This is a genomic window from Angustibacter sp. Root456 (assembly GCF_001426435.1).
In the GTDB taxonomy this organism is placed as follows: domain Bacteria; phylum Actinomycetota; class Actinomycetes; order Actinomycetales; family Angustibacteraceae; genus Angustibacter.
The window spans coordinates 184,575-415,260 of record NZ_LMER01000014.1; the positions used below are offsets into that span (position 1 = coordinate 184,575).

Below are 230,686 nucleotides of genomic sequence, written 5' to 3' on the forward strand. Positions count from 1 at the left end.
GCGGCCACCAGGTCGGCGACCGCACCATCGAGTGCATCACGTGGCACCGACAACGACGCCAGGCCGGAGCTCACCGCCTCGGCCGCGCCCAGCCAGCGGCCCGTGACGCAGATCTCCAGCGCACGGGACTCCCCCACCGCCCGCACCAGCGGTGCGGTGCCGGTGAGGTCGGGCACGAGTCCGAGGCTGGTCTCGCGCATCGCCAGCTGGACGTCGTCCGCCACCACACGCAGGTCGCATGCCAGGGCGAGCTGGAAGCCCGCACCGACGGCGTGCCCCTGCACCGCGGCGATGCTGATGATGCGGGGGTCGCGCAGCCAGCTGAAGCCGCGCTGGAACTGAGCGATGACACCGTCCAGCTCGTCGGTCGACAGGTGAGCCAGCTCAGCGAACGACGCCTCACCGACGATGCCCTCGCCGGTGAACATCGCGCGGTCCAGGCCGGCGCTGAACGACGCGCCGGAGCCCCTGACCACCACGACGCGCACGGCGTCGGGGAGCGCCTTCCCGATCGCCGCCAGCGCCCGCCACGTCGCCGGCGTCTGCGCGTTGCGCGCTTCAGGACGGTCGAGAGTGACCGTCACGACGGGCCCCTCGACGTCCAGCCGAAGGTGCCCTGCCGAGAGGACGGCGGGGTCGACGTCCACCACAGCATCGGTCGCTGCGTCTCGCGGCAGGTCATCAGACATGCCGCGAGCCTAGGCCCCGGTGCGACCCCGCTCGCTCATCCCCTCAGCTCGAGCGACGTCGCGTGGCGCCCCCGCGCCCGCGCAATGCCGTGTCGCTCTCGGTCAGCACCCGGTGCACGAACCCGTACGACCGCCCTGTCTCGGCGGAGATGTCACGGATGCTCTTGCCCTGCCCGTACAAGGACGTGACCGTCTTGGCCATCTCCTCCCGGTCACCACCGGTCAGTCGGGCGCCCTTCTTCACGGCTGTCACGAGACCTCCTCTGGTCGCCAGGCAACCCATCGTGGGAGACGCAGCGAGGGTCCGCCACCCGAGAGATCAGGCGAGGGCGACCAGGTCGGCGTACTCGGGGCTCCACAGGTCCTCGTCGCCGTCGGGTAGCAGCAGCACCCGCTCGGGCTCCAGCGCGTGCACCGCGCCCTCGTCGTGGGTGACCAGGACGACGGCGCCCTTGTAGGTGCGCAGGGCACCCAGCACCTCGTCGCGGCTGGCGGGGTCGAGGTTGTTGGTGGGCTCGTCGAGCAGCAGCACGTTCGCGCTGGAGACCACGAGCGTGGCCAGGGCCAGGCGGGTCTTCTCGCCGCCCGAGAGCACGCGCACGGGCTTGTCGGCGTCGTCACCGGTGAACAGGAACGAGCCGAGCACCTTGCGCACCTCGGTGTCGCCGAGGTCGGGCGCCGCCGTCCGCATGTTCTCGAGCACCGTCCGCTCGGTGTCGAGCGTCTCGTGCTCCTGCGCGTAGTAGCCGAGCCGCAGGCCGTGGCCGGGCGCCACCTCACCGGTGTCGGGCGGGTCGATGCCGGCGAGCATGCGCAGCAGCGTCGTCTTGCCCGCGCCGTTGAGGCCGAGGACGACGACCTTGCTGCCGCGGTCGATCGCCAGGTCGACGTCGGTGAAGACCTCCAACGAGCCGTAGGAGCGCGACAGGCCCTGCGCCGTCAACGGCGTGCGGCCGCACGGCGCGGGGTCGGGGAAGCGCAGCTTGGCGACCTTGTCCTGCACCCGCTCACCTTCGAGCCCGGCCAGCAGGCGCTCGGCGCGGCGCGCCATGTTCTGGGCGGCGACCGCCTTGGTGGCCTTGGCCCGCATCTTGTCGGCCTGCGACAGCAGGGTCGCGGCCTTCTTCTCCGCGTTCGCGCGTTCACGCTTGCGGCGGCGCTCGTCGGTCTCGCGCTGGGTGAGGTAGGACTTCCAGCCCACGTTGTAGATGTCCAGCTCGGCCCGGTTGGCGTCGAGGTGGAACACCCGGTTGACCACGACGTCGAGCAGCCCGACGTCGTGGCTGATGATGATGAGCCCGCCACGGAACGACTTCAGGTAGTCGCGCAGCCACAGGATCGAGTCGGCGTCGAGGTGGTTCGTGGGCTCGTCGAGCAGCAGGGTGCTCGCGCCGCTGAAGAGGATGCGCGCGAGCTCCACGCGCCGTCGCTGACCGCCAGAGAGCGTGCGCAGCGGCTGCACGAGGACGCGCTCCGGCAGGGCCAGGCTGCTCGCGATGCTCGCCGCCTCGCTCTCGGCCGCGTACCCGCCGCGCGAGGCGAACTCGGCGTCCAGGCGGCTGTAGCGCGCCATCGCCTTCTCGCGCGTCTCGTCGTCGGCGCTGGCCATGGCACCCTCGGTCTCGCGCAGCTGGCGCAGCACGACGTCGAGCCCCCGGGCCGACAGGATGCGGTCGCGCGCCAGCACCTCGAGGTCCCCGGTGCGCGGGTCCTGCGGCAGGTATCCCACCTCGCCGGAGCTCGTGACCGTGCCCGCTGCCGGCAAGCCGTCGCCCGCGAGGATCTTCGTGAGGGTCGTCTTGCCCGCACCGTTGCGTCCGACCAGGCCGACGCGGTCGCCGTCCGCCACGCGGAACGTCGCGCCGTCGACCAGCACGCGCGCGCCGACACGCACCTCGAGGTCGGTGACGGTGATCACGGTGGGGCCTCTCACGCTCTCGACGACGGCTGCGGTGCTCAAGCCGACGTGCTCTTCTCACAAGGCGTGCGGCCGATCTCGTAGCTAGTCTACGCGGCGTGAGCTTCAACAACGACGCGCAGCTCGACACCAGCCAGATCGAGTCGGGCGGTGGCGGCGGTCGCGGGGGCATCGCCATCGGGGGCGGCGCGGGACTCATCATCCTCATCCTCGGCCTGGTCTTCGGCGTCGACACCAGCTCGATCACCGGATCGCCCGGTGCCCCGGTGGAGCCCGGCCAGAGCCAGGTCACCAACTGCCGCACCGGCGCCGACGCGAACAGCAGCGACAAGTGCCGGGTGGTCGGGGCGGTCAACAGCGTCCAGGCGTTCTGGGCGGCCAAGCTGCCCGAGTACAACCGGCAGTACACACGGGCCAAGACGGTCGAGTACGAAGGCATGACGCAGTCGGCCTGCGGCACGGCGTCCAACCAGGTGGGGCCGTTCTACTGCCCGCTCGACAAGAAGGTCTACATCGACCCCACCTTCTTCAAGGAGCTGACGTCGCGGTTCGGGGCGGACGACGGCGCACTGGCCCAGGAGTACGTCGTCGCGCACGAGTACGGGCACCACGTGCAGGACATCCTCGGCGTCCTCGACGCCGCGCAGCAGGACCCCCAGGGCGCCGAGTCCGGCTCGGTGCGCATCGAGCTCATGGCCGACTGCCTCGCCGGCATGTGGGCCCAGGGCGCCTCGACGACGAAGGACGCGCAGGGCAACACCCTGCTCAAGCCGCTGACGCAGCAGGACATCGCGTCCGCGCTGTCCGCCGCTGCCGCCGTCGGCGACGACCGGATCCAGAAGCAGGCGCAAGGGCGCGTCAACCCCGAGACGTGGACCCACGGGTCGTCCGAGGAGCGCCAGCGGTGGTTCACCCGCGGCTACCAGAGCGGCGACCTCAACCAGTGCAACACCCTGGACGCCGCCTCCCTCTGACAGGACAGCCCCTCCCCCTGCGTGCACTCCGGATCCGAAGTGCACGAAACGTTGGGGACTGGGGTGTATCAGGGACGCCGGACGCCGCTCTGGTAGGTCGTGACGGGCGACAGCCCGGCACCGGCCGACGAACGGAGCGGGTGATGGTTGCGAGCGAACGCGAGCGGAGGGCTCGGCGAGCCCAGGAGATCCGCCGGCGCGCGCAGGTCGTCGCCGCCCGGCGACGTGCACGCGCAGGGGGCGTGAACGTCCGGCTGATGATCACACCGCCACCGTGGGGGTGGGACCCGCAGGACCCCGTGGGGGACGGACCTGCGCGAAACGGTGGCTGACCCGTGGGGGTCGGGAGCAGACTGCCCCCGACCCCCACGAAGATCATCGACGAATCGCCCCACCCACACCGACGTGAAGGACGCACCGTGACCCGATCAGTGCGCTGGCAGGAACTCAGGCAGCTCGCGTTTCACCGCGCCGCGGCGAAGCCTGCGCTGCACGGCGCCGTCGCGCAGGACGACGTCGACGAGGGCTACCTCTACCGTCCGGGCGAGCTGCTGCTCGGTCGGGGCGCGGTCGACGAGCTGCGCGCCGAGACGCAGTCCTCGCGCGTGCGGCCGGACGAGCAGGTCAACGAGCGCTTCGCCCGGCACGGCGTCGACGTCCAGCGCTGGGTCGTGCCGCCCGACATCAAGGTCGGTCCCCTGCAGCACGCGTTGGAGGGTCGAGCGCGGGCCCGCCGCTCGCACGTCGAGCTCAACCACGTCTTCACCGGCGAATGGGTCTACCTCGGGGGCCCGGCCACCGAGCCGGTGCAGGCCACGGCCCTGCCGGTGCCGCAGAACGTCGCGCTGCTGTCGCCGACACCCGACCTGGCGGTGCTCGACACCGGGGTCGCCGACCCCGCGCACCAGCTGTTCGCTCCCACGCTGCTCGACCAGCAGCCGGACGACGTCGACGTCCTCGACGAGGACGGCAACCACGTGCTCGACACCGAGGCCGGCCACGGCACCTTCATCTGCGGCCTCGTGCAACGCGTCGCCCCCGGGCTCGCGCTCGAGCAGCGAAAGGTGCTCTCCCCCAGCGGGTTCGGCGACGACCTCAGCGTCGCACTCGGGGTGGCGGAGACCACGGCGCCGGTGATCAACCTGTCACTCGGTGGCTACACCCGGCACAACCGACCCCCGCAGGCGCTGAAGGAGGCGCTCGGCGCACTCGACCCCAGCCGGGTCGTGGTGGCCGCCGCGGGCAACAACGGCCACGACCGGCCGTTCTGGCCGGCGGCGTTCGAACGCGTCATCGCCGTCGCGGCCTACGACAGCGCCGACGACAGCGCCGCCGACTTCAGCAACTACGGCTCGTGGGTGAACGTCTGCGCACCCGGCGTCGATCTCCACAGCTGCTACGTCGACGGCCGGCGCAGCAGCGACCCGGACGACGCGGCGTTCGCCGGGTGGGCGGCGTGGAGCGGCACGTCGTTCGCGGCACCGCTCGTGGCCGCCGAGATCGCGCGCCGCGCGGCGGCCAGCCCCGGCCGCACCGCACGCGAGGTCGCCGACGAGCTGCTCGCCGAGCTCGACGCCGCACCGGGCGACGGCTACGGCCGGCGCTACCGACCCGGCACCGACGTGCGGTTGCGCGCTCAGCAGCCGTAGACGTCGAAGCCCGCGCTCGTGGCGAACCCCGCGGGCGTGTCGAGGTCGAGCGCGTCGCGCGCCCGCAGCAGCGCCGTGCCCGCGTCGAGGCCGTCGGCCAGGTGGGCGTGCAGGGACTCCATGAGCACCGCCGTCTCGGCGTCCGGCGTGGGCAACGTCGTGGCCACCACGCCGGCGGTGCCGGCACCCAGCAGCGCGTGAGCCACGCCGAGCAGCTGGTTGCCGGGAAGCACCTGGGCGGCGGCGGAGTGACACGCCGCCAGCACGACCAGCTCGGGCGGCTCGTCGAGAGCCTCCAGGTCGTACACCGTGAGGTCGCCGTCGTGCAGGCGCAACGACGACAGCAAGGGGTTGTCGCTGCGGAACGTGCCGTGCGCCGCGACGTGCGCCACCGCTGCGCCGTCGAGCAGCTGCAGGGTGCGCGCGACGGTCGCGTCGGCACCGAACGCCACCTGCGGGCTGCGGTCACGGTGCTCCAGCGCCTGCTTGACCGCGCGGACGCCAGGCCCGGTCACGAACACCTCGCGCTGGTCGACGCTCTTGGGTGGCCGGTGCGAGCGGTGAGCGCGGGCTGCCAGCCAGCTCGTTCCCGAGCGCACGAGGTGCACGGGGGTGTGGGCCAGGCCCGGCAGCACGCTCCACGGCACCGCGTGCAGGCTCTCGGTCGGTGCGACGACCACCGGTGAGCCCGGCGCGATGCGATCGACCAGCGGCTCCACGAGCAGCGCGGCGAGCTCGGCGCCGCCCGCTCGAGCGCCGTCGAGCGCCGTCTGCAGCGACCGCTCGCTGCCGCGGCCGGTCGCCAGGCGGGCGAGGGCGAACTGCAGGTGCTCCAGCGCCGCCTCGGTGTCGGCCACCCGGCCCAGCTCGTGCAGCCGTGGGGCGGGGTCGAGCGACGACTCCTCACCCCCCAGGGTCACCGCGTGGAGCCGCCCGTCGAGCGCGAGGTACTCCACCAGCACGTGGCGTCCGAGCCCTCGCCGCAGTTCGGCGGCGGACGCCGGCCCGGTCGACGGACGCCAGGCGCCGCCCGCCGTGCGCCGGCTGAGGCGCACGACGTCGCGCTCGAGCGCCGCCAACCGACCCCGCGGGGCCGCCGCGCCGTCCGCCACCGCAGCCTGCTGCACCTCGTTGCTGGCCCGACGCAGCGCCGCGATGGCCGCCGACAGCTCGGGGTCGCGAGGCGGACGCACCGGCCGGGCCCGCACGTCCTGACCGCGCCAGCGCTCGATCTCGCGCAGCACCCGCAGTGCGGAGCGGGCCTCGAGCGCGACCCGCAAGCCGACGCCGGCCAATCCCTCGGCCAGAGCCGGCACGTGCGCCTGCAGGTCACTCGCCCCGAGACCGGCCCGGTGCTGCGCCAGCACCGTCATGCCCGTGCGCACAGCGCGTACGGCGCCCGCAGCGTCTGCGCCCCGGTAGGCCACGATCGCCTCGCTGTGCGCCTGACGCAGCCGCGCCACCGCCGACGGGGCAGCCGCCACCGACCGGCTGGCCGCCAGCAGCTCGGCGGCCCTCTCGTGCCTCCCGCACGAGGCCGCAGCTCGAGCGGCCAGCAGCCTCGCCTCGGCACCAGCGTCCGGCCACGACGCGTCGTCCAGCGCCCGAGCGAGCTCGGTCGCACGCCGCACCAGGCCCGGGTCGCCGGCGCCTTCCTGCGCCAGCAGCTCGAGCAGCCGCGCCTGCAGGGCCCAGCCGGGGCGGCCCTGCTCGGTCGCGGCCCGATGGGCGGCCCGCGCGTGCTCGAGCGCGGCCGGCTCGTCACCGTCGAGCAGGGCGATGCGCGCGAGCAGCGCCTCGCACTCCAGCAGGTCGGCGGCCTGCTCGGCCGCGGCCAGGGCGGCCCGGGCGCGCTCGGCGACCTCGCGCGACTCCCCGACGGCACCGACGGCGAGCAGCAACGACGCGCGGTCGACCAGCCGCAGCCCCTCGATGAAGCCGTGACGGTCGCAGACCGGGTCCGCGGCGTCGAAGCGACGCAGCGCCAGGACGACGTCACCGCGCTCGCGGGCCAGGCACCCGAGGTTCCAGAGCACCGCCGCCGCGTCGAGCTCGCGGCCGTCGGCCTCGAGGAGCTCGCGGGCCCGGCTGAGGTCGTCGTCGGCACGCAGGAGGTCACCGCGGTTGGCGTGCAGGATCCCGCGGTTGCTGCGGGCCCGCGACTCCCACACCGTGTCGCCGGCCTCGACCAGGTGCGGGATGACGGCGTCGTACACGTCGAGAGCGTCGGTGAGCCGGCCGCAGCGCTGCAGGATCAACGCGCGCTGCGCCTGCAGCCGCGCCGCGGCCAGCCCCTCCAGGTCACTCGCGGCGCGCGCCGAGAGGCGCAGCGCCAGGGCCGCGCGGCCCTGGTCGAGCAGCACGAACGAGCGCGTCATCTGGGCTTCGGCGGCCGCCGCCCGGTCACCGGCCAGCGTCGCCGCCCGCACGGCACGCCGTAAGGCGTCATCAGCGTGCGCGAGGTCACCGCGGGCCCGCGCCGCCAGGCCGACCGCCCGCCACGCGAGGGTGCGCGTCGGCGCCTGCTGCGGACCGCGCGCGGCGGCCAACGCCCGTTGAGCGTGCTCGATCGCCGCCAGAGGGTCCGATCCCACCAGCTCCATGGCCTGCTCGGCGAGCTCCGCCGCGGTGGCCCCGACTGCGTCCGGGGCCAGCGTCACAGGCTGACCCACTGGGTGCGCAGCCGACGGCCGTCGGGGGTCGTGAGGCGCAGGCTGAGGGTCCGAGCGCTCACCGCCGCGCGGAAGCGCCCGTGGGCGTCGAGAGCGACGGGCTCGGTGCCCGCGAGCGTGTGCACGGCCAGCTCGCGCACCGGGCCGGTGACCTGACCGACGAGCTGCCAGCCGTGGCGCTCGCGCCGGGAGCCGAGGTCGATCTCGAGCCCGTCGAGGGCGAACGACAGCCAGGAGTCCTCGCCACCGCGCACCGGCGTGGTCGCCATGCTCTCGACCAGCGGTACGAGCTCGGCGTCCAGGTCACGCAGCTCGAACACCGCTCGCGCCGACTGGGAGACGACCTCCGGCACGGGGTCGAGCTGATCGTGTAGTGCCGCGAGGGCGTCGAGCACCGGGTCGCGGGCGTCCTGCGTCTCCTGCGCGTCGTGCGCCGTCATGACGACCACCCCAGCTCGGTCAAGGCGCCCCGCAGCCGCTGCAGGCAGCGCCCGCGCGTGGGTCCGATGCTGCCGATCGGCATGCCGAAGGCCTCCGCCACCGCGTCGTAACGCGGCGGAGGTGAGGCTGACAGCACCCGCAGCAGGCGCTGGCAGCGGTCGTCGAGGCGGCGCAGGGCCCGCAGCAGCGTGGCGTCGCGCTCGGTCGCGAGCAGCGACGCCTCGACGTCGACGGCGTCGTCCGCGATGGTCGCCAGCTCGTCGTCGTCGCCCTGGCCCTGCTCGCGTCGACGCCGGCCCGCCAGGCGCAGCGACTCGCGCCGCGCCGTGGTGGCGAGCCACGCCCCGAGACGATCGGGCTCGTGGATGGCTCCGAGGTGCTCCACCAGCCGCAGCCACGTCGTCTGCACGGCGTCGGCGGCGTCGGCGGCGTCGAGCCGGTGCGCGCGCGCCACCGACCACACCAGGCGCTCGTAGCGGCGCACGATCTCGTTCCACGCGTCCTGTGAGCCGGCCGCGGCGCGCTCCAGCAGCTCGGCGACGGCGACGTCGCCGGACACGCGGCCCTCGGGCGTGACACCCGTGCTCATCGAAGACCCCCTGGTACGCGACCAGTGCCATTGTGGTTGCCACGGCACCCGGCCGACAAGGGCCACGTCCGCGGCGCGCAAGGTCTCCATGTCCAGACAGAGGACGCGATTCGGTCTCCTGATACGTCCGCGCTAGCCTTCGCGCCATGTCGACGCGGCCGTCAGCAACTCGAGACCTCGCCCTCATCGCCTCGTTCGCGGCTCTCGTGGCCGTACTGGGCCTGCCCGGCTCGGTGAGCCTGTTCGGCAACGCGGTGCCGATCACGCTGCAGACGCTCGGCGTCATGGTCGCCGGCTCCGTGCTCGGCTGGCGACGCGCCCTGCTCGCGCTGCTGACGTTCCTGGCGCTCGTGGCCGCCGGGCTGCCCCTGCTCGCCGGCGGACGCGGGGGACTCGGTGTGTTCGCGGGCCCGAGCGTCGGCTACCTCATCGGCTGGCCGCTCGGTGCGGCTGTCGTCGGATGGCTCGTCGAGCGACGACTCCCCGCCTACCCGGTGTGGTGGGGCCTGCTCGCCAACGTGGTCGGTGGCATCGGCGTCGTCTACCTCGTGGGCGTGCCGGTGCAGGCCGCCATCACGGGAACCTCGTCTGTCGTGGCCACCGCGGTCGCCGCCACGGTGTTCCTGCCCGGCGACATCGCGAAGGCCATCGTGGCGACGCTCGTGGCGGCCGGCGTCCACCGCGGTCACCCGGTGCCGCCCCCCGCGCGGCGCGAGCGGCCGCTGGCTGGCACCACGACCTCGTCGGCCGACCGTGGTCGAGACACCGGAGCCTGATCGGCTGCTCGAGCGGCTCGAGATCCGGCTCGAGGGCCGGCTGCACGCCCCGCTCGCGGTGCTCGACCCCACGTGGCCGCCGCCCCTGCGCGAGCGCGCCCTGACCGACCTGAGCACCGCCCTGCGCGATGGACGGGTCGGCGACGACCACCTGGTGCTCTTCACCTCGGGCTCGTCCGGGCGGCCGAAAGGCGTCGTGCGCACCGTCGAGTCGTGGCGGGCCAGCCTGGAGCCCCTGACCCGGCTCACCGGCGCCACCGACCGGGACGTCGTCTGGCTGCCCCTGCCGCTGACGTCCGGGCTGTCGCTGTACGGCGGGGTGCACGCGCGCGCCGTGGGCGCAGGTGTGGTGACCAGCCCCGTCCACCGGGGGGTACCCCCTGAGGCGACCCTGACGCACGTCGTCCCCGCGATGCTGTCGGACGTCTGCGACGCGGTGGAGCGTGGCACCAGCCGGCTGCGCACTGCGATCGTGGCAGGCGCTGCGCTCGCGCCCGCCCTGCGCCGGCGGGCCGAACGCGCGGGACTCGACGTCCTGGAGTACTACGGGGCCGCCGAGCTGTCGTTCGTCGGCTGGCGCCGCGACGACGGGCCCATGCACGACTTCCCCGGCGCGCAGGTGCGGGTCGCCGACGACGAGCTGTGGGTCCGCTCGCCCTACGCGTGCCTCGGATACCTCGACCCCGCCCACACCGGGCCGTTGCGGGCGGACGGCGAGTGGCGCACTGTCGGCGACCGCGCACACCGCGACGGCCAGGGCTGGCGAGTCCTGGGCCGCGGCGACGCCGCCGTCGCGACCGGCGGCCACACCGTGGTGGCCGAGGAGCTCGAAGCCGCCATCCACGAGCTTCCGGGAGTCCGCGACGTCGCGGTCGTCGGCCTCCCGCACGGCCGGCTGGGCCAGGTCGTGGCGGCCGTGGTCGTCGTCGCCGCGGGCGTACGGCGAGCCGACCTGGTGTCCGGGCTGCGGCCCCTGCCCTCGTGGAGTCGTCCGGTGCACTGGCTGCGCGCCGAGCACCTGCCTCGCACATCGACCGGCAAGCTGGCGCGGACGGACGTCGCCTCCGCCGCCCGCACACTGCCACCGCTTGCCTGACGGGACACTCGAACCATGGCCGATCACGACCCGTCGCACTGGAACCGCTACAACGCGAAGCAGGCCCGAAGGGCCGTGCGGCCGCTGCTGGTCGACGCACTCACTCATGCGGGAGGCGGCCCGGGCCGGGTGGCGCTCGACATCGGCTGCGGTGCCGGGATCGAGACGCGATGGCTGCTCGAGAACGGCTGGACGGTGCACGCCCTCGACGCCGACCAGCAGTCCTTGGACGCGTTGAACCGCACCGTCGCCCCGGCTGGGACGCGTGAGCGCCTGCGCACGTCGGTCGTGGATCTCAATGACCTCCCCTGTCTGCCCACCGCCGACCTCGTCTACTCCGGGTACGCGCTGCCGTTCACCGATCCCGCGCACTTCGGCGCGATGTGGCGCAGGGTCAGGGAGGCGCTCGCACCGGGAGGGGTCCTTGCGGTCAACGTCTTCGGAGACCATGACTCGTGGGCGAACTCAGGCACCGGGACGTTCCTGGCCGAGGCGCAGTGCCTCTCGCTGCTCGACGGCCTGCAGATTCTCCGCTTCGACGTCGAGGACGAGGACGGCATGGCATTCAGCGGACCCAAGCACTGGCACGTCTTCGACATCATCGCCCGGCGTCCAGGCCCGTCGTCCTGAGACGGAGCACCCCCTCTCGTCCGTCTACGCTGGCAGCCGATGCCCCCCGCCTCCTTCACCCTGTGCGACGACGTCCGCGACGCCCGCTCCCCCGTCGTCGTTGCGGCGCGTCGCACCCCGGTCGGCACGGCCGGTCGCTCGCTCGCGGCGTACGACGTCACCGCCCTCAGCGTGCCGGTGCTGCGAGCCCTGGTGAGTGACCTGGCGAGTGACCCGGCCGATGCGGCAGGCCACGTGCCTGTCGACGAGGTGGTGCTCGGCAACTGCATGGGCCCCGGCGGTGACCCGGCCCGCGTGGCTGCGCTGGCTGCCGGTCTCGGCCTGAACGTGCCCGGCGTGACCCTCGACCGGCAGTGCGGCAGCGGGCTCGAGGCGATCGCCCAGGCCGCCACCCACGTCGCCGTCGCCGGTGGCGTCGTGCTCGCCGGTGGCGTCGAGAGCGCCAGCACGGCGCCCACCCGACTGGCGCTGCTGCCGGACGGCAGGCGAGAGCCGTACGACCGCGCCCGCTTCGCCCCGGACGAGTACGGCGACCCCGGCATGGGCGAGGCCGCTGACGCGCTCGCGACCGCCCGCGGGATCACGCGGGAGCGACAGGACGCCTACGCCGCCCGCTCGCACGCGCTCGCGGTGGCCGCGCAGGCGACAGGCGTCTTCGAGCCGGAGCTGGTCGCGGTCGGCGCCGTCAAGGCCGATGAGCGCCCGCGACCGGGGCTGGACGGCGCGCGGCTGGCCCGCTTCCGGCCGGCGTTCACCCCGGACGGCACCGCCACCGCCGGCAACTCCTGCGGCATCAGCGACGGTGCGGCAGCGGTCGCCGTGGTCGACGAGGCGACGCGCGCGCACCTCGGTCTGCCGGGGCTCGCCGTCCGGGCCGTCGCAGCCATCGGCGTCGACCCGCGCCTGCCCGGACTCGGGCCGGTGCCAGCCGTGCAGGCGGTGCTCGACGTCTGCGGGCTGTCGATCGCCGACGTCGGCGCCCTGGAGATCACGGAGGCCTTCGCCGCGCAGGTGCTCGCCAGCACCGACGCCTGGGGTCTTGACCCTCTCGGCGGCCCGGGTGAGCAGGTCGTGTGCACCCAGGGCGGTGCCATCGCCCTCGGGCACCCTTGGGGTGCCAGCGGCGCCCTGCTCGTCGTGCGGCTGTTCAGCCGCATGGTGCGCCAGGACGGCCCGCGGTACGGGGTGGCGACGTGTGCAGTCGGCGGCGGCCAGGGTGTGGCCCTGCTGGTGGAGCGGGTCGGATGATCCGGCTGTCCGGCGTCCAGCACGCGTACGGCGACACGGTGGTGCTCGACGGCATCGACCTCGCGCTCACCGAGCAGCGCATCGGCGTCGTCGGTGCCAACGGCTCGGGCAAGTCGACGCTGGCGCGCCTGCTCAACGGTCTCGTCCTGCCCTCGAGTGGCTCGGTGACGGTCGACGGTCTCGACACCCGGCGCGACGGCGCCGCCGTCCGCCGGCAGGTCGGCTTCGTCTTCACCGACCCCGACGCGCAGATCGTCATGCCCACGGTGGCCGAGGACATCCAGTTCTCGTTGCGCCGCAAGCAGCTCAGCCGAGGTGAACGGCAGGCGCTCGTCGCCGACGCTCTCGAGCGCTACGGCCTCTCCGGCCTCGGCGACCGCCCGGCGCACCTGCTCTCGGGCGGCCAGAAGCAGCTGCTCGCCCTCGCCGCCGTACTCGTCACCGAGCCCTCGGTGCTCGTCTGCGACGAGCCGACGACGCTGCTCGACCTACGCAACAGCCTGCGCGTCGCGGAGCTCATCGCCGCGCTGCCGCAGCAGGTGGTGATGGTGACGCACCAGCTCGAGCTGCTGGCCGACTACGACCGCGTGATCGTCGTCGACCAGGCACGCGTGGCGTTCGACGGCGCGCCGGCTGAGGCGATCAGCTGCTATCGCGGCCTCATGCAGGCGGCCGGGCGATGATCGGCCTGTACCGACCCGGTTCGTCGCTCCTGCACCGCGCTCCGGCCGGCCTGCTGCTCGGGCTGCTCCTGGCGGGGACGACCACCTTGGTCGTGGCCCGGCGCCCGCTCGCCGTCGCGGTGGCAGCCGGCGTGGTCGTGGTCGGCTACGCGCTCGCAGCGGTCCCGCCGTCCGTGGCGCTCGCTCAGCTGTGGCCGATGCGCTGGTTCGTGGTGCTGCTGGTCCCGCTGCAGTGGTGGTCGGGCGGGTGGCGCCAGGTGGTGGTCGTGGTCGGCACCATGCTCGTCACGGTCGCGGCCGCCGCGCTGGTCACGCTCACCACGAGGGTGTCGGACATGCTCGACGTCTGCGTGCGCGTGCTGGGCCCGACACGGCGGCTCGGCGTCGACCCCGAGCGGGTCGGGCTCACCCTCGCGCTCACCGTGCGCGCCGTGCCCGTGCTGGCCGACACCTTCGCCCAGGCGCGCGACGCCCGCCGTGCGCGCGGTCTCGAGCGCAGCCCGCGCGCCCTGCTCGTGCCCCTCGTGCTGCGTACGCTGCGGCACGCCGACCGGCTGGGTGAGGCACTCGCCGCCCGCGGCGTCGACGACTGATCGCTCAGGCGAGCACGTCGCGCGTGGTCATGCGCGCCCAGGCGGCCGCGCCGAACACGGCGACGTAGACGGCCTGCAGACCGAGGCCCTGCAGCATCACCGACGTCTCCACCGGCTGGCGCAGCAGGTCACCGAACGCCAGCCAGTAGTGCGTCGGCAGCCACGGGTGGATCGCCGACACCTGCGGGATGGCGTCGAGGATCTGGCTCGTGATCGCCAGGCCGACGGTCGTGGCCATGGCGGCGATCGGCACGTCGGTGAGCGTCGACACGAACAGGCCGATCGCACTCAGCCCGGCCAGCGACAGCCCCACGTACGCGGCCACACCGAGGCCACGGACGAGCGCGTCGGCGGCCGTGATGGTGCCGCCCGACAGCAGCGCCACGTCGCGCAGCGGGAACAGCAGCGCGCCGACGACACCACCGACGACGGCCACCGTGAACGCGGCGAGCACCCCGAACACCAGCGCGGTCACGAGCTTCACCAGCACCAGCCGGGCGCGGCCGGCGGGCGCCACGAGCAGGTACCGCAACGTGCCCATCTGGGCCTCGCCCGCGATGCTGTCGCCCGCCACGACCCCGATGGCCAAAGGCAGGAACAGCGGCAGCTCGACCGTCAGCGCCGTGAAGGCGATGAACAGGCCGTTCTGCGTCACGTCCGACAGGAACGGCGGCCCCTCGGAGGGGCTCGACGGGCCGCCGAACGAGCGCACGACCACGCCGATGAGCACCGGCACCGCCGCCAGCACGACGAGTCCGGCTCGGATGCGCAGACGGCCGAGCAGCAGGCGCAGCTCGCTGCGCAGCAACCGCCACGTGGCGCCGACGGGTGATCCGGAGCCGACCGCCGAAGTCGCCTCAGCCCGCGACATCGAAGCCCTCCCCCGTCAGCGCCACGAAGGCGTCCTCCAGCGACGGACGCTCGACCACGAGCCCCTGCACCCGGACGCCGGCGGCCACGAGCGCGGCGCACGCCTGGTCGACCTCCACCGCCCCGACCGGTGCGCTCACCGTGTGGTCGAGCCGGACGACGTCCGCGAACCCCAGGCGCTCAAGGGTCTGCCCGGCCACGCTGGCGTCAGGCGTGGTCACCACGAGCCGGCTGCTGACGGCTGCCCGCAGCCGCTCGACCTCGCCGTCCGCGACGAGCCGGCCGCGTGACAGGACGGCGGCGTGCGTGCAGATCTGCTCGACCTCGGCCAGCAGGTGGCTCGACACGAACACCGTGGTGCCCTCGTGCGCGAGCTCGCGCACCAGCGCTCGCACCTCGCGGGTGCCCTGGGGGTCCAGGCCGTTGGTCGGCTCGTCGAGCACCAGCAGGTCGCGCGGGCGCAACAACGCCGCTGCGATACCGAGCCGCTGGCGCATGCCCAGGGAGTACGCGCGGTAGCGCTTGTCGCGCGCGGCGGTCAGCCCCACGCGCTCGAGCGCGGTGTCGATGCGGGCGCCCCGCGTGCGAGGCGCCGCGGTGGCGTCGGCCGCGTCGAGCCGCTCGAGGTTCTCGGCTCCGGTGAGGAAGGGGTAGCAGGCCGGCCCCTCGATGAGCGCCCCCACCCGCGGCAGCGTCGACTGCCACCCTGCAGGCATGGGCGCCCCGAGCAGCGACACTTCACCGGACGTCGGCGCGATCAGCCCCAGCACCATGCGGATCGTCGTGGTCTTGCCGGAGCCGTTCGGCCCCAGGAACCCGTACACCGTGCCCTCGGGCACGTCCAGGTCGAGCTGGTCGACCGCGATCTGCCCCCCGCGGAACCGCTTGGTGAGAGCGGTCGTCGAGATCGCGCTCATCCGCTGGCGCGCGCCGTGCGGATGAGCTCGTCCGGGGTGACGGCACCCACGTACAGGTGCCCGTCGGCAGTCAGCAGCACGCTCACCAGCCGGGTGGTCAGCAGCCGGCCCCCACCGGGCAGCCGGTCGCCCGGCACCGGCCGCGAGGCCCGCAGCAGCGTCGCGAGCAGGGGACTCGCGGGCTGCTCGGATCCGCCCGACGCCGAGGGCTGCGGCGCCGTCGACCGTACGACGGTGGTCCAGCCGTTGCCGAACGTCCGCACCGGCGCGGCGCCGGACGGCGCCGACCTCTGGGCATCGTGCGTGGGCATCGTGACGTCCCGCACCGATGAGCCCGGAGGGGGGCTGAACCGGAACGTCGACGCCGCCGGGCTGCGCAGACTCAGGCGAGTGAAGCCGATGTCGACCGCCGCGGCCCCGCCGCTGCGCGGCGTCACGACGGTACGCAGCACCAGCCCGGTGCGGGCGTCGACGTAGACGTCGACCGACCCGACCAGGCTGACCGCGTCCCGCGGCTGCAGGCGCAGGTCGTAGGCGTCGCGCCCCGCCACGGTGGCCGGACGACCCACCGAGACCTTCGTGGTCGGCGACACCGCGGCCAGTGCCCGCTCGGCCGCCTGCTGCGGCGTCAAGGGCAGGTGCATCGCCAGGTCGCCAGGAGCGCCCGGCACATCCGGCAGGGCCGTGGCCTGCGACGACGACGGCAGCACCGTGCGCGTCACCGTGCGCGTCGTGCTGTTCCAGGTCCAGAGGGTCGACCGGTCGTGCACGAGGCTGGCCTGGGTGAGCGGGCCCACCAGGTCGACGCGCTGGCGCTGCGGCCCGTCGAGGTAGACGCGCAGCGTCTGGGTTCCCGTGAGCAGCGACGACCAGTCGAGGCCGCCCCGCTGCGGCAGCGCGGGCACGCCGAGGTCGGTCGTCGAGCGCACCGTGCCGCTGAGCGTCGAGACCCTCGCCGTCTGCACCTTCACCAGCAGGTCGCGCGCCGTGAGCGACGGCAGGTGCGGGCGGTCGTTCGCCGCCTGGGCGCTCACCTGAGCGCCGCCCGCGACCGCTGCCGCGATCACGACAGGGGCGGCCCACCGGGCGTGGCGCGCTGAGAGACCGAGCATGGTTCCACTGTCCGTCACCGCCGCGGGCACGGCAACCACCAGCGGTGGAGATGCTGTGTGGAGGCGATACCGGATCGTTGCGACCTCGGCGGCCGCTGCACCACGCAGCGACCATGGACGCGTGGCAGACGACCTGGACCGCCGGACGGAGTCCGTGTGGGACTACCCCCGCCCGCCCGTCGTCGTGCCCTCGCACGAGCGCGTGGTCGTCGAGGTGGAGTCCCACGTCGTGGCCGAAACCAGCCGGTCGCTGCGGGTGCTGGAGACCAGCCACCCACCGGTCTACTACCTGCCCACCGACGCCGTCGCCCCCGGCGTCCTGCGGCCGGTGACCGGCACCACGTGGTGCGAGTTCAAGGGTTCGGCGTCCTACTTCGACGTGGTGTGCGCGAGCGGTCGGGTGATCCCCCGCGCGGCCTGGCACTACCCCCGACCCCCCGCGGGCTACGAGACCCTGATCGGCCACGTCGCTTTCTACCCCGGCCTGATGGACCGCTGCACCGTCGACGACGAGCTGGTCGTCGCCCAACCTGGCGACTTCTACGGCGGCTGGATCACCAGCAGGGTCACGGGACCCTTCAAGGGCGGCCCGGGCACGCGCGGCTGGTAGCGAGGGCGCTCAGCCCTGCCAGGACTCCAGATCGGCCCGCTGTCGCACGAGCTCGGGCGGTGAGTCGTAGTAACCGATCAGGGCGTCGAGGGCCTCGAGCGTCAGCCGCTTCCCGGCGTCGTCGATGTGACCCGACAGCCGAAGCAGGGTGAAGGCCGCCGCGACGATCGTCACTGCGGCGTCGACCGGCCCGCCCGCCCGCGGGACCGGGCTCTCCTCCGGAGTGCCCAGCCCGGCGGCGACCTCCGACATCCCGGCGCCCTCGATGAGGTCCGCCACCGTCGTGTCGGGGCCGAGCTCACCGCGACGCTCGTCCCACTCGTAGAGCATGTCGGAGCCTTCGTCCGTGCCGAACGGCGCGAACTCCCCGGCCGGGTCCTCGTAGACGGGATCGGAGAAGTGGGCCGTGAAGGCCGGCACCGCCTCCGGCAGCTGCTCATCATCGGACATCGACGCCCCCTGCGTTGCTGACGTCCGCCGGTCGGCGGAGACCACGGGACCGGAGTCTACGCATCCGGTGATGAGGGCGACGGCCATGACGGCGGCGACCCAGCCGACGACCTGAGGCACGGTTCGTTGCGGCGGTGGCACGCTGGCGACATCGACAGAGCGGCACGCAGGCTTGAGGCGGCGCCGGGCCGCTCGACCGTCCGGCTCAGGCGTTGGTGACGAGCACCTCGACGGCGAGGGCGCGGTCGACGGCCGCGCGCAGCACGTCGGCCCGCGGATCAGGCACGTCGAGGTGGCGCGGCGCGCGAACGGCCGCCAGGTCACTCAGGCGCGACTGCGCGAGCAGTTGATCGACCAGCGTGCGGTCGCCGCCAGTGACCAGGCAGGTGCCGGTCTCGACGCTGCGGCCGTCGTCGCCCAGCGCGAGCCGGACCACGACGTCGGCCACGGAATCCAGCAAGGCGGCCGCCTGGTTGTCGCGCCGCCGGGCGAAGCGCTGCTGTGACCACCCGCCTGCGGCGGTGCGCGACTGCACGTAGCGGCTTCCCACCTTCGACGCCGTGAGCCGGCCCTCTCGCACGACGCCGACCGCGTAACCGCCCCGGCGCACGAGCACGACGACCAGTGGCGACGGCGCCTTCTGCACGTGCTGCACCAGGACGGCGACGGCGTCCGGCTCGAGCGCGCCAGGGACGAGCGGGAGCAGCGGCGACAGCACGGCGGTCGACCCGTCGGCGGCGAGCAGGTGCACCGCCCCGCCGGTGACCCGGCTCTGCGCGGGCCCGTGCCGCTCGACGAAGCCGTCGACCCAGCGCCGCACCCTCTGGGGAGCGACCTCGACGCGTCGGGGCGCCGGTTGCGGTGCGCTCAGAGGTTGAAGCCCAGCGCGCGCAGCTGCTCGCGGCCGTCGTCGGTGATCTTGTCGGGACCCCACGGAGGCATCCACACCCAGTTGATGCGGTACCCGGTGGTGAGCCCCTCGAGCGCCTGCGCGGTCTGGTCCTCGATGACGTCGGTCAGCGGGCAGGCAGCGCTGGTGAGCGTCATGTCGATGACGGCGTGGGCGTTGTGGTCGACGGTGACTCCGTAGACGAGTCCGAGGTCGACGACGTTGATGCCGAGCTCGGGGTCGACGACGTCGTGCAGCGCCTCCTCGACGTCGGCCACGGTCGGCGGGGTGCCGCCGGTCGTGCTGGTGGCGGTGTCGGTCATCGGACGATCTCCTCTGCTGGCTGCGGCTGTCGGTCAGCTGCTCGGTGCAACGCGTCCTGCAACGCCATCCATCCGAGCAGGGCGCACTTGACGCGAGCGGGGTACTGCGCCACGCCGGCGAGCGCGACGCCGTCGCCCAGCACGTCCTCGTCGCCGGGGTCGGCGCCGCGGCTGGTGAGCATGGCGCGCATGGCCTCGTGCACGTGCTCGACCTCGGCCACGGGCTGTCCCGCCACGAGGTCGTGCAGCACCGAGGCCGAGGCGGTGCTGATGGCACAGCCCATGGCGTCGTACGACACGTCCTGGACGACGGGCACGCCGTCGACGTCAGCCACGTGCACGCGCAGGGTCACCTCGTCGCCGCACGTCGGGTTCACGTGGTGCACCTCGGCGTCGAACGGCTCGCGCAGCCCGGCCCCGTGGGGGCGCTTGGAGTGCTCGAGGATGAGCTCCTGGTACAGGTCCATCAGGCCGCTCCGAAGACGGTGCGGACGTGGTCGAGGCCGCGCACGAGCGCACCGACCTCGTCGAGGGTCGAGTACGGCCCGAACGACGCCCGCGTCGTGGCGGCGACGCTGTAGCGCCGGTGCAGCGGCCAGGCGCAGTGGTGGCCCACGCGGACGGCGATTCCGAGGTCGTCGAGCACCTGACCCACGTCGTGGGCGTGCACGTCGTCGACGACGAACGACACCGCTCCCCCGCGCTCGTGCGTCGACGTCGGCCCGATGACGCGCACCCAGGGCCGCTGCGCGAGCTCGGCGAGCAGCGTCTCGGTGAGCAGGTGCTCGTGCGCGGCGACGCGCGCCATCCCGGTGCCGTCCGGCCCCAGACCGCGCAGGTAGTCGACGGCGGCGTGCAAGCCGACCGCCTGGGCCGCCATGGGCACGCCGGCCTCGAAGCGCTGCGGCGGCGGGGCGTAGGTGGAGCCCTCCATGCGCACGATCTCGATCATCGACCCGCCGGTGAGGAACGGCGGCATGGCGCTCAGCAGCTCGCTGCGGCCCCACAGCACCCCGACCCCGGACGGGCCGAGCATCTTGTGGCCCGAGAACGCCGCGAAGTCGACGTCGAGGCCGGCGAGGTCGACCGGCAGGTGCGGCACCGACTGGCAGGCGTCGAGCAGCACGAGGGCGCCCACCTGCCGGGCTCGGGCCACGATCGGTGCGACTGGGTTGATCGTGCCGAGGACGTTCGAGGCGTGCACGAAGGCCACGAGCTTCGTGCGCTCGGTGACCACCTCGTCGAGGTCGTCGAGCGCGAGCCGGCCCTCGTCGTCCAGGCCGAGCCAGCGCAGCGTCGCCCCGGTGCGCCGGCACAGCTCCTGCCAGGGCACGAGGTTCGCGTGGTGCTCCATCTCGGTGACCACGATCTCGTCGCCCGGGCCGACGACGAAGCGCGCAGCGTCGGGGCCGGCTGTCGCCGCGTTGCTCATGGCGTACGCGACGAGGTTGATCGCCTCCGTGGCGTTCTTGGTGAACACCACCTCGTCAGCGGGCACCCCGACGAACCCGGCCACCGCGGCCCGCGCCGCCTCGAAGGCGTCCGTGGCCTCCTCGGCGAGCTGGTGCGCGCCGCGGTGCACAGCGGCGTTGTGCTGCTCGTAGAACGACCGCTCGGCGTCGAGCACCTGGCGCGGCTTCTGCGACGTCGCGCCGGAGTCGAGGTAGACCAGCGGGTGGCCACCGCGCACCGTGCGCGACAGGATCGCGAAGTCCGCGCGCAGGCGCGCGACCTCGTCGGCCATGAACGCCGAGGCCGGCACGACGGCAGGGGCAGCCGTGACGGCGCTCATCGTCAGGCCTTCGCCGGCAGGAACCGGTCGTAGCCCTCGTTCTCGAGCCGGTTGGCCAGCTCGGGGCCGCCCTCCTCGGCGATGCGGCCGTCGACGAAGACGTGCACGTGGTCGGGCGTGATGTAGCGCAGGATGCGCGTGTAGTGCGTGATCAGCAGGACGCCGACCTCGCCGCCCTCGCGCACGCGGTTGACGCCCTCGCTCACGATCTTCAGCGCGTCGACGTCCAAGCCCGAGTCGGTCTCGTCGAGGACGGCGAACTTCGGCTTGAGCAGCTCCATCTGCAGGATCTCGTGCCGCTTCTTCTCACCACCGGAGAAGCCCTCGTTGACGTTGCGCTCGGCGAACGCCGGGTCCATGCGCAGCTCGGCCATCGCGGCCTTGACGTCCTTGGTCCAGGTGCGCAGCTTCGGCGCCTCGCCGTCGATGGCCGTCTTGGCGGTGCGCAGGAAGTTCGACACCGTGACCCCCGGCACCTCCACGGGGTACTGCATCGCGAGGAACAGCCCGGCCCGAGCCCGCTCGTCGACGGACATGGCCAGCACGTCCTCGCCGTCGAGGGTGACCGAGCCGGAGGTGACGGTGTACTTCGGGTGGCCGGCGATCGAGTAGGCGAGGGTCGACTTGCCCGAACCGTTGGGGCCCATGATCGCGTGGGTCTCACCCGACCGGACGGTCAGGTCGACGCCGCGCAGGATCTCCTTGGTGCCCTGCTCGGTGTCGACGCTGACGTGCAGGTCGCGGATCTCGAGAGTGGCCATGCGTCAGTGCTCCTTGCTCGTGGTGGCGGCAGCGTCGCTGCCGGCGGTGGGGGCGTTCAGGGGGGCCGTGACGTCGACGTGCACGACGTCGCCCTCGATCCGCACGGGGTAGACGTCGACCGGCTGGGTCGCGGGCAGCGCGGTCGGCTGGCCGGTGCGCAGGTCGAAGCGCGACCCGTGCAGCCAGCACTCGATCGTGCAGTCCTCGACCTCGCCCTCCGACAGCGAGACCTCCGCGTGCGAGCACACGTCGTCGATGGCGTGGATCGAGCCGTCCTCGGCGCGCACGACGCTGACCGGCTGGTCGTTGATCACCACCTGCACCGCGCCGACGTCGGGCAGGTCGTCGAGGTGGACGGCGGGCTCGAAGCTCATGCGAGCACCTCCGCCGGCCCCATCGCGCTCTCGAGCTCGGCCTCGATGGCCGCCATGAGCTGGTCCTGCACGTCCGGCACACCGATCTGGTGGATCAGGTCGGCGAAGAAACCGCGCACGACCAGTCGTCGGGCCTCGGACTCGCTGATCCCCCGGGCCTGCAGGTAGAAGAGCTGCTCGTCGTCGAAGCGACCCGTGGCGCTGGCATGGCCCGCGCCCTCGATCTGGCCCGTCTCGATCTCGAGGTTCGGCACCGAGTCGGCGCGTGCACCGTCGGTGAGCACGAGGTTGCGGTTGAGCTCGTAGGTGTCGGTCCCCTCGGCCGCCGCGCGGATCAGCACGTCGCCCACCCACACCGTGCGCGCGGTCTCGCCCTGCAGCGCACCCTTGTAGGTGACGCGGCTGCGGCAGTGGGGGGCCGTGTGGTCGACGAACGAGCGGTGCTCGAGGTGCTGGCCGGCGTCGGCGAAGTACACACCGAGCAGGGTGGCGTCGCCGCCCGGGCCGGCGTACCGCACCGTGGCGTTGAGGCGAACGACCTTGCCACCGAGCGTGACGGCCACGTGCTTGACGCGGGCGTCGCGGCCGACGAGGACGTCCTGCTGACCGAGGTGGATCGCGTCGTCGTCCCAGCGCTGCAGGCTCACCACGGTGAGGTCCGCACCGTCGCCGACGACGATCTCGAGGTTGCCGACGTGCTCGCCGGTGCCCACGTGGTCGACGACGACGATGGCCCGCGAGTGGCGGCCGGCCTCGATCACCAGGTGGCTGTTGGCGCGACCGTGGGCGCCCCTCAGCGTCACGCGCACCGGCTCGGTGAGGTCGGCGTCGGCGGGGATCAGCAGGTGCCGGGCGTCCGGCGTGCCGGCGGAGGCCAGCGCCGCCGCGCGGTCACCGGGAACCAGCGCCGTGCCGCGAGCGCCTTCGCCCGGTGCCAGCGTGCCCACCTGGACGCCGTCGGCTCCCGCGACCTCGACCTGCAGGGCGCCGTCGGTGGACGGTCGCTCCTCCAGGGCCCCGCGCAGCAGGTCCATCGGCGTGAAGCGCCACTCCTCCTCGCGCCCCACGGGCATCGGGAAGTCGGCGACGTCGAACGACGTGCGTCGCTCAGCGCGCGAGGTCTCGGGAACGACGTCGCTGCGGTAGGTGCCCGCGCCGTGCGAGTGGGCCTTGAGGCCGTGCTGCGCCGGCGCGTCGGCCTGGCTGGTGATCGTCTCGGTCATGCCGGTGCTCGTGCTCCGCTTCTGGTCGTGGTGAAGGGCAGGTGGGGGTGCGCGGCGTCAGCCGACCGCGCCCTCCATCTGCAGCTCGATGAGCCGGTTGAGCTCCAGGGCGTACTCCATGGGCAGCTCGCGCGCGATGGGCTCGACGAACCCGCGCACGATCATCGCCATCGCCTCGTCCTCGGCCATGCCGCGCGACATGAGGTAGAAGAGCTGGTCCTCGCTGACCTTCGACACCGTGGCCTCGTGGCCCATCGACACGTCGTCCTCGCGGACGTCGACGTACGGGTAGGTGTCGGAGCGGCTGATCGTGTCGACGAGCAGCGCGTCGCAGCGCACGGTGGACGCCGAGTGGTGAGCGCCCTCGAGCACCTGCACCAGCCCGCGGTAGGAGGTGCGGCCACCGCCGCGGGCGACCGACTTGCTGATGATCGAGGACGACGTGTGCGGCGCGGCGTGCACCATCTTGGCGCCGGCGTCCTGGTGCTGGCCCTCGCCGGAGAAGGCGATCGACAGGGTCTCGCCCTTGGCGTGCTCGCCGAGCAGGTAGACGGCCGGGTACTTCATCGTCACCTTGGAGCCGATGTTGCCGTCGACCCACTCCATGGTGGCGCCCTCGGCGGCGGTGGCCCGCTTGGTGACCAGGTTGTAGACGTTGTTCGACCAGTTCTGGATGGTCGTGTACCGCACGCGGGCGTTCTTCTTGACGATGATCTCGACGACCGCGCTGTGCAGCGAGTCCGAGGAGTAGATCGGCGCCGTGCAGCCCTCGACGTAGTGGATGTAGGAGCCCTCGTCGGCGATGATCAGCGTGCGCTCGAACTGGCCCATGTTCTCGGTGTTGATCCGGAAGTAGGCCTGCAGCGGGATGTCGACGTGCACGCCCGGCGGGACGTAGATGAACGAGCCCCCCGACCACACCGCGGTGTTGAGCGAGGCGAACTTGTTGTCGCCCACCGGGATCACGGAGCCGAAGTACTCGCGGAAGATGTCCTCGTGCTCGCGCAGGCCGGTGTCGGTGTCGACGAAGATGACGCCCTTCTCCTCCAGGTCCTCACGGATCTGGTGGTAGACGACCTCCGACTCGTACTGCGCGGCGACGCCGGCGACGAGGCGCTGCTTCTCGGCCTCGGGGATGCCGAGCTTGTCGTAGGTGCGCTTGATGTCCTCGGGCAGGTCCTCCCAGCTCTGGGCCTGCTTCTCGGTGGAGCGCACGAAGTACTTGATGTTGTCGAAGTCGATGCCGGTGAGGTCGCTGCCCCACGCCGGCATGGGCTTCTTGCCGAACAGCCGCAGGCCCTTGAGCCGCATCTTCAGCATCCACTCGGGCTCGTTCTTGAGCGCCGAGATGTTGCGGACGACGTCCTCGGACAGACCGCGCTGCGCGGTGGCGCCGGCGGTGTCGGAGTCCGCCCAGCCGAAGGCGTACCGGCCCAGGCCCTCGATCTCGCGCTGGGTGGCCTCGGGCACGTGCGAGGTCTGCGCGCCGCTCGTGGGGGTGGTGGTCATGGGGTGGTCCTTCCCTCGGGTGAGTCGGGCAGGGTGCTGCGGGTGGGGACGTGGGTGGTGCAGACGTGAGCGCCGCCGGCCAGCGTGGCCAGACGCTGGACGTGCACGCCCAGCAGGCGGGAGAACACCTCGGTCTCGGCGTCGCACAGCTGCGGGAACCGCTCGGCGACGTGCTGCACCGGGCAGTGACCCTGGCACAGCTGCGCACCGACGTCCCCTGCGGGGGTGGTCACGGGGCGGGTGGACGCCGCATAACCATCGGCCGCGAGAGCCTCGGCCAGCGCCTCGGCGCGGTCGGCGACGGCGCTACCGGCCGCCTCCACCACGGGGGCGTACCGGTGCTCCAGGTCGGCGACGCGCCGGGCGGCGAACCCCTCGACCGCGCTGGGGCCGAGCTGCTCGGCGAGGTAGGCCAGAGCCGAGGCGGCCAGGTCGTCGTACGCGGTGGTCATGGACGCGTGCCCGGCGTCGGTGAGGACGTAGGCCCGGGCCGGACGCCCCCGGCCTCGCACGGCCGACGGCCGAGGTTCGCGAGCGAGCACCAGCCCGGCCTCCTCGAGCGCGTCGAGGTGGCGGCGGACGGCGGCCGGCGTGAGGCCGAGCGTGCAGGCGACCTCCGCGGCCGTCACCGGACCGTGCTCGAGCACGGCCCGCGCGACGCGGTCGCGGGTCTGGGTCGTCGCGTCCTGCAATTGCACAACGCCATTGTGACCTAATTCGGCGCGCGCCTCAAACGCGGGGTGCCCGACGGCGCGTTCTGCGCCCCGACCTACACTCCGGGGCATGCCCGCCCGACCCGACGACGCCGTCGTCGTCCGTGGTCTGGAGCGCTCCTACGGACGCGTGCGCGCCGTCGACGGAATCGACCTCACCGCCCGCCGGGGTGCGGTCACCGCGGTGCTCGGGCCCAACGGCGCCGGCAAGACCACGACGGTCGAGTGCTGCGAGGGTCTGCGGCGCCCGGACGCCGGCACCGTGCGGGTGCTCGGCGCCGATCCCCTCACCGCCGACGCGCACCACCGGGCCCACGTGGGGGTCATGCTGCAGGACGGCGGCCTGCCGATGGGCGCCCGCGCGCTGCAGCTGCTCGAGCACGTCGCCCGGCTGCACGCGCACCCGCTGCCCGTCGGCGAGCTGGCCGAGCGACTCGGCGTCGACGGCTTCGCGGGGACGGCGGTGCGCCGGCTCTCGGGTGGCCAGCGCCAGCGCGTCGCCCTGGCCTGCGCCGTCGTCGGCCGCCCCGAGGTCGTGTTCCTCGACGAGCCGAGCGCCGGCCTCGACCCGCACGCCCGGCTCGCCGTCTGGGACCTCATCGCCGAGGTGCGCGACGGCGGCGCGTGCGTGGTGCTCACCACGCACCTGATGGACGAGGCCGAGCGCCTGGCCGACGACGTCGTCGTGGTCGACGGCGGCCGCGTGGTCGCAGCCGGCACGCCCACCGAGCTCACCGGCGGCACCGAGCACGGGGAGTCCGTGCGCTTCACCTCGGTGCCGCGCCTGGACCTGTCGAGCCTGCGCGCGGCCCTGCCCGCCGACGTGGAGGTCGGCGAGCCACGGCCCGGCGAGTACGTCGTGCGCGGGCACGTCGACCCGCGCGTGCTGTCGACCGTGACCTCGTGGTGCGCCGCCCACGGCCTCATGGCCCAAGGGCTCACCGTGGGTCGCCGCTCGCTCGAGGACGTGTTCCTCGACCTCACCGGACGAACCCTTCGATGAGCGCGCCGTCAGCCACCGGCCCGGCTCCGGCGCCCGCGCCGCAGCGCGTGCTCGCCCAGGCGCGGTTCGAGACCAGCGTCCTGCTGCGCAACGGCGAACAGCTCCTCGTGGCCATCGTCCTACCCGCGCTCGCGCTGGTGGGGCTCACCCTCGCCCACGTCCCCGACCTCGGCGGGGGGCGGCGGATCGACGTCGTGTCCCCCGGCGTCCTGGCCCTGGCGGTGATGTCGACGGCGTTCACCGGCCAGGCCATCCAGACCGGCTTCGACCGCCGGTACGGCGTCCTGCGGCTGCTCGGCACCACCCCGCTCGGCCGCGGCGGCCTGCTGGTGGGCAAGGCGCTGGCCGTCCTCGTCGTCGAGGCGATCCAGGTGGTGGTGCTGGGAGGCCTCGGGCTGGCGCTCGGCTGGCACCCGCACTGGGCAGGCGTGCCGGTGGCGCTGCTCATCGGCGTGCTCGGCACCTGGGCGTTCGTGGCGCTGGCTCTGCTGCTGGCCGGCACGGTGCGCGCCGAGGCCGTGCTCGCCGTGGCCAACCTCGTGTGGGTGCTGCTGCTCGCGGCGGGGGCCGTGGTGGTGCCCGCGCGCACGCTCCCGGCCGGCCTGGAGGCGGTGGCCTCGTGGCTGCCGTCCGGGGCGCTGGGCGAGGGTCTGCGGGCGGCCCTGACCCACGGCGGGGTCGACCTGCGCGCGCTGCTGGCGCTCACGCTGTGGGGCGCGGTCGGCACCGTCGCCGCCCGCCGCCTCTTCCGCTGGTCCTGACCCGAACCAGCTGCCCCACCCGCCCCTGCCCCCTCGTGCACTTCGGATCCACTGTGCCCGGGTGGGGCCGTCGCGGCGGCGGGGGCGTCGCGGGGGCGGGCGGTCGGGGCGCCGTACGCTGGACGGCGTGACCGCCGTGTCCTCGCGCCCCACCACCCCACCGGCCCCCGACGCCGACCCGCGCTGGGTGGCCCTCGAACGGCTCGTGCGTCCGGTGCTCATCGCCAACCTCGTGGTCGAGGTCGGCATCGTCGTCACGGGCGGCCTCGTCCGGCTCACCGGCTCGGGTCTCGGCTGCCCCACGTGGCCGCAGTGCGTGCCCGGCTCGTACACGCCCGTCGTGCACCAGCCGCAGGGCATCCACAAGTACATCGAGTTCGGCAACCGCACGTTGACCGGCGTCGTCGGGATCGCCGCGCTCGTCGCCCTGGCACTCGTCGCGGCGGTCGTGTGGCGCAGACGCCGGCCCCGCCGACTCCTGGCGGTCGCCGCCCTACCCCTGGTCGGCGTCGTCGTCCAGGCGGTGCTCGGCGGGATCACCGTGCTGACCCACCTGCACCCCGCCACGGTGGCGGCGCACTTCCTGGTGTCGATGGGGCTCATCGCGGCGTCCAGCTACCTGCTGTGGCGGTTCACCGAGCCGGACGGCGCCCCGCACCCGGTCGTGCGGCGCGAGATCACCCTGCTGGCCTGGACCCTCACGGCCCTGACGTTCGTGGTGCTGCTGCTCGGCACGGTGGTCACCGGCTCGGGCCCGCACTCCGGTGACGCGGTCGCACCGGCCCGCTTCGGCCTCGACCCCCGGGCGATGAGCTGGCTGCACTCGGACTCGGTGCTGCTCTGGTTCGGCGTCCTGCTCGCGATCCTCGTGGCGCTGCGCCTGACCGCCGCGCCGCAGCCGGCGCAGCGGGCCGCCCTCTGGGTGCTCGCCGTCGGCGTCCTCCAGGGCGTCATCGGGTACGTGCAGTACCTCACCGGCCTGCCGGTCGTGGCGGTGATGCTGCACATGCTGGGCGCCAGCCTGCTCGTCGTCGTGGTCACGCGCCTGCTGATGACGCTCCGCGAGCGCGCTCCGCTGGCCTGACCTCGCCGTCGCGTGGTGGCGGCGCATCACCGGCGATGCCCACGCACCACGCAGGGCGGTCCGAGCGCCGGACGCGTCCCGCTCACTGAGCGGCACAGCCGGAGCGTACGCCGGCCGCCGAGACTCAGAAGCGGATGAAGGGGTCGACCGCGACGGCCACGAAGAGCAGGCTGACGTACGTGATCGAGTAGTGGAACAGCCGCATCGGCTTGAGCTTCGCCCCGACGACGCCGGCCTTGGCGCGGCTCAGCAGCCGGTGCGCCTCGAGCAGGAACACCCCGCCGAGCACCACGGCACTGACCGCGTACACCGGGCCCGTCGGTGCCACCGGCACCAGGACCAGTGACGCCAGCACCATGCCCCAGGAGTAGAGCACCACCTGACGCGCCACCGACACGTCCGACGCGACGACCGGCAGCATGGGGACGCCCGCCGTGGCGTAGTCGTCCTCGAAGCGCATCGACAGCGGCCAGTAGTGCGGGGGCGTCCACAGGAAGATCACCATGAACAGCACGAACGGCGCCCAGGCCAGCGACCCGGTGACGGCGGCCCAGCCGATGAGCACCTGCATGCACCCCGCGGCGCCGCCCCACACGATGTTCTGCGGAGTGCGCCGCTTGAGCAGCAGCGTGTAGACGAAGACGTAGAACAGGTGCGCCGCGAGCGCCAGCCCCGCGGCCAGCCAGTTGACGAGCAGCCCCAGCCACAGCACCGACAGCACACCCAGCACGACGCCGAACACGACCGCCTCGCGCGGCGTGACCTCGCCCGTCGCGAGGGGACGGCGGCGGGTGCGGTGCATGACCTGGTCGATGTCGCGGTCGATGTAGCAGTTCAGCGTGTTGGCGCTGCCGGCCGCCATGGTGCCGCCGACGAGGGTCGCGACGACGAGCCAGGCGGGTGGCAGACCGCCAGCCGCGAGGAACATGGTGGGCACCGTCGTGACGAGCAGCGTCTCGATGATGCGCGGCTTGGTCAACGCGACGTACGCCCGGACGGTCCGTCCCACCGAGCGACGCGAGGTCGCCACCAGGGTGGGGTGGGAGTCGGTCGCGGTCACGAGGTCCTCAGATGCGCTGGACGGCAAGGCGTCGGACGTCATCTGCGCGACGTACTCGACCCGACCATGCTAGCGGCGGCCGTCCGCTGACCGGGCACCGGATGCGCTCGGCACGCACCGGACTAGGCTCGACCTGGTGCGCAATGAGGCGCTCCCGCCCGCTCCTGATCTTGTCCGGAGCCCCCGCACCCCTCATCCCACCGACGAGAGGACCCCTCGTGAGCGACCCCACGACCCAGCCCGGCGCCGACCACACCCCCGGGCGCCGTTCCGCCGAGCTCTCGGCGCCGGTCGTGGCCCGCACGGGGTGGACCGACACCGACGTTCGCGCGGTCGACACGGTCCGCGTCCTGGCCGCCGACGCCGTCCAGAAGGTCGGGAACGGCCACCCCGGCACGGCCATGAGCCTGGCCCCCGTGGCCTACCTGCTGTTCCAGAACGTCATGCGCCACGACCCGGCCGACGACCAGTGGCTCGGCCGCGACCGGTTCGTGCTCTCGTGCGGCCACTCGAGCCTCACCCTCTACATCCAGCTCTTCCTGTCGGGCTACGGCCTGGAGCTCAGTGACCTGGAAGCCTTGCGCACGTGGGGTTCCAAGACGCCGGGCCACCCCGAGTACCGCCACACCCGCGGCGTCGAGATCACCACCGGCCCGCTCGGGCAGGGCCTGGCCAGCGCGGTCGGCATGGCGATGGCCGCCCGCCGTGAGCGCGGTCTGCTCGACCCGGACGCCGCCCCCGGCCAGAGCCCGTTCGACCACCACGTCTACGTGCTGTGCTCGGACGGCGACATCATGGAGGGCGTCACCTCGGAGGCCAGCTCGCTGGCTGGGCACCAGCAGCTCGGCAACCTCGTCGTCATCTACGACCAGAACCACATCTCGATCGAGGACGACACCGACGTGTCGTTCAGCGAGGACGTCGCCAAGCGCTACGAGGCCTACGGCTGGCACGCGCAGACCGTCGACTGGACCACGACCGGCGAGTACGTCGAGGACGTCGACGCGCTGCTCGCCGCCGTCGAGGCGGCCAAGGCCGAGACCCACCGCCCGTCGTTCATCGCGCTGCGCACGATCATCGGCTGGCCGGCGCCGAACAAGCAGAACACCGGCAAGGCCCACGGCTCGGCGCTCGGCGATGACGAGGTGGCGGCCACCAAGCGCGCGCTGGGCTTCGACCCCGACCGCACGTTCCAGGTGGACGACGACGTGCTGGCTCGCGCTCGCGAGGTGAAGGACCGCGGCCGGGCGGCGCACGAGCAGTGGCAGGGCGCCTACGACCAGTGGCGCGCTGACAACCCCGACCGGGCCAAGCTGCTCGACCGGCTGAGCGCCGTCGAGCTGCCCGAGGGCTGGGCCGAGGCGCTGCCGACGTTCGAGCCCGACCCCAAGGGCATGGCGACGCGCAAGGCCTCCGGCGAGGTGCTGTCCGCCCTCGCGCCCGTGCTGCCCGAGCTGTGGGGCGGCTCGGCCGACCTCGCCGAGAGCAACAACACGACGATGGCGGGCGAGCCGTCCTTCATCCCGGCCGACCGCCAGACCAAGGACTGGCAGGGCGGGCCGTACGGCCGCACCCTGCACTTCGGCATCCGCGAGCACGCCATGGGCTCGATCCTCAACGGCATCGCGCTGCAGAGCCTGACGCGGCCGTACGGCGGCACGTTCCTGGTGTTCAGCGACTACATGCGCCCCGCGGTCCGCCTGGCGGCGCTGATGAAGCTGCCCGTCACCTACGTCTGGACGCACGACTCGATCGGCCTGGGTGAGGACGGCCCGACGCACCAGCCGGTCGAGCACCTGGCGGCGCTGCGGGCCATTCCCGGCCTGGACGTCGTCCGGCCGGCCGACGCCAACGAGACCTCGTGGGCGTGGCGCACGATCCTCGAGCACCACGACCGGCCGGCAGGGCTGGTGCTGAGCCGGCAGAACCTGCCCGTCTTCGACCGTGGCGAGGGCGGGATGTCTCCCGCAGACGGGGTCGCCCGCGGCGGCTACGTGCTGGCCGAGGCCGACGGCGGGACGCCCCAGGCGATCCTGGTCGCCACCGGCTCCGAGGTACAGCTCGCCGTCGCCGCGCGCGAGCAGCTGCAGGCCGAGGGCACGCCGACGCGCGTCGTCTCGATGCCCTGCCGCGAGTGGTTCGAGGCGCAGTCGCAGGACTACCGCGACGAGGTGCTGCCCCCGTCCGTGCGCGCTCGGGTGAGCGTCGAGGCCGGTGTGGCGCAAGGGTGGCGCGACGTCGTCGGCGACGCCGGTCGCACCATCTCGCTGGAGCACTTCGGCGCCTCGGCGGACTACCAGACCATCTTCCGCGAGTTCGGCATCACCGCCGAGGCCGTCGCCCAGGCCGCCCGCGAGAGCCTGGCCGCCGCCCGCGGCGACCTCGCCGACGTGCGCCCCGGCGGTGAGCACGACACCTCCGCCCCCACCCAGGGCGGCACCGGCGACCGCCCCTGAGCGACGCCGTCCCCCGACCCCACACCCTGACCCCAGCCTCTTTGGAGGACTCATGACCGACCGTCTCGCCCAGCTGTCCGATGCTGGCGTGTCCATCTGGCTCGACGACCTCTCGCGCGAGCTGCTCAACGACGGCAGCCTCGGCAAGCTCGTCTCCGACCAGCACGTCGTGGGGGTGACCACCAACCCCACGATCTTCGCCAGTGCGCTGTCGAAGGGTGACGCCTACGACGAGCAGCTGCGCGAGATCGCCGCCCAGGGCAAGGACGTCGACACCGCGATCTTCGACATCACCACCGCTGACGTGCGCGACGCCTGCGACGTCCTGCGGCCCGTCTACGACCGCACCGACGGCCAGGACGGCCGGGTGTCCATCGAGGTCGACCCGCGCCTCGCCCACGACACCACGCAGACGATCGAGGCGGCCCGCAAGCTCTGGGCGACGGTCGACCGGCCCAACGTCATGATCAAGATCCCGGCGACGGTCGAGGGTCTGCCGGCCATCACCCAGGCCATCAGCGAGGGCATCAGCGTCAACGTCACCCTGATCTTCGCCCTCGACCGCTACCGCGGCGTGATGCAGGCGTTCCTCACCGGCCTGGAGCAGGCGCGCGAGAAGGGCCTGGACCTGTCGACGATCCGCTCGGTCGCGTCGTTCTTCGTCTCGCGCGTCGACACCGAGGTCGACAAGCGACTCGACGCGCTCGGCACCGACGAGGCGAAGGCGCTGCGCGGTCAGGCTGGCATCGCCAACGCGCGGCTGGCCTTCCACGCCTTCGAAGAGGTCTTCGGCACCCCGCGGTGGGAGGTGCTCGCCGGTGAGGGGGCGCACCCTCAGCGCCCGCTGTGGGCCTCGACCGGCGTCAAGGACCCGGCCTACCCCGACACCATGTACGTCACCGAGCTGGTCACGGACGGGGTCGTCAACACGATGCCCAGCAAGACCATGGACGCCGTCGCCGATCACGGCGAGCTGCACGGCGACACCGTGCGCTCGCAGTACGACGAGGCGCGCCAGGTGCTCGACGCCCTCGAGCGTCTCGGCATCTCATACACCGACGTCACCTCGGTGCTCGAGCGCGAGGGCGTCGAGAAGTTCGAGAAGAGCTGGGACGAGCTGATGGCCACCGTGAACGAGGAGCTCGCCCACCAGGCGTCGTCGGACTCCCCCGAGGAGGCCCGCCAGTGACCGACGAGGTGAGCGACCACACGCCGGACGACGGTCCCGCGGGCGCGGTGATGGCGTGGGCGGGCGGCGGTGAGGGCACGCCGTCCGGCGTCATCGAGGTCGCCGCGACGGGTGAGGCGGCCGAGGCGGTCCGCCGGCACGTGCCGGTGCTCGTCGAGGAGTCGTTCGCCTCGCGGCTCTTCGCGCAGGACGCCACCCTCTGGGGTCCGGACGCCGAGGCCGAGGCCACCAAGCGGCTGGCCTGGGTGGGCCTGGGCCGCTCCTCGCGCCCGCTCGTGGGCGAGATCGCGGCGCTGCGCGAGGAGCTGACCGCCGCGGGCGTCGACCACGTCGTGCTGGCCGGCATGGGCGGCTCGTCCCTGGCCCCCGAGGTCATCTGCGCCACGGCCGGGCGACCGCTCACGGTGCTCGACTCCAGCGACCCCGACTACGTGCGCGCCGCGCTCGCCGACCGCCTCGACCGCACGGTCGTCGTCGTGTCGAGCAAGTCCGGCAGCACGGTCGAGACCGACAGCCAGCGCCGCGCCTACACCCAGGCCTTCACGGACGCCGGCATCGACCCGGCCGGACGCGTCGTGGTCGTCACCGACCCCGGCTCTCCTCTGGAGGCGAGCGCGCGCGAGGCCGGCCAGCGCGTCGTCCTGGCCGACCCGGACGTCGGCGGGCGGTACTCCGCGCTCACGGCGTTCGGGCTCGTGCCGAGCGGCCTGGCCGGCGTCGACGTCGGAGCCCTCCTCGACGACGCCGAGGCCGTCACCGACCTGCTCGCTGACGACGGCGAGGGCAATCCTGCTCTCGTCCTCGGTGCGGCGATCGCCGGTGCCGAACCGACGGCAGGTTCCGGCCGCCGCGACAAGATCGTGCTCGTTCCCGACGGCACCCCGATCGACGGGTTCTCGGACTGGGCCGAGCAGCTCATCGCCGAGAGCACCGGCAAGCAGGGCACCGGGCTGCTGCCGGTGGCCGTCGAGGGGCCGGACGCGCCAGAGCTGCGCGACCCAGCGCCAGACGTCCTGCCCGTGCACCTCGTGGCGGTGGCCGACGACGCCGCCGGCGGCGCGGACGCGACACACGGTGCCGCAGGCGAGGCGACCACCGGTGACGCTGGAGGCGACGTCGCCGCGAGCGTCACCGTCGGCGGTTCCCTGGGCGCCATGATGCTGCTCTGGGAGGCCGCCACAGCCGTCGCCGGCCGCCTGCTGGGCATCAACCCCTTCGACCAGCCCGACGTCGAGAGCGCCAAGAAGGCCGCCCGCGGCCTGCTCGAGGGCTCCCCCGACACGACGGCACCGGTCTTCGTCGACGGCGGCATCGAGGTGCGCGCCACCGAGGGTCTGCTCGACGGCGTGAGCGACCTCCCCGGGGCCGTCGCGGCCCTGCTCGGCCGGCTCGACCCCCAGCAGGGCTACCTGGCGGTCATGGCCTACCTCGACCGTGCCGACCAGGCCGACCTGGCCGACGTACGGCCCGCACTGGCGCGGCGCACGCACCGGCCGACGACCTTCGGTTGGGGTCCGCGCTTCCTGCACTCCACCGGCCAGTACCACAAGGGCGGGCCGGCCACCGGCGTCTACCTGCAGGTCACCGGCTCCCCGGCGGGCGACCTCGCCGTTCCGGGGCAGCAGTTCACCTTCGGCGACCTCATCGCCGCCCAGGCGGCGGGCGACGCCCAGGTGCTCGCCGACCACGGGCGCCCGGTGCTCCGGCTGCACCTCACCGACCGCACCGAGGGCGTGCGCCGACTCCTGGAGGTCCTGCAGTGAGCCCAGCCCGGGTCACCGCCGACCGCAACCCCCTGCGCGACCCGCGTGACAAGCGGCTGCAGAAGATCGCCGGGCCTTGCAGCCTGGTGATCTTCGGCGTCACGGGCGACCTCGCGCGCAAGAAGCTCATGCCGGCGGTCTACGACCTGGCCAACCGCGGGTTGCTGCCGCCGGGGTTCTCCCTCGTGGGCTTCGCGCGCCGCGACTGGGCCGACCAGGACTTCGGCCAGATCGTGTACGACGCGGTGAAGCAGCACGCTCGCACGCCCTTTCGCGAGAGCGTCTGGAAGCACCTCGCAGAGGGCTTCCGGTTCGTGCCCGGCGACTTCGACGACGACGACGCGTTCGACCGGCTGGCTGAGACGGTCAAGAGCCTCGACGCCGAGCGCGGCACCGGCGGCAACCACGCGTTCTACCTGTCGATCCCGCCGCGCTTCTTCTCCCTCGTCTGCGAGCAGCTCGACCGCTCGGGCCTGTCGAGCCCGGCGCCCGACACCTGGCGGCGCGTGGTCATCGAGAAGCCGTTCGGTCACGACCTGGCCAGCGCTCGCGAGTTGAACGACATCGTCTCCAAGGTCTTCCCGCCCGACGCGGTGTTCCGCATCGACCACTACCTCGGCAAGGAGACGGTGCAGAACATCCTGGCGCTGCGCTTCGCCAACCAGATGTTCGAGCCGATCTGGAACGCCCACTACGTCGACCACGTGCAGATCACCATGGCCGAGGACATCGGCATCGGTGGCCGCGCCGGCTACTACGACGGCATCGGCGCTGCCCGCGACGTCATCCAGAACCACCTGCTGCAGCTGCTGGCGCTCACGGCCATGGAGGAGCCGGTCTCGTTCGACGCTCAGGACCTGCGAGCGGAGAAGGAGAAGGTGCTGTCAGCCGTCCGGCTCCCGCACGACCTGTCGGCCGCCACGGCGCGCGGGCAGTACGGCCCCGGCTGGCAAGGGGGCCAGAAGGTCGTCGGCTACCTGCAGGAGGACGGCATCGACCGCAGCTCCACCACGGAGACCTACGCCGCGGTGAAGCTCGAGATCGACACCCGCCGCTGGGCCGGCGTGCCGTTCTACTTGCGCACCGGCAAGCGGCTCGGGCGGCGGGTGAGCGAGATCGCGGTGATGTTCAAGCAGGCGCCGCACCTGCCGTTCGAGAAGACGGCGACCGAGGAGCTCGGGCGCAACGCCCTGGTGATCCGGGTGCAGCCGGACGAGGGCGTCACCATGCGCTTCGGGTCCAAGGTGCCGGGCACCGCGATGGAGGTGCGCGACGTCACGATGGACTTCGGCTACGGCCATGCCTTCACCGAGTCCTCGCCGGAGGCCTACGAGCGGCTGATCCTCGACGTCCTGCTCGGCGACCCGCCGCTGTTCCCCCGGCACGAGGAGGTCGAGCTGTCGTGGAAGATCCTCGACCCCATCGAGAAGCACTGGGCCCGTGACGGGCGGCCGGAGCAGTACGCGGCCGGCACGTGGGGGCCGGCGTCCGCCGACGAGATGATGGCCCGCGACGGCCGCCAGTGGAGGCTCCCGTGATCATCGACCTGCCGAGCACCACGACGGCGGCGGTCAACCGCAAGCTCGTCGACCTGCGCGACACCGGGGGCGCCGTCGCCCTGGGCCGGGTGCTGACGTTGGTGATCGTCACCGACGAGCAGGGCGCGGAGGTGGCCATCGAGGCGGCCAACGACGCCAGCCGCGAGCACCCGTGTCGCGTGATCGTCATCGTGCAGGGCAACCGCCGCGGCGCCGACCGGATCGACGCCCAGGTGCGCGTCGGCGGCGACGCCGGGGCGAGCGAGGTGATCGTGCTGCGCCTGTACGGCCAGCTCACCGCGCACGCCGACAGCGTCGTCACTCCGCTGCTGCTGCCCGACTCCCCTCTGGTCGTCTGGTGGCCCGACCAGGCCCCGCCGAACGCGGCCCAGGACCCGATCGGCTCGATGGCCCAGCGGCGCATCACCGACGCCGCGGCCGCACCCAACCCGCGCAAGGCGCTCGAGCGCCGCCGCGACACCTACGCGGCGGGCGACACCGACCTGGCCTGGACGCGTGTCACCAAGTGGCGGGGGCTGCTGGCGGCGGCGCTCGACCAGCCGCCGTACGAACCGGTCGAGCGGGTGACGGTGACCGGCGCGAGCGACAGCCCCAGCACCGACCTGCTCGCGGCCTGGCTCGCGCAGACCCTGCGCTGCCCGGTGGTGCGCAGCCGAACCCGCGCCGGCACCGGCATGCAGGCCGTCCGGCTGCAGCGCCGCAGCGGCCCGATCGACCTCGTCCGCGCTGACGGCGCGATCGCCACGCTGACCCAGTCGGGGCAGCCCGATCGCCGCATCTCGCTGCCGCGCCGTGACCTCGCCGAGTGCCTGGCCGAGGAGCTGCGCCGGCTCGACCCCGACGAGGTCTACCAGGCCGCGCTCACCCAGGGCATGGACCGGCTCAAGGCCGGTCGCTCGCTGACCGCCGGCGAGGCGGCTGCCCAGGGCGAGAGCATGTCGCTGCCCGAGGCGCGCAAGCAGGCGCAGGTGGCGTCCCGCCGGGAGGCGACGCACGCCCGGAAGATTCGCGAGGCACAGCCGGCGGAGAACGCGGCGCCCAAGTCAGCCACCGCCAAGAAGACCGCCAAGAAGACCACGAAGAAGACAGCCAAGAAGACAGCGAAGAAAACAGCCGCCAAGACCGCGAGCCAGGCGGCTCGCAAGAAGGCCGCTGCGAAGCCGGCCGCCGGGGCCGGGGCATGAGCAGCGCGCCCCTGGTCGTCGTCCACGCGGACGCCGACCTGCTGGCCCGCTCGGTCGCGGACCGCCTGGTGACCCGGCTGGTCGAGGCGCTGTCCGACCGCGGCCGGGCGCACGTCGTGCTCACCGGCGGTGGCATGGGCAGCGCCGTGCTGAGCGCCCTCGGGGAGGGCCCCGGACGCGACGCCGTCGACTGGGCCCGGGTGCACGTCTGGTGGGGTGACGAGCGCTTCTTGCCCAGTGGCCACCCGGATCGCAACGAGACGCAGGCACGCGAGGCGCTGCTCGACCGCCTGCCACTCGACCCCCGCCACGTGCACGCCGTACCCGCGAGCGACACCCCCGGCGTCGGCGGCGTCGATGACGCCGCCGCCCGGTACGCCGACGAGCTGGCGCGAGTGGCCGACCACGAGGGCGCGGGGCGTGAGGGTACCCCGGCCTTCGACGTCCTCATGCTCGGCGTCGGTCCAGACGCCCACGTCGCCTCGATCTTTCCCGAGCAGGCGGCGGTGCACGAGCAGGAGCGGCTGGTGGTCGGCGTTCACGGCTCGCCCAAGCCGCCACCGCTGCGCGTGACGCTCACCCTGCCCGCGATCGCCCGGGCACAAGAGGTCTGGCTGGTGGCCGCAGGTGCTGAGAAGGCGCAGGCCGTGGGACTCAGCCTCAGCGGTGCCGGGCCGGTGCAGGCGCCCGCAGCCGCGGTGCGCGGCCGTCGCGTCACGGCCTGGCTGCTTGACCGGGCCGCGGCGACCACGGTGCCACCCGCGCTCGTGCGCATCGCGAGCCCGTGACGGCTGTCGGCGGCCGCGAGTACGGTCGCCGACATGACGACCTCGGACGCCGCCGCCGACCCTGACCGCCGTTTCACCGACCGCGACCTGTCCGGGGTCCGGTTCGTACGGTGCGACCTGTCGGGTGCGGTGGTGCGCGGCGGAGACGTCGCCGGCGTCGAGATCGACTCCCCCTGGCTCCTCGAGGGCGGCACCGCGCTGCTGGTCAACGGGGTCGACGTCACGCCCTACGTCGACGCCGAGCTCAACCGGCGCTTTCCCGGACGCGAGCAACGGCGGGCCACCGACCCCGACGGGCTGCGCCGAGCCTGGGCCGCCGTCGAGCGCAGCTGGGCCACGACGCTCGCGCGCGTCGCGGCGATGCCACCGGGCACCACCGACCTCTCGGTCGACGGCGAGTGGAGCTTCGCGCAGACTCTGCGGCACCTGGTGATGGCCACCGACACCTGGTTGGGGCGCGCGATCCTCGAGCAGCCGCAGCCGTACCACCCGCTGGGCCAGCCGAACGCGGAGTACGCCACCGACGGCTACGACACATCAGTGTTCACGACCGAGCTACCGCCCTTCGCTGCGGTGCTCGCCGCCCGCGAGAGCCGGGTGACGATGGTGCGCGAGCTGTTCGCCCACATCACCGACGCCGACCTGCGCGTGCCGCGCCGCAACCCGTGGTCACCGCAGCACGAGGAGACGACGTTGTCGTGCCTGCACACCATCCTCGAGGAGGAGTGGGAGCATCACCGCTACGCCGTGCGCGACCTCGACGTGATCGATGGCCGCCCTACGACGTGAGGGCTGCGGCGCCCGACTCCCCCAGCCGGGTCAGCGGATGAGGCCACGCTGACGCAGCTGCTGCAGCGCCTCGTCGAGGATCGCCTGACCGTCGGAGTCGCTGCGGCGCTCCTTCACGTACGCCAGGTGCGTCTTGTACGGCTCGACCTTCGGCGGCGCCGGCGGGTTCGCCTGGTCCTGACCGGCCGGGAAGCCGCAGCGCGGGCAGTCCCAGGTCTCGGGCGGTGCGACCCCAGCCTCGTCGGCGAAGCTGGGTCGCGTCTCGTGCCCGTTGGCGCACCAGTACGACTGGACGATGCGCGGTGCCGCGTCGCCGCGCTCGGCCTCGCCCATCGGGCCAGCGCCTACCCGGCTGCCCCGGATCGCGTTACCGCCTGCCATGAGGACTCTCCTGTGTCGTGTACGTCGTGGTTGCGCTGAACCGGCTCGGCCGCAGTCAGCTGGTGGAGAACCGCTCGATCAGCCCGATGCCGATGATGGCGGCGGTCCACACCAGGGCCAACGCGATGGTGAAGCGGTCGAGGTTCTTCTCCGCGACCGACGACCCACCCAGGCTCGAGCTCACACCGCCGCCGAACATGTCCGACATGCCGCCGCCCTTGCCCTTGTGCAGCAGGATGAGCAGGGTCAGGAACAGGCTGGTGATGACCAGCAGCACCTGCAGGCTGATTCGTACAGCGCTCACGAAGAGGTTCCGTCCGTCGGATGGGTCGGGTGTGACTCGAACAGGGTACGCGGTCGCCTGGGCTGCGGTCAGCCGACCTGGTGGTCGCGGTAGCGGCAGATGCTCGCGAACTCGTCGGCCTTGAGGCTGGCGCCGCCGACGAGAGCGCCGTCCACGTCCGGCTGAGCCATGATCGAGGCGATGTTCGCCGCCTTGACCGAGCCGCCGTAGAGCACCCGCACGGCGTCCGCGACGTCCCCCGACCAGCGCTCGGCGAGGCGGGTGCGCAGCGCACCGCAGACCTCCTGGGCGTCCTCGGGGGTGGCGACCTCACCGGTGCCGATGGCCCACACCGGCTCGTAGGCCACGACCAGGGTGCGACCCTGCGCCGCGCTCACGCCCTCCAGCGCGGCGTCGAGCTGGGCGAGAGTGTGCTCGACGTGTCGGCCCTCCTGGCGCACGTCGAGCCCCTCACCGACGCACAGGATCGGCACGAGCGAGTGCTGGTAGGCCGCCTTCACCTTGGCGGCCACGAGCGCGTCGTCCTCGTGGTGGTACTCGCGACGCTCACTGTGCCCCACGACGACGTACGTGCAGCCGAGCTTGGCGAGCATCGCGCCCGACACCTCACCGGTGTAGGCGCCCTCGCTGTGCTGCGACAGGTCCTGGGCGCCGTACCGGATGTCGAGCCGGTCGCCTTCGACGAGCGTCTGCACGGTGCGCAGGTCGGTGAACGGCGGCAGCACCGCCACCTCGACCGCCGCGAAGTCGTGCCTGGCGTCCTTGAGCGTCCAGTCAAGCTTCTGCACCAGGTGCGCCCCGGCCAGGTGGTCGAGGTTCATCTTCCAGTTGCCCGCCATCAGCGGCGTGCGGCCGGTCGCGGTGGCGCGTGCCATCGTCGGGGTACCTCTCAGTTCTCGAGCACGGTCAGGCCGGGCAGGGTCTTGCCCTCGAGGTACTCCAGGCTGGCGCCGCCACCGGTCGAGATGTGACCGAAGGCGTCGTCGGCGAACCCGAGGGTGCGCACGGCGGCGGCCGAGTCGCCGCCGCCCACCACCGTGAACGCGTCGCTGTCGACGAGCGCCTGGGCCACGGCTCGGGTGCCGTGGCTGTACGGCTCCATCTCGAACACGCCCATCGGGCCGTTCCAGAACACCGTGCGCGCGTCGGCGAGGCGCTCGGCGAAGAGGGCAGCCGATCGGGGTCCGATGTCGAGGCCGAGCCGGTCGGACGGGATCGCCTCGACCCCCACCACGTCGTGCTCGGCGTCTGCGGCGAACGCGGTGGCCGCGACCACGTCGACCGGCAGCACGATCTCCACGCCGCGCTGCTCGGCCTGCTCGAGGTACCCGCGCACGATGTCGAGCTGGTCGTCCTCGAGCAGGCTCTGGCCGACCTCGTGCCCCTGGGCCTTGAGGAAGGTGAACACCATGCCGCCACCCACGAGGATCCGGTCGGCGGTGCCGAGCAGGTTCTCGATCACGCCCAGCTTGTCGGAGACCTTGGAACCGCCGAGCACGACGGCGTACGGGCGCTCTGGGTCACGGGTCAGCCGGCGCAGGACGTCGACCTCGGCCAGGACCAGCCCGCCGGCCGCGTGCGGAAGGCGCTCCGCGACGTCGACCACCGACGCCTGGCGGCGATGCACCACGCCGAACCCGTCGCTGACGTAGGCGTCGGCCAGCGACGCCAGCTCGTCGGCGAAGGCACCGCGCTCCGCGTCGTCCTTGCTGGTCTCGCCCGCGTTGAAACGCAGGTTCTCGAGCAGGGCGACCTCGCCGTCGGCCAGGCCGTCGACGGTCGAGCGCGCCGACTCACCCACGGTGTCGGTGGCGAAGGCGACCGGCGCGCCCAGCAGCTCGCCGAGCCGCTGGGCGACGGGAGCCAGCGAGTACTTGGCATCCGGCGTGCCCTTGGGGCGGCCGAGGTGCGCGCACACGACGACGCGCGCGCCGGCCTCCTGCAGCTGCCGGATCGTCGGCACCGAGGCGCGGATGCGCCCGTCGTCGGTGATCGTCGTGCCGTCGAGCGGGACGTTGAGGTCGCTGCGGACCAGAACCCGCCGGCCCTTCAGCTCACCGAGGTCGTCGATGGTCAGCACGGGCGCCTCAGAGCGAGGCGCCGACGAGCTTGACCAGGTCGACGAGCCGGTTGGAGTAGCCCCACTCGTTGTCGTACCAGCCGACGACCTTGACCTGGTTGCCGATGACCTTCGTCAGCTTGGCGTCGAAGATGCAGGACGCCGGGTCGGTGACGATGTCGGACGACACGATCTCGTCCTCGGTGTAGCGCAAGTAGCCCTTCAGCGCGCCCTCGGCGGCGGCCTTCACCGCGGCGTTGACCTCCTCGACGGTCGTCTCGCGCGAGACGTTCACGGTGAGGTCGGTCGCCGAGCCCGTGGGGATCGGCACTCGCAGGGCGTAGCCGTCGAGCTTGCCCTTGAGCTCGGGCATCACGAGGCCGATCGCCTTCGCGGCGCCGGTCGAGGTCGGCACGACGTTGATCGCGGCGGCTCGGGCGCGGCGCAGGTCGCGGTGCGGGCCGTCCTGCAGGTTCTGGTCGCCCGTGTAGGCGTGGACCGTGGTCATCAGACCGCGCTCGATGGTGAAGGCGTCGTGGATCGCCTTCGCCATGGGCGCCAGGCAGTTCGTCGTGCAGGAGGCGTTGGAGATCACGGTGTGCGCAGCGGGGTCGTAGTCGCCGTCGTTGACGCCCATCACGACCGTGACGTCCTCGTTCTTGGCCGGCGCCGAGATGATGACCTTCTTCGCACCTCCGTCGAGGTGCGCCTTGGCCTTGGTGGCGTCAGTGAAGAAGCCGGTGGACTCGATGACGACGTCGGCGCCGACCTCGCTCCACTTCAGGGCGGCCGGGTCGCGCTCCTCGAAGACGCGCATCAGCTTGCCGTCGACGGTGATGCCGTCGTCGGTGGCGACGACCTCAGCGGGGTTGCGGCCGAGGATCGAGTCGTACTTCAGCAGGTGCGCCAGCGTCGCGTTGTCCGTGAGGTCGTTGGCCGCCACGATCTCGATGTCGGCGCCCGACGCCTGCACGGCGCGGAAGAAGTTGCGGCCGATGCGGCCGAAGCCGTTGATGCCTACACGAACGGTCACTGCGCTGCCTCCTGGAACGGTCGCGTCCCCCTGGGACGCGTTCGGTTGGGCCGGACGTCGAGACGTCCCTTGCGTCGATCCCGACCCTATCGCCCCCGGTGCAGACGCAGGCAGCGGTCTCAGGCGTCGAGCATGTCCGGCGTGAGGTTGGCCTCGGTGCCGGGAACCCCCTCGGACTCGGCCCGCTTGTCGGCCATCGCCAGCAAGCGCCGGATCCGCCCGGCGACGGCGTCCTTGGTCATGGGCGGGTCGGCCAGGTGGCCCAGTTCCTCGAGGCTGGCCTGCTTGTGCGCCAACCTCAGCTCGCCGGCCTCGCGCAGGTGGTCGGGCACGTCGTCGCCGAGGATCTCCAGCGCTCGCGCGACCCGCGAGCCGGCCGCCACGGCGGCCCGCGCCGAGCGACGCAGGTTGGCGTCGTCGAAGTTCGCGAGCCGGTTGGCCGTGGCCCGGACCTCGCGGCGCATCCGCCGTTCCTCCCACGCCATCACCGCGTCGTGAGCCCCCAGCCGGGTGAGCATCGCGCCGATGGCGTCGCCGTCGCGGATGACGACGCGGTCGACGCCGCGCACCTCCCGCGCCTTGGCCGCGATCCCCAGCCGGCGGGCAGCGCCGACCAGCGCCAGCGCCGCTTCCGGCCCCGGGCACGTCACCTCCAGCGCCGACGAGCGCCCGGGCTCGGTCAGCGAGCCGTGCGCGAGGAACGCTCCGCGCCACGCGGCCTCCGCGTCGCAGACGGCCCCTGACACGACCTGCGGCGGCAGGCCGCGCACCGGGCGTCCCCGACCGTCGATCAGCCCGGTCTGGCGGGCCAGGGCCTCGCCGTCCTTCACCACGCGCACGACGTAGCGCGTGCCGCGGCGCAAGCCACCCGGCGCCAGGACGACGATGTCGCTGGCGTGCCCGTAGACGTCGGAGATGTCTCGACGAAGTCGACGTGCCGCCTGCCCGGTGTCGAGCTCGGCTTCCACGACGATGCGTCCGGCGACGATGTGCAGCCCGCCCGCAAACCGCAGCGTCGAGGACACCTCGGCCTTGCGGCAGCACGTCTTCGTCACCTGCAGGCGGCTCAGCTCGTCCTTCACCATCGCCGTCATCGCCATTACGCCATCCTGCCATTCCTCGTCGGTGCGCTGCCCGCCCGGGCGACGGCAGTCAGCGCAGCACGTCACGGTACGCCGCCGCGAGCCGCAGCGGGTCGTGAACGCCCGGACGACCTGGGTGGGCGACGGACGAGACCACCAAGGTGGCGCCGAGGCGGGCCGCCGCCTCCTCGAGCTCGTGGCGGACGAACGCCACGGCCGGGTCGGCCAGGACGACGTCGGCGCGGAACTGCGGTGCGTGCTGGCTGAGGCTGTCGAGCAGGTCCGCCGCGCTCAGGGCGCCGGTCTCGTCGTCCGCCGTGAGGTTGAGGGTCACCAGGCGCTTCGCGGGGGTGTCGCACACGGCGTCCCGCAGCTCCGGCACCAACAGGTGCGGCATGACCGAGGTGAACCACGATCCCGGGCCGAGCACGACCCAGTCGGCGGCGCGCACCGCCTCGAGCGCCTCGGCGCAGGCCGGCGCATCCTGCGGCACCAGCCGCACCGCGGTCACGTCGCCGCGGGCTCGGGCCACCTGCGACTGACCACGCACGACCTGCTCGTCGGTGGGGCACGTCGGATCGAGCCCCACCACGGTCGCCTCGATGTCGAGGGGCACCGAGCTCATCGGCAGCACGCGTCCCTGGACGCCGAGCAGGCGCCCCACCCAGTCCAGGCCCTGCACCGAGTCCCCGAGCAGCTCCCACAGCGCGACGATCAGCAGGTTGCCCACCGAGTGGTTGTGCAGCTCGCCCTGGCTGGCGAACCGGTGCTGCAGCACGTCACGCCAGGTCGTGCCCCAGTCGCCGTCGGCGCACAGCGCAGCCAGTGCCATGCGCAGGTCGCCCGGCGGGAGCACACCGAGCTCGCGGCGCAACCGCCCACTCGAGCCGCCGTCGTCGGCGACGGTGACCACCGCGGTGAGCCGGTCGGTGAGGTGGCGCAGCGCCCCCAGCGAGGCCGCCAACCCGTGCCCTCCACCCAGCGCGACGACGGCGGGCGCGCTCACTCCCGACCCAGGTCTCGGTGCAGCGTGCCCACCTGGACGCCCAGCGCCGCCAGGCGGGTGGCCAGGGCGGTGGTCATCGCGACCGAACGGTGCTTGCCGCCGGTGCAGCCGACGGCGATGGTCATGTACCGCTTGCTCTCGGCCTCGTAGCCCACGAGCACCGGCTCGAGGCTCGACACGAAGCGGTCGAGGAACACGTCCGCCCCGCTCTGGGCGAGCACGTACTCGCTGACGGGCGCGTCGAGCCCGGTCTGCGGTCGCAGCTCCTCGACCCAGTGCGGGTTGGGCAGGAACCGCATGTCCAGGACGAAGTCGGCGTCGAGCGGCACGCCGTACTTGAAGCCGAACGACATGACCGTGGCACGCAGGGCCGGCAGTGCCCCGGTGTCGAAGACCTGGGACACCTTGGACCGCAGCTGGGTGACGTTGAGCCCGCTGGTGTCGATCACCACGTCAGCGTTCTCTCGCACGAACTCGAGCATCAGACGCTCCTGGTGCACAGCGTCCAGGATGCGCCCGTCACCCTGCAGGGGGTGGGGCCGGCGCACGGACTCCTGACGGCGCACGAGCACGTCGTCGGCGGCGTCCAGGAAGACCACGCGCGGGTTCGCGCCGCGCGTGCGCAGCTCGAACAGCGCGTCCTGAAGGGCCTGGAAGAACGACCGGCTGCGGACGTCGACCACCGCGGCGATCCCGGCCGTCGGCCGGCTGCCGCTGCCGGTCCCACCGCCTCGCGCGGCGAGGTCGAGCAGCTCGTTGAGCATCTGGGGCGGCAGGTTGTCGACGACGTACCAGCCGAGGTCCTCGAGCACGTTCGCGGCGGTCGACCGCCCCGCGCTCGACATCCCCGTCACGATGACCAGCTCGGGCCACGAGGGCTTCGACGTGGGCGTATCGGACGTCATCTGCTCGCTGCTCGCGCTCACCATGCTCCTCGTCGGCTGTGGAGCCAGCCTAACCGTCGCGGGCCTGCTCCACCGCTCGCGACGCGCTCGGCCCGGTACCTGAGCGGCCCGCTCGGGAGCTCAGTCGTCGAGCAGCTCACCGGTCGTGAGGTTGACCGACGGCGCGCTCTCGCTCGGCGCAGCCAGCGCCGCCACGACGGCTTCGGCGGTCGCCGGGCCGATCCCCGGCACGGAGGCGACTGCCGCGGCGTCGGCTTGGCGCAGCTTCTTCAAGGACCCGAAGTGCTTGAGCAGCGCGGTGCGTCGACCAGGGCCGAGTCCGGGAATGCCGTCGAGCGCGCTGGCCGTCATCGACCTCGACCGGCGCTGACGGTGGTAGGTGATGGCGAACCGGTGCGCCTCGTCGCGCACGCGCTGTAGGAGGTACAGGCCCTCACTCGAGCGAGGGAGGACGACGGGGTGGTCGTCTCCCGGCAACCACACCTCCTCCAGCCGCTTGGCCAGGCCCACGAGCGCGACGTCGTCGATGCCCAGGTCGGCGAGCGCCCGCGCCGCTGCAGCCACCTGCGGGGGGCCGCCGTCGACGACGACGAGCTGTGGCGGGTACGCGAACTTCTGCGGACGCCCCGTCTCGGGGTCGATGCCTTGGCCCAGCTCGACGTCGCTGGCCTCCGACCGCTCGTCGAGGTACCGCCGGAACCGCCGGGTGATCACCTCGTACATCCACGCGGTGTCGTCCTGGCCCTCGCTGCCGCGGATGGCGAAGCGGCGGTACTCGGACTTGCGCGGCAGGCCGTCCTCGAACACGACCATGGAGGCGACCACCTCGGTGCCCTGGAGGTTCGAGACGTCGTAGCACTCGATGCGCAGCGGCGCGTCGGCGAGGTCGAGGGCGGTCTGCAGCTCCTTGAGGGCGAGCGAGCGCGTCGTGAGATCGCCGGCACGTCGCGTCTTGTGCAGGTTGAGCGCCTGGCCGGCGTTGCGTTCCACCGTCTCGAGCAGCGCGCGCTTGTCACCGCGGCGCGGCACGCGCAGGTCGACCCGGGCGCCGCGCAAGCTGCTCAGCCACTCGGCGACCTCGTCGGCGTCCGAGGGAAGCTCGGGCACGAGCACCTCGCGGGGGACGGCGTCCGGCGACTCGCCGTAGACCTGCTGCAGGAGGTGCTCCACGAGGTCGGCGGCGCTGACGTCCTCGACCTTCTCGACGACCCAGCCGCGCTGGCCACGAATGCGCCCACCGCGGACGTGGAAGACCTGCACGGCGGCCTCCAGCTCGTCGTCGGCGAGGCCGAAGACGTCGGCGTCCGTGGCGTCGGCCAGGACGACGGCGCTCTTCTCGAGGGCGCGGTTCAGGGCACCGAGGTCGTCGCGCAGCCGGGCGGCGCGTTCGAACTCCAGCTCGGACGACGCCTGGCGCATCTCGGCCTCGATCCGGCGGACGAAGCGGCCGGTGTTGCCGGCCATGAAGTCGCAGAAGTCCTCGGCCAGGTCGCGGTGCTCCTGCGGTGACACGCGTCCGACGCACGGCGCCGAGCACTTGCCGATGTACCCGAGCAGGCACGGGCGGCCCACCTGGGCGGCGCGCTTGAACACGCCGCTACTGCACGTGCGGACGGGGAAGACGCGCAGCAGGAGGTCGACCGTCTCGCGGATCGCCCAGGCGTGCGCGTAGGGGCCGAAGTACCGCGTGCCCTTGCGCTTGGCGCCGCGCATCACCTGGACCCGCGGGAACTCCTCACCCATGGTGACGGCCAGGTAGGGGTAGGACTTGTCGTCGCGGTACTTGACGTTAAACCGCGGGTCGTACTCCTTGATCCAGGAGTACTCCAGCTGCAGGGCCTCCACCTCGGTGGCCACCACGGTCCACTCGACGCTGGCCGCGGTCGTGACCATGGTCTGGGTGCGCGGATGCAGGGCCGACAGGTCCTGGAAGTACGACGACAGCCGAGCCCGCAGGCTCTTGGCCTTGCCCACGTAGATCACGCGACCGTGGCTGTCGCGGAACCGGTAGACCCCGGGCTCGACGGGAATCTCCCCCGGCGCCGGCCGGTAGGTGGACGGATCGGCCACCGATCAGCCCTCGATGACCAACGAGCCACCCTCGACGGCGACCTGGCGTGGGGCCAGCGGCTGCTGCGCCGGGCTGTCGGGGGTGGGCGCGCCGGTCGCGACGGCGAACCGGCTGTTGTGGCACGGGCAGACGATGTAGCCGTCGCTCACGGAGGCGACCGCACACCCCTGGTGGGGACACCGCGTGGAGAACGCGCGGAACTGTCCCTGCACCGGCTGAGTCACCACGACCGCCGCCTTCGGGAAGATCGCCCCACCCCCTACGGGGACCTGGTCGGGTGTGCCGACCGGACCGGTCACGACCGTGTTCGGCGCAGCCTGCGGCGTCGACGCCGCGCCGCACGCCGCCACGGTCAGCCCGCCGGCGACCGCTACTCCCCCGGCCTGCAGGACCGTGCGGCGACTCGGCGTCGAGGCCGTCACCGCGAACCTCGCGCGCCGGCAGCCTTCGTCGCCGTCTTCTTCGCGGCTGGCTTCATCGCCGTCTGCTTGGAGGTCGCCTTCTTGGCGGTCGCCTTCTTCGCGGTCGCCTTCTTCGCGGTCGCCTTCTTCGCGGTCGCCTTCTTCGCGGTCGCGCGCTTCGTCGAGGCGGTCGCCCGGGCACCGGCCGCGCTCGTCAGTGCCGCCGCCACCGGACGTGCACCGCCGACGGGTACCGCACGCGACTGGGCCAGCACCGGCTGCAGGAACTGTCCCGTGTAGCTGTCGGGCATCGCCGCGACGACCTCCGGGGTGCCCTCGGCCACCACGATGCCGCCGCCGGAGCCGCCCTCTGGACCCATGTCGACGAGCCAGTCGGCGCTCTTGATCACGTCGAGGTTGTGCTCGATGACGATGACCGTGTTGCCCTTGTCGACCAGTCCCTGCAGCACCAGAAGCAGCTTGCGGATGTCCTCGAAGTGCAGGCCCGTGGTCGGCTCGTCCAGCACGTAGACGGTGCGACCCGTCGAGCGCTTCTGCAACTCGCTGGCCAGCTTCACCCGCTGCGCCTCACCGCCGGACAGCGTGGTCGCCGGCTGACCCAGACGCACATAACCCAGACCCACGTCGACCAAGGTCGTGAGGTGGCGGCTGATGGCGGGGACCGCTGCGAAGAACTCGGCGGCCTCCTCGATCGGCATGTTGAGGACGTCGGAGATGGTCTTGCCCTTGAAGTGCACCTCGAGCGTCTCACGGTTGTACCGCGCGCCGTGGCAGACCTCGCACGGCACGTAGACGTCGGGCAGGAAGTTCATCTCGATCTTGATCGTGCCGTCGCCCGAGCAGTTCTCGCAGCGGCCGCCCTTGACGTTGAACGAGAACCGGCCCGGCAGGTAGCCGCGCACCTTGGCCTCGGTGGTCTCGGCGAACAGCCGCCGGATGTGATCGAAGACGCCGGTGTACGTCGCGGGGTTCGAGCGCGGGGTGCGCCCGATCGGGCTCTGGTCGACGTGCACGACCTTGTCGAGGTGCTCGAGCCCGCGCACCGTGCGGTGGCGGCCGGGAACGTGCCGGGCGCCGTTCAGCTTGTTGGCCAGCACGTTGTAGAGGATGTCGTTGACCAGCGTCGACTTGCCGGACCCGGACACCCCTGTGACCGCGACGAAGCACCCCAGCGGGAACGAGACGTCGATGCCCCGCAGGTTGTGCTCGCGCGCTGCGACGACCGTCACCTGACGGTCGCGGTCAATCGGACGACGTTCGGCCGGCAGGGCGATCTGCCGGCGACCGGACAGGTACTGACCGGTGAGCGAGTCCGGGTGCTTCAGCAGTCCCTGGACCGGGCCGGAGTGCACCACGTGGCCGCCGTGCTCGCCGGCGCCAGGGCCGATGTCGACGATCCAGTCGGCCTCGCGGATGGTGTCCTCGTCGTGCTCGACGACGATGAGCGTGTTGCCGAGGTCGCGCAGCCGCGTCAACGTCGCGATCAGCCGGTGGTTGTCGCGCTGGTGCAGACCGATGCTCGGCTCGTCCAGGACGTACAGCACGCCGACCAGCCCGGACCCGATCTGCGTCGCCAGCCGGATCCGCTGCGCCTCGCCACCGGACAGCGTGCCCGACGCGCGGTCGAGCGAGAGGTAGTCGAGCCCGACGTCGAGCAGGAACCCCAACCGGGCCTGGATCTCCTTCAGGACGCGCTCGGCGATCTGCTTCTCCCGCGCGGTGAGCTCGAGCGCACCGAGAAACGCCGCGCACTCGCCGATCGGCTTGGCGCAGACCTGAGCGATCGACGCGCCGCCCAGCAGCACGGCGAGCGACTCCGGCTTGAGCCGGGCGCCACCGCAGACGGGGCAGGGGACCTCGCGCATGTAGCCCTCGTAGCGCTCGCGACTCCACTCCGACTCGGTCTCGGAGTGTCGCCGCTGCACGAACGGGATGGCGCCCTCGAACCCGGTGGAGTACGAGCGCTCGCGACCGAAGCGGTTCCGGTAGCGCACGTGAACCTGGTAGTCCTCACCGTGCAGCAGCGCCTCGCGCGCCCGCGCAGGCAGGGCGCGCCACGGCACGTCCATCGAGAAGCCGAGCTGGTCGGCGAGCGCCGTCATCAGGCGCTGGAAGTACTCCGCGGAACCCTGCGTCCAGGGCGCGATGGCACCCTCGGCGAGGGTCAGCTCGTCGTCGGGCACCAGGAGCTCCGGGTCGACCTCCAGCCGCGTGCCCAGACCGGTGCACTCGGGGCAGGCGCCGAAGGGGCTGTTGAAGGAGAAGGAGCGCGGCTCGATCTCGTCCATCGCCAGCGGGTGGTCGTTGGGGCAGGCCATCTTCTCGGAGAACCGCCGCTCACGGGCGGGGTCCTTCGGGTCGGCGTCGACGAGCTCGACGACCAGGATGCCGCCGGCCAGACCGAGCGCCGTCTCGACCGAGTCGGTCAGCCGGCGCTTCGCGGACGCCTTCGCCACGAGCCGGTCGACCACGACGTCGATCGAGTGCTTGAGCTTCTTCTCCAGCGTCGGCGGCTCGGCCAGCCCGACCACCTCGCCGTCGACGCGTGCCCGAGAGAAGCCCTTGGCCTGCAGCTCGCGGAACAGGTCGGCGTACTCGCCCTTGCGCGCGCGCACCACGGGCGCGAGCACCTGGAACCGGGTGCCCTCGGGGAGCTCGAGCAAGCGGTCGACGATCTGCTGCGGGGTCTGCCGCGTCACGGCCTCACCGCAGACCGGGCAGTGCGGGCGACCGGCGCGCGCGAAGAGCAGGCGCAGGTAGTCGTACACCTCGGTGATCGTGCCGACCGTCGAGCGGGGGTTGCGCGAGGTCGACTTCTGGTCGATCGAGACGGCCGGAGACAGGCCCTCGATGAAGTCGACGTCGGGCTTGTCCATCTGCCCCAGGAACTGCCGGGCGTACGCCGACAGCGACTCGACGTAGCGCCGCTGCCCCTCAGCGAAGATCGTGTCGAAGGCGAGGGACGACTTGCCGGAACCGGACAGGCCGGTGAAGACGATCATCGCGTCACGCGGCAGGTCGAGCGAGACGTCCTTGAGGTTGTGCTCGCGCGCGCCGCGCACGATCAGGCTGTCAGCCACGATGGGCTCGCTCCCGCAGGGTCGAAGGCAGTCCGGGCGCTCCCGGAGGGTCCAGACCATGCTAGGTGGCACCACCGACAACGCCCGCGCAGAGTAGTTTCACCGCATGACGGCCTTCGCTGACGACCCGATGCTCACGCACCTGTGTACCCAGACCGACCTGCTGCTGAGCACGATCCGGACGCTGGACGACCACGCCGTCCGCGGCCCCTCGCGCCTGCCGGGCTGGACCCGCGGCCACGTGCTCAGCCACCTCGCCCGCAACGCCGACGGCTTCGCCAACGTGGCCGGCTCGGCCGTCACGGGCCGGATCACCCCCATGTACCTGTCCGTCGAGGCGCGGGACGCCGACATCGAGGCCGGCGCCGACCGGCCGGCGGCCGACCTCGAGGCGGACGTCGAGAGCAGCGCCGAGCGACTGCTGGTGCAGCTGGCCGCCGTCCCCGCCGAGCACCTCGACCTGCAGGTGCCGTCGGGTCGCGGGCCGGACGTGTCGGTCGCCACGGTGCCGTGGACCCGCACGCGCGAGGTCGTCTACCACCACGTCGACCTCGACGCTGGCTTCACCTTCGCCGACGTCCCCGACGTGCTGCTGCGCGCCGGCCTGCTCGAGTGCCCGCCGCGCCTCGCGGACGCGGCACCCGGAGCCCGGATCACCTGCACCCTCGCGGACGGCGAGCTGCTCGACCTCACCGTCGGCGACGGCGCCGTACCCGTGCGCGGGCAGGCCGCCGACGTCCTGGCCTGGCTCACCGGGCGCGGGGACGGGTCGTCACTCGACACCGACGGCCAGCCGCTGCCGACCCTGCCCAGCTGGGGCTGACGTGCCCTCTCCCATCGAGGACTACGCGATCATCGGCGACACCCACACCGCCGCGCTCGTGGGCCGTGACGGCTCCATCGACTGGACCTGCCTGCCCCGCTTCGACTCCCCCGCCTGCTTCGCCGCGCTGCTGGGCGACCCGCGCAACGGCCGCTGGCTGCTCGCACCGGACGTACCGTTCACGGTGACCCGGCGGTACGTCGACCACTCGTTCGTGCTGGAGTCCACCTACACCACCGACGACGGCGTCGTCCGGGTGCTCGACGCCATGCCCGTCGGCGACGGCCGAGCCGACATCGTGCGGCGGGTCGAGGGCGTCACCGGCAGCGTGCGCATGCGTCACGAGTGGGTGGTGCGGTTCGGCTACGGCAAGGTGCGCCCGTGGATCCACCGCATGGTCGACCCGCACGGTCACGCGGCCCTGCACGCGACAGCAGGTCCGGACATGCTCGTGCTGCGCGGCTCGCGCCTGCCCACCGCGGCTGACGGCCGGCACGTCGACACGTTCGACGTCGGCGGCGGCGAGACCATGGACTGGTCGACGACCTGGTTCCACGGCTGGCAGGCCGTCCCCGAGCCCCTCGACGTCGTGGAGCGGCTCGAGGCGACGCGGCAGCGGTGGAGCGAGTGGGCCGCCCGCTGCGACGTCACGGGAGCGTTCCAGGAGCCGTTCCTGCGCTCGCTGCTCGTCCTGCGGCTGCTCACCGACAGCACGACGGGCGGGATCGTCGCCGCTCCCACCACGTCGCTTCCCGAGCAGCTCGGCGGTGAGCGCAACTGGGACTACCGGTTCTGCTGGTTGCGTGACGCGGCGCTGACCCTCGAGGCCCTCGTGGACGCTGACTACACCGCCGAGGCGCAGGAGTGGCGGCTGTGGCTGCTGCGCGCCGTAGCCGGCGACCCCGAGGACCTGCAGATCATGTACGGCGTGGACGGCGGCCGCGACCTGCTCGAACGCGAGCTCGACCACCTGCCCGGCTACGAGGGCTCCCGGCCCGTACGCATCGGCAACGCGGCGTCGGAGCAGCAGCAGACCGACGTCCTCGGCGAGGTGATGGTCGCCCTCCACGCGGCACGGGTCTGCGGCCTCGAGGAGTCCGAGGACGCGTGGGCACTGCAGCGGACCCTCGTCGACGCCCTCGGTGAGCGCTGGCAGCAGCCCGACAACGGCATCTGGGAGATCCGCGGGCAGCGTCAGCACTTCACCCACTCGCGGATCATGGCGTGGGCGGCGTTCGACCGAGCGGTGCTCGCCGTCGAGCGGTTCGGCCTCCCCGGGCCGCTCGAGCGATGGCGGGCGCTGCGCGCCGCCGTGAAGGCGGAGGTGCTCGAGCAGGGGTGGGACGACGAGCTCGGCACGTTCGTGCAGTACTACGGCGCCAAGCACACCGACGCCTCGCTGCTGCAGATGGTGCAGGTCGGGTTCCTGCCCCACGACGACCCGCGCGTCGTCGGCACCATCAGGGCCATCGAGGACGAGCTGCTGGTCGACGGCCTGCTGCTGCGCTATCGCACCGAGCGCGACGTCGACGGCCTGCCGCCGGGTGAGGGCGCGTTCCTCGCCTGCTCGTTCTGGCTCGCCGAGGCCTACGCGCGCACTGGCCGCACCGACGACGCGCACGCGCTGCTCACCCGGCTGTGCGCCCTGGTGAACGACGTCGGGCTGCTCAGCGAGGAGTACGAACCGGCGCAGCGGCGGATGCTCGGCAACATGCCTCAGGCGCTGAGCCACCTCGCGCTGGTGAGCGCCGTCGACGCCTACCGCGCTAGCGTCGGAGCATGAGCGAGTACACCGGTGAGGTGGTGCACGGCGGCCCGAGCGACGTGCGCGAGCTGGCGCACCTGACGATCCGCAAGGCGAGCGTGAGCGAGCAGGACAACAACGCCTACCTGCTCACCTGCCGCGCGACGGGTGAGCAGCTGCTCATCGACGCCGCCGACGACCCCCACCGCCTGCGGGCGCTGGTCGACGAGGGCACGGGCTGGCTCGACGCGGTCGTCACGACGCACCGGCACTGGGACCACCACCGCGCGCTGGCCGACGTCGTCGAGCACACCGGCGCGCGCGTCCTGGCCGGTGCGCAGGACGCCGACGAGCTGCCCGTGCCGGTCGGTGAACGGCTGACTCACGGCGACCGCGTCACCTTCGGCGAGGTCGAGCTCGAGGTGATCCAGCTACGAGGGCACACTCCCGGCTCGGTGGCGCTGCTCTACCGCGACCCCGAAGGCCCCGCGCACCTGTTCACCGGTGACTCGCTCTTCCCCGGCGGCGTCGGCAACACGTTCGGTGACGCCGTCGCGTTCGCCTCGCTCGTCGACGACGTCGAACAGCGAGTGTTCGCGACCCTGGACGACGACACGTGGTTCTACCCCGGGCACGGCAAGGACTCCACGCTCGGTGCGGAGCGTCCGCACCTGGCCGAGTGGCGCGCCCGCGGGTGGTGATCAGCCGCGGGTGATCTCGCGAGGTGACCTCATCGGGTGACCTCAGCCGTTGACGGCGGCCTGCCGCCCGTCACGCCGGGTCTTGGCGAGGCTGGCGGCCGCCGTGACGGCCAGCGTGCCGACGATCACGACCAGCGAGAGCCAGATCGGGATGTCGGGCGCCCAGCCCACTGGCTCCCCGCCGTTGATGAACGGCAGCTCGTTCTCGTGCAACGCGTGCAGGATCAGCTTCACGCCGATGAAGAACAGCAGGACGGCCAGCCCCAGGCTGAGGTACACCAGGCGCTGCAGCAGGCCGCCGATGAGGAAGTAGAGCTGCCGCAGTCCCATCAGCGCGAACACGTTGGCCATGAGCACCAGGTAGGGCTCCTTGGTGAGCCCGTAGATCGCCGGGATGGAATCCAGCGCGAACAGCAGGTCGGTGGTACCCAGCGCGATGAGCACGATGAGCATCGGGGTCACGACCCGCTTGCCCTCCTGCATGACGGTGAGGCGCACGCCGTGGTAGTCGTTCGTCGCCCTCAGGTGCTTGCGCGTCCAGCGGATCAGGGCGTTCTCGTCGTAGTCGTCCTCGTCCGACTGGCCTTCGCGCGCCAGGTGGATCGCGGTGTACACGAGGAACGCGCCGAACAGGTAGAAGATCCAGCTGAAGTTGTTGATCGCCGCTGCGCCGACTCCGATGAAGACGCCCCGGAACACCAGCGCCAGGATGATCCCCACGAGCAGCGCCGTCTGCTGCAGCTGCCGCGGCACGGCGAACTTGGCCATGATGATCAGGAAGATGAACAGGTTGTCGACCGAGAGGCTGTACTCGGTGAGCCAGCCCGCGAAGAACTCGGCCGAGTAGCGGGGGCCGGCGAAGGCCCACACCCCGAGGCCGAACGCCACCGCGGCGACCACGAAGAAGGCCAGGTGGCGCGCCGACTCGCCCATCGAGGGCTCGTGCGGGCGACGGCCGATGACGAAGACGTCGACGAGCAGGAAGAGCAGGGCCACGCCGACGGTCGACAGCCACACCCACGTAGGGACGTTCACGAGCGAGTCCTCCGGTCAGTCGAGGCGCACGGCTACCCGTTGGTGGCGTGCGCTGCTGCCGGAGGTCTCTCCCACCCGCGAGCGGGCCGGCTCCCCGGGACCAGCGAGCTGGTCCGTGGTGACGAGGACGCCGTGCGGGGATACTCCCCTCCGTCGAACCGGACCAGTCTAGCGGGCCCGTGGCCTCACGCGTGCCCCGCGCCCTGCATGGCGCGCAGCTCCTTCTTCAGGTCACCGATCTCGTCACGCAGCCGAGCGGCCAGCTCGAACTGCAGCTCGGCGGCGGCCGAGTGCATCTGGTCGGACAGCTGCTGGATCAGATCGGCCAGGTCGGCCGCCGGCATGCTCGCCAGGCGCCGACGGTCGTCGCCCTGACGCGAACCGAGGCCGGGCACGGGGGCCTTGCCCCGCGACTGGTTGCGGCCCGAGCCGCCCAGGAGCTCGGCGGTGTCGGCGTCTTCGCGGGTGATGAGGTCGGTGATGTCGGCGATCTTCTTGCGCAGCGGCATGGGATCGACACCGCGCTCGCGGTTGTAGGCGACCTGCTTCTCGCGACGGCGGTTGGTCTCGTCGATCGCGTGCTGCATCGACGGGGTGATCGTGTCGGCGTACATGTGCACCTGACCCGACACGTTGCGGGCCGCGCGTCCGATGGTCTGGATCAAGGAGGTGCCCGAGCGCAGGAAGCCCTCCTTGTCGGCGTCCAGGATGCTCACCAGCGAGACCTCGGGCAGGTCCAGACCCTCGCGCAGGAGGTTGATACCGACGAGGACGTCGTACTCCCCCATGCGCAGCTCGCGCAGCAGCTCGACCCGGCGCAGGGTGTCGACCTCGGAGTGCAGGTAGCGCACCCGCACGCCCTGCTCGAGCAAGTAGTCGGTGAGGTCCTCGGACATCTTCTTGGTGAGCGTCGTGACCAGGACGCGCTCGTTGCGCTCGGCCCGCTCGCGGATCTCGTGCAGCAGGTCGTCGATCTGGCCCTTCGTCGGCTTGAGCACCACCTCGGGGTCGACGAGCCCGGTCGGACGGATGATCTGCTCGACGACGCCCTTGCCCTTGGCGAGCTCGTAGGGCCCGGGCGTGGCTGAGAGGTAGACCGTCTGGCCGATCCGCTCGAGGAACTCCTCCCACCTCAGCGGGCGGTTGTCCATGGCGCTCGGCAGGCGGAACCCGTGGTCGACGAGCGCGCGCTTGCGCGACATGTCTCCCTCGTACATCGCGCCGATCTGCGGCACCGTCACGTGCGACTCGTCGATGACGAGCAGGAAGTCCTCGGGGAAGTAGTCGAGCAGGGTGTTCGGCGCTGTGCCGGGGCCGCGGCCGTCGATGTGGCGGCTGTAGTTCTCGATGCCGGAGCAGGAGCCGACCTGGCGCATCATCTCGATGTCGTAGGTCGTGCGCATGCGCAGCCGCTGGGCCTCGAGCAGCTTGTTCTGCCGCTCGAGCTCGGCGAGCCGGTCGGCCAGCTCGTTCTCGATGCCGGCGATGGCCCGTTCCATGCGCTGCGGCCCCGCGACGTAGTGCGTCGCCGGGAAGACGTACATCTCCTGCTCCTCGTGCATCACCTCGCCGGTGAGCGGGTGCAGCGTGTACATGCGCTCGATCTCGTCACCGAAGAACTCGATGCGGATCGCGAGCTCCTCGTAGACCGGGATGATCTCGACCGTGTCGCCCCGCACTCGGAAGGTGCCGCGGGTGAAGGCCAGGTCGTTGCGCGTGTACTGCATCTGCACGAACCGGCGCAGCAGCTCGTCGCGCTCGATCTCGTCGCCGACCTTGAGCCGGGCCATGCGGTCGACGTACTCCTGCGGCGTTCCCAGGCCGTAGATGCACGACACCGAGGCGACCACGACGACGTCACGGCGAGTCAGCAGCGAGTTGGTGGCCGAGTGCCGCAGCCGCTCGACCTCGTCGTTGATCGACGAGTCCTTCTCGATGTAGGTGTCGGTCTGGGCGATGTACGCCTCGGGCTGGTAGTAGTCGTAGTACGACACGAAGTACTCGACCGCGTTGTGCGGCAGCAGCTCGCGGAACTCGTTCGCCAGCTGCGCGGCCAGCGTCTTGTTCGGTGCGAGCACCAGCGTCGGTCGCTGCAGCTTCTCGATCAGCCAGGCCGTGGTGGCGGACTTTCCGGTGCCCGTGGCGCCCAGCAGGACGACGTCCTTCTCGCCGGACTGCACGCGCTGCGTGAGCTCGGCGATCGCCTGCGGCTGGTCGCCGGACGGCTGGAAGTCCGACTCGACGCGGAAGGGCGCGACGCGACGCTGCAGATCGGTGACCGGTCTCATGGCACCACCGTAAGCGTCCCCACCGACAGCGCCACTCCCCCGGCTGCGGCACCGACGTCCGTCAGCCGGCGGACCACCCGCTCGCCGCCGCCCAGGCGAGGGCACGCTGGTGCGCCGGTGCCCACCAGCTCTCCTTCGCCTCCGCGTAGTCCCCGGCACCCAGACCCGAGGCGGCGAGGGCCTGCTTGCGCGCCGCGTAGGCGTCACGCTCGCCCGGCTCGGCGCGCAGCCAGTCGCGCAGCAGCAAGGCCATGCGCCACCCCGGCCCACCGACCTCACGCACGTGCAGGTGGACGACGACGGCCGGGTCGGCGCCGCCGTGCATCCGCTTCACCCAGTGGCCGGGGTCGGCGTCGACGTCCGGCACGACCGTGTCACGCTTCGCACCGATCAGGGGGAAGCCCGCCTCCGCCAGCGCGTCGGCCAGGGTGTCGGCCGCGTGCAGGTCGGCGACCGCCAGCTGGAGGTCGATCACCGGCTTGGCCGGCAGGCCGGGTACGGCCGTCGAGCCGATGTGCTCGACGCCGCGGCCCAGGTCGCCGGCCGCCCGCGCCACGCGCTCGGCGAGCCGGGCCGCGGTGGCGGCCCACGCCTCGTGGTCGCGGGCCAGCACCACGCGCTCGGGACGTCGCACGACGGTGCGCGTGCGGACGTTGCGCTCGAACGGCACCAGGCGCTCGTCCCAGAGCCGACGCACCTCCTCGGCGACCACCTCGCGGCTTCGGTGGGTATCGACCCAGACGTCGGCCGCAGCCCGTCGCTGCTCGGTCGTGGCCTGGGCGGCGATCCGGGCCCGGGCTTCGTCGTCCGTCATGGGCCGAGAGGCGACCAGCCGGCGGACCCGCACGTCCTGCGGCGCGTCGACGACGACGACCAGGTGGTACAGCGCGCCCATGTGCTTCTCGACGATGAGCGGCACGTCGTGGACGACGATCGCGTCCGACGGCGCGGCGGCCACCAGGTCCGCGGTGCGCTGCGCGACCAGCGGGTGGGTGATCTGCTCGAGGGCGCGCCGACGGGCGACGTCCCCGAAGACCAGCCGGGCCAGAGCGGGGCGGTCCAGGGCGCCGTCGCCATCGAGCACCTGGGTGCCGAACTCGTGCACCACCATGGCCAGCCCGGGGCTACCGGGCGCCACCACCTCGCGGGCCAGGACGTCGGCGTCCACGACGAGGGCGCCGAGGTCGCGCAGCAGCGCCGCCACCGTCGACTTGCCCGCTCCGATCCCGCCGGTGAGCCCGATCCTCAGCACGCCGCGACTCTAGCGGCGCCGACAGTTCCCGAGGCTTCTGGCCGCTTCTCGAGGGGTGCAACCCTCGGCAAGCGGCATGTCCCCCACTGAACGTGATCAACGTCGGGAACGTGCGACGGCCCCCGCACCGAGAAGGTGCGAGGGCCGTCGAGCCGGCGTGGGTCAGTTGCCGGTGAGCTTCTCCCGCAGAGCAGCGAGCGCCTCGTCGGAGGCCAGCGTGCCCTCGCCGCCCGACGCCTGCACGGCGTCGGCCGGGGTGGCGCTGGCCGACTCCGCCGAGCCCGACTCCGAGGAGTAGGACGTCGGGGTGTCGCCGGACGCCCGAGCCTCCGAGTCGGCCTTGGCGGCGTCCTCGATCTGCTTCTTGTGGGCCTCCCAGCGAGCGTGCGCCTCGGCGTACTGCTTCTCCCAGACCTCGCGCTGTGCCTCGTAGCCCTCGAGCCACTCGTTGGTCTCGGGGTCGAAGCCCTCGGGGTACTTGTAGTTCCCCTGCTCGTCGTACTCGGCAGCCATGCCGTAGAGCGTCGGGTCGAACTCCGCGACCTGCCCCGAAGCGGCGTCGTTGGCCTGCTTCAGCGACAGCGAGATCCGGCGACGCTCGAGGTCGATGTCGATCACGCGGACGAAGATCTCGTCGCCGACCTGCACGACCTGCTCGGGGATCTCGACGTGGCGCTCGGCGAGCTCGGAGATGTGCACCAGACCCTCGATGCCCTCGTCGACGCGCACGAACGCACCGAACGGGACGAGCTTGGTGACCTTGCCGGGCACGACCTGCCCGATGCCGTGAGTGCGCGCGAACTGCTGCCAGGGGTCCTCCTGCGTCGCCTTGAGCGACAGCGAGACCCGCTCGCGGTCCATGTCGACGTCGAGGACCTCGACGGTGACCTCCTGGCCCACCTCGACGACCTCGCTCGGGTGGTCGATGTGCTTCCAGGACAGCTCGGAGACGTGCACGAGACCGTCGACGCCGCCGAGGTCGACGAACGCACCGAAGTTGACGATCGAGGACACGACGCCGGAGCGGACCTGACCCTTCTGCAGGGTCTGCAGGAAGGTCTGGCGCACCTCGGACTGCGTCTGCTCGAGCCACGCCCGACGCGACAGCACGACGTTGTTGCGGTTCTTGTCGAGCTCGATGATCTTGGCCTCGAGCTCCTTGCCGACGTACGGCTGGAGGTCACGGACGCGACGCATCTCGACCAGCGACGCCGGCAGGAAGCCGCGCAGCCCGATGTCGATGATCAGACCACCCTTGACGACCTCGATCACCGTGCCGGTGACGATGCCGTCCTCCTCCTTGACCTTCTCGATCGTGCCCCAGGCGCGCTCGTACTGCGCACGCTTCTTGGACAGGATGAGCCGGCCCTCCTTGTCCTCCTTCTGGAGAACCAGGGCCTCGACCTCGTCACCGACCGACACGACCTCGTTCGGGTCGACGTCGTGCTTGATGGAGAGCTCGCGGGAGGGGATGACCCCCTCGGTCTTGTAGCCGATGTCGAGCAGGACCTCGTCCCGGTCGACCTTGACGATGACTCCCTCGACGATGTCGCCGTCGTTGAAGTACTTGATCGTCTCGTCGATGGCGGCGAGGAAGTCCTCAGCCGAACCGATGTCGTTGACAGCGACCTGAGGTGCGCTGGCGCGTTCGGTGGTGCTGGCAGTCATGTAGTGGGGGCTCCGATGCGGACAATGAGTTGAGAGGTGGACAGGATGTGACGTCGCCGTGGCCGGTCACCCCCTGAAGGCAGGCGAGACCGCACACGTGTGCGACGTTCTACCCTAACGATGCGGTCCACCGCTGGTCAACGCGGGTCGGTGATCCGTCCCGCTCGTCGCGGCCGGATGGCCGTCAGCGGGGCGAACGCGACTGCGCTCGCGCCCGCAGCAGCTGCCGGGCGAGGGCGACCGGAGCCGGCGCCGAGGCGCCACGCTCAGGCCGTGCGGCCAGCTCGAGCACCGCGAACAGGTCGAGGTCGACGGCGCGGTGCAGCCAGTCGTCGTCGAAGCCGGCCGTCGACGTGGTGCCGCGCTCGTGCAGGCCGGCGTGCAGCGCGTCGACCAGCCCGCGGCGAAAGGCCGTCCACGATGCCGCGCCGGCCCCGCCGGCCGCCGCCCCCTGGTCGGCGCCGCGCAGGAGGTTGCCGACGTCCTCGGCCCAGTCGCCAGCGTGGGAGTACTCCCAGTCGAGCACGGCGCGCAGCCGGCCGGTGTTGGGGTCGGCGACGAGGTTCTTGCCGTTGAGATCGCCGTGCACCAGCGACACCGGCCGCTCCCCCGCCGAGGCGAGCCGGTGGGACGCCGCGCGCACGAGCGGGCGCAGTCCCGGGGTCGACCGCCGGCCGAGACCCGCCGCGGCGAGGCCGGGCTCGAGGTGCTCGAACCAGGCTTGCAGGGTGCGCAGGTGATCCGGCCACTCACCGACCCGCAGGTCGGCGTCCAGCCAGGGGCCCGGCCGGTCGGACCGGACCCCGCGCAGCACCGAGACCAGCCGCGCGCACTGACGACCCAGCGCGTTGGCCGCGGGCACGGGCAGGCCGCGGTCGAGCAGCACGTCCGCCCGCTGGCCCTCGACGCCGGCGGTGACGATGTACGGCGGCAGGCCCGACACGCCACGCGGCTCCGCGGCCAGCACCTGAGGCTGCGGCACCAGGCCGTGCAGGCGTCGCATCACGGCGAGGTCGATGACCGCCCGACGCGGCTCGCGCAGGTAGAGCCGCAAGTAGGCCTGCTCCCGGAAGTAGGTGCCGACGAACGTCTCGCTGCTGTACCCCCCGTCGGCCGCGCGGGCGTCATGAAGGACCTTCGCGGCAAGACGGAGCGGATCGGACGCGGGCACGGAGGGAATCTCAGCACACCGGCAGAGGCGTGTCGCGCTGGCCCTCGGCGTGTCCGCGGGCTCGTTCGGCCGTCAGTCCGTCAGTCCGTGAGCGAAGCCAGCAGCACCTGCTCGATGTCCGCGGGGCTGCGCGCCGTGAAGGTGGCCCCACCCGTGGCGGCGGCGATCGCCTTCAGCGCCGCGGCGTCCGCCTGCTCGCCGTACGCGATCGTGAACACTCGCACCGGCCGGCTCGTGCTGCGCTCCGCCGTCAGGGTCTTCACCAGCTGCTGCAGGGACTGGCTGCCGGCGTCGTCGTTCTTGCCGTCACTGAGCAGCACGACGACGTCGGTGTCGGGCTGCCACTTCGACCGCATCTCGCGCACGGCGGCCAAGGTCGTGTCGTACAGGCCGGTGTCGCCGCCGGCCCGCAGGGCGGTGATGCCGCTCAGCACGGCCTCGCGGCGGGTGGTCCCGCTGACGGCTTCGCCCGTGCCACCGAGGGGCACGACCACCCGGTAGTCCTTGGCACCGTCGAGCCGACGGGAGAACTGCCACAGGCCGAGCGACGACCGGTCGGAGAAGGAGGTCACCGCTGAGCGCAGGGCCTGCTGAGCCAGCTGCAGTCGGGACAGGCCGAGCTTGGGGACCTGCTGCTTCATGGAGCCCGAGACGTCCACGACGAGCAGCACCGACCCCCGCCGTTCCAGGGCCGACCACGACTGCAGCGCACGGGTGATGGACTGCAGGCTGGGCTGCGAGAGCTCCAGTGTCGGCACCGGCACCTGGCGAGCGCTGGCGCCGACGCCGACGGTGGCCGGCCCGGTCGGCGTGCCGGCGGGTGCGCCCGGCACGCGCCACCCGTCGGCGGCGAACGCGTGGTTGCCGGCTGCGGTCAGCAGGAAGTTCTGGAACATGTCGGCGGCGGTCATGGCGCGCACCCGGTCGAGCGAGGTCCCGTAGAGCGGCAGGTAGCCCACCTTGGACGCCGAGCCGCTCACGCCCACGGGGACGGCGGCGAGCGGGACGGTCGGGCGAGTGGTGTTGAACGCGCGGACCTCGCGCTCGGTCGACGGTGTGATCATCGAGTCGCGCAGCGCCTCCGCGCTCGACCGTGCGGGGTCGGTGAGGCTCGCGACCGCCAGCTTGTCGGTGACGTCGAGCGTGCTGAGCGCGTTCTGCACGCGCAGCATGCCGCCACGCAGCTGCGCCGGCGTGGCCGAGTCGCTGTCGAGACGCGCGAAGAGCGTCATCAGCCCATCGAGGCCGGCCGAGGATTCCTGCGGCGACTGCCACCCCACCCGGACGCGGCCCCACTCGGGGTGTCCGAACCTCGCCCAGCCAGCGGGGTCCTTCGCCAGCGTGACCAGGTCGTCGAGCTCGACGGCGCGGTCGGGCCAGCCGACTGCCTCGGCCATCGGCTCGGGCATGGCGGCGACGACGGGTGAGTAGGCGATGATCGGGAAGACGTCGGGCAGCAGCCGGTCGACCTCAGGCCGACGCGACAGCACCTTCGCCCAGGTCGAGGACTCGGGGATCCAGACGTCCATGCCGGGGTCGCGCCCGCTCTGGGCGGCCCGCAGGAGGTCGGCGCCGACCTGGTCGACCGACCGGGCCGTGACGTCGACGCTGACGCAGCCGGTGTCGACCTGGGGGTGCGTCCGCTCGAAGGCGGCCGCCTCCGTCGTCACGGCGGCCGCGACCGACGACAAGGCGACCACGCGCAACCGCACCGGGCTGCCGCTGCAGGACGCCGCGCCTCGCGCCTGGTAGCCCCACCAGGCCAGGCCGGTGGTCCCCAGCACGACCACGAGCAGTGTCACCAGCCCCGCGACGGTACGCGCGCGGTGCCGGGAGCGCTTGGCGCGATGACGGGCCCGCAACTGGGCGCGGGTCAGCTCGTGGGTCGACATGCGCGGCTAGCCCCCTGTGACGGTCAGTGCACGACAGCGGCGCGCACCCGGTACGAGCCCACAAAATGGTGACACAGGATCACCACTCGAGTCAGCCCCTCGCGTCTGCGCGTGCTGCGGATGATCAGCGCCTTGCGCGGATCCTCACTCTCAGTAGTGATGTGATCTAGCCCATATCGGACGTTCCCAGCGCTTCCTCCCCGCCATGCACCGTGCCGCGGCGCCCCACCATTCCGGGTGATCGTCGTCCTGCGAGACGCTGTCGGGATGTCCCACGAACCCGTCCACGACGTCCGGCGACGCGATGCCGACACGGCGGAGACCGCTCGCGCCAACCGCCACTGGTGGGACGCCGAGGCCCCCGACTACTACACCGAGCACGGCCGCTTCCTCGGAGACGAGCGGTTCGTGTGGGGTCCTGAGGGTGTGGACGAGGCGGACGTCGGACTGCTGGGCGACGTGAGCCGACGGCAGGTGCTCGAGGTGGGCGCCGGCGCGGCGCAGTGCTCGCGGTGGCTCGCGAAGCACGGTGCGCGCGTCACGGCCACCGACTTGTCGATCGGCATGCTGCGGCAAGGTCAGCAGATCGAACGGCGGTTCGGTGCCGCCGCGGTGCCCCTGGTGCAGGCCGATGCGAGCCGGCTGCCGTTCACCGACGCGTCGTTCGATGTCGCGTGCTCGGCCTACGGCGCAGTGCCGTTCGTGGCCGACAGCGCGGCGTTGATGCGCGAGGTCGCTCGGGTGGTGCGGCCGGGGGGCCGGTGGGTGTTCTCGGTGTCGCACCCGATGCGGTGGGCTCTGCCCGACGACCCGGGCGAGGCGGGGTTGGTCGTGCGCTCGTCGTACTTCGACCGGACGCCGTACGTCGAGGAGGGTGAGGACGGCGCGGCCATCTACGTCGAGCACCACCGCACCCTGGGCGACCGGGTGCGCGAGCTCGTGGCCGCCGGCTTCGTCCTCGAGGACCTGGTGGAGCCGGAGTGGCCGGACACCAACGATCAGGTGTGGGGCGGGTGGAGCCCGTTGCGCGGGCGGCTCATCCCGGGGACGGCGATCTTCGTGTGCCGGCGAGCCTGATTCCTGCTGCGCTCGTTCGGCCGGACGCCGAAGGGGCACCGAGCATGCGCTCGGTGCCCCTTCGTGACCGTCAGGTCAGGCGTTCTCAGACCAGCCGCTGGCGGACGGCTGCGGCCGCGCCGCCGCCGATCGCGAAGACCGCGAGCGCGCCGAGGCCGCGGGCCCAGTTGCGGCCGCCTTCGCCGTCCTCGCCTGCGATCTCGAGGGTGTAGGCGGTCTGACCCGTCGCACCCTCGGGAGCGCCGTAGGCCATGGCCTCGGTCTGTGCGCGGTCGGCACCGGCCTTGATCAGCGCGTACTTCTCGCCGAACTGCTGGGCGGTGTCCTTGCCCTTGCCGATGAGCACCTTGGTGCCCTGATCGGAGAGCTGCTGCGCGCCGTCCTTGATCTTCGGCGCACCCGCGGCGGCCTGGTCGAGGCCGTCCGCGAGCTGACCGGAGCCGGTGGCGGCGTCCTGCAGGCCGCTCTGGAGCTGGTTGGCTCCGCTGGCGAGCTGACCGGCGCCGTCGTCCAGCTGCTTGGCCCCAGCGGCCGCGTCACCCGCACCCTTGGCCAGGTCGGAGCCACCGGCGACCAGTCGCTTGAAGTCGGCGTCGCCCGTGATCCCCGCGGCGATGCCGTCGACCAGCGAGAACATGCCGCCCTGCACCAGCTGCAGCACCTGCGAGAACCCGCAGTTGTCCGGGAAGTTCTTGTCCTTCGGCGAGCACTCGGAGTACAGCGAGGCACGCAGTGCCGCCACGCCGTACTGCAGCGTCGGTGCCTGCACCGTGGGGCTACCCAGGCCCTTGTCGATCTGGTCGAGGCCGTAGAGCAGGGTGTCAGCCGTCGCGGCACTGCCGATGCCGTTGTTGATGCCGATCAGCGCCCGCATCGCCGTTCCCGGCGCGGGTGCATCGCGGTCGCCGATCTTCTGCAACAGGCCGCCCAACACGGCGTCCACCAGCTCCGGCTCGACCGTGGTCGCGAACGTGGACGGGGCCGGGAAGTCGGCGATGGTGTTGGTAGTGCGCCCAACCTTGGCGCAGTAAGTGATCGACGCCAGCGCGGGGTTGACAGGGGCCAGTGCCCGCAGCGGCGATGCCTTGCCGCAGTCGAGGACCGCTGGGCCACGCAGGTACTGCACGGCCTCCTTCGCGCCGACCGAGCCGAGCTGTGTCTGAATCGTCGACAGGCTCAGCAGCGCCGGAGCGGTCGACGGGGCCGACCCGGTGCTGAGCTGCCCCTTGAGAAGCGCAGCGACCTGCTGGATGCCACAAGGGTTGGTGGCATTCTCCGGGTCAGCGGTGTTGCACGCCGGGTTGGACAGGCCACCCTGCAGTAGCGGCAGGTTGTCGTCGATCTGCTTCAGACCGGCGGCGATCTGCTTCAGGCCGCCCATGACCGTGTCGCTGTCATTGGACGTCGTGTTGCCGATGCCCTGGATCAGCAGGTCCATGGTGCCGATCAGCGTCTGGAAGTCGGGGTCCTGACCGATCGTCGTCGGCAGGTCCTTGAGAGAGGCGCGCAGGGTCTTCAGACCGTCGGCGAGCTGCTTCGCACCCGGTGCGAGCTTGCCGTTCAGACCCGACGAGAGCTGACCGGTGCCGGCCTTGAGCTGGCCGGCGCCGTCCGCGAGCTTGGCGGCACCCGGGGCCGCCTGACCGGCGAGACCGGCATTGAGCTGGTTGGCGCCGTCCTTGAGCTTGAGCAGACCAGCGAGCAGGGTGCTGGCGCCGTCGCGCAGCTTCAGCAGGTTCTCGTCGATCTGGATCGCACCGTCGGTGAGCTGGGCGCCGGTGTCGGCGCCGCCCTTGTAGCTGTCGGCTCCGCCCTTGAACGACGGGCTCTGCAGCGGGTTCACGGGCAGCGCCGAGATGGAGGCCGCCGGCACGACGCCGTCGCTGATCTTGGCCTTGTAGCCGAACTCCGCCGTGTCCGACCCGATCGGCGGGAACAGCGTCATCGTGAACGACAGCTTGGTGCCGCCGCGGCCGTCACCGGCCATGTTGGCCTGGTCGGACTGCACGTCGGTGAAGGTGGACGGCAGCGTGGTCGAGAGCGAACCGACCATCGGGATGACGACCTGCTCGTCCTTGGTCATCTGCGTGCCGGTGCCGTCGTCGAAGCTCACCGAGCCGCTCTTGCCGGTGACGTTCGTGACCTTGTAGTGCACCTCGAGGATGCCGCTCTTGCCGACGACGTCGCCGGGCTTCACCTGCTTGCCATCGAGGGTGTAGGTGATCTCGACCTTCAGCGGGAGGTCCTTGGTGAAGTTGCTGACGGTGCGCAGCCGCTTCTCGCCGCTGACGTCGACCTTGGTGACGAGCTTGCCGTCCTTGACGTCGAAGCCCCCGAAGCCGTCCAGGTTGCGCAGGCCGTCGGTGGAGACGGGGTTGGCGACGTCGACCTGGCCCTGGCCGGTGAAGGCCAGCTGCTCGTAGACGCGCTTGTCCTTGACCTTGCCCGAGGCGTCGAGATGGGCCTGGATCGTCTCGGTGTTCGACACCGTGACGTCGGTCGCCGCCAGTGCCGGGCCGGCACCGAGCAGCAGGGCGGCGGGAGCCGCGGCACCGGCCAGCGCGAGGCGGAAGGCGGTGGAGTGGCGAAGGGTCACGGCGCGGTCTCCGAAACGGTCTCGTCGTGGCGGGTCTGGGCGGCTTCGGCCCTGCGGTTGACCGCGATCTGGGGGCCGAGGAAGGCGGTGGCGAGGTAGCCGAGCGCAGCGGCCAGCAGCACGGTGGTCGCCGCGGTGGGCGACTCGTGCACGAACTGCGAGGGGGCGTTGGTGTAGGTCTCCTCGTAGGCGCCGACGATGGCGGCGGCCCCCACGAGCATGCTCCACAGGGGCAGGCGGGTCAGTGTCGCGGCGGACACCACCAAGCAGGCGGCGAGCACCAGGAACGCGGCGACCGCACGGCCACCGGAGGAGTCCGGCAGCACCGCGGCGCGGACGGCGAAGCCGATCCACGCGAACACGAAGCCGACCCCGAAACCGACCAGACGCTCCCAGGGGGCGCGATCAGGCACGAGGCCGATGACTCCCCCGAGCGCCGCGCCGAGCAGCGCGACGTGCTGGAGGTCGAGGCCGAGGAACTCCCCCAAGCCCACCACCAGCGCCGCCATGACAGCGAGCACGAGCCCGCCGACGACATTCTTCGTCATGTCCACCTCTGAGCAGGGCGAAGCCGTCATGACGGTCACGTCCGGTGAGTGACCACGGCCGTGAATATCTACCACACGGTAACTTGCGAGAACAGGACTTACGGCGTATCAGGACGTCACGAATCCGCTACGACGGGCCACGGCGGCGGGACGAAGTCCTTCGTGACCCCTCTGGCGTCGTACAGAGCGACGGCCAGACGCGCGGCGTCAGGCCGGGCGCGCGTGCGCACCCAGGAGTCGAGCAGGTCGACGACGGCAAGCCGCTGGGCCACCGTGAAGTTGCAGTGACCGGCGCCGTACGGAGCCGGCGCCGCGTAGGTCTTCGGCGGTTCCACGTAGAGCTGGAGGAGCTGCGCCGTGCGGCCGCGCGAGCCCACGCGGTCGCGGAAGAGCCGCTCGTTCTGCACGAGCACGAGGGGGTCGTCCGTGGTGTGCATGGTGATCGTCGGCACGCGCAGGTCGCCGCTGGGCTCCCCGAGCGCGGCCGCCTTCTCGCGCGCCGCGGGAGACGCCGAGACGCGCCGCCCGGCGTCGAGCAGGCGCAGCAGCCGATCGGTCGCGCCCGCGCCGCCCAGCGCGTCGATGGCCGCCCGCTCGGAGTCCGAGACGCGTGGGCGGTAGTCGGTCCCGACGTTGGACGACGGGTTGCCGCCCGCCCGTTGCTCGATCTCGTAGCGCCCGTAGGTGCCGTAGCCGAGGCCCGTGATCACGGCCTCCGCAGCCGCACCGATGCGAGAGTCGGGGGTCGAGCCGTCGAAGCGGGACGTCTGGTCGGGCGCGTCGACCAGCGCCGCCACCAGGGCCAGGCGCGCCGCGGACGCACCGCCCCGCGCAGCGGCCGACACGACCGCCCGCTGGCCGACCTGCCACTGGGCGACCGCCGCCTGGTGACTGGCGTAGCCGGTGAGCTGCAGGGTGGGCGCGAGCAGGACCTTGACGGCGTAGGCGACGTCGACTGCGACGTCGAGGTTCTCGTTCGTGCCCCCGAGAACGCCGCACAGCGCAGCCGCGCCCCTGACCCAGGGCAGCTGCTTCTCAGCCAGCGTCTGCGTGACCAAGCCACCCAGCGAGTCACCCCAGAGATACACCCGGCGCGGCCGCCCGATCGTGGCAGCGAAGTAGTCGTAGAGCTTCTCGTCGGCAGCGACGCCCTCGCGGACGGCCCAACCATTGCGCGAGTAGGAGGAGCCGGCGAGGGCGTACCCGTCGTCGAGCAAGGCCTTCGCGACGTCCTCGCCCGGCGCCGGCACGGCGTCAGTCGATGGCTTGGCGAAGTCGGGTGGCACCGGCTGAGCGAAGCGGTAGCCGTGTGAGTACAGCAGCAAGGTGCCGTTCCACCGTGCCGGCATCACGATGCGGTAGCGGGCCCCCTGGAGCGTTCCCTCGCACGCGACCTGGCTGCAGCTCTTGGCGGCGACCGGCTGCTCGCTCGGAGCGTCCGCGGCCTTCGAGGATCCGGTGCACGCCGCCAGCAGACCAGCGACGACGGCGACGACGAGCCCAGCGACGGGCCGACCGCGCATCAGTGACCAGCGGCTTCCCATGAGGGGCCGACGCCCACGGAGACCTCCAGCGGCACCGCGAGGTCGGCCGCCTCGCCCATGGCCCGGCGTACGAGCGCCTCCAGCGCGTCGTGCTCACCAGGCGCGACGTCGAACACCAGCTCGTCGTGCACCTGCAGCAGCATGCGCGAGCGCAGGCCCTCGTCGTCGAGGTCAGCAGCCAAGCGCAGCATGGCGACCTTGATGATGTCGGCGGCGGACCCCTGGATCGGCGCGTTCAACGCCATCCGCTCGGCGGCCTCCCGCCGCTGACGGTTGTCGCTCGTGAGGTCGGGCAGGTATCGGCGACGCCCCAGCATCGTCTCGGTGTAGCCGGTGCGGCGGGCCTCGTCGACCACCGAGGTGAGGTAGTCCCGGACGCCGCCGAAACGCTCGAAGTACTCCTGCATCAGCCCCCGCGCCTCGTCGACGTCGATGCGCAGCTGGCGCGAGAGACCGAAAGCGGACAGGCCGTACGCCAGGCCGTAGCTCATGGCCTTCACCTTGCTGCGCATGGCCGGCGTGACGTCCTCGGGCTCGACGCCGAAGACGCGGGCCCCGACGAACCGGTGAAGGTCCTCCCCCGTGTTGAACGCCTCGATGAGCCCGGCGTCACCCGACAGGTGCGCCATGATGCGCATCTCGATCTGGCTGTAGTCGGCCGTCATGAGGTCCTCGAACCCCGGCCCGACCACGAAGGCCTCACGAATGCGCCGCCCCTCCTCGGTACGGATCGGGATGTTCTGCAGGTTGGGGTCGGTGCTGCTCAGCCGACCCGTGGCCGCGATGGTCTGGTGGTACGTCGTGTGGATGCGGCCGTCGTCCGCCACGGTCTTGCGCAGGCCCTCGACGGTCTGGCGCAGCCGCGAGACGTCGCGGTGGCGCAGCAGGGCCTCGAGGAACGGGTGCGGGCTCTTGGCGAACAGATCGGTGAGCGCGTCCGCGTCCGTCGTGTAGCCGGTCTTGGTGCGCTTGGTCTTGGGCATCGCCAGCTCGTCGAACAGCACGGCCTGCAGCTGCTTCGGCGAGCCGAGGTTCAGCACGCGGGGGGTGCCGTCAGCGTTCGGCGGCAACGCGGCCATGGCCTCGTCGGCGGCGCGCTTGACCTCACCGGCGAAGTTGGCCTCCAGATCGGCCAGTCGCTCGTCGTCGACCGCGATGCCGACCCGCTCCATCTCCGACAGCACCCGCACGAGAGGCAGCTCGACGTCGCGCAGCAGCTCGCCCCCACCGCGCTGGGCCAGCTCGGCGTCGAGCTTGTCGGCGAGGTCGAGCACGGCTCGGGCCCGCACCATCGCGCTGTCGTGCTCCGCTCCCCCGTCGCCGGTGTCGAGCGTCAGCTGGCCGGACTCCTCCTCGGTCTCCAGCCGCAGCTCGCGTCCGAGGTGCCGCAGGACGAGGTCGGCGAGATCGTAGGAGCGCTGATCGGGCCGCACGAGGTACGCGGCCAGCGCCGTGTCGCTCACCACGCCGCGCAAGGGCATCCCACGCGCCCACAGGGCGTGCCCAGGGCCCTTGCTGTCGTGCAGCGCCTTCGGGCGGTCGACGTCACCGAGCCACTCGGCCACCGCGCGCTCGGCGTCGGCGTCGAGCTCGGCCAGCTCCAGGTAGGCGGCGGAGCCGTCAGCAGCTGCCACCGCGATGCCGTGGGCGTCTCCGGTGCCCCGACCCCAAGAACCGACGACGTGCACGCCCGTGCGGACCCCTACACCGGCGTGCTGCCCCAGCCAGTCGGCGACCTCGTCGGACACCAGCCGCGACGTCGCAAGGTCGAAGCCGCCCTCGGCCTCGGGCTCGGGTGCGTCGACGGTGGAGAAGAGCCGCTCGCGCAGTACGCGGAACTCCAGGCCGTCGAAGACCTGGTGCACCTGGTCGCGGTCCCACTGCTGGCGGGCGAGGTCCGCCGGCCCGAGGGGGAGGTCGAGGTCGCACACGAGCGCGTTGAGCCGGCGGTTGCGCAGCACGCCCTCGAGGTGCTCGCGCAGGCTCTCGCCCGCCTTGCCCTTGATGAGGTCGACGTTGGCTACCAGGCCGTGCAGGTCGCCGTACGCGGTGATCCACTTCGCGGCGGTCTTGGGGCCGACGCCGGGCACGCCCGGCAGGTTGTCGCTGGACTCGCCGACCAGCGCGGCGAGGTCGCTGTAGCGCTCGGGCGGGACGCCGTACCGCTCGACCACCGCGTCTGGCGTCATGCGCCACAGGTCGGAGACACCGCGCACCGGGTAGAGCACCGTGGTCGACGGGGAGATCAGCTGGAAGGTGTCGCGGTCGCCCGAGCAGATGAGCACCTCCATGCCCTGCTCTCGGGCCTGCGTGGCCAAAGTGGCGATGACGTCGTCAGCCTCGTAGCCCTCCTTCTCGATCACCGGGATGCGCAGCGCGGCGAGCACCTCGTGCAGCAGCGACACCTGCCCGCGGAACTCGTCGGGCGTCGACGACCGGCCGGCCTTGTACTCGGCGTACTGCTCGGTGCGGAACGTCTGCCGCGAGACGTCGAACGACACCGCCAGGTGCGTTGGCTGCTCGTCACGCAGGAGGTTGATCAGCATCGAGGTGAAGCCGTAGACCGCGTTGGTGGTCTGCCCCGTGGAGGTCGAGAAGTTCTCGACCGGCAGCGCGAAGAACGCCCGGTAGGCCAGCGAGTGGCCGTCGAGCAGCAGCAGGCGAGGCGTGGCGCCGTCGGACGCGGTGTCAGCGGGGGCAGCGGGAGTCACGCGCCAACCCTAGAGCCGCCCGCCGACAACCGGGCGTCGCCCTCGGGCGGCCGAGTACGGCTAGACGCCGCTGGAGGCGCGCAGCGAGATGGCCCGGCTGCGTGCGCGCAGCGAGCGGCGGCGTAGCACGGTGGCGTCACGGGCCAGGCACGGCTCGGGCACCAGCCGCCGGCGCAGCGCCGCGACCGAGGCGACGCGGCGGACGACGAAGGGGCTGAAGCCGAGCCGGGCGAAGAAGCGCTGACCGTCACGTCCGGTCGCCGGCACGCTGGTCGAAATCTGCCCAGCGCCCCCCTGCTCGGCGAACGTCGTCGCGCGGGCGATGAGGGCGCGTCCGACGCCCTGTCGGCGGCACTCCTCGCGCACGAACAGGTGCTCGATCGCCACAGTGGGCTCGTCGAGCAGCGGCAGGAGCGGGCCTCGCGAGAGCACGACGAAGCCGACGTCCAGACCGTCGACCGCCGCAAGGAAGGCGTCGACCCGATCTCGCCGCAGTGCCTGGGACAGCGCGTCCACCACGTCGACGACGTCGCGGTTGTGGCCGCGAGGGGCCGGACGGGACTGCGCCCAGAGCTCGGCGAGGGCGGCCACGTCGGCCAGCGACTCGGCGTCCACCACTCGAACGCTGACCTGCGATGGGGCCACGTATCCTCCTGACGGCGTCCGCGGGGCCCCCACCCGAGGTTTGCGATGGTGGTCGCGAGTTCGTCGCGATCCGGAGCAGACCTTACGACTTCTTTACCCTCTGACGGTAGCCTCCTGGCAATTCGACATCGAGGCGGGGGTTCGAGCGCGTGATCCGTGGTGCGGGGACGGCGCTCAACGTGGCGTCCGTCGTGGTCGGTTCGGGGCTGGGGATGCTCCTCGGCCACCGGTTCCCGCAGCGCACCCGTGACGTGGTCACCGACGGCCTGGGGCTGCTCACGCTGATGGCCGCAGCACTGTCGGCCGCGGCGGTGCTCGACCGGCCCTTCGGTGCCGCGGTCGGACGCGGCGGGCCGGTTCTCGTCGTGCTGGGTGCGCTGCTCGTCGGCGGCATCATCGGGTCGCTGCTGCGCCTGGAGGAGCGCCTGGCGGCGCTCGGGCCGCGGCTGCACCGCCGGTTCGCCAGGGAGGACGTCGGCGATGCCCACCCGAGCCGCCAGCGGTTCGCCGACGGGTTCATGACGGCCTCGCTGGTCTTCTGCGTGGGGCCGCTGACCGTGCTCGGCAGCATCGAGGACGGCCTCGGGCACGGCATCCAGCAGCTCGCGCTGAAGTCGACGCTGGACGGCTTCGCCGCCGTCGCCTTCGCGGCGAGCTTCGGCGTCGGCGTGATGGCCGCTGCGGTCACCGTGGCGGTGGTGCAGGGTGGGCTGACGGCGGTCGGTCTCCTGCTCGGTGACGTCCTGCCGGACCCGGCGGTGAGCGCGCTGACGGCGACGGGCGGCCTTCTCCTCGTCGGGGTGGCCCTGCGGCTGCTGCGGGTGCGCGACGTCCCGGTGGCGGACCTGCTGCCGGCGCTCGTGGTCGCGCCGCTGCTCACCCAGCTCGTCGTCGTCCTGCGTTAGGGGCGAGCCCGCCTCCGCCGCCCAGGCCGCGGCGAGCCTGCGGAAAGCGGCCTGGGTGGCGGAAAGGGGGGTTAGAGGTCGCCGCCGAGGTAGGCGGCCCTGATGCTGTCGTCCTGCGCCAGCACGCTGCCCTCACCCTCGCGGACGATCTCGCCGGTCTCGAGGATGTAGGCGTGGTCGGCCGCCTTGAGCGCCTGGGCGGCGTTCTGCTCGACCAGCAGGATCGTCGTGCCCTGCTCGTGGATCTCCTTGATGATCGAGAAGATCTGCGCGATGAGCATCGGAGCCAGACCCATCGACGGCTCGTCGAGCAGGAGCAGCTTGGGGTGGCCCATGAGGGCGCGCCCGATCGCCAGCATCTGCTGCTCGCCCCCGGACATCGTGCCGGCCACCTGGCTCGCCCGCTCCTCCAGCCGCGGGAAGAGGCCGAAGACGCGCTCGAAGTCCTTGGCCGCTGTCTCCTTGCGGTCCTTGCGTGCGTAGGCCCCCATGTCGAGGTTCTCGCGCACCGTCATGCCGGGGAAGACGCCGCGGCCCTCGGGCGACTGGGTGATGCCGAGCTCCACCCGCTGGTGGGCGGGCATGTGGGTGATGTCCTTGCCCTCGAAGACGACGCGTCCGTCACGCACCGGACGCAGGCCGGACACCGTCTTCATCGTGGTCGTCTTGCCTGCGCCGTTGGCGCCGATCAACGTGACGACCGCGCCCTCGGGTACGCCGAACGAGATGTCGCGGATGGCCTCGATGCGCCCGTAGTTGACGCACAGGCCCTCGACCTCAAGAAGCATCCTCGTCCACTCCCAGGTAGGCGGCGATGACCGCGGGGTTGTCACGGATGTCGGCCGGCAGGCCCTCGGCGATCTTGCGGCCGAACTCGAGCACCACGAGGCGGTCGGTGACTCCCATGACGAGGCGCATGTCGTGCTCGATGAGCAGGACGGTGTACCCCTGGTCCCGGATCCGCCGGATGAGGTCCATCAGCTCGCGCTTCTCAGCCGGGTTGAAGCCGGCGGCCGGCTCGTCGAGGCAGAGCAGCTGCGGGTCGGTGGCCAGCGCCCGGGCGATCTCGAGCCGGCGCTGGTCGCCGTACGGCAGGTTGCGGGCCAGCTCGTCTGCCCGCCGGCGCAGCCCCATGAAGTCGAGCAGCTCGAGCGCTCGGTCGTGCCCGTGCTCCTCCTCGCGCCGGTGCTTGGGCAGCCGGAACAGCGCGTTGGCGACGCCCGTCGAGTGGTGGGTGTCGGCGCCGACGAGGATGTTCTCGAGCGCCGTCATGTTGCCGAAGAGGCGGATGTTCTGGAACGTCCGCGCGATGCCCAGCTTGGTGATGGCGTGCCGCTTGCGCTGGCCGAGCGGCTCGCCGTCGAAGAGCACCTGCCCGGACGTCGGTTGGTAGACGCCGGTCATCGCGTTGAAGCAGGTGGTCTTGCCGGCGCCGTTCGGGCCGATCAGGCCCAGGATCTCGCCGCGACGGATCTCGAACGACACGCCGTCGAGGGCGACGACGCCCCCGAAGCGCAGGGTGACGTCGCGCATCTCGAGCAGCGGCGTGCCGGAGCCCGGCGCCTGCTCGGTCGTGGTGTCAGGCATGGGCGGTGCCCTCCTCGAGCTCTTCGAACTTCTCGTCCAGCTTCTTGGCGCGCACCGTCCGCTTGGGCGGTAGCAGACCCTGCGGGCGGAAGTTCGCGAGCAGTACCAGCAGGCCACCGAAGATCAGCACGCGGAAGTCGGCGAACGGCCGGAACAGCTCGGGCAGGTAGCTGACGACGATGGCGCCGATGATCACGCCGAGTCGGTTACCGGCCCCGCCGACGACGACCGCGGCGATGAACAGGATCGACAGCAGCAGCGGGAACGACTCGGGGTTGATGAACGCCTGGCGCGTCGCGAACAGCGCACCGGACAGGCCGCCGATGAACGCGCCGATCGCGAAGGCGAGCAGCTTGAACTTGAACGTCGGCACGCCCATCAGCTCGGCGGCGTCCTCATCCTCCCGGGTGGCCTCCCACGCTCGACCGACGCGGCTGTGCACCAGCATTCGTTCAGCGAACAGGACGATGAAGATGACCGTGAGGGCGAGCCAGTAGTACGGGGTCTGGTCGAGGATCCCGAACTTCAGGAAGGTCGTGGTGTTGCTGAGGTCGATCGACGCGATGCCGCCGTTCCAGCTCAGGTGCGGCAGGTCGAACAACGACAGGCTCGGCGGCCGCGGCACGTCGCTGATGCCCGCGGCCTGTCCCACCCACCCCCAGTTGATGAGGGTCAGTCGGACGATCTCACCGAAGCCGAGCGTGACGATGGCCAGGTAGTCGCCGCGCACCCGCAGCGTCGGGGCGCCCAGGATGATGCCTGACACCAAGGTGACGACGGCGGCGAGTGGGAGGAGGAGCAGCAGCGGCAGGTGCCCGTGCAGCGACCCCAGGACACCGACGGTGTAGGCGCCGATCGCGTAGAAGCCGACGTACCCCAGGTCGAGCAGGCCGGCGTAGCCGACGACGACGTTGAGGCCCAGGGCGACGAGCACGTAGGCCGCGACGTTGAACAGGACCGCGCCGAAGTCGCTGCCGCTCGGTGACAGGTACGGCGGGTCGATCAGGGGCAGCAGGTACAGCAGCAGGGCGCCAAGGAGCAGCAGCACGATGCGGGCCCACTTGGGGAGCCGCTCCCACCGCTCGCTCACTCCAGACAGGAAGGCGAAGCGCCCCGTGCGCTGAGGCTGGGTGCGGCCGCCGTCGTTCGCGGGCGACGAGGTGCTCTCTGCAGTGCTCATGCGCGGGACCTCCCCAGGGACTCACCGAGCAGACCGGTGGGTCGGAACAGCAGGATCGCCACCAGCAGGACGAACGCGACGACGTCCTTCCACTGGGTGCCGATGAGGGCCGAGCCGTAGTTCTCGGCCAGGCCGAGCACGAAGCCGCCGACCAGGGCGCCGCGCACGTTCCCGATGCCGCCGAGCACCGCCGCCGTGAAGGCCTTGAGACCGATGATGAAGCCCGCGTTCCAGCGCGTGACACCGATCTTCATGAGGTACATCAGTGCGGCCCCACCGGCCATGATGCCGCCGAGCAGGAACGTCACCTGGATGACGCGGTCCTTGTTGACGCCCATCAGCGCTGCGGCCTCGGAGTCCTGGGCGACAGCGCGGATGCCCCGACCGAGGCGGGAGCGGCGGATGAACTGGTCCAGCACGACCATCATGACGAGGGCGGAGATGACGATGATCACGTCGATGTTCGTGACCCCGTAGGTGCCGATGTGGAACAGCGGCGAGCTCTGCAGCGGGTTCGGGAACCGGGTGTTGTCGCGGGCACCGCGCACGTACGCGTCGAGCGTGTCACGCAGGCCGACCCACCCGACGATCTTGTCGCGCAGACCCATGATCTCACCGAGGCAGAACGACGCTCCGATCGCGCTGATCAGCGCGATCAGCGGCGGGGCGTTGACGCGCCGCAGCCGCCGGTAGGCGACCCGCTCCACGAGCAGCGCCACTGCGGCGCTGGTGAGCATCGCCGCGACGAGCGCCAGCAGGAGCAGGCCGATGATCGCGACCGGGCCCTGGCCGCGCGAGGCGCCGACTGCGGTGAGGACCCAGACGGCCGCGAAGCTGCCCCACATCCAGATCTCGGAGTGGGCGAAGTTGATGAGGCGCAGGACGCCGTACACCAGGGTGTAGCCGAGCGCGACCAGGGCGTAGATCGCGCCCAGCACGATCGCCTGTCCGGTCAGCGCGATGAAGGTATTCATCCGGTCTCCCAGTGGCTGGACGCAGGGGCGCGGTCGGGAGCGTACTGCTCCCGACCGCGCCNCGGTTACTTGATCTCCTGGTCGGGGACGATCTTGCCGCCCTCGACCTTGTACGCCCAGACCGACACGTTGGCCGGCTCGCCCTTGGCGTCGAACTTCAGCTGCTTGGTGACGCCCGGCTTGTCGTACGACTTGACGAACTCGATCATCTTGTCGCGCGACGTGATACCGCTCTTGATGCCGTCGAGCAGGATCGTCGCGGCGTCGAACGCCTCAGCGCCGTAGGTGGCGGGGTCGGCGTTGAACGCCTTCTTGTAGTCGGTGAAGAACGTGCCACCAGCCTTGTCCGGCGGCAGGCACGGGCAGGTGATGATCGTGCCCTCGGCCGCCTGCGCGCCCGCAGCGGTGATGTACCCGTCGTCCTTGACGCCGTCAGCGGCGACGAAGGTGGCCTTCACGCCCGCGTCGGCCATCTGCTTCTTGATCAGGCCGGCCTCGGCGTAGTAGCCGCCAAAGAAGACGGCGTCGGCGCCGTTGCTGCGGATCTTGGTGACCGTGGGACCGAAGTCGGTCTGCTTCTGCTGGATGGTGTCGGTGTCGACGACCGCCGACCCGAGGGTCTGCTTGACGATGTCGGCCAGTCCCTTGCCGTACTCCGACGCGTCGTCGACGACGACGACCTTCTTGGCCTTCAGGACGTCGGAGATGTACTTGGCGGCCGCGGGGCCCTGCGAGGCGTCGTTGCCGAGCACCCGGAAGAAGGTCTTCCAGCCGTTATCGGCCAGCGCCGGGTTGGTGGCAGAGGCGCTGATCGTGACCAGGCCGGCCTCGTTGAACAGCGGGTCGGCGGCCTTGGACTCACCGGAGAACGCCGGGCCGACGATGCCGATGACGTTCTTGTCGTCGATGGCCTTCTTGGCCAGGCCGGGGGCCTGCGCGGGGTCGCCCTGGGAGTCGAACGACGCCAGCGTGACCTTGCAGTCGGCGTTCTTCTCGTTGTACTGGTCGATCGCCAGCTTGGCGCCGTTCTGGATGTTCTGGCCGAGGTTGGCAGCGTCACCCGTCAGCGCACCGAAGAAGCCGATCTTGAGGTTGCAGTTCTTGCCGCCGCCGTCGCCGGAAGCGGAGTTGTTGCCGGTCGTGCCACCGCACGCGGCGAGAGCGAGGGCCGCGGCGACCACCGGGACGCCGAGCTTGAGGATGGAGCGCACGTGGTCCTCCCGTGCCAGGGGTGAGCGCTGGGCTCGCGCTCACCGTTGAATGATGCCCCGTTGGGGTGAACCGAACCCTAGTAGCGCAGGACCGAGAAACCCACCATCCGCGCCACGGCGTGACCTTCTCGTGATCTACCTTGAGCGGTCTTGACGACCGTCAGGAAGACGAGTCAGACATCCCGGTCAGGACGGCGTCCGCGACCTCTCGCATGCTGAGACGCCGGTCCATGGACGTCTTCTGGATCCAGCGGAAGGCCTCCGGCTCGGAGAGGCCGAGCCGCTTCATCAGCACGCCCTTGGCGCGCTCGGTGCGCTTGCGCGTCTCGAACCGCTCGCCCAGGTCGGCGACCTCGCGCTCGAGAGCCCGCAGCTCGGCGTACCGCGACAGCGCGATCTCGATGGCCGGCAGCAGGTCGGCCTTGGTGAACGGCTTGACGACGTACGCCATGGCCCCGGCGTCTCGGGCTCGCTCGACCAGCTCGGCCTGCGAGAACGCGGTGAGCATGACGACGGCGCCGAGCTGTTCCTTGCCGATCTGCTCCGCGGCCGAGAGCCCGTCGAGCACCGGCATCTTGACGTCGAGCACGACGACGTCGGGCGCCAGCTCGCGAGCCAGCTCGACCGCGCGCTCGCCGTCGCCTGCCTCTCCGACGACGTCGAAGCCTTCCTCCCGCAGCATCTCGACGAGGTCGAGGCGGATGAGGGCTTCGTCCTCGGCGACCACCACACGACGACCGGTGGGCGCGGCAGGGTGCGGGGTGTCGGCCATGCTCGACAGTCTACGGAGGCACGTTACGCTGGCGTTTCGCAGCCGGATCCCGTTCGGTTCGCATACCCGCCCCGGTATTCCAACGGCAGAGAAACGGTGCTCAAACCACCGACAGTGTGGGTTCGAATCCCACCCGGGGCACCAGAACGACGCTGTCGGTGGTCTCCGTCACCCTCAGTGCATGTACCCGCCAGCGACGCGTGCCGCCGCCCTCGCCCTGCTGCGCCGCGGAAGCTCGCTCAACGCAACGAGCGTGGCGCTGGGGGTCTCGCGAGCGACCCTGCGCGGTTGGGTGCGCAACGCTGGCGCGTACTCGCCACGGGTAGCGGCGCGAGCGACCTGCCCGCGTGACCGCGAGCTCGACGCCGGGGCGTACGCGCATCTGTTGGGCCTCTACCTCGGCGACGGCTGCCTCAGCGAGCATCGCAAGTCCGTCTTCGCGCTGCGCATCGCCTGCGACGAAACGTACGCCACTCTGCTTGACGAATGCGTGGAATCCATGCGCGCGGTGATGCCGAACTCCGTGTCGCGTAACCCGGCACCGGGGTGCGTGCACGTGACGTCCTACTCCAAGCACTGGCCGTGCTTGTTCCCGCAGCACGGGCCGGGGCGAAAGCACGAGCGGCCGATCGTCCTCGAGCCGTGGCAGCGGGAGTCGTCGAGCGCCATCCCGAGCGCTTCGTCCGCGGCCTGTTCCACTCCGACGGCTGCCGGGTGACGAACCGCGTCACGCGCGAGGTCGCCGGGGAGCGCAGGCACTACGCGTATCCGCGCTACTTCTTCTCGAACCGTTCGCAGGACATCCTCCCCCTGTGCGAGTGGGGGCTCGACCTGCTCGGCGTACCGCACCGGCGGTCGAGCCGCTGGAACGTCTCCGTCGCCAGACGCGCGACGGTGGCGCGGCTCGACGAGGTCGTCGGCCCCAAGTCCTGATCCCGCTGCGCACCCGGCGCGGCCCTGGCGTCAGTCGTCGAGCGGTCCGGCGTCCCGCTCGCCGATCCGGTGCACGCGCAGGGCGTTCGTCGATCCGGGGATGCCGGGGGGTGAGCCGGCCACCATGACGACGAGGTCGCCCTGGTGGGCGCGACCGTGCTCGAGCAGCAGCTGGTCGACCTGCACCACCATGTCGTCGGTGTGCTTGACCGTCGGCGTCAGGAACGTCTCGATGCCCCAGGTCAGCGACAGCTGCGAGCGCACCACGGGCTCGGGGGTGAACACCAGGTGCTTGATGGGCGAACGCAGGCGTGCCATGCGCCGCGCCGAGTCGCCTCCCTGGGTGAACGTCACGAGGTACCTCACGCCGAGCTGCTCCCCCACCATGGCGGCGGCCGCCGTGATCGCACCGCCCTTGGTGCGCGGCTTGGTGCCGAGCGGTGCGATGCGCTCGAGCCCGTGCTCTTCGGTGTTCTCGATGATCCGGGCCATGGTGCGGACCGCCTCGACGGGGTACTTCCCGACGCTGGTCTCCCCCGACAGCATGAGGGCGTCGGCGCCGTCCAGCACGGCGTTAGCGGCGTCCGAGGCCTCGGCGCGCGTCGGCCGCGAGTTGTCGATCATGGACTCGAGCACCTGCGTCGCCACGATCACGGGCTTGGCGTTGCGGCGGGCCAGCTCGACGGCGACCTTCTGCACCAGCGGCACCTCCTCGAGCGGCAGCTCGACCCCGAGGTCGCCGCGCGCGACCATGATCCCGTCGAAGACGTTCACGATCTCGTGCAGGTTCTCGACCGCCTGCGGCTTCTCGATCTTGGCGAGCACCGGCAGCTGGACGCCCTCCTCGGCCATCACCCGGCGCACCTGGTCGGCGTCGGCGGCGCTGCGCACGAACGACAGCGCGATGAAGTCTGCGCGTAGGTGCAGCCCCCACCGCAGGTCCTGCTCGTCCTTGTCCGACATCGCCGGCACGCTCACGGCGACGCCGGGCAGGTTGAGCCCCTTGTGGTTGGAGACCGTGCCACCCTCGATGACGCGCGTCGTGACGGTCGTCGCGTCGACGTCGGTGACTTCCACGGCGACCTTGCCGTCGTCGATGAGGATGCGGTCACCGGGGCGCACGTCACCGGGAAGGCCTGGGTACGTCGTCGAGACGATGTCGCGGTCGCCAGGCACGTCGTCGGTGGTGATCCGGAAGACGTCGCCGGCCGCCAGCTGCACCGGGCCGGACGCGAAGTTGCCGACGCGGATCTTCGGCCCTTGCAGATCGACCAGCACCGCGACGCTGCGCCCCACGGTGTCGCTGGCCTCGCGGACCATGCGGTAGACCTTCTCGTGGTCGGCGTAGCTGCCGTGGCTGAGGTTAAGCCGGGCGACGTCCATGCCCGCCTCGACCAGCTCGCGAATGCGCTCTGGGGTGGAGGTGGCCGGGCCGAGGGTACAGACGATCTTCGCACGACGCATGGATCAGACCCTATCCCTCGCCCGGCCCCGGCTGTAACCGCTTGCCCACTGGATGGACGTGGCAGTCGCCCCGCTTACAGGTACTCCCCCAACGCCTTGGTGAACGCCGGCAGGTCGTCGGGCTTGCGGCTGGTCACCAGCGGGCCCGGACCCTGCTCGCACACGACGAGCTCCTCGTCGACCCAGGTGGCGCCGGCGTTGCGCAGGTCGGTCTGCAGGCTCGGCCACGAGGTCAAGGTCCGGCCGCGGACGGCGTCCGCCTCGACGAGCGTCCACGGAGCGTGGCAGATCGCCGCCACCGGCTTGCCCGACTCCACGAACGCCCTGACGAACGAGACGGCGGAGTCGTTCGTGCGCAGGGCGTCCGGGTTGGCTACACCGCCGGGCAACACGAGCACGTCGAAGTCGTCGACCCGGGCCTTCGCGACGGTGAGGTCGACCTCGAAGGTGTCGGCCTTGTCGAGGTGGTTGAACGCCTGCACGCGCCCTTCCTCGGGCGACACGAGCACCGGCCGGGCACCGGCCTCCTCGACGGCCTTCCAGGGCTCGGTGAGCTCGACCTGCTCGATGCCCTCGCCAGCGACCAGGAACGCGACCTTCTTCGCCATGCCGTCCTCCTCGAGTGAGCGTGGTTGTCGGTTCAACCCTCACCCGGGCGACGCCGGGACGCATCTCGAGTGACGCGTCCCGGCCTCGGCTCAGACGGCGAGCGGCCGGTCCGTCGGGCGGATGGGACTCGGCAGGTTCGTCCCACCCGTGAGATACCGGTCGACCGCCGCGGCGCACGCGCGCCCCTCGGCGATGGCCCAGACGATGAGCGACTGGCCGCGACCGGCGTCGCCCGCCACGAACACGCCGCGCTCGGTCGTCGCGAAGTGGTCATCGCGTCGCACGTTGCCGCGCTCGTCGAGCCCGACGCCGAGCTGGGCCACGACGCCGTCGGGCTCCGGACCCGTGAAGCCCATGGCCAGCAGCACCAGCTGAGCGGGGATCTCCCGCTCGGAACCCTCGACCGGCGTGATGCGGCCGCCGGCGAGCTCGACCTCCTGCAGCCGAAGCGCGCGCACCCGGCCCTCGTCGTCGCCGAGGAACTCACTGGTGCTCACGGCGTAGACGCGCTCGCCACCCTCTTCGTGGGCGCTCGCCACGCGGAAGATCATCGGGTACGTCGGCCACGGCATCGACCCGCTGCGTTCGTCCGGGGGGCGCGGCATGATCTCGAGCTGGGTGACGCTGCGCGCCTTCTGCCGCAACGCCGTCCCGAGACAGTCGGCGCCGGTGTCTCCGCCGCCGATGATGACGACATCGCGTCCCTCGGCGCTCACGAGATCGGGGCTTGGCTCACCGAGGGCGGCGCGGTTGGCCGGCGGCAGGTACTCCATCGCCTGCATGATCCCGGCGAGCTCGCGGCCGGGCGCCGGGAGGTCGCGGGGCACGGTCGACCCCGTAGCCAGCACCACGGCGTCGTAGCGGTCGCGCAGCTGGCGGCCGGTGATGTCGTCGCCGACCGCGACGCCAGGGCGAAAGCGCGTGCCTTCGGCCTCCATCTGAGCCAGGCGGCGGTCGAGCACGGCCTTCTCCATCTTGAACTCGGGGATGCCGTAGCGCAGCAGGCCCCCGATGCGGTCAGCCCGCTCGTAGACCGCAACGGTGTGGCCCGCGCGGGTGAGCTGCTGGGCGACGGCGAGGCCGGCCGGGCCGCTGCCGACGACGGCCACCGTCTTGCCCGTCAACCGCTCCGGCGGCTGCGGCTGCACGCCACCCGCCTCGAACGCGCGCTCGACGATCGACACCTCCACCTGCTTGATGGTCACCGGCGGCTGGTTGATGCCCAGGACGCACGCGCTCTCGCACGGCGCCGGGCAGAGCCGACCGGTGAACTCGGGGAAGTTGTTCGTCGCGTGCAGGCGCTCGATGGCCTCGCGCCAGTCGTCGCGCCAGGTCAGGTCGTTCCACTCGGGGATGAGGTTGCCGAGCGGGCAGCCCTGGTGGCAGAACGGGATGCCGCAGTCCATGCAGCGCCCAGCCTGCCGCTGCAGCTCCCCCGACTGCTGCGCCTCGTAGACCTCACGCCAGTCCATGAGCCGCACCGGCACCGGTCGGCGCGCAGGCAGCTCCCGCTCGCGGGTCTTCAGGAAGCCTCGAGGATCAGCCATGGGACGCCTCCGTGATGCGAGTCCAGACCTCGCTGCTGTCGGGGTCGAGGCCCTCTGCGACAGCGCCGTCGCGAACCTCGACGACGATGCGGTAGTCGCGCGGCACGAGCTTGGTGAAGCGCGCGCGGGCGCCGTCCCAGTCGTCGAGCAGCGCCTTGGCGACCGCGGACCCTGTCTCGTCGCGGTGCCGCGAGACCAGCTGCCGCAGCGTCTCGGCGTCGCTGTCGTCGAGCTGACCGAGCTCCAGCTCGCCGGTCGAGAGCGCGCCGGGGTTGACTCGAGCCGTCGCGAGGTCGAGCACGTACGCCGTACCGCCGGACATCCCGGCGGCGACGTTGCGGCCCGTGGGGCCGAGGATGACGACCGTGCCGCCCGTCATGTACTCGAGCGCGTGGTCACCGACGCCCTCGACGACGGCCGTCGCGCCGGAGTTGCGGACGCAGAAGCGTTCTCCGGCTTGGCCCCGCACGTAGATCTCGCCGGAGGTTGCGCCGTAGCCCACGACGTTGCCGGCCACGACGTTCTGCTCGGCCACCAGCGACGACGACCGGTCGGGCCGGACGACGAGCCGGCCACCTGACAGCCCCTTGCCGAGGTAGTCGTTGGTGTCACCGAACAGCCGCAGCGTGATCCCCCGGGGCACGAACGCTCCGAGCGACTGGCCAGCCGAACCCGTGAGGGTGACGTCGATCGTGTCGTCGGCGAGCCCCTGTGGGTACCGCCGGGTCACCTCGTGGCCGAGCATCGTGCCGACGGTGCGGTTGACGTTGCGCACGGGCAGCGAGATCCGCACCGGCTCGGCCCGTTCGAGCGCGTCACTGCTCATCGAGATGAGGGTGTGGTCGAGCGCCTTCTCCAGGGCGTGGTCCTGGGCCGTCCGCTGTCGCAGGGACGCCCCGGCGGGCAGCTCGGGCGCCGACAGCACCGGGCTGAGGTCGAGGCCCGAGGCCTTCCAGTACGCCACGGCGTCGCGCGTGTCGAGCAGGTCGACGCGACCGACCGCCTCGTCGAGGCTGCGCAGGCCCAGCGAAGCGAGGTACTCGCGCACCTCCTCGGCGATGTACTCGAAGAACGTCTCGACGAACTCCGGCTTGCCACTGAAGCGCGCGCGCAGCTCGGGGTTCTGGGTCGCGATGCCCACCGGGCACGTGTCGAGGTGGCAGACGCGCATCATGACGCAGCCGCTGACGACCAGGGGCGCGGTCGCGAAACCGAACTCCTCGCCGCCGAGCAGGGCCGCGATGACGACGTCGCGGCCGGTCTTGAGCTGGCCATCGACCTGCACCACGATCCGGTCGCGCAAACCGTTCAGCAGCAACGTCTGCTGCGCTTCGGCGAGCCCCAGCTCCCAGGGCGCCCCGGCGTGCTTGAGGCTCGTCAGCGGTGAGGCACCCGTGCCGCCGTCGTGCCCCGAGATGAGGACGACGTCGGCGTGCGCCTTGCTCACACCGGCGGCCACCGTGCCGACGCCCACCTCGGAGACGAGCTTGACGTGCACTCGCGCTGCTGGGTTGGCGTTCTTGAGGTCGTGGATCAGCTGGGCGAGGTCCTCGATCGAGTAGATGTCGTGGTGCGGCGGCGGTGAGATGAGGCCGACGCCCGGCGTCGAGTGCCGCGTGCGCGCGACCCAGGGGTAGACCTTGTGCGCCGGGAGCTGGCCGCCCTCGCCCGGCTTGGCCCCCTGGGCCATCTTGATCTGGATGTCGTCGGCGTTCGTGAGGTACAGGCTCGTGACGCCGAACCGACCGGACGCCACCTGCTTGATCGCGCTGCGGCGCACCGGATCCAGCAGCCGATCGGGGTCCTCGCCGCCCTCACCGGTGTTCGACCGCGCACCGAGACGGTTCATCGCGACGGCGAGCGTCTCGTGGGCCTCCTGGCTGATCGAGCCGTAGCTCATGGCGCCGGTGGAGAACCGCTTGACGATCGAGCTGACGGGCTCGACCTCCTCGATCGGGATGGCCCGCGACGAGCCGTCGGAGCGTTCGGCGCCGTCAGCGCGCAGGCGCAGCAGGCCGCGCAGCGTCATCAGGCGCTCGGACTGGTCATCGACCCGCTGGGTGTACTGCCGGAAGACGTCGTAGCGCCGGGCCCGCGTGGCGTGCTGCAGGCGGAACACCGTCTCGGGGTCGAACAGGTGCGGCTCGCCCTCGCGCCGCCACTGGTACTCGCCGCCGACGTCGAGGCGGCGGTGAGCCGGCCGGACGCCGTCCCGCGGGTAGGCGTTGGCGTGCCGCCGAGCGACCTCCTCCGCCAGGACCTCGAGGCCGACGCCACCCAGCTGGCTGGTCGTGCCGGTGAAGTGCTGGTCGACGAGGTCCTGAGACAGGCCGATCGCCTCGAACACCTGCGCGCCGCGGTACGACGCGACCGTGGAGATGCCCATCTTCGACATGACCTTCAGCACGCCCTTGCCGAGCGCCTTGATGAGGTGCTTCACCGCGACGTCGGCCGAGACGTCACCGAGCACGCCACGGCGAGCGAGGTCCTCAGCGGACTCCATGGCCAGATAGGGGTTGACCGCCGCGGCGCCGTACCCGATGAGCAGCGCGACGTGGTGCACCTCGCGAACGTCACCGGCCTCGACCAGCAGGCCCACCTGGGTGCGCGTCTTGGACCGGATGAGGTGGTGGTGCACCGCCGACGTCAGCAGCAACGACGGGATCGGCGCGAGGTCGCGCCCGGAATCGCGGTCGGACAGCACCACGAAGCGCGCGCCACGGTCGATGGCGTCCGAGACCTCCTCGAAGATCTCATCCAGCCTGCGCCGCAACGCCTTCGCGCCGCCGCTCACGTCGTACAGACCGCGCACGACGGTGGTGGCGTAGCCGGGCAGGTCGCCGTCGGCGTTGATGTGGACGATCTTGGCCAGCTCGTCGTTGTCGATGACCGGGAAGGGGAGCACCACCTGCCGGCAGTGTGCCGGGGTCGCTGTCAGGGCGTTGCCCTCCGGGCCGATGACGGTGCCGAGCGAGGTGACGAGCTCCTCGCGGATGGCGTCGAGCGGTGGGTTCGTCACCTGCGCGAACAGCTGGGTGAAGTAGTCGAAGAGCAGCCGCGGCCGCTGCGACAGCACCGCGATGGGCGAGTCGGTGCCCATGGAGCCGATGGGCTCGGCGCCGGTGCGCGCCATCGGCGACACCAGCACCCGCAGCTCCTCCTCGGTGTAGCCGAAGGTCCGCTGGCGGCGCTCGACGGACGCCGGGGTGTGCACGATGTGCTCACGCTCGGGCAGGTCGGCGAGGTGGATCAGCCCGGCGTGCAGCCACTCCTCGTAGGGGTTCTCGGCCGCGAGCTCGGACTTGATCTCGTCGTCCCCGACCAGCCGGCCGGCCTCGGTGTCGACGAGGAACATCCGCCCGGGCTGCAGCCGCCCCTTGCGCACGACGTCGGCTGGCTCGATGTCCAGGACGCCCACCTCGGACGCCAGCACGACCAGCCCCTCGGCGGTGACCCAGTACCGCGCAGGACGCAGGCCGTTGCGGTCGAGCACCGCCCCGATGAGCTTGCCGTCGGTGAACGTGACGCAGGCCGGGCCGTCCCACGGCTCCATGAACGTCGAGTGGAACTCGTAGAACGCCCGCCGCGCAGGGTCCATCTCGGCGTGGTTCTCCCACGCCTCGGGAATCATCATCAGCACGGCGTGCGGCAGCGAGCGTCCCGACAGGTGCAGCAGCTCGAGCACCTCGTCGAAGGACGCCGAGTCGCTCGCTCCCGGCGAGCAGATGGGGAACAGCCGCGAGATGTCGCCCGGGATGACGTCGCTGTGCACCTGGCTCTCGCGCGCGGCCATCCAGTTCCGGTTGCCCTGCACCGTGTTGATCTCGCCGTTGTGCGCGATCAGCCTGAACGGGTGGGCGAGCGGCCACGAGGGGAAGGTGTTGGTGGAGAAGCGCGAGTGAACCAGCGCCAGCTCGGTGGCGAACCGGCGGTCGGACAGGTCAGGGAAGAACGGCTCGAGCTGGCCGGTGGTGAGCATGCCCTTGTAGACCAGCGTGCGCGACGACAGCGAAGGGAAGTAGACGTCCAGCTCGTGCTCGGCGCGCTTGCGCAGGACGTAGGCCAGTCGCTCGAGCCCCAAGCCGACCACCCGGCTGCCCGCAGCCGCGACGAAGAGCTGACGGAACGCCGGCATGCACGCCCGCGCGACGTCGCCGACCAGCTCGGTCGAGACCGGCACGTCCCGCCAGCCCAGCACCGCGAGTCCCTCCTCGGCCGCGAGCTGCTCCAGGCGGCGCACCGCGTCGGTCTGAGCGGCCTCCTCCACTGGCAGGAACGCGGTGCCCACCGCGTAGGCGCCGGCCGCGGGTAGGTCGAAGTCGACGACCTCCCGCAGGAACGCGTCGGGCACCTGGGTGAGGATGCCCGCGCCGTCCCCGACGGACGGGTCGGCCCCAGTGGCTCCACGGTGGTCGAGGTTGCGCAGGGCCGTCAGCGCCTGCTCGACGACGTCGTGCCCGGCACGCCCGCGCATCGTGGCCACGAACGCCACACCGCACGCGTCGTGCTCGTGTCGACCGTCGTACAGCCCCGTCGCCGCGGGGCGAGCGGAGAAGCTGCTGATGCCCATGGGCTCACCGTCCTCATCGTGGGGTCGCCCGGGGGCGAGAGAGACGCACGATGCCGCCGACCGTCACCCAGCCTGCGGCTGCCCGCGTGGACGGCGTTGGCCCGCGGACGAGCCCACTGTAACCGACGTTTCGGCCCCGTTACACGTCTTGAGTCGCGGAATCTGTGTCCACATGATGAGACTTGCGGCGGGCAGCGCGGCTCGCGACCAGAAAACCGGCGAGCGCCCCCAAGAAGACGAGGATGCTCACCCACTCGTTGACCCGGTGCCCGAGGATGAGGTTCGCCGCGTCGGTGCGTAGCGTCTCGATGCCGAACCGGCCGATCGTGTAGAGCATCACGTAGAGCGCGAAGGTGCGGCCCCGGTCGAGGCCGTACCGCCGGTCGAGCAGCACCACGACGGCCGCCACGAGCAAGCACCACAACGACTCGTAGAGGAACGTCGGGTGGTAAGCCCCCGGCAGGTGGATCGGCTGACCGGCTGCGTCGGTGACAGCGCGCCCGTGCACGGTGTCCCACTGGTAGACGCGCAGTCCCCAGGGCAGGTCGGTCGGCCCGCCGTAGATCTCGTTGTTGAAGTAGTTGCCGACGCGGCCGGCCGCCTGCGCGACCGCCACTCCAGGCGCCGCGGAGTCGGCGAACATGAGGAACGACACGTCGAGGCGGCGGCACGCGATGTAGGCGCCGAGCGCCCCGCCTGCCACGGCGCCCCAGATGCCGAGGCCGCCGTTCCAGATCTTCAACGCGTCGAGCGGGTGGCCGCCCTCACCGAAGTACGGCTGCCACGACGTCACCAGGTGGTAGATCCGCGCCCCGATGATGCCGAAGGGCACCGCCCACGCCGAGATGTCGAGCACCGCGCCCTCGGGGCCGCCCCGGGCCCGCCAGCGACGAGCCGCGATCGTCACCGCCAGCACGATCCCGAGCAGGATGCACAGCGCGTAGGCGCGGATGGGCAGCGGCCCGACATGCCAGACGCCTTGCGACGGGCTCGGGATGGTCGCCGGCAGGGCTGCCGCGAGAGTGGCCACCCCGGTAGTCACGCGCGGACCCCGGCGGCCAGCTCGCGGGTCAGCCGCTCGAGCGCAGCGAGGCCGGACTCGCGGTCGGGGGCATCAGCGAGGCAACGCACGAGGGCCGAGCCGACGATGACGCCGTCGGCGAAGCCGGCCACCTCGGCGGCCTGCTCTGCGTTCGACACCCCGAGGCCCACGCACACCGGGACGTCGGACACCGCGCGGATGCGTTCGACCAGGCCACGCGCTCCCCCGCCCACCGCGGCCCGCGCACCGGTCACCCCCATGGTGCTGGCGGCGTACACGAAGCCGCGGCAAGCGGCCGTCGTCGAGCGCAGCCGCTCGTCGGTGGAGCTGGGAGCCACGAGGAACACCCGGTCGAGATCGTGCTCGTCGGCGGCGGCCAGCCAGTCGGCCGCCTCGTCGGGGATGAGGTCAGGGGTGATCAGCCCGGACCCACCGGCGGCCGCGAGGTCGGCGGCAAACCGGTCGACGCCGTAGTGGTCGACGAGGTTCCAGTACGTCATCACCAGAGCCGCGGCACCTTCGTCGGCCACGGCACTGACGGCTGCGAACACGTCGCGCGTGCGGGCACCGCCGCGCAGGGCGGCATCGACGGCGCGCTGGATGACCGGGCCGTCCATGAGCGGGTCGCTGTACGGCACGCCCACCTCGACGACGTCAGCACCGGCCCGCACCATGACCCGCACGGCCTCGACGGACGTCTCGACGTCTGGGTAGCCCACCGGCAGGTACGCCACCAGCGCGGCGCGACCCTCGGCCCGCGCCTTCTCCAGGGCCGCGCTCACCGCGCTCACCGCGCTCACCAGCCGCTCCCCTCGGCGTCCTGCACCGGCTCGCGGGCCTTGAGCTGCTCGGCCTCCACGAGGTCGTCGCCGTCGACCAGGCCGAACCAGCGGGCCGCGGTGTCGACGTCCTTGTCTCCGCGTCCGGAGAGGTTGACGAGGAGCACGGCCTCAGGGCCGAGCTCGCGGCCGAGGCGCAGAGCGCCGGCCAGGGCGTGCGAGCTCTCGATGGCCGGGATGATGCCCTCGGTGCGGCACAGCAGCCGGAAGGCGTCCATCGCCTCGGCGTCGGTGACCGGCTCGTAGGTCGCGCGGCCGGTGTCGTGCAGCCAGGCGTGCTCCGGCCCGACGCCCGGGTAGTCCAGACCCGCCGAGATCGAGTGGCTCTCGACGGTCTGGCCGTCGTCGTCCTGCAGGATGTACGACCGCGCACCGTGCAGCACGCCCGACGAGCCGCCGGTGATGCTCGCGGCATGACGCCCGCTGCTCAGGCCCTCGCCGCCGGCCTCGAGGCCCACGAGCCGCACGCCGACGTCGTCGATGAAGGCCGAGAAGATGCCGATGGCGTTCGACCCGCCCCCGACGCAGGCGAGCACGGCGTCGGGCAGGCGGCCGACCAGCTCGAGCACCTGGGCCCGCGCCTCGTCACCGATGACCCGGTGGAACTCGCGCACCATGGTCGGGAACGGGTGCGGCCCGGCGACCGTCCCGATCAGGTAGTGGGTGTCGTCGACGTTGGTGACCCAGTCGCGCATCGCCTCGTTCATGGCGTCCTTGAGCGTGCGCGAGCCGGTGGTCACCGGAACCACGGTGGCGCCCAGCAGCCGCATGCGCGCGACGTTCAGGGCCTGGCGGCGGGTGTCTTCCTCGCCCATGTAGACCGTGCACTCCAGGCCCATGAGGGCTGCGGCCGTGGCGGAGGCGACGCCGTGCTGGCCGGCGCCGGTCTCGGCGATGATGCGTGACTTGCCCATCCGCTTGGTGAGCAGCGCCTGACCGAGCACGTTGTTGATCTTGTGCGAGCCGGTGTGGTTGAGGTCCTCGCGCTTCAGCAGCACCCGGGCGCCACCGGCGTGAGCGGCGAACCGCTCGGCCTCGGTGAGCAGGCTCGGCCGGCCGGAGTACGTGCGGTGCAGGAAGTCGAGCTCGCGCTGGAACTCCGGATCGGTGGACGCCGTGCGGAACGCCGCGTCCAGCTCATCGAGCGCCGCCACGAGCGCCTCAGGTACGTACCGGCCGCCGTAGGGGCCGAAGCGCCCCGGCCCGGGCGCGGTTGCGGGGTCCGTCGACGTCATGGCGAAAGTGTCTCAGCCCACCATCACCGGACGGTCACCGGCTGGGACGCGACGAGGGGNNCGCCCACGAGCACCGCGTCGGCTCCGTGCCGCGCGTACTCCAGGACGTCGTGCGGCCCGCGGACGCCGGACTCGGCCACCTTCACCACGCCGTCGGGGATGCGCGGCGCCAGGCGCGCGAAGGTGGTGCGGTCGACCTCCAGCGTGCGCAGGTCGCGCGTGTTGACACCGATCACCCTCGCCCCTACCGCTACCGCACGGTCGACCTCGTCCTCGTCGTGCACCTCCACCAGCGGCGTGAGCCCCAACGACAGGGCACGCTCGTGCAGGGACTCCAGGACGTGCTGCTCCAGGGCGGCGACGATGAGCAGGACGACGTCGGCCCCGTGCGCGCGCGTCTCCCACAGCTGGTAGCTCGACACGATGAAGTCCTTGCGCAGCAAGGGTGTGCTGACGGCGCGGCGCACCGCGTCGAGGTCGTCTAGGGTGCCACCGAAGCGACGCTGCTCGGTCAGGACGCTGATGACGCTCGCTCCCCCGGCGGCGTAGTCGGTGGCCAGACCGGCCGGGTCACCGATCGCCGCGAGGGCGCCCTTGCTGGGGCTCGACCGCTTGACCTCGGCGATGACCTTCACGCCGCCGTCGGCGCTCAGCGCGGCGTACGCGTCGCGCGCGGAATCGAGTCGCTCGACGCGGCGCTGCAACTCGGCCAGCGGCGTCCGCACCTCGCGCACGGCGAGGTCCTCGCGTACGCCGGCGATGATGTCGTCGAGGACGCTCAGGCCCCTCACCCCACCTCTTGGTCGGCCGTCGGCTGTCTGCCTGACCTCACGATCGTAGACGCGAGCAGGCCCCCGCCTGGGCGGGGGCCTGCTGCGTCGGTCGGCAGGGTCTGCGGCTCAGCGCAGAACGACCTGCGTCTTGGCCACCTTGTCGTGCCAGCCCTGCTGGCGACCGGAGTTGTCGAAGAACGGCGAGACGTAGACCAACAGCTCACCGATCCCGCAGAAGAACGAGCCGATGAAGGGGATCAGCCAGCGCAGCGCGGCGGACCCGAAGCCGGGCACCGCACCGGTCTCGATGTTGATCACCTTCAGGCCCATGACCTGCTTGCCGATCGTGGCGCCCCGAGCGCCGATCATGCCGATCTCGTAGCCAGCGCCGATGAGCAGCACGAGCGCCTGGAACCCCAGGTTGGCGCCGAAGTTGAAGGTGCCGGCCGTCGCCGAGTCACTGGCGCTCGACATCGCCGAGAACACCCCCAGCGGCACGGCCAGGATGATGAAGACCACCAGGAGCAGGACGCCGTCGATGATGCGGGCCACCAGGCGCTTGCCCATACCACCGGGCGTACCCCCGACCGGGCCGGGCGCGTAGCCGTACCCGGCGGCTGGCGCGTTGCCGTAGGCGGGCGGGGGCGGTCCGTAACCCGGCGCGGGCGGCGGTGTGCTGGGCCCGGGTGCCGGCGGCGGTGCGCCGTACGGGTTCTGCTGCTCGGGCTGCTGGCCCTCGTGGCCAGGGAACTGCGTCATGTGGTCTTCCCCTAGGTGTCGCGGCCATCAGTGGGTCGGCCGGGCGACGACGACCCTAGCGGCTGAGCAGGTCGCTGGGCGTGAGCCACGCGATGCCAGGCAGCAGCCGCACCAGCCAGAACGCCGCCACCAGCGCCACGCCGCCCAGCGCCGTCGCGCGGGTGGCCCAGGGCACCAGCTCGTCGCCGCGCCCGCGCCAGCGACGCACCAGCCAGACGACCAGAGACGCCACCGCGAACGGCACCGCGACGAGCACGAGCGCGTTCGAGTGCGCCGCCGCCACGACGTCACCGTGCAGGACGTCGCTCACGGCACGCAACCCGCCGCAGAAGGGGCACGGCCGGCCGGTAGCCAGCAGGAACGGACAGAACCCCCACGCGCCGGGCGTGTGCGGATCGCGGACGGCGACCGCCGCGAGTCCCGAGGCCGCGACGAGCAGCAGGGACGCCGGTGCGGCGACCCGGTGGAGCAGCGCCGGGCGCAGCGCGCCGTCGACGAGCACCGGCCTCAGCGGGCCTCGTGGGCCTGCCGCTGCGCGGGCTGAGCGGCGCCGTACCCCGCCAGGGCGAGCACCTTGCCGGCCACGAGGCCGAGCACCGCGATGACGGCACCGATGACGAACACGACGACGGACGCCAGGATCACCCCGAACGCCATCACCAGCGCCGCGACGAGCAGGATCCCGACCGCGGTCCACGCCGCGACGGTGTTGCCGTGGGACGGGTGTCCGTGCTCGGCCATGACGGGTGACCTCCAGGTCGATCGGTGTGCCGGTGGGCTCAGGCCATTGTGGCAGGTCGCCGCGCTGTCAGCGGGTGGGGTCCTCACCTCGGCTGAGCGCGTCCCAGGCGGTGCCCGGATCCGCCGCCTCGTCGGCCAGCGGCGCGCCGTCCGGAGCGCCCCCGGCCTCGCTCGGCTCGGCTGGCGCCTCGTACCGCGAGCGCGGGCCCGACCACCGGCCGGCCCGAAGCACCGCCACGGCCCCGGCCACCGCCACGAGGGCGCACCCTGCCACGGCCAGCCACGGCCAGGCGGACACCTGCAGGGACGCCGGTGTCGTGCCCGTGACGCCCACCGCCTTCGCCACCAGTGCGGCCACACCGTTCTCGGGGGCCCGCAACACGCTCACCGACGCGGCGGCGCCGGCCGCACCGGCCAGTACCAGCAGCACGCCCGCGACCCGGCGTCCGAGCGCGCGTGCCAGCAGCAACGCGGCGGCACCGGCCAGGGCGACGAGCGCCACGGCCGGCACGACAGGCGCGCCCTGCCGCCCCGACGCCGTCACCGTCACCTGCCCCACCACCGGGTCGTCGATCGACGCCTGCACCCACGTGCGGGACGTCGCCAGCAGCGTCAGCGCCGCGCCGACCACGGCGGGGACCACCGCCGCCGCCGGTCCGCTCAGCCGGGCCCGCATCAGCGCCGCTCCCCCAGGGCCGTGGCCGCGGCGACCGCGCGCAGCACCGCCATCGACTTGTTGACCGACTCCTGGTGCTCGGCTGCCGGATCGGAGTCGGCGACGACCCCGCCGCCGGCCTGGACGTAGGCCACGCCGTCGCGGATGACGGCGGTGCGGATCGCGATGGCCATGTCGAGGTCGCCCGCGAAGTCCAGGTAGCCGACGGTGCCGCCGTACAGGCCACGCCGCGTGGTCTCCATCTCGTCGATGAGCTCCATCGCGCGCACCTTGGGAGCGCCCGAGAGCGTGCCGGCCGGGAACGTGGCGACGAGCGCGTCGTAGGCCGAGCGGTCGTCGCGCAGGCGGCCGACGACCGTCGAGACGATGTGCATGACGTGGCTGTAGCGCTCGACCTGCATGAACTCCAGCACCTCGACGCTGCCGGCGTCGCACACGCGCGCGAGGTCGTTGCGGGCGAGGTCGACGAGCATGAGGTGCTCGGCGCGCTCCTTGTCGTCGGCGAGCAGGGAGCGAGCGTTGTCGGCGTCCTGCTCGGGGGTGACCCCGCGGGGGCGGGTGCCGGCGATCGGATGGGTCATGACCCGACGGCCGTCGACCTTCACCAGCGCCTCGGGGCTCGACCCCACGACGTCGTAGCCGGCGCCGTCGGTGGTGGGCAGCCGCAGCAGGTACATGTAAGGACTGGGGTTGGACGCGCGCAGTACGCGGTAGACGTCCAGAGCGTCTGCGGGGCAGTCGATCTCGTACCGCTGCGACGGCACGACCTGGAACACATCACCTGCGCGCACGGCCTCCTTGGCGCGCTCGACCATGGCGGCGTACTCGGTGTCGAACAGCTGCGGGCGCACCTTCGGCTGCTCGTCGGCAGGAGCTGCCACGGTGCTCGCCGCCGGGCGCGCGAGCCGCTCGGCCATGCGGTCGAGGCGGGCGNCGTCGGTGGCGTCCATGTTGACCGCGTTGGCCACGAGCAGCAGCGAGCCGTCGGCGTGGTCGAGCACCGCCAGGTCGGTGGCGAGCATCATCGTGAGCTCGGGCAGGTGCAGGTCGTCGACGCAGCTGTCGGGAAGCCGCTCCCACCGACGGACCGCGTCGTAGGTGACCGCCCCGACGAGGCCGCCGGTGAGTGGTGGCAGGCCCTCGAGGGCCGGCGTGCGCAGGGCTGCGACGGTGTCGCGCAAGGCGGCCGTGGGGTCGCCCGACGTCGGGACGCCCACCGGTGGCGTGCCGATCCACTCGGCCTCGCCGTCGACCTCCGTGAGCGTCGCTGCGCAGCGGGCACCGACGATGGAGTACCGCGACCACACGCCGCCGTGCTCGGCCGACTCGAGCAGGAACGTGCCCACCTCGTCACCGGCGAGCTTGCGGTAGACCCCCAGCGGCGTCTCGGCGTCGGCGAGCAGGCGCCGCACCACCGGGATGACGCGGCGGTCGCGCGCGAGCAACCGGAACGTGTCGCGGTCGGGCCAGGTGCGTCCGAAGGCGAGGTCGGGCACCGGGTCGGTGTTCTCCCCCATCAGGCGGCACCCGTCACCGGCAGGTCGCGGCCCTCGAAGCACGTGCGCGAGCCGGTGTGGCAGGCCGCACCCACCTGGGCGACCCGGACGAGCACCGCGTCGCCGTCGCAGTCGAGCGCGACGCCGTGCACGTGCTGGGTGTGCCCACTCGTGTCGCCCTTGCGCCAGTACTCCTGGCGGCTGCGGCTCCAGAAGGTGACCCGACCGGTGGTGAGCGTGCGGTGCAGGGCCTCGTCGTCCATCCAACCCACCATGAGCACCTCACCGGTGTCGTGCTGCTGCACCACGGCGCACACGAGGCCGTCGGCGTCGCGCTTCAGGCGCGCGGCGATCTCGGGGGCGAGGGGCGAGGACGTCGAGGGACCGGGCACGGCACCATTGTGCCCATGACGATTCCGCCCGATACCAAGGACTGGACGTGGGTGCTCGAGCGCCGCTGCCCGCAGTGCGGGCTGGAGTCGGCGTCCGTGGCCCTGGCCGACGTGCCCGACCTGTTGCGAGACAACGCGAAGGCCTGGGCCGACGTCCTGAGTCGCGCCGACGCGCAGGCGCGCCCGGAGGCCACGGTGTGGTCGCCGCTGGAGTACGCGTGCCACGTCCGCGACGTGCACCGGGTGTTCGGCCCGCGCTACCGGCAGATGCTCGACGCCGACGACCCGCAGTTCGCGAACTGGGACCAGGACGTCGCCGCCCTCGACGGCGACTACGAGCACCAGCAGCCGTCGTCCGTCGCCGGCGAGCTGTCGGCTGCGGCGCAGGAGGCGGCCGAGCTGCTCGCCGGCGTCACCCCCGAGCAGGCCGACCGAGCCGGACGGCGGTCGAACGGCTCGCGCTTCACGGTGACGTCGCTCGCGCGCTACCACCTGCACGACGTCGTCCACCACCTCCGGGACGTCCGCCCCTGACCCCTCCCGCCGACTGGTGACGACGTTCCGACGCTTCTGCACGCCGGAAGGGTCGCCAACGCATCACCAGTCGGCGGGTGAGGTCAGTGGAGGCGCTGCTGGGCGATCCAGCTGGCATGCAGTCGCGAGTAGACGCCACCGGCGTCGACCAGGTCGCGCGCTCGGCCCCGCTCGACGACGACACCGGCGTCCACCACGAGCACCTCGTCGGCCGCCTCGGCGGTCGACAGCCGGTGCGCGATCGCGATCGAGGTGCGTCCGCGCGTGAGCCCGTCGAGGGCGCGCTGGATGCGCACCTCCGTGGCGGGGTCGACCGCCGACGTGGCCTCGTCGAGCACGAGCAGGTCGGGGTCGGCGATGTAGGCGCGCGCCAACGCCACGAGCTGCCGCTCCCCGGCCGACAGCGACTCACCCCGCTGGCCGACGCGCGTGGCCAGACCGTGCGGCAGCCCGTCGAGCCAGTCGGCCAGGCCGAGCTCGGTGAACGCGAGCACCACGTCGTCCGGCGTGGCGCCTGGCCGCGCGAACCGAGCGTTGGCCAGCAGCGTGTCGTCGAACAGGAAGCCGTCCTGCGGCACCATGACGACGCGCTCGCGCAGGCTGGAGAACCGCACCTCGCGCAGGTCGACGCCGTCCAGCAGCACGCGACCCGTGGCGGGGTCCATGAGCCGCGTCAGCAGCTTGGCGAAGGTCGTCTTGCCTGAGCCGGTCTCGCCGACGATCGCCACCCGGCTGCGCGGCGCGATCTCGAGGTCGACGTCGTGCAGCACCGTCGGGCCCTCGGGGTAGGCGTACGACACGTGGTCGAAGCGCACCGTGATCGGCCCGCGCGGAAGCACAACGCCGGAGTCCCCGGGGTCGGCCACGTCAGCGGGCGTGTCGACGACGGCCAGCACCCGGCGCCAGCCCGCGATCGCGTTCTGCATCTCGTTGAGCACCTCGGTGCCGATCTGCACCGGGCCGGTGAACAGCTGCACGAGGAACAAGAACGCGAGCAGCTCGCCGAGCGTGAGGTGCCCGTGCACGCCGCGCCAGGTGCCGACCACGACGACCATGACGCTCACCAGGCCGCTCACCAGCACGCCGGTCGAGAAGGCGCCGGCCACCCGGATCTGGGCCGTGACGGCGGCGTCGCGGTGCGCCTTCACCGCCCGGTCGACGCGCTCCGCGGTGCGGCGCTCGACGCCGTACGCGCGGATCGTCGCCGCGCCGACGACGGACTCCGACACCGCGGACAGCACCTCACCGACCCGCACACGCACCAAGGCGTACGCGGCCGAGACCGCCCGCTGCATCGGGCGGGCCAGGAAGAACACCGGCAGGAAGCACAGCCACACCACGCCGGTGAGCAGCGGCGAGTACGCCAGCATGAGCGCGGTCGCCACGGTGAGCTGCAGGGTCGACAGGATCAGCATCAACCCGCCGAACTGCACGAAGTTCGAGATCGTGTCGACGTCGCTGGTGACCCGCGACACCATCGACCCTCGCCGCTCCGAGCTCTGCGTGAGGACCGACAGGTCGTGCACGTGCCGGAAGGCGCCGATGCGCAGCGTCGCCAGGCCGCTCTCGGCCGACCGGAAGAGCCGCAGGTTCACGTGGTACGCCGACACCGCCGTCACCAGCACCAGCACCGCGGCCAGCGCGAGCAGGCGAGCGACGTTGCCGACGTCCGGGCCGCCCTCTGCGAGCAGGCCGCGGTCGATGGTCTGCTGCACCGAGAACGGCACAATGACCCGGCCGAGGGTCGCGACGCCAGCGAGCAGCAGCGTCAGCCAGCTGCCCTGCCGCAGCTCGGGCGAGAGCTCGACGCCTCGGCGCAGCGTGTGGAGGGCCGACGGCTGCTCGGTGGAGCCGACCGTGCTCGAGACGCTCATGCCGAGGCCTCCTCGTCGGCGTCGACCAGCTCTCGCTCGGCCGCCTCGCGCTCGTAGGCCTCGACCAGGTTGCGGTAGGCCGCGTTGCGCCGCGTCAGCTCTGCGTGCGGTCCGCGGTCGACCACACGGCCTTGCGACACGAACAGCACGGAGTCGGCCAAGGCGATGGTGCCCTTGCGGTAGGCCACCACGACCACCGTGGTGCCGTCGGAGGCCTCGCGCAGCCCGGCGAGGATCGCCGCCTCGACGCGCGGGTCGACCGCGCTGGTGGCGTCGTCGAGAACGAGCAGTCGCGGACGACGCACCAGGGCTCGGGCGAGCGCGATCCGCTGGCGCTGGCCACCCGACAGCGTCGCGCCCCGCTCACCGACGTGGGTGTCGAGACCGTGCGGCAGCGCGGCGACGAAGCCGTCCGCCTGGGCCAGCCGCAGTGCGGCCCAGACCCGACGGTCGTCGGCGTCCTCGAGCGCTGGGTCGCCGAGCGTGATGTTGCCGCGCACGGAGTCGTCGAAGAGGAAGGTCTGCTGGGGCACCAGCGCCACACTCGAGGCGACCGCCCCCTCGGCGAGCTCGCGCACGTCGGTGCCGTCGAGGCTGACCACGCCGCGGTCGGGGTCGGCGAGCCGCACCAGGAGCGAGGCGAGGGTCGACTTTCCGGCCCCCGTGGCACCGACGACGGCCACGGTGCTGCCCGGCTCGACGTCGAGGCTGACGTCGTGCAGCACCGGCACCGGCTGGCCGTCGAGGTCGATGTGGGCGTAGTCGACCTGGCGCAGCGACAGGCCGGCGGGGCCTGGTACCTCGGGGTAGGCGTCGCCGTACGCGAGGCCGCCCTCGGCGTCGAGCACCGACTGGACGCGATCCCAGCCCACCACGCTGCGCGGCAGCTCGCCGAGCACCCACCCGAGCGCTCGCACCGGGAACCCCAGCAGCGAGAACAGGTACGCCACCTGCACGACGGTGGCGGCACTGGCGGATCCGGACGACGCGCGCATCGTGCCGACGGCCAGCACCGCGAGCGTCCCGAGGTTCGGGATCGCCTCGATCACGGGGTCGAAGACGCCGCGCGTGCGGCCCACCGCGATGTTGGCGTCGCGCAGGCGCCGGGTGACCACGGTGAAGCGCTCGGTCTCGGCCGCCTCGCGACCCATCGCCTTGACGACGAGCGCGCCGTCGAAGCTCTCGTGGGCGACGTCCGACACCTCGGCCCGCAGCTGCTGGGCACGCGTGACGCGCGGCGACATGAAGCGCTGGAAGACGACGTTGACGACGAACACCAGCGGGAAGACGCAGAAGCCGATGAGGGCCAGCACGGGGTCGGCCAGCACCATCGACACCGCCGCGACGACGAGCATCACCACGACGCCGATCGCCATGGGCAGCGGCGCGAACACCTGCCAGGTGGCCTCGACGTCGGCGTTGGCGTTCGACAGCAGCTGGCCCGTCGGGTGCCGGCCGTGCCACGACAGCGGCAGTCGCAGGTACTGCGCCGTCACCCGCCGGCGGTAGAGCGCGCCGAGGTCGTAGACCGTGACACCCGCCGCCACCCGTCGCAGGATGACGCCCACCGTGAGCAGCAGCGCGACGGCGGCCATCAGGCCCGCGCCCCCGGCCAGCCGGCCGCCGTCCAGCGTGCCCGACCGCAGCGAGGGCGAGATCACGTCGCGGGTCACCTTGCCCAGCGCCCAGGCGGTACCTGCCGTCATGACGCCGTACAGAGCGCTGCCGACGACGGCGAGCGTGAAGATGCCGGGAGCCTGCCGAATGCCCTGTCCGAGAACGAACAGGCCCCGTCGCAAGGTGTAGGGGCGGGTGGTCAGCGAGGTCTGCACGGTCCTTCTCTCTGGGGGGCTGGCGCGGCCTGCACAGCCTCTCACGCGAGGGTCCCGGACACGGGTGCGAGGATGCTGGACATGACCAACTACGCCCGCGCCGAGCGGCTCGCCCTGAGCGACACGCTGCTCGCCACCGGCCCCGACGTGCCCACGCTCTGCGCGGGCTGGTCGGCGCGCGACCTCGCGGCGCACCTCGTGGTGCGTGAGAGGCGTCCGGATGCCGCCGCTGGCCTGGTGCTGCCGCCGTTGGCGCAGTACAGCGAGTCGGTGCAGGCCGGTGTGGCCTCGCGGGAGTGGTCTGGGCTGGTCGACCAGGTGCGACAGGGGCCACCGAGGTGGCACCCCGCTCGGGTGCCGACCGTCGACGAGGCGATGAACACCGCGGAGTTCTTCGTGCACCACGAGGACGTGCTGCGCGCGCAGCCCGGGTGGACGGCACGTGAGCTGCCGGACGCCGAACAGCGGGCGCTGTGGCGCGCCCTGTCGATGGCGGGCCGGCTGGCACTTCGCCAGGCGCCCTGTGGCGTCGAGCTCGTCGCGCCCGGCCACGGCCGGACGCTGGTGCACCGCGGTCACCCGCTGGTGCGCGTGGAGGGTGCGCCGGCCGAGCTGCTGCTCTGGGCGTTCGGACGCCGATCGGTGGCCCAGGTGCACCTCGACGGCCCGAACGACGCCGTCGAGCGCTTGCAGGGGTCAGCCGCAGGGCTGTGACACGCGGCGGACCGGGTGGCCGCCTGCCTCCAGGGCCTGCTTGACCGCGGCGATGCTGACCTCGCCGAAGTGGAAGACGCTCGCCGCGAGGACGGCGTCGGCCCCGGCGTCGACGGCGGCCACGAAGTGCTCGGGTCGGCCCGCTCCCCCGCTGGCGATCACCGGGACGTCGACCGCCTCGCGGACACGGCGGACGAGGTCGAGGTCGAAGCCCTGCTTGGTGCCGTCGGCGTCCATGGCGTTGAGCAGGATCTCACCGGCACCGAGCGCGGCAGCGCGCGCGGCCCACTCGACCGCGTCGACGCCGGTGCCCCGGCGCCCGCCGTGGGTGGTGACCTCGAAGCCGGAGTCGGTGACCGTGCCCGGTGCGCAGCGGCGCGCGTCGACGCTCAGCACGAGCACCTGCGCGCCGAAGCGGTCGGCCACCTCGGCCACCAGCTGCGGGCGCTCGATGGCCGCGGTGTTGACGCCCACCTTGTCGGCGCCCGCGCGCAGCAGGCGATCGACGTCCTGCACGGAGCGCACGCCGCCCCCCACCGTGAGCGGGATGAAGACCTGCTCCGCGGTACGTGACACGACGTCGTAGGTCGTGGCGCGGCTGTCGCTCGAGGCGGTGACGTCGAGGAAGGTCAGCTCGTCGGCCCCCTCAGCGTCGTAACGGCGAGCCAGCTCGACCGGGTCGCCCGCGTCGCGCAGCTCGCGGAAGTTGACGCCCTTGACGACGCGCCCGGCGTCGACGTCGAGGCAGGGGATCACGCGGACGGCCAGGCTCACGCCCCCAGCCTAAGGGCACCCGAATGCGCTGGCGTGCATGATCACCGCCGACCTCCGGGCGTGATCATGCACNGCGAGGGAGGGGTCAGGGGGTGGGCGGGCGGTAGCCGGTGGGCTCGGCGCCGAGGTCGACGATCGCCGCCACGGGCCCCCCGCCGTCCGGGCCCTGGTGAGCCGCCGACACCGACACGAACACCGCCGGGTCGCCGGTGACCGCCGCCGTCACGCCGCCCACCGCCGACTTGATCTGCCGGTGCCAGTGCACGTCGGAGTCGTCGAGCATGGCGTTGCGACGACCCCGCACGACGCCGTCCTGCGACGCCTCGCACTTGAGGAACACGTTGACGAGCCGGCCGTCGAGGTCGGACGGGTGCGGCCGCTCGGGCAGGTCGAGGCCGGCGTCCTTGATGGCCGCCCAGATGCCGTCGGCGTCCAGGGCGTCGCGCATCACCGAGTGGCCGATCCGGTACCGGCCACCGACGCCGCGGGCGTTGCCGACCACCACGACCTGCGCCTGGTCGAGCTCGACGCCGGACGAGCACGACGCCACGGACGAGTAGAGCGAGCGGTCGTGCATGACGTCCTCGTCGCGCGGCATCTCGATCTCGCCGAGCGCCACGGCGATGCCCAGGGCGGTGCAGCCGTTCGACAGGTCCATGGACTCGTGGGTGTGTTCCGTCCACACCGTCTTGCCGCGGCTCTTGGCGTCCCGGATCGTGTGGATCGTCAGCAGCGGCGTCTTGGTCTGCACGTAGTGCACGTCGGCGGGGTCGGTGATGCCGGCTCGCTCCATCGCGACCGTCACGGCATCGGCGACCTTGGTGATCATGGCGGTGCGGCCGATGTCCTCGGGCGCCAGCACCTCGCTCATGGCGAAACCCACCGTGAGCCGAGGCTCGTCGGTGCCCTCGACCTGGTCGTCGGGCACGGTCGCGAAGACCGTGGCGTGCGGGCTGATGATCCCGTCGGTGCCGCCCGACCACACGATCGGCACCTGCTTGACCTCCTCGGCCGACCGTGAGCCCTTGGCCACCAGCACCTCGCGGAACGCGCGGTCGGCGATGATGCGGGTGTAGTCGTTCACTCCGCCGTTGCCCTCGGTCTTGCCGATCACGGCGATGACGCGGTCGGCCTCGAGCACGCCGTCGTCGATGAGCTGGGCGAGGCCGCTGGCGTCGCTGACGTTGAGGATGGGCACCTTGCGGACCTCGATGGCCTGCGGCATGGGAGCTCCTTCGCGATGGGTCGGATGGATCGAGCGGTTCAGCGGCCGACGACGGTGCCGGCGTCCCCGGCCACCGCGGCGGCGATGTCGTCGAGCGAGCAGATGGCGGCCCGACGTCCCCCGGCCTCGACGAACCGGCAGACGGCCTCGACCTTGGGGCCCATCGAGCCGCTCGCGAACTCGCCGGCGGCGGCCAGCCCGCGCAGCTCGCCCACGCACACGGCGCCCAGCTCGCGCTGGTCGTCGGTGCCCCACGCCGTGGCGACGTGGGCGACGTCGGTGGCGATGACGAGCACGTCGGCGTCGAGCGAGCGGGCGAACAGCGCGGCCGTGAGGTCCTTGTCGATGACCGCCTCGACACCGCGCACGGAGCCGTCGTCGTCGCGCACGCACGGGATGCCACCACCTCCGGCCGCCACGACGACGTAGCCGGCGTCGACCAGCGCACGGGCGGCTGCGGCGTCCAGCACCTCGAGCGGCTCGGGTGACGCGACGACGCGGCGCCAGCCGCGCTCACCGCGGTCCTGCCACACCTCACCGTGGTCGACGAGCACCTGGGCCTCCTCGCGCGACAGGTACCGGCCCACCGGCTTGGTGGGTGAGGTGAAGCCGGGATCGTCGCCGTCGACGAGCGTGCGGGTGACAATCGCGGCAGCCGGACGGCGAACGCCGCGCTGGGTGAGCGCGCGCTCGAGCGCGTTCACCACGATGAACCCGATGGTCGCCTGCGTCTGCGCGCCGCACCAGTCGAGCGGAACGGGCGGCACGACGGCGGCCGCGAGCTCGTTCTTCACCAGCAGGTTGCCGACCTGGGGTCCGTTGCCGTGCGTCAGCACGACCTCGTGGCCCGCGGCGATGAGGTCGGCGACCTTCTGCATCGCCACCGTGACCGCCGCGATCTGGTCACCCGGCCGGGCAGCGCCGTCCGGTGACGTCATGGCGTTGCCGCCGAGGGCTACGAGGACTCGCACGAGGTGAAACCTAGGCGAGGCGGGTGCGGCCGCGTCATGGAGACCTGTACCCACACCCGGCGTCACGATTGGTCAGGATTCGCCGCACGTCGCGACCCGGCACCGGCTCACAGACCGAGCCGGCGGTAGCGGGCCAGCCGGTCGGCCAGCCGCTGCTCGGGCGCTGCCCGCAACAGACCCACGAGCTCCTGCTGCAGCACCTCACCGAGCCGGACGCAGAAGGCCTCCGGCTCGTCGGCGGCGTCGGGAAGCTCGAGCACGACGCGGTCGACGATGCCGTGCGCCAGCAGGTCGGACGACCTGACGCCCTGCTCGTCGGCCATCTGCGGCGCGTGCTCGACGTCGCGGTGGACGATCGCCGACGCCCCCTCCGGCGGCAGCGGCGACAGCCAGGCGTGCTGCGCGGCGACCACGCGGTCGGCCGGCAACAGCGCCAGCGCGCCGCCGCCGGAGCCCTGGCCCAGCAGCACCGACACCGTCGGGGCGTCGAGCACCACGAGCTCGGCCAGACAGCGCGCGATCTCGCCGGCCAGGCCACCCTCCTCCGCCGCCTTGGACAGCGCCGCTCCGGGGGTGTCGATCACCGTCACCAGCGGCAGGCGCAGCTCGCTCGCCAGCCGCATGCCCCGGCGGGCCTCGCGCAGGGCGCCTGGCCCCATCGGGGCGAGCTCGGTCTGGCCGCGGCGGTCCTGCCCGAGGAACACGCAGGGCGCGCCGCCGAAGCGTGCGATGGCGAGCAGCAGGCCGGGGTCGGCCTCACCCTCACCGGTGCCGTTGAGCGGCAGGACGTCGGACGCGGCGTACCGCAGCAAGCGCCGCACGCCGGGGCGGTCGGGACGCCGTGACCGCTCGATCGACTGCCACGCAGGCACATCGGGGACAGCGGGGTCGTCGCCGGGCTCGGTGTCCGGCAGTCCCTCGCGCGGCGCCAGCAGCACGTTGAGCGCGCGGTCGAGCACCGCGCTGACCTCCTCGGGTGGGAGCACGGCGTCGACCAGGCCCTTGTCGTAGAGGTTCTCGCTGCGCTGCACGCCCTCGGGGAACGACTGGCCGTGCAACGCCTCGTACACGCGCGGCCCGAGGAAGCCCACCAGGGCGCCGGGCTCGGCCACGGTGACGTGCCCCAGGGAACCCCAGGACGCGAGGACCCCGCCGGTGGTGGGATGGCGCAGGTACACCAGGTACGGCAGGCCGGCGGCCTTGTGCGCGGCGATCGCTGCGGAGATCTTCACCATCTGCAAGAAGGCGACGGTGCCCTCCTGCATCCGCGTGCCGCCCGACACCGGAGCCGCCAGCAGCGGAAGGCCCTCTCTCGTCGCGCGCTCGATGGCGAGCACCAGCCGCTCGGCCGCCGCGACGCCGATGCTGCCGGCGAGGAAGGCGAACTCGCACGCGACGAAGGCGACGCGTCGGCCGCGCAGCCGCGCCTCACCCGTGACGACGGCCTCGTCGAGCCCGCTGCGCTCGCGCGCCCCGGCGAGCTCACGTGCGTAGTCCTCGGAGGTCTCGACCGGCACGGGTGGCGCGTCCCACGAGGCGAGCGAGCCGTCGTCCATCACGAGCTGCAACAGCTCGAGCGCGCTGGGCCGCCTGGCGCTCATGGCTTCTCGGCCTGCAGCGGCTGCTCGCCGTCGTCGTCCAGCCAGGCCAGCACTCGCGCGTGGTCGGCGTCCAGCAGCGGCGGCGCGGCGTGGTCGCGCTTGGTGGTCTCGTCGCCGTCGGCGGCGAAGAACCGCAACGGCGGCCCCGGCAGTGTGATCGGGCCGAGCGTGGGGTGCTCGACGTCGACCAGCAGTCCCTGGCTGCGGGTCTGCTCCCACTCGTAGACCTCGTCCAGGGTGCGCACTCGACCGGCCGGGATCCCCGCTGTCGCAAGGCGTTCGAGCAGCGTGGCGCTGTCGTGGTCGGCGAAGGCGCGTTCGATGACGGCGATGACGTCGTCTCGGTGCGCGACGCGCTCGGCGTTGGTGCGCATCCCGTCGGTGTCAGGGTCGATGTCGAACTCCGCGCACAACCGGCGCCACAGGCCCTCGCTGCCCACCGACAGCTGCACGGCACCGTCGCGGCAGTGGAACAGACCGTACGGCGCGATGGACGGGTGGTGGTTGCCCGCCGCGCGCCCCACCTCCCCGGCGACGGTGTAGCGCGTTCCCTGGAAGGCGTGGACGCCCACGATGCCCGCGAGCAGCGACGTGCGCACCACCTGGCCGCGCCCGGTGCGCTCGCGCTCGAGCAGGGCGGCCAGCACGCCGTACGCACCCCACATGCCGCCCAGCAGGTCGCCGATGGGCACACCGACCCGCTGCGGGTCGTCCGGGCCCGAGCCCGTGAGCGACATCAGCCCGGCCTCGCCCTGGGCGATCTGGTCGTAGCCGGCGCGTCCGCCCTCCGGCCCATCGTGGCCGAAGCCGCTGATTGACAGCACGACCAGACGCGGGTTGAGTGCGAGGAGCCGCTCGGCCGAGAAGCCCAGCCGGTCGAGGACGCCGGTGCGGAAGTTCTCGAGCAGCACGTCCGCGCGGCGCACCAGCGACTCGAGGGTGCGGCGTCCGTCGTCGGACTTCAGGTCGAGCGCCACCGACTCCTTGTTCCGGTTGCACGACAGGAAGTACGTCGACACGGGGTGGTCGGGGTCGGTGTCGGGTGTGATGAACGGCGGCCCCCATCCACGCGTGTCGTCCCCGGCCGTCGGGCTCTCGATCTTGATGACGCGGGCCCCGAGGTCGCCGAGCATCATGGCGGCGTGGGGCCCGGCGAGCGCGCGGGTGAGGTCGACGACGACGAGGCCGGCGAGCGGGCCGGCGTGAGGTGCCATGCCGCTGAGCCTAGGCAACGCCCGCCGCTGCCGGACCGGCGAATGTCGCCAGCGCCCGGGCTGGAGCCTGTCCACTGGTGCGTGCACCTCGGATCCGACGTGCACCGCAGTAGGAGTCGGGAGGTCGGTCGGGTGGTCGGTCGGTGGTCGATCGGGGGTGGCCGGCGTGGGAGGCTGGTGGCGTGCCCGAGCTCGACCCTGTGCAGCAGGTCGTCGTCCTGTTGCGGGAGCGGGAGCCGGTCGCCGGCAGCACGCACCTGATCGCCGTCGACGGGCCGAGCGGCGCCGGCAAGACGACGTTCGCCGCCCGCCTCAGCGACGCCCTCGACGGCGCGCCTGTGGTGCACATGGACGACCTCTACCCCGGATGGGACGGCCTCGCCGACGCCGTCCCCCGCGCCGTCGAGTGGATCGTCGAACCGCTGCTGCGCGGCGCCACCGCCCGCTATCGCAGGTTCGACTGGGACCACCACGAGTACGCCGAGTGGCACGAGGTGCCGGCCGCGCGCGTCGTCGTGATCGAAGGGGTCGGCAGCGCGGCCCGCGCGATGGCTCCTGCCCTCACGGCCTCGGTGTGGGTCGACGCACCGGAGCCGGTGCGCATGGCCCGCGGCATCGCCCGGGACGGCGAGGCCTACCGGCCGCACTGGGAGCGGTGGGCCCGGCAGGAACGCGTGCACTTCGCCGTCGACGCGACGCGAGAGCGCGCCGACGTCGTGGTGCGCACGGGCTAGCCCGGCACCTGCTCGGACGTCGGCTCACGGCGCTCCACCTCGTCGTCCGACGGGGCTTCGACGAGCCAGCGCCGCACCCAGAAGGCGGTGGTCAGCACCGCGACGGCGAGCAGGGCCCCGGCCAACGTGCCGAAGACGACCTCGCCCACTGTCAGGCTGCCACTCGCAGGGCCGGACGTCTGCGACGCCGCATGCTGCCAGCGCCAGATGCCTCCCCCGACCACGCCGAGAAGCACGACCGCCGCCGCCAGCCGGCGCGGTAGCCACGGTCGGCGCTCAGCCACCGCCGCTGTGACCGGAGTGCGCAGCCACCACTGCCGCACCCAGGCGAGCACGACGAGCAGACCGACGGCACTCGACGCCAGCTGCAGGACGAAGAAGACGCGCTCTTGCCCGGCGAAAGCCTCGAACCACGTCGTGCCCTCACCGCTGTGCGTGCACGCGTCCCACAGCAGGTGGCTCGCGGCGCCGACCACGGCGGCGGCGACCCACCACACCACTGCCGGGCGTCGCCGCGGCACCGGGTGCCAGCGCGCCGCCAAGCCCGGCAGGGTGGCGACGACGGCCGGACGGACGGCGGCGACCCACGCGCACCACACCACGGCGGTGAGAACGAGGTCGAGCACGAGCGCGAACGGGCCGGTGTGCGTCGCCGGGCGCAGGTCAGCAGCTCCGAGAACAGCCGGGAGGTCGGGCACCATCGCCCCGATGACCAGCGGTGCGGTAGGCAGTGCCTCGACGCGCGTGCGCCCAGAACGCAGTGGCACCACGGCGGCCAGGTGGCTGATGGTGAACGGCACGTCCTCCAGCATGCCCGCTCCGGCAGCGCGCGGCAGGCAGACTGGCGCGCACTACACGGCTCCTGCACGATCCCTCCACGCGGGCGTGCCGGGCCCATGCGCGGGCGCGGTGGTCGGCCGCGTCAGAGACGGTCGACCTCGGCCGACACCGCACCGCCGGACAGGCGGGCGTAGCCCGGCCCGCGGTCGAAGAAGGCCGGCTCCGGCTCGCAGTCCGCCCGACGCCGGGCCCGCAGCTCGTCCGACGCGGCCACGTCCACCGCGGCCCGCTCGGCCGGGCCGGTGACGACGACGCCGTAGTCCCGGGCAGCCCCCTCCACCGACACCTTGCCCCAGCGGACGTCGCGGACCACCGCGTCGTACGGGCGCAGCAGCGGATCGCCCCACCCGCCCCCGCCGGTGGTGCGGATCCGGATCAGCTCACCGGCACGCACCGGCTCTGAATCGGCCAGCGCGTCCACCTCGCGCTCGGTCGGCCCGCCCGGGTCGATGGTGACCGAGAACGGCTGACCGGCCTTGCCCCCCTTGACGCCCCAGCAGGCCAGGATCGAGCGGTCGGCGATCGACATGAAGTGCCCGTCGCGCAGCATGCGGATCTGCTTGTCGTAGCCCAGGCCACCGCGGTGCAGGCCTGGGCCACCGGAGTCGACGGCGAGCCCGAGCGACTCGACGCGGAACGGGAACCGGCTCTCGGTGAACTCCGTCGGCAGGTTCCGGCTGTCAGGCACCACGTGGATGGTGTCCTCACCGTCGCCGTGCGGCCGGCCGCCCGATCCGCCGCCGAGCACCTCCCGCATGAGGTACGCGTTGCCCTCGAGGTCCTGGCCGTACACGCCGGTGTAGCGGATGGTCTCCTGGTCGGCCGGCATGGCCCCGTCCACGGCCTTGGCGACCACACCGGCGAGCACGCCCAGCAGTCGCAAGATGACGAACGTGCGGGCATTGGTCGGGGCCGGGAACACCGGTGTCAGAAGGGTTCCGGGCTCTGGGAAGTGCATCTCGATTAGCGGCACCACGCCCTCGTTGACATCGAGCTCGGCCATCCGCTCGGGGGTCTCGGCGAGGTTGCGCAGGATCGGCGCCAGCCACTTCTTGAGGAACGTTCCCTCAGCGTAGTCGCCGCAGTGGTTGATCGGGCCGCGCGCTTGCGGGCCCGTCCCGGTGAAGTCGATGATTAGCCGCTCGCCGCCGAGGTCGTCGGCGGGAGTGCGCGTCAGCGTGATGCGCTGGGTGTGCAGCCGGGGCTCGTCGACGCCGTCGTGCTCGGCGTAGTCCTCCCAGACGTACGAGCCGACTGGGATCTTCGACAGGATCTCCCGGCGGTACGTGGCGGTCGTGTGGTCGAGGATGGCGTCGAAGGCCGCCTCGACCGTCGGCACGCCGTACCGGTCGAACAGCTCCCCGAGGCGGCGCGCGCCCATGAGGCAGGCGCTGCACTCGGCGTCCAGGTCGGCCGCCAGCGACTCGGGCATGCGCGAGTTGCGCGTCATGATGCGCAGCGCCGCCTCGTTGGGGGCGCCGGCGTCCCACAACCGGATCGGCGGCACCATCAAGCCCTCTTCGAACACGCTCGTGGCGTGCGAGGGCATCGACCCCGGCACCGCTCCCCCGATGTCGTCGTGGTGGCCGAAGGCCTGCACGAACGCCACGACGTACGGCTCGTCGTCGTCGCTGGTGGCGAAGACGGGCACGGTGACGCACAGGTCGGGCAGGTGACCGATCCCGCCCTCGGACTCGTAGACGTCGTTGTGGAAGAACACGTCGCCGGGCCGCATCGTCTCGGGCGGGAAGTCGCGCGCCACCGGGTGCACGAGCGCGGAGTACGAGCGGCCGGTGAGCTTGCGCAGGTGCCGGTCGTGGATGCCGGCGCGGAAGTCGTGGGCATCGCGGATCATCGGCGATCGTGACGTCCGCGCGATGGCTGTCTCGACCTCCATCTCGACGCTCGCGAGGTAACCCTCGACGATCTCGACGAGCACCGGGTCCACGTCGGACGCCGGCACGTCGGTGAGCCGGTAGCCGTAGGGGTGCTGGGGCATGCCTCTCACGCCGTCACCTCCCGGGTGATCCGCAGGTTGGCGTGGCGGTCGACCTCGGCGCGAAAGCCAGGATGCACCGGCACGGTGGAGCCGAACTCCTCGATGACCGCCGGCCCTTCGACGACGTCACCGCTGCCGAGCCGCGACCGGTCGTACACCGTGGCCTCGCACCACCCGTCGCCGAAGTGGGCTCGCCGGGTGCCGGTGCGGGCCGCGCCGGACCCGCGGCCGCCCACCGCCATGGGCAGCTCCGGCGTGCGGATGGGGCCGACGCCGGTGACGCGCAGGTTGACCCACTCCACCTCCTGCCGAGGGTCGTCGCGGAGGTCGTAGCCGTACAGCGCGCGGTGCTCGGCGTGGAACGCGTCGGCGACGGTGGTGGCGAGCTCGGCGTCGACAGCGCCGTCCGGCACGGGGACGCGCACCTCGAACGCCTGGCCGAAGTACCGCAGGTCGGCGGTGCGCTCGAACCGGCGCGCCGACGGGTCGAAGCCCTCGCGGGCCAGGGCGGCGTCAGCCTCGTCCTGCAGCTCGCCGAGCACGGCGTCGAGGCGCGCGTGGTCGAGCTGGCTCTGGCGCGCCACAGTCGTGCGGACGTAGTCGTTCCTGACGTCCACCGTCAGCAGCCCGTACGCCGAGAGGTTGCCCGGGTCGGGTGGCACGAGCACGCCATGCAGGCCGAGGACGTCGATGAGCCGGCACGCCAGCAGCGAACCCGAGCCGCCGAAGGTCACGAGCGTGAAGTCGCGGACGTCGAGACCGCGCTTGATCGAGATCTGCCGCAGGGCGTTGGCCTGGTTCCAGGCCGAGATCTCGAGGATGCCGGTGGCGCAGTCCTCCGGCGCCAGCCCCAGCCGCTCGGACAGCCGGTCGATCACACCGCGGGCGGCCTCGGCGTCGAGCGGCACCTCACCGCCGAGCAGGTGCGGCGGGATCCGGCCCAGCACCAGGTGGGCGTCGGTGATCGTCGGCTCCGTGCCGCCGCGCGCGTAGCAGACCGGGCCGGGGTCGGCCCCGGCCGACTGGGGCCCGACCTTGAGCGTGCCCTCGGGTGTCACCCAGGCGATGGACCCCCCGCCCGCACCGACGGTGACGACGTCGATCATCGGGATCTTGCTCGGGTAGGCCCCGACGCTGCCCTCGGTGGTGAGCGCCGGCCGGCCGTCGACGACCACCGTCACGTCGGTGGAGGTGCCACCGCCGTCGCAGGTGAGCACGCGGTCGACGCCGGCAGCGCGGGCCACGACGGCGGCGCCGAGGGCTCCGGCTGCGGGACCGGACAGCACCGTGGTGATGGGCTGGTGCACGACCTCAGCGGCCGACAGCACACCGCCGTTGGACTTCATGACGTAGAAGGGCACGTCGCGCGGACCTTCGGCGGCCGTGGCGTAGTCGGCCAGCCGGCGACCGATGTTCTCGACGTACCGGCGGATGTTCGGCTTCACCGCGGCGTCGACGAGCGTGGTGATGCTGCGCTCGTACTCGCGGTACTCGCGCAGCACCTCGCTCGAGATGCTCACCACGGCGTCCGGGTGCTCGCGGCGCAGCACCTCGCGCATGGCCACCTCGTGCACGGGGTTGGCGTAGGAGTGCAGGAAGCACACGCCGATCGTGGTGATGCCCGCGTCCTTGAAGAAGCGCGCCGCGGCCACGGCTTCTGCCTCGTCGAACGGGCGCACCTCGCTGCCGTCGACCGCGAGCCGGCCCCGCACGGTGCGCACGCGGTCAGCCGGAACGATCCGCGGCGGCTTGACCCAGAAGTAGGAGTTGCCGTAACCGTCGGGCACCGACTGGCGCGCGATCTCGAGCAGGTGCCGGTACCCCTCGGTGGTGATGAACCCGAGGTTCTCGACCTTGCCCTCGAGCAGCTTGTTCGTCGCCACCGTGGTGCCGTGGCTGACGGCGCTCACCGCCGACCCGTCCAGGCCCATCAGTCCCAGCACCTTGTCGATGCCGGTGAGGAAGCCCTCGGCGGGGTCGGCCGGCGTCGACGGCGTCTTGGTGGTCACGATCTCGCCCGACACCTCGTCGACCGCCACGACGTCGGTGAAGGTGCCCCCTGTGTCGATGCCGATGCGGACGCGGCGCTCGCTCACGGGCGGTCGCTCGGCTCGTCGCGCAGCGAGTGGGGCGCACCGTGCGGGAACGACGTCCGCCCCGGTGACTGCAGCAGGTCGGCGTACCGCCGGATGACGTCGAGGTTCCGCTCGGCGAGGTGGTCGAACGACTGCGGCACAGAGCTTCCCGGCGTCAGGGAGGCCATCGCCTGCTGGGGGTCGAGCCGCGCCGAGATCCAGCACTCGTGGCTCGCGGCGCGGGCGATCGTGTGCGACGTCGGGTCGACCACGTGGCTGTTGCCGAAGTAGTGCACGCCCGCCGGGTCGCTGCCCGTGGCGTTGGCGGCCACGACGTAGACGTGGTTGTCGTACGCGCGCGCACGGCTCGTCAGCTCAGCGATGTCGGCCGACCGCAGCAGGGCCGAGGGCCGCACGATCACCTCGGCTCCCTGCAGCGCCTGGATGCGCCACAGCTCGGGGAAGTCGCCGTCGAAGCAGATCGCCATGCCGATCCGGCCGAGATCGGTGTCGACCACGGTCACGTCGTCACCCGGGGTCACCCAGCCACCGCGGCGGACGTCCTCGCTGCAGAACGGCTGGGTCTTTCGGTACGTGCCGAGCACCGCGCCGTCCGGGCCGATGAGCACCGCGGAGTTGTAGACGACGCCGCGGTCGGCGCCGCGCTCGTACGTGCCCCACACGACGTGGGCGCCCGCGGCCCGCGCGGCGTCCTGCAGCGGCTCGGTGACCGCGCCGGGCACCTCGGACACGAGGTCCCAGAGCTCCTCGGGGGACGTCCCCGGCGTGAAGCCGGTCGACGCGGTCTCGGGCAGCACGACGAGCTCGGCGCCGGTCGCGTCGGCGCAGCGGGCAACCCACTGCGCCGCGCGCCGGCAGTTCTCGGCGATGGTCTCGGCGGTCAGCGGGGCGGCTGATGGCGCCAGCTGGACGGCGGCGGCGGTGAAGGCGCGCATCATCGACCTCGCGCGATCGCCCAGCCGACGACGACGCCGGCCAGGGCGATGAGCGCCCCGACCACGGCGGCGGGCAGCTGGCTGCGCAGACCGGCCACCGGCGCTGCCGGCGCCGCAGGCACGATCGGTGGAGGTCCGACGGGCACGGCAGGCGCACCCGCCACCTCCGGTGCCACGCCCGCGGGCGGGGCGGCCGAGATACCGGCGGGTCGGCGTCCGGCGAGGACGTCGTCGACGTTGCCGAAGAACTGGCCGGCCATCTTCTTGGCCACGCCCGTGAGCATGCGCTGCCCGACTCCGCCGACCACTCCGCCGACGACCGCGTCCGCGTCGTAGTCCAGCCGCGTGCAGGTGCCGTCGACGTCGACGAGCACCACGCGGCAGGTCGCGTCCACGGTGCCCGGTGCGCCGGATCCCTTGGCCCGCAACGTGAACGACTCCGGCGCGACCTGGTCGCAGAGCGCGACCTCACCGTCGTAGGTGCCCTTGATGGACGCCACGCCCGCAGTGACGCTCATGCGATAGCGGTCGTCCCCCACCGGCTGCAGCGACTCGCAGCCGGGAATGGCGCCGACGAGCACGGTTGGATCCAGCAGCGCCTCGTACACGCGCTGCCGTTCCGCCTGCAGCACAGCGGATCCGGTGACCTTCATCGGCGAACCTCTCCTCGCTGACGCGCACGCAGAGCGTGCAAATCGCTGGGGCTGATGGGCATGCGGGTGATGCGCAGACCTTCGGCGTCCTCGATCGCCGCGGCGATAGCGGCCGCTCCAGGAATCACCCCGGCCTCGCCGGCGCCCTTGATCCCCAACGGGTTCAGGGGTGACGGCGTCTCCAGGTGATCGATCTCGATCGTGCGTGGCACCTCAGTGGCGTACGGCATGAGGAAGTCCATGAACGACGCGTTCAGCAGCTGGCCGTGCTCGTCGTACTCCATCCGCTCGTACAGCGCGCCACCGACGCCCTGCGCGACTCCACCGTGGATCTGGCCCTCGACGATCATCGGGTTGATGAGGTTGCCGCAGTCGTGGACGACGCAGTACCGCAGGATGCGGATCTCAGCGGTGTCCGGGTCGGTCTCCACGACCACGGCGTGCATGCCGTTCGCGAACGTCGACCGCTCGGGCGAGTAGTAGCCGGTGCCCTCGAGCCCGGGCGACTCCCCCTCGGGCACAGGCACCTTGTTGGCCGCTCCCACCGCGAACTGCGTCGCGGCCCGCGCGGCCTCGTCGAACGCGTAGCGCAACGGGTTCGACAGCACGGCGACGGTGCCGAGGGGCATGCGCGTCCCAGGCGCTCCCTTGACCTGCACCACGCCGTCGACGATCTCGAGGTCGTCCTCGGCCACCTCGAGCGCCTCCGCGGCGATGCGCAGCGCCTTGGCGCGCACGATCCGCGAGGCGACGGCGATGGCCGAGCCACTCATCACCGCGGCCCGCGAGGCGAAGGTGCCTACGGCGTAGGGGAAGCGGCGTGTGTCGCCCGTGACCACCTCGACGTCGGACAGCGGCACCCCCAGCTCGTCAGCGGCGATCTGGGCGAACGACGTGTAGTGCCCCTGACCCTGCGTCGTGAGCCCCGTGGCCACCTTGACCTGCCCCGACGTCTCGACCACGACGTGGGCGCCCTCGTACGGTCCCACGCCCGTGCCCTCGACGTAGCACGCCAGGCCGATGCCGACGGTGCGGCCCTCGGCGCGCGCCGTGTCGCGGTAGGCGGCGAACTCGTCCCAGCCCACGAGCTCCTTGAGCTTCGCCAGGGAGGCCGGGTAGTCGCCGGAGTCGTAGATGAGCGGGCGGCCGTCCTGGAACACCAGGTGGTGGTCGTACGGCATCTCGTCGGGCTGGATGAAGTTGCGCTCGCGCACGACGGTGCGGTCCAGCCCGAGCGCGTCGGCGACGGCGTCCATGGTGCGCTCCATCGCGAAGACGGCCTGGGGCCGGCCGGCGCCGCGGTAGGGCGTGACGATGACGGTGTTGGTGTAGACCGACCAGAACTCGCAGCGGTACACCCCGGGCTTGTACGGCCCGAGCAGCTGGGTCGAGGTGATGATCGGGACGATGATCCCGTACGGCGTGTAGGCGCCGTTGTCGTGCCAGAACCGCACGTCGAGCGCGAGCAGGTGACCGTCGTCGTCGAAGCCGACCGTCACGTGCTGCAGCTGGCCGCGTTCGTGAGCGCTCGAGATGAAGTGCTCGCGCCGGTCCTCGACCCACTTCACCTGGTCGCCGAGTCCCGCTGCCGCCAGGCGTTTGGCGGCCCACGGCACCAGCACCTCCTCGGGCCACGGGTGCACGATCTTGACGCCGAACCCGCCGCCGACGTCCGGAGCGATCGCGTGCACGCGCGTCAGCGGGAGGTTGAGCTTCGCGGCCACGGCGGCCCGCACGGACGTCGACGCCTGCGTGGAGGTGTGCACGCGCAGCGACTGCTCGGTCTCGTCCCAGCGAGCCAGGACTCCCTTGCCCTCCAACGGCATCGAGGCGCTGCGTTCGATCTCGAGGTCGAGCTCGAGGGTGTGCGGGGCGGTCTGCAGAGCTCGCTCGACCGCGAGGGGGTCGGCGTCGGTGCACTGCACCAGGTGCGCGGCGACGTTGTCGGGGACGTCGGCGTGCACGGCTCGGTCGGCCCGGCGCGCGGCCTCGACGCCCACCACCGGCTCGAGGAACTCGTACGTCACCTCGACGGCCTGGCAGGCGTCCTCGGCGACGTAGCGATCGACCGCCACCACCATGACCACCGCTTCGCCGACGTGGTTCACCTCGTCCTTGGCCAGCGGGTACGGCGTCCGGGGGGCGTGCAGGGCCGGGTGCGGGATGAGCAGCGGGAGCGGCTCGCTGACCCGCGTGCCTTCTGCCGCATCGGCTTGCGCGAGGTCCTCGTAGGTGTAGATCGCGATGACGCCCTCGATGTCGAGCGCGCCGGTGACGTCGACGTCGACCACGCGAGCGTGCGCGTGCGGACTGCGCACGAACGCGGCCGCCAGGGCGCCGCGGCCGAGGTCGTCGAGGTAGCGGCCACCACCCGTCAGCAGACGTGGGTCCTCGACCCGAGCGACCTTCTCTCCGAACAGCTTGGTCGTCACGAGCGCACCTCGGACTGCTGGCGCCGCAGCTCGGCGGCCCGCAGCACCGCCTTCTTGATGTTCTGGTAGCCCGTGCAGCGACACAGGTTGCCCGACACCGCCTCCAGGGCGTCGTCCTCGGTGGGGTCGGGGTTCTCGTCGAGGTAGGCGGCGATCGTCGTCAGGAAGCCGGGCGTGCAGAAGCCGCACTGCAGACCGTGGCACTCGCGAAAGGCCTGCTGCACGGGGTGGAGCGTGCCGTCGTCGGCGGCCAGCCCCTCCACGGTGGTGATCTCGTGCCCGTCGACCGTCGCCGCCAGCAGCAGACAGGCCCGCACCGGACGCCCGTCGAGCAGCACGGTGCAGGCTCCGCAGACTCCGTGCTCGCAGCCCACGTGGGTGCCGGTGAGCCCGAGGTCGTGACGCAGGGCGTCGCTGAGCAGTCGGCGCGCGGGCAGGGTCGCCTCGCGCGGCACGCCGTTGACGTGCAGCCGCACCCTCACCTGCTGCTCGCTCACTGCGCTCCTCCGTTCACGGCCTGCTGGAACGCCCGCACCGTGAGCACGCGCGCCAGGTGGGCGCGGTAGTCGGCGGTGGCGTGGATGTCAGGTTCGGGCTCGAGCCGGCTCACCGCGAGCTCAGCCGCAGCAGCCCAGTCGGCGTCGTGCACCGCCTGCCCGCGAACGGCTTCGGTGAGGTCGAGCACCGGCGGCGTTGGCCCCATCGACACGTAGGCCGCCCGGGCCGACGTCACCTGGTCGTCGACGGTGTCGACGGTGACCGCCACCCCGCACATCGCGTAGTCGCCGTGACGGCGCGCGATCTCCACGACCGCGCTCAGGCGGCCCGCTGGCGCCAACGGCACCTGAGCGGCGACCGCCAGCTCGTCCGGACGCAACGACGACTCCAGCGGGCCCACGAACAGCTCGGACGCCGGCACCGTCCGCTCGCCCGTCGCCGACCGCGCGATCACGGCCCCCTCGAGCAGCGCGAGCACCGCCGGCATCTCACCGGCCGGGTCGGCGTGGCAGATGCTGCCCACGGTCGTGCCGCGGTTGCGGATCGTCGGGTGCGCGACGTTGCGCAGGCCCTGCCGCAGCAGGGGCTGGACCATGAACGCCGCGCCGTCACGCTCCAGGTCGCTGTGCCGCACCAGGGCACCGAAGCGCACGCCCGAGCCGTCGACGTGCACGTCGCCCAGGCCGGGCAGGGCGTTGACGTCGACCACGTGCGCCGGGGACGCCAACCGCATCGACAGCAGGGGCAGCAGGCTCTGCCCACCCGCGAGCACCTTGGCCTCGGCGCCGAGCTCGCTGAGGAGCGTCAGCGCCTCAGCGAGCTCGGCCGGCCGGTGGTACTCGAAGGGCGCGGGCTTCATGGAGCGATCCTGCCCTGTGCCCCGGCCCTCATCCTCGTCAGGTGTTGCCTAACCCCCTGCGTGTCGCCGTCAGGCCCTCTCGCGCGTCGCCGTCACAGCGAGTTGGCGTACAGCTTGGACGCGCCGGAGAGCAGTGAGGTGTTGCCGCAGACGTACGAAGATCCCGATGACGTCCAGAACTTCACCGACCGCGACGTGGAGTCGGTGCTCGAGAAGGTCCCGCTGATCCCGATGACCGACATCGAGACGCTCGTGGTGTATTCATGGCCCCACGAGAAGGTCTTGGCCTGGCCGTGCGGCAGGTAGACCTTGTTCTCCGGGATCGACGACCGACCGGTGCGGCACCTCGGGGTGCTGGTCGACGCGCTGACGTACCGCATGTCGGTGGTCCAGGTCTTCGGCAGGTAGCGGTACTTCGGCGTGTAGTCGCGCAGGACGATCTGCCCGCTTCGCGGGTCCTTGTTGATGCAGACCACCCGCACCTTCTGGTACTTGAACGCCGCCTGCACCTGCTTGTGGCTGTTGCCTGGCAGGACGCTCATCGTGGTCGCGACCTGGTAGGAGCTGGAGGAGCTGGAGGATGCCGAGACGCTCCAGTGCTTGCCGCCGTCGACGCTCACGCCGCCAGCCAGGCTCGTCGTGAGCTTCGTGCCGTACTCGAACTGGCCGAAGACGTTGCCTGCCGTGTGGATCTCTCCCACCGGGACCCAGACGGTCGACGTCCCGGCGTCCTGGTAGTAGAAGCCGCTGTGGGTGCCGCGGCCGTACAGGCAGTAGTAGCCGTCCTCGGACTCCGCTGTCGCCAGGTGCACCCCCCCGAGGTCGCGGGCGGCCGGTCCGAAGCCGACGAGCGTGGCCGCCAGCAACGCCAGCCCGGTGAGCGAGCTGATGACGAAGCGACGGGCCGGCTTGGCCAGTGCGCGTGGTGAAGCCATAGGTGGTGCCCCCGATCACGAAGTCGGCCGGGGTGGCCGAGGTGGGGCATTCCTACCGCTGGAAGACCCGCGCCCGCAGCGACTCCGCCGAAGTCATCACGCGTTCGGCCCCCGGAGACGCTCCGGGGGCCGAACGTCAGCAGGCGGACGCCGTCAGCGGTGGCGTCGTCCGTCGTCGGGGTCCTCGACGTACATGCCGGGCTCGTTGAGCACCAGCGACGGGCCCTCGTCGATGGCCTCCCCGCGATCGGCCGCGCGCTTGAGGTGCGCGGGCGCCAGCGCGTGCGCCAGGTGGTAGGCCAGGACGGCCACGATGGTGCCTAGCGCGATGCCCGACAGGGTGAAGGAGTCGCTGAACTTCAGCGAGGTGTCGCCGATCGCGATGATGATGCCCGCGGCGACCGGCACGAGGTTCACCGGGTTGGCGAAGTCGACGTTGTTCTCCTTCCAGATCTTCGCGCCCAGCAGGCCGATCATGCCGTAGAGCACCACCGTGATGCCGCCGAGCACACCGCCCGGCGTCGCGGACACGAGCGCGCCGAACTTCGGCGAGAAGCCGAAGAGCAGGGCCACGATCGCCGCCACGAAGTACGCGGCGGTGGAGTAGACCCGGGTGGCCGCCATGACGCCGATGTTCTCGGCGTACGTGGTCGTCGGGCTGCCACCGACGGACGTCGCGATGACCGTGCCGATGCCGTCCGCGGCGATGGCGCGGCCCATCATCGGGTCGAGGTCCGTCTTGGTCATCTCGGCGACGGCCTTGACGTGGCCGGTGTTCTCGGCCACCAGTGCGATGACGGCGGGCAGCACCAGCAGGATGAACGCCCACTTGAAGTCCGGCAGGTGGTAACCGACGAGCGTCTTGCCGTCAGGGCCGACCGAGCCGGTCTTGGGCGGGAAGCCGATCCAGGCTGCGTCCTTGACGCCCTGCCAGTTCACCCGCCAGTGGGTGGTGTCCTTGCCTGCTGCCGGGTCGAACGAGGTGATCTTGCCGAAGCCGCGGTCGAACAGCCACGACAGCACGTACCCGAACACCAGGCCGAGGAAGATCGCGATGCGGCCGAGGAAGCCCCGCAGCCCGACGCTCATCGCGATGACGGCCGTCATGACGATCAGCGCCACCCACTGGTCCTGCGGCCAGTACGTGCGAGCGACGACCGGGGCGAGGTTGAAGCCGATCAGCATCACGACTGCGCCGGTCACGACCGGAGGCAGCACGCGGTAGATCACCCGTGAGCCGGCGAAGTGGATGATGACGCCGACGATCGCCAGCACGACGCCCGCGACCAGGATCGCGCCCGTCACCTGCTGCGACGTGCCGCCCTGGGCCCGGATCGCCGCGACACCGCCGACGAACGACGCCGAGGTGCCGAGGTAGCTGGGCACCGCTCCCTTGACGATCAGCAGGAAGCAGATCGTCGCGATGCCGCTCATCATGATGGCGAGCTGGGCGTTGAGCCCCATGATGAGCGGGAAGACGAAGGTCGCACCGAACATCGCGACCACGTGCTGTGCACCGAGCCCTATCGTGCGCCCCCACGAGAGCCGTTCGTCGGGGGCGACGACCTCGCCAGGAGCCAGGCTCCTGCCGTCCCCGTGGAGCTTCCAACCGATCGCCATGGGCGTTGTCCTCTCGGGCTTCTTCTCGAGACTGACGTCGGCGCGTCCTGTGACGCGCGTCACGAGGTCAGCATGGCGCGAGGCTAGGCGCGGGCGTGGGAGGCGGCACCGTCACTGCCTGCCAGGCATTCCGGACGGCGTTGTCGACGTCCCCCAAGGCCCGCCCGACCTGTGCACTTCGGATCCGAAGTGCACGGACGGGGCGGGGTCAGCCGAGGCCGCGCATCGGCATGATACGCAGCGCCAGCGCGAGGTCGAGGCGCAGGTCGGCGTCCTCGGTGAAGGGCCCGAGGATGCGCTCGAGCTTGCCGATGCGGTACCTCAGGGTGTTGTAGTGGAAGTGCAGTCGCCGTGCGGTCTCGGCGACGTTGAGGTTGGTGTCGAGCAGCACCTCGAGCGTGCGGCGCAGGTCCCGCGACTGCGGCGTCGGCTCGGCCAGCTCGCCGAGCGTCTCGTGCAGGAACGTCCGCAGCTCGGCGCTGTCGGGCACCAGGCTGAGCAGCCGGTGCACCCCCAGCCGGTCGAAGTGCGCGACGCCGCCCGGGCCGTGCACCTGCCGCGACACCCGCACGCACGTGCGTGCCTGCTCGTACGCCCTCGTGATCGCGTCGACCCCCGGCACGACGCGGCTCACGCCGATGGTGAAGCCTCGGGCCGAGCCGGCGTTCTTGTCGTGGTACGCCGCAGCGAGGTCACGCGCCGTCCGCTCCACCTGGACGCCGGACTGCGCACCGACGATGGCGACCACCTCGGTGGCGAAGCCGCACACCAGGGCCCCGCCGTCCCGCGCGCGCAGCAGGGCCCGCCACGCGGCCGCCATCCGCTCGGTCACGACGTCACCGGCCGGGCCGGAGCGCACGCCGGCGTCCGGCTGGGCCACCACGACCACGAGCGGCCGGTCGAGCTGCCACCCGAGCGCGGCGGCGTGCCGGACGACGACCTCCTGGTCGTCGATACGGCCGAGCAGGACGTCGCGCAGGAAGTCGGCCTGGTAGCGCTCCTCCACCGCGCTCACGGCCTGCTGCTTCACGGCGACCAGAGCGCACACCACGGCGGCGCGCTCGATGGCGTGCACGTCCTGCGGGCTGATGTCACCCTCCGACACCGCGACGACGCGCCCGTGGCTCACGCCGCCGGCCACGATCGGCACGACGACGCGGTCGGGCCCGGGCGCGTCCAGCGAGCCGCCGGGTGCCGCGAGCACCGCGTCGACGTGCGCCCCCGCCTGCGCCGCCACCCGGCCCTCGGCGTCTGTCACGACCACCGAGAGCCCGAGGCCCGTCGACAACGCACGGGCCACCTCGGGCAGGCCTCCCCCGCCCAGGACGATCTGCACCAACGCGCGGTGGATCTCCTCGCTGCGTGCGAGCAGCGCCGCCTGGCGGCCCAGCACCGCGCTCAGCACCTCGTTGAGCACGTCGTCGAGAGAGACCTCGGACGGCAGGGCCAGCACGGGCAGACCGATCGCGTCGGCGCGCCCCAGCGCCTCGGGTGGCAGCTCGCGCACGTAGGCGCCGAGCTTGACCGCCACCGCGACGACACCCCGCCGGGCCAGCGCCTCGAACTGCGCCGGGAGGTGGTCCTCGCGGTCGAGCATCGGGTAGCCGGTGGTGACGAGCAGCTCGTCGTCGCGGACAAACGGCAGGACGTCGGGCGTCTCCCACACGCCGACGCGCACCACCTGGCGACCGAGGCCGCCGGCACCCGCCAGCACCTCCACGCCGCGCAGCGCCGGGAGGGCCAGCGCCTCGTGGAGCGAGATGCCGTAGGCCGCCGGCTCCAGCCTGAGACTGCCCCCGGCCTGCGTCGGCAACCCGGACCCGAGGGCGAGGCGATCTTCGGCAACTCTCGTCATGTGGGCAGCGTAGGAGCCTGGATAGCGTCATGGCCATGAATCCGCAGGTTGGTGCCGCCTCGACGCACGTCCACGACCTGCTGACCGGGCCCCCGCAGGCCGGCCTCGTGCGTCGCGTGGGGCGCGACCGCGCCGCCGTCGAGGTGGCGGGACGCCTGATCGTGCTGGTCCGGGCGACGGGGCCGCAGACCCTGCCGTGCTCGGTCGTGGTGCCTCGCCTGGATCTCGCCGGAGTGGACGGCGAGCGGGCGCTCGTCGGTCACCAGCAGCTGGTGGTCGGCGACCACCGCGTCGAGATCGTGCGCTGGTGGGACCCACCCCGCGTGCACCCCGGCGCGCGCAGCGTCGGCCCGCAGCCGTCCGGCGGCCCGTCGGTGCTGGACGACGACACGCTCCGGGCGCTGCGCGACGCCGCCACCGCGCTGGTCGCCAGGGACACCACCGCCGCTGAGTGCCTCGTCCAGGTGCTCGGTCGGGGGCGCGGCTCGACCCCTGACGCCGACGACGCCGTCGCGGGCCTGCTGCTGGCCGGCCGCCGGCTGGCCGACCCGGACGCGCTCCGCGACGTGGAGGCAGTCGGCGCAACGGTCGCGAGGGCCGCCCCCTCACGCACGACCCTGCTGTCGGCCGAGCTCCTGCGCGCCGCGGCCCACGGGTACGCCGTGCCGGTCCTGGTGCAGCACCTCACCTCACCGACCGCCCACTCGGCGGCGGAAGTGGAGCGGCTCGGGGCGACGTCCGGACGCGCCACGCTCGCGGGGGTGCGCGTCCTGCACCGGGCCTGGCGACGGGGCGCGCGTGAGGCGGTGACCGCGTGAGCCACGAGCACGTCGAGGTGCGCACCGGCACCTACCACGACTCGGTGACCCTGATGCAGGCCAGCCGCAGCGTCGCCAGCGTCGACGGCGTCGTCGCCGCGCAGGTCGCGATGGGCACCCCACTCAACGTGGACGTCCTGCAAGGCATGGGATTCAGCCTGCCTGCGGGTGTCGGCGCCTCCGACCTCGTGGTGGCGCTGCGCACCGACGACGAGGCCGCGCTCGCGGCGGGTCTGGCAGCGGTCGACGCCGCGCTCACCTCGCGCTCCGAGGGCACCAGCGCCAGCACGGCCGAGCCCCCGCGGACGACGGGGATCGCGTTGCGGCGCAACGCCTCCCCGCTGGCCGTCGTCTCGGTGCCCGGCCCCTTCGCGCTCGCCGAGGCGATGGACGCCGTCGCCGCCGGATCGAGCGTCATGGTGTTCAGCGACAACGTGACCGTCGCGGAGGAGGTCGCGCTCAAGGACGCTGCAGCAGCGCAGGACGTGCTCGTCATGGGCCCGGACTGCGGCACCGCGGTCGTGGGCGGGGTCGGCCTGGGGTTCGCGAACGTCGTCGAGCCGGGGCCGGTCTCGATCGTCGCCGCCTCGGGCACCGGTGCGCAGCAGCTCATGGCCCTGCTGGCCCACGGTGGCGTGGGTGTGCGGCACTGCCTCGGGCTCGGCGGTCGCGACCTGTCGGCCGCCGTCGGCGGGCGATCGGCGCGCCAGGCCCTGACGGCCCTCGCCGCTGACCCCGGCACCGAGCTCGTGGTGGTGGTGAGCAAACCGGCCGACCCCGACGTCGTCAGCGCGCTGGAGCACCAAGCGGCTGAGCTCGACCTCGCCGTCGAGTGGGCGACGCTCGGCCCCGGTCGCCCCGACCTGACCTCAGCCGCCGAACGGGTGATCGAGCGGCTCGGCGGCCACACGCGCCTGTGGCCCTCGTGGGGCCCGGAGCAGCCGCGCTCCCCCGGCCACGCCCTGCGCGGTCTGTTCTGCGGCGGCACGCTGTGCGACGAGGCGATGCTCGTGGCCGGTGAGCTGCTCGGGCCGATCCGGTCGAACATCCCGCTGTCGAGCGACCTCGCGCTCGACGTCAGCGGGGCCGGCCGCTGGGACGCCGGCAGCGACCACGCGATGGTCGACTTCGGCGACGACGCGCTCACCCGCGGGCGCGCGCACCCGATGATCGATCCCTCCCTGCGCGATGAGCGCTTGGCGATCGAGGCGGCCGACCCGCGGGTCGGCGCGATCCTGCTCGACGTCGTGCTCGGGCACGGCGCGCACCCCGACCCCGCCGCCGAGCTGGGCCCGGCCATCGAGGCGGCGCTGGACGGCGCGAGCCAGCTCGCCGTCGTCGTGTCACTGACCGGCACCCCCGCCGACCCGCAAGGGTTCGGGCGTCAGGCCGCGCGCCTGGCCGAGGCCGGCGCGCAGGTGCACCTGTCGAACGCCGCGGCCGCCCGGGCCGCGGCCGAGGCCGTCCGAACGAAGGAGCCGTCGTGAGCGCTTTGCGCGGGCTGCTCGACGGCGCGCCGTCGAGCGTCGTCACCGTGGGGGTCGACCTGCTGGCGCAGGCGCTCGATGACCAAGCGGTCGCGGTCGACCGCGTCGACTGGCGCCCGCCACTCGGTGGGGACGCCGTGGCCGGGCACCTGTCCGCCGTCCTGGCCGATGCGCGCCGCGACGCTGCCAACCGCACCGCGCTCGACCGGCTGCTGGGCGCCGAGGCCGAGCTCGTCGACGTCGTGCCGGCGTCCGAGGCGCTCGGCCTGCAGCGCGGCACGTTCCTGCACGCCGGACCACCGATCACGTGGGAGCGGGCATCGGGGCCGCTGCGAGGCGCGCTCATGGGCGCGATGGTGCTCGAGGGCCTGGCGTCCTCGCCGGAGGACGCCGAGAGCCGGCTCGCCGACGCAAACGGCGTCACGCTCGACCCCTGCCACCACCACCACGCGGTGGGGCCTATGGCCGGGGTCGTCTCGCCGTCCATGTGGGGTTTCGTGCTGCGCGACCCGGTGCACGGGGGCATGGCGTTCTGCACCCTGAACGAGGGTCTGGGCAAGGTGCTGCGGTACGGCGCGTACGGCCCCGAGGTGATCGAGCGGTTGCAGTGGATGGCTCGTGTGCTCGGCCCGCTGCTGCAGCAGGCGGTGCGCCGCCGCGTCGACACCACGGGTCCGGTCGACGTCCGCTCGATCATCGCCCAGATGCTGCAGATGGGCGACGAGGGCCACAACCGCAACCGGGCGGGCACCATGATGCTGGTGCGCGAGCTGGTGCCCGAGCTGCTCGAGCTCGGTGCGCCCTCGGGCGACGTGTCCGACGTCGTGCGCTTCTGCAACGGCAACGACCACTTCTTCCTCAACCTCGTGATGCCCGCCTGCAAGCTCGCCCTGGACGCCGCCCGCGACGTGCCGGGCTCGACGATGGTCGTGGCCATGGCCCGCAACGGCACCGACTTCGGCATCCAGGTGTCGGGCACCGGATCGCAGTGGTTCACCGCGCCGGCCAACACCCCGGACGGCTTGTTCCTCGGTGACTTCGGGCCCGACGACGCCAACCCCGACATCGGCGACTCCGCGATCACCGAGACCGGCGGCATCGGCGGGTTCGCCATGGCCGCCGCCCCCGCCATCGTCCGCTTCGTCGGCGGCGAGGCGGACGACGCGATCGCCACGACCCGGCGGATGTACGACATCACGCTCGGCGAGCACCCGGCCTACCAGGTGCCGGTGCTCGGCTTCCGCGGCACGCCCACCGGCATCGACGTCACCGCCGTGGTGCGCACCGGCGTCCTGCCCGTGATCAACACCGGCATGGCCGGGCGCGTGGCCGGCACCGGCCAGGTCGGAGCCGGTCTGGTCAGCCCGCCCGAGGCCTGCTTCACCCAGGCCCTCGACGCGCTGGCCGCGCGAGCGCGCTGACCGCCGAGCCGTCAGGCTGGCCGCATGCGCCGCGCCGTCTCGAGCTGGTCCGATCGCGTCCGGCTGCTTCGGCGCTACGGCTGGCACATCGCCCAGTGCGCGGTGGCCGCCGCCGTCGCGTGGGGCGTCGCCCGGCTCGTGCTCGGGCACCCGCAGCCGTTCTTCGCTCCCGTCGCGGCCATCGTCAGCCTCGGCCTCAGCTACCGGCAGCGACTGCAGCGGGTGGCCGAGGTCACCGTGGGCGTGGCCCTCGGCGTGCTCACGGGTGACCTGTTCGTGCACGCCTTCGGCACCGGCGGGTGGCAGGTGCTCGTCGTGGTGGCGGTGGCCATGGTGCTGGCGGTGCTGCTCGACGCCGGGCCCCTGCTGGTGACCCAGGCGGGGGTGCAGTCGTCGATCGTCGCGACCCTCGCCCCAGCCCCGGCAGCGGGGCTGAGCCGCTGGCTCGACGCGGTCGTCGGTGGCGCCGTGGCGCTCCTGGCCGCCGCGGTGGTGCCGGGATCGCCGCTGCGCCGCCCACGGCAGGAGGCCGCCTCGCTCATGGAGGACTTCGCCAGCTGGTGCCGCGACGCCGTGCGGGCCGTCGCCACCAGCGACACCGGCCTCGCCTACGCGACGCTCGACCGCGCCCGTGCGAGCGAGCACCGGCTCGACGACGTGCGCGACGCCGCGAGCGACGGGCTCTCGATCGCGCGGTCGTCGCCCTGGCGGCGCGGTCACCGCAGCGACCTGCTCGGCATCGCCGCGCTCGCAGTGCACCTCGACCGCGCCGTTCGCAACGGGCGCGTGCTGCTGCGCCGCGTCACGGTCGTCGTCCGGCGCGGGGAGACGCTGGACGGCGAGGTGCTGGGGCTCATCAGCGCGCTCGCCGACGCGGCGGAGGAGCTCTCCCGCGCCATCAGCGCGAAGTCCGAACCCGAGCGCAGCCGCGAGCTGCTGGGTGAGGTCGCGGCCGCGTCGGTGCGGGCGCGAGTGGGCAGCTCGCTGTCGTCGGACGTCGTGATCGCTCAGGTGCGCTCGATGGTCGTCGACCTGCTGGAGCTCACCGGCCTGGACGCGGACGAGGCCCGCCGGCTGGTACCGCCCGCCGAGCGCGACGACCCCCCACCTAGGCTCAGTCGGTGACCACCCTGCGCGCGGCGCAACCCTCCCGGCTGCACGGCTCGGGCCTGATGCTCGCGGCGATCGTGCTCGTGGCGCTCAACCTGCGCCTGGCCATCACCAGCGTGCCCCCGCTGCTCGAACGCATCGGCGAGGACCTGCACCTCAGCCGGGCCTGGACCGGCGCCCTCACCACGCTGCCGGTGCTCTGCATGGGCGTCTTCGCGCCGGTGGCGCAGCGGATGGCGCATCGGCTCGGCCGCGAGCGGGCGACCGCGGTGGCCATGGCGGTGCTCGCGGTGGGCACGGCGGTGCGGTGGGGCGGCGGGCACCTGGTGCTGCTCTACCTGGGCACGCTCCTTGCCGGCTTCGGCATCGCCGTCGGCGGCACGATCGCGCCGGGGATCGTCAAGGAGTACTTCCCCGAGCACGTCGGCCTCGTCACGGCGGCGTACATGCTCGCGATGATGGGCGGAGCGGCCGTGGCCTCGGGCGTCAGCGTGCCGCTGGCCAACGCGCTGAGCTCGTGGCCGGCGTCCCTGGCGTCCTGGACGCTGCTCGCCCTGCTGGGCACGGCCTTGGCGTGGCCGGTGGCGCGGCGCGCGGCAGCCCACCGGACGGCGTCCGGTGGATCCGCCGAGCAGCGCCTGCCGCTGCCCTGGCGGCACCCCACGGCGTGGCTGGTGGCGGGCTTCCTCGCGCTGCAGTCGTGGCAGTTCTACAGCGAGCTCACCTGGGTGCCGCCGTTCTACCAGGCGCACGGCTGGTCGGCGACGCGCGCGGGCCTGCTGCTGTCGGTGTTCAGCGCGATGCAAGTGGTGTCGGGGGTCGCCGGGCCCGTCGTGGCACACCGCGTCCACGACCGACGTCCGCTGCTCGTGGCGTCGGTCGTGAGCGTCGCGGGCGGCCTGCTCGGCATGCTGCTCGCGCCGGAAGCCGCGCCGTGGGTCTGGGTCGCGCTGCTGGGGCTCGGTCTGGGCTCGGGATTCGCGCTGGGGCTCGTGCTGTTCGCGGACTACTCGCTGACGCCGGCCGGCAGCTCCCGGCTGTCGGCCCTGGCCTTCTTGATCAGCTACTGCCTCGCGGCGGCGGGCCCCGTGGTGGTCGGTGCACTGCGTGACGCCACGGGGTCGTTCCAGCTGCCGTTCACCATCCTGCTCGTGATGCTCGTGCCGCAGGCTGCGGCCGCGATGCTGCTGCACCCCCGCCGCCCCCGCACCCCCTGACCGCCTGCCCCCCCGACCCCCGGGGTGTGGCGCGGGGGCACCCCGCTGCGTTCCTAGTGGAGCTGGGTGCCCCGGTTGCCTTCACTCGGTGGAGCGATCTTCCCCACGCGTGCGCTGGCGTGCATGATCACGGACGACGGGGGTGCGCTGGCGTGCATGATCACGGACGAGAGGGTGGGAGGTCGGCCGGGGTGTCGACGTCTCGGGGATGGCCGGTGCCGGTGCAGTCGACGAGGGTGACGTCGTCCGGGTGCTGGCGCAGCCACACGCGGGCGCCCTGGTCGCCGGACGCGGCGGCGATGACGTCGGCCCAGACCGCACGGGCCAGCAGCACGGGGTGCGCCGGCGTGCCGTCATAGGAGGCTTGCACCGCGGGGCCGGCCGGCGCCTCGAGCAGGCGGCGCACCGCGGCAGCACCGATCCACGGCGTGTCGACGAGCAGCAGGACGGCCCGCGGCCAGTCCCCCAGCCGCTGCGCGGACTGCAGCCCGACCCGCAGCGACGACGCCATGCCGGTCGGCCAGTCGACGTTCGTGACGACCAGCGCGTCGACGTCGCGCACGGGCACCGCCCCGGCCACCACCAGGACGTCAGCACAACCGCCTTGACGCAGTACCCGGACGGCGCGGTCGACCAGCCGCTCGCCGTCCAGCTCGACGAGCGCCTTGGCCGCGCCGAACCGGCTACCGCTGCCGGCAGCGAGCACCACGCCTACCGCGGTCATCGCCGGGCTGTTCCGAGCCCCTGCACCAGAGCGGCCAGCCGCGAGGCCTCCGCGAGCGCACGCGCGCCGTCCGAGCGCTGGATGGCCATCACCGCCACCTGGTCGCCGTCGACCAGGTCGAGCCAGGCCCACGCGTCGCCGTTCGCGAAGCGCACCGCCTCGATCTCGGCCCAGGTCAACCGGCGCGTCACCGCGACGTTGCGCACGACGAGGCCCTCACGCGACGGCACCGCGCGGATCGCGGCGAACCGCCACATCACGACGGCCACGAGCACACCGAACCCGGCCATGAGCAGCGAGTCACCCACCGACCAGCCGCGGTAGCCGGTGGCGGGCAAGGCCATCGCCAGCACCCCGAAGACCACCAGCGCACCCACCGCGAAGCCCGTGGCCACCCGGCGCCCGCGCCGCGGCACGAACGGCCCGAAGGGGTCGCCCGCCGCGCCGCTACCGCCCGTCATTCGCCCGTCACAACCGGCAGGCGTGGATGTCGGTCACGAGGATGGCGCGCGCACCGAGCTCGTACAGCTCGTCCATGACGCGGTTGGTGGTGGCCCGCGGCACCATCGCTCGCACCGCGACCCAGCCCTTGTCGTGCAACGGCGACACCGTCGGCGACTCCAGCCCGGGGGTGAGCGCGCACGCCCGCTCGACCAGCTCGACGCGCACGTCGTAGTCCATCATCACGTACCGACGGGCGGTGAGAACTCCCTGCAACCGCCGCGCGAGGACGCCCACGGAGGGGTTGCCGTCGGCCCCCGCCCGCCGGACGAGCACCGCCTCGGACTGCAGGATCGGCTCGCCGAACACCTCGAGTCCGGCCGCACGCAGCGTCGACCCCGTCTCGACGACGTCGGCCACGACATCGGCCACCCCGAGCCCGACCGCCGACTCCACGGCGCCGTCCAGGCGGACGACGGTGGCGTCGACGCCGTGGTCGGCGAGGTGCCGCTCGAGCAGACCGGCGTACGACGTCGCGACGCGCAGGCCGGCGAGGTCGCCGACGGCCTTGGCGACCCCGGGCGGCCCGGCGAAGCGGAAGGTCGAGCGCCCGAACCCCAGCGGCAGCACCTCCTCGACGTCGACGCCGGAGTCGAGCAGCAGGTCACGTCCGGTGATGCCGACGTCGAGCGTGCCGGAGCCGATGTAGACGGCGATGTCGCGCGGTCGCAGGAAGAAGAACTCGGCGTCGTTGTCGGGGTCGGCGAGCACCAGCTCACGGCTGCTGGAGCGCTGGCGGTAGCCGGACTCGCGCAGCATGTCGCTGGCGGCCTCGGACAACGCGCCCTTGTTGGGAACGGCGATACGGAGCATCTGGTCCTCCGGTGCGGTGGGACGGCGGGAGCGGCGTGCGGGGCGTCCGCTCACAGATGCGCGTAGACGTCCTGCAGGCTCAGCCCGCGCGCGAGCATCAGCACCTGCAGGTGGTACAGCAGCTGGCTGATCTCCTCGGCGGTGCGCTCGGCGCCCTCGTGCTCGGCCGCCATCCACACCTCGGCGGCCTCTTCGACGACCTTCTTGCCGATGGCGTGGACCCCGGCGTCGAGCTCGGCGACGGTGCCCGAGCCCTCCGGACGGGTGGCCGCCTTGTCGGCCAGCTCGGCGAACAGCGCGTCGAAGGTCTTCACAGGCCACCAGCCTACGGCGTCAGCGCGCGTCGCCGGGCCGGGGCACCGCGAGCGTCCGCAGGGTGAGCGCCGTGGCCACCGCCGCGGTCGCCGCCTCGTGGCCCTTGTCCTCGCGCGACCCGGGTAGTCCGGCGCGGTCGAGGGCCTGCGCGTCGTCGTCGCAGGTGAGCACCCCGAAACCCACGGGGACGCCGGTGCTCACGGCGACGTCCGTCAGCCCGGACGTCGCGGCCTGGCACACGAAGTCGAAGTGCGGGGTGCCGCCCCGCACCACGACGCCCAGCGCCACCACCGCGTCGTAGCCGGCTCGCGCGAGACGCGCGGCCGCCACGGGCAGCTCGAACGACCCGGGGACGCGCACGACGAGGGGGTCGACCACGCCCGCCTCGGCCAGCGCCCGCAGGGCGCCGTCGACCAGACCGTCCATGACGCGCTCGTGCCACTGCGCTGCCACGACGGCGACGCGCAGCTCGCGGGCGCCCGTGGGGTCGACGGCGATCCGGGGCGAGCCCGCGCCGCTCATGCCGGCCTGCGCTGCGCGGCGGTCGACGACGGCGAGCCGTCCTGACCCCGTTGCGGGCCGAGGTCGTGCCCCATGCGGTCGCGCTTGGTGGCGAGGTAGCGGGCGTTGAACACCGACTCGCCGGCGCGCAGCGGCGTGCGGCCGACGACCGCGACGCCGTGCGCCGCGAGCCCCTCCACCTTGGCCGGGTTGTTGGTGAGCAGCCGCACCTGGCTCACGCCGAGATCGGCCAGGATGGCCGCGGCGGCGCCGTACTCACGGGCGTCGGCGGGCAGGCCGAGCTCGAGGTTGGCGTCGACGGTGTCGCGGCCGAGGTCCTGCAGCGCGTACGCCGACAGCTTGGCGAGCAGGCCGACACCGCGTCCCTCGTGGCCGCGCAGGTACACCACCGCTCCCCCACGGCGGGCGACCTGCTCGAGGGCGGCGTCGAGCTGGGCCCCGCAGTCGCAACGCAGCGAGCCGAGGACGTCGCCGGTGAGGCACTCGGAGTGCAGCCGCACGACGGCGTCCGGCCCGGTGAGGTCGCCGCTCACCAGCGCCACGTGCTCGGCGCCGGTGAGCAGGTCGCGGTAGCCGCGCGCGACGAAGGTGCCGTGCCGAGTCGGCAGCGTGGTGCTGGCCACGTGCTGCACCCGCGGCGCCGCGACCTGAGCGGGCGCGCTCGGCACCGCGTCGTCGTGGGTGAGCCGCCACAGCGCCAGGTCGGCGATGCTCACGGTGACCAGGTCGTGCGCGGCACCGAGGGCGAGCACGTCCGGCAGCCGCATCATGCTGCCGTCGTCGTGCACGAGCTCGGCGATCACGGCGACCGGCATGAGACCCGCGAGGCGGCACAGGTCTACCGAGGCCTCGGTGTGACCCGCCCGCTCGAGCACACCACCCGGTCGTGCCCGCAGCGGGAGCACGTGGCCGGGACGCACGAGCTCGTCGGCGGTCGTCGTCGCCGACGCCAGCAGCCGCAGGGTTCGTGCCCGGTCGGCGGCGCTGATGCCGGTGGTGACGCCGTCGCGCGCGTCGACGGTGAGGGTGTACGCGGTGCCGCGGGGGTCCTCGTTGTCGGTCACCATCGCGGGCAGGCGCAAGCGGTCGGCGGTCTCGGCGGGCATCGGGGCGCAGAGCAGCCCCGACGTGTGCCGCACGGTCCAGCCGACCCACTCCGGGGTGGCGTGCTCCGCCGCCAGCACGACGTCGCCTTCGTTCTCGCGGTGCTCGTCGTCGACGACGAGCACCGGACGTCCGACGCGCAGCTGCGCCAGCGCCTCCGGCACGCTCGCCAGGCCGGTCACGCGGACAACTCCGCGGCCGGATCGGCGATCCCGAGGGCAGGCGCCTCGTCGCGGGCGACTCGGCGCCACACCACGAAGCCCCAGACGACGAAGCCGGCGTACACGGCGTACAGCACGGCCGACGGGTAGAAGTGCGAGTGCAGCAGCAGCGGCACGCCGACCACGTCGACGGCGATCCAGGCGAGCCAGAAGTCCACCCAGCCGCGGGCCATCGCGTAGGTGGCCACGATGGAGCCGACGAAGATCCAGGCGTCGGCCACGAAGAACCACCACGGCGCCGGGAAGCCGGCGCCGAGCGCGTGGAACACGAAGGCTGCGACGACGACGGCGGCCAGCCCGGCCACCACGTACGTCGTCCGCTCCGTGGTGGTCGCCCACCGCGGCTGCACCGCGGGCGCGCCCGCGCCCCCGGCGCGGCGGGTCGCCGACCACTTCCACCAGCCGTACACGCTCGTGATGATGAAGAACACCTGCCGCCCGGCCTGGCCGTACAGCGTCTGCCCCTGCGGTGTGGTGAAGGCGATACCCAGGAACACCGTGAACAGCATCGCGTTCCCGATGATGCCGACCGGCCAGGCCCACACCTTGCGGCGCATGCCGAGCACCGCCGACGCCAGGCCGAACAGGTTGCCGATGACCTCGCGCCACAGGATGTGCTGGCTGCCGATGGTCAGCTGGGACTCGAACAGCCACTTGAGCAGGCTCACGGTGCTTCTACCTTCCGGAGGGTGTCGGTGCGAGCGGCGAGGAGCCGCTCGACGTACTTGGCGAGGACGTCGACCTCGAGGTTGACCACCTCGCCGACGGCGCGCCGACCGAGAGTGGTCAGCGCGAGGGTCGTGGGGATGAGCGAGACGCTGAAGGTGCCGGCGGCGCCGTCCAGGGCGCTGACGGTGAGCGAGACCCCGTCGACGGCGATCGAGCCCTTCTCGACGACGTAGGCCGCGAGCTCGGGGGGCAGCCGCACGGTGACGACCTCCCAGCGGTCACCGGGCTCGCGGCGCACCACCTCGCCGACCCCGTCGACGTGCCCCTGCACGACGTGACCGGCGAAGCGCCCGTCGCTGCGCACGGCGCGCTCGAGGTTGACGGGGTCGCCGGGCGCGAGCTGCCCCAAGGCACTGCGGCGCAAGGTCTCCAGCATGACGTCGACCGAGAACGTGGTCGGGTCGTGGTCGACCACCGTGAGGCACACGCCGTTGACGGCGATGGAGGCGCCGTGGGTGGCGTCGGACGCCACGAGCGGGCCGCGCAGCACCAGCCGCGCCGACTGCTCGCCGTGCTCGATCGCGACGACGCTGCCGAGCTCCTCGACGATGCCAGTGAACATCAGGGCGTCCTCTCGATCGGCGTGTAGGTGAGCCGGACGTCGGCCCCGAAACGGGTGACGTCGTCGAGCCGCAGTCGCGCGATGTCGGCCATGGTGCTGATCTCGAGGTCTTCGACGGCCGGACGTCCGCTGCCGAGCAGGGCGGCCCCGACGTAGACGACAAGGCGGTCGACGAGCTTGGCGCGCCAGAAGGCGGCGGCGAGCGTGGGGCCGCCCTCGAGCCAGACGTGCCGGCGGTCGAGGTCCCACAGCCGCTGCAGCGCCTCGCGGGGGTCGTGCGTGCGCAGCTCGGTGGCGCCGGCCCGCTCGAGCGCGCTGCCCGGGCGCAGACCGCGCAGCCCCATCACAGCGCGCAACGGTTGGCGCTCGACCTCCTCGCCCCCCTCGTCGCGCACGCTAAGCCGGGGGTCGTCGACCCAGGCCGTGCCGGTGCCGACGAGCACCGTGTCGGCGTCGCCCCGCAGGGCGTGCACGTCGCGCCGGGCCTCGGGGCCGGTGATCCACGCGCTCGTGCCGTCGGCCGCGGCACTGCGGCCGTCGATCGTGGTCGCGACCTTCCAGGTGACCACCGGCCGACCGAGGTCGACCGCGTGCTGCCAGTCGGCGACGAGCGCGTCAGCGGCGGCCCACAGCCCGACGTCGTCGATCAGCGCCGCCTCGATGCCCGCGGCGCGCAGCCGCTCAGCACCACCACCGGCGTCCGCCGTGCGGTCGGGGCGGGCGAACACCACCCGCTCGACGCCAGCCGTGATCAGAGCGGCGGTGCACGGGCCCGTGCGGCCGGTGTGGCCGCAGGGCTCGAGCGTCACGACCGCGGTGCCGCCGCGCGCAGCCGACCCGGCCTCGGCGAGCGCCGCCACCTCGGCGTGGGGCGTGCCCGCACCCTCGTGCCAGCCCTCGCCGACGACGCGTCCGTCGGTGCTCAGCACCACGCAACCCACGCGGGGGTTCACCCCGACCGGCCCACGCCTGGCGAGGTCGAGCGCGCGGGCCATCGCGGCCTCGGACGTGCTCGCTGCGCCGATCTCCACCGTCAACCCCTCTCGCCTCGCTCGGGGCGGGCTCCGGGGTCGGGTGGTGCGAGGTCGCGGCCGTCGGGCCGGGCCTCGGCTCGCCAAGCGAGCGGTCACCACCACGCCGACGGCTGACCCCTGTCGGGGACAGCGCGTCGACGGCGGCACGGGCGCCGAGGCACCTGCACCGCCGCGTGTCTCCTCCCATCCGGACTCTCACCGTCGGTCCTGGAGTTCCACCAGGTCAACCGGCCGCTGGCTGCGGTCGGGTCGCGGACTGTCACCGCCGGCTCGGAATTTCACCGACCCCGGAGCACGCGTGCTGCTGCCAGGAGTGTAGCCCCGTCAGGTGCGAACGGGCCCGTCGTGGCTGTGACGCTGCGCACGCTCGCGCAGCGTCTCGATCTGGGCCGCGGCGTCCTCAGCGCCGTACACCGACGAGCCGGCCACGAAGACGTCGGCTCCGGCGTCCGCGGCTCGCTCGATCGTCTCGGGGGTGACGCCGCCGTCGACCTGCAGCCACACGTCGAGCCCGCTGTCGCGGATGGCCTGGCGGGCGCGGCGCACCTTGGGCAGGCAGACGTCGAGGAACGCCTGGCCGCCGAACCCCGGCTCGACGGTCATCACGAGCACCATGTCGATCTCGGGCAACAGGTCGACGAACGGCTCGATCGGCGTGGCCGGCTTCAGCGCCAGCCCAGCGCGGGCGCCGAGTCGGCGCAGCTCACGGGCGAGGCGCACGGGTGCGCGAGCCGCCTCGGCGTGGAAGGTCACGCTCTGCGCGCCGGCCTCGGCGTAGCCGGGGCCCCAGCGATCGGGGTCGTCGATCATCAGGTGCGCGTCGACCGGCAGGGGGCTGGCCTTCACCAGCGCCTCGACCACTGGCAGGCCAAGCGTGAGGTTGGGCACGAAGTGGTTGTCCATGACGTCGACGTGCGCCCAGTCGGCGCTCGCGATGCGCTCGAGCTCGGACGCGAGGTGGGCGAAGTCGGCGGACAGGATGCTGGGCGAGATCTGCGGGGCCACGTCGCGAGCCTAGCGATCCGCCGCTCCACGCCCGCCGCCCCGCCTCCCGCTCCTCGGGCGCGGTCAGGCCGCGGGCCGGCCAGACCTCCCGAGCCCGCGCACGTCCGGTGCGCCCAGCCGGGCGGCGTCCGCGGTCTGGTCGTCCGGCTCCTTCTGCGACTGCAGCTCCGCCTCGACCCGGGCGAGGTAGTGCTCGATCTCGCTGCGCACGGTGGCGTCGTCCCAGCCGAGCACCGGCGCCACGAGCTGTGCGACGTAGGGCGCACTCGCCTCACCGCGGTCGGGCGTCTCGATCGAGATGCGCGTGCGGCGGGTCAGGACGTCGTCCAGGTGCAGTGCCCCCTCCGCCGCCGCGGCGTAGACGGCCTCGGCCCGCAGGTACGTCGGGGCACCCTCGATGGGGCGGCCGAGCTCAGGGTCCTGCCGCACGAGGTCGAGCACCTCGTCGGTGAGGGTGCCGTACCTGCGCAGCAGGTGCTCCACCCACGCGACGTGGACACCGCACTCGGCCGCGGTGGTCTCGCGGCGGTTCCACGCGACCGCGAAACCCTCTGCGCCCACGAGCGGCACCTGGTCGGTGCAGGAGGCCGCCACCTTGCCCGGCAGCCCCGTGACCGCCGCGTCGACGGCGTCCTGGGCCATCACGCGGTACGTCGTGTACTTGCCGCCCGCCACCATGGTCAGGCCCGGCACCGGGCTGACGACCGCGTGCTCGCGCGAGAGCTGCGACGTCGAGTCGGACTCCCCCGCGAGCAGCGGTCGCAGCCCGGCGTACACCCCGACCACGTCGTCGTGCGTCAACGGCGTGGCCAGCAGCCGGTTGGCGTGGTCGAGCAGGTAGTCGATGTCGCTGCGGCTGGCGGCCGGGTGCGCCAGGTCGAGCGCCCAGTCGGTGTCGGTCGTGCCGATGATCCAGTGGGTGTCCCACGGGATGATGAACAGCACGCTCTTCTCGGTGCGGCTGATGATGCCGGTGCCGGCGTGGATGCGGTCGCGCGGCACGAGCACGTGCACGCCTTTGGAGGCGCGCACGTTGAACTGGCCGTGCCCGCCGACCATCTCCTGGATCTCGTCGGTCCAGACCCCTGCGGCGTTGATGGTCTCGCGAGCCCGCACCGTGACGGTGCGCCCGCTCTCGAGGTCCTGCACCTCGGCGCCGACGACGCGGTCACCCTCCGACACGAAGCCGGTGACCCGCGCGCTCGTCGCGCACAGCGCCCCGTAGGCCGCCGCGGTGCGGGCGATCATCATCGTGTGGCGCGCGTCGTCGACCTGCCCGTCGTAGTACTTCACCGCGCCGACCAACGCGTCCTTGCGCAGCGACGGGAACTCCCGCAGGGCCTGCTTGCGAGTCAGGTGCCGGTGGCCCGGCACGCCGTGCCGCCCACCCATGGTGTCGTAGAGCAGGACGCCGCTGCCGACGTACGGGCGCTCCCAGAACCGGTGCTGCAGCGGGTAGATGAACGGCACGGCCCGCGCCAGGTGCGGTGCCAGGCGGTTGAGGATGAGCGAGCGCTCGCGCAGCGCCTCGCGCACCAGACCGAAGTTGAGCTGCTCGAGGTAGCGCAGTCCGCCGTGGATCAGCTTGCTCGACCTGCTGGACGTGCCGGCCGCGTAGTCGCGCGCCTCGACCAGCCCCACCCGCAGCCCGCGAGTCGCGGCGTCCAACGCAGCGCCGCAACCGACCACTCCCCCGCCGATCACGAGGACGTCGAGCTCCTCAGCAGCCATGGCGTCCAGCGCCCGCCCGCGGGCCTGCGGGTCGAGCCGCACGGTGTCCGGCATCACACCTCCACCCAGCCGAGCGTGCGCTGCACGGCCTTCGTCCAGCCCTGGTAGCCGGTCTCGCGCTGCTCCTCGTCCCACTGCGGCTGCCAGCGCTTGCTCTCGTTCCAGTTCTTGCGCAGCTCCTCCGGGTCCTTCCAGAAGCCGACGGCCAGGCCGGCCGCGTACGCCGCACCCAGGGCCGTGGTCTCGGCCACGACCGGGCGGCTCACGGGCACGCCGAGCACGTCGGCCTGGATCTGCATGCACAGGTCGTTGGCGGTCACGCCACCGTCGACCTTGAGCACCTCCAGACGCACGCCGGAGTCCTTCTCCATCGCGTCGGCGACGTCGCGGCTCTGGTAGCAGATCGCCTCCAGCGTGGCGCGCGCGATGTGGGCGTTGGTGTTGAACCGCGAGAGGCCGACGATGGCGCCGCGCGCGTCCGAGCGCCAGTACGGCGCGAAGAGCCCGGAGAACGCCGGCACGAAGTACACGCCGCCGTTGTCGGGCACCTCACGCGCGAGGGTCTCGCTCTGGCCGGCGCCCTGGATGATCCCGAGCTGGTCGCGCAGCCACTGCACCGCCGAGCCCGTGACCGCGATCGAGCCCTCGAGCGCGTACACCGCGGGCTGGTCGCCGAACTGGTAGCAGACCGTCGACAGCAGGCCGTTCTGCGAGCGCACGAGCTCGGTGCCCGTGTTGAGCAGCAGGAAGTTGCCCGTGCCGTAGGTGTTCTTGGCCTCGCCGGCTGCCAGGCAGACCTGGCCGACCATGGCGGCCTGCTGGTCACCGAGTGCGGCCGCCAGCGCCACCTCGCCACCCAGCGGGCCGTGCGCCAGGGTCGTGCCGTACAGCGAGGGGTCGGACGACGGCCTGATCTCGGGCAGCATCTGGCGCGGGATGCCGAAGATCGCCAGCAGGTCGTCGTCCCACTGCAGGGTCTCGAGGTTCATGAGCATCGTGCGGCTGGCGTTCGTGACGTCCGTGACGTGCACGCCGCCGTCGACCCCACCGGTGAGGTTCCACAGCACCCACGAGTCGGTGGTGCCGAAGATCGCGTCGCCCTTCTCGGCGGCCTCGCGCACGCCGGGCACGTTCTCGAGGATCCACTGGATCTTGCCGCCCGAGAAGTACGTCGCCGGAGGCAGACCGGCGCGCTCGCGGATGAGCGCCCCACGCTCGTCACGGTCGAGGGCCGCCGCGATCTTGTCGGTGCGGGTGTCCTGCCAGACGATGGCGTTGTAGTACGGACGGCCGGTGCGCTTGTTCCACACCACCGTGGTCTCGCGCTGGTTGGTGATGCCGAGGGCCGCGAGATCGCTCGCCTGCAGGCCCTGGCCGTTCATGACGGTCTGCAGCACCGAGCTGGTGCGCTCCCAGATCTCGACCGGGTTGTGCTCGACCCAACCCGGCTTCGGCATCACCTGGGTGTGCTCGAGCTGGTGGCGCGCGACCTCGTTGCCGCCGTGGTCGAAGATCATGAAGCGGGTGCTGGTGGTGCCCTGGTCGACGGCGCCGACGTACTCAGCCATGGAGTGCTCCTTCGCGGGTTCTGCGGTGGATGGGGTGAGCGCCTGGGTCAGCGCGCGGACGCGGTGGCGGCGACGTCGTCGCGCAGGTCGGTAGTGGGCATCTCGCCGACCTCGGTCGGCTCGTCTGCCGCCGGCAGGAAGCGCTCGACGAGGTGCACGTAGGCGCCGGCACCGATCAGGCCGCCGACGACCGGCGCGACGATCGGCACCCAGAAGTACAGGCCGCCGCCCTGGTCGCGGAACGCGGTGCCGTACCCGGTGATGAACGACGCCAGGCGGGGGCCGAAGTCGCGCGCCGGGTTGATCGCGTAGCCGGCGTTGGTGCCCCAGGCCATGCCGATCGCGACGACGATGAGGCCGACGATGAACGGCGCCATCCAGGCCACCGGCGCGCTGTTGCGGACGTCGGTGACGGCGAGGATGAGGAACAGCAGGATCGCGGTGCCGACCACCTGGTCGAGCACGGCAGTGCCGATGCTGATGTCGAGGGACCCGTTGCCAGGCAGCGTCGAGAAGATGCCCTGCGTGGCGATCGTGTGCTTGGGGTCGACCGTCGCGATGGCGTCCGCGTAGGTGAAGCGCACGATGAGCGCCGCGACGAACGCCCCGGCGGTCTGCGCGATCGAGTACGGCACCACCTTGCGCCACTCGAAGTCGCGGAAGGCCGCGAGCGCCACCGACACTGCGGGGTTCAGGTGGGCACCGCTGATGCGCCCTGCGGTGTAGACACCGAAGACCACGCCGAGCCCCCAGGCCCAGGCGATCGAGTCGTGGTCGCCGAGCGCGCCCTTGCCGGTCACGACCTGAGCCACGACGCCGACGCCGAAGAGGATGAGGACGGCCGTCCCCACGAACTCCGCGACCAGCTCTCCGACGAGCGTTCGCCTACCGAGTGATGTCATTGGCCAGACTCCTTCGTCTGCAGTGGATCTGGGGGCCTGAGAGGGCCGGAACGAGATGCGCAGACGCTAGGAAGACGGAGCGAGCGCGACAACGGGCACCATTCGGCATGGCCGAACGCCACGGCGTTCGGCGATGTCGAACGCTTCGTCCTCTGCTGGCGGGCGTTGTCCGGATTAGCCTCGGGCCATGGCGGGCACCGTGCAGTCCGTGGAACGCGCGGCGGCGATCGTCCAGCTCCTGGCCACTGAGATGGAGCCCTTGGCGCTGGCGCAGATCTCGTCTGCCCTGTCGTTGGCGAAGCCGACCGCCCACGGGCTGCTGCAGACCCTCTGTGCGGTGGGGTTCGTCGAGCAGGACAACGCCCAGGGCCGTTATCGGCTCGGCCGCGACCTGCTGCAGCTCGGATCGGAGCCGCTCGACGTCAACGAGCTGAGATCGCGAGCCATCAACTGGACCGACGCGCTGGCCGCCCGCACCGGGCAGTCGGCGCGCGTCGGGCTCTTCCGCGACGGTCAGGTGCTCATCGCGCACCACGTGTTCCGGGTCAACTCCTGCGACGAGGTCATGCAGACGGGGACGTCGGTGCCGATGCACGCCTCGGCGCTCGGCAAGGTGCTCGTGGCCTTCGACCCCGGGGCGGCCCGCGCCTGCCTGGGCGAGCCGCTCGAGAGCCTCACCTACCGGACGGTGAGCGACCGCAGCACCTTGCTGCGCCAGCTGGCCGACGTCCGCGACGCCGGCTGGGCGGCGGCGGTCGAAGAGGCGGAGCCGGGGCTGGCGGGCATCGCGGCCCCGATCCGCGACCGCGGTGGCTACGTGGTCGCCGCCCTCGGCATCACGGGGCCGGTCGATCTCCTGTGCGACAGCAGGTCCCGGCCGCGTCCCGAGCTCGTCGAGGACGTGCTGTGGGCGGCGCGAGCGGTGTCGCGCGAGTTCGGGCACGGACGCGCCACGTGACGGAGCGCTACGTCGCGGCCCTCGACCAGGGCACGACGTCGACTCGCTGCCTGGTCTTCGACCACCAGGGGCGCCTGGTGTCGCTCGCGCAGCGCCTGCACCGGCAGAGCTACCCCCGCCCGGGCTGGGTGGAGCACGACGCCGAGGAGATCTGGGAGGTCGTGCGCCGCATCGTGCCCGAGGCGTTGGCGGACGCCGGGATCGACCCCTCGCAGGTCGTCGCGCTGGGTGTCACCAACCAGCGCGAGACCACCGTCGTCTGGGACCGCGCGAGCGGCCGGCCCGTGGCGCCGGCGATCGTCTGGCAGGACACGCGCACCGCGGACCTGCTGCCGAGCGTCTGTCGGACCCTCACCGAGGACGAGATCCACGAGCGCACGGGCCTTCCCCTCACCACCTACTTCTCCGGCCCGAAGCTGCGGTGGCTGCTCGACACCGTGCCGGGCCTGCAGGAGCGGGCCGAGCGCGGTGAGGTGCTGTTCGGCACCATGGACACCTGGCTGCTGTGGAACCTCACCGGCGGCGTCGACGGTGGCGTGCACGCCACCGACATCACGAACGCGAGCCGCACGCAGCTGATGAACCTGCGCACGGGCGAGTGGGACGACGAGCTGCTCGCCTGCATGGGCGTGCCGGCCGCCATGCTGCCGCAGATCCGGCCCTCGGTGGGTGGCTTCGGGACCACCGTCGACCCCGTGCCCGGCATCCCGGTCGCCGCGGTGATCGGCGACCAGCAGGCGTCGCTGTTCGGGCAGACCGCGTTCGAGCCGGGTGACGGCAAGTGCACGTTCGGCACCGGCGCGTTCCTGCTGCTCAACACCGGCCAGCAGGTCGTGCGGTCGCGGCACGGGCTCGTCACCACGGTCGCGCACCAGCTCGACGGCGAGCCGCCGGTCTACGCCCTCGAGGGGTCGGTGGCCGTTGCCGGTGCGTTGGTGGAGTGGTGCCGCGAGAGCCTCGGCCTCATCCGCACCCCCGCCGAGATCGAGACGCTGGCCGCGAGCGTGACGGACAACGGAGGCTGCTACGTCGTGCCAGCGTTCGCGGGGCTGTACGCGCCGCACTGGCAGCCGCAGGCCCAGGGTGTCGTGGTCGGTCTCACGTCGTACGTGAAGCAGGGCCACATCGCTCGGGCGGTGCTCGAGGCGACGGCGCTGCAGACCCAGGAGGTCGCGCGCGCCATGCAGAGCGACTCGGGCGTGCCGCTGCGCGTGCTGGCCGTCGACGGCGGCATGACGGCGAACAACCTGCTGATGCAGGCCGTCGCCGACCTGCTCGACGTGCCCGTCGTGCGGCCGATGATGGCCGAGACCGTCGCGCTCGGCGCGGCCTACGCGGCGGGCCTGGCCAGCGGGTACTGGCCCGACCAGCACGTGCTGCGCCGACAGTGGCACCGCGCCGCCGAGTGGCGACCCCAGATGACCTGCGAAGCCCGCGCGCACGAGCTGGAGCGGTGGTCGCGGGCCATCGAGCTCGCCATCGCGTGGGGCGAGCCCCCACGCTGACCCCGCCTCAGGCCGGAGCCTGCTGGCGGGTGTGGCGACGCCGGTCGGGCCGCGAGCGTTTCGCGCGGTACATGTCCGCGTCGGCGAGAGCGACGAGCGCGTCGGCCTCGATCCGCGTGTCCGTCCAGGCCGCCCCGACGCTCGCGACCGGCACGAGCTCGGTGCCGTCGTGGTCGAACGGCTCGCGCAGGAGGTCCTGGACCGCGGCGACGGCATGTGCGACCGCCTCGTGCGAGCCCAGGTCGGTGCGGAGCACGACGAACTCGTCTCCCCCGAACCGACCCACGGCGCCGCCTGGTCCGGCATCGGCCAGCAGTCGCCGTCCGACCTCGCGCAGCAACGCGTCGCCGGCGGCGTGACCGAGCCGGTCGTTGACGTCCTTGAAACCGTCGAGGTCGATGAACAGCACGCTGACGCTCGCCCGAGCCTCCCGGCCGCCGGACTCGCCGGGAAGCGCCGCGAGCGATCCCTCGAGCCGCTCGATGGCAGCGCGCCGCACCAGGCAGCCGGTGAGGTCGTCGTGGCTCGCGCGGTGCGCGAGCTGCTCACGCAGCTGGGCGGCCTCCGTGACGTCGGACAGGTACAAGATGGCGCCGGTGCACTCTCCGGAGTCGGTGTGCAGCCCCCGCACGCTGATGGCCACGCGCCGCAGCCCCTGCACCGCGTCGACCGCGTCGGCTGCCAGATCGGCTGCCAGGTCGGCTGCCAGGTCGGCTGCCAGGTCGGCTGCCAGGTCGGCTTCGAGGTCGGCGTCGACACCGCGGTCTCGTACGCAGCGCAGGGCGTCGCGTAGCGGCTCGGGGTCGGTCATGACGTCGTACAGCTCGAACACCGAGGCGAGCTCGAGACCGAGCACTCCGGCCAGGCGCGCGTTGCGGTGCACCACTCGCCCAGTGGTGTCGATCTGCAGGATCCCTCCCGGCAGCGCCTCAGTGAGGCGGCGCAGCAGCTGGTCGCTGGCCTCCAGCGCCTGGGTGACCGCCATCTCCTCGGCGATGTCGACCATCTCGGCCAGCACGCAGCGGTAGTCGGGGTGGGCGAGCAGGTTGCGGTTCGTCACCTCGAACCACAGCCAGCTGCCGTCGTCGTGGCGATGGCGCAGACGGGTGCGGCGAGCCGCACCGGGGTGCTGGAGGAGGTCCATCCAGTTGGCGATGGCACGCTGCTGGTCGTCGGGGTGGATGAGCTCGAGCGTGCGGCGACCGGCGTACGCCTCGGGCGTCCAGCCGAGCAGCCGCGTGACCGTCTCGTCGACCTCCAGCAGGCAGGCGACCTCGTCCTTGCGCACCACGCACACCCGCGGCCGCAGGGCGTCCTGGGCGCGGGCCGAGTCGTCCGCCGCGACGTCGCGGTAGCCCACGAGGAACGCCAGCAGCACGCCGAAGCGTTCGCGGGTGTCGAGGCCGTGCATCGTGATCGTGGAGCCGGCCCCGTGCAACGCCCCGGCGCGCGTACTGGCGGCGCCGGTGACGCGCACCTCGTGCCAGAGGTCGATGACGGTCACGATGTCCTCGGGGTGGACGAGCTCGAGCACCGAGGCGGCCCCGGAGATGGTCGCGGCCTCGCGCACCGGCACCGCAGGCGGCATGGGCACGATGAGGCCGCTGTCGTTCACCGCCACCACCCGCGCGGCCGGATCGGCCAGCAGGGCGTCGGCGACGGTGTCGCGCTGCTCGGCGGTGTAGCGCTGCTGCCCCAACGTCGTCTTCCCCCTGGCACTCAGGACCGCGGCACGGTCACCGGTTAGCATCGGCCGCGCGAGCGCGGACCTGAGGGTCCGCCGCGCTGCTCACCTGCGTCGGAGCAACGCCAAGAACATGGCGTCGGTGCCGTGCCGGTGCGGCCACAGCTGCACGGTCGGGCCGCCGACGTCCGGCACCGGCACGAGCGCCGAGGCGTCGACCAGCTCGACGTCGTCGCGCCGGCGCACGACGTCGTCGACCACGAGACGCGTCTCCGCGACGTGCGGTGAGCAGGTGCTGTAGGCGATGACGCCGCCCTGCCGGGTGGCGTCGATGGCGCTGTTGAGCAGGTCGCGCTGCAGCGGCGCCAGGGTCGACAGGTCCGCTGGGCTGCGCCGCCACCGCGCCTCCGGACGACGGCGCAGCGCGCCCAGCCCGGTGCACGGGGCGTCGACGAGGACGCGGTCGTACCGCCCCGGCTCGTCGTCGCCGACCTCGCGCCCGTCGGTGCAGCGGACCTCCACCGTGTCAGCGAGCGGCGCCACGGCGGTGCGCACGAGGTCGGCCCGGTGGGGCGCCACCTCGACGGCGGTGAGGCGGGCGCCGCGCTCGCGGGCCAGGGCCCCGAGCAGGGCGGCCTTGCCCCCGGGCCCCGCGCACAGGTCGAGCCACTGCTCGTCGCTGCCCTCGACGGGGGCGTCCGCGAGCGCGCGGGCCACCAGCTGGCTGCCTTCGTCCTGCACTCCCGCCCGGCCCTCGCGCACGGCGCGGATGCTTCCGGGGTCACCGGCCGCCCAGCGCGCAGCTCCGGGTGCCCAGCGACCGGGCGTGGCTCCGGCGTCCAGGAGCTCCGAGACGTCGGCGAGGCCGGGGCGCGCGACGAGCGAGACGCTCGGGGCGGCGTTGTCGGCGGCGAGCAGGGCCGCGAGCTCGTCGTCGAGAGCCTCGGGGGCGACCCCTCGCACGGCGAGCGCCTCACGCAGGGCGCGCACGACCCAGACCGGGTGGCTGTGCTCGACGGCGAGGTGGCCGACGACGTCGGCCGCGGCGTCGGGGGCCACCTGCGCGACCCACTGCTCGACGTCGCGCTCGGCAACGCGGCGCAGCACGGCGTTGGCGAGGCCACCCGGGCCCTGGCCGACACGGCCGCGCACGAGGGCGACGGTCTCGCTCACGGCGGCGTGCGCGGGCACCCGCATGCCCAGCAGCTGGTGGACGCCGAGGCGCAGCGCGTCGAGCAGCGCGGCGTCGAGCTCGCCGAGCGGGCGGTCGACGCAGGCTGTCAGCACCGCGTCGTAGAGACCGCGCATCCGCAAGGCGCCGTAGGTCAGCTCGGTGGCGAACCCGGCGTCGCGCGGGGCGAGACGACGCTCGCGCAGCAGGCGAGGCAGGACGAGGTTGGCGTAGGCGTCCTGCTCGGCGACGGCTCGCAGGGTGTCGAAGGCGACCGCACGAGCAGGGTCGGGACGCCGGGCGCGCTGCGAGGGCCGCTGGGCGGAGCGCTGACGGGGGCCGCTCACGCGTTCTCGCCGAGTCGGGTGCCGCTCGCGACGCGCGCACCGCGCGCCCAGTCGGCGGCGGGCATCGGCCGCTTGCCCGGTGGCTGCACGTCCCCCAGCACCACGGGGACCGTGGTGGTGCCCACCCGCACCTCGTGCTTGGTGACGGCGAGCTCGCCGGGGGCCAGCGCGTCGTCCGGTGCCTCCGGGCGGGGCCCGAGCGCCACGGGGCCGAGCTTGAGCCGGGCGCCGTCGAGCGTCGTCCACGCACCGGGCGCCGGCGTGCACCCGCGCACCAGTCGGTCGATGCGCGTCGCGGGCTGGTGCCAGTCGACGCGCGCGTCGGCCACCTCGACCTTGGGCGCGAGGCTCACGCCCTCCTCGGACTGCGGGCGGGCCTCGAGCGTGCCGTCGGCGATGCCGTCGAGGGTGGCGACGAGCAGCCCGGCGCCGGCCTCGGCGAGACGGCTGAGCAGCGTGCCGCTGGTGTCGTCGGCGTAGATGGTCTCGGTCATCAGCCCGTACACCGGCCCGGTGTCGAGGCCGGCCTCGAGCCGGAAGGTGCTGGCACCGGTGACCGGGTCACCGGCCATGATCGCGTGCTGCACGGGCGCGGCACCCCGCCATGCCGGCAGCAGGCTGAAGTGCAGGTTGACCCAGCCGTGCCGCGGGATGTCGAGCGCCGACTGCGGCACCAGCGCGCCGTACGCCACGACCGGGCAGCAGTCGGGGGCCAGCTCGGTGAGGCGAGCCTGGAAGTCCGGGTCGCTCGGGCGAGCGGGGGTGAGCACCTCGAGGCCGGCCTCACGCGCGAGCCGCGCGACGGGTGAGTCGGCCACCTGCCGGCCGCGCCCGGCGCGGGCGGGCGGCCGGGTCACGACCGCGACGACCTCGTGCGCCGACGCGAGCAGCGCACGCAGCGAGGGCACCGCGACCTCGGGGGTGCCGGCGAAGACGAGCCGCACGCGCTACAGCGCCTTGCCGAAGGTGGCGTGCGGGCTCAGCTTGACCGTCGGCGTCGGGCCGCCGGCCCACTCCGCCTCGCGGATCGCCTTCATCGCGAGCTTGCGCTGCTCGCGGTCGAGGCGGTCGATGAACAGGATGCCGTCGAGGTGGTCGGTCTCGTGCTGGATGCAGCGCGCCATCAGCTCGGAGCCCTCGAGCACCACCGGCTCGCCGTGCATGTTCTGGCCCTTGGCGACGACGCGCAGCGCACGCGGGGTGTCGAAGGCCAGGCCCGGGAACGACAGGCAGCCCTCCTCGCCGTCCTGCTCCTCCTCGGACAGGTCGAGGCTGGGGTTCACCAGGTGGCCCAGCTCGTCGTCGACCCAGTACGTGAACACGCGCAGCCCGACGCCGATCTGCGGTGCGGCCAGCCCGACGCCGGGAGCGTCGAGCATGGTGTCGGTGAGGTCCTTGACCAGCTGGCGCAGCTCCTTGTCGAAGTCGGTGACGACGGCCGCGGGCGTGCGCAGCACCGGGTCGCCGAACAGGCGGATGTCCTGGATCGACACGTGAGGAGCCTCGTCTCTCGTGGGGGTACCCGTCCAGTGTAGGCGGGTGGGTCGGTGCGACACTGAACGCGTGCGTGGCGTCGGCGCCGCGTGGTGGGAGCGTGGGCCGTGAGCGTGCGTCCGTGGTGGGGAGCGCGCGTCTACGCGTTCTTGTTCCGCTTCCTCGGCCCGGCGCAGCTGGGCTCCGAGCACGAGCCCGAGACCTCGGCCCCCGACCCGCAGTTCAGCTGTCCCCTGTGCGGGCGGCCGATGGCCGAGCACACCTGGCACGAGGACGGCGGCCGGCGGCGGATGTACTGCCCGCGCTGAGCCGTCGTCGCTCGCGTCGAGACCGTCGAGTGCAGAGAAGGCGGCCACCCGATGGCCTCCAGGTGACCCACTGCTCTGCTCTCGGCACATCGGGCGGACTAGCTCCGGCTCCGAGCCACCAAGCCCGGCCCGAGGACGACCCCACCTAACCCGCCGATGGCCAGGCCCGGGCCGAGGAGCACCCACAGCAGCAGCCGAGGGTCCCGGCCGGGATCGAGGAGGCTGCGCCGGGGCCTGCGCGTTCAGGCACTGACGCTGAAGGGCTCCGGCGGACTCTGGTCGAACCGGTGCCGGCCACCCGCGCGCTCGCGCCTCGTCGTCGACTCGTCCCGCGTCATGGCCCTGCCTCCCCACCGGTCATCGGCCGACGCCGGCCTGCGCCCGAGCAGCGCCGCTCACACCAGGTCGAGCGGGTCGACCTGCACGCGCACGCTGCCGGGCCGCTTGCGGGCACTGCGACCGGCCGCCGCACCCTTGAGGCCGTCGGCGAGCCGGTCGCGGGCAGCCGGTGCGGTGCGCAGTACCAGGCGCACGGGCGGCTCGTCGTCGGGCGCCGCCGACCGCTGCGGCGGCACGGGCACCGGTCCGAGCACCTCGACGTCGCCGGGCAGGTGCGCGCCGGCCACGAGCTCGTCGACGGCGGCTGCGGGACCGGTGAGCGTGGCGACGGCGCGTGCGGGCGGGAAGCCGAGCGCCTGGCGCGCGGAGAGCTCGCGGCCACTGTGCCAGGTCGGTGCCCAGCGCACGAGGGCCTCGACCGGCGGCAGGCCACCCGGGCCGGCAAGGACGACGACCCCGCCCAGGGTCGAGCTGCGCACGAGGGCGGCTGCGTCGGCCCAGCGGCGCAGCGCCTCCTCGCCCGCGCGCAGGTCGCTGCGGCCGAGCAGGGCCCACGGGTCGAGCAGCAGGGCGGCCGCGTAACCGCCGTCCGCGACGGGCTCGGCGCCGGGTGTGGCGATCACGAGCGCCCGGCGGGCGGGCACGCGGGCCACGACCTGGCCGCCCCCGCTCGTGACCACCGGCGTGCCAGGGAACGCGCGTCCCAGCTCCTCGGCGGTGCGTCGCGCTCCCACCACCACCGAGCGCAGGCGCCGGTCGCCGCACTCGGGGCAGCGCCAGCCGACGCTGGCCGTCGCGCACCACCGGCAGGTCGGGACGCCGGAGCCGCCGGCCAGCATCAGCGGCCCGTGGCACGCCGGGCAACGGGCTGGGGTGCGGCACTGCTGGCAGGCCAGCGCCGGCACGTACCCACGGCGGGGTACCTGCACGAGCACGGGGCCGTCGTCCAGGGCCTTGGCGGCGGTGCGCCACGCGAGCGAGGGCAACCGGGCGGTGTCCGCGGCCGCATCCCGCTCTGGCTCATGGCCCTCCCCCGCGACGAGCACCCGCGGGGCACCGGCGCGCAGCGTGGCCGGCGGGGCCTGCACCGGGCGCGCCCAGCCCGTCTGCACCATGCGCTCGACCTCAGCGGTGCGCACGAACCCGCCGAAGAGCGCCGCCGCACCCTCGAGCTCCGAGCGCAGGGCCAGCACCTCACGCACGTGGGGGTACGGCGCGTGCGGCTCGGCGTGCAGGTCGTCGCCGTCGTCCCAGCAGACCACCAGGCCGAGGTCGCGCACCGGCGCAAACATCGCCGCCCGCGTGCCGATCACGGCTCTGCCGGCCCCACGAAGCACCGACAGCCACGCCGTGTAGCGGGCGCGGGGACCCAGGTCTGCGGTCAGCACCACCTGACCGGCGTCGGGGTCGAGCGCGGTGAGAGCGGCGTCGACGCGGGCGACGTCCCGCGCATCGGGCACCACGACGAGTGCGCCCCGGCCGGCGCTCAGCGCCGTGAGCACGGCCGTCGCCACTGCGGCAGGCCAATCGTGCGAGGCGTCGGCGGCCGAGGGCGTGGCGAGCCACGCGGCGCGGGGCGCCTCGCCCGTCGCGATGCGTCCGAGGAAAGCCGCGCCGCCGGGGTAGCCCTCCCAGGCGCCGGGGGCGGGAGAAGGGGGCCTCGGCGAGGCGTCGTCCGCCGTAGGGGCCGCCTGCTCGGCCTGGGCGTGCCGGGGCGGGACGGCGAGCCGCAGCACGTCGCCGAGCGTGCCCGCCCAGCGGTCGGCGACCGCCCGGCACAACCGGATCAGTGGCGGCGTGAGCACCGGCTCGGGCGAGACCACCCGCCGCAGCGGAGCCAGCTTGCCGGGGTGCTCGGCCTCGGCCTTGCGCGACACGACGAAGCCGTCGCGGTCGCCACCGGCGAAGCGCACTTTGACGCGCACGCCCGGCTGGGCCGACTGGGCCAGCGGCGCGGGGACGGCGTACTCGAAGACGCGGTCGAGGTGCGCGAGCGGGACGTCGACCAGCACCTCGGCCACGGGGTCGACGTCCGCGAGCCCCGGCGGCGCCGGCGCCGGACGGCGGCGGGCCGCCGCCTTGGCCTCGGCCGGAACACCCAGCGCCAGCTGACCGGGACCGCCCTCGGGTCGAGGCTCGGCGTCCGCGCCGCGGTCGGGGTGCTGGCTCACGCGCCATTCCTACCCGACGCCACCGTCACCTCGCCCGCCGCCGTCCGTGATCATGCACGCCAGCCCACCCCGGCCGTCCGTGATGATGCACGCCAGCCCACCCCCGCCGTCCGTGATCATGCACGCCAGCCCACCGGGGCGATCTACTTCACTCAGCGATGACCACTGGGGCACCCCACTGCACTAGGAAGGCGACAGGGTGCCCCCGCGTCCACCAGACGGGAGAGGTGGACTCCGTCCGTGATCATGCACGCCAGCGCACCCTTGGGGCGATCTACTGCATTCGGCGGTGGCCGCTGGGGCACCTCACTGCACTAGGAAGGCAGCAGGGTGCCCCCGCGCCATCAGATGGGAGAGGTCGCCGGGCGGGTGGTCAGGCGGAGACGGCTGAGCGCAGGGCCTCGACGCGGTCGGTGCGCTCCCACGTGAAGCCACCCTGGTCGTCGGTGCGGCCGAAGTGGCCGTACGCCGCGGTGCGAGCGTAGATCGGACGCAGCAGGTCGAGGTCGCGGATGATCGCGGCCGGACGCAGGTCGAACACCTCGGTGATGGCCGCGGTGATCTTCGCCGGGTCGGCGGTCTCGGTGCCGAACGTCTCGACGTACAGGCCCACCGGGTGGGCCTTGCCGATCGCGTAGGCGACCTGCACCTCGCACCGGCGGGCCAGACCCGCAGCCACGACGTTCTTGGCCACCCAGCGCATGGCGTACGCCGCCGAGCGGTCGACCTTCGACGGGTCCTTGCCGCTGAAGGCGCCACCGCCGTGCCGAGCCATGCCGCCGTAGGTGTCGACGATGATCTTGCGCCCGGTGAGGCCGGCATCGCCCATCGGGCCGCCGATCTCGAAGCGACCCGTGGGGTTGACGAGCAGTCGCGTACCGGAGGTGTCGAGGTCGACGTCGAGCGCGGAGAGCACGGGCTTGACCACGTGCGCCTCGATGTCGGGGGTCAGCATGCCGTCGAGGGAGATGTCGGCCGCGTGCTGGGTCGACAGCACGACGGTCTCGAGCTGGACGGCGCGCTCACCGTCGTAGCCGATCGTGACCTGGGTCTTGCCGTCCGGGCGCAGGTACGGCAGCTCGCCGTTCTTGCGCGCCCGAGTGAGCTGCTCGGACAGCCGGTGCGCCAAGTAGATCGGCAGCGGCATCAGCTCGGGTGTGTCGTCGCTGGCGTAGCCGAACATCAGGCCCTGGTCGCCGGCGCCCTGCGCGTCCAGCGGGTCGACGCCACCTTCGGCGCGGCGCTCGTAGGCGTCGTCCACGCCCTGGGCGATGTCGGGCGACTGCGCACCGATCGAGACCTCGACACCGCAGGAGTTGCCGTCGAAGCCCTTGGTGGAGGAGTCGTAGCCGATGCCGAGCACCGTGTCGCGCACGATCCGCGGGATGTCGACGTACGACGACGTCGTCACCTCACCGGCGACGTGCACCAGACCCGTGGTGACCATCGTCTCGACGGCGACGCGGCTGCGCGGGTCCTCCGCGAGCATCGCGTCGAGGATGGAGTCGCTGATCTGGTCGCAGATCTTGTCGGGGTGACCTTCGGTGACCGACTCGGACGTGAACAGGCGAAGGGACGACACGTGCTCTCCTCAGGTGCAGCGGCTGCTGGCTGGTCGGCGCCCGCGGGCACCGTTGGTCAGTCTATCGGGACGGTGCGGGCAGGCGGTCGACGACCGCATCCCAGACGGCGTGGGCGAGTGCGGACTTCGGACCCTCGGACACGACGTGCTCCCCGCCGTCCCGATCGAGGATCACGGCGCTGCTGGTGTCGGCGCCGAAGGTCTTGTCGACGCCGACCTCGTTGACCACCAACAGGTCACAGCCCTTGCGCGCCAGCTTGGCGCGCGCGTGGGTGAGGACGTCGGCGCCCGGGTCACCGGTCTCGGCGGCGAAGCCGACGACGACCTGCCCCGGACGAGACCGCTGCGCCGACAGCTCGGCCAGCACGTCGGGGTTGCGCACGAGCTCGACGGTGGGTGCCCCGCCGTCGTCGGACTTCTTGATCTTGTGGCCGCTCACCTCGGACGGGCGGAAGTCCGCCACGGCCGCGGCCATCACGACGACGTCGGCGTCCACGGCCGCATCGACGACGGCATCACGCAGCTGCTGCGCCGTCTCGACGGGCACGTGGCGCACTCCCGCGGGCGCCGGCAGCGCCGAGGCGCTCACGAGGACGACGTCGGCACCGCGGGCTGCGGCGACGCGCGCGAGGGCGAGTCCTTGCTTGCCCGACGAGCGGTTGCCGAGGAACCGCACGGGGTCGAGCGGCTCGCGCGTCCCCCCGGCGGAGACGACGACCGTTCGCCCAGCGAGGTCGCGCGTCCACGCACCGCGCGCCAGCAGGTCGGTGCAGGCCGCGAAGATCTCGTCGGGCTCGGGCAGGCGCCCGGGGCCGGTGTCGGCGCCGGTGAGCCGCCCGGACGCCGGGTCGAGGACGACGACCCCGCGCGCCCGCAGCGTCTGGACGTTGGCGCGCGTGGCGGGGTGGTCCCACATCTCGGTGTGCATGGCAGGGGCCATGAGCACCGGGCAGCGCGCGGTGAGCAAGGTGTTCGTGAGCAGGTCGTCAGCCAGCCCGTGCGCCGCGCGCGCGAGCAGGTCGGCGGTGGCGGGCGCGGCGACGACGAGGTCGGCCTCACGCCCCAGCCGCACGTGCGGCACCTCGTGGACGTCGTCCCACACCTCCGTGGCCACCGGCTGGCCCGACAGCGCGGCCCAGGTGGGCGCGCCGACGAACTCGAGCGCCGCACGCGTCGGCACGACCCGCACCGCGTGCCCGCTCTCGGTGAGCAGGCGCAGCAGGTGGGCGACCTTGTAGGCGGCGATGCCGCCGCCCACGCCGAGCACCACGCGGGGCGCGGTGCTCGCCTGCTCGCTCAGGTCAGCCCTCGATGGGCTCAGAGGTCAGCAGGCCCTCGTTGATCTCGCGCAGGGCGATGCTGAGCGGCTTCTCGTGCACGTGGGTCTCGACGAGCGGGCCGACGTACTCGAGCAGGCCCTCGCCGAGCTGGGAGTAGTACGCGTTGATCTGACGAGCGCGCTTGGCGCCGTAGATGACCAGCGCGTACTTGGAGTCGGCGGCCTTCAGCAGGTCGTCGATCGGCGGGTTCGTGATGCCCTCGGGGACTGCGGTGGTGCGCGACACAGGAGCTCTCGTTTCGTCGACGTACAGGTGGATCCGCCGTCCATTGTGTCAGACAGCGAGCCCCATCTCTCGCACGAGCGCCGCACTGGCCCGCGCGACGTCGTCGTTGACGATCGTCACGTCGAACTCCGACTCCGCCGCGAGCTCCTCGCGGGCGGTGGTCAGCCGGCGCTCGCGCTCGGCCTCGGTCTCGGTGCCGCGCCCGACGAGCCGGCGCACCAGCTCGTCCCAGCTGGGCGGGGCGAGGAACACGAACCGCGCCTCGGGCATCGTGGCCCGCACCTGACGCGCGCCCTGCAGGTCGATCTCGAGCAGCGCCGCCCGCCCCTCGCGCAGCGCCTGCTCGACCGGCCCGCGCGGGGTGCCGTAGCGGTGCCGTCCGTGCACCACGGCCCACTCGAGCATCTCCCCCGCCGCCACCATGGCGTCGAAGGTGGCGTCGTCGACGAAGCGGTAGTGCACGCCGTCGACCTCGCCGGGGCGGGGTGGCCGCGTGGTGGCCGACACCGAGAGCCACACCTGCGGGTAGCGCTCGCGCACGAACGCCGACACCGTGCCCTTGCCGACCGCCGTGGGCCCGGCGAGCACCGTGAGCCGCCGCAGCACGTCCTGCGACGAGGCCGTCGACGCAGCGTCGGGGACGCCGCTCACTGACCGGGGAAGCGAGCGACCAGGGCGGACACCTGCTTGGCGCCGAGCCCGCGCACCCGGCGGCTCTCGGAGATGGCGAGCTCGTCCATGATCTGGCGCGCTCGGACCTTGCCGACGCCCGGCATGGCCTCGAGCAGGGCCGACACCTTCATCTTGCCGATGACCTCGTTGGTCTGGCCCTCGCGGACGACCTCAGCCAGCGAGCCCTGCGCGTGCTTCAGCCGGTTCTTCACCGCGGCCCGTTCGCGGCGTGCCGCCGCAGCCTTCTCGAGCGCAGCCTGACGCTGCTCCGGGGTCAGGGAGGGCAAGGCCACGGTGGTTCACCTCAGGGTCCGGACGGCGGGCCCACCGGGTAGGTGGGGCAGGGTCAGAACCTAGCGAGTCCCCGAGCGCCAGGGCAATGCGGGCCGCGACCTCAGGCGAGGGCGCGCGAGCAGCTGTCGAGCGTGCGCGCCGCAGCGTCGCGCAGACCGGTCACGGACGGCCCCGCGCTGAGCACCTCCCGTGACGACGACGGCAGCACGTTGGAGCGGGCGTCGCCGAACACGGCGCGCAGCTCCACGGGGCCCGCGCCCTGCGCACCGATGCCCGGAGCCAGCAGCGGCGCACGGCTCGCGGCCAGGTCGATTCCCAGCTCTGCGACCGCGTCACCGACCGTCGCACCGACCACGAGGCCCACCGAGCCGAGGTCGTCGGCAGCAGCGTTGTCGGCTCTCACCGCATCAACCACTTGCGCCGCAACGGCTTGGCCGTCGTCACCGCGTGCGTGTTGCACCAGTCGGCCCTCGGCGTTCGACGTCAGGCCGAGCACGAAGAGCCCAGCCCCCTGCTCATGAGCGAGGTCGATCGCTGGACGCAGGGACTCGTAGCCGAGGTACGGGCTCACCGTGAGGGCGTCGGCTGCCAGCGGTCGCTGCTGGTCGAGGTAGGCCTGCGCGTAGGCCGTCATGGTGGAGCCGATGTCTCCGCGCTTGGCGTCCAGGATGACGAGCGCACCTGCGGCCCGCGCCTCGTGCAGCACGCGCTCCAGGACGGCGACCCCGCGCGCACCATGGCGCTCGAAGAACGCCGACTGGGGCTTGAGCACCGCCACGACCTCCGCCAGCGCCTCGACGCACGTGAGGGCGAACCGCTCGAGCCCGTCAGCGTCGTCTGCGAGCTGCCAGGCGCTCAGCAGCTGCGGGTGCGGGTCGATCCCTACGCACAGCGGGCCGCGCTGCGCCATCGCTGCCCGAAGGCGCGCTCCGAAGGGCTCCATGGTGCTCACACTTCTCCTGCCTGCACTCGGTGGGCGTATCCGACGGCGTCGACGAATGACGTGAAACCTCGCTGCCCCAACGCTTCTGCGAGCTCGTCGCGGACGCGCAGCGGCGCGCTCGGGTCGTGGAAGGCGACCGTGCCCACCTGGACGCCGGCCGCACCCGCCAGCACGAGCTCGAGCGCGTCCGAGCCGCTGGCGACGCCGCCCACGCCGACGATGGGCACCTGTCGCAGCCGCCCGGCGCGCATCGCCGAGTGCACCTGCCAGATGCACCGCACCGCAACGGGACGCACGGCCGGGCCCGAGAGGCCGCCCGTCAGCCCGGCCAAGCGCGGGCGCATCCGGTCGACGTCGATCGAGATGCCGAGCAGCGTGTTGATCATCGTGAGGCCGTCCGCGCCGGCATCGACGCACGCCGCGGCGATCTCGACGATGTCGGTGACGTCGGGTGAGAGCTTCGCGAGCAGCGGCACGTCAGCCGGCGTCACCTCGCGCACCGCCTCGATCACCGCCGACGACGGCGCGGCCTGGCAGGCGAACACCAGGCCGCGGTTGGCGACGTTGGGGCAGGAGATGTTGACCTCGATCGCCGCGAGCCCCGGCTGCCCCACGAGTCGCTCGGCGAGGCCGCGGAACTCCTCGACGGTGCTGCCCGCGATGGACACCACGGCGCGTGCACCGACGGACCGCAGCCAGGGCAGGTCGTGCTCGAGGAACGCGTCGATCCCCGGGCCCTGCAGCCCGATGGAGTTCAGCATCCCGCTGGGCGTCTCGGCCATGCGCGGGGTCGGGCGCCCGGAACGCGGCTGGGTCATCACCGACTTGGTCACGACCGCGCCGAGCTCGGAGACGTCGAAGAACTGGTGCAGCTCGCGGCCCGCGGCGGCGCAGCCGGACGCCGTCATGAGCGGGTTCGGCAGCCGCAGCGAGCCGATCGCGGTGGTCATGTCGACCGTCGGGGTGGCGGCCGTCGTCCCGGTGGTGGTCATCAGTGCCCCTTCATCGCGACCGCGCCCACGCAGTCGTCGGGCACCTGGCCGATGCCGTCGACCCACGACTCCCAGCGCACGCGGTCGCCGCGGAACACCGGGCCCTCGACGCACGAGCGCACCATGCGGGTCCGGCCGTCGCTGCCCTCGACCGGCATCACGCAGGTCATGCAGATCCCGACGCCGCAGGCCATGGCCTCCTCGACGGCGACCTGCGCCACCGCGCCGTGCGCCGTCGCGACCTGCGTCACCGCGCGCAGCATGCCCATCGGTCCGCACGCGTAGACCACCGAGGCGTCGGCACGCTCGATCACCTCCGGCAGCACGGCGGTGACCTGGCCGCGGGTGCCGACGCTGCCGTCGTCCGTGGTGATCGTGGCGGTGCTCGCCACGCGACGGGCCTCGACCACACCGAACAGGCGCGACTCGGTGGCGGCACCGAGCACGAGGTCGACCCGGCAACCCCTCTCGCGCAACGCCTCCGCGAGCCAGAACAGCGGCGCGGTGCCGTAGCCACCGCCGACCAGCACGCAGCTGACCGGCTCCTTCGGCAGCGGGAAGGCGCGGCCGACCGGCCCCACGACGTCGATGGGCGTACCGACGGGCTGGCTGGTGAGCCAGTGGGTGCCGCGGCCGGCGTCGGCGACCACCACGTCGACGGTGCCGCCGTACACGCCGGTGGGTGAGACCTTGTGGATCGAGAACGACCGGCGCAGCAGCATGCTCGTCGGCTCGCCGCCCACCGTGAGCGCGACGAAGTGGCCCGGGCGGGCGGACTCCGCGACGCCGGGTGCGAGCAGGGTCAGGTGCCGGTAGTCGCCGACCTTGCGCGAGGCCAGGATCTCGCCACGCACCTGCACCGGCCCGGGCCGCTGCTCGCTCATCGCAGCTGCGCCAGGTGTTGGGCGTGCTCCTGCAGCGACCGGACGGAGATGGTGGTGGCGCGGGCCGACTCGATGCCCTGCACCGCGGCGGCGAGCTGCTGCACCGTCGTGATGATCGGGCGGTCCATGCTCGTCGTCGCGGCACGGATCTCGTAGCCGTCGGCGCGCGCGTCGCGGCCCGAGGGCGTGTTGACGACCATGTCGACCTCGCCGGCGAGGATGCGCTGCACGATCGTGCCTTCGCCGTCCGCGGGTCCCTGGCTGTGCTTTCGCACGACCGTGCTCTGGACCCCGTTGCGCCGCAGCACCTCCGCGGTGCCCTCGGTGGCCAGCACGGTGAAGCCGAGGTCGACCAGCCGCTTGACCGGGAAGATCATCGCGCGCTTGTCGCGGTTGGCCACCGAGACGAACACCGTGCCGCGGTCGGGCAGGCCGCCGTAGGCCGCCGCCTGGCTCTTGGCGAAGGCGGTGCCGAAGTCGTCGTCGATGCCCATGACCTCACCGGTCGAGCGCATCTCGGGCCCGAGCACCGTGTCGACGACCAGGCCCTCCCGGGTCACGAAGCGCTTGAACGGCAGCACGGCCTCCTTCACCGACACCGGTGCGCCCGCCGGGAGGTGCGTGCCGTCGCCCGACGCCGTCAGCAGGCCCTCGGCACGCAGGTCGGCGATGGTCGCGCCGAGCATGATCCGGGCTGCCGCCTTGGCCAGGGGCACGGCCGTCGCCTTGCTGACGAACGGCACGGTGCGGCTGGCCCGCGGGTTGGCCTCGAGGACGTACAGGACGTCGGCCGCGAGGGCGAACTGCACGTTGAGCAGCCCGCGCACGCCGACGCCTCGCGCGATGGCCTCAGTGGAGGCTCGCACGCGCTCGATCTCGCTGTGCCCCAACGTGACGGGCGGTAGCACGCAGGCGGAGTCGCCCGAGTGGATGCCCGCCTCCTCGATGTGCTCCATGACGGCGCCCAGGTACAGCTCGTGACCGTCGTAGAGGGCGTCCACGTCGATCTCGATCGCGTCGTCGAGGAACCGGTCGACCAGCACCGGGTGCTCCGGCGAGGCGTGCGTGGCCCGCTCGACGTAGGCGCCGAGGGTCTCGTCGTCGTACACGATCTCCATACCCCGACCACCGAGCACGTACGACGGGCGCACCAGCACCGGGTAGCCGATCTCGCGGGCGACCTCGACGGCCTCCTGCGCCGAGTACGCCGTGCCGTGCCGCGGCGCCGGCAGGCCGGCCTCCTGCAGCACGCGGCCGAAGGCGCCGCGGTCCTCGGCGAGGTGGATCGCCGCCGGGCTGGTGCCGACGATCGGCACACCGGCGTCGGCCAGTGACTGCGCCAGCCCGAGCGGTGTCTGGCCGCCGAGCTGCACGATGACGCCGACGACGGGGCCGGCCTGCTGCTCCGCGTGCACCACCTCGAGCACGTCCTCGAGCGTGAGCGGCTCGAAGTAGAGGCGGTCGGAGGTGTCGTAGTCCGTCGACACCGTCTCGGGGTTGCAGTTGATCATCACGGTCTCGAAACCGGCGTCGCGCAGGGCGAAGCTGGCGTGCACGCAGGAGTAGTCGAACTCCACGCCCTGGCCGATGCGGTTCGGGCCGGAGCCGAGGATGATCACCGCGGGCCGCTCGCGCGGTTCCACCTCGGTCTCGCTGTCGTAGGCCGAGTAGTGGTACGGCGTGTGGGCTGCGAACTCGGCAGCACAGGTGTCGACCGTCTTGTACACCGGCCGGATGCCCAGCGCGTGACGCACACCGCGCACCACCGGCTCCGGCATCGACCGCAGCACGCCGATCTGCGCGTCGCTGAACCCGTGCCGCTTCGCGCGCCGCAGCAGCGCGGGCGTCAGCTCGCCAGCATCGGCGATCTCGACGGCGAGCCCGTTGATGAGCTCGATCTGGTCGAGGAACCACGGGTCGATCCCCGTCGCGTCGTGGGCTTCCTCGACGCTGGCACCGGCGCGCATGGCCTGCTGCACGAGCAGCAGCCGCCCGTCGGTGGGCTGCCGGGCCGCCTCCAAGAGCGCCCGCGCGTCTCCGGGCGCGCCGTCCCAGTGGAACGAGGAGCCCTTGCGCTCCACCGACCGCAGCGCCTTCTGCAGCGCCTCGGTGAAGTTGCGGCCGATCGCCATGGCCTCGCCCACCGACTTCATCGTGGTGGTGAGCGTCGGGTCAGCGGCCGGGAACTTCTCGAACGCGAAGCGCGGCACCTTCACCACGACGTAGTCGAGCGCCGGCTCGAAGGACGCCGGCGTCTGCTGCGTGATGTCGTTGGGCACCTCGTCGAGCGTGTACCCGACGGCGAGCTTCGCGGCGATCTTGGCGATCGGGAAGCCGGTGGCCTTGCTGGCGAGCGCCGACGAGCGCGAGACGCGCGGGTTCATCTCGATGACGATGATCCGGCCGTCAGCCGGGTTGACCGCGAACTGGATGTTGCAGCCGCCGGTGTCGACGCCCACCTCGCGGATGACGGCGATCCCGATGTCGCGCAGCCGCTGGTACTCGCGGTCGGTGAGGGTCATCGCGGGAGCCACGGTGATGGAGTCACCGGTGTGCACGCCCATCGGGTCGAGGTTCTCGATCGAGCAGACGACCACGACGTTGTCGTGCTTGTCGCGCATCAGCTCGAGCTCGTACTCCTTCCACCCCAGGATCGACTCCTCCAGGAGCACCTCGGTGGTGGGTGAGGCATGCAGCCCGGCGCCGGCGATGCGCCGCAGGTCGACCTCGTCGTACGCGAAGCCCGAGCCCAGACCGCCCATCGTGAACGACGGCCGAACGACGAGGGGGTAGCCGAGGTCGGCCGCGATCTCGAGGCACTCGTCCATCGTGTGCGCGATGGCGCTGCGGGCCGACTCCGCGCCGCACCGCTCGACGACGCCCTTGAACGCCTGGCGGTCCTCACCGAGCTGGATCGCCTCGACGTTGGCGCCGATCAGCGGGCAGCCGTACTTCTCGAGCACTCCGCGCTCGTGCAGGGCGATCGCGGTGTTGAGCGCGGTCTGGCCGCCCAGAGTCGCCAGTACGGCGTCCGGGCGCTCCTTGGCGATGATGGCCTCGACGACGTCGGGGGTGATCGGCTCGACGTACGTGGCGTCGGCGAACTCGGGGTCGGTCATGATCGTCGCCGGGTTGGAGTTCACCAGGATGACGCGCAGGCCCTCCGCCTTCAGGACGCGACAGGCCTGAGTGCCCGAGTAGTCGAACTCGCACGCCTGGCCGATGACGATGGGCCCCGACCCGATGACGAGGACCGAGGAGATGTCGGTGCGGCGTGGCATCAGGCACCCTTCCTGGTGGTGGCGGACGAGCTCATGAGCTCGACGAAGCGGTCGAAGAGGTAGCCGGCATCGTGCGGACCCGCCGCCGCCTCCGGGTGGTACTGCACCGAGAACGCCGGGACGTCGAGGCACTCGAGCCCCTCGACGACGTCGTCGTTGAGGCACACGTGACTGACGCGCGCGCGGCCGAACGGCGTGCTCGCCTCGCCCTCACGGGGTGCGTCGACGGCGAACCCGTGGTTGTGCGCGGTGATCTCGACCTTGCCGGTGGCGCGGTCGATGACGGGCTGGTTGATCCCGCGGTGGCCGTAGCCCAGCTTGTAGGTGCCGAAGCCCAGCGCGCGACCGAGGAGCTGGTTGCCGAAGCAGATCCCGAAGAACGGCAGCCGGCGCTGCAGCACCTCGCGCAGCAGCTCGACCTGGGTGTCGGCGGTGGCCGGGTCGCCCGGGCCGTTGCTGAAGAAGACGCCGTCGGGCTGCGCGGCCAGCACGTCGTCGATCGTCGCCGTGGCGGGCAGCACGTGCACCTCGATGCCGCGTTCGGCCAGGCGCGTCGGGGTCATGGACTTGATGCCGAGGTCAATCGCAGCCACCGTGAAGCGCTTGTCCCCCAACGCCTGCACGACGTACTCGTGATCGGTCGACACCTCCTCGGCGAGAGCCGACCCAGCCATCTTCGGGGCCATCCGGACGACGTTCACGAGCTCCTCGACGGGCCGGGCGGCGTCCGGGCCGGAGAAGACGCCCGCGCGCATGGCTCCCCGCTCTCGCAGGTGCCGGGTGAGAGCGCGGGTGTCGACGCCGCTGATGCCTACGACCCCTTGCGCCTCGAGCTCGTCGCCGAGCGCACGTCGCGAGCGCCAGCTCGACGGGCGCGGTGAGGGGTCGCGCACGACGTAGCCGCTCACCCAGATGCGGCGCGACTCGCCGTCCTCGTCGTTGATGCCGGTGTTGCCGATGTGCGGTGCGGTCTGCACCACCACCTGGCCGTGGTAGCTGGGGTCGGTGAGCGTCTCCTGGTATCCGGTCATGCCGGTCGAGAAGACAGCCTCGCCGACGCAGTGGCCCACGGCGCCGTAGGCCTCACCGGCGAAGGTGCGGCCGTCCTCGAGCACGAGCAGGGCGTCCTGGGTGATCGTCGAGGTGATCGTCGATGTCATGAGGTCTCTCCTGGCTGGTCGGGGGTCGTGGCCAGCGCCTGCACCTGCGCGAGAAGCGCCTCGCGGTCGTCGCCGTGGCGGACGCGCAGGGCGGTCGTCACCACGGTGTCACCGAGGGCCCAGTCGATGACGAGCAGTCCGGCACCTGGAACCGCCTTGCCGGCGCGCACGCTCTCGCGCCGGGCACCGTGGACGTCGGCGGCGGGGATGAGCAGGTCGGTGGCGCCGACGCGGTGCAGCACCACCCCTTCGGGCACCACGAGCAGACGGGCCTGGCCGGGCACGCCGAGCCCGTGCGCCGCCACCCGGTCGAGCCAGTCGGCCCGCGCGGTGGTCGACACGTAGGTGACCTCGGCGCCGTCGCGCTCGGCGCGTCCGGCGAGCTCGGACGACGGCGCGGCGGGGGCGGGCACGCCGGCCTGGCGACGCGCGCGGCCCCGCCACCCGACGTACATCAGCCCCCAGGCAAGCAACACCACGAGGACGACGACCGCGACGGCGGCGGGGCGGCTCACCGGTGCGCCGCCTGGCTGCCGTCGACCGGCGCGCCGTCGAGCACCGTGGGCCGCCCGCGCAGGAAGGTGGCGACCACCCGGCCGTGCATCTGCCGGCCGGCGAACGGCGTGTTGCGCGCCGCAGTGGCCATGGCCGCCGGGTCGACGTCCCAGCGGGCTTGCGGGTCGACCAGCGTGAGGTTGGCCGGTTCGCCCACCTGCAGCCCTCGCCCGTGACGGTCGAGGCGTCCGATCCGGGCCGGCCGCACCGACATGCGATCGGCGACTCCGGCCCAGTCGAGCAGGCCGGTCTCGACCATCGCCTCGACCACCACCGACAGCGCGGTCTCCAGGCCGGTCATGCCCATGGCCGCGGCGGGCCACTCGCAGTCCTTGTCCTCGGCCGGGTGCGGCGCGTGGTCGGTGGCGACGGCGTCGATCGTGCCGTCGGCCAGCGCCTCGCGCAGCGCCTGCACGTCGGCCGCGGTGCGCAGCGGCGGGTTGACCTTGAAGCGCGGGTCGTAGCTGCGCACGAGCTCGTCGGTGAGCACCAGGTGGTGCGGCGTCACCTCGGCGGTGACGTCGACGCCCCGCCCCTTGGCCCAGCGCAGGATCTCGACCGAGCCGGCAGTGCTCACGTGGCACACGTGCAGCCTGGACCCGACGTGCTCGGCGAGCAGGACGTCACGCGCGATGATCGCCTCCTCGGCGACCGCGGGCCAGCCGGTGAGGCCGAGCACCGCGGACACCTCGCCCTCGTGCATCTGCGCACCCGTGGTGAGCCGAGGCTCCTGGGCGTGCTGGGCGACGACGCCGTCGAACGCCTTGACGTACTCCAACGCCCGGCGCATCAGCACGGCGTCGTCGACGCAGCGGCCGTCGTCGCTGAAGACGCGCACCCTGGCCGCCGAGTCGGCCATGGCCCCCAGCTCGGCCAGCCGGTCGCCAGCGAGCCCCACGGTCACCGCGCCCACCGGGTGGACGTCGACCCAGCCGGCCTCGCGCCCGAGGCGCCAGACCTGCTCGACCACTCCCGCCGTGTCGGCGACCGGGTCGGTGTTGGCCATGGCGTGCACGGCGGTGAAGCCGCCCGCTGCGGCCGCGCGCGTGCCGGACTCGACGGTCTCGGCGTCCTCGCGTCCTGGCTCACGCAGGTGGGTGTGCAGGTCGACCAGGCCGGGTAGCGCCACCAGCCCGGCGCCGTCGACCACCGTGGCGCCACCGGCGTCCAGCCCGATGCCGACGTCGGCGATCACGCCGTCGCGCAGCAGCAGGTCGGTGGGCTCGCCGCCGAGGGGGCGCACCCCACGCAGCAGGTGGTCGGTCATCGCGCCTCCTCGCGCTCGCTGCCGGCGAGCAGCAGGTACAGCACGGCCATCCGCACCGACACGCCGTTGCCCACCTGCTCGACGATGGTCGAGCGCTCGCAGTCCGCGGCGTCGGCCGAGATCTCCAGTCCCCGGTTCATCGGGCCGGGGTGCATGACGATGGCGTCGTCCTTGAGCAGCCGCAGCCGCCGCGCGTCCAGGCCGTAGCGACGCGAGTACTCGCGGGCGCTCGGGAAGTAGGCGGCGTTCATCCGCTCGCGCTGCACGCGCAGCATCATCACGGCGTCCGCCTCGGGCAGCGCGGCGTCCAGGTCGTACGACGTCGCGCACGGCCAGGTGTCGACCCGCTGCGGCAGCAGGGTGGGCGGCGCCACCAGGGTGACGTCGGCGCCGAGCGTGCGCAGCAGCAGCACGTTGCTGCGCGCCACCCGGCTGTGCAGCACGTCACCGACGATCGTCACGCGCTTGCCGGCGAGGTCCTGGCCGGTCGCCGCACCCGGCTCGCCGCGGCCGACGAGGTGGTGGCGCATCGTGTACGCGTCGAGCAGCGCCTGCGTGGGGTGCTCGTGGGTGCCGTCGCCGGCGTTGACCACGGCGCCGTCGATCCAGCCCGACGTCGCCAGCCGGTGCGGCGCGCCGCTGGACCCGTGGCGGATCACCACCGCGTCGGCGCCCATGGCCTGCAGCGTGAGCGCGGTGTCTTTCAGGCTCTCGCCCTTCGACACGCTCGAGCCCTTGGCCGAGAAGTTGATGACGTCGGCCGACAGCCGCTTGGCGGCGACCTCGAACGACACCCGCGTGCGGGTGGAGTCCTCGAAGAACAGGTTGATCACGGTGCGGCCGCGCAGCGTGGGCAGCTTCTTGATCTCGCGCTGCTGGGTGGCGGCCATCTGCTGTGCCGTGTCGAGCACCTGGACGGCTTCGGCGCGGTCGAGGTCGGCCGAGGAGAGCAGGTGGCGCATCAGTGCTCGCCTCCCGTCGGCGCGGGGCGGCTGATCCGCACCTCGTCACGTCCGTCGTGCTCGGCCAGCAGCACGCTCACGCGCTCGGTGAGCGACGTCGGCAGGTTCTTGCCCACGTGGTCGGCGCGGATCGGCAGCTCCCGGTGGCCGCGGTCGACCAGCACGGCCAGGCGGACGGCGCGCGGCCGGCCGACGTTCGCCAGCGCGTCGAGGGCAGCCCGCACCGTGCGACCGGAGAACAGCACGTCGTCGACGAGCACGACCGTGCGGTCGTCGAGGCCCTCGGGCGGCAGGTCGGTGCGCTCGAGCGAGCGCACGGGCTGGTGGCGCAGGTCGTCGCGGTACATCGTGACGTCGAGCGCGCCGACCGGCACGGTGCCGCCCTCGACCTGCGCGATCCGCTCGGCCAGCCGGTGGGCCAGTGCCACGCCGCGGGTCGGGATGCCCAGCAGCACGAGGTTCTGCGAGCCCTTGTTCTGCTCGAGGATCTCGTGGGCGATGCGCGTGAGCACCCGGCGGATCTCGGGGGCCTCCAGCACCGTCGTCTCGACGAGGGGGCCGGCCCCGCTCAGGGGCTCCGGGACATGAGTCATCGCATGCTCCTTCCCCGCCTCACAGGACGGGTCGTTAAAGGATTCGCCCATGACGGTACCTCACGCGTCCGGACGGCTGATCGCGGGGGTGCTGTTCGGGTGCTCCTCCCGTGTCGCACTTGACGCGAGTCGTCACGCTCCGTGACCATGTGGAGGCAGCTGGTCCGCGGGTGACCGGCCGACCGAGGAGACGAGCATGTCGACGGACTACGCCAGATCGCTGGGGGCGCGGCTGCGCGCGATCCGCACGCAGCAGGGGCTGTCCCTGCACGGCGTCGAGGAGCGGTCGGACGGGAAGTGGAAGGCCGTCGTGGTGGGCTCGTACGAGCGCGGCGACCGCGCCGTCACCGTGCAGCGGCTGGCCGAGCTCGCCGACTTCTACGGTGTGCCGGTCTCTGCGCTGCTGCCCGACGCCGGCAGCAGCTCGGTCGTCGAGGCGCCCCCGCGGTTGGTCATCGACCTGGAGCGGCTCGGCAACGTGCCGGCCGAGCGGGCCGGCCCCCTGGCTCGCTATGCCTCGACGATCCAGTCGCAGCGCGGCGACTACAACGGCAAGGTGCTCTCGATCCGCCAGGACGACCTGCGCACGCTCGCCGTCATCTACGACATGCCACCGGCCATGCTCGCCGAGGAGCTCATCAGCTGGGGCGTGCTCGACCCCGACGCGCGCCGGGCCGTCGACCCGTCGTCCGACCGCGTCTGACCCGCCCCTCCCCCGGCGTGATCATGCACGCCAGCGCGGCACACCGCTGACCCGGCGGAACGCCGCGCTGTGCGTCGGTGCAGCTAGAGCGCGATGCTCGGCTTCAGCTCGAGCACCCGGCTCAGCAGCCCGTTGACGAACGACGGCGAGTCGTCGGTCGACAGGCTCTTGGCGAGCTCGACGGCCTCCGACACGGCAACCGCGTCGGGGACGTCGTCGTTGTAGAGGATCTCCCAGATCCCGAGACGCAGCAGCGCGCGGTCGACGGCCGGCATGCGCTCGATGGTCCAGCCCTGGGAGTACGTCGAGATCAGCTCGTCGAGCCGCTCGCGACGGGCGACCACGCCCTCGACCAGCTCACCGGTGTACTCGTTGACGGGCGGGTCGGACGCCGCTACCCGGTCGGCGAGGACGCGCAACGGGTCGCGCCGGCGCTGGTCGGCCTCGAAGAGGACGTCGACCGCCCGCTTGCGGGCCTTGGTGCGTGCAGCCACCTGGGCTCAGTTCACCCGGCCGAGGTAGTCACCCGTGCGGGTGTCGACCTTGACCTTGGTACCGGTCTCGAGGAACAGCGGCACGGCGATCTGCGCGCCGGTCTCGAGCGTCGCGGGCTTGGTGCCGCCGGTGGAGCGATCGCCCTGCAGGCCCGGCTCGGTGTACGTGATCTCCAGGACGACGGAGGCCGGCAGCTCGACGTACAGCGGCGTGCCGTCGTGCAGCGCCACCACGGCGTTCTGGTTCTCGAGCATGAAGTCGGCTGCGGTGCCCACGGTGTCGGCCGGCACGTGGATCTGGTCGTACGTGTCGGTGTCCATGAAGACGAAGTCGTCGCCGTCCTTGTACAGGTACTGCATGTCGCGCTTGTCGACGTTCGCAGTCTCGACCTTCGTGCCCGCGTTGAAGGTCTTGTCGACGACCTTGCCAGAGAGCACTGCCTTGAGCTTGGTGCGCACGAACGCCGGGCCCTTGCCGGGCTTGACGTGCTGGAACTCCACCACTGACCACAGCTGGCCTTCGATGTTGAGCACCATGCCGTTCTTCAGGTCGTTCGTCGTCGCCACTGCCGTCGCTCTCTGTGGGGGAATGTCGAGGTCCGAGCCCCGTCGGGGCCGCCGACCATGGTACCGGCTGGGCGGCGGCTTCTTTTCAGGCTGCCGCGACGGTCAGGCGAGCTCGGCGTAGGCCGCGAGCAGCAGGGACGGGTCGGGCCCCTCGAGCCGCGTGGGCTGGGCCAGGCCGGTGAGGACGACGAACCGCAGCAGGTCACCGCGCGACTTCTTGTCGCGGCGCATGGCCGACAGCAGCTGGTCCCAGCGGTCCTGGCGGTAGGTCGTGGGCAGGCCGAGTGCGGCGAGGACGTCACGGTGCCGGTCGGCGGTGGCGTCGTCCAGCCGTCCGGCGACGCGGGCCAGCTCGGCGGCGAACACCATGCCGACGCTGACGGCCGCCCCGTGCCGCCAGCTGTAGCGCTCGACGTGCTCCACCGCGTGCCCCAGCGTGTGGCCGTAGTTGAGGATCTCGCGCAGGCCGCTCTCGCGCAGGTCCCTGCCCACGACGTCGGCCTTCACGCGCACGCTGCGCTCGACGAGCTCGCGGGTGGTCGGGGTGTCCCAGGCCGTCGTCGCCGCCGGGTCGCGCTCGACCAGGTCGAGGATGGCGGGATCGGCGATGAAGCCGCACTTGACCACCTCGGCGAGGCCGGCGATGAAGTCGTTGCGCGGCAACGTCTCCAGTGTGCCGAGATCGCACAGCACCCCTGCCGGCGGGTGGAAGGCGCCCACGAGGTTCTTGCCCTCGGTGGTGTTGATGCCGGTCTTGCCTCCCACGGCGGCGTCGACCATGCCCGCCAGCGTGGTCGGCAGGTGCACGACCCGCACGCCCCGCAGCCACGTCGCCGCCACGAACCCGGCCAGGTCGGTGGTCGCTCCCCCGCCGACGCCGACGACCGCGTCACTGCGCGTGAAGCCGGCCTGGCCCAGCACGCCCCACAGGAAGTCGGCGACCTGCGCGGTCTTGGCCTCCTCGGCGTCCGGCACCTCGGCGACATAGGCCTCGAAGCCTTGGGCTGCAAGGTCGTCGCGCACGGCCTCGCCGGTGGCCCGGAGAGCCTTCGGGTGCACGACGAGCACCCGCTGGACTCCCTCGCCGAGCATACCGGGCAGCTCGCCGAGCAGCTGCTCCCCGATGACGACGTCGTACGGCTGGTCACCGGTGACGGTGACCCGAGTCGGTGCGCTCATGCCTGCTCGCGCTCCTTCAGCGCCGTCACGACGTCCGTGACGACCTCGTCGACCGACCGGCCGGCGGTGTCGACGGCGAAGGTCGCCACCCGCTCGTACACCGGCCGGCGGGCGTTCATGAGCTGGGTCCAGGCCGCGCGCGGGTTGACCATGAGCAGGGGCCGGCTCTGCGCGAAGCCCACGCGCTTGGCGGCGTCGGCGATCCCGACGACGAGGAACACGACGTGCAGGCCCTGCAGGTCGGCCTCGGTGCGGGGGTCGAGCACCGATCCGCCGCCGAGCGCGACGACGCCGGAGCCGTTGGCGAGCAGCTGCGCGCACACCTCGCGCTCCAGCTCGCGGAAGGCCGGCTCGCCGTCGTCGACGAAGATGTCGGAGATCGAGCGACCCTCGCGCTGCTCGACGACCTCGTCGACGTCGACGAAGGGCTCACCGAGCGACTGCGCCACTGCGCGCCCGATCGTGGTCTTGCCCGACCCGGGCGGACCCACCACGACGAGCCGCGGCCGCGGGCCTGCGCTCATGACCAGCTCCTCAACGTCTCGGGCACGGCGGCGAGGTACGCCGCGTGGTTACGCGCGCTCTCCGCCACGGAGTCACCGCCGAACTTCTCCAGGCAGGCCTCGGCCAGCACGAGCGCCACCATGGCCTCCGCGACGACGCCCGCGGCGGGGACGGCGCAGACGTCGGACCTCTGGTGGATCGCCTTGGCGGCCTCACCGGTCGTCGTGTCGATCGTGTCGAGCGCGCGTGGGACCGTCGAGATCGGTTTCATGGCAGCCCGCACCCGCAGCACCTCGCCCGTGGACATGCCACCCTCGGTGCCGCCGGCCCGACCGGTGCGGCGGCGCACGACGCCGTCGGCGTCGCGCTCGATCTCGTCGTGCGCCGCCGAACCCCGGCGGGCCGCGGTGCGGAAGCCGTCGCCGACCTCGACGCCCTTGATCGCCTGGATACCCATGAGCGCACCGGCCAGGCGGGCGTCGAGCCGGCGGTCCCAGTGCACGTGGGAGCCGAGCCCCGGCGGCAGGCCGTAGGCCACGACCTCGACGACGCCCCCCAGCGTGTCGCCGTCCTTGTGCGCGGCCTCGATCTCGCTGACCATCGCGGCAGAGCCCGTGGCGTCGAAGGCGCGCACCGGGTCGTCGTCGAGCCGGTCGACGTCGTCGGGGGTCGGCAGCGCTGCGTCGTCCGGGACGCCCGCGGTGCCGATGGCCACGGTGTGCGACACCAGGCGGATCCCGAAGGCCTGCTGCAGGAACGCCGACGCCACCGCTCCCAGAGCGACCCGCGCGGCCGTCTCGCGTGCGCTCGCCCGCTCGAGGACCGGGCGCGCCTCGTCGAAGCCGTACTTCTGCATGCCGACGAGATCGGCGTGACCGGGCCGCGGCCGGGTGAGCGGGCGGTTGCGAGCCAGCTCCTGCGGCGCACCGACGTCGTCCGCGCCGGCCAGCGCCGCGGCGTCGACGGGGTCGGGGCTCATCACGGTCTGCCACTTCGGCCACTCGGTGTTGCCGATGCGCACCGCCACGGGTGATCCCATCGTGCGGCCGTGCCTCACGCCACCGAGCAGTTCGACGGCGTCCTGCTCAAACTTCATGCGCGCACCGCGCCCGTAACCCAGCCGTCGGCGTGCCAAGGCCTGGGCTAGATCGTCGGTGGTGACCTCGACGTCGGCCGGCAGCCCCTCGAGGATCGCGACGAGGGCCGGCCCGTGCGACTCACCGGCGGTCAACCAACGCAGCATGCCCTCAGTCTCGCAGGTGGCCGCGGGCCGAGACGCCGAAGGCCCGTCCCGTGAGATGCGGGACGGTCTTCGTCTTGCTTAGTGCACCACCGTCGAGTCGTTGCCACAGATCTCGAAGGCGGAGTCCCCGTAGAGCAGCGAGGCGCAGTACTTGTCCTCAGCACTTGAGTGCCAGAGCCTGGTCAGGCGGAAGTGGCCCGCGAATGTGTTGCCAACCTTCACCTTGTAGACCTTGAGCTTGGTGTCGATCGAGGCGTCAGCACTCCCAACACCGAACCGGGCGTACGACAGGCCGAAACTCTCCTTGTCAGCGAGTGTCGGTGGGTCCATCTGAATCACTAGGCGTGTCGGCGAGGTGGTGATCTGCCCGTCGCCGCTTGGGACCCCTCCACTCGCCGAGCCCGAGTTGCTTGTCGAGCCCGACGTCGTCGAACCGGACGTCGTGCCGGACGGCGTGCCCGTGCCGGACGTCGAGCCCGTCATGCCGGACGCCGGGCTGCCCGCGGCGCCGGTCGTCCCTACCGAGGCGGCAGCCGGCTCGACGACGAGCGCCTTGAACGGGTCGCGGGCGTTCTTGCCGGTGAACTTCTTGATGGCGGGCGCGCTGCTGGCCGAGGGCGCGGCGCTCGGCTGCTGCCCCACCGTGTGCTTGGCGGCGGCCACCACACCGGTCTCCGCGGCGTCGGACCCACCCGACAGGAGCACGTACGACATGGCGGCCACGACCGCGAGGCCGGCGGCGACGCCGCCAGCGACGAGCACCTTCTTGTTCGAGCCCTCGGTGGGCTCCTCGACGACCACGGCGTCCGCGGGCGTGTTCTTCCTCAGGTTCATGGCAGTCCCCACTCAGCTCGCGGTGCCGTTGGTCGTCGCGGCGCTGGTCGCCGCCTGAGCCGCCTGAGCGGCGGCCTTGGAGTCGAGCACGAACACCTTGCCGACCAGCGTCATCTGCAGGTCGTCCTTGGCGGCACCGTCACTCGACGCCTTGCCGACCTGGATGTTGTCGACCAGGATCGCCCGGCGCATCTTGCTCTGCAGCTTCTGCAGGTAGAGCGTCAGCTCGGCGTACGACCCGGTGGTGACGATGGACGTCTGGATCTGCTGGATCGGTGCGGTGGCCGCTGCCGCCGCCGTCGAGGAGGCACCAGCGGTGAGGGGCTGCGGCGCCGACGGAGCGACGCTGACGAGCACCACTCCGGCATCATCCGCGTACGACGACAGGTCGCGCACGAGGGACGGCAGGGCGGGGTTCTCGGGCATCTCCTGCTTGATCTCGGCCAGCTGGGCCTGTCGAGCCGGGAGCGAGGCGAACTGCGCCTTGAGCTCCTGGGTCTTCAGCTTGATCTGGTCGTTGAACTGCTGCTGCTGCGTGACCTGGTCACGCAGGGAGGCCGCCTCGGATCGCTGCGGGGAGATGAGCAGGAACCAGGAGGCCACGAGCATCAGCACCGCCAGCAGGCCGGCCCCGAGGCTCCAGACACGGGACTTGGTCATGGATCAGCCCTGCTTCCGGTCGTAGCGGTGCGACAGCGCGTCCGACGTGATGGTCGCGGTCGACACGAAGTTGACGATCGTCTTGGTGCCGACCTTGGCCCTCGCCGAGGTCGAGAAGTAGGCGTCGGACATCCCGGGCTGACGCGCGAGCACGTCGAGCCAGGTGGCGACGTCCGGGTGGTCGAGCGCAGATCCCTGCACCGTGAGGACGCCGATGCCCGTGGCCGGAGCGTTCGCCGCGGGGGACGACGGCGTGGCCGGCGCCGCCGGCGTGGTCGGGGCCGCCGAGGTGGTGCCACCCGTGGGTGCTGCCGGAGCGGCCGCTGTCGAGCCGGAACCGCTCAGCGCGAGGCTCACGTTCGTGAACCAGACGTTCTTCGGCAGGGTCAACGAGAAGTTGTTGAGGGTCCGGAACCACTCGACGTCGTTGGCCATGGCCGTCGAGCGCGCCGTCTCGGCGGCGTCGATCGCCGCAATGGTGCGCGGCACGTCGGCGTACTTGGCCTGCTGCGCCTGCAGGCGCACGGTGTCGGTCTTGGTCGCGGCCAGCTCGTCGGCGGCGTGGTTCTTGCTCTGCACCTGCAGGGCGTAGACCCCCGCCACCGCCAGGACGACGACGCCGAGGCCCGCGGCCAGACCGGCCTGGGTGCGCCGCAGGCGGCGCGCCTCCTCGATCTCGGACGGCAGCAGGTTGACCCGCGCCACCCGCTGGAGAACGGGCGTGACGACCGTCTGCACGGTCTGGCTCTGCGCCACCTGGCTCATCGGTCAGCTCCCAACGCGAGACCCACCGGCACGGCGACCAGCGGCTGGACGAAGTTGATCTGCTCGTCGCTGAGGCCGGTGCGGCCCACGGCGACGCTGCTGAGCGGGTTGCCGACGGTGACGGGCAGCCGCGTCGCCGCCTCGAGCCGGTCGGCCAGGCCGTGCAGACGCGAGCCGCCACCGCTCAGCACGAGCCGCTGCAGGCGCGCGCCAGCCGGCGCGGACGAGGAGAAGTAGTCGAGCGAGCTGCGGACCTCGTCGACGAAGGCGGCCGCCGTGCTCTCGAGCGCGCGACCGGCGGAGAGCTGCTGCTCGTGGTCGATACCGCTGAGGTTGGGGTTCTGCTTCAGCGCCTCGGCCTGCGCGCGGGTCATGCCGAGGGTGTCGGCGACGGCGTCCGTGACGTCCTGCCCACCCATGAGCAGGATGCGCACGAACAGCGGCGCACCCGCACGGTGGACGACGATGTTGCTCACCCGCGAGCCGACGTCCACGAGCGCGACGGTGTCGGCGTCAGCCGCGCCGAAGGCACCGAGGGAGCGCAGGACGGCGAACGGCGTGAGGTCGACTGATGTGACCCGCAGGCCGGCCTTCTGGGCCGCGTTGACGTTCGACAGCACCATGTCGCGGACGGCGGCCACGAGCAGGCCCCGCAGCATGCGCGGCTGGCCCGGCTCGCTCACCTCCTCGACGGCGTGGAAGTCGAGTACTGCCTGCTCCACGGGCATGGGCAGGAAGTCCTGCACCTGGAACGGCAGCGAGGCCCTCAGCTCACGCTCAGGCAGCGCGGGGAGGTCGACCTGGCGCACGATGACGCGCTGGTTGGCCACTCCCAGCACGACCTGCTTGTGCGAGAAGCCGGTGTGCGACCACAGCTGCTTGAGTGCTGCGGCAACGGCGTGGGCGTCGGCGACCTCACCGTCACGCACTGCGCCGTCGGGCAGCGCGACCTGCCCGAACTTCTCGAGCGTCACACCGCGCTTGCCGAACGACAGCTCAGCAGCGCGCACGCCCGACGTCCCGATGTCGAGACCGATCGCGGACCGTCCAGCCACCTCGTAACCCCTTCCATGCGGCACAGCCGCGTGGCGGCCCTCCTGGTGGGGCCGTGTCACAGGGGTGATCGGTGCGGTTGAGCGGCTACTTGAGCGCTAGATGCCGATCATCTGCAGATAGCGGTCGACGAGCCACTGACCGAAGAACACCGCGACCAGCGCTCCGGCCAGCATGAACGGGCCGAACGGGATGGCGCTCTTGCGACCCGCGCGCTTGGCGAGCATCAGACCGGCGCCGTAGACGCCGCCGAGCAGGAACCCGAGAAAGCCACCGACGGCGAGCACTCCCCAACCGAGCCAGCCCAGGTAGGCGCCCAGCACGCCGGCGAGCTTGACGTCACCGAAGCCCATGCCGGCGGGGTGGATGAACACCAGAACGAAGAACGCGGCGTACAGCACCGCTCCCCCACCGGCGGCACGCAGGTACTCGTGCCAGCGGCCCTCGATCACCGCCGGCAGCAGCAGCAGGACGGCCGTGACGACGTACGACGGCAGCACGATGGCGTTGGGCAGTCGGCGCACGTCGATGTCGATGAGCGCCAGGGCCACGCTGATCGCGCACAGGTAGAGGTACGCGGGCAGCTCCCACGCGACGCCGAAGCGCCAGGCCATCAGTGCGAACAGCACGCCGGTGGCGACCTCGACTCCCGGGTAACGCGCGCTGATCGGCGCCCCGCAGTCCCGGCAGCGGCCACGCAGCAGCAGCCACGAGAGCACGGGCACGTTGTCGCGCGGGCGGATCGGGTGGCCGCACTGCGGGCAGTGACTGGCCGGGTGAGCCACCGACTCCCCGCGCGGTACCCGCCAGACGACGACGTTGAGGAACGAGCCGATCACCAGGCCGACGACGGCGCTCAGCAAGACGAGGAGGGCGATCACGAGGCGGCAGCCTAGCCGTGACGCGTCGGTGGGCAGGGCAGGCACGCCCTGCCCACCGACGACGTCACTGGCCGACGTACTTGGGCTTCAGCTCGCCGGTCGTCTGCGCCGACCAGCTCGCGTTGGTCCACTGCGGGAAGTACGGCGGCGACTGGAACTGCAGGCGTGCGTCGTAGCCGTAGTCCTTCAGGAAGCCGCTCGACCCCTGGCGCACGATGCCGCGGTAGCGCTGGGCGATGGAGCCACGCACCGACAGGGTCCCGATGTCGCCGCCGTAGTCGTAGGACTGCACGAGGAACGAGTGCTGCAGGGTCTGGATCGACCCGTAGATCCACCGCGTACCACTCGAGCCGGTCTGCCCGGGATAGCTCAGGTTGTTGTAGCTGTTGCCGTAGCTGTACCCCTGGGTCCAGGTGCACGTGTAGTTCTGGTTGTTGTTGCCGTTGAAGGTCGGGAACCCATCGACCGTGCTGCTGCAGTAGCTCGTCACCTGGTTGACGTTGCTCCGGCTGCGCGCCACGGGGTGGTAGACCTGCACCGAGTTCGCTGCGACGAGGCCCACGATGTCGGTGCCCGCCGGCGCGTCCCCGGCCGCCGTCGAACGCAGGAGCAGGTCGTTCGTGACGATGACGTTGTTCTCCGCGGCGACGGTGACACGGCCGTTGACGGTGCCCTCGACGTACACGTTGCCCTGGCCGCAGTCCATCTTCACGGGGTGGGCGTCGTTAGGTGCGCTGTCGGTGACGGAGTACCCGGACGACAGCCTGCTCCACCCGCTGCTGTTGCTCCACCGGAACGTCCGCGTCGTCTTGGTCGTCGCGGAGTCCGGGTTGAAGTAGCTGATGTCGCGCACCTCGCGCGCCGTCGTGCCACTGCCCTGCGGGATGACGTCGGACGCGCTGCTGCCCGACGAGGACCCGTTGACGATCTGCCCTGGCACGCACGTGTCCGCGGTGCCGGTGTTGCGGACGTAGATCACCATGTCGGTCGGCACGGGCACCGTCTGCCCGGCGTTAGGCCTCGGGTCGCTCGCGCTCGTCGGCTTGTAGCTGGACGCGACGCCGCAGTCGGTGCCTGCAGGAGAAGCGGGGTTCACGATCGTGCGCCCGTTGCTCATGGTGTTCCACACCGTCATGGTGCCGTTGCTGTTGAAGCGGATCCGGGTGTCGCCCCAGAACACGCAGCCCGGGTAGTTGATGAACTCCGCGCTGTTGTCGGGCAGGTCGAGCTTGTCGGCGTACTTGGCGCCGGCCGAGCCGGCGAAGAAGGGGACACCGGAGCTGTAGTACGTCGTGTCGTAGGGGTAGTAGCGCCAGCACTTGCCCCTCAGGCTGCTGCTCGTCGAGGCTGTCGTGGGGCAGTTGGGGTCGGCCGTCTCGAAGCCCTGCGTGAAGGTCGCCTGGCTGCCCTCGCCGCCACTCGTGCCACCCCAGATGCCCGGCGTGTCGTTGAAGTGCACACGGCCGTCGAGCTTGTCGCCGCCGGCGAAGGCGATCTCGGTGCAGCCCGAGCGGTGGCCGGACAGGCTGTTCGTGGAGAGCGTGCCCGTGTAGCCGCTGGCCTTCTGGTACCAGTACTTGCCGTTCGCCGAACCCGTGCCCCCGCAGTCGGCCGAGGTGCCGTTCGGGTAGACCACGGTGTTCTCGGGGTCGGCGTCCTCGAAGTCGGTGTAGTACAGGAAGTCCGTGGAGCCACCGCGGGCGACGCGGACGTCGATCGTGCGGTAGGTGTTGCGCACCTTGCCGGTCGAGGTGAGGCGCACGCTGCCGGCCGTGTAGGTGGGGTCGTAGTGGAACGTGCCCTTAGTCGGGTCGGCGGCCTTGACCGCCTGCCACCCGACGGGGGTCGAGGACGTCCAGCCGCAGGTGTTGACGCCTGCGTTCGGACCCTTCATGGCGACGTTGCTGCAGTCGACCGACAGTGCGTAGCTGTCGGCCTTGTTCAGGCGGGCGACGAAGTCATCAACGCCGGCCTGAGCCGCCGAGAGCGCAGCGTTCCAGTCCTGGTCACGCCGGGCCTGCGGGGTCACCTGCAGGGCGTACGCGAGGGATACCAGCATGAGGGCGGTCATGACCGTCCCGACGCCGAGCACCGTGACCATGGCGAAGCCGCCGTCACCGCTGGTGCGGCCGCGCAGCGCCTTCCAGAGTCGTTGCATCAGCTGTCCTTCGCTCACGTGTTCGCGGGGTTGTTGTTGATACGGGCGTTCGCGTTCGGCAGGGAGACGCGGGTGATGACCGTGCTCGCCGGGACCTCGTTACCGGACTTGACCGAGAGCGCGATGTCGACCGAGTTGACGTCCGGCAGCGTCGTCGCGGTCAGCGGCGTCGACATGCCAGCAGGCTGCGTGACGCTGTAGTAGACGAACAGCGGCTTGGCCGAGCTGTACACGATCTTGCGGGCCACGATGCGCGTCTTGACGACGCAGCCGGGCGAGCCCACGATGCAGTAGGTGTACGCGCCGCTCGCGTCGATGCCGTTCGGCGGCTGCACCGACTCGGTGAGGTCGCCGCTCGAACTCAGCACGTAGCTGACCTTGCTCGGGCCGTTGACGTTGGCGGGGTTGTAGATGTTGGCGTAGAAGCTGACCCGGTTCCAGTCGGCCGACAGGAACGCGGACAGGTCGGTGTTACCGCCGCCGATCTGCGAGGGCAGCACAGCGGTGCGGATGGTCTTCGTCATGGTCTCGACAGCCGCCTTGGCCTGCTGGGCCTGATCGAGCCGGTTCACGTTGCCGCGCACGGTCTTCTGCGACTGGATCAGCGCCCCGAAGGCCAGCGAGGTGATCACGCCGAGGATGCTCATGACGGCGAGCATCTCCGCGAGGGTGAAGCCACCTTCGGACCCCCGCAGCCCGCGCAGCCGCCTCACGGCGTCACCGACAGCGTCGTGACCTGCTGCGGGCTCGTCGCGTTGACCGACAGCTGGGGCCAGGCTGACGAGGAGGTGAGGCCGTCTGCCCGCAGCTCCCACGTGCCCGCCGGAAGCGAGGTCTTCAGCCGACCCGAGGAGTCCGTGACCCCGAGCGTCAGCGTCGCGTCCGTGGTGCACCCCGAGGTGCTGGTGGCGTACCCGCGGATCGTCGCGTTCTGCACCGGCAGCAGCGAGCTGTTGACCACTGTGGCCTCCACGGGCGTCAGGTAGTGCGAGATGGTGCCCGTGCCACCCGGGGCCACCACCGTGGCGGGCTGGCGCGACGTGCCGGCGCTCGAGGGATCGGACATGCGGCACGCGCCCGGCCACGAGACGTAGCCCGCTGGCGCGGGCCAGAGGCTGCCGATGGTGGTGGACGGTCCGGCTCCGGGGAAGGCCTTCGTGCCGCCGACGATGTCGGTGCTGTAGATGGTGATCGGCACCGTCTGGCTCGGAAGCGCGAACCCGCCGGCTGTCGTCAGCTGCGCCTGCAGCGCCCCCGCCTGGTCGTAGGCGATCGACGTGCTCTTCATCTTGCCCTGCTCGAGCGAGAGCGACCCCGTCGCCGTGGCGTTGAAGGTGTTCGACACCCACCCGCCCACCGAGACCGTGGCGGTGAAGCTGGACGGCGCGGCTGGGAGGCCGGAGAACTGCACGACGGCGCAACCGTCGTCGGCTGTCGTCGCGGTCGCCGACATCGCGCCGTCCGAGACCGTCACCGGCACACCCGATCGTGCTTGCCCGTCTGCACCGACGATCTTGACCGCGGCGTACCCGTCGGTGCCGTTCACCTGTGCCTTGCGCGGGGTGAGGATCGTGTTGTTCTCCACCGGCTTCGTGGAGCCCATTCGAGGCCACGAGACCTTCACGTTGACCGCCAGCACGGGGTAGGTGACGGCACTGCCGCCATCGCACGCGCTGGAGCCGACGCCCGAGGGCATCCAGGTGGCGGACCGAGTCACCGTGAAGGGCAGGCCGTCGATCGTGAGCGGGTTGCCTGCGACCTGGCTGGCGAGCGGGTGGGGATTCGTCACCACGCCGGCGTCGCCGATGAGGGCCGGACCGTCGATGTTCTTGTCGTTGAACTCCTGGCGCACGATCTCGAGCTCGCGGGCCGCGAGGTTCGCCGCCTGGATCCGGTTGCGGTCGAGGCGGGTCGAGTTGGTCGCGCTCTGGATGCCGTACGCCACGGCCGTGGCGATGATCGAGAAGACGACCATGGCGAAGAGCATCTCGACCATGCCGAAGCCTGCGTCGAAGTCACCCCGCACGCGGTCGCGCCACCGTCGACGCAGATCCATGCCACCACCCACTCAGCCGTGCCGGCGGCTTCTGCCACCGGTCGCTCCTGTCACTGTCGGCGTGCGCAGCCGCGATCTTGAGGCACCCGTTCGGATGCAGTCGCTGAACGGCGAAGGGGCCGGTCCCCTGCGGGACCGGCCCCTCAGGCCGTGCGGTGATCAGTCAGATCACGGGCAGGCGGTCGTGGTGATGCCGCCACCCTGGCTGTTGTAGTACAGACCAGCCACAGCCTTGTCGCCCTTGGCGTTCTGGCCGGTGATGCAGTAGCCGGTCGCGTTGGCAGCCGTCGTCTCGACCGTTCCGTCGGCCTTCAGCAGCTTGAAGGTGAAGTAGTTGCCGCTGCTGACCTTGACCGAGGTCGGCGAAGTGGCGCCGATCGAGACGCTGACACCAGCCGTCGTGGTTGCGGGCTGGTAGTAGGCCTGGTTGTCGGTGTAGTAGGTCTCCATCTCGTTCGCGATGGAACGGAGGTCCGACTTCACCGAGGTGTCGACGGCCTTCTTGCGCTGGTTCAGGAACACCGGGATGGCGATCGCAGCGAGGATGCCGATGATGATCATGACGACCAGGAGCTCGATCAGCGTGAAGCCGCTGTCCTTCTCCTGCGCCGCCTTGCGAATGCGAGCGAGCATGTGATTCGTCCCTTCGAGACGATCGACGTGGAGGGACGAGCCCGAACGGGCCACCTCCGGATGACACGTAGTGCTTCGGCGCCTTAGCGAGCGACTTGAGCGCCCGAACGGAGGAAAACACGAGATGGCCCCGGCGACTGCCGGGGCCATCTCGCAAAGCGGTTCAGATCAGCTGCAGGCAACGCCCTTGGCCTGCAGGCCACCCTGGTCGCTGTCGTAGTACCAGTCGCCCGTACCCTTGGTGTTCACGGCCTTGAGGCAGTATGTCCCAGCCGCCTGGCCGCCCACGAGCGAGATCGTGTTGCCGGTCGAAACCTTCGCCGTGCTGGTGACAGGCGGCGTTCCGCCGTCGGTCAGCGTCACCGTGGTGGAGGACTGCGACAGGGCGCTGGGGTACGCCTGAGAGTCGGTGTAGAAGGTCTCCATCTCGTTGGCGACCGAGCGAAGGTCCGACTTCATCGAGGTGTCGACGGCCTTCTTGCGCTGGTTCAGGAACACCGGGATGGCGATCGCGGCGAGGATGCCGATGATGATCATGACGACCAGGAGCTCGATCAGCGTGAAGCCGCTGTCCTTCTCCTCCGCCGCCTTGCGAATGCGAGCGAGCATGTGATTCGTCCCTTCGAGACGATCGACGTGGAGGGACGAGCCCGAACGGGCCACCTCCGGATGACAGATAGAGCATCGGCCGCACGATCAAGGTCTTGAGCCGCTGAATGGGGGAAAATGAAACGACCCCGGCGGGTGCCGGGGTCGTCTCGTCGAGCAGCTCAGTTGATGAGGTTGAACACCCCGAAGATCGGCATGTAGAGCGCGACGATCATCGACCCGACGACCGCTCCGAGGAAGGCGATCATCAGGGGCTCGATGAGCGAGGTGAGGGCCTCGGTGGTCGCCTCGACCTCCTGGTCGTAGAAGTCGCTGATCTTCACCAGCATGTCGTCGAGCGCTCCGGTGTCCTCACCGACCGCCATCATCTGCACGACCATGGGTGGGAAGACGGCGTGGTCCTTGAGCGGGCCCGAGAGGGAGTCCCCCGACCGCACCGACTGCTGCACCGCGCGTACCGCCTTGGCCACGACCTCGTTGCCGCTGGTGTCGGCCACGATGTCGAGGGCCTGCAGGATGGGCACACCCGACTTCAGCATGGTGCCGAGGTTGCGCGTGAACCGGGACAACGCGATCCGCTGCACCAGCGAGCCGAAGACCGGCATCCGCAGCTTCCACGGGTCGACGACACCGCGGACGTTGGGCTGGTGCTTGATGCGGTTCCAGCCCACGCTGGCCAGCACGAGGGCGATCAGCAGGGGGACGCCACCGATCTTGAGCACGGACGACAAGAACACCAGCGCCCGCGTCGGTGCCGGCAGCTGGGCGCCCATGTCGTGGAACATCTTCGCGAAGATCGGCACGATGAACAGCAGCATGCCGATCACGGCGAGGATCGCCATGACGAAGACGACGACCGGGTAGGTCATGGCGGACTTGATCTTGCCGCGCAGCTTGACCTCGGCCTCGAAGTTCTCGGCCACCTGCAGGAGCACCGCGTCGAGGAAGCCGCCGACCTCACCGGCGCGGCACATGTTGATCATGATGGGCGGAAACACCCGGGGGTGCTTGGCCAGCGCGGACGACAGCGACTGTCCTGTCTCGACCTCGGCCCGGACCTCGCCCAGGATGTTGCCGAGCACCTTGTTCTCGGTCTGCTCGGCCAGGATGGTCAGCGCGCGCAGGAGCGACAGACCGGAGTTGATCATGGTCGCGAACTGGCGCGCCATGATCGCGAGGTCCTTGGTCTTCACCTTCCCGCCGAAGCCGGGGATGGTGATCTCCTTGTTCATCCCCCCGTTGGCCTGGGTGATGCTGACCGGGGCGTAACCCAGCGTCTTGAGCTTCTGCACCACCTGGCCCTGGTTCTCGGCGTCCAGGGTGCCCTTGACCAGCTTGCCGTCGCGGTCGCGAACGGCGTACTCGAACGTGATCGTCGCCATGGTGGGTGTCCTCAGATCCGGCCGAGAAGGCGGTTGTAGTCCTCGACGTGGTGGCACTTCTCCAGACCGTGCTCGTACGTGATCTGGTTGGTGCGCACCAGCTCGGCGAGGTGCTGGTCCATCGTGTGCATGCCGTGCTGGGCGCCTGCCTGCATGGCGGAGTAGATCTGGTGCGTCTTTCCCTCGCGGACGAGGTTGCGGATCGCGGGGGTCGCCACCATGACCTCGGTGGCGACGACCCGGCCCTTGCCGTCGCGCGTCTTGCACAGGGTCTGGCAGACGACGCCCTGGATCGCGCCGGCGAGCTGCACGCGCACCTGCTGCTGCTGCTCGGACGGGAAGACGTCGATGACGCGGTCGATCGTCTGAGCGGCGTCCTGCGTGTGCAGGGTCGCGAAGACGAGGTGGCCGGTCTCTGCCGCGGTGAGGGCGACCGAGATCGTCTCGAGGTCACGCATCTCACCGACGAGGATGATGTCGGGGTCCTGGCGCAGCGCGTGCTTGAGGGCGTTGGAGAAGGACTTGGTGTCCTCCCCCACCTCGCGCTGGTTGACCACGCAGTTCTTGTGGCGGTGCAGGAACTCGATCGGGTCCTCGACCGTCATGATGTGCTCGTGGCGGTTACGGTTCGCCAGGTCGATGATGCCCGCGAGCGTCGTCGACTTTCCCGAACCGGTCGGGCCCGTGACCAGCACGAGACCGCGCGGCAGCCCGGCGAAGTTGTTGACGGCCGGCGGGATGCCCAGCGCCTCGAGCGGCTTGATCTCGTACGGAATGAGACGGAACGCCGCACCCATCGCCTCGCGCTGGCGGTAGACGTTGACGCGGAAGCGCGCACGCCCCGGCACGGCGTAGGCGAAGTCGAGCTCGAGGTCGTTCTCGAAGCGCTCCCGCTGCTTCTGCGACAGCATCGCGTAGATGGCGCGCTGCAGCACCGGCGGCGTCAGGGCCGGGTGCTCGCCGAGCGGGCGCAGCTCACCGCGCACGCGGATCATCGGCGGGGCGCCAGAGGTGATGTGCAGGTCGCTCGCGCCGGTGGCGATCATGTCGATCAACAGCTGGTTAATCTGCAGGTCGGCCTCGGTCGTCTGCTCGGTCGTCGCCCGGCGGTAGGCGCCGGCGTCCGCCTCCGGCGGCTGCACGAGCGTCGCGGCGGGCGCGGGCAGCGAGCCCGAGGTCACGGGCGCGTAGCCGTCCTGGGCACCGGCGAAGGTGAACTGCTCCGGCACGTACGGCTGTCCGGTGGTGCTCACGGCGCTCCCTGTCGACGCGCTCGGCGCAGGATCGGCCGAGCTGGAGATCTTCTCTGGGCGCTATCGGCACGCCCAGCGAGGCCCTTGAGCGGTTCGGTCGCCGCTTCCCCCACCGCCGCCGTCGCCCCTGGCAAATTCCCCGGAACTTGTGCGCCTGGGCCGTCCCAGGCGTACAAGTTCCGGGGAATTTGCCAGGAGGGCGCGTCAGACGACGACGCGCAGGACCTCTTCGATCGAGGTGACGCCCTCGTAGACCTTGATCCAGCCGTCCATGCGCAGCGTGGTCATGCCCTCCGAGCGCGCGGTCTCGCCGATCACCGCAGCCGACACCCGGTCGACGGTGTGCCGCTCGATCGTCTCGCTCACCGCCATGACCTCGTGCAGCGCCACCCGGCCCTTGTAGCCGGTCTTCGAGCAGGCCGAGCAGCCCACCGGCCGGTACAGCACCGGCAGCTGCTCCCCCGGCGACCACGGGAAGCCCACCTTCACTAGGTCGTCCGCCTCGGGGGTGTACGCCTCCTTGCAGCGCGGGCACAGCCGGCGCGTGAGGCGCTGAGCCAGCACGCAGTCCAGTGCCGAGCCCACGAGGAACGGCTCGATCCCCATCTCGGTCAGCCGCGTCACCGCGGACGGCGCGTCGTTCGTGTGCAGCGTGGCCAGCACCAGGTGGCCGGTGAGTGCCGCCTCGACGGCGATCTGCGCCGTCTCGTGGTCGCGGATCTCACCGATGAGGACGACGTCGGGGTCCGAGCGCAGGATCGAGCGCAGCGCCGCCGCGAAGGTCAGGCCGGCCTTGTTGTTGACCTGCACCTGGTTAATGCCCGGCAGCCGGTACTCGACCGGGTCCTCGACCGTGATGACGTTGACCTCGGGCTTGCTGACGATGTTCAGCGTCGCGTACAGGGTCGTCGACTTGCCCGAGCCGGTCGGGCCGGTCACGAGGATCATCCCGTAGGGCTTCTGGAAGCTCTCGGAGAAGCGCGCGTAGTTGCCCTCGGAGAAGCCGAGGTCGCCGAGCGTCAGGCGCGCCGTCGAGTTGTCGAGGATGCGCATGACGACCTTCTCGCCCCACACCGTCGGCAGCGTCGCTACGCGCAGGTCGATCTTCTTGCCGTTCGCGTTCACCGACAGGCGCCCGTCCTGCGGGATCCGCCGCTCGGCGATGTTGATGTCGGCCATGATCTTCAGCCGCGAGATCACGCCACTCTGGATCGCCTTGGGCGAGCGCATGACCTCGTGCAGCACGCCGTCGATGCGGTAGCGCACGCGCAGGTCGGTCTCGGTCGGCTCGAGGTGGATGTCGGAGGCGCGGTCCTGGATCGCCTGCGTGATCAGCAGGTTGACGTACTTGACGATCGGCGCGTCCTCGGTGATCTCCTTCACCTTGGACAGGTCCTCGTCGTCGTCGGTGACGTCGAGGGCAGAGGTGATGTCGTCCATGTCCGCGTCGGCGCGGTAGTACCGGTCGATCGCGGCGATGACGTCGGCGCGCGTCGCGACGACCGGACGCACCTCCATACCGGTCATCGAGCGGATGTCGTCGAGGGCGAAGACGTTGCCGGGGTCGGCCATCGCGACGAGCAGCTTGCCGTCGTCGGAGTAGCCGATGGGCAGGCAGTTGTGGCGGCGGACGACGGCCCCGGGCACGCGCCCGGTGGCCGAGCCGTCGACCTGGTACTCCTGCAGGTCGACGAACGGCAGCCCGATCTGCTGCGCGAGCGCGGCGACCAGCTGGGTCTCGGTGAGCACCCCCTGGTCGACCAGGACGCGCCCGAGACTGCGGCCCACTCGCTGGTGCTCGTCGAAGGCAGCGCTCAGCTGCCCCTCGTCGACCAAGCCGTCAGCGAGCAGGATCTCGGCAAGCTGCATGGGTAGCGCACGCTCCCTGGACCGAAGGCGGGTATCGCTCCTGCCTATCGGCCCGAGGCCCTGCCTTCTTGAGCCAGGGTCGCCTCGCCGGCCGTGCGCATCGCCTCGACATCCGGCTCGAGCCCCGTCATCAGGCGCACCTGCGCCACCGCCTGGTGCAGCAACATGCCGAAGCCGCCGACCGCCCGACCGCCGCGCGCCGTCCAGCGCGAGGCCGCCGGTGTGGGCCACGGGTCGTACGTGACATCGAGCAGCAACCCGGGTGTCACGGTGGCGGCATCGACGGCCGCGACCACCTCCCCGCTACCTGACACCGGCACCGTGGTGACCACGACATCCGCCTCGGCGAGCGCAGCAGGTGCGGCGTCCCACGGCTCAAGCCGCACCCGCACCCCCACGGCTGCACCGGTCACCGACACCTCGGCCGCGCGCTGCACCGACCGGACGACGACCCGTGGGCTCGCGCAGCCCAGCTGGGCCAGGGCGGCCACCGCGGAGGCAGCCGTCGCGCCCCCACCGAGCACCACGGCCCGCTCGGCCCGAGCGACGCCGCTCTCGGTGAGTGCGCGCACGAGACCCTCGACGTCGGTGTTGTCGCCCACCAGGCCGTCGGCGGTGAACAGCACCGTGTTGACCGAGCCGGTCGCCACCGCCTGCGGGGACTGGCGGCGCAGCAGCGGCTGGACGAGCCGCTTCAGCGGCATCGTCAGTGACAACCCCGCCCACGAGCCGTCGCACGCCTCCACGAACCGGCGCAGCGCGGCCTCGTCGCCGACCTCCACCGCGTCGTAGCGCCAGTCGGTCAGCCCGAGCGAGGCGTACGCCGCGCGATGCAGCACCGGCGACAGCGAGTGCGCGATCGGGCTGCCGAGCACGGCCGCGCGCCGCACCGTCATCGCGCCGTCAGCACTGGCCGGGGTTGTCGCGGCACCACTTCTGGAACTGCGCGACGTTGCGCTGGTGCTCTGCGGCCGTCGTCGCGAACTTCGTCTCACCGGTCGACGGGTCGACCGTGACGAAGTACAGCCACGGGCCGGGCGTCGGCTTCAGCGCCGCCGTGATGGCCGCCTTGCCGGGGTTGTTGATCGGGCCGGGCGGCAGACCGCCGTACCGGTAGGTGTTGTATGGCGAGTCGACGTTGCGCTCGGCGTCGGTGGTCGTGAGCTTTCGCCTGCCGACCGCGTAGCTCACGGTGGAGTCCAGCTGCAGGCGCGCACCGTTGTGCAGCTGGTTGGCGAGCCGGTTGTCGATGACTCGGGCCACCTTGGCGAAGTCCTCCGGTGACGCTCCCTCGGCCTCGACCAAGCTGGCGATGGTCAGCACCTTCATCGCCTGGGCGTCGTTCACCGCGAGGCTGTCGAGCACGTCGTGGGTGTGCGCCACCATGCGGCTCAGCTGCTGTTCCGCCGTGAGGTTGGTGCCGAACTCGTAGGTGTCGGGGAAGAGCCAACCCTCGACCTTGCCCTTCGCGGCGGCTGGCACGCCGAGCGCCTCGGGGTCCTTCAGCGCGGCGGTGTAGTCGCCGACCGGCACCCCCGTGGCCTTCGACAGCGCGGCGACGATCTCCGTCGCGCGCAGTCCTTCGCGGATCGTCACCCGGTCGGCGCTGCGCGACGACGGGTCGAGCAGCAGGGTGATCGCCGACGCCGCGCTCATCTTGCGGCGCAACGTGTACTGGCCAGGCTGGATGGATCCGGCCTTCGGGTTGTCGGCCGCGGCGGCCACGAAGGCCTTCACCGACTTCACCACGCCCGCCTGCTCCAGGGTGCGCCCGATCGAGCGACCGCTCGCGCCGTTGTCGATCGTCACGGTGACGCTGCCGGTGCCCGTGCCGGTGTAGTCGTCGGGCGCGGTTAGCTGGTTGACGATCGGTCGCAACGCGAACACCGCGCCGAGCGCGCCGCCGATCACCAGCACCGCCGCGACCAGCAGGACGACGCCACGGCGTCCGCGACGGCGCCGCCGCCTGCTGTGCTGGGCATCGTGGTGCCGTCGCTCGGCGCGGCTGCTGTACCGAGGGGCGTCGTCGTGAGCCATCAGGTGCCCCGAGTCGTCGTGGTCGGCCAGGACCGCCCCCAGGTCCACGTGCTGGTGCTGCGAGTTGCGGTCAGGCACCGGACGAGGGTACCGGGTCGACCTGTTCGCCTGCGGCAGCACCTGCCGTGCGCTCCGCGTCCAGCGCGGCCTGCAGCAGCACGACGGCGGCGGCCTGGTCGACCACCGCGCGCTGCTTGCGCCCGGCCACACCGGCGTCCCGCAGCGAGCGGTGCGCGGCGACCGTCGACAGCCGCTCGTCGACCAGCCGCACGGGCACGCTCGACCCGGCAGCCCGAAGTCGAGCCGCCAGCTGGCCGGCGTACTCCCGGGCGAGCCCGGCGGCGCGGCCCTCGGCCCCGCTCAGGGAGCGCGGCAGCCCGACGTACACCCCGATCGCCTCACGCTCGCCGACCTCGCGGACGATGCGGTCGAGGTCGCTGCCGGCCGACACGTCGCGTCGCAGCGTCTCGACCGGTGTGGCGAGGATGCCGTGCGGGTCGCTGGCCGCGAGACCGACCCGCACGGCTCCGACGTCGACGCCCAGCCGGACGCCGCGGCGCTCGTCGGGCACGTCAGCGCCCGGTGACCCGCTCGCCGACGACGTGCTCGATGCGGGCCAGGGCCTCACGCACGCGCGAGGCGTCGCTGCCGCCGCCCTGAGCGACGTCGTCCTTGCCGCCGCCACCCCCGCCGAGCACCTGGGCCGCCTCGCGCACCAGCTCACCGGCCTTGACGCCCCAGCGGCGCGCCTCGTCGTTGGTGGCCACGACGACGACCGGCCGTCCCTTGGCCACGGCGGTGCCCGCCACGACCGCCGGACGGTCACCGGGCAGGCGACCACGGACGTCGAGCACGAGCGTGCGCAGCCCGTCGGCGCTCACGCCCTCGCCCGCGTCGTGGCTGACGAACGACACGCCGTACACGTCCCGCGCCGACGACGCCAGGCCGGCCGCCGCCGCCAGCACCTGCTGCTGGCGGACGGTCGCGATCTCCTTCTCGGCGTCGCGCAGCCGCGCCAGGATGGAACCGACCCGGTCGGGCAGCTCCTCCGGGCGCACCTTGAGCACCTCGGTGAGCTGGCCCACGAGCGCGTGCTCGCGCGCCAGGTAGTCGTAGGCGTCGGAGCCCACGAGCGCCTCGACGCGCCGCACACCCGAGCCGATCGACGCCTCGCCCAGCAGCGAGATGACGCCCAGCTGGCCCGAGCGCTGCGCGTGCGTGCCACCGCACAGCTCGCGCGCCCAGTCGCCCACCGACACCACGCGCACCTCGTCGCCGTACTTCTCGCCGAACAGCGCCATGGCACCGGCCTCGATGGCCTGCGCCTGCGACATCACCTCGGCGTGCACCTCCAGGTCGTCCGCGAGCAGCGCGTTCACCCGCGCCTCGACGTCACGCAGCACCGACGGCGGCAAGGCGGCCGAGGCGTTGAAGTCGAAGCGGAAGCGCCCGGGCGCGTTCTCGGACCCCGCCTGCGTGGCGGTGTCGCCCAACGCCTCCCGGATCGCCTTGTGCACCATGTGCGTCGCCGTGTGCGCCCGGCTGATCGCCTTGCGACGCTGGACGTCGACCAGCCCCTGCACGTGGTCGCCGACCGTGAGCTCGCCGCTCACCACGCGGGCGCGGTGCACGATGAGGTCGCCGAGCGGCTTCTGCACGTCGTCGACCTCGACCACCACGCCGTCGAGCACGATCCGCCCGGCGTCGGCGAGCTGGCCGCCGCCCTCGGCGTAGAACGGCGTGCGGTCGAGCACGATCTCGACGCTGTCACCCTCGCGGGCGTGCGAGGCCGATGAGCCGTCGACCAGAAGACCTGCGACCCGAGCCTCGCTGGCCACCTGGTCGTAGCCGGTGAACTCCACCGAGCGGCCGAGCGCGTCGGCGAGCTCGCGGTAGATCGACACGTCGGCGTGGCCGGTCTTCTTGGCCTTCGCGTCGGCCTTCGCCTTGGCCTTCTGCTCGGCCATCAGCCGGCGGAAGCCTTGCTCGTCGACCGAGACGCCCTGCTCGGCCGCCATCTCGAGCGTGAGGTCGATCGGGAAGCCGTAGGTGTCGTGCAGCTGGAACGCCTTGGAGCCCGACAGCTGCGGCGCGCCTGCCACGGGCCCACCGGTGGTCTCCTCGCGCACCGCCTCCTCGCGCGCGTCCGCGATCGCGAGGTCGAGGATCTGGGTGCCCGCGCGCAACGTCTGCCGGAACGACTCCTCCTCGGCGTAGGCGAGCTGGGAGATGCGGCCCCAGCTGCGCTGCAGCTCGGGGTAGCTCGGCGCCATGGCGTCGCGGCTCACCGGCAGCAGCTCGGGCAGGGACGGCGCGTCGACGCCCAGCAGCCGCATGGCCCGCACGGCGCGGCGCAGGATGCGACGCAGCACGTAACCGCGGCCCTCGTTGCCCGGCACGACGCCGTCCGAGATCAGCATGAGGCCCGTGCGCACGTGGTCGGCGACCACGCGCAGCCGGACGTCGTCGTCGTGCGACGCACCGTAGCGGCGGCCGCTCAGCTCGGACGCCCGGGCGATGACCGGGTAGACCTCGTCGATCTCGTACAGGTTGTCGACGCCCTGCAGGATGCTCGCGATGCGCTCGAGGCCCATGCCGGTGTCGATGTTCTTCGCCGGCAGGTCGCCCGCGATGTCGAAGTCGACCTTCGAGCGCACGTCGGCGAGCTCGTACTGCATGAAGACGAGGTTCCAGAACTCCATGAAGCGGTCCTCGTCGACCTCCGGGCCGCCGTCCGGGCCGTACTCGGGGCCGCGGTCGAGGTAGATCTCGCTGCACGGGCCGCCCGGGCCGGGAACGCCCATGTGCCAGTAGTTGTCGGCCAGGCCGCGGCGCACGATCCGCTCGTCGGGCAGGCCGGCGATGCGCTTCCACAGCTCGATCGACTCGTCGTCGTCGTGGAACACCGTGACCCACAGCTTGGCCTCGTCGAGCCCGAAGCCGCCCTCGGCCTGCGAGCGCGTCACCAGCTCCCAGGCCAGTTCGATGGCGCCTTCCTTGAAGTAGTCGCCGAACGAGAAGTTGCCGTTCATCTGGAAGAACGAGCCGTGCCGACTGGTCTTGCCGACCTCGTCGATGTCGAGCGTACGCACGCACTTCTGCACGCTCGTGGCGCGCTGGTACGGCGGGCGCTCCTGGCCGAGGAAGTACGGCTTGAAGGGCACCATGCCCGCGTTGACGAACAGCAGGTTGGGGTCGTCGTACAGCAGCGGCGCGCTCGGGACGACGGTGTGCCCGTTGTCCTGGAAGAAGCGCAGCCAGCGACGCCGGATCTCGGCGGTCTCCATGAGGGTCATCCTGTCCTGGCTCGGGGCCGTGGCGCGAAGCGCTCGCTCCGGCTCGGGTGCGGCCCCTGGGTGTGCACGGTCGTGGAGGGCGGGGGCGCTTCGGCCCCTACCGAGCTCGGCCGCCGGCCGCGCGGTGCGCGGGGTTGCTCGCCCGGTCGGCGTCGCCCGACGTCGCCCAGGCGTGCTCGCCCGTGGGGTGGTCGATGAGCGCCTGCGCGCGGGCGGGGTCGATGGCGCCCTCGTCGACGCCGAGCGCGAGGCGCAGCTCGGCGTCGCGCTCGTCCATCGCCTCGCGCACGACCTGCGCCATCTCGCGCAGACCCTCACCGAGGCCGGCCAGCCCCTTGGCGACGCCCTCGGGCGTGTACGACTCCGCGGTCTTGGTGAGCTTGCGCACGACGAGCACGCCAGCGGTCGCGCCGAGAGCGATCCAGAAGACCCTGCGCACGACGATCAGCCCCTCCGTCGCCGACGGCGCGTGCCGGCCGACGCCTGCCGCCCGCTCATGGCCTGGCGCACCCCGTAGGTGAACGCCGCCACCTTGATCACCGGCGAGCCGAGCGTCGCGGCGAACAGCGCGGTGAGGGCGGAGGCGTTGGTGGTCATCTGCTGCACGTTGGTCGTGATGGCCGAGACCCGCTCGAGCTCGCCGTTCGTGGTGGTGACCGTGGTCGTCACCTCGCGCAGCAGAGGCAGGCTCTCGGTGGTGACGCCCTGCACCGTGCCGCGGGCGTCGTCGATGAGCCGGCCGAGCTTGAGGATCGGCACAGCGAGCAGCGCCACGAGCGCCACGAAGGCGACCGCGGCGATGAGTCCTGCGATGTCTCCAGCCGACATCCGACGCATCCCTCCCGGGGTGCCCGGCAGCGCACGGTCGGCGGATACCGGGTGGCTGGCGGGCGCAGGCAGCGTCCCGACCCTACCCCGTGCGCTGCCGGCGATCACCTCGGGAAGCGGGCGGCCGTCGTCCCGCGTGCGCTTGTCGAGGGGTCCGGCCGCTTGTCGAGGGGTCCAACCCTCGGCAAGCGGCGTGTCACCCACTCAACGTGATCAACGTCAGTGGCCGCGCAGGATGCGGCGCAGGCGGGCCAGGCGCGAGGTGACGTCACGCTCGGCGCCGCGGTCGGTAGGCGCGTAGTACTCGCGCCCGACGAGGGTGTCGGGCAGGTACTGCTGCTCGGCCACACCGTGCGGCTCGTCGTGGGAGTACACGTAGCCCTTGCCGTGGCCGAGCTTGCTCGCGCCGGGGTAGTGCGCGTCGCGCAGGTGCGAGGGCACGGTGCCGGCGCGTCCGGCGCGGACGTCGGCGATGGCCGCGTCGATCGCCAGGTACGCCGCGTTGGACTTGGGGGCCGTCGCGAGGTGCACCACCGCCTGGGCGAGCACGATCCGCGCCTCGGGCATCCCGATGAGCTGCACCGCCTGGGCGGCGGCCACCGCCGTCTGCAGAGCGGTGGGGTCGGCCAGGCCGACGTCCTCGGACGCCGCGATGATGATGCGCCGGGCGACGAAGCGCGGGTCCTCCCCCGCCTCGAGCATGCGGGCGAGGTAGTGCAGCGCCGCGTCGACGTCGGAGCCCCGCATCGACTTGATGAACGCGCTGGCCACGTCGTAGTGCTGGTCGCCCTCGCGGTCGTAGCGCAGCACGGCGGCGTCGATGGCCCGCTCGGCGTGCTCGGTGGTGAGGACGACGGCGCCCTCCTCGGGCGCGTCGGCCAGGGCCGCGCCGGCGGCGGCCTCGAGGGCCGTGAGCGCCCGGCGGGCGTCGCCGGCCGCCAGCCGCACGAGGTGCTCGAGCGCGTCGGCGTCGAGCGCGACCGCATCGTCCAGGCCGCGGGGGTCGTGGACGGCGCGCTCGATGAGCCGGGCGATCGCCGTGTCGTCCAGGGGGCGCAAGGTGGCGAGCAGCGAGCGCGACAGCAGCGGCGACACCACGGAGAACGACGGGTTCTCGGTGGTGGCGGCGACGAGGACGACCCAGCGGTTCTCGACGCCGGGCAGCAGGGCGTCCTGCTGGGCCTTGGTGAAGCGGTGGATCTCGTCGAGGAACAGCACGGTCGTACGGCGGTGCAGGGCGAGCTCGTCACGGGCGGCGTCCATGACCGACCGCACGTCCTTGACACCGGCCGTGACGGCCGACAGCTCGACGAAGCGACCGCCGGTGCCCTGCGAGACGACGTGCGCGAGGGTGGTCTTGCCGGTGCCGGGCGGCCCCCACAAGATCACCGACGACGGGCCCGCGGGGCCCTCGCCGCTCTCGACCAGGCGCCGCAGCGGCGAGCCGGGCGCGAGCAGGTGCTCCTGGCCGACTACCTCGTCGAGCGTGCGCGGTCGCATGCGCACGGCGAGCGGCGCCGCCGGGCGGTCGGTGCCGTCGTCCACCGAGAACAGGTCGCTCACGGCGTGAACCTACCCGCGAACTCGGCGCCCGACCGACTCAGCCCTCCACTCGGGGCGACTCCCCCTGCAGCTTGTCGATGAGCTCGGACGCCTGCGCCTTGGTCAGGCCCTCGGGCACCTGCTCGCCGGCCTCGCGGGCCAGGGTCGACAGGTAGCTCAGCTGCGGGCCGGTGGCCGGCTCGTCGCCCGTGGCCCACTGCTCGACGGGCTTCTCGGCCCCTGCGGCGTCCGGTGTCTGATCGCTCATGCACCGAACGTACGTGGGGCTCTGCACCCGCGCACCTCGGGCGCCTGGCAGGCTCTGCTCGTGACCTTCCTGGAGCGCCTCGGGCGGTTCGAGGCCCGCCACGCGCGCGTCGTCGTCCTCGGGTGGGTGCTGGTCGTGCTCGCCGCCTTCGCGCTGGCGCTCGGCCTGCTCGGCGGTGGAGCGCTCTTCGACCGCCTGAGCAGCGGTGAGCCCACCGTGCCGGGTGACTCGCGCACCGGCCGCGACCTGCTCGACGCGCAGGCCAAGGTCGGCCCCACCGTCACGACGGTGATCGACGGCGTCGACCCCGCCGATGCCTCGGTGCGCGCGGCGATCGGGGATCTCGCCACGACCCTGGCCGACAGCCAGCACGTCACCGCCGTGACGTCGCCGTACGCGGTGCCCGGCGGCGTGACCGGCCCGGCCGCCAAGCGGCTGCTCGACCGGGACGGACGTGGCGTGGCGCTGCTCGTGCAGCTGGACCCCGGACTGTCGACGTCCGTCGAGCTCGAGCGCGCGCACTGGGTGGAGGCGCGGGCCGCCGCGACGGCCCGACAGCTGCCAGGTGCCACCGCGACGACGGGCAGCACACCTCAGCTGGTCGACGAGATCACCCACCGGGTCGAGGTCGACCTGCGCACGGGCGAGGGGGTGGCCCTGCCGATCAGCCTCGTCGTCATGGTGCTGGTCTTCGGCGGGTTCATCGCCGCGGGGGTTCCGCTGCTCGGCGCAGTCGCCTCGATCGGCGGGGGCCTGGCCGCCCTCTGGGGTTTCTCGCAGGTCATCGACCTCGACGCCACGGTGGTCAACGTCGTGACGATCCTCGGTCTGGGTCTGTGCATCGACTACGGCCTGCTCATCGTCAGCCGGTTCCGCGAGGAGCTGCGCGGTGTGATGTCGGACCACACCCCGACCCGCGAGGAGATTGAGCACGCTGTCGGCCGCACGGTGGCCGTCGCCGGACGCACCGTGCTGTTCTCCGGCCTCATCGTCGCCATCAGCCTGTCGGGGCTGATGTTCTTCCAGGCCGAGATCCTGCGCGCCATCGGCTCTGCCGGCGTCAGCGTCGTGGCGGTCGCGCTGGTGGTGGCCGTCGGTTTCGTCCCGGCCCTGATCGGGCTGGCTGGCGCCCGGCTGGTGCGTCCCGGCCTGCCGCAGCGCGTGCCCGGCCTGCGGGTGCTGCTGCGGCGGCTGGGCGACGTGGCGCCGTCCGAGGGCGTCTTCTCCCGCCTCGCCGGCGTCGTCCAGGCCCACGCGTGGCTGGTCACCGTGGCCGTCACCGCCGTGCTGGTGCTCGTCGCACTGCCGTCGCTCGGCATGCAGCTGCGGTCGTCCGGGCCCGAGCTCATGCCGGTCGGCTCCGAGCAGCGGACGTTCGTCGAGCAGCTCGACACCCACTACCCGGCCCTGGCCAACCCCGACGTGGTCGTGGTCGCGCAGGCCACGCCGCAGCAGGTGGCCGCCTGGGTGCCACAGGTCGCGGCGATCCCCGGCGTGGCGAGCGTCGACCAGCCGGTGCAGCGCGGCGACGTCACGGTGCTCGGTGTGCGGGTCGACGGCGGGGACGCCGGTGGGCAGGTGGCGCGCGGCGTCGTCCAGCACCTGCGCGATCACCGGCCGGACTTCCCGGCGTACGCGACCGGCCAGGCCGCCGGCCAGATGGACTTCACCGACGCGCTCGTGCGCCGCGCACCGTGGGCCATCGCGCTCGTGGTGATCGCGACGTTCGTGCTGCTGTTCCTCATGACCGGCTCGGTGCTGGTGCCACTCAAGGCCCTGGTGATGAACGTGGTGTCGCTCGGCGCTTCCCTCGGTGTCGTCACCCTGGTGTTCCAGGACGGCCACCTGGAGAACCTGCTGCACTTCACGTCCACCGGCGCGGTCGAGACGACGATCCCGCCCATGGTGCTGGCCTTCGGTTTCGGGCTGGCGATGGACTACGAGGTGTTCCTGCTCTCGCGGATCAAGGAGCAGCGCGACCTCGGGCACAGCAACGACGAGGCGGTGGCAGCCGGCCTGCAGCGCTCGGGCCGGATCATCACCTCCGCGGCGCTGCTCGTGGTGATCGTGTTCGCCGGGCTGCTGGTGGCGCAGGTGCTGACCGTGAAGCAGACCGGCGTCGCGCTGATGACCGCCGTGATGGTGGACGCGACGCTCGTGCGCATGCTCCTCGTGCCCGCGACCATGACGCTGCTCGGCGAGTGGAACTGGTGGGCGCCGCATCCGCTGCGCCGCCTGCACGACCGGTTCGGCATCGGCGCCCACTGATGGGCTGGCGGCTGCAGGACGTCACCGAGTACGCCGACCTCCTGGCGGCCGCCGAGGGCGACGACTTCGTCCGCTGGGCGCTCGACCCGCGCCAGAGCGTGCGGGGATGGGCGTTCGAGGGCGGCGTCGCGTTCCTGCGGGCCGGGCCGCGACGCACGAGCATCACCCTCGTCTCGACCCCGGGGGTCGCCGCCGCCGCGCTCCCCGCGCTCGTCGAGCAGGCGCCGGACGCCGACTGGGCCACGCTCCCCCACGGCACGCTCGCGCTGGGGGTGGCGGACGTCGTGGACGCCTCGGTGGGCGACGACTGGGACTGGATGCAGGCGACCCGGCCGCCCGCGCCGCACCCGCGGGCCGACGAGGTGACCGACCTGGGTCACGCGCACGGCGCCGAGGTCACGGCGCTGCTGGCGGTCGCCAACCCGCGCGCCAGCGCGGCCGCCGGGAGCCCGCACACCCTGACCTGGCACGGCGTCCTCGGCGACGACGGCGAGCTGCTGGCGTGCGGCGCGCACACCGAGTCGGTGCCCGGCGTCCCGCACCTGGCCTCGATCGCGACCCGGCCCGACGTGCGGGGCCGGGGCTACGGCGAGGCCGTGACGTCGTCCCTCACCCGCGCCGCGCTGCTCGGTGGGCGTCCGGTGGTCACGCTGGGGATGTACGCCGACAACGCGGTGGCCCGGCGGCTCTACGAGCGGCTGGGCTTCGGCGGCGTGCACCGGTGGTCGTCGCGCCGGCTCCGCCGTCCAGCCCCCACCCCTTCGCCGTGATCATGCACGCCAGCGCAGCAGAAGTGCGCTGGCGTGCATGATCACCGACGGGGGGTTGGGCTCAGGAGGCAGCGGAGGCGGCGGAGGCGGCGGTGGCGGCGGAGTCGGCTGCCGCCTCGGCCGGGGGCACCTGCTGCTTGGGCATCGCGTCGACGCCGGCCTCCTTGCGCTGCTGGGCCGTGATCGGCGCGGGAGCGCTGGTGAGCGGGTCGAAGCCGCCACCGGACTTCGGGAAGGCGATGACGTCGCGGATCGAGTCCGTGCCCGACAGCAGGGCGCAGATGCGGTCCCACCCGAACGCGATCCCACCGTGCGGCGGCGCACCGAACGCGAAAGCGTCGAGCAGGAAGCCGAACTTCTCCTGCGCCTCCTCCGGCGCGAGCCCCATCACCTGGAAGACGCGCTCCTGCACGTCGCGGCGGTGGATACGGATGGACCCGCCGCCGATCTCGTTGCCGTTGCAGACCATGTCGTAGGCGTAGGCGAGCGCCGAGCCGGGGTCGGTGTCGAAGGTGTCGAGGAACTCGGCCTTGGGCGAGGTGAAGGCGTGGTGGACGGCGGTCCAGGCCCCCGAACCGACGGCGACGTCGCCACTGGCCACGGCGTCGGACGCCGGCTCGAACAGCGGCGCGTCGACCACCCACAGCAACGACCAGGCCGACTCGTCGATGAGGCCGCAGCGGCGGCCGATCTCGAGCCGGGCCGCGCCGAGCAGCGCCCGCGAGCTCTTGGCCGGGCCCGCGGCGAAGAAGACGGCGTCACCCGGGGCCGCCCCCACGTGCGCCGCGAGGCCTGCACGCTCGGACTCGCTCAGGTTCTTGGCGACCGGGCCACCGAGCTCACCCGTCTCGCCGACGAGCACGTAGGCCAAGCCCTTGGCCCCGCGCTGCTTGGCCCAGTCCTGCCACGCGTCGAGCTGCTTGCGCGGCTGGCTCGCCCCACCGGGCATGACGACCGCGCCGACGTACTCCGACTGGAACACGCGGAACGGCGTGTCCTGGAAGTACTCGGTGCACTCGACGAGCTCGTTGCCGAACCGCAGGTCGGGCTTGTCGGTGCCGAACCGGCGCATCGCGTCGGTGTACGTCAGCCGCGGGAACGGCGTCGGCAGGTCGACGTCGATGAGCCGCCACAGCGCGACGGCGATCTGCTCGCCGAGCGCGATGACGTCGTCCTGCTCGACGAAGCTCATCTCGATGTCGAGCTGGGTGAACTCGGGCTGGCGGTCGGCGCGGAAGTCCTCGTCGCGATAGCAGCGCGCGATCTGGTAGTAGCGCTCCATGCCGGCCACCATGAGCAGCTGCTTGAACAGCTGAGGGCTCTGCGGGAGCGCGTACCAACTGCCCGGCTGCAGCCGCGCGGGCACCAGGAAGTCGCGAGCTCCCTCGGGGGTCGAGCGGGTGAGCGTCGGCGTCTCGATCTCGACGAAGTCGTGCTGCTGCAGCACCTCGCGCGCGGCCTGGTTGGCGGCGCTGCGCAGCCGCAGGGCGGCCGCCGGGCCCGGACGGCGCAAGTCGAGGTAGCGGTGCTTGAGCCGCGCCTCCTCGCCGACCTCCACGCGCTCGTCGATCTGGAACGGCAGCGGTGCGCTCTCGCTCAGCACCTCGAGCTCGGTGGCCGTGACCTCGATCTCACCGGTGGGCAGGTGCGGGTTCTCGTTGCCGGCTGGGCGGCGTCCGACGACGCCGATGACCTTGATGCAGTACTCGTTGCGCAGCCCGTGCGCGTCCGAGGACTCGAGCACCTCGTCACGCACGACCACCTGCGCGACGCCGCTCGCGTCGCGCAGATCGAGGAAGGCCACACCGCCGTGATCACGCCGGCTGGCGACCCAGCCGGTGAGCGTGACGGTCTGACCTTCGTGGTCGGCGCGCAAGGTGCCGACCGCGTGCGTGCGCAACACGGGAATTCCCCTCGGGATCGATGTGGGTGACCTGTCGATCCTACGGGTCCGCGCCCGGGTCCCCGACCGTGACCGCCGGCCACCAGGTGCGAGAAACCCCTCGAGAACCGCCCCGGCCAGCCGATAGGCAGCGCGACGGGTGCGTCGGGGCATCGCAACGAGCAGGAGGGAGCCCGCATGGAGATCACCATCGCCGCCGGGTCGACCCTCACGCTGGTCGCCGGGCCGGACCGCGTCACGCTCAAGACGCTGGCCGAGACCACGGTGCACGCGGCCGGTGCCGTCGAGGACTCCGCCGGTGCACGGGTGCCCGTCATGGGATCGAGCGAGGCGCTCGCGGTGGGTCCGGGCACGGTGGACGTCCCCACGAGCCAGGGTGTGGTCAGCCTGCGGGCTCGTGTGGTCACCGACGGTGCGGGCATGTCGCTGCACCTCGGCACGGCCGCTCCGGTGACCCAGCGCCGTCAGGAGGTGCGGGGCGACGTCGAGCTGCCGCTGAGCGTCACCATCCCCGCCTCCGCGGACGACGCGACCCCGCGGGTCGTGTCCGGGCGCACGCGCAACATCTCAGCCGGCGGGCTGCTCGCCACCCTCGACCTCAACACCGCCGGCAGCGTCCGCCCGGGGATGGTCGTGCCGGTGCTCGTCAGCTGGCCCGAGGGTGAGCCGTTGCAGGTGCAGCTTCAGGTGATCGAGGTCGCGAACTTCACGCTGCGCGGCTCGTTCGTGGGCGTCGAGCACCGGCAGACCGAGCGCATCGCGCGCCTGGTGTTCGCCAAGGAGCGAGAACGGCTGGCCGCGCGCCGGCGTCAGGCCGAGCAGCGGTCGGTGACCGTGCCGGGTCGCACGCGCAGCTGGTGAGCGACGCGCGTCACCAGCGGTCGTGCACGAGGTCGCGGACCTGTTCGTCGTAGAGCCGTCGCAGCTTCTCCAGCGTGTCGTCGTCGAGCGGCGCCAGCGAAGCCGAGGCGGCATTGGCCCGGGCCTGCTCGGGTGAGCGCGCCCCGGGGATCACGGTGCTGACCCCCGACTGGTCGACGACCCAGCGCAGGGCGAGCTGAGCGGTCGTGGCGCCGTCAGGTGTGAGCGCGGCGACCTCGCGGGCCACGGCCACGCCGACGTCGAACGGCACGCCCGAGAACGTCTCGCCGACGTCGAAGGCCTCACCCGAGCGGTTGTAGCTGCGGTGGTCGTCGGCGGCGAAGGTCGTGTGCTCGTCGTACTTGCCGGTGAGCAGGCCGCTGGCGAGTGGCACGCGGGCGATGATGGCGACCCCGGCCTCGCGGGCCGCCGGCAGCACCTGCTCGAGGGGCTTGCGGCGCAGGATGTTGAGGATGATCTGCACGCTCGCCACGTGCGGCCGGGCGATCGCGGTGAGGGCCTCGTCGACCGTCTCGACCGAGACGCCGTAGGCGCGCATGCGGCCCTCGTCGACCATGGTGTCGAGCTCGTCGAACACGCGGTCGTCGGAGAACACCGCCGTCGGGGGGCAGTGCAGCTGCACGAGGTCGAGCGTGTCGACGCCGAGGTTGCGCCGGCTGCGGTCGTTCCAGGCGCGCAGGTTCTCGCCGGTGAAGGCCTCGGGAACGTGGGGATCTGCGCGGCGTCCCATCTTGGTGGCCACGACGAGGTCGGCGTCGCCACGCTCGCGCAGCAACCGGCCGACCAGCTGCTCGCTGCGGCCGTCGCCGTACACGTCGGCGGTGTCGAAGAAGGTCACGCCGGCGTCGGCTGCGGCATGCAGGGTGGCCAGGGCGTCGTCCTCGCTCACCGCGCCCCAGTCGGCGCCGAGCTGCCAGCAGCCGAGACCGACCACCGACACCTCGCGGCCGGTGCGTCCCAGGATCCGGTGCTCCACGTCAGCTCTCCTCTGCTCGCACGACGGTCGGCCGCAGGTCGTCCTGCGGCGGTGACCAGGTGGTGTGGTCGGCAGGCACCTGCTCGCCGGTGCGGATGTCACGCACCGCGGCGACACCGTCCGCCGCGGCCTCGGCGGGAAACCAGACGTACGGGATGCCCCGGCGCTCGGCCTGGCGGATCTGCTTGCCGTACTTCTGCGGCGCCGGCGCCAGCTCGCAGGCGATGCCGCGGGCCCGCAGCGCCGTGGCGACCTGGCGGGCAGCCGGCCGCGCGTCGTCCGACGCGAGCGCCACCAGCACGACGCTGGGCGTCGACCGCGAGCCCGTCAGCACCCCGCGCGCCAGCAGCGGCGCGAGCGTCCTCGTGACGCCGAAGGAGATCCCCACACCGGGGTACGTCGTGCTGCCGTCGCTCGCGAGCGCGTCGTAGCGACCTCCGGCGCTCACCGAGCCGAGGTGCTCGTAGCCCTTCATGACGGTCTCCATGACCGTGCCGGTGTAGTAGTCGAGCCCCCGCGCGATCTTCAACGCCGCGACGACCTCGACCGACCCCCGGCGTCCGCCGGCGGCGTCGAGCAGGGCCGCGAGCTCCGCCAGGCCCTCGTCGAGCTCGTCGTTGCGTACGCCGAGCGCCTGCACCTGCTCGACGACGCGGGCGTCGGCGCCCGTGATCGCCGCCAAGCGCAGGCACGCATCAGCCACGGCCACCGAGTGCCCTTCTGCCGTGATCGCCTCGCGGACGGCGTCCGGCCCGATCTTGTCGAGCTTGTCGACGGCACGCAGCACCGCGGCGACGTCGTCGACGCCGAGCCCGCGGTAGAAGCCCTGCACCAGCTTGCGGTTGTTGACCTGCATCCGCAGCGCCGGCAGGGGCAGCTGGGACATCGCCTCGGCCATGACTTCCACGACCTCGATGTCGTGGTGGAACGCGAGCGCGCCGTCACCCACGACGTCGATGTCGGCCTGCAGGAACTCGCGGTAGCGCCCCTCCTGCGGCCGCTCGCCGCGCCAGACCTTCTGCACCTGGTAGCGGCGGAAGGGGAACTGCAGGCGCCCGGAGTTCTCGAGCACGTAGCGGGCGAAGGGCACGGTCAGGTCGAAGTGCAGGCCGAGGGAGCGGGAGTCGTCCCCCTCGTCGGGGTCGGCGTGCAGCCGGCGCAGCACGTAGACCTCCTTGTCGATCTCACCCTTGCGCAGCAGCTGCTCCATCGGCTCGACGGCGCGCGTCTCGATGCCAGCGAAGCCGTGCAGCTCGAAGGTACGGCGCAGCGTGTCGACGACCTGCTTCTCGACCGCGCGCTGCGCCGGCAGCCACTCGGGGTAGCCGGACAGCGGGGTGGGACGGGACATGGGTTCCTCCGGGAGCCGCGGCGTGGACCGCGGGTGTCAGGAGGCCAGGAGCTCGCGCAGGAACGGGTTGCTGGCGCGCTCGCGGCCGATGGTCGTGGCGGGGCCGTGGCCGGGCAGGACGAGCGAGTCGTCCGGCTGGGTGAGCACGCGATCGCGCAGGGAGCGCAGCATGGCCGCGTGGTCACCGCCCGGCAGGTCGGTGCGTCCGATGCTCCCTGCGAACAGCACGTCCCCGGTGAGCAGCGTGCGCGACACCTCGTCGGGCGCGCCGCTCGGAACCTGCGGCAGGGCGAACATCACCGACCCCTCGGTATGGCCGGGTGCGTGCACGACGTCCAGCTGCAGGCCCGCGACCTCGAGGGTGGCGCCGTCGCCGACCTCCACCACGTCGTCCGGCTCGCGCCAGGTGGCCGCCGACCCGAACTGCTGCTCGAGCATCGCCAACATGCCGGTGGAGGCGAACTCGGCGAGCGGGTCGACGAGCCGTTCGCGGTCACTGGCGTGCACGTAGGCGGCGATGCCGTGGCTACCGCACACCGGCGTCACCGAGTAGGTGTGGTCCAGGTGGCCGTGCGTGAGGAGCACGGCCGCCGGGCGTAGCCGGTGCTCGCGCAGCACCTGCGCGAGGTCGTCGAGGACGGCGATGCCCGGGTCGACCACCAGGCACTCCTCACCGGCACCGGCCGCGACGACGTAGCAGTTCGTCCCGAACACGGCGCTGGGGAACCCGGCGATCAGCACCGCGTCAGCCTAGCGGGCGCGGCTCGCGCACTCGTGACCGGTTCGTGACCCTGGGCTCAGCCTGGCTTCGGCGGGCATCCCTAGACTGACCGCCGCAGGGCTGCGGCCACCGAGACAGCCCATGACGAAGCAGGAGGGACCGCGTGCCGATCGACCGTGACCGCGAGCGGGCGAAGCGTCGCTACGCCAAGCGCCAGGCCGCGCTGCAGGCTCGCGCCGCCCGGCAGCGCCGCAACCAGCAGGTCTTCGGTGCCGTCGTCGCCGTGCTCGTCGTGGCGGCCGGTGCCTACCTGCTCACCCGGCTCACCGGTGGTGACGGCTCGCCCGCCACCGCCACCTCGCCGTCCCCCTCAGCGTCGGCGTCGGCGTCGGCGTCGAGCACTCCGACATCGACCCGATCTGCCCAGTCCTTCCCCTCGCCGCCGCCGTCCTCCCTGGCGGCCGGGGCGCAGTGGACCGCGAAGCTGGCCACGAGCGCGGGCGACATCACCTTGCAGCTCGACGGCAAGAAGGCGCCGCAGACCGTCTCGTCGTTCGTGTTCCTCAGCCAGAAGAACTTCTACGACGACACCACCTGCCACCGGCTCACCACGCAGGGCATCTACGTGCTGCAGTGCGGCGACCCCACGGGCACGGGCACCGGCGGCCCCGGCTACCAGTACGGCATCGAGAACGCGCCCTCCGACGGGCACTACCCGGCCGGCACGGTGGCGATGGCGCGCTCGAGCGACCCGAACTCCAACGGCAGCCAGTTCTTCCTGGTGTACAAGGACACCACGCTGCCCACCGAGGGTGGCGGGTACACGATCTTCGGCAAGGTGACCCAGGGTCTCGACGTGCTGCAGCAGATCGCGGCCAAGGGCACGGCTGATGGCAGCGGTGACGGCGCCCCCAAGCAGACCGTGACGATCAACAGCATCAAGGTGGCGAAGCAGTGAGCGACGAGCAGACGACCGCCGGCAGCACCCCGGACGGCCTCGACGACAGCGAGCGCGCGGCTGCAGGCGCCCCCACGCCCGAGCCCACGCCCGAGCCCACGCCCGAGCCCACGCCCGAGCCCACGCCCGCACCGACGTCGGCCCCCACTCCGGCGACCGTGGCCGCCCGGCCCGCCGCACCCTCGCCACGGCCCGCGCCCCCCGCTGCCGCAGCGCGTCCGGCGTCCGCCGAAGCCATGCGGTTCGGCCGCGTCGCCGATGACGGCACGGTCTACGTGCGCACCGCAGACGGCGAACGCGAGGTCGGCTCCTACCCCGGCGCCTCACCTGAGGAGGCCCTGGCCTACTTCGCGCGCAAGTACGACGAGCTGGCCGCGCAGGTGGAGCTGTTCGAGCAGCGCCTCACCGCTGCCGACGTCCCCGTCGGCGAGATCGACTCGAGCCTGGCCAAGCTGCGCACGGCGATGAGCGACGTCCGGGCCGTCGGCGACCTGGACGCGCTGGCCGGGCGGGTGGAGGCGCTCGGGCCCGTGGCCGCAGCCAAGCGCAAGGAGGCTGAGGCGGCGCGCGAGCAGGCCCGCGAGCAGGCTCGCGCCCGGCGTACCGCGTTGGTCGAGGAGGCGGAGAAGATCGCCGCGGTCCCGGCCGAGCGCACGCAGTGGCGCACGGACGGTCAGCGCATGCGCGAGCTCTTCGAGACCTGGCAGGCCGAGCAGCGGGCGGCCGGCGGCAAGCGTGGCGGCACCCCCGCACCGACGGCCGGTGAGACGCCCGCGGTGCGACTCGACCGTCGCAGCGAGGAAGAGCTCTGGAAGCGCTTCAGCCACGCCCGCACGGCGTTCGACCGCAAGCGCCGGCAGCACTTCGCCCACCTCGACGAGCAGCACGGGGAGGCCAAGGCTGCCAAGGAGAAGCTGGTCAAGGAGGCCGAGGCTCTGCAGGGCTCGACCGACTGGGGACCCACCGCCGCGGCGTACAAGCGGCTGATGGACCGCTGGCGCACGGCCGGCCGAGCTGCCCGCAAGGACGACGACGAGCTGTGGCAGCGGTTTCGCGCCGCCCAGGACGCGTTCTTCGCGGCACGCCACGCCGTCCAGGCCGAGCAGGATGCCGAGTTCTCGGCGAACCTGCAGGTCAAGGAGCAGCTGCTCGTCGAGGCCGAGGCGCTCGTACCCGTGACCGACCTCGACGCCGCGAAGTCGGCGCTGCGCGACATCCAGGACCGCTGGGAGGCGGCAGGCAAGGTGCCGCGCGGCGACCTCGAGCGGGTCGAGCGGCGGCTGCGGGCGGTGGAGCAGGCGGTGCGGCAGGTCGAGGACGCCCGCTGGCGCAACACCAATCCCGAGGCGCGGGCTCGCGCCCAGAGTGCCGTCGACCAGCTAGAGAACGCCATCGCCGACCTCGAGGCCGACCTGAAGAAGGCGCACGACCAGGGCAAGGCCAAGCGCGTCGCCGAGGCCGAGGCGGCGATCGCGGCTCGCCGCGAGTGGCTCGAGCAGGCTCGCAAGGCGCTGCAGGACTTCGGCGGCTGAGTCCGGTGCCGCCGCGCCGGGTCGTCAGCGCAGGCTGACGACCCGGTTGCGGCCCGCGTCCTTGGCCGCGTAGAGCCGGCGGTCAGCGGCGCCCAGCAGCAGGAGCCGCTCGACGCCGTCGTCGGGCGCCGTGGCGCAGCCGATGCTCACCGTCACCGGGAGCCCGCAGGTCGTGCCGTCCCAGTCGATGTCCTCGACCGCTCGGCGCAGGTCCTCCAGACGCTCCTCGGCGCTCGCCCGGTCGTGATCCGGCAGCGCCACGAGGAACTCTTCGCCGCCCATCCGCGCACTGAACCCGCCCGCCGCGTGACGCGTGGCGCCGTCCAGCACCGCGGCGACCCGGCGCAGCACCTCGTCTCCGGCCTCGTGGGAGCAGGTGTCGTTGATCCGCTTGAACAGGTCGAGGTCGATGAACGCCACCGCGAGCGAGCGGCCCTCGGCCAGCTGAGTGTCGATGAGCTCGCTCAGGTGCTCGTCGACGTACCGGCGGTTGCGCAGCTTGGTGAGCGGGTCGCGGTACGACATCTCGCGGAACCGCTCGCTCTCGGCGCGAGCCTGCGAGGTCTGGAAGATGGCCTGCATCATCCGGGCGCGCGCCTCCTGCTCGACGACGCGTTGGGCGAGTAGTCGTTCGTGGTACTGCTTGTACTGTTCGAAGGCCCGCTGGTAGTCCCCGGTGGCCGCGGAGAGCTCAGCCCACTCGCTGAGGGCCCGGATCTCGACGGCGCCCAGATGCTGCCCCTCGCAGACGGCGGCCACCCGAGCCAGGGTCTGGCGTGCGCCGTCCAGGTCGCCGCGCTGGCGCCGCACCCTGGCCAGCGACAGCAGCGTCTCGGACGCGTCCTCGGGCGCGACGTCGTCGGTGAACTCGACCATCGCGAAGAGCCGCTCGGCCTCCTCCAGCCGGCCCGCGGCGGCGTAGATGCTGGCCGCGGTGTCGAGGGTGTGCAGCGGCAGCTCCCCGGTGACCTCGAGGGTCGCCGCGACCAGCTCGTCGGCCAGCAGCACCGCCTCGTCGAGTCGGGCGTCCTCGTACAGCGTGTACGTGCGGTTGTTCAGGGCCAGCAGGTACAGCTCGTCGTGGTCGCACGCGCGCGCGAGCTGCTCGGCCCGCAGGTACTCCTCGAGGGCCTCGTCGATCGAGCCGCTCAGCGCCAGGGCGTCACCCAGGCAGACCAGGTGGTCGGCGAGCACCGTCGGGTGCGTTTCCGCCGGCAGGACGTTGACGGCTGCTACCGCGTGCTCGAGGCTCGCCGTGGACTCCCCGGCCCGCCGCAGCAGGACGCCGAGCACGCGCTCGGCGCGCGCGTGCAGGTACGCCTCCCCGCGGTCGACCGCCCACTGGCGGATCTCGCGCATCTGGGTCGCGCCGTCCTCGAGCAGGCCCCGACGGGTGCTGACGGCCGCGTCGACGAGCTCGACACGGCGCACCACCACCGCGTCGGCGTGCGCCGCGTGCTGCTCCAGCCACTGCTGGGCGGCCACGGCCACCGCGTCGTACGAGCCGACGGTCAGCTCGAGATCACGCAGCCACGGGGGCTCGGACGGGTCAGGCACTGCGGGCTCCTCGGCGACGGCGGACACCCGTCTTATCGGCAGACCATTACGCACAGTTTACTTTTGCTTTACTGAAAGTAATGGCGCCGCGCCGCTCACCCCGTGGGTGTCTGGCGACCACCGGAGAGCCGGTAGGCGTCGAACACGCCATCGACCCTCCGCACGCTGTTGAGCACGTGGCCCAGGTGACCGGGGTCGCCCATCTCGAAGGCGAAACGGGAGATGGCCAGGCGGTCGCGGGACGTCTGCACGCTCGCCGACAGGATGTTGACGTGTGCGTCGGACAGCACGCGCGTGATGTCCGACAGCAACCGCGACCGGTCGAGCGCCTCCACCTGGATCTGCACGAGGAACACCGTGGCGGACGACGGCGCCCACTCGACCTCCACGACCCGGTCGGGCTGCGCGCGCAGCCCCGCGACGTTCGAGCAGTCCTCGCGGTGCACCGAGACGCCGCTGCCCCGCGTCACGAACCCCATGATCGGGTCGCCCGGCACGGGGGTGCAGCAGCGCGCGAGCTTGACCCACAGGTCGTCGACGCCCTTGACGACGACGCCCGGGTCACCGCTGCGCGGGCGGCGCGAGACGCGGCTCGGCAAAGTCGCCTCGGCGAGGTCCTCGCTCGCGCCCTCCTCGCCGCCGAGGGACTGCACGAGCTTGGCGACGACGCTCTGCGCCGACACGTGGCTCTCGCCGATCGCGGCGTACAGGCCGTCGATGTCGGGGTACCGCAGCTCGTCGGCGATGGCGATGAGCGCCTCGTGGGACATCAGGCGCTGGATCGGCAGGTGCTGCTTGCGCATCACCTTCGCGATCTCGTCCTTGCCGCGGTCGATCGCCTCTTCGCGGCGCTCCTTGCTGAACCACTGACGGATCTTGTTGCGCGCGCGGGGGCTTCTGACGAAGCTCAACCAGTCGCGGCTCGGCCCCGCGCTCGCGGCCTTGGAGGTGAGCACCTCGACCACGTCGCCGTTCTCCAGCGTGCTCTCGAGCGGCACGAGGCGGCCGTTGACCCGGCCACCGATGGTGCGGTGACCCACCTCGGTGTGCACCGCGTAGGCGAAGTCGACGGTCGTGGACCCGGCCGGCAACGCCACCACGTCACCCTTGGGGGTGAAGACATAGACCTCACGCGCGTTGATCTCGAAGCGCAGCGAGTCGAGGAACTCCCCCGGGTCGGCCGTCTCCCGCTGCCAGTCGAGCAGCTGACGCAGCCAGGCCATGTCGTTGGTCGCGCCGGTGTCGCCCTCCACGACCCCGGAGGCCGACGGCTGCTCCTTGTACTTCCAGTGCGCGGCGACGCCGAACTCTGCGCGCCGGTGCATCGTGAAGGTGCGGATCTGGATCTCGACCGGCTTGCCGCTCGGCCCGATGACCGTCGTGTGCAACGACTGGTACATGTTGAACTTGGGCATCGCGATGTAGTCCTTGAACCGGCCAGGCACCGGGTTCCACCGCGCGTGCAAGGCGCCGAGCGCCGCGTAGCAGTCGCGCACGGACTCCACCAGCACGCGCACGCCCACGAGGTCGTAGATGTCCTCGAAGTCGCGACCGCGCACGATCATCTTCTGGTAGATCGAGTAGTAGTGCTTCGGTCGGCCGGTCACCGTGGCCTTGAGCTTGGCGCTGCGCAGGTCGGCGGTGACCTGCTCGCGCACCTTCGCGAGGTACTCCTCGCGGGCTGGTGCCCGTTCGCTCACGAGCCGGACGATCTCGTCGTAGACCTTGGGGTACAACGTGGCGAACGAGAGGTCCTCGAGCTCCCACTTGATGGTGTTCATGCCGAGCCGGTGGGCCAGCGGAGCGTAGATCTCGAGCGTCTCGCGGGCCTTGCGCTGAGCGGACTCGACGCTGACGTAGCGCCACGTGCGCGCGTTGTGCAGCCGGTCGGCGAGCTTGATCACGAGCACGCGGATGTCGCGCGCCATGGCCACGACCATCTTGCGCACGGTCTCGGCCTGGGCAGCCTCGCCGTAGGTGACCTTGTCGAGCTTGGTGACGCCGTCGACGAGCATCGCGATCTCGTCGCCGAAGTCGGCTCGCAGCCGGTCGAGCGTGTAGTCGGTGTCCTCGACGGTGTCGTGCAACAGCGCAGCGGCGAGGGTGGCCTCGGGCATGCCCAGGTCGGCCAGGATGGTGGCGACGGCCAGCGGGTGGGTGATGTAGGGGTCGCCGCTCTTGCGACGCTGGCCCTCGTGGGCCCGCTCGGCAGTGGCGTACGCCCGCTCGATCAGGCCGACGTCGGCCTTGGGGTGCGACGTGCGCACCGACCGCAGCAGTGGCTCGAGCACCGGGTTGCCCGGCGAGCGCTGCCCACCGAGCCGGTGCAACCGGGCCCGTACGCGGCTCGACGTGGGAATCGGGATGGTCTGCTCGACGTCACGGCCGGATCCACGGGGCTCGCGCTCCGAGGCAGCGGCGCCCGCAGCAGAGCCGTCGTCGGCCGCGACGCTGCGCACGGGATCTGCCACGTGCCCCTCCTCACCGGTGCCGGACCCGGGAGACTCCCCGGGCTCACAGTCTACGGAACGCGGGAGGGGCGGCAGGTCATACCGTCAGCAGGCTGTGGACAGCGCGTCCGGGCAGGCGCTCGCGGCCGCGCAGGAACGACAGCTCCATGAGCATCGCGAGCTCGACGACCTCAGCGCCCGCCTTCTCGACCAGCTCGCACGAAGCCTCGGCCGTGCCGCCGGTGGCCAGCACGTCGTCCAGCACCAGCACGCGCTGGCCAGGAGTGAAGGCGTCGACCTGCACCTCCACCGACGCGGTGCCGTACTCGAGGTCGTAGCTCACCTGATGCGTCTGGCCGGGGAGCTTGCCGGCTTTGCGCACCGGCACGAACCCGACGCCCAGCTCGATCGCCAGCGGCGCCGCCAGCATGAAGCCGCGTGCCTCGATGCCCACGACGGCGTCGACCCGCTCGCGATAGCGGTCGGCGAAGTGCCCGATCACCGCGGCGAACGCCGCACCGTCAGCGAGCAGGGGCGCGATGTCCTTGAACACCACGCCGGGCTGCGGGAAGTCCGGGACGTCGCGGACCAGCCGCCGCAGCAGCTCGGCGACCGGCTCGTCGGTCACCGGCGCTTCCGGGTGTTCTTGCGACGCGGCTGGTTGCGGGGGCCGGTGGCCCGCACGCCCCGCGGGTCGTCGTCCGGGGCCGTGTCGGTCCGGTCGAGCACGGCGGTGGCCGCACCACCGGACGCCGCCGGCTGCGTGCCGCCGACCGGGCGCGTCTCGCGGACGGCGGGCTCCTGCCGCCGCGACAGCACGCGCTTGCGCAGCGCCACCATCTCGGGCTCGCGCTCGCGCAGGTCGGCCAGCAGCGGCGTCGCGATGAAGACCGACGAGTACGTGCCGGTGGCGATACCCACGAAGAGCGCCAGCGAGAGGTCCTTCAGCGTGCCGGCGCCGAGCAGGAAGGCGCCGATGAACAGGATCGAGCCGACCGGCAGCAGCGCCACCACCGAGGTGTTGATGGAGCGCACGAGCGTCTGGTTGACGGCCAGGTTCGCGGCCTCGGAGTACGTGCGGCGGGTCTGCGTGGTCAGGTGTGCGGTGTTCTCGCGCACCTTGTCGAAGACGACCACGGTGTCGTAGAGCGAGTACCCGAGGATCGTCAGGAAGCCGATCACCGACGCCGGCGTCACCTCGAAGCCGACCAGGGCGTAGATGCCGACCGTGATGATGAGGTCGTGCAGCAGCGCCACGATGGCGGCGACGGCCACCTTCCAGTTGCGGAAGTACAGCGAGATGACCGCGGCGACCAGGATCAGGAAGACGATGAGGCCCTGCAGCGCCTTCTGCGACACCGTCTGGCCCCACGACGGGCCGACGTACGAGGCCGTGACCTCGTCGACGGGGACGCCGTAGGCCTCGGCCAGCTTGTCGCGCACCTCGTCGGTCTGGGCGTCCGACAGCTTGTCGGTCTGCACGCGCACCGAGTTGGCGCCGACCTGGGCGACCTTGGCGTCCGAGCTGGGGACGACCTCGCCGACCGCCCGGGCGCCGGGGATGTCGCTCGTCGTCTTGGCGTTGGAGATCCGGAACTCCGAGCCGCCGGTGAACTCCAGGCCGAGCGTCAGCCCGCGCACGCCGAGCGCGGCGAACGAGATGATGAGCAGGACGGCGGAGATGGCGTACCAGGTCTTCTGGCGGTGCACGACCTCCAGCGACCGCTCGCCGGTGTAGAGCTGGTTGCCGAACCGGGCGAAGTCGAACATCACGCGTCCTGACGGGTCGAGGCGGCGGCAGCCGCGCGGCGGGAGGCGATCGTGCCCAGGTTGGCCTTGACGCCGAGGCTGATGCCGGTGCCCAGGCGCTCGGGATCGAGCCCGCTCCAGCGGTGGCCCTGCCCGAAGAACTTCGTTCGAGCCAGCACCGACAGAAGCGGGTGCGTGAACAGCATGACCACGACGACGTCGATGATCGTGGCCAGGCCGAGGGTGTAGGCGAAGCCGCGAACCCCACCGGCGGCGAGCACGTACAGCACGACCGCGGCGAGGAAGTTGATGGCGTCGGCGGCGAGGATCGTGCGCCGGGCCCGTCGCCAGCCGGTCTCGACGGCAGCGCGCAGGCTGCGTCCCTCACGCACCTCGTCGCGCACGCGCTCGAAGTACACGATGAACGAGTCGGCGGTGACACCGATCGAGACGATCAGACCCGTGACGCCGGCGAGCGACAGCCGCAGGCCGGCGGAGTTGCCGAGCAGCACGACCATCTCGTAGGTGATCACTCCCGCCACCACCAGCGAGGCCACGGTGACGAAACCGAGCGCGCGGTACTGGAACAACGAGTACAGGATCACGAGCAACAGTCCGATGAGGCCCGCGAGCAGGCCGCGTTGCAGCTGCTCGGCGCCGAGCAGCGGGCTGATCTGCTCTTCGGTCTGCACCTGGAACGACAGCGGCAGCGCGCCGTACTTCAGCTGGTTGGCCAGGGCCATCGCCGACTGCTGGGTGAAGTTGCCGGTGATCGAAGCCGAGCCGCCGGCGATGGGCTCGTTCGCGCTCGGAGCGGAGATGACCAGGCCGTCGAGCACGATGCCGAAGCGGTTGCGCGGCTCGGGCAGGGTGTACAGGCGCTTGGTGACGTCGAGGAACTTGTTGGCGCCCTGGCTGTCGAAGTTGAGTCGCACCTCCCACGTGGTGGAGGTCCCGCCGTTCTGCGTCGGCTGCAGACCGGCGCTGGCGTCCTTGATATCGGTGCCGTCGACCTCGACCGGCCCGAGGATGTACTTCTCGGTGCGGTCGGACGAGCAGGTGACCAGCGGCTTCTTCGGGTCGTCGGTGCTGCCCTGCAGCGCCGTGGTGTCGGTGCAGTCGAGCGCGAGGAACTTCTGCTCGAGCTCAGGGGTGATCCAGGCCGGGTCGCTCGGGTCGGTGGGCGTGGCGGACGGCGTCGCGCCGCCGGACGGCTTCGCGGACGCCGTCGGGGTCGGCGTCGTCGTGGAACCCTTCACCAGCGCCTGCGGCAGGCCGCGCTGCTGGCTGGACGGCGTGGCGTTGCCCGTGGCGGTGGGCGTCGCGCTCGCGGCCGGCTTCGTCGCCGTGCCGGAGGGGCTCGTCGCCGAGGGGCTGCCCGTCGACGTGGCCGTCGGTGCCGGCGCCGTCTGGGCCGGAGCGGCCGCGAGCACGGCGCGGAACCGCAGCTGCGAGGACTGCTTGATGAGCTGGCGCTGGCGGTCGTCGATCTTGCCGGGCACCGCGACGACGATGTTGCGGCCGCCCTCGGTGGTGATCTCGGCCTCGCCGACGCCGCTGCCGTCGACGCGGGCACGGATGATGTCGACCGACTGCTGCAGGGTCTCGGCGGTCACCTTGCCGCCACCTTGGACGACCGGCTCGAGGATGATCTGCGTGCCGCCCTCGAGGTCGAGGCCGAGGCGCGGCGTCCACTGCGCGCCGTCCGCCCACTTGACCTGGGCGCCGATGATGCCGGCCAGGATCACCACGAGCCCGACGAGGGCGAGCATGGTGCGGCCGGGACGGCCGTGGCGCTTGCTGCTGGGTCCAGCCACGTCAGGCTCTCACTTCTCGCCGGTGGGTGCGTCAGGCTCTGCGGTCGGCCCGAGGTCGGGCGGCGGGGTCGCCCCGGGCGCGGGGACGACGCTGGCGATCGCCCGCCGATCCCAGCGCACGGTCTGCCCGGGCGCGGTCTCCAGCACGGCGACGGTGTCGTCGATCGACACGATGCGCGCGTAGAGCCCGGAGGTCGTGAGCACGTCCTGCCCGGGCTGCAGCGTCGCCTGCAGGTCGGTGAACTGGCGCTGCCGCTTGCGCTGCGAGGTGAACAGGAACAGCAGGAGCAGCACAGGCAGGGCGAAGATCAGCAGGTCTGAGGCTTTCACGCGCCGTGTTCCTTCCGCCGGCGGTGGAGCCGGTCGACTTCGAGGTGTGTGGCCGGCGAGCAAGGTACACGCCGGGGCCGACGGTCGAGTCTAGGTGAGCGGAGGCACCGCACCCAAGAAACCGTCAAACTACGCAGGTCACTATGTGGTGACGATCAGCCGAAGCGCCCAGTTCCCTCGCCGTCCTGCTGCTCGTCGTCGGTGGTGTCGAGCAGGTCGAGCTGACCGCCCGCCACTACCGGCGACGGCGGCCGCAGGCCCAGGTGCCGCCAGGCCTGGGGCGTCGCCGCACGGCCTCGGGGCGTGCGCAGCAGCAGGCCCTCGCGCACGAGGAACGGCTCGACGACCGTCTCGACGGTCTCGACCTCCTCCCCCACGGCCACGGCCAGCGTCGCGACACCGACTGGCCCACCGGCGAAGCGCTGGCACAGCGCGTTGAGCACCGCCCGGTCGAGCCGGTCGAGGCCCCGCTCGTCGACGTCGTAGAGCTCGAGGGCCGACCGCGCGGCGTGCCGGTCGATCGCTCCCCCGCCGTGCACCTGCGCCCAGTCGCGCACCCGGCGCAGGAGCCGGTTGGCGATGCGAGGCGTGCCCCGCGAGCGGCCGGCGATCTCGACCGAGCCCTCCTGGTCGAGCTGGACGCCGAGCAGCCGGGCCGAGCGGTGGATCAGCTGGTCGAGCTCGTCGGCGCTGTAGAAGTCCAGGTGCGCGGTGAAGCCGAACCGGTCGCGCAACGGCGCGGGCAGCAGGCCCGAGCGCGTGGTCGCTCCCACGAGCGTGAAGCGAGGTAGCTCGAGGGGGATCGCCGTGGCGCCCGGCCCCTTGCCGACGACGACGTCGACCCGGAAGTCCTCCATCGCGAGGTACAGCATCTCCTCGGCCGGCCGTGACATGCGGTGGATCTCGTCGAGGAACAGCACCTCGCCCTCGCTGAGGGACGACAGGATCGCCGCGAGGTCGCCGGCGTGCTGGATCGCCGGGCCGCTGGTGATCCGCACCGGTGCCGACAGCTCGGCTCCGATGATGAGCGCGAGGGTGGTCTTGCCGAGGCCGGGTGGGCCGCTCAGCAGCACGTGGTCGGGCGGGGTGCCGCGGCGCGTGGCGGCCTGCAGCACGAGGTCGAGCTGGTCGCGCACGCGCGTCTGCCCGATGAGCTCGGACAGCCGGGTCGGCCGCAGCGCGCCCTCGACCACGCGCTCGTCGGCCTCAGCGTCTGCCGTGACCACGCGAGCGGTGAGCTCGTAGGAGCCGTCGTCGGCCTCGACGCCGGGGCTCGGGGCGCTCTGCTCGCTCACGTGCGACCCAGCCGCTGCAGGGCGGCACGCAGCACCGCCGGGACGTCCACCGGCTCGCCTGCGGCGGGTGCCACCTCGGCCACGGCGTCCTCCGCTGCCTTGGCCGCCCAACCCAGCCCCACGAGCGCCTCGCGCACCTGACCGCGCCACGTGTCGTCGTCGGCAGCCGCCGGCTCGCTGGGCGCGTGGTCGACGGCGCCCGGCAGGCCGATCTTGCCCTTGAGCTCCAGCACCATGCGCTGGGCGCCCTTGAGACCCACGCCGGGCACCTTGCGCAGGGCGGTCAGGTCCTCGGTGGCGACGGCGCGCCGCAGGGCCTCGGGCTCGTGCACCGCGAGCATCGCCAACGCCAGCCGCGGCCCGATGCCCGACACCGTCTGCAGGGTCTCGAAGGTCGCGCGCTCGTCGTCGTCGGCGAAACCGTAGAGCGTCAGTGACTCCTCGCGCACCACCAGCGACGTCGCGAGCTCGGCGTGCTGGCCCTCGCGCAGGCCAGCGAGGGTGCGGGGGCTCGCGTGCACGAGCAGCCCGACGCCGCCAACCGTCACGACCGCGGCGTCGAGCCGCAGCCGCTGGACGACACCTGACACCGCCGCGATCACCGGGCACCCGCCTTCGCCAGCGCTGCCTCGATCCGCGCTGCCGCTCCCCCGCGCCAGACGTGGCAGATGGCCAGGGCGAGCGCGTCGCTGGCATCCGCAGGGCGCGGTGGCGCGTCGAGCCGCAGCAGGCGGGTGACCATCGCGGCCACCTGCGCCTTGTCGGCGCGCCCGTTGCCGCTCACGGCGGCCTTGACCTCGCTGGGGGTGTGCAGCGCGACGGGCAGGCCCAGCCGGGCCGCCACGAGCATCGCGACCGCCGACGCCTGCGCCGTACCCATCACGGTGCGCACGTTGTGCTGGCTGAACACCCGCTCGACGGCCACGGCATCGGGAGCGGTGCGCTCCACCCACTGCAGCAGCGCCACCTCCACCTCGTGCAGCCGCTGGGCGACCGGTGCGTCGGGAGACGTGCGCACGACGCCCACCTCCACCAGCGACAGCGGCCGGCCGGGTGCGCCGTCGACGACGCCGACTCCGCACCGGGTCAGGCCGGGGTCGACGCCCAGGACGCGCACGCGTGCCTCCGCTCGAGTTGGTACCGGATCCGAACAGGTGTTCGGGATGCACGCTACACAGGCGGGCGGGCGGCGTCGGCGCGGCACGCCGACGGCCAGCGAGCCCAGCGGCTCAGGCCTCGACCAGCTCCATGACCTCGTCGCTGACGTCGAAGTTCGCGTAGACGTTCTGGACGTCGTCGCTGTCCTCGAGCGCGTCGATGAGCTTGAAGACCTTCTTCGCGCCCTCGACGTCGAGCTCGATCTGGGTGCTGGGCACGAACTGCGCCTCGGCCGAGTCGTAATCGATCCCGGCGCCCTGCAGGGCGGTGCGCACCGCCACGAGGTCGCTCGGCTCGCTCACGACCTCCCAGGTGTCGCCGTTGTCGTTGACCTCCTCGGCGCCGGCCTCGAGCACGGCCGCCAGCACGTCGTCCTCGCTGAGGCTCTTGCCGTCCTGCTCCTTGGCGACGGTCACGACGCCCTTGCGCGAGAACAGGTACGCGACGCTGCCGGGGTCGGCCAGGCTGCCGCCGCTGCGGGTCAGCGCAGTGCGCACCTCCATCGCGGCGCGGTTCTTGTTGTCGGTCAGGCACTCGACCAAGAACGCGACACCGCCGGGGCCGTAGCCCTCGTACATGATCGTCTGCCAGTCGGCGCCGCCGGCCTCGGCCCCCGAGCCGCGCTTGACCGCGCGGTCGATGTTGTCGTTGGGCACCGACGTCTTCTTGGCCTTCTGGATGGCGTCGTAGAGCGTGGGGTTGCCCGCCGGGTCGCCGCCGCCGGTGCGGGCCGCGACCTCGATGTTCTTGATCAGCTTGGCGAACACCTTGCTGCGCTTGGCGTCCTTCGCAGCCTTCTGGTGCTTGGTCGTCGCCCACTTGGAGTGGCCGCTCATGAACGCTCCCTCACCATCTCGACGAATGCCCGGTGCACGCGGTCGTCGCCGGTCACCTCGGGGTGGAAGGACGTCGCGAGCAGCGCGCCCTGCCTCACCGCCACGATCCTACCTGCGGCCTCACCTTGCTCGACCCGGCCGAGCACCTCGACGCCCTCACCGACCTCCTCGACCCAGGGGGCGCGGATGAACACGGCGCGCAGCGGGCCGCCGTCGATGCCGGTGAGCTCGATGTCGCCCTCGAAGGAGTGCACCTGACGGCCGAAGGCGTTGCGGCGCACCGTCATGTCGATGCCGCCGAAGGTCTGCTGATCGGGGCGGCCGTCGACGACGCGGTCGGCGAGCAGGATCATCCCGGCGCAGGAGCCGTACGCCGGCAGGCCGTCGCGCAAGCGCGCGACCAGCGGCTCGCGCACCTCGAACGCTCGCGACAGCTTGTCGATGGTCGTCGACTCCCCGCCGGGGAAGACGATGCCGTCGAGATCGTCGAGCTCTTCGGGACGACGGACGGGTCGGGCGAGGGCGCCGAGCTCCGCCAGCAGCTGCAGGTGCTCGCGGACGTCGCCCTGCAGGGCCAGCACACCGATGATGGGACTCACGAGGTCCCAGCCTACTGGCGGGGCGGCACCGCTTTGTCGCGAGGTAAAGCGGGCGCCGTCGACCCTGCGACGCTGCTATCACTGCAGGGTGACCACACCATCACCCCGGCTCCGCCCGGGCACGCCGGACGACGCACCCGCGATCCTGCGCCTGCTCGACGAGGCGGTGGCCTGGCTCGTCGACCGCGGGCGCAGTGACCAGTGGGGAACGCAGCCGTGGTCCGAGCGCGACGCCGCCCGACGGCAGGTCGACCGGCTCGCCGCGAGCCCAGGGCTCGTCGTCGCCGTCGAGGACGACGCGGGCCGCGAACGCGTCCTCGGCGCGATCGTCGTCGAGGACCACCCGACGTCCTACGTCGGCCCGGCCGGCCAGCCGGAGCGCTTCGTGCACCTGCTCGTCACCTCGCGGTCGGCATCAGGGCGCGGCATCGGCGACGCCTTGCTGGCGCACGCGCGCGAGCGCTGCCGTCGTGAGCGGGTCGAGCTCCTGCGCGTCGACTGCTTCGGGGGCGGCGAGCGCGAGCTGGTGCGGTGGTACGAGCGGCAGGGGTTCGTCGCGACGCACGCCGTCGACGTCCAGGGCTGGCCGGCCCAGGTGCTGGAGCAGCGGGTCGAGCGGTACGACGAGCTGCGCACCGAGCGGCTGCTGATGCGGCGGTGGGTCGCCGATGACCGCGCGCCGTTCGCGGCCCTCGGCGCCGACCCGGCGGTGATGGAGCACTTCCCGTCGCTGCACGACCGAGCGACCAGTGAGGCCACCATCGAGCGGTTCGAGCGACACCTGAGCGAGCACGGTTGGGGCGTCTGGGCGCTGGAGCGCACCGACACGGGCGAGTTCATCGGCTTCACGGGCCTCACTCCCGTACCTGAGGACGTGCCGGTGGCGTCCGACGTCGAGGTCGGCTGGCGCCTGGCGCGCCGGCACTGGGGGCACGGCTTCGCGTCGGAGGCCGCGACGGCGGCCCTCGGTGTCGCCTTCGACGACCTCGGGCTGCCCGACGTGGTGTCGTTCACGAGTCACGCCAACGTGCGGTCGCAAGCGGTGATGCGCAGGATCGGGCTCCGACGACGTCCGGACGCCGACTTCGACCACCCGCGCTTCCCCGACTGGCCCGGTCGTCGGCACGTCGTCTACGGCGTCACCGCCGAGCAGTGGCGCGAGGGTGCTCGCGGCGCCGAGCCCCCCGCCGGTACCGTCGGCTCGTGACCACCACGACGGCCTCCGCGGAGGAGCTCCAGCAGCGCGCCCAGCGCCTCGACGCCGACGATGCGATCGCCCACGCCCGCGAGCGGTTCGACCTGCCTGAGGGCGTGATCTACCTCGACGGCAACTCCCTCGGGGCCCTGCCCTCGTGCGTCCCGGACGCCGTGGCCGACGTCGTCCGGCAGCAGTGGGGTCACGACCTCATCGCGTCGTGGAACTCTCACGACTGGTGGGGCGCGCCGCTGCGGGTCGGTGACGCCGTCGGCCGGCTGGTGGGCGCGGCCCCCGGCCAGGTGGCGGTGGGTGACTCGACGTCGGTCAACCTCTTCAAGTGCTACGTCGCGGCCGCCAGACTGCGACCCGGCCGCACCGTCGTGGTGAGCGATCCGGGCGTCTTCCCGACCGACCAGTACGTGCTGGAGGGTGCTGCCTCCCTCGCGGGGCTGCAGATCGTGCACGCGCGGCCCGACGAGCTGGGCGCGGTGCTCGAGCGGCGCGGCCACGAGGTGGCGCTCGTGTCGTTCTCGCACGTCGACTACCGCACCGGCCAGCTGTGGGACCTGCCGGGCCTCACGCGCGCCGTCCACGACGTCGGTGCGCTCGCGCTGTGGGACCTGTGCCACAGCGCCGGCGTCGTCGAGGTGGGCCTGGACGAGCACGAGGTCGACCTCGCCGTCGGCTGCGGCTACAAGTACCTGAACGGCGGCCCCGGCGCCCCGGCGTTCATCTACGTCGCCAGCCGGCTGCAGGACGAGTTCGACCAGCCGCTCAGCGGCTGGCACGGCCACGCGCGGCCGTTCGCCATGGAGGGTTCGTTCGCTCCGGCGGGCGGTATCGCGCGCGCCAAGGTCGGCACCCCGCCGCTGCTCTCGGTGCTGGCGCTGGAGGCTGCGCTCACGGCGTACGAGGGTCTTGAGCTGGCCGCCGTCCGGCGAAAGTCGTTGTCGCTCACCGGCTTCTTCATCGAGTGCGTTCAGCAGCTGCTGCCCGACGTCGAGATCGTCAGCCCGCTGGACGACGACCGCCGCGGCTCGCAGGTGGCCCTGCGCCACCCCCAGGCCTACGCCGTCGTCCAGGCCCTGATCGCGCGTGGGGTCGTCGGCGACTTCCGCGAGCCCGACGTCGTGCGGCTCGGTTTCGCGCCGCTGTACCTCTCCCACGCCGACGTGCTGGCGTCGGCGCAGCAGCTGGCCGAGGTGCTCGAGCGGCGCGAGTTCGAGGACGCCCGCTACGCCACCCGCGCCCAGGTCACCTGACCCCGTCGAAGCGGGGAGATCCCACGAGCGGGGAGACCGCGGCAGCCTGGACCCCCGAGGAGCAGAACGGGCGCCGAACCCGGAGGCCGGCGTGAAGGAGCTTGCGACAGCCGGCCGGAGGGTTCGACGCCCGTTCTGCGGTGAGACCTACCAGCCGCGCTCGGCGAGGCGGTGCGGCTGCGGGATCTCGTCGACGTTGATGCCCACCATGGCCTCACCGAGACCGCGCGAGACCTTCGCGATGACGTCGGGGTCGTCGTAGAAGGTCGTGGCCTTCACGATGGCCTCGGCGCGCTGTGCCGGGTTGCCGGACTTGAAGATGCCCGAGCCGACGAAGACGCCCTCGGCGCCGAGCTGCATCATCATCGCGGCGTCGGCCGGCGTGGCGATACCGCCGGCGGTGAAGAGGACGACGGGCAGCTTGCCCTTCTCGGCGACCTCCTTGACCAGCTCGTACGGCGCCTGCAGCTCCTTGGCCGCGACGAAGAGCTCGTCGTCGCGCAGCGACTGCAGCCGGCGGATCTCGCCGCCGATCTTGCGCATGTGCGTCGTGGCGTTCGAGACGTCGCCGGTGCCGGCCTCACCCTTGGAGCGGATCATCGCCGCGCCCTCGGTGATGCGGCGCAGGGCCTCGCCCAGGTTGGTGGCGCCGCACACGAAGGGCACCGTGAACTGCCACTTGTCGATGTGGTTGGCGTAGTCGGCCGGGGTGAGCACCTCGGACTCGTCGATGTAGTCGACGCCGAGCGACTGCAGCACCTGCGCCTCGACGAAGTGGCCGATGCGGGCCTTGGCCATCACCGGGATCGAGACGGCGGCGATGATGCCGTCGATCATGTCGGGGTCGCTCATGCGCGAGACGCCGCCCTGAGCGCGGATGTCGGCCGGGACCCGCTCGAGCGCCATGACGGCCACGGCGCCGGCGTCCTCGGCGATCTTCGCCTGCTCGGCGTTGACGACGTCCATGATGACGCCGCCCTTGAGCATCTCGGCCATGCCGCGCTTGACCCTGGCGGTGCCGAGCTCGTGGCGGGGCTCCAGCCCGGCCTGGTCGGGGGCGCTGCTGTCGGTGGACACACGAACCTCACAGGAAGAAGCGACGGGGTGTACGCGCCCATCGTACGGCGCGCGCCGCACCCCCGAGCCCAGCAGTCTGCGAGCCGGACGAGCCCCGAGCGCCCACTGCGTCAGTCCACGAGAGCAGGGGGCGGGTCGTCGTCCATCTCGAAGGTCTGCGGTACCTCGGCGCGGCCGGCCAGCCGCGCCCACCGCACGACCCGCTTGCCGCGCACCCGCGCGGCGTCGGTGACGGCGCCGTTGAGGAACCGGCGTGCCAGCCGCACCCGGTGGCACGCCGCAGCGAGCCGGTCGACCAGCGGGGCGAGGACCGGATCGGCGGACAGCTGCGCGACGACGTCCTGGTCGAGCGTCGCCCGCAGGGCCTGCGACAGGTCGCTCTCGGCGCGCTCGCGCGAGACGTGGTCCTGGCCCGGCAGGTCGCCGCCGGCCAGCCGCGGCGCGACCGCGTGCTGCGTGGCGCCGACGTGATCCGCCTGCTCCCCCACCTCGAGCGCGATGGACGCCGCGTCGGCCAGCAGCAGGCCCGACGCCGGGTCGACCGCACCGGACGTCGCCAGCTCGACCGCGGCCTCGGCCCGCCGCACCAGCTGGGCGTCCAACGCGGCGACCGCACCCTCGACGCGATGGTGCAACCGGTCGAGCCGGCTGGCGGAGAACGACAGGTACCACGCGAGCAGCGCCAGGACGAGCAAGGCGCCGAGCACGATCTGCAGCTGGTCCACGGCCGCCACTCTACGAACGCACGCCGTCGGTGACGGTCTCGTAGACGGCCAGCACCTCCTGCGCCACCACCGACCAGTCGTAGCGGCGCACGCCGACGGCAGCCGCCGCCCTCAGCCGGGCGCGGCGCCCCTCGTCGACCAGCAGGTCGCCCAGCGCGGCGGCCAGAGCGGACGCGTCCCGGTTCGCGAACAGCACGCCGAGCTCGCCGTGCTCGAGCACCCGAGCGAAGGCGTCGATGTCGCTGGCCACGACAGGGGCGCCGGCGCTCATCGCCTCGACCAGCACGATGCCGAAGCTCTCCTGACCCGTGTGCGGGGCGACGTACACGTCGACCGAGCGCAGCAACGAGGCCTTGTCGTGGTCGCTGACCATGCCCAGGAAGGTCACCGCCTCCTGCGCGTGGGCGGGAAGCAGCTTGCGCGCGTCCTCCTCGCTGCCCATGCCGGCCACGAGCACCTGGACGCCGGGAAGCCGCTCCAGCAGCAGCGGCACGGCCTGACACAGCACCGGCAGGCCCTTGCGCGGCTCGTCGATGCGGCCGACGAACGCGATGGTCGGGCGCTCGGCGGAGCCGGTCCACTCCGGCCGCGTGTCCGCGCGGGCGAAGACGTCCACGTCGACGCCGTTGGGGATCACCACGGCATCGCCCCCCAGGTGCGTGGTGACGGTGCGCCGCGCGTCCTCGCTCACGGCGATGCGCGCCACGATCTTCTCCAGGCTGGGGCGCAGCAGCGGGTACCCGGACTGCATCAGGCGCGAGCGCAGGTTGGAGGTGTGGAACGTCGCCACCACGGGCCCGTCGTAGGCCCACAGCGCCAGCAGCGACACGCTGGGCACGATCGGCTCGTGCACGTGCAGGACGTCGAACTGGCCGGCCTCGACCCACTTGCGCGTCCGGCGCGCGCTGACCGGCCCGAAGACCAGCCGCCCGACGGCGCCGTTGTACGGGACGGCCACGCTGCGTCCGGCCGAGGTGAGGTACGGCGGCACGGGTGTGTCGTCGTCCGCCGGCGCGAGCACGCCCACGTCGTGGCCCAGGGCGATGAGGTGCTCGGCCAGGTCACGGACGTGGAACTGCACCCCGCCGGGCACGTCGAACGAGTAGGGGCAGACCAGACCGATCCTCATGCCGGCCTCCGCGCCGGGTCGAGGTCGGCGACGAAGACCTTCTGCAGCATGTGCCAGTCCTCGGGGTGCGCGGCGATGACCTCGGCGAGGTGGTCGGCGCACCGTTGGGTGAGCGCGGTGACCGCGGGCCGTCCGCTGCCGACGTCCGTGGTGTCGACGGGCGGCGCCCACCGGACGACGATCCCGTGGCCGCCGCTCGAGCGACGTTCGTAGAAGATGCCGACGGCGAACAGCGCGGCGCCGGTCTGCAGCGCCAACGCCGCGGGCCCCACGGCCATCCGGGCGGGCTCACCGAACAGCTGGACCTCCACCCCGCCCTGGGTGAGGTCACGGTCGGCGAGCAGCGGAACGAACCCACCGTCTCGCAGGGTGCGCAGCAACGTGCGGAAGACGTCGGACCCACCGGTGAGCGGGATGATCGTCATGCCCAGCCGCTCACGGAAGCGCACGAAGCGGTCGAACAGCCGCTCGGGCCGCAACCGCTCGGCGACGGTCGTCACCGGCGCGAGCGACAGCGTCGACCACGCGCCGGCGTGGTCCCAGTTGCCCAGGTGCCCGAGGAACATCACGACGCCCCGCCCGGAGGCGAGCGCCTCGCGCACCGGCTCGTCGCCCTCGACGCGCACGGTCGACCGGATCCTCTCGTGCGACCAGTCGGGCAGCCGGAAGCTGTCGCACCAGTAGCGCAGGTACGACCGCATGCCGGCGCGTGAGAGGGTCCGTAGACCGGCCGCGTCGAGTCCGGGCCGCACCCGCGCGAGGTTGGCCTCCAGACGACGCACACCAGTGCCGCGCCGTCGCCAGGCGACATCGGCGACGACCTCGAAGAGCCGGTAGGCGAGGCCCTCGGGCAGGAGTCGCACGAGCCGCCACCCCGCGGCGTACAGGGCGTACGTCACCGCGTCGACGAGCCGGGTGCGTCGTGGCCGGGTCGCCACGCCAGTCACCGTTCGCGTCACCGCGCGGGTCACGGCGCGGGCGGCGGCACGGCCCGCAGCGCCTGCCGGCGCACCTCCAGCATCCGCTGCACGACCGTGACCAGGCTCGCCACGGCGAGCAGCGCGAGCACGACGGTGAGCACGACGTCGGGCAGGCCCAGCCCGACGAACCCGGTGGTGACCAGCACGGCGACGAGCCGGTCGGCGCGCTCGGCGATCCCGACGTTCGCGGTCATGCCGAGACCCTCGGCGCGGGCCTTCGCGTACGAGACGACGGCGCCGAGCACGAGGCAGGCGAGAGCGAGGGTGCCGGTGAGGGTGTCGTCGCCGCGGCCGAGGTACCAGAGCACCAGGCCACCGAAGATGGCGGCGTCCCCCACGCGGTCGAGAGTCGAGTCGAGGTACGCGCCCCACGCGCTCGACCGGCCCGAGGCCCGGGCCATGATGCCGTCGACGGTGTCACTGAACACGAACGCGGTGATCACCAGCGTGCCGATGAGCAGGTGGCCGCTCGGGTAGAAGACGAGCGCCCCGGCGGCGACGCCCAGGGTGCCGACGAGCGTGACGACGTCCGGGCTGATGCCGGCGCGCAGCAGCAGGCCGGCTGCGGGCGTCAGCAGGCGGGTGAAGAAGGCACGGGCGAAGCGGTTCAGCACCGGGCGATCCTACCGGCGGGAAGGTGCCCGGATCGCCAGCCGCACCCACGGGACATCGGTCCTTGTGCCGATGCTCGCCACACGACAGGGTTGAGGCGCCAGCGCCCGGTCACTCGCGGTCACCCGGCCGCAACCGGCCCGGCAGGAGGGCACGTCATGGCACACGAGGCCGCCTCACCGCAAAGAGTCCGCAACGTCGTGCTCGTCGGGCACGCCGGCTCAGGGAAGACCACCCTGGTGGAGTCACTCCTGCTGGCGACCGGCGCGATCACCCGCGCCGGGTCCGTGGACGACGGCACGACCGTCACCGACTTCGACGACCAGGCCAAGAAGCAGCACCGCTCGGTCGCCCTCGCGGTGGCCTCCTGCGAGTGGGACGGCACCAAGATCAACCTCGTCGACACTCCGGGGCACCCGGACTACGTCGGTGAGCTCCGCGCCGGCCTGCGGGCCGCCGACGCCGCCCTGTTCGTCGTCTCCGCGGTCGACGGCCTCGACGGTGCCACGGCCCTGCTGTGGGACGAGTGCGCCTCGGTCGGCATGCCCCGCGCCGTCGTCGTGACCAAGCTCGACCAGCCACGAGCCGACTTCGAGGAGTCCGTGGCCGTGTGCCAGCGCGTCTTCGGCGACGGCGTCGTGCCGCTCTACCTGCCGCTGCACGACGAGGGCACCGAGGACGCCGACACCGTGGCCGGGCTGATCGGGCTGCTCTCGCTGCAGCTGGCCGACTACAGCGGCGGCTCGCGCACCGTCCGCGACTCCGACCCGGAGCACCAGGAGCTCGTCGAGGGACGTCGCTCGGACCTCATCGAGGCGATCATCCAGGAGTCCGAGGACGACGCCCTGATGGACCGCTACCTCGCAGGCGAGGCGGTGGGCACCGACATCCTCATCCCCGACCTCGAGCGCGCGGTGGCCCGCGGCTCCTTCTACCCCGTGCTCCCCGTCGTGGGCGAGACCGGAGTTGGCGCGCACGAGCTGCTCGAGATCATCACGCAGGGCTTCCCCGCGCCTGACGAGCACCCGCTGCCCGGCGTCACGACCCCGGACGGTGACCCGCGCGGCCCACTCACCTGCGACCCCGACGGCCCGCTCGTGGCCGAGGTCGTCAAGACCACCACCGACCCGTACGTCGGCCGGGTCAGCCTCGTGCGCGTGTTCTCCGGCACCCTCCACCCCGACACCGCCGTGCACGTGTCGGGCCACAGCGAGCGGTTCTCGGGCACGACCCTGGAGAACCACGAGGACCACGACGTCGACGAGAAGGTCGGCGTGCTGAACAGCCCGCTCGGCGGCCAGCTGCGCCCCACCGGGCGATGCATCGCCGGCGACATCTGCGCTGTCGCCCGGCTCACCCGGGCCGAGACCGGCGACACCCTCTCGGACATCGGCGACCCCCTGCTCGTCGAGCCTTGGGTCATGCCTGAACCCCTGCTGCCCGTGGCGATCCGCGCGGCCACGCCGTCAGACGAGGAGAAGATGGCCGAGGCGCTCGGACGCCTCACCGTCGAGGACGCCACGGTGCGCATCGAGCACGACCCCAAGACCCAGCAGCTGGTGCTGTGGGCGATGGGTGAGGCGCACGTCGGCCTCGTGCTCGACCGCCTGCAGGACCGCTACGGCGTGCACGTCGAGGCGGTGCCGGTGCGGGTGTCGCTGCGCGAGACGTTCGTCGGAGCCGGGTCGGGGCGCGGCCGGCTGGTCAAGCAGAGCGGCGGCCACGGCCAGTTCGCCGTGTGCGAGGTGGACGTCGAGCCGCTGCCGCCGGGCAGCGGGATCGAGTTCGTCGACCAGGTGGTGGGCGGCGCGGTCCCGCGGCAGTACATCGCCAGCGTCGAGAAGGGCGTGCGCGCGCGGGCGGAGAAGGGCCTCATGGCGGGGTACCCGCTCACCGACGTCCGCGTGACGCTCACGGGGGGCAAGGCGCATTCCGTCGATTCCAGCGACGCCGCCTTCGCGACGGCCGCAGGCATGGCGCTCGAGGACGCCGCGAGCGCCGGCCTGCGGCTGCTCGAGCCGGTCGACGAGGTCGAGATCACGGTGGACGACGAGTACGTCGGGGCCGTGATGACCGACCTGTCGTCGCGCCGAGGGCAGGTCACGGGCACCGAGCCGTTGGGCAACGGCCGCAGCCGGGTGCGGGCCGACGTCCCCGCCACGTCGCTGTCGCGGTACGCCGTCGAGCTGCGGTCGGTGGCTCACGGCACCGGCGTCTTCACCCGTCACTACGTGCGGCACGAGCCGGTGCCGCCCAACGTCGCCGACCGCATCCTCGCCCAGGCCGGGGGCGCTGACGGCTAGCATCACGGCGTGCAGACAGGGGGCACCACGCTCGGGGCGTGGGGTGTGCGGTGGCGAGCCGCGACGTTGACGGTGCTGGCGGCGTTGTTCGTCCTCGGCTCGGTGGTCGGCCAGGACGACTGGTGGCCGTTCTCGCCGTGGCGGATGTTCTCGACGTCGACCCCGGCGTCCGGCGCGGTCGTGGCCATGGCGCTGGAGGTGCAGACGGCGGACGACGTCTCGTGGCGCCCGACCGGACTGACGCCCTGGAACGTCGGTCTCAACCGGGCCGAGGTCGAGGGGCGCATCCCGCAGATCACCAGTGACCCGGGGATGCTCGGCACCCTGGCCGCCAGTCACGTCCGCCTGCACCCCAGCGACGCACCCTGGACCGCGGTGCGGCTCGTGCGCCGCGAGACGGTGATCGTCGACCGCGTGCCGACCGGCGAGGTCCGCACCCGCGAGGTCGCGTCGTGGAGCGCTCGGTGAGCCGGCTGCGCGGATGGCTGTTCGAGCCCGCTCCCCTGGCCCGCGTCGCGCTGCTGCGGGTGGTGGTCTACGCGTTCGTCATCGTCGACGTGGTGTTCCTGCACACCTCGGGCTGGTACCACGGCTTCGCCGACCCGGTCTGGTACGAGCCGCTCGTGGCGGGGCGCCTGCTGCACCTGCCGGCTGCCACGCTCGTGCTCGTCGAGGTGCTCAAGTGGGGGTCGGTGGCCGGCGCCGTCGTGGCCATCACCGGGCGCTTCCCCCGCGCCGCGGGCTGGTTCGTCGCCCTCACCTGGAGCTGGTACCAGTACGTCGCGTTCAGCTACGGCAAGGTCGACCACGACCGGGGCGACTTCGTCTTGGCTCTGCTGCTGCTGCCGACGGTGGGGCTGGCGCACCTGGACGACAAGCGACTCAGCGAGGCGGCCGGCTTCGCGCTGCGAGCGGTGCAGCTCGGCGCGATCGCGACGTACTTCTTGTCGTCGGTGGCCAAGCTGCGCTTCGGCGGCCCGGAGTGGGTCAACTCGGCCACGCTCGTGCGCGCGGTCGTGCGTCGTGGGACGCCGATCGGCGAGCTGTTCCTGCACACGCCGTGGCTGCTGCACGTCGGCCAGTGGGTGATCGTGGGCGCCGAGCTGCTGTCGTGGGTGATCTTCGTGCTGCCCGAGCGCTGGCGCCGGCTCATGGTGCTGGCGTGGTACCTGTTCCACGCCGGCGTCTACGCCACCATCACCATCGCCTTCTGGCCGCACCTGGTGATGATGCTGGCGTTCCTGCCGCTCGAGCAGTACCGCGATCGGGTGGTCGCCTGGTGGCGCCACCGACGTTCCGGCGAGGTGGGACCTTCCTCCCTACCCGCGCCCGATCCCACCGCGACACCCTGACGCGATGAGTTACGAGGTCACCGAGGTCGATCTGCCGGAGCGGCCAGCTGCCGTCGTCCGCGGGCACGTCGCCCACGACGGCATCCCCGCCTTCCTCGGCGGCGCGTTCAGCGCCGTCATCGCCGCCGTCGGCCCCCGCGGTCTCGGCCCGGCGGGTCCGGCGTTCGCCAGGTACCGCGTGGCCGACGACGGCGGCTGGGACATCGAAGCGGGGTTCTCCCTGCTCGCGCCGCTGGTGGGCGGCGACGGCGAGGTCGAGGCCACCACGTTGCCGGCAGGCCTGGCCGCCCGCACGCTGCACGTCGGCGACTACGGCATGCTCGGGGAGGCCTACGCGGCGGTGACGGCGTGGCTGTCGGAGCACGACCTCGCGGCGGCGGGCGAGCCGTGGGAGTGCTACCTCGACGGCCCGGAGGTCGAGACACCACGCACCGAGGTCTTCTTCCCCTGCCGCCCCCGCTGACCGCCCGCCCGAAAGCGGGGGCCACGGTGGTCGGGCCCGGATCGAGGACCGCACGGAGCCCGGCTCGCAGCTGCGCGTGCTCGAGGTGGTGCCTGACCGCGACGGTGCCGCGTCGATCACGGTCGAGTACCTGGCCGGTGACCACGACGAGCTGTGGACGACGGTGGCCGGCTTCTGCGAGTCGGGCGACCTCGACTGGCTCGCCCTGCTATTCGGAGCCTGCGCCGCGGGGCGCGTCGGACGTCTGGACGGCGACCGTCGAAGCAGGCTCGAGGTCGAGGTCGCTCCCGGCGACGTCCGGGGCTCGACGAGGTACGCGGGTCTCCGGTCGCTCGGCCCACGCCCCGGCTGGCGGCGTCGAGCAGTCGTGTCGGAGTACGCCGCCTACTGATGCACGACGAATCGTCGGGCCGCAAGGTGCGGCTCTGGGTGCGGCGAGAGTGCTGCGATCACGACACCTCCGCCGCACCCATGTCCGCACGCTGGGCGGGGGGTCAGGCGCTGGGCCAGGCGTCGGCGAGGCGCTGGCGCGTCTCGCCGAGCAGCACGGGCAGCGGCTTGGTGCGCGCGATGATCGGCATGAAGTTGGCGTCCCCGCCCCACCGCGGCACGACGTGCTGGTGCAGGTGCGCGGCGATGCCCGCGCCGGCCACCGCACCCTGGTTCATGCCGATGTTGAAGCCGTGCGGCGCCGACGCCTTCGTGAGCGCCCGGATCGCCGACTGCGTCAGCGCCGCGACCTCGTGCGCCTCGTCGTCGGTGAGGTCGACGTACGCCGCGACGTGCCGGTACGGGCACACCATGAGGTGCCCCGGGCTGTACGGGTACAGGTTCAGCACGGCGTACGCGAGCTCACCGCGGTGCACGACGAGCCCGCTCTCGTCGTCCAGGCGCGGCACGCGGCAGAACGGGCACTCGTGCGTGGAGTCGTCGGCCGGCTTGCTCTGGCCGTCGATGTAGACCATCCGGTGCGGGGTCCAGAGGCGTTCGAAACCGTCCGGGTCACCGACGAACTGGTCGGCCGGCTCGACGTGCTCCTCGCTCACGGGGTGACGGCCCGCGTGCGGATCGCCTCCAGGATCTCGCCGACGGCGTCGTCGAGCGGCACGCCGTTGTTCTGCGACCCGTCGCGGTAACGGAACGACACGGCGCCCTTGCTGACGTCGTCGTCGCCCGCGATCAGCATGAACGGCACCTTGGCCTTCTGCGCGTTGCGGATCTTCTTCGGGAACCGGTCGTCGGCGGTATCGACCTCGATCCGCACACCCTCAGCGCGCAGCCGGGCTGCGACGTCCTGCAGGTAGTCGACGTGGGCGTCGGCCACGGGGATGGCGACGACCTGCACCGGCGCCAGCCACGCGGGGAACGCCCCGGCGTAGTGCTCGACGAGGATGCCGAAGAACCGCTCGATCGACCCGAACAGCGCGCGGTGGATCATCACCGGGCGCTGCCGCGAGCCGTCCGGCGCGGTGTACTCGAGCTCGAAGAGCTCCGGCTCGAAGAAGTCCAGCTGGATCGTCGACAGCTGCCAGGTGCGCCCGATGGCGTCGGTCGCCTGCACCGAGATCTTCGGCCCGTAGAACGCTGCGCCGCCCGGGTCGTCGACGAGGTGCAGCCCGGACTCGGTGGCCACCTCGCGCAGGGTCTCAGTGGCCTCGGCCCAGGTCGCGTCGTCGCCGACCGACTTCTCGGGGTCGCGGGTCGACAGCTCGAGGTAGAAGTCGTTCAACCCATAGTCGCGCAACAGGTTCAGCACGAAGGTGAGCAGTGACGCCAGCTCGTCGCGCATCTGCTCGCGGGTGCAGTAGATGTGCGCGTCGTCCTGGGTGAAGCCGCGCGCGCGGGTGAGCCCGTGCACGACGCCGGACTTCTCGTACCGGTAGACGGTGCCGAACTCGAACAGCCGCAACGGAAGCTCGCGGTACGACCGCCCACGCGACTGGAACACCAGGTTGTGCATGGGGCAGTTCATCGGCTTGAGGTAGTAGTCCTGCCCGGGCTTGCGCACCGAGCCGTCGGCGTTCAGCTCGGCGTCCAGGTGCATGGGCGGGTACATGCCCTCGGCGTACCACTCCAGGTGACGGGAGGTCTCGAAGAGCTTCGCCTTGGTGATGTGCGGGGTGTTGACGAACGAGTACCCGGCCTCGATGTGCCGGCGGCGCGAGTACTCCTCCATCTCCATGCGCATCACGGCGCCCTTGGGGTGGAAGACCGCCAGGCCGGACCCGATCTCGTCGGGGAAGGAGAACAGGTCGAGCTCGGCGCCCAGCTTGCGGTGGTCGCGGCGCTCGGCCTCGGCCAGCCGGTCGAGGTAGCCCTTGAGCTCGTCCTTGGTGGGCCACGCGGTGCCGTAGACGCGCTGCAGCTGCGGGTTCTTCTCGCTGCCGCGCCAGTAGGCCGCGGCAGTGCGCATGAGCTTGAAGCCGTTGCCGATGAGCTTGGTGGTAGGCAGGTGCGGGCCGCGGCACAGGTCCTTCCAGGCCACGGACCCGTCGCGCCGCAGGTTGTCGTAGATGGTGAGCTCACCGGCGCCCACCTCGGCCGAGGCGCCCTCGGCCGCGTCGGCGGCGCCACCCTTGAGGCCGATGAGCTCGAGCTTGTACGGCTCGTCGGCCAGCTCGGCGCGCGCGTCGTCGTCGCTCACCGCGCGGCGGGCGAAGGTCTGGCCCTCGTTGACGATCTTCTGCATCGCCTTCTCGAGCGCCTTGACGTCGTCCGGCGTGAACGGGGTGTCGACGTCGAAGTCGTAGTAGAAGCCGTCGCGCACCGGCGGCCCGATGCCCAGCCGCGCCTTGGGGTTCACCTGCTGCACCGCCTGGGCGAGCACGTGAGCGGTCGAGTGGCGCAGCACCGCCAAGCCGTCCTCGCTGTCGATGGTGACGGGCTCGACGACGTCACCGTCGCTCAGGACGTGGCTGAGGTCGCGCAGCTCGCCGCCGACGCGGGCGACGACGACGGCCTGCGGACCGCGGGAGGCGTCCTCGAACAGCTCGCCCGCCGTCGTCCCCGCCGGCACCGATCGCTCGCTCCCGGCGACGGACACGGTGATCTGGGCGGACACGAGAGGCCTCCTGGTCAGTCGGACGCCGGCACTCACCGGCTCAGGCGATCGTATCGGCGCGGCGTGGTGCCGACCGACGGGGTTTCGTGGCGTCAGACGAGCCGGACGTCGTCCCCGACCTCGACCGTACCGGCCCGCAGCACGTCGGCGTAGACGCCCAGGCAGTGCTTCGGCTGCTGGCTGATGCGCAGGACGACGTCGCCCAGGTGCAGCTCGCGGCCGACCCACGCGGTCTCGAGCTCGCCGTCGACGAGGTCGAGCTCGACGTTCGCTCGCGGCTCCTCGACGCTGCACGCCGGGTCGCCGAAGGTGGTGCCCTCGTCGGCTGCCGCCCGCTCGACGGCCTGACGGCTCACCACGTGCACGGGCGCGACGTCCGCGAACGACGCGCCGTCGGCCACCTGAAGCCGGGCGGGCCGGCCGACCAGCCGGGCGACGGCCGCGTCGGCGGCGCTGCCGGTCAGTGGCTCGTCCTCGCCCGCGAGCACCAGCTCGGGGGCGTGCGCACCGTCCGGGACGACGGCGGCGACGTCCCGCAGACCGTTGACCTGCTTGGCGGTCACCACCGCCCCCTCGTCGTCGACGACAGCCCAGGCGCGGTCGTGCTGCAGGCCGCTCGCCTCGACGCGGGCGTGCTCAAGCCGGGGGGCGGTCATGGACTTCACGGGGAAGGCGCGCAGGCCGGCGACGCGTCCGACCACCGGCCCGTAGTGCTCGGCTTCGTGGCTCACGCAGGCGAGCCTACGCCTGCGCGCAGCCCGCACGAGAACGCAGAACCCGCCGGTCGCGAGGCGACCAGCGGGTTGCGGAAGTGGGCGATACTGGGTTCGAACCAGTGACCTCCTCGGTGTGAACGAGGCGCTCTACCACTGAGCCAATCGCCCGTGCTGCGGTCGGTAACACTACCCGATGCCGGGGCCCTCACTCCAACCCGGGCACCCGCACCAGGAGGTCGTGCGCGAAGGCGGGCA

The 230,686-nt window shown here is 72.3% G+C and carries 210 protein-coding genes, 2 tRNA genes, 6 pseudogenes and 1 riboswitch (2 of these 219 only partly in view); of the genes and pseudogenes, 52 read left to right on the forward strand and 166 right to left on the reverse strand.

Annotation, left to right across the window (positions count from 1 at the left end):
• The 3 genes in view from ASD06_RS06050 to abc-f are tightly spaced (at most 43 nt apart) and all read right to left on the reverse strand, a layout consistent with a single transcriptional unit that may run on beyond the window.
• Positions 1–689: the 5' portion of an enoyl-CoA hydratase/isomerase family protein gene (locus tag ASD06_RS06050; protein ID WP_082537752.1), read on the reverse strand. 157 nt of this gene lie to the left of the window's left edge; only the first 689 of its 846 coding nucleotides appear in the window; its start codon is at positions 687–689; the stop codon falls past the left edge of the window.
• 43 nt (positions 690–732) lie between these two features.
• A complete protein-coding gene (locus ASD06_RS06055) occupies positions 733–972 on the reverse strand; it encodes a helix-turn-helix domain-containing protein (RefSeq protein ID WP_056674562.1) in 240 nt (79 codons plus the stop codon).
• Positions 973–1,008: 36 nt separating this feature from the next.
• A complete protein-coding gene (gene abc-f / locus ASD06_RS06060; protein WP_056675071.1) occupies positions 1,009–2,607 on the reverse strand; it encodes a ribosomal protection-like ABC-F family protein in 1,599 nt (532 codons plus the stop codon).
• A 98-nt stretch (positions 2,608–2,705) separates the two neighbouring features.
• Between abc-f and ASD06_RS06065 the strand changes: the two genes are divergently transcribed.
• Positions 2,706–3,581 (forward strand): neutral zinc metallopeptidase, encoded by an 876-nt coding sequence (locus tag ASD06_RS06065; RefSeq protein WP_056674564.1) that lies wholly within the window; start codon positions 2,706–2,708, stop codon positions 3,579–3,581.
• 419 nt (positions 3,582–4,000) lie between these two features.
• A complete protein-coding gene (locus ASD06_RS06070) occupies positions 4,001–5,230 on the forward strand; it encodes a S8 family serine peptidase (protein ID WP_162248048.1) in 1,230 nt (409 codons plus the stop codon).
• Here the strand turns inward: ASD06_RS06070 and ASD06_RS06075 are convergent.
• Genes ASD06_RS06075 through ASD06_RS06085 form a run of 3 tightly spaced genes read right to left on the reverse strand, consistent with a single transcriptional unit; the run spans position 5,218 to position 8,932 of the window.
• Positions 5,218–7,890: a CHAT domain-containing protein gene (locus ASD06_RS06075; protein ID WP_056674568.1), complete on the reverse strand. Its 2,673-nt coding sequence runs from the start codon at positions 7,888–7,890 to the stop codon at positions 5,218–5,220. The two genes, ASD06_RS06070 and ASD06_RS06075, sit on opposite strands and share 13 nt — an antisense overlap.
• Positions 7,887–8,342, reverse strand: a complete 456-nt coding sequence (locus tag ASD06_RS06080) for a hypothetical protein (protein WP_157371547.1) — start codon at positions 8,340–8,342, stop codon at positions 7,887–7,889. The genes ASD06_RS06075 and ASD06_RS06080 overlap by 4 nt, the downstream gene beginning before the upstream one ends.
• Entirely contained in the window at positions 8,339–8,932 is a 594-nt protein-coding gene (locus ASD06_RS06085) for an RNA polymerase sigma factor (RefSeq protein ID WP_056674571.1), read from the reverse strand. Before ASD06_RS06085 ends, ASD06_RS06080 begins: the two co-directional genes overlap by 4 nt.
• 146 nt (positions 8,933–9,078) lie before the next feature.
• Here ASD06_RS06085 and ASD06_RS06090 point away from each other — a divergent pair, with 146 nt between their 5' ends.
• The 6 genes from ASD06_RS06090 to ASD06_RS06115 are packed head-to-tail and all read left to right on the forward strand — an operon-like array spanning position 9,079 to position 13,958.
• A complete protein-coding gene (locus ASD06_RS06090) occupies positions 9,079–9,708 on the forward strand; it encodes a biotin transporter BioY (protein ID WP_056674573.1) in 630 nt (209 codons plus the stop codon).
• A complete protein-coding gene (locus tag ASD06_RS06095) occupies positions 9,686–10,804 on the forward strand; it encodes a class I adenylate-forming enzyme family protein (RefSeq protein ID WP_056674575.1) in 1,119 nt (372 codons plus the stop codon). Before ASD06_RS06090 ends, ASD06_RS06095 begins: the two co-directional genes overlap by 23 nt.
• 15 nt (positions 10,805–10,819) lie before the next feature.
• Entirely contained in the window at positions 10,820–11,434 is a 615-nt protein-coding gene (locus ASD06_RS06100; RefSeq protein ID WP_056674576.1) for a trans-aconitate 2-methyltransferase, read from the forward strand.
• A 39-nt stretch (positions 11,435–11,473) separates the two neighbouring features.
• Positions 11,474–12,682 (forward strand): thiolase family protein, encoded by a 1,209-nt coding sequence (locus ASD06_RS06105; RefSeq protein WP_056674578.1) that lies wholly within the window; start codon positions 11,474–11,476, stop codon positions 12,680–12,682.
• On the forward strand, positions 12,679–13,365 hold the full coding sequence (locus ASD06_RS06110) for an energy-coupling factor ABC transporter ATP-binding protein (RefSeq protein ID WP_056674580.1): 687 nt from the start codon (positions 12,679–12,681) through the stop codon (positions 13,363–13,365). The genes ASD06_RS06105 and ASD06_RS06110 overlap by 4 nt, the downstream gene beginning before the upstream one ends.
• Positions 13,362–13,958, forward strand: a complete 597-nt coding sequence (locus ASD06_RS06115; RefSeq protein ID WP_056674582.1) for an energy-coupling factor transporter transmembrane protein EcfT — start codon at positions 13,362–13,364, stop codon at positions 13,956–13,958. The genes ASD06_RS06110 and ASD06_RS06115 overlap by 4 nt, the downstream gene beginning before the upstream one ends.
• A gap of 4 nt (positions 13,959–13,962) precedes the next feature.
• Here the strand turns inward: ASD06_RS06115 and ASD06_RS06120 are convergent, their stop codons facing one another.
• Genes ASD06_RS06120 through ASD06_RS18810 form a run of 3 tightly spaced genes read right to left on the reverse strand, consistent with a single transcriptional unit; the run spans position 13,963 to position 16,857 of the window.
• Entirely contained in the window at positions 13,963–14,829 is an 867-nt protein-coding gene (locus tag ASD06_RS06120; RefSeq protein ID WP_056674584.1) for an ABC transporter permease, read from the reverse strand.
• On the reverse strand, positions 14,816–15,745 hold the full coding sequence (locus ASD06_RS18805; protein WP_056674585.1) for an ABC transporter ATP-binding protein: 930 nt from the start codon (positions 15,743–15,745) through the stop codon (positions 14,816–14,818). The genes ASD06_RS06120 and ASD06_RS18805 overlap by 14 nt, the downstream gene beginning before the upstream one ends.
• A complete protein-coding gene (locus ASD06_RS18810; protein WP_056674587.1) occupies positions 15,742–16,857 on the reverse strand; it encodes a hypothetical protein in 1,116 nt (371 codons plus the stop codon). Before ASD06_RS18810 ends, ASD06_RS18805 begins: the two co-directional genes overlap by 4 nt.
• A gap of 121 nt (positions 16,858–16,978) precedes the next feature.
• On the opposite strand from ASD06_RS18810, the gene ASD06_RS06135 reads away from it, so the two are divergent.
• Entirely contained in the window at positions 16,979–17,467 is a 489-nt protein-coding gene (locus ASD06_RS06135; protein WP_056674589.1) for a DUF427 domain-containing protein, read from the forward strand.
• A 9-nt stretch (positions 17,468–17,476) separates the two neighbouring features.
• Here the strand turns inward: ASD06_RS06135 and ASD06_RS06140 are convergent, their stop codons facing one another.
• From ASD06_RS06140 to ASD06_RS06185, 10 genes are all read right to left on the reverse strand, one after another.
• On the reverse strand, positions 17,477–17,917 hold the full coding sequence (locus ASD06_RS06140; protein ID WP_157371549.1) for a hypothetical protein: 441 nt from the start codon (positions 17,915–17,917) through the stop codon (positions 17,477–17,479).
• A gap of 205 nt (positions 17,918–18,122) precedes the next feature.
• Positions 18,123–18,788 (reverse strand): acVLRF1 family peptidyl-tRNA hydrolase, encoded by a 666-nt coding sequence (locus ASD06_RS06145; protein WP_056675073.1) that lies wholly within the window; start codon positions 18,786–18,788, stop codon positions 18,123–18,125.
• Positions 18,785–19,129: a metal-sulfur cluster assembly factor gene (locus ASD06_RS06150; RefSeq protein WP_056674592.1), complete on the reverse strand. Its 345-nt coding sequence runs from the start codon at positions 19,127–19,129 to the stop codon at positions 18,785–18,787. Before ASD06_RS06150 ends, ASD06_RS06145 begins: the two co-directional genes overlap by 4 nt.
• A complete protein-coding gene (gene sufU / locus ASD06_RS06155; RefSeq protein ID WP_056674594.1) occupies positions 19,126–19,596 on the reverse strand; it encodes a Fe-S cluster assembly sulfur transfer protein SufU in 471 nt (156 codons plus the stop codon). Before sufU ends, ASD06_RS06150 begins: the two co-directional genes overlap by 4 nt.
• Complete coding sequence (locus ASD06_RS06160; protein WP_200941949.1) at positions 19,596–20,873, reverse strand: SufS family cysteine desulfurase; 1,278 nt, start codon at positions 20,871–20,873, stop codon at positions 19,596–19,598. The genes sufU and ASD06_RS06160 overlap by 1 nt, the downstream gene beginning before the upstream one ends.
• A 50-nt stretch (positions 20,874–20,923) precedes the next feature.
• Positions 20,924–21,682 carry a Fe-S cluster assembly ATPase SufC gene (sufC, locus tag ASD06_RS06165; RefSeq protein WP_056674597.1) on the reverse strand — a complete coding sequence of 253 codons (759 nt, stop codon included), beginning with the start codon at positions 21,680–21,682 and terminating at the stop codon, positions 20,924–20,926.
• Positions 21,683–21,685: 3 nt separating this feature from the next.
• Positions 21,686–22,057, reverse strand: a complete 372-nt coding sequence (locus ASD06_RS06170; protein WP_056674598.1) for a non-heme iron oxygenase ferredoxin subunit — start codon at positions 22,055–22,057, stop codon at positions 21,686–21,688.
• Positions 22,054–23,280: a Fe-S cluster assembly protein SufD gene (sufD, locus tag ASD06_RS06175; protein WP_082537755.1), complete on the reverse strand. Its 1,227-nt coding sequence runs from the start codon at positions 23,278–23,280 to the stop codon at positions 22,054–22,056. Before sufD ends, ASD06_RS06170 begins: the two co-directional genes overlap by 4 nt.
• A gap of 57 nt (positions 23,281–23,337) precedes the next feature.
• Positions 23,338–24,789, reverse strand: a complete 1,452-nt coding sequence (sufB, locus tag ASD06_RS06180; RefSeq protein WP_056674599.1) for a Fe-S cluster assembly protein SufB — start codon at positions 24,787–24,789, stop codon at positions 23,338–23,340.
• Entirely contained in the window at positions 24,786–25,487 is a 702-nt protein-coding gene (locus ASD06_RS06185) for a metalloregulator ArsR/SmtB family transcription factor (RefSeq protein WP_056674601.1), read from the reverse strand. The genes sufB and ASD06_RS06185 overlap by 4 nt, the downstream gene beginning before the upstream one ends.
• Before the next feature lie 85 nt (positions 25,488–25,572).
• Here ASD06_RS06185 and ASD06_RS06190 point away from each other — a divergent pair, with 85 nt between their 5' ends.
• The 3 genes from ASD06_RS06190 (at position 25,573) to ASD06_RS06200 (ending at position 28,350) form a co-directional block, all read left to right on the forward strand.
• A complete protein-coding gene (locus ASD06_RS06190; protein ID WP_056674603.1) occupies positions 25,573–26,505 on the forward strand; it encodes an ABC transporter ATP-binding protein in 933 nt (310 codons plus the stop codon).
• A complete protein-coding gene (locus tag ASD06_RS06195; protein WP_056674605.1) occupies positions 26,502–27,266 on the forward strand; it encodes an ABC transporter permease in 765 nt (254 codons plus the stop codon). Before ASD06_RS06190 ends, ASD06_RS06195 begins: the two co-directional genes overlap by 4 nt.
• A gap of 127 nt (positions 27,267–27,393) precedes the next feature.
• Positions 27,394–28,350 carry a heme A synthase gene (locus tag ASD06_RS06200; protein WP_082537757.1) on the forward strand — a complete coding sequence of 319 codons (957 nt, stop codon included), beginning with the start codon at positions 27,394–27,396 and terminating at the stop codon, positions 28,348–28,350.
• A 124-nt stretch (positions 28,351–28,474) separates the two neighbouring features.
• On the opposite strand, the gene ASD06_RS06205 is transcribed toward ASD06_RS06200, so the two are convergent.
• A complete protein-coding gene (locus tag ASD06_RS06205; RefSeq protein ID WP_056675077.1) occupies positions 28,475–29,410 on the reverse strand; it encodes a heme o synthase in 936 nt (311 codons plus the stop codon).
• Between the two features lie 218 nt (positions 29,411–29,628).
• Here ASD06_RS06205 and tkt point away from each other — a divergent pair, with 218 nt between their 5' ends.
• The 7 genes from tkt to ASD06_RS06240 are packed head-to-tail and all read left to right on the forward strand — an operon-like array spanning position 29,629 to position 39,138.
• A complete protein-coding gene (gene tkt, locus ASD06_RS06210; protein ID WP_056674607.1) occupies positions 29,629–31,866 on the forward strand; it encodes a transketolase in 2,238 nt (745 codons plus the stop codon).
• Positions 31,867–31,918: 52 nt separating this feature from the next.
• Entirely contained in the window at positions 31,919–33,055 is a 1,137-nt protein-coding gene (tal, locus tag ASD06_RS06215) for a transaldolase (protein WP_056674609.1), read from the forward strand.
• A 50-nt stretch (positions 33,056–33,105) separates the two neighbouring features.
• Positions 33,106–34,818, forward strand: a complete 1,713-nt coding sequence (locus tag ASD06_RS06220; protein WP_056675079.1) for a glucose-6-phosphate isomerase — start codon at positions 33,106–33,108, stop codon at positions 34,816–34,818.
• The gene (gene zwf / locus ASD06_RS06225) at positions 34,815–36,356 is read left to right on the forward strand and encodes a glucose-6-phosphate dehydrogenase (protein WP_056674611.1); all 1,542 of its coding nucleotides are present in this window, start codon (positions 34,815–34,817) and stop codon (positions 36,354–36,356) included. Before ASD06_RS06220 ends, zwf begins: the two co-directional genes overlap by 4 nt.
• Positions 36,353–37,561, forward strand: coding sequence for a glucose-6-phosphate dehydrogenase assembly protein OpcA (opcA, locus tag ASD06_RS06230; RefSeq protein WP_056675081.1), 1,209 nt, complete (start codon positions 36,353–36,355; stop codon positions 37,559–37,561). Before zwf ends, opcA begins: the two co-directional genes overlap by 4 nt.
• Positions 37,558–38,349 carry a 6-phosphogluconolactonase gene (gene pgl, locus ASD06_RS06235; RefSeq protein ID WP_056674613.1) on the forward strand — a complete coding sequence of 264 codons (792 nt, stop codon included), beginning with the start codon at positions 37,558–37,560 and terminating at the stop codon, positions 38,347–38,349. The genes opcA and pgl overlap by 4 nt, the downstream gene beginning before the upstream one ends.
• A gap of 33 nt (positions 38,350–38,382) precedes the next feature.
• On the forward strand, positions 38,383–39,138 hold the full coding sequence (locus ASD06_RS06240) for a DinB family protein (protein WP_056674615.1): 756 nt from the start codon (positions 38,383–38,385) through the stop codon (positions 39,136–39,138).
• Between the two features lie 30 nt (positions 39,139–39,168).
• Here the strand turns inward: ASD06_RS06240 and ASD06_RS06245 are convergent, their stop codons facing one another.
• The 11 genes from ASD06_RS06245 to uvrA all read right to left on the reverse strand — a co-directional run bounded on the left by ASD06_RS06245 (position 39,169) and on the right by uvrA (position 51,481).
• Positions 39,169–39,519: an RNA polymerase-binding protein RbpA gene (locus ASD06_RS06245; protein WP_056674617.1), complete on the reverse strand. Its 351-nt coding sequence runs from the start codon at positions 39,517–39,519 to the stop codon at positions 39,169–39,171.
• Between the two features lie 55 nt (positions 39,520–39,574).
• A complete protein-coding gene (gene secG, locus ASD06_RS06250) occupies positions 39,575–39,823 on the reverse strand; it encodes a preprotein translocase subunit SecG (RefSeq protein ID WP_056674619.1) in 249 nt (82 codons plus the stop codon).
• A gap of 68 nt (positions 39,824–39,891) precedes the next feature.
• Positions 39,892–40,698, reverse strand: a complete 807-nt coding sequence (gene tpiA / locus ASD06_RS06255; protein ID WP_056674622.1) for a triose-phosphate isomerase — start codon at positions 40,696–40,698, stop codon at positions 39,892–39,894.
• 14 nt (positions 40,699–40,712) lie between these two features.
• The gene (pgk, locus tag ASD06_RS06260; protein WP_056674623.1) at positions 40,713–41,903 is read right to left on the reverse strand and encodes a phosphoglycerate kinase; all 1,191 of its coding nucleotides are present in this window, start codon (positions 41,901–41,903) and stop codon (positions 40,713–40,715) included.
• A gap of 7 nt (positions 41,904–41,910) precedes the next feature.
• Positions 41,911–42,915 (reverse strand): type I glyceraldehyde-3-phosphate dehydrogenase, encoded by a 1,005-nt coding sequence (gap, locus tag ASD06_RS06265; RefSeq protein ID WP_056674624.1) that lies wholly within the window; start codon positions 42,913–42,915, stop codon positions 41,911–41,913.
• 119 nt (positions 42,916–43,034) lie between these two features.
• Entirely contained in the window at positions 43,035–44,015 is a 981-nt protein-coding gene (gene whiA / locus ASD06_RS06270) for a DNA-binding protein WhiA (RefSeq protein WP_056674625.1), read from the reverse strand.
• Positions 44,016–44,067: 52 nt separating this feature from the next.
• Positions 44,068–45,003, reverse strand: a complete 936-nt coding sequence (yvcK, locus tag ASD06_RS06275; protein ID WP_056674626.1) for a uridine diphosphate-N-acetylglucosamine-binding protein YvcK — start codon at positions 45,001–45,003, stop codon at positions 44,068–44,070.
• Positions 45,000–45,932, reverse strand: coding sequence for an RNase adapter RapZ (rapZ, locus tag ASD06_RS06280; protein ID WP_369853691.1), 933 nt, complete (start codon positions 45,930–45,932; stop codon positions 45,000–45,002). Before rapZ ends, yvcK begins: the two co-directional genes overlap by 4 nt.
• Before the next feature lie 96 nt (positions 45,933–46,028).
• On the reverse strand, positions 46,029–47,978 hold the full coding sequence (uvrC, locus tag ASD06_RS06285) for an excinuclease ABC subunit UvrC (RefSeq protein ID WP_056674628.1): 1,950 nt from the start codon (positions 47,976–47,978) through the stop codon (positions 46,029–46,031).
• A 3-nt stretch (positions 47,979–47,981) separates the two neighbouring features.
• Positions 47,982–48,401: a Rieske (2Fe-2S) protein gene (locus ASD06_RS19580; protein WP_056674630.1), complete on the reverse strand. Its 420-nt coding sequence runs from the start codon at positions 48,399–48,401 to the stop codon at positions 47,982–47,984.
• A complete protein-coding gene (gene uvrA / locus ASD06_RS06295) occupies positions 48,398–51,481 on the reverse strand; it encodes an excinuclease ABC subunit UvrA (protein ID WP_200941914.1) in 3,084 nt (1,027 codons plus the stop codon). Before uvrA ends, ASD06_RS19580 begins: the two co-directional genes overlap by 4 nt.
• Positions 51,482–51,587: 106 nt before the next feature.
• On the opposite strand from uvrA, the gene ASD06_RS06300 reads away from it, so the two are divergent.
• From ASD06_RS06300 to ASD06_RS06310, 3 genes are read left to right on the forward strand one after another with little or no spacing between them, the layout of a single operon-like run.
• On the forward strand, positions 51,588–52,304 hold the full coding sequence (locus tag ASD06_RS06300; RefSeq protein ID WP_056674633.1) for a maleylpyruvate isomerase family mycothiol-dependent enzyme: 717 nt from the start codon (positions 51,588–51,590) through the stop codon (positions 52,302–52,304).
• Between the two features lies 1 nt (position 52,305).
• On the forward strand, positions 52,306–54,087 hold the full coding sequence (locus ASD06_RS06305; protein WP_056674635.1) for a glycoside hydrolase family 15 protein: 1,782 nt from the start codon (positions 52,306–52,308) through the stop codon (positions 54,085–54,087).
• Positions 54,084–54,749 carry an MBL fold metallo-hydrolase gene (locus ASD06_RS06310; protein WP_056674637.1) on the forward strand — a complete coding sequence of 222 codons (666 nt, stop codon included), beginning with the start codon at positions 54,084–54,086 and terminating at the stop codon, positions 54,747–54,749. Before ASD06_RS06305 ends, ASD06_RS06310 begins: the two co-directional genes overlap by 4 nt.
• A 42-nt stretch (positions 54,750–54,791) precedes the next feature.
• Here ASD06_RS06310 and ASD06_RS06315 read toward each other — a convergent pair whose 3' ends face one another.
• The 6 genes from ASD06_RS06315 to ASD06_RS06340 form a co-directional block, all read right to left on the reverse strand.
• Positions 54,792–55,784, reverse strand: a complete 993-nt coding sequence (locus ASD06_RS06315; RefSeq protein ID WP_056674639.1) for a TerC family protein — start codon at positions 55,782–55,784, stop codon at positions 54,792–54,794.
• 185 nt (positions 55,785–55,969) lie between these two features.
• Entirely contained in the window at positions 55,970–58,072 is a 2,103-nt protein-coding gene (gene uvrB, locus ASD06_RS06320) for an excinuclease ABC subunit UvrB (RefSeq protein ID WP_056674641.1), read from the reverse strand.
• Positions 58,073–58,133: 61 nt separating this feature from the next.
• Positions 58,134–59,324 (reverse strand): dephospho-CoA kinase, encoded by a 1,191-nt coding sequence (gene coaE, locus ASD06_RS06325; RefSeq protein ID WP_056674643.1) that lies wholly within the window; start codon positions 59,322–59,324, stop codon positions 58,134–58,136.
• A gap of 162 nt (positions 59,325–59,486) precedes the next feature.
• Positions 59,487–60,992 carry a 30S ribosomal protein S1 gene (gene rpsA / locus ASD06_RS06330; RefSeq protein WP_056674645.1) on the reverse strand — a complete coding sequence of 502 codons (1,506 nt, stop codon included), beginning with the start codon at positions 60,990–60,992 and terminating at the stop codon, positions 59,487–59,489.
• A 184-nt stretch (positions 60,993–61,176) separates the two neighbouring features.
• Positions 61,177–62,163, reverse strand: coding sequence for a phosphotransferase family protein (locus tag ASD06_RS06335; RefSeq protein ID WP_056674646.1), 987 nt, complete (start codon positions 62,161–62,163; stop codon positions 61,177–61,179).
• An 80-nt stretch (positions 62,164–62,243) separates the two neighbouring features.
• Positions 62,244–64,055, reverse strand: a complete 1,812-nt coding sequence (locus ASD06_RS06340) for a VWA domain-containing protein (RefSeq protein WP_056674648.1) — start codon at positions 64,053–64,055, stop codon at positions 62,244–62,246.
• Positions 64,056–64,322: 267 nt separating this feature from the next.
• On the opposite strand from ASD06_RS06340, the gene ASD06_RS06345 reads away from it, so the two are divergent.
• Positions 64,323–65,132 carry a class I SAM-dependent methyltransferase gene (locus ASD06_RS06345; protein WP_056675087.1) on the forward strand — a complete coding sequence of 270 codons (810 nt, stop codon included), beginning with the start codon at positions 64,323–64,325 and terminating at the stop codon, positions 65,130–65,132.
• An 85-nt stretch (positions 65,133–65,217) separates the two neighbouring features.
• Here the strand turns inward: ASD06_RS06345 and ASD06_RS06350 are convergent, their stop codons facing one another.
• The 5 genes from ASD06_RS06350 to ASD06_RS06370 all read right to left on the reverse strand — a co-directional run bounded on the left by ASD06_RS06350 (position 65,218) and on the right by ASD06_RS06370 (position 73,146).
• Positions 65,218–67,728, reverse strand: coding sequence for a hypothetical protein (locus tag ASD06_RS06350; protein WP_056674650.1), 2,511 nt, complete (start codon positions 67,726–67,728; stop codon positions 65,218–65,220).
• Positions 67,725–68,276, reverse strand: coding sequence for a hypothetical protein (locus ASD06_RS06355; RefSeq protein WP_157371552.1), 552 nt, complete (start codon positions 68,274–68,276; stop codon positions 67,725–67,727). The genes ASD06_RS06350 and ASD06_RS06355 overlap by 4 nt, the downstream gene beginning before the upstream one ends.
• Before the next feature lie 116 nt (positions 68,277–68,392).
• Positions 68,393–69,799, reverse strand: a complete 1,407-nt coding sequence (locus ASD06_RS06360) for an alpha/beta hydrolase (RefSeq protein WP_056674652.1) — start codon at positions 69,797–69,799, stop codon at positions 68,393–68,395.
• Entirely contained in the window at positions 69,799–72,531 is a 2,733-nt protein-coding gene (polA, locus tag ASD06_RS06365) for a DNA polymerase I (protein ID WP_056674653.1), read from the reverse strand. Before polA ends, ASD06_RS06360 begins: the two co-directional genes overlap by 1 nt.
• Positions 72,532–72,591: 60 nt before the next feature.
• On the reverse strand, positions 72,592–73,146 hold the full coding sequence (locus ASD06_RS06370; RefSeq protein ID WP_235502240.1) for a GNAT family N-acetyltransferase: 555 nt from the start codon (positions 73,144–73,146) through the stop codon (positions 72,592–72,594).
• A 179-nt stretch (positions 73,147–73,325) separates the two neighbouring features.
• Between ASD06_RS06370 and ASD06_RS06375 the strand changes: the two genes are divergently transcribed.
• Positions 73,326–74,081, forward strand: a complete 756-nt coding sequence (locus ASD06_RS06375) for a DUF554 domain-containing protein (RefSeq protein ID WP_200941915.1) — start codon at positions 73,326–73,328, stop codon at positions 74,079–74,081.
• Positions 74,082–74,152: 71 nt separating this feature from the next.
• Here ASD06_RS06375 and ASD06_RS06380 read toward each other — a convergent pair whose 3' ends face one another.
• From ASD06_RS06380 to ASD06_RS06405, 6 genes are all read right to left on the reverse strand, one after another.
• Positions 74,153–74,869 carry an ABC transporter ATP-binding protein gene (locus ASD06_RS06380; protein ID WP_056674655.1) on the reverse strand — a complete coding sequence of 239 codons (717 nt, stop codon included), beginning with the start codon at positions 74,867–74,869 and terminating at the stop codon, positions 74,153–74,155.
• On the reverse strand, positions 74,859–75,668 hold the full coding sequence (locus ASD06_RS06385; protein ID WP_056674656.1) for an ABC transporter ATP-binding protein: 810 nt from the start codon (positions 75,666–75,668) through the stop codon (positions 74,859–74,861). Before ASD06_RS06385 ends, ASD06_RS06380 begins: the two co-directional genes overlap by 11 nt.
• Positions 75,661–76,758: a branched-chain amino acid ABC transporter permease gene (locus tag ASD06_RS06390; RefSeq protein ID WP_369853697.1), complete on the reverse strand. Its 1,098-nt coding sequence runs from the start codon at positions 76,756–76,758 to the stop codon at positions 75,661–75,663. The genes ASD06_RS06385 and ASD06_RS06390 overlap by 8 nt, the downstream gene beginning before the upstream one ends.
• A gap of 86 nt (positions 76,759–76,844) precedes the next feature.
• The gene (locus tag ASD06_RS06395; RefSeq protein WP_056674659.1) at positions 76,845–77,822 is read right to left on the reverse strand and encodes a branched-chain amino acid ABC transporter permease; all 978 of its coding nucleotides are present in this window, start codon (positions 77,820–77,822) and stop codon (positions 76,845–76,847) included.
• 65 nt (positions 77,823–77,887) lie between these two features.
• The gene (locus tag ASD06_RS06400; protein ID WP_082537762.1) at positions 77,888–79,033 is read right to left on the reverse strand and encodes a branched-chain amino acid ABC transporter substrate-binding protein; all 1,146 of its coding nucleotides are present in this window, start codon (positions 79,031–79,033) and stop codon (positions 77,888–77,890) included.
• A gap of 160 nt (positions 79,034–79,193) precedes the next feature.
• Positions 79,194–79,805 carry an ANTAR domain-containing response regulator gene (locus ASD06_RS06405; RefSeq protein WP_082537763.1) on the reverse strand — a complete coding sequence of 204 codons (612 nt, stop codon included), beginning with the start codon at positions 79,803–79,805 and terminating at the stop codon, positions 79,194–79,196.
• A 68-nt stretch (positions 79,806–79,873) separates the two neighbouring features.
• Between ASD06_RS06405 and ASD06_RS06410 the strand changes: the two genes are divergently transcribed.
• From ASD06_RS06410 to ASD06_RS19305, 3 genes are all read left to right on the forward strand, one after another.
• Positions 79,874–79,949, forward strand: a tRNA-Leu gene (locus ASD06_RS06410).
• Between the two features lie 37 nt (positions 79,950–79,986).
• On the forward strand, positions 79,987–80,523 hold the full coding sequence (locus ASD06_RS06415; RefSeq protein WP_200941916.1) for a hypothetical protein: 537 nt from the start codon (positions 79,987–79,989) through the stop codon (positions 80,521–80,523).
• Positions 80,520–80,738, forward strand: coding sequence for a hypothetical protein (locus ASD06_RS19305; RefSeq protein ID WP_200941917.1), 219 nt, complete (start codon positions 80,520–80,522; stop codon positions 80,736–80,738). Before ASD06_RS06415 ends, ASD06_RS19305 begins: the two co-directional genes overlap by 4 nt.
• A 30-nt stretch (positions 80,739–80,768) precedes the next feature.
• Here ASD06_RS19305 and pyk read toward each other — a convergent pair whose 3' ends face one another.
• The 15 genes and pseudogenes from pyk to hisI form a co-directional block, all read right to left on the reverse strand.
• On the reverse strand, positions 80,769–82,202 hold the full coding sequence (gene pyk / locus ASD06_RS06420; protein ID WP_056674660.1) for a pyruvate kinase: 1,434 nt from the start codon (positions 82,200–82,202) through the stop codon (positions 80,769–80,771).
• Between the two features lie 74 nt (positions 82,203–82,276).
• Positions 82,277–82,810, reverse strand: a complete 534-nt coding sequence (locus ASD06_RS06425) for a type 1 glutamine amidotransferase domain-containing protein (RefSeq protein ID WP_056674661.1) — start codon at positions 82,808–82,810, stop codon at positions 82,277–82,279.
• 90 nt (positions 82,811–82,900) lie between these two features.
• Complete coding sequence (locus ASD06_RS06430) at positions 82,901–84,358, reverse strand: glutamate synthase subunit beta (RefSeq protein ID WP_056674662.1); 1,458 nt, start codon at positions 84,356–84,358, stop codon at positions 82,901–82,903.
• Entirely contained in the window at positions 84,351–88,928 is a 4,578-nt protein-coding gene (gene gltB / locus ASD06_RS06435; RefSeq protein ID WP_056674663.1) for a glutamate synthase large subunit, read from the reverse strand. The genes ASD06_RS06430 and gltB overlap by 8 nt, the downstream gene beginning before the upstream one ends.
• A gap of 193 nt (positions 88,929–89,121) precedes the next feature.
• Positions 89,122–89,958, reverse strand: a pseudogene (gene lgt / locus ASD06_RS06440) (prolipoprotein diacylglyceryl transferase); the annotation flags it as partial.
• Positions 89,959–89,966: 8 nt separating this feature from the next.
• Positions 89,967–90,761 (reverse strand): tryptophan synthase subunit alpha, encoded by a 795-nt coding sequence (trpA, locus tag ASD06_RS06445; RefSeq protein WP_056675099.1) that lies wholly within the window; start codon positions 90,759–90,761, stop codon positions 89,967–89,969.
• A 5-nt stretch (positions 90,762–90,766) separates the two neighbouring features.
• Positions 90,767–92,044: a tryptophan synthase subunit beta gene (trpB, locus tag ASD06_RS06450; protein ID WP_056674665.1), complete on the reverse strand. Its 1,278-nt coding sequence runs from the start codon at positions 92,042–92,044 to the stop codon at positions 90,767–90,769.
• A gap of 61 nt (positions 92,045–92,105) precedes the next feature.
• Positions 92,106–92,826: pseudogene (gene trpC, locus ASD06_RS06455) on the reverse strand (indole-3-glycerol phosphate synthase TrpC); the annotation flags it as partial.
• 117 nt (positions 92,827–92,943) lie between these two features.
• Positions 92,944–93,576: an RDD family protein gene (locus tag ASD06_RS06460; protein WP_056674666.1), complete on the reverse strand. Its 633-nt coding sequence runs from the start codon at positions 93,574–93,576 to the stop codon at positions 92,944–92,946.
• A gap of 55 nt (positions 93,577–93,631) precedes the next feature.
• Positions 93,632–94,078 carry a DUF2752 domain-containing protein gene (locus ASD06_RS06465; RefSeq protein ID WP_056674667.1) on the reverse strand — a complete coding sequence of 149 codons (447 nt, stop codon included), beginning with the start codon at positions 94,076–94,078 and terminating at the stop codon, positions 93,632–93,634.
• 5 nt (positions 94,079–94,083) lie between these two features.
• A complete protein-coding gene (locus ASD06_RS19105) occupies positions 94,084–94,317 on the reverse strand; it encodes an HGxxPAAW family protein (protein ID WP_056674669.1) in 234 nt (77 codons plus the stop codon).
• A 67-nt stretch (positions 94,318–94,384) separates the two neighbouring features.
• Positions 94,385–94,993, reverse strand: a complete 609-nt coding sequence (locus ASD06_RS06475) for a Trp biosynthesis-associated membrane protein (protein ID WP_056674671.1) — start codon at positions 94,991–94,993, stop codon at positions 94,385–94,387.
• Positions 94,993–95,926: chorismate-binding protein (locus ASD06_RS19925; protein WP_369853693.1), on the reverse strand; the 934-nt coding region annotated here is incomplete at its 5' end. The genes ASD06_RS06475 and ASD06_RS19925, both read right to left, overlap by 1 nt.
• A gap of 1 nt (position 95,927) precedes the next feature.
• Positions 95,928–96,510 (reverse strand): annotated as a pseudogene (locus tag ASD06_RS19930) (anthranilate synthase component I); the annotation flags it as partial.
• The gene (hisI, locus tag ASD06_RS06485) at positions 96,510–96,881 is read right to left on the reverse strand and encodes a phosphoribosyl-AMP cyclohydrolase (protein ID WP_056674675.1); all 372 of its coding nucleotides are present in this window, start codon (positions 96,879–96,881) and stop codon (positions 96,510–96,512) included. The gene hisI and the pseudogene ASD06_RS19930, both read right to left, overlap by 1 nt.
• A 15-nt stretch (positions 96,882–96,896) precedes the next feature.
• Here hisI and ASD06_RS06490 point away from each other — a divergent pair, with 15 nt between their 5' ends.
• Positions 96,897–97,415: a DinB family protein gene (locus ASD06_RS06490; protein ID WP_056674677.1), complete on the forward strand. Its 519-nt coding sequence runs from the start codon at positions 96,897–96,899 to the stop codon at positions 97,413–97,415.
• An 83-nt stretch (positions 97,416–97,498) separates the two neighbouring features.
• Here ASD06_RS06490 and ASD06_RS06495 read toward each other — a convergent pair whose 3' ends face one another.
• Complete coding sequence (locus tag ASD06_RS06495) at positions 97,499–99,289, reverse strand: ABC transporter ATP-binding protein (protein ID WP_082537765.1); 1,791 nt, start codon at positions 99,287–99,289, stop codon at positions 97,499–97,501.
• Positions 99,286–101,121 (reverse strand): ABC transporter ATP-binding protein, encoded by a 1,836-nt coding sequence (locus ASD06_RS06500; protein WP_056674678.1) that lies wholly within the window; start codon positions 101,119–101,121, stop codon positions 99,286–99,288. The genes ASD06_RS06495 and ASD06_RS06500 overlap by 4 nt, the downstream gene beginning before the upstream one ends.
• An 81-nt stretch (positions 101,122–101,202) precedes the next feature.
• Between ASD06_RS06500 and ASD06_RS06505 the strand changes: the two genes are divergently transcribed.
• On the forward strand, positions 101,203–101,835 hold the full coding sequence (locus ASD06_RS06505; protein ID WP_056674679.1) for a TIGR03085 family metal-binding protein: 633 nt from the start codon (positions 101,203–101,205) through the stop codon (positions 101,833–101,835).
• Here ASD06_RS06505 and hisF read toward each other — a convergent pair.
• The 5 genes from hisF to ASD06_RS06530 all read right to left on the reverse strand — a co-directional run bounded on the left by hisF (position 101,818) and on the right by ASD06_RS06530 (position 107,620).
• Complete coding sequence (gene hisF, locus ASD06_RS06510; RefSeq protein ID WP_056674680.1) at positions 101,818–102,609, reverse strand: imidazole glycerol phosphate synthase subunit HisF; 792 nt, start codon at positions 102,607–102,609, stop codon at positions 101,818–101,820. The two genes, ASD06_RS06505 and hisF, sit on opposite strands and share 18 nt — an antisense overlap.
• An 85-nt stretch (positions 102,610–102,694) precedes the next feature.
• Positions 102,695–103,834 carry a ring-opening amidohydrolase gene (locus ASD06_RS06515; RefSeq protein WP_056674681.1) on the reverse strand — a complete coding sequence of 380 codons (1,140 nt, stop codon included), beginning with the start codon at positions 103,832–103,834 and terminating at the stop codon, positions 102,695–102,697.
• Positions 103,835–103,872: 38 nt separating this feature from the next.
• A complete protein-coding gene (locus ASD06_RS06520; protein ID WP_056674682.1) occupies positions 103,873–104,805 on the reverse strand; it encodes a carbamate kinase in 933 nt (310 codons plus the stop codon).
• Between the two features lie 107 nt (positions 104,806–104,912).
• Positions 104,913–106,406, reverse strand: a complete 1,494-nt coding sequence (locus tag ASD06_RS06525) for a carboxyl transferase domain-containing protein (protein WP_056674683.1) — start codon at positions 106,404–106,406, stop codon at positions 104,913–104,915.
• On the reverse strand, positions 106,403–107,620 hold the full coding sequence (locus ASD06_RS06530; protein ID WP_056674685.1) for a CaiB/BaiF CoA-transferase family protein: 1,218 nt from the start codon (positions 107,618–107,620) through the stop codon (positions 106,403–106,405). Before ASD06_RS06530 ends, ASD06_RS06525 begins: the two co-directional genes overlap by 4 nt.
• Positions 107,621–107,802: 182 nt before the next feature.
• Here ASD06_RS06530 and ASD06_RS06535 point away from each other — a divergent pair, with 182 nt between their 5' ends.
• Positions 107,803–108,354, forward strand: a complete 552-nt coding sequence (locus tag ASD06_RS06535) for a hypothetical protein (RefSeq protein ID WP_200941918.1) — start codon at positions 107,803–107,805, stop codon at positions 108,352–108,354.
• Here the strand turns inward: ASD06_RS06535 and ASD06_RS06540 are convergent.
• The 11 genes from ASD06_RS06540 to ASD06_RS06590 all read right to left on the reverse strand — a co-directional run bounded on the left by ASD06_RS06540 (position 108,351) and on the right by ASD06_RS06590 (position 123,076).
• Entirely contained in the window at positions 108,351–109,166 is an 816-nt protein-coding gene (locus tag ASD06_RS06540; RefSeq protein WP_056674687.1) for a DUF4184 family protein, read from the reverse strand. The two genes, ASD06_RS06535 and ASD06_RS06540, sit on opposite strands and share 4 nt — an antisense overlap.
• Before the next feature lie 110 nt (positions 109,167–109,276).
• Positions 109,277–111,193: a hydantoinase B/oxoprolinase family protein gene (locus tag ASD06_RS06545; protein WP_056674689.1), complete on the reverse strand. Its 1,917-nt coding sequence runs from the start codon at positions 111,191–111,193 to the stop codon at positions 109,277–109,279.
• A gap of 5 nt (positions 111,194–111,198) precedes the next feature.
• Positions 111,199–113,289, reverse strand: coding sequence for a hydantoinase/oxoprolinase family protein (locus ASD06_RS06550; protein WP_056674690.1), 2,091 nt, complete (start codon positions 113,287–113,289; stop codon positions 111,199–111,201).
• Positions 113,286–114,224 carry a carbon-nitrogen hydrolase family protein gene (locus ASD06_RS06555; RefSeq protein ID WP_056674691.1) on the reverse strand — a complete coding sequence of 313 codons (939 nt, stop codon included), beginning with the start codon at positions 114,222–114,224 and terminating at the stop codon, positions 113,286–113,288. The genes ASD06_RS06550 and ASD06_RS06555 overlap by 4 nt, the downstream gene beginning before the upstream one ends.
• The gene (locus ASD06_RS06560; RefSeq protein ID WP_056674692.1) at positions 114,224–114,877 is read right to left on the reverse strand and encodes a carbon monoxide dehydrogenase subunit G; all 654 of its coding nucleotides are present in this window, start codon (positions 114,875–114,877) and stop codon (positions 114,224–114,226) included. Before ASD06_RS06560 ends, ASD06_RS06555 begins: the two co-directional genes overlap by 1 nt.
• Positions 114,874–117,309, reverse strand: coding sequence for an aerobic carbon-monoxide dehydrogenase large subunit (gene cutA / locus ASD06_RS06565; RefSeq protein ID WP_056674696.1), 2,436 nt, complete (start codon positions 117,307–117,309; stop codon positions 114,874–114,876). The genes ASD06_RS06560 and cutA overlap by 4 nt, the downstream gene beginning before the upstream one ends.
• Positions 117,306–117,806: a (2Fe-2S)-binding protein gene (locus tag ASD06_RS06570; RefSeq protein ID WP_056674698.1), complete on the reverse strand. Its 501-nt coding sequence runs from the start codon at positions 117,804–117,806 to the stop codon at positions 117,306–117,308. The genes cutA and ASD06_RS06570 overlap by 4 nt, the downstream gene beginning before the upstream one ends.
• Positions 117,803–118,666 carry a xanthine dehydrogenase family protein subunit M gene (locus tag ASD06_RS06575; protein WP_056674700.1) on the reverse strand — a complete coding sequence of 288 codons (864 nt, stop codon included), beginning with the start codon at positions 118,664–118,666 and terminating at the stop codon, positions 117,803–117,805. The genes ASD06_RS06570 and ASD06_RS06575 overlap by 4 nt, the downstream gene beginning before the upstream one ends.
• Positions 118,667–118,758: 92 nt before the next feature.
• The gene (locus ASD06_RS06580; protein WP_056674702.1) at positions 118,759–119,601 is read right to left on the reverse strand and encodes a hypothetical protein; all 843 of its coding nucleotides are present in this window, start codon (positions 119,599–119,601) and stop codon (positions 118,759–118,761) included.
• 153 nt (positions 119,602–119,754) lie between these two features.
• Positions 119,755–121,221: a solute carrier family 23 protein gene (locus tag ASD06_RS06585; RefSeq protein WP_082537766.1), complete on the reverse strand. Its 1,467-nt coding sequence runs from the start codon at positions 121,219–121,221 to the stop codon at positions 119,755–119,757.
• Between the two features lie 208 nt (positions 121,222–121,429).
• Positions 121,430–123,076: a PucR family transcriptional regulator gene (locus ASD06_RS06590; RefSeq protein ID WP_082537767.1), complete on the reverse strand. Its 1,647-nt coding sequence runs from the start codon at positions 123,074–123,076 to the stop codon at positions 121,430–121,432.
• Positions 123,077–123,111: 35 nt separating this feature from the next.
• On the opposite strand from ASD06_RS06590, the gene ASD06_RS06595 reads away from it, so the two are divergent.
• From ASD06_RS06595 to ASD06_RS06615, 5 genes are read left to right on the forward strand one after another with little or no spacing between them, the layout of a single operon-like run.
• Positions 123,112–123,894: a DUF2877 domain-containing protein gene (locus ASD06_RS06595; RefSeq protein ID WP_157371555.1), complete on the forward strand. Its 783-nt coding sequence runs from the start codon at positions 123,112–123,114 to the stop codon at positions 123,892–123,894.
• Positions 123,891–125,381: a hypothetical protein gene (locus ASD06_RS06600; protein ID WP_200941920.1), complete on the forward strand. Its 1,491-nt coding sequence runs from the start codon at positions 123,891–123,893 to the stop codon at positions 125,379–125,381. Before ASD06_RS06595 ends, ASD06_RS06600 begins: the two co-directional genes overlap by 4 nt.
• Before the next feature lie 5 nt (positions 125,382–125,386).
• Entirely contained in the window at positions 125,387–126,802 is a 1,416-nt protein-coding gene (locus tag ASD06_RS06605; protein WP_157371577.1) for a DUF1116 domain-containing protein, read from the forward strand.
• Between the two features lie 24 nt (positions 126,803–126,826).
• Entirely contained in the window at positions 126,827–127,927 is a 1,101-nt protein-coding gene (locus tag ASD06_RS06610) for an aromatic acid exporter family protein (RefSeq protein ID WP_056674708.1), read from the forward strand.
• A complete protein-coding gene (locus ASD06_RS06615; RefSeq protein ID WP_157371556.1) occupies positions 127,924–129,129 on the forward strand; it encodes a CynX/NimT family MFS transporter in 1,206 nt (401 codons plus the stop codon). Before ASD06_RS06610 ends, ASD06_RS06615 begins: the two co-directional genes overlap by 4 nt.
• Positions 129,130–129,289: 160 nt before the next feature.
• On the opposite strand, the gene ASD06_RS06620 is transcribed toward ASD06_RS06615, so the two are convergent.
• From ASD06_RS06620 to ASD06_RS06680, 13 genes are all read right to left on the reverse strand, one after another.
• The gene (locus ASD06_RS06620) at positions 129,290–129,853 is read right to left on the reverse strand and encodes an NTP transferase domain-containing protein (protein ID WP_056674710.1); all 564 of its coding nucleotides are present in this window, start codon (positions 129,851–129,853) and stop codon (positions 129,290–129,292) included.
• Complete coding sequence (locus ASD06_RS06625; protein WP_056674711.1) at positions 129,850–130,314, reverse strand: PH domain-containing protein; 465 nt, start codon at positions 130,312–130,314, stop codon at positions 129,850–129,852. Before ASD06_RS06625 ends, ASD06_RS06620 begins: the two co-directional genes overlap by 4 nt.
• A gap of 7 nt (positions 130,315–130,321) precedes the next feature.
• The gene (hisG, locus tag ASD06_RS06630) at positions 130,322–131,167 is read right to left on the reverse strand and encodes an ATP phosphoribosyltransferase (protein WP_056674713.1); all 846 of its coding nucleotides are present in this window, start codon (positions 131,165–131,167) and stop codon (positions 130,322–130,324) included.
• A 50-nt stretch (positions 131,168–131,217) separates the two neighbouring features.
• A complete protein-coding gene (locus tag ASD06_RS06635) occupies positions 131,218–131,481 on the reverse strand; it encodes a phosphoribosyl-ATP diphosphatase (RefSeq protein WP_056674715.1) in 264 nt (87 codons plus the stop codon).
• 19 nt (positions 131,482–131,500) lie between these two features.
• On the reverse strand, positions 131,501–132,004 hold the full coding sequence (gene ribH, locus ASD06_RS06640) for a 6,7-dimethyl-8-ribityllumazine synthase (RefSeq protein WP_056674718.1): 504 nt from the start codon (positions 132,002–132,004) through the stop codon (positions 131,501–131,503).
• Positions 132,001–133,281 (reverse strand): bifunctional 3,4-dihydroxy-2-butanone-4-phosphate synthase/GTP cyclohydrolase II, encoded by a 1,281-nt coding sequence (locus tag ASD06_RS06645; protein ID WP_056675120.1) that lies wholly within the window; start codon positions 133,279–133,281, stop codon positions 132,001–132,003. The genes ribH and ASD06_RS06645 overlap by 4 nt, the downstream gene beginning before the upstream one ends.
• A 5-nt stretch (positions 133,282–133,286) precedes the next feature.
• A complete protein-coding gene (gene pnuC, locus ASD06_RS06650) occupies positions 133,287–133,997 on the reverse strand; it encodes a nicotinamide riboside transporter PnuC (protein ID WP_056674720.1) in 711 nt (236 codons plus the stop codon).
• A complete protein-coding gene (locus ASD06_RS06655; RefSeq protein ID WP_056674721.1) occupies positions 133,994–134,620 on the reverse strand; it encodes a riboflavin synthase in 627 nt (208 codons plus the stop codon). The genes pnuC and ASD06_RS06655 overlap by 4 nt, the downstream gene beginning before the upstream one ends.
• Positions 134,620–135,651, reverse strand: a complete 1,032-nt coding sequence (ribD, locus tag ASD06_RS06660) for a bifunctional diaminohydroxyphosphoribosylaminopyrimidine deaminase/5-amino-6-(5-phosphoribosylamino)uracil reductase RibD (RefSeq protein ID WP_235502244.1) — start codon at positions 135,649–135,651, stop codon at positions 134,620–134,622. The genes ASD06_RS06655 and ribD overlap by 1 nt, the downstream gene beginning before the upstream one ends.
• Positions 135,652–135,825: 174 nt before the next feature.
• A riboswitch (FMN riboswitch) is annotated at positions 135,826–135,954 on the reverse strand.
• Between the two features lie 24 nt (positions 135,955–135,978).
• The gene (gene rpe, locus ASD06_RS06665) at positions 135,979–136,659 is read right to left on the reverse strand and encodes a ribulose-phosphate 3-epimerase (RefSeq protein WP_056674723.1); all 681 of its coding nucleotides are present in this window, start codon (positions 136,657–136,659) and stop codon (positions 135,979–135,981) included.
• Positions 136,660–136,722: 63 nt separating this feature from the next.
• The gene (locus tag ASD06_RS06670) at positions 136,723–138,444 is read right to left on the reverse strand and encodes a glycerol-3-phosphate dehydrogenase/oxidase (protein ID WP_056674725.1); all 1,722 of its coding nucleotides are present in this window, start codon (positions 138,442–138,444) and stop codon (positions 136,723–136,725) included.
• A complete protein-coding gene (gene glpK, locus ASD06_RS06675) occupies positions 138,444–139,958 on the reverse strand; it encodes a glycerol kinase GlpK (RefSeq protein WP_056674727.1) in 1,515 nt (504 codons plus the stop codon). Before glpK (ASD06_RS06675) ends, ASD06_RS06670 begins: the two co-directional genes overlap by 1 nt.
• 47 nt (positions 139,959–140,005) lie before the next feature.
• Complete coding sequence (locus tag ASD06_RS06680; RefSeq protein ID WP_056674729.1) at positions 140,006–140,860, reverse strand: MIP/aquaporin family protein; 855 nt, start codon at positions 140,858–140,860, stop codon at positions 140,006–140,008.
• A gap of 187 nt (positions 140,861–141,047) precedes the next feature.
• Here ASD06_RS06680 and ASD06_RS06685 point away from each other — a divergent pair, with 187 nt between their 5' ends.
• A complete protein-coding gene (locus ASD06_RS06685; RefSeq protein WP_056674731.1) occupies positions 141,048–141,818 on the forward strand; it encodes an IclR family transcriptional regulator in 771 nt (256 codons plus the stop codon).
• Positions 141,815–143,323: a glycerol kinase GlpK gene (gene glpK, locus ASD06_RS06690; RefSeq protein ID WP_056675126.1), complete on the forward strand. Its 1,509-nt coding sequence runs from the start codon at positions 141,815–141,817 to the stop codon at positions 143,321–143,323. The genes ASD06_RS06685 and glpK (ASD06_RS06690) overlap by 4 nt, the downstream gene beginning before the upstream one ends.
• 7 nt (positions 143,324–143,330) lie before the next feature.
• On the opposite strand, the gene ASD06_RS19935 is transcribed toward glpK (ASD06_RS06690), so the two are convergent.
• From ASD06_RS19935 to def, 6 genes and pseudogenes are all read right to left on the reverse strand, one after another.
• The gene (locus ASD06_RS19935) at positions 143,331–143,984 is read right to left on the reverse strand and encodes a diguanylate cyclase (protein ID WP_369853699.1); all 654 of its coding nucleotides are present in this window, start codon (positions 143,982–143,984) and stop codon (positions 143,331–143,333) included.
• A 47-nt stretch (positions 143,985–144,031) separates the two neighbouring features.
• A pseudogene (locus ASD06_RS19940) lies at positions 144,032–144,082 on the reverse strand (hypothetical protein); the annotation flags it as partial.
• Positions 144,083–144,302: 220 nt separating this feature from the next.
• A pseudogene (locus ASD06_RS19945) lies at positions 144,303–145,073 on the reverse strand (PAS domain-containing protein); the annotation flags it as partial.
• Positions 145,074–145,112: 39 nt separating this feature from the next.
• A complete protein-coding gene (locus ASD06_RS06700) occupies positions 145,113–146,525 on the reverse strand; it encodes an RsmB/NOP family class I SAM-dependent RNA methyltransferase (RefSeq protein WP_056674735.1) in 1,413 nt (470 codons plus the stop codon).
• Positions 146,522–147,469 carry a methionyl-tRNA formyltransferase gene (gene fmt, locus ASD06_RS06705; protein WP_056674738.1) on the reverse strand — a complete coding sequence of 316 codons (948 nt, stop codon included), beginning with the start codon at positions 147,467–147,469 and terminating at the stop codon, positions 146,522–146,524. Before fmt ends, ASD06_RS06700 begins: the two co-directional genes overlap by 4 nt.
• Positions 147,470–147,472: 3 nt before the next feature.
• On the reverse strand, positions 147,473–148,018 hold the full coding sequence (gene def / locus ASD06_RS06710; protein WP_056674740.1) for a peptide deformylase: 546 nt from the start codon (positions 148,016–148,018) through the stop codon (positions 147,473–147,475).
• Between the two features lie 108 nt (positions 148,019–148,126).
• Between def and ASD06_RS06715 the strand changes: the two genes are divergently transcribed.
• The gene (locus ASD06_RS06715) at positions 148,127–148,327 is read left to right on the forward strand and encodes a hypothetical protein (protein WP_082537809.1); all 201 of its coding nucleotides are present in this window, start codon (positions 148,127–148,129) and stop codon (positions 148,325–148,327) included.
• A 395-nt stretch (positions 148,328–148,722) separates the two neighbouring features.
• Here ASD06_RS06715 and ASD06_RS06720 read toward each other — a convergent pair whose 3' ends face one another.
• From ASD06_RS06720 to pyrR, 15 genes are all read right to left on the reverse strand, one after another.
• Entirely contained in the window at positions 148,723–150,837 is a 2,115-nt protein-coding gene (locus ASD06_RS06720) for a primosomal protein N' (RefSeq protein ID WP_235502245.1), read from the reverse strand.
• 373 nt (positions 150,838–151,210) lie between these two features.
• Positions 151,211–152,419: a methionine adenosyltransferase gene (gene metK / locus ASD06_RS06725; RefSeq protein ID WP_056674744.1), complete on the reverse strand. Its 1,209-nt coding sequence runs from the start codon at positions 152,417–152,419 to the stop codon at positions 151,211–151,213.
• Between the two features lie 61 nt (positions 152,420–152,480).
• Positions 152,481–153,719: a bifunctional phosphopantothenoylcysteine decarboxylase/phosphopantothenate--cysteine ligase CoaBC gene (coaBC, locus tag ASD06_RS06730; RefSeq protein ID WP_157371557.1), complete on the reverse strand. Its 1,239-nt coding sequence runs from the start codon at positions 153,717–153,719 to the stop codon at positions 152,481–152,483.
• A gap of 1 nt (position 153,720) precedes the next feature.
• Entirely contained in the window at positions 153,721–153,984 is a 264-nt protein-coding gene (gene rpoZ / locus ASD06_RS06735; RefSeq protein WP_056674748.1) for a DNA-directed RNA polymerase subunit omega, read from the reverse strand.
• 48 nt (positions 153,985–154,032) lie between these two features.
• The gene (gmk, locus tag ASD06_RS06740; protein ID WP_235502247.1) at positions 154,033–154,635 is read right to left on the reverse strand and encodes a guanylate kinase; all 603 of its coding nucleotides are present in this window, start codon (positions 154,633–154,635) and stop codon (positions 154,033–154,035) included.
• The gene (gene mihF / locus ASD06_RS06745) at positions 154,632–154,949 is read right to left on the reverse strand and encodes an integration host factor, actinobacterial type (protein WP_056674750.1); all 318 of its coding nucleotides are present in this window, start codon (positions 154,947–154,949) and stop codon (positions 154,632–154,634) included. Before mihF ends, gmk begins: the two co-directional genes overlap by 4 nt.
• A 101-nt stretch (positions 154,950–155,050) precedes the next feature.
• Positions 155,051–155,893, reverse strand: a complete 843-nt coding sequence (gene pyrF, locus ASD06_RS06750) for an orotidine-5'-phosphate decarboxylase (RefSeq protein ID WP_056675136.1) — start codon at positions 155,891–155,893, stop codon at positions 155,051–155,053.
• 5 nt (positions 155,894–155,898) lie between these two features.
• Positions 155,899–156,885 (reverse strand): dihydroorotate dehydrogenase, encoded by a 987-nt coding sequence (locus ASD06_RS06755; protein WP_056674752.1) that lies wholly within the window; start codon positions 156,883–156,885, stop codon positions 155,899–155,901.
• Positions 156,885–157,769, reverse strand: coding sequence for a dihydroorotate dehydrogenase electron transfer subunit (locus ASD06_RS06760; protein WP_056674754.1), 885 nt, complete (start codon positions 157,767–157,769; stop codon positions 156,885–156,887). The genes ASD06_RS06755 and ASD06_RS06760 overlap by 1 nt, the downstream gene beginning before the upstream one ends.
• A complete protein-coding gene (gene carB / locus ASD06_RS06765) occupies positions 157,766–161,050 on the reverse strand; it encodes a carbamoyl-phosphate synthase large subunit (protein WP_056674756.1) in 3,285 nt (1,094 codons plus the stop codon). The genes ASD06_RS06760 and carB overlap by 4 nt, the downstream gene beginning before the upstream one ends.
• A complete protein-coding gene (gene carA, locus ASD06_RS06770) occupies positions 161,050–162,210 on the reverse strand; it encodes a glutamine-hydrolyzing carbamoyl-phosphate synthase small subunit (protein WP_056674758.1) in 1,161 nt (386 codons plus the stop codon). Before carA ends, carB begins: the two co-directional genes overlap by 1 nt.
• On the reverse strand, positions 162,207–162,725 hold the full coding sequence (locus ASD06_RS06775) for a hypothetical protein (RefSeq protein WP_056674760.1): 519 nt from the start codon (positions 162,723–162,725) through the stop codon (positions 162,207–162,209). Before ASD06_RS06775 ends, carA begins: the two co-directional genes overlap by 4 nt.
• A complete protein-coding gene (locus tag ASD06_RS06780) occupies positions 162,722–164,032 on the reverse strand; it encodes a dihydroorotase (RefSeq protein WP_056674762.1) in 1,311 nt (436 codons plus the stop codon). The genes ASD06_RS06775 and ASD06_RS06780 overlap by 4 nt, the downstream gene beginning before the upstream one ends.
• A complete protein-coding gene (locus tag ASD06_RS06785; protein WP_056674765.1) occupies positions 164,029–164,997 on the reverse strand; it encodes an aspartate carbamoyltransferase catalytic subunit in 969 nt (322 codons plus the stop codon). The genes ASD06_RS06780 and ASD06_RS06785 overlap by 4 nt, the downstream gene beginning before the upstream one ends.
• Complete coding sequence (pyrR, locus tag ASD06_RS06790; protein ID WP_056674767.1) at positions 164,994–165,587, reverse strand: bifunctional pyr operon transcriptional regulator/uracil phosphoribosyltransferase PyrR; 594 nt, start codon at positions 165,585–165,587, stop codon at positions 164,994–164,996. Before pyrR ends, ASD06_RS06785 begins: the two co-directional genes overlap by 4 nt.
• 196 nt (positions 165,588–165,783) lie before the next feature.
• Here pyrR and ASD06_RS06795 point away from each other — a divergent pair, with 196 nt between their 5' ends.
• Positions 165,784–166,290 (forward strand): transcriptional regulator, encoded by a 507-nt coding sequence (locus tag ASD06_RS06795; RefSeq protein ID WP_056674769.1) that lies wholly within the window; start codon positions 165,784–165,786, stop codon positions 166,288–166,290.
• An 83-nt stretch (positions 166,291–166,373) separates the two neighbouring features.
• Here the strand turns inward: ASD06_RS06795 and nusB are convergent, their stop codons facing one another.
• From nusB to ASD06_RS06925, 26 genes are all read right to left on the reverse strand, one after another.
• Positions 166,374–166,784 (reverse strand): transcription antitermination factor NusB, encoded by a 411-nt coding sequence (gene nusB, locus ASD06_RS06800; protein WP_056674771.1) that lies wholly within the window; start codon positions 166,782–166,784, stop codon positions 166,374–166,376.
• 6 nt (positions 166,785–166,790) lie between these two features.
• The gene (gene efp / locus ASD06_RS06805; RefSeq protein WP_056674773.1) at positions 166,791–167,351 is read right to left on the reverse strand and encodes an elongation factor P; all 561 of its coding nucleotides are present in this window, start codon (positions 167,349–167,351) and stop codon (positions 166,791–166,793) included.
• A gap of 102 nt (positions 167,352–167,453) precedes the next feature.
• Positions 167,454–168,530, reverse strand: a complete 1,077-nt coding sequence (aroB, locus tag ASD06_RS06810) for a 3-dehydroquinate synthase (RefSeq protein WP_056674775.1) — start codon at positions 168,528–168,530, stop codon at positions 167,454–167,456.
• The gene (locus tag ASD06_RS06815) at positions 168,527–169,054 is read right to left on the reverse strand and encodes a shikimate kinase (protein ID WP_056674777.1); all 528 of its coding nucleotides are present in this window, start codon (positions 169,052–169,054) and stop codon (positions 168,527–168,529) included. Before ASD06_RS06815 ends, aroB begins: the two co-directional genes overlap by 4 nt.
• The gene (gene aroC, locus ASD06_RS06820; protein WP_056674779.1) at positions 169,051–170,277 is read right to left on the reverse strand and encodes a chorismate synthase; all 1,227 of its coding nucleotides are present in this window, start codon (positions 170,275–170,277) and stop codon (positions 169,051–169,053) included. The genes ASD06_RS06815 and aroC overlap by 4 nt, the downstream gene beginning before the upstream one ends.
• A 78-nt stretch (positions 170,278–170,355) precedes the next feature.
• On the reverse strand, positions 170,356–171,111 hold the full coding sequence (locus ASD06_RS06825; protein ID WP_056674780.1) for a hypothetical protein: 756 nt from the start codon (positions 171,109–171,111) through the stop codon (positions 170,356–170,358).
• 12 nt (positions 171,112–171,123) lie between these two features.
• The gene (locus ASD06_RS06830) at positions 171,124–171,771 is read right to left on the reverse strand and encodes a type 4a pilus biogenesis protein PilO (protein WP_056674782.1); all 648 of its coding nucleotides are present in this window, start codon (positions 171,769–171,771) and stop codon (positions 171,124–171,126) included.
• A 3-nt stretch (positions 171,772–171,774) separates the two neighbouring features.
• Positions 171,775–172,536: a PilN domain-containing protein gene (locus ASD06_RS06835; RefSeq protein ID WP_056674784.1), complete on the reverse strand. Its 762-nt coding sequence runs from the start codon at positions 172,534–172,536 to the stop codon at positions 171,775–171,777.
• Entirely contained in the window at positions 172,533–173,591 is a 1,059-nt protein-coding gene (gene pilM / locus ASD06_RS06840) for a type IV pilus assembly protein PilM (protein WP_056674786.1), read from the reverse strand. The genes ASD06_RS06835 and pilM overlap by 4 nt, the downstream gene beginning before the upstream one ends.
• A 96-nt stretch (positions 173,592–173,687) precedes the next feature.
• Positions 173,688–174,467, reverse strand: a complete 780-nt coding sequence (locus tag ASD06_RS06845; protein ID WP_056675139.1) for an A24 family peptidase — start codon at positions 174,465–174,467, stop codon at positions 173,688–173,690.
• Between the two features lie 67 nt (positions 174,468–174,534).
• A complete protein-coding gene (locus ASD06_RS06850) occupies positions 174,535–176,628 on the reverse strand; it encodes a hypothetical protein (protein WP_056674789.1) in 2,094 nt (697 codons plus the stop codon).
• A gap of 14 nt (positions 176,629–176,642) precedes the next feature.
• Positions 176,643–177,341, reverse strand: coding sequence for a type II secretion system protein J (locus tag ASD06_RS19110; protein WP_056674791.1), 699 nt, complete (start codon positions 177,339–177,341; stop codon positions 176,643–176,645).
• On the reverse strand, positions 177,338–178,684 hold the full coding sequence (locus ASD06_RS06860) for a prepilin-type N-terminal cleavage/methylation domain-containing protein (RefSeq protein WP_157371559.1): 1,347 nt from the start codon (positions 178,682–178,684) through the stop codon (positions 177,338–177,340). Before ASD06_RS06860 ends, ASD06_RS19110 begins: the two co-directional genes overlap by 4 nt.
• 168 nt (positions 178,685–178,852) lie before the next feature.
• Entirely contained in the window at positions 178,853–179,371 is a 519-nt protein-coding gene (locus ASD06_RS06865; RefSeq protein WP_200941924.1) for a prepilin-type N-terminal cleavage/methylation domain-containing protein, read from the reverse strand.
• A 114-nt stretch (positions 179,372–179,485) separates the two neighbouring features.
• On the reverse strand, positions 179,486–179,980 hold the full coding sequence (locus ASD06_RS19830) for a type IV pilin protein (protein ID WP_304438676.1): 495 nt from the start codon (positions 179,978–179,980) through the stop codon (positions 179,486–179,488).
• Positions 179,981–180,087: 107 nt separating this feature from the next.
• On the reverse strand, positions 180,088–181,308 hold the full coding sequence (locus tag ASD06_RS06875; RefSeq protein ID WP_056674799.1) for a type II secretion system F family protein: 1,221 nt from the start codon (positions 181,306–181,308) through the stop codon (positions 180,088–180,090).
• An 11-nt stretch (positions 181,309–181,319) separates the two neighbouring features.
• On the reverse strand, positions 181,320–182,561 hold the full coding sequence (locus tag ASD06_RS06880; RefSeq protein WP_235502248.1) for a type IV pilus twitching motility protein PilT: 1,242 nt from the start codon (positions 182,559–182,561) through the stop codon (positions 181,320–181,322).
• A 204-nt stretch (positions 182,562–182,765) separates the two neighbouring features.
• A complete protein-coding gene (locus ASD06_RS06885; RefSeq protein WP_056674801.1) occupies positions 182,766–184,430 on the reverse strand; it encodes a GspE/PulE family protein in 1,665 nt (554 codons plus the stop codon).
• A 44-nt stretch (positions 184,431–184,474) separates the two neighbouring features.
• Complete coding sequence (locus ASD06_RS06890) at positions 184,475–185,326, reverse strand: shikimate dehydrogenase (protein WP_056674802.1); 852 nt, start codon at positions 185,324–185,326, stop codon at positions 184,475–184,477.
• A 7-nt stretch (positions 185,327–185,333) separates the two neighbouring features.
• Positions 185,334–186,545, reverse strand: coding sequence for an endolytic transglycosylase MltG (mltG, locus tag ASD06_RS06895; RefSeq protein ID WP_056674804.1), 1,212 nt, complete (start codon positions 186,543–186,545; stop codon positions 185,334–185,336).
• The gene (gene ruvX, locus ASD06_RS06900) at positions 186,538–187,038 is read right to left on the reverse strand and encodes a Holliday junction resolvase RuvX (protein WP_056674806.1); all 501 of its coding nucleotides are present in this window, start codon (positions 187,036–187,038) and stop codon (positions 186,538–186,540) included. The genes mltG and ruvX overlap by 8 nt, the downstream gene beginning before the upstream one ends.
• Position 187,039: 1 nt before the next feature.
• The gene (gene alaS / locus ASD06_RS06905; RefSeq protein WP_056675145.1) at positions 187,040–189,754 is read right to left on the reverse strand and encodes an alanine--tRNA ligase; all 2,715 of its coding nucleotides are present in this window, start codon (positions 189,752–189,754) and stop codon (positions 187,040–187,042) included.
• A gap of 106 nt (positions 189,755–189,860) precedes the next feature.
• Positions 189,861–190,202, reverse strand: coding sequence for a hypothetical protein (locus ASD06_RS06910; protein ID WP_056674808.1), 342 nt, complete (start codon positions 190,200–190,202; stop codon positions 189,861–189,863).
• Positions 190,203–190,207: 5 nt separating this feature from the next.
• Positions 190,208–190,591: a DUF948 domain-containing protein gene (locus ASD06_RS06915; protein ID WP_056674810.1), complete on the reverse strand. Its 384-nt coding sequence runs from the start codon at positions 190,589–190,591 to the stop codon at positions 190,208–190,210.
• 219 nt (positions 190,592–190,810) lie between these two features.
• A complete protein-coding gene (locus ASD06_RS06920) occupies positions 190,811–192,154 on the reverse strand; it encodes a replication-associated recombination protein A (RefSeq protein ID WP_056674812.1) in 1,344 nt (447 codons plus the stop codon).
• Positions 192,155–192,191: 37 nt separating this feature from the next.
• Positions 192,192–192,401 carry a DUF3072 domain-containing protein gene (locus ASD06_RS06925; protein ID WP_056675148.1) on the reverse strand — a complete coding sequence of 70 codons (210 nt, stop codon included), beginning with the start codon at positions 192,399–192,401 and terminating at the stop codon, positions 192,192–192,194.
• Between the two features lie 60 nt (positions 192,402–192,461).
• Here ASD06_RS06925 and ASD06_RS06930 point away from each other — a divergent pair, with 60 nt between their 5' ends.
• Both ASD06_RS06930 and ASD06_RS06935 read left to right on the forward strand, forming a co-directional pair.
• Entirely contained in the window at positions 192,462–194,669 is a 2,208-nt protein-coding gene (locus ASD06_RS06930; protein WP_056674814.1) for an MMPL family transporter, read from the forward strand.
• Complete coding sequence (locus ASD06_RS06935) at positions 194,669–195,439, forward strand: GNAT family N-acetyltransferase (RefSeq protein WP_056674816.1); 771 nt, start codon at positions 194,669–194,671, stop codon at positions 195,437–195,439. Before ASD06_RS06930 ends, ASD06_RS06935 begins: the two co-directional genes overlap by 1 nt.
• Before the next feature lie 61 nt (positions 195,440–195,500).
• On the opposite strand, the gene aspS is transcribed toward ASD06_RS06935, so the two are convergent.
• The gene (gene aspS, locus ASD06_RS06940; RefSeq protein WP_056674817.1) at positions 195,501–197,342 is read right to left on the reverse strand and encodes an aspartate--tRNA ligase; all 1,842 of its coding nucleotides are present in this window, start codon (positions 197,340–197,342) and stop codon (positions 195,501–195,503) included.
• A gap of 177 nt (positions 197,343–197,519) precedes the next feature.
• Between aspS and ASD06_RS06945 the strand changes: the two genes are divergently transcribed.
• A complete protein-coding gene (locus ASD06_RS06945) occupies positions 197,520–198,203 on the forward strand; it encodes a PilZ domain-containing protein (protein ID WP_056674820.1) in 684 nt (227 codons plus the stop codon).
• A 10-nt stretch (positions 198,204–198,213) separates the two neighbouring features.
• Here the strand turns inward: ASD06_RS06945 and ASD06_RS06950 are convergent, their stop codons facing one another.
• From ASD06_RS06950 to ASD06_RS06960, 3 genes are read right to left on the reverse strand one after another with little or no spacing between them, the layout of a single operon-like run.
• A complete protein-coding gene (locus ASD06_RS06950; RefSeq protein WP_056674822.1) occupies positions 198,214–199,200 on the reverse strand; it encodes an aldo/keto reductase in 987 nt (328 codons plus the stop codon).
• A 1-nt stretch (position 199,201) separates the two neighbouring features.
• Positions 199,202–200,551: a histidine--tRNA ligase gene (hisS, locus tag ASD06_RS06955; RefSeq protein WP_056674824.1), complete on the reverse strand. Its 1,350-nt coding sequence runs from the start codon at positions 200,549–200,551 to the stop codon at positions 199,202–199,204.
• A 36-nt stretch (positions 200,552–200,587) separates the two neighbouring features.
• Complete coding sequence (locus tag ASD06_RS06960; protein ID WP_056674826.1) at positions 200,588–201,292, reverse strand: MBL fold metallo-hydrolase; 705 nt, start codon at positions 201,290–201,292, stop codon at positions 200,588–200,590.
• A gap of 143 nt (positions 201,293–201,435) precedes the next feature.
• On the opposite strand from ASD06_RS06960, the gene ASD06_RS06965 reads away from it, so the two are divergent.
• Both ASD06_RS06965 and ASD06_RS19835 read left to right on the forward strand, forming a co-directional pair.
• On the forward strand, positions 201,436–202,230 hold the full coding sequence (locus ASD06_RS06965; RefSeq protein ID WP_056674828.1) for a peptidylprolyl isomerase: 795 nt from the start codon (positions 201,436–201,438) through the stop codon (positions 202,228–202,230).
• Positions 202,227–203,762 (forward strand): DUF349 domain-containing protein, encoded by a 1,536-nt coding sequence (locus ASD06_RS19835; RefSeq protein WP_304438677.1) that lies wholly within the window; start codon positions 202,227–202,229, stop codon positions 203,760–203,762. The genes ASD06_RS06965 and ASD06_RS19835 overlap by 4 nt, the downstream gene beginning before the upstream one ends.
• A gap of 24 nt (positions 203,763–203,786) precedes the next feature.
• On the opposite strand, the gene ASD06_RS06975 is transcribed toward ASD06_RS19835, so the two are convergent.
• The 11 genes from ASD06_RS06975 to pdxT form a co-directional block, all read right to left on the reverse strand.
• Positions 203,787–205,319, reverse strand: coding sequence for a diguanylate cyclase (locus ASD06_RS06975; RefSeq protein ID WP_157371560.1), 1,533 nt, complete (start codon positions 205,317–205,319; stop codon positions 203,787–203,789).
• Between the two features lie 95 nt (positions 205,320–205,414).
• Positions 205,415–207,685: a bifunctional (p)ppGpp synthetase/guanosine-3',5'-bis(diphosphate) 3'-pyrophosphohydrolase gene (locus tag ASD06_RS06980; RefSeq protein ID WP_056675153.1), complete on the reverse strand. Its 2,271-nt coding sequence runs from the start codon at positions 207,683–207,685 to the stop codon at positions 205,415–205,417.
• Between the two features lie 181 nt (positions 207,686–207,866).
• On the reverse strand, positions 207,867–208,397 hold the full coding sequence (locus tag ASD06_RS06985; protein WP_056674832.1) for an adenine phosphoribosyltransferase: 531 nt from the start codon (positions 208,395–208,397) through the stop codon (positions 207,867–207,869).
• Positions 208,394–209,539, reverse strand: a complete 1,146-nt coding sequence (gene secF, locus ASD06_RS06990; protein WP_056674835.1) for a protein translocase subunit SecF — start codon at positions 209,537–209,539, stop codon at positions 208,394–208,396. Before secF ends, ASD06_RS06985 begins: the two co-directional genes overlap by 4 nt.
• Positions 209,539–211,335: a protein translocase subunit SecD gene (gene secD / locus ASD06_RS06995; RefSeq protein ID WP_056674836.1), complete on the reverse strand. Its 1,797-nt coding sequence runs from the start codon at positions 211,333–211,335 to the stop codon at positions 209,539–209,541. Before secD ends, secF begins: the two co-directional genes overlap by 1 nt.
• Positions 211,336–211,344: 9 nt before the next feature.
• Entirely contained in the window at positions 211,345–211,665 is a 321-nt protein-coding gene (yajC, locus tag ASD06_RS07000) for a preprotein translocase subunit YajC (RefSeq protein WP_056674839.1), read from the reverse strand.
• A 155-nt stretch (positions 211,666–211,820) separates the two neighbouring features.
• Entirely contained in the window at positions 211,821–212,960 is a 1,140-nt protein-coding gene (ruvB, locus tag ASD06_RS07005) for a Holliday junction branch migration DNA helicase RuvB (RefSeq protein WP_056674841.1), read from the reverse strand.
• Complete coding sequence (ruvA, locus tag ASD06_RS07010; protein WP_056674842.1) at positions 212,957–213,562, reverse strand: Holliday junction branch migration protein RuvA; 606 nt, start codon at positions 213,560–213,562, stop codon at positions 212,957–212,959. Before ruvA ends, ruvB begins: the two co-directional genes overlap by 4 nt.
• A complete protein-coding gene (ruvC, locus tag ASD06_RS07015) occupies positions 213,559–214,077 on the reverse strand; it encodes a crossover junction endodeoxyribonuclease RuvC (RefSeq protein ID WP_056674844.1) in 519 nt (172 codons plus the stop codon). The genes ruvA and ruvC overlap by 4 nt, the downstream gene beginning before the upstream one ends.
• Before the next feature lie 112 nt (positions 214,078–214,189).
• Positions 214,190–214,954: a YebC/PmpR family DNA-binding transcriptional regulator gene (locus tag ASD06_RS07020; RefSeq protein WP_056674845.1), complete on the reverse strand. Its 765-nt coding sequence runs from the start codon at positions 214,952–214,954 to the stop codon at positions 214,190–214,192.
• On the reverse strand, positions 214,951–215,553 hold the full coding sequence (gene pdxT / locus ASD06_RS07025; protein ID WP_056674847.1) for a pyridoxal 5'-phosphate synthase glutaminase subunit PdxT: 603 nt from the start codon (positions 215,551–215,553) through the stop codon (positions 214,951–214,953). Before pdxT ends, ASD06_RS07020 begins: the two co-directional genes overlap by 4 nt.
• On the opposite strand from pdxT, the pseudogene ASD06_RS19950 reads away from it, so the two are divergent.
• The 3 genes and pseudogenes from ASD06_RS19950 to kynU form a co-directional block, all read left to right on the forward strand.
• Positions 215,543–216,097: pseudogene (locus tag ASD06_RS19950) on the forward strand (N-acetyltransferase family protein); the annotation flags it as partial. The gene pdxT and the pseudogene ASD06_RS19950 overlap by 11 nt on opposite strands.
• 105 nt (positions 216,098–216,202) lie before the next feature.
• Positions 216,203–216,760: a GNAT family N-acetyltransferase gene (locus tag ASD06_RS19955; protein WP_056675157.1), complete on the forward strand. Its 558-nt coding sequence runs from the start codon at positions 216,203–216,205 to the stop codon at positions 216,758–216,760.
• Positions 216,757–218,013, forward strand: a complete 1,257-nt coding sequence (kynU, locus tag ASD06_RS07035) for a kynureninase (protein WP_056675160.1) — start codon at positions 216,757–216,759, stop codon at positions 218,011–218,013. The genes ASD06_RS19955 and kynU overlap by 4 nt, the downstream gene beginning before the upstream one ends.
• Before the next feature lie 147 nt (positions 218,014–218,160).
• Here kynU and pdxS read toward each other — a convergent pair whose 3' ends face one another.
• The 5 genes from pdxS to pgsA form a co-directional block, all read right to left on the reverse strand.
• Positions 218,161–219,090 (reverse strand): pyridoxal 5'-phosphate synthase lyase subunit PdxS, encoded by a 930-nt coding sequence (gene pdxS, locus ASD06_RS07040; protein WP_056674850.1) that lies wholly within the window; start codon positions 219,088–219,090, stop codon positions 218,161–218,163.
• Between the two features lie 110 nt (positions 219,091–219,200).
• Entirely contained in the window at positions 219,201–219,815 is a 615-nt protein-coding gene (locus tag ASD06_RS07045) for a hypothetical protein (RefSeq protein WP_082537813.1), read from the reverse strand.
• Positions 219,816–219,825: 10 nt separating this feature from the next.
• Positions 219,826–220,944 (reverse strand): glycosyltransferase family 4 protein, encoded by a 1,119-nt coding sequence (locus ASD06_RS07050; protein WP_056674853.1) that lies wholly within the window; start codon positions 220,942–220,944, stop codon positions 219,826–219,828.
• Positions 220,941–221,882, reverse strand: a complete 942-nt coding sequence (locus ASD06_RS07055; protein ID WP_056674855.1) for a phosphatidylinositol mannoside acyltransferase — start codon at positions 221,880–221,882, stop codon at positions 220,941–220,943. Before ASD06_RS07055 ends, ASD06_RS07050 begins: the two co-directional genes overlap by 4 nt.
• A gap of 29 nt (positions 221,883–221,911) precedes the next feature.
• Positions 221,912–222,538, reverse strand: coding sequence for a phosphatidylinositol phosphate synthase (gene pgsA, locus ASD06_RS07060; protein WP_056674857.1), 627 nt, complete (start codon positions 222,536–222,538; stop codon positions 221,912–221,914).
• A 156-nt stretch (positions 222,539–222,694) separates the two neighbouring features.
• Between pgsA and ASD06_RS07065 the strand changes: the two genes are divergently transcribed.
• The 5 genes from ASD06_RS07065 (at position 222,695) to ASD06_RS07085 (ending at position 227,045) form a co-directional block, all read left to right on the forward strand.
• Complete coding sequence (locus ASD06_RS07065; protein ID WP_056674858.1) at positions 222,695–224,839, forward strand: elongation factor G-like protein EF-G2; 2,145 nt, start codon at positions 222,695–222,697, stop codon at positions 224,837–224,839.
• A gap of 9 nt (positions 224,840–224,848) precedes the next feature.
• Entirely contained in the window at positions 224,849–225,307 is a 459-nt protein-coding gene (locus ASD06_RS07070) for a hypothetical protein (RefSeq protein WP_157371561.1), read from the forward strand.
• Complete coding sequence (locus ASD06_RS07075) at positions 225,292–226,191, forward strand: hypothetical protein (protein WP_056674862.1); 900 nt, start codon at positions 225,292–225,294, stop codon at positions 226,189–226,191. The genes ASD06_RS07070 and ASD06_RS07075 overlap by 16 nt, the downstream gene beginning before the upstream one ends.
• A gap of 4 nt (positions 226,192–226,195) precedes the next feature.
• Complete coding sequence (locus ASD06_RS07080; protein ID WP_056674864.1) at positions 226,196–226,654, forward strand: GyrI-like domain-containing protein; 459 nt, start codon at positions 226,196–226,198, stop codon at positions 226,652–226,654.
• Between the two features lie 88 nt (positions 226,655–226,742).
• Positions 226,743–227,045, forward strand: coding sequence for a hypothetical protein (locus ASD06_RS07085; protein ID WP_157371562.1), 303 nt, complete (start codon positions 226,743–226,745; stop codon positions 227,043–227,045).
• A gap of 103 nt (positions 227,046–227,148) precedes the next feature.
• On the opposite strand, the gene ASD06_RS07090 is transcribed toward ASD06_RS07085, so the two are convergent.
• The 5 genes from ASD06_RS07090 to ASD06_RS07110 all read right to left on the reverse strand — a co-directional run.
• The gene (locus ASD06_RS07090) at positions 227,149–227,700 is read right to left on the reverse strand and encodes an HIT domain-containing protein (protein ID WP_056674867.1); all 552 of its coding nucleotides are present in this window, start codon (positions 227,698–227,700) and stop codon (positions 227,149–227,151) included.
• On the reverse strand, positions 227,697–229,715 hold the full coding sequence (gene thrS, locus ASD06_RS07095) for a threonine--tRNA ligase (protein ID WP_056674869.1): 2,019 nt from the start codon (positions 229,713–229,715) through the stop codon (positions 227,697–227,699). The genes ASD06_RS07090 and thrS overlap by 4 nt, the downstream gene beginning before the upstream one ends.
• Positions 229,716–229,807: 92 nt before the next feature.
• Positions 229,808–230,446, reverse strand: coding sequence for an MOSC N-terminal beta barrel domain-containing protein (locus ASD06_RS07100; RefSeq protein ID WP_056674872.1), 639 nt, complete (start codon positions 230,444–230,446; stop codon positions 229,808–229,810).
• 81 nt (positions 230,447–230,527) lie between these two features.
• Positions 230,528–230,599: transfer RNA gene (locus ASD06_RS07105), tRNA-Val, on the reverse strand.
• 37 nt (positions 230,600–230,636) lie between these two features.
• Positions 230,637–230,686: the end of a TIGR02611 family protein gene (locus tag ASD06_RS07110; RefSeq protein WP_056674874.1), read on the reverse strand. It continues 448 nt past the right edge of the window; 50 of the gene's 498 nt are visible here — the last part of the coding sequence; the start codon falls outside the window, past its right edge; the stop codon is at positions 230,637–230,639.

Bases quoted from the DNA above. Each gene is read 5' to 3' on its own strand.
- ASD06_RS06555 (WP_056674691.1), bottom strand. From the start codon at position 114,224: ATGCGCGCCTTCACCGCCGCCGCCGTCCAGCTGGCGCCATCAGCCGCC.
- ASD06_RS07020 (WP_056674845.1), bottom strand. From the start codon at position 214,954: ATGAGCGGCCACTCCAAGTGGGCGACGACCAAGCACCAGAAGGCTGCG.
- ASD06_RS06460 (WP_056674666.1), bottom strand. From the start codon at position 93,576: ATGACGCAGTTCCCTGGCCACGAGGGCCAGCAGCCCGAGCAGCAGAAC.
- alaS (WP_056675145.1), bottom strand. From the start codon at position 189,754: ATGGAGACCGCCGAGATCCGGCGTCGCTGGCTGCGCTTCTTCCAGGAC.
- ASD06_RS06300 (WP_056674633.1), top strand. From the start codon at position 51,588: ATGACGGCCTTCGCTGACGACCCGATGCTCACGCACCTGTGTACCCAG.
- ASD06_RS06780 (WP_056674762.1), bottom strand. From the start codon at position 164,032: ATGACCGACCACCTGCTGCGTGGGGTGCGCCCCCTCGGCGGCGAGCCC.
- sufB (WP_056674599.1), bottom strand. From the start codon at position 24,789: ATGACCACCACCCCCACGAGCGGCGCGCAGACCTCGCACGTGCCCGAG.
- ASD06_RS06680 (WP_056674729.1), bottom strand. From the start codon at position 140,860: ATGACATCACTCGGTAGGCGAACGCTCGTCGGAGAGCTGGTCGCGGAG.
- ASD06_RS06490 (WP_056674677.1), top strand. From the start codon at position 96,897: ATGACGATTCCGCCCGATACCAAGGACTGGACGTGGGTGCTCGAGCGC.
- ASD06_RS06115 (WP_056674582.1), top strand. From the start codon at position 13,362: ATGATCGGCCTGTACCGACCCGGTTCGTCGCTCCTGCACCGCGCTCCG.
- ASD06_RS06830 (WP_056674782.1), bottom strand. From the start codon at position 171,771: ATGACCAAGTCCCGTGTCTGGAGCCTCGGGGCCGGCCTGCTGGCGGTG.
- ASD06_RS06170 (WP_056674598.1), bottom strand. From the start codon at position 22,057: ATGAGCTTCGAGCCCGCCGTCCACCTCGACGACCTGCCCGACGTCGGC.
- ASD06_RS06670 (WP_056674725.1), bottom strand. From the start codon at position 138,444: ATGCCGGACACCGTGCGGCTCGACCCGCAGGCCCGCGGGCGGGCGCTG.
- pgl (WP_056674613.1), top strand. From the start codon at position 37,558: ATGAGCAGCGCGCCCCTGGTCGTCGTCCACGCGGACGCCGACCTGCTG.
- ASD06_RS06580 (WP_056674702.1), bottom strand. From the start codon at position 119,601: ATGGCTTCACCACGCGCACTGGCCAAGCCGGCCCGTCGCTTCGTCATC.
- ASD06_RS06475 (WP_056674671.1), bottom strand. From the start codon at position 94,993: ATGCGGGCCCGGCTGAGCGGACCGGCGGCGGCGGTGGTCCCCGCCGTG.
- ASD06_RS06415 (WP_200941916.1), top strand. From the start codon at position 79,987: ATGTACCCGCCAGCGACGCGTGCCGCCGCCCTCGCCCTGCTGCGCCGC.
- ASD06_RS06825 (WP_056674780.1), bottom strand. From the start codon at position 171,111: ATGAACCTGAGGAAGAACACGCCCGCGGACGCCGTGGTCGTCGAGGAG.
- ASD06_RS06655 (WP_056674721.1), bottom strand. From the start codon at position 134,620: ATGTTCACTGGCATCGTCGAGGAGCTCGGCAGCGTCGTCGCGATCGAG.
- glpK (WP_056674727.1), bottom strand. From the start codon at position 139,958: ATGGCTGAGTACGTCGGCGCCGTCGACCAGGGCACCACCAGCACCCGC.
- ASD06_RS06860 (WP_157371559.1), bottom strand. From the start codon at position 178,684: ATGGATCTGCGTCGACGGTGGCGCGACCGCGTGCGGGGTGACTTCGAC.
- rpsA (WP_056674645.1), bottom strand. From the start codon at position 60,992: ATGACTGCCAGCACCACCGAACGCGCCAGCGCACCTCAGGTCGCTGTC.
- tal (WP_056674609.1), top strand. From the start codon at position 31,919: ATGACCGACCGTCTCGCCCAGCTGTCCGATGCTGGCGTGTCCATCTGG.
- ASD06_RS06540 (WP_056674687.1), bottom strand. From the start codon at position 109,166: ATGCTGGAGGACGTGCCGTTCACCATCAGCCACCTGGCCGCCGTGGTG.
- ASD06_RS06585 (WP_082537766.1), bottom strand. From the start codon at position 121,221: ATGGCGATCGGTTGGAAGCTCCACGGGGACGGCAGGAGCCTGGCTCCT.
- pyrR (WP_056674767.1), bottom strand. From the start codon at position 165,587: ATGACTCATGTCCCGGAGCCCCTGAGCGGGGCCGGCCCCCTCGTCGAG.
- whiA (WP_056674625.1), bottom strand. From the start codon at position 44,015: ATGGCGATGACGGCGATGGTGAAGGACGAGCTGAGCCGCCTGCAGGTG.
- ASD06_RS06355 (WP_157371552.1), bottom strand. From the start codon at position 68,276: ATGACGAAGAATGTCGTCGGCGGGCTCGTGCTCGCTGTCATGGCGGCG.
- ASD06_RS06575 (WP_056674700.1), bottom strand. From the start codon at position 118,666: ATGAAGCCCGCGCCCTTCGAGTACCACCGGCCGGCCGAGCTCGCTGAG.
- ASD06_RS06345 (WP_056675087.1), top strand. From the start codon at position 64,323: ATGTCCCACGAACCCGTCCACGACGTCCGGCGACGCGATGCCGACACG.
- tpiA (WP_056674622.1), bottom strand. From the start codon at position 40,698: ATGGCACGCGCCACCGCGACCGGCCGCACGCCGCTGATGGCGGGCAAC.
- ASD06_RS19955 (WP_056675157.1), top strand. From the start codon at position 216,203: ATGCGGCGGTGGGTCGCCGATGACCGCGCGCCGTTCGCGGCCCTCGGC.
- ASD06_RS07050 (WP_056674853.1), bottom strand. From the start codon at position 220,944: ATGAGGATCGGTCTGGTCTGCCCCTACTCGTTCGACGTGCCCGGCGGG.
- ASD06_RS06590 (WP_082537767.1), bottom strand. From the start codon at position 123,076: ATGACGAGAGTTGCCGAAGATCGCCTCGCCCTCGGGTCCGGGTTGCCG.
- ASD06_RS06795 (WP_056674769.1), top strand. From the start codon at position 165,784: ATGTCGACGGACTACGCCAGATCGCTGGGGGCGCGGCTGCGCGCGATC.
- hisS (WP_056674824.1), bottom strand. From the start codon at position 200,551: ATGTCCCGTCCCACCCCGCTGTCCGGCTACCCCGAGTGGCTGCCGGCG.
- rapZ (WP_369853691.1), bottom strand. From the start codon at position 45,932: ATGGTGAGCGCGAGCAGCGAGCAGATGACGTCCGATACGCCCACGTCG.
- ASD06_RS06430 (WP_056674662.1), bottom strand. From the start codon at position 84,358: ATGGCTGATCCTCGAGGCTTCCTGAAGACCCGCGAGCGGGAGCTGCCT.
- sufC (WP_056674597.1), bottom strand. From the start codon at position 21,682: ATGGCCACTCTCGAGATCCGCGACCTGCACGTCAGCGTCGACACCGAG.
- sufU (WP_056674594.1), bottom strand. From the start codon at position 19,596: ATGGACCTGTACCAGGAGCTCATCCTCGAGCACTCCAAGCGCCCCCAC.
- ASD06_RS06685 (WP_056674731.1), top strand. From the start codon at position 141,048: ATGGCGGGCACCGTGCAGTCCGTGGAACGCGCGGCGGCGATCGTCCAG.
- carB (WP_056674756.1), bottom strand. From the start codon at position 161,050: ATGCCACGCCGCACCGACATCTCCTCGGTCCTCGTCATCGGGTCGGGG.
- pyrF (WP_056675136.1), bottom strand. From the start codon at position 155,893: ATGGAGCCCTTCGGAGCGCGCCTTCGGGCAGCGATGGCGCAGCGCGGC.
- ASD06_RS06220 (WP_056675079.1), top strand. From the start codon at position 33,106: ATGGCGTGGGCGGGCGGCGGTGAGGGCACGCCGTCCGGCGTCATCGAG.
- ASD06_RS06925 (WP_056675148.1), bottom strand. From the start codon at position 192,401: ATGAGCGATCAGACACCGGACGCCGCAGGGGCCGAGAAGCCCGTCGAG.
- ASD06_RS06150 (WP_056674592.1), bottom strand. From the start codon at position 19,129: ATGACCGACACCGCCACCAGCACGACCGGCGGCACCCCGCCGACCGTG.
- ASD06_RS06080 (WP_157371547.1), bottom strand. From the start codon at position 8,342: ATGACGGCGCACGACGCGCAGGAGACGCAGGACGCCCGCGACCCGGTG.
- ASD06_RS06620 (WP_056674710.1), bottom strand. From the start codon at position 129,853: ATGACCGCGGTAGGCGTGGTGCTCGCTGCCGGCAGCGGTAGCCGGTTC.
- ASD06_RS06875 (WP_056674799.1), bottom strand. From the start codon at position 181,308: ATGGCGACGATCACGTTCGAGTACGCCGTTCGCGACCGCGACGGCAAG.
- ASD06_RS06085 (WP_056674571.1), bottom strand. From the start codon at position 8,932: ATGAGCACGGGTGTCACGCCCGAGGGCCGCGTGTCCGGCGACGTCGCC.
- ASD06_RS06190 (WP_056674603.1), top strand. From the start codon at position 25,573: ATGCCCGCCCGACCCGACGACGCCGTCGTCGTCCGTGGTCTGGAGCGC.
- ribH (WP_056674718.1), bottom strand. From the start codon at position 132,004: ATGAGCGGCGCGGGCTCGCCCCGGATCGCCGTCGACCCCACGGGCGCC.
- ASD06_RS06110 (WP_056674580.1), top strand. From the start codon at position 12,679: ATGATCCGGCTGTCCGGCGTCCAGCACGCGTACGGCGACACGGTGGTG.
- ASD06_RS06090 (WP_056674573.1), top strand. From the start codon at position 9,079: ATGTCGACGCGGCCGTCAGCAACTCGAGACCTCGCCCTCATCGCCTCG.
- ASD06_RS18805 (WP_056674585.1), bottom strand. From the start codon at position 15,745: ATGAGCGCGATCTCGACGACCGCTCTCACCAAGCGGTTCCGCGGGGGG.
- ASD06_RS06120 (WP_056674584.1), bottom strand. From the start codon at position 14,829: ATGTCGCGGGCTGAGGCGACTTCGGCGGTCGGCTCCGGATCACCCGTC.
- ASD06_RS06360 (WP_056674652.1), bottom strand. From the start codon at position 69,799: ATGCGCGGTCGGCCCGTCGCTGGGCTCGTCGTCGCCGTCGTCGCTGGT.
- ASD06_RS06545 (WP_056674689.1), bottom strand. From the start codon at position 111,193: ATGCCCCAGCACCCCTACGGCTACCGGCTCACCGACGTGCCGGCGTCC.
- ASD06_RS06395 (WP_056674659.1), bottom strand. From the start codon at position 77,822: ATGAATACCTTCATCGCGCTGACCGGACAGGCGATCGTGCTGGGCGCG.
- pyk (WP_056674660.1), bottom strand. From the start codon at position 82,202: ATGCGTCGTGCGAAGATCGTCTGTACCCTCGGCCCGGCCACCTCCACC.
- ASD06_RS06815 (WP_056674777.1), bottom strand. From the start codon at position 169,054: ATGAGCGCAGGCCCGCGGCCGCGGCTCGTCGTGGTGGGTCCGCCCGGG.
- ASD06_RS06380 (WP_056674655.1), bottom strand. From the start codon at position 74,869: ATGCTTCTTGAGGTCGAGGGCCTGTGCGTCAACTACGGGCGCATCGAG.
- ASD06_RS06610 (WP_056674708.1), top strand. From the start codon at position 126,827: ATGCGCCGCGCCGTCTCGAGCTGGTCCGATCGCGTCCGGCTGCTTCGG.
- hisG (WP_056674713.1), bottom strand. From the start codon at position 131,167: ATGCTCCGTATCGCCGTTCCCAACAAGGGCGCGTTGTCCGAGGCCGCC.
- aroB (WP_056674775.1), bottom strand. From the start codon at position 168,530: ATGAGCGCACCGACTCGGGTCACCGTCACCGGTGACCAGCCGTACGAC.
- ASD06_RS06515 (WP_056674681.1), bottom strand. From the start codon at position 103,834: ATGCCGCAGGCCATCGAGGTCCGCAAGGTGCCCATCCTCAACGTCAGC.
- ASD06_RS06935 (WP_056674816.1), top strand. From the start codon at position 194,669: ATGGGCTGGCGGCTGCAGGACGTCACCGAGTACGCCGACCTCCTGGCG.
- ASD06_RS06240 (WP_056674615.1), top strand. From the start codon at position 38,383: ATGACGACCTCGGACGCCGCCGCCGACCCTGACCGCCGTTTCACCGAC.
- ASD06_RS06195 (WP_056674605.1), top strand. From the start codon at position 26,502: ATGAGCGCGCCGTCAGCCACCGGCCCGGCTCCGGCGCCCGCGCCGCAG.
- ASD06_RS06160 (WP_200941949.1), bottom strand. From the start codon at position 20,873: ATGGCCGACGAGGTCGCGCGCCTGCGCGCGGACTTCGCGATCCTGTCG.
- ASD06_RS06760 (WP_056674754.1), bottom strand. From the start codon at position 157,769: ATGAGCGAGCAGCGGCCCGGGCCGGTGCAGGTGCGTGGCGAGATCCTG.
- ASD06_RS06945 (WP_056674820.1), top strand. From the start codon at position 197,520: ATGGAGATCACCATCGCCGCCGGGTCGACCCTCACGCTGGTCGCCGGG.
- ASD06_RS06105 (WP_056674578.1), top strand. From the start codon at position 11,474: ATGCCCCCCGCCTCCTTCACCCTGTGCGACGACGTCCGCGACGCCCGC.
- ASD06_RS06140 (WP_157371549.1), bottom strand. From the start codon at position 17,917: ATGTCCGATGATGAGCAGCTGCCGGAGGCGGTGCCGGCCTTCACGGCC.
- ASD06_RS06425 (WP_056674661.1), bottom strand. From the start codon at position 82,810: ATGGCGAAGAAGGTCGCGTTCCTGGTCGCTGGCGAGGGCATCGAGCAG.
- aroC (WP_056674779.1), bottom strand. From the start codon at position 170,277: ATGCTGCGTTGGTTGACCGCCGGTGAGTCGCACGGGCCGGCCCTCGTC.
- ASD06_RS06890 (WP_056674802.1), bottom strand. From the start codon at position 185,326: ATGACGGTGCGGCGCGCGGCCGTGCTCGGCAGCCCGATCGCGCACTCG.
- gltB (WP_056674663.1), bottom strand. From the start codon at position 88,928: ATGGGCATCAGCAGCTTCTCCGCTCGCCCCGCGGCGACGGGGCTGTAC.
- trpB (WP_056674665.1), bottom strand. From the start codon at position 92,044: ATGACGTCGACGGACCCCGCAACCGCGCCCGGGCCGGGGCGCTTCGGC.
- ASD06_RS07080 (WP_056674864.1), top strand. From the start codon at position 226,196: ATGAGTTACGAGGTCACCGAGGTCGATCTGCCGGAGCGGCCAGCTGCC.
- sufD (WP_082537755.1), bottom strand. From the start codon at position 23,280: ATGACCGAGACGATCACCAGCCAGGCCGACGCGCCGGCGCAGCACGGC.
- ASD06_RS06560 (WP_056674692.1), bottom strand. From the start codon at position 114,877: ATGAAGGTCACCGGATCCGCTGTGCTGCAGGCGGAACGGCAGCGCGTG.
- ASD06_RS06340 (WP_056674648.1), bottom strand. From the start codon at position 64,055: ATGTCGACCCACGAGCTGACCCGCGCCCAGTTGCGGGCCCGTCATCGC.
- ASD06_RS06055 (WP_056674562.1), bottom strand. From the start codon at position 972: ATGGGTTGCCTGGCGACCAGAGGAGGTCTCGTGACAGCCGTGAAGAAG.
- ASD06_RS06245 (WP_056674617.1), bottom strand. From the start codon at position 39,519: ATGGCAGGCGGTAACGCGATCCGGGGCAGCCGGGTAGGCGCTGGCCCG.
- ASD06_RS06835 (WP_056674784.1), bottom strand. From the start codon at position 172,536: ATGAGCCAGGTGGCGCAGAGCCAGACCGTGCAGACGGTCGTCACGCCC.
- ASD06_RS07065 (WP_056674858.1), top strand. From the start codon at position 222,695: ATGGCACACGAGGCCGCCTCACCGCAAAGAGTCCGCAACGTCGTGCTC.
- ASD06_RS06385 (WP_056674656.1), bottom strand. From the start codon at position 75,668: ATGCCTGACACCACGACCGAGCAGGCGCCGGGCTCCGGCACGCCGCTG.
- ASD06_RS18810 (WP_056674587.1), bottom strand. From the start codon at position 16,857: ATGCTCGGTCTCTCAGCGCGCCACGCCCGGTGGGCCGCCCCTGTCGTG.
- ASD06_RS19105 (WP_056674669.1), bottom strand. From the start codon at position 94,317: ATGGCCGAGCACGGACACCCGTCCCACGGCAACACCGTCGCGGCGTGG.
- ASD06_RS06525 (WP_056674683.1), bottom strand. From the start codon at position 106,406: ATGAGCGCCAGGCGGCCCAGCGCGCTCGAGCTGTTGCAGCTCGTGATG.
- secF (WP_056674835.1), bottom strand. From the start codon at position 209,539: ATGTTCGACTTCGCCCGGTTCGGCAACCAGCTCTACACCGGCGAGCGG.
- ASD06_RS06310 (WP_056674637.1), top strand. From the start codon at position 54,084: ATGAGCGAGTACACCGGTGAGGTGGTGCACGGCGGCCCGAGCGACGTG.
- ASD06_RS06625 (WP_056674711.1), bottom strand. From the start codon at position 130,314: ATGACGGGCGGTAGCGGCGCGGCGGGCGACCCCTTCGGGCCGTTCGTG.
- ASD06_RS06755 (WP_056674752.1), bottom strand. From the start codon at position 156,885: ATGACCACCACCGGGACGACGGCCGCCACCCCGACGGTCGACATGACC.
- uvrB (WP_056674641.1), bottom strand. From the start codon at position 58,072: ATGAGACCGGTCACCGATCTGCAGCGTCGCGTCGCGCCCTTCCGCGTC.
- ASD06_RS06100 (WP_056674576.1), top strand. From the start codon at position 10,820: ATGGCCGATCACGACCCGTCGCACTGGAACCGCTACAACGCGAAGCAG.
- ASD06_RS06530 (WP_056674685.1), bottom strand. From the start codon at position 107,620: ATGGCACCTCACGCCGGCCCGCTCGCCGGCCTCGTCGTCGTCGACCTC.
- ASD06_RS06915 (WP_056674810.1), bottom strand. From the start codon at position 190,591: ATGTCGGCTGGAGACATCGCAGGACTCATCGCCGCGGTCGCCTTCGTG.
- carA (WP_056674758.1), bottom strand. From the start codon at position 162,210: ATGACATCGACGATCACCTCGACGATCACCCAGGACGCCCTGCTCGTG.
- ASD06_RS06495 (WP_082537765.1), bottom strand. From the start codon at position 99,289: ATGAGCGTCTCGAGCACGGTCGGCTCCACCGAGCAGCCGTCGGCCCTC.
- ASD06_RS06850 (WP_056674789.1), bottom strand. From the start codon at position 176,628: ATGCAACGACTCTGGAAGGCGCTGCGCGGCCGCACCAGCGGTGACGGC.
- ASD06_RS06595 (WP_157371555.1), top strand. From the start codon at position 123,112: ATGAATCCGCAGGTTGGTGCCGCCTCGACGCACGTCCACGACCTGCTG.
- ASD06_RS06885 (WP_056674801.1), bottom strand. From the start codon at position 184,430: ATGCAGCTTGCCGAGATCCTGCTCGCTGACGGCTTGGTCGACGAGGGG.
- ASD06_RS06405 (WP_082537763.1), bottom strand. From the start codon at position 79,805: ATGGCCGACACCCCGCACCCTGCCGCGCCCACCGGTCGTCGTGTGGTG.
- ASD06_RS06505 (WP_056674679.1), top strand. From the start codon at position 101,203: ATGACCAACTACGCCCGCGCCGAGCGGCTCGCCCTGAGCGACACGCTG.